General features: G+C 36.4%; 216 protein-coding genes, 1 tRNA gene, 1 other RNA gene, 1 riboswitch and 6 other annotated features (1 of these 225 cut by a window edge). Of the genes, 34 read left to right on the forward strand and 184 right to left on the reverse strand.

Annotated features, from left to right (window positions below):
- Positions 1-275 precede the first annotated feature (275 nt).
- The 20 genes from ACQKM9_RS05480 to hisS all read right to left on the reverse strand — a co-directional run bounded on the left by ACQKM9_RS05480 (position 276) and on the right by hisS (position 20104).
- Positions 276-1514, reverse strand: coding sequence for an ABC transporter permease (locus ACQKM9_RS05480; RefSeq protein WP_427733397.1), 1239 nt, complete (start codon positions 1512-1514; stop codon positions 276-278).
- The gene (locus tag ACQKM9_RS05485) at positions 1507-2406 is read right to left on the reverse strand and encodes an ABC transporter ATP-binding protein (protein WP_427733398.1); all 900 of its coding nucleotides are present in this window, start codon (positions 2404-2406) and stop codon (positions 1507-1509) included. Before ACQKM9_RS05485 ends, ACQKM9_RS05480 begins: the two co-directional genes overlap by 8 nt.
- A gap of 79 nt (positions 2407-2485) precedes the next feature.
- The gene (locus ACQKM9_RS05490) at positions 2486-3016 is read right to left on the reverse strand and encodes a DUF2812 domain-containing protein (RefSeq protein WP_427733399.1); all 531 of its coding nucleotides are present in this window, start codon (positions 3014-3016) and stop codon (positions 2486-2488) included.
- A complete protein-coding gene (locus ACQKM9_RS05495) occupies positions 3017-3337 on the reverse strand; it encodes a PadR family transcriptional regulator (protein ID WP_427733400.1) in 321 nt (106 codons plus the stop codon).
- 326 nt (positions 3338-3663) lie between these two features.
- A complete protein-coding gene (locus tag ACQKM9_RS05500) occupies positions 3664-4425 on the reverse strand; it encodes a tRNA threonylcarbamoyladenosine dehydratase (RefSeq protein WP_427733401.1) in 762 nt (253 codons plus the stop codon).
- Positions 4426-4656: 231 nt separating this feature from the next.
- The gene (locus ACQKM9_RS05505; protein ID WP_427733402.1) at positions 4657-5643 is read right to left on the reverse strand and encodes an N-acetylglucosamine kinase; all 987 of its coding nucleotides are present in this window, start codon (positions 5641-5643) and stop codon (positions 4657-4659) included.
- Between the two features lie 87 nt (positions 5644-5730).
- Positions 5731-6828, reverse strand: a complete 1098-nt coding sequence (locus ACQKM9_RS05510) for a DUF871 domain-containing protein (protein ID WP_427733403.1) — start codon at positions 6826-6828, stop codon at positions 5731-5733.
- Between the two features lie 24 nt (positions 6829-6852).
- A complete protein-coding gene (locus tag ACQKM9_RS05515; RefSeq protein WP_427733404.1) occupies positions 6853-8181 on the reverse strand; it encodes a PTS sugar transporter subunit IIC in 1329 nt (442 codons plus the stop codon).
- A 58-nt stretch (positions 8182-8239) separates the two neighbouring features.
- Positions 8240-8560 carry a PTS lactose/cellobiose transporter subunit IIA gene (locus ACQKM9_RS05520; protein WP_427733405.1) on the reverse strand — a complete coding sequence of 107 codons (321 nt, stop codon included), beginning with the start codon at positions 8558-8560 and terminating at the stop codon, positions 8240-8242.
- Positions 8561-8578: 18 nt separating this feature from the next.
- Complete coding sequence (locus ACQKM9_RS05525; RefSeq protein WP_427733406.1) at positions 8579-8890, reverse strand: PTS sugar transporter subunit IIB; 312 nt, start codon at positions 8888-8890, stop codon at positions 8579-8581.
- A gap of 219 nt (positions 8891-9109) precedes the next feature.
- Entirely contained in the window at positions 9110-10282 is a 1173-nt protein-coding gene (locus tag ACQKM9_RS05530) for a GNAT family N-acetyltransferase (RefSeq protein WP_427733407.1), read from the reverse strand.
- A gap of 162 nt (positions 10283-10444) precedes the next feature.
- Positions 10445-12163 carry a phosphoenolpyruvate--protein phosphotransferase gene (gene ptsP, locus ACQKM9_RS05535; RefSeq protein ID WP_427733408.1) on the reverse strand — a complete coding sequence of 573 codons (1719 nt, stop codon included), beginning with the start codon at positions 12161-12163 and terminating at the stop codon, positions 10445-10447.
- Positions 12157-12426, reverse strand: coding sequence for a phosphocarrier protein HPr (locus ACQKM9_RS05540; RefSeq protein WP_038187323.1), 270 nt, complete (start codon positions 12424-12426; stop codon positions 12157-12159). Before ACQKM9_RS05540 ends, ptsP begins: the two co-directional genes overlap by 7 nt.
- 23 nt (positions 12427-12449) lie before the next feature.
- The gene (locus ACQKM9_RS05545) at positions 12450-13169 is read right to left on the reverse strand and encodes a sugar isomerase domain-containing protein (RefSeq protein ID WP_427733409.1); all 720 of its coding nucleotides are present in this window, start codon (positions 13167-13169) and stop codon (positions 12450-12452) included.
- A gap of 4 nt (positions 13170-13173) precedes the next feature.
- Positions 13174-13896 carry a GntR family transcriptional regulator gene (locus tag ACQKM9_RS05550; protein ID WP_427733410.1) on the reverse strand — a complete coding sequence of 241 codons (723 nt, stop codon included), beginning with the start codon at positions 13894-13896 and terminating at the stop codon, positions 13174-13176.
- 44 nt (positions 13897-13940) lie between these two features.
- Entirely contained in the window at positions 13941-15107 is a 1167-nt protein-coding gene (gene nagA / locus ACQKM9_RS05555) for an N-acetylglucosamine-6-phosphate deacetylase (RefSeq protein WP_427733411.1), read from the reverse strand.
- Positions 15108-15796: 689 nt separating this feature from the next.
- Positions 15797-16516, reverse strand: coding sequence for a glucosamine-6-phosphate deaminase (locus tag ACQKM9_RS05560; protein ID WP_427733412.1), 720 nt, complete (start codon positions 16514-16516; stop codon positions 15797-15799).
- A gap of 293 nt (positions 16517-16809) precedes the next feature.
- A non-coding RNA gene (gene ssrS / locus ACQKM9_RS05565) (6S RNA) lies at positions 16810-16991 on the reverse strand.
- Positions 16992-17035: 44 nt separating this feature from the next.
- Entirely contained in the window at positions 17036-18814 is a 1779-nt protein-coding gene (gene aspS / locus ACQKM9_RS05570; RefSeq protein WP_427733413.1) for an aspartate--tRNA ligase, read from the reverse strand.
- A gap of 15 nt (positions 18815-18829) precedes the next feature.
- Positions 18830-20104, reverse strand: a complete 1275-nt coding sequence (gene hisS, locus ACQKM9_RS05575; protein WP_427733414.1) for a histidine--tRNA ligase — start codon at positions 20102-20104, stop codon at positions 18830-18832.
- Between the two features lie 107 nt (positions 20105-20211).
- Positions 20212-20448 (reverse strand) — a binding site (T-box leader).
- 118 nt (positions 20449-20566) lie between these two features.
- Here hisS and ACQKM9_RS05580 point away from each other — a divergent pair.
- Positions 20567-22285, forward strand: a complete 1719-nt coding sequence (locus ACQKM9_RS05580) for an SH3 domain-containing protein (RefSeq protein WP_427733415.1) — start codon at positions 20567-20569, stop codon at positions 22283-22285.
- Between the two features lie 234 nt (positions 22286-22519).
- On the opposite strand, the gene dtd is transcribed toward ACQKM9_RS05580, so the two are convergent.
- The 6 genes from dtd to ACQKM9_RS05610 form a co-directional block, all read right to left on the reverse strand.
- Positions 22520-22960, reverse strand: a complete 441-nt coding sequence (gene dtd / locus ACQKM9_RS05585) for a D-aminoacyl-tRNA deacylase (RefSeq protein ID WP_427733416.1) — start codon at positions 22958-22960, stop codon at positions 22520-22522.
- Positions 22961-22976: 16 nt separating this feature from the next.
- Entirely contained in the window at positions 22977-25172 is a 2196-nt protein-coding gene (locus ACQKM9_RS05590; RefSeq protein WP_427733417.1) for a RelA/SpoT family protein, read from the reverse strand.
- Positions 25173-25336: 164 nt separating this feature from the next.
- Complete coding sequence (locus ACQKM9_RS05595) at positions 25337-25849, reverse strand: adenine phosphoribosyltransferase (protein ID WP_427733418.1); 513 nt, start codon at positions 25847-25849, stop codon at positions 25337-25339.
- A complete protein-coding gene (gene recJ, locus ACQKM9_RS05600; RefSeq protein WP_427733419.1) occupies positions 25849-28194 on the reverse strand; it encodes a single-stranded-DNA-specific exonuclease RecJ in 2346 nt (781 codons plus the stop codon). The genes ACQKM9_RS05595 and recJ overlap by 1 nt, the downstream gene beginning before the upstream one ends.
- Before the next feature lie 241 nt (positions 28195-28435).
- Positions 28436-30706 (reverse strand): protein translocase subunit SecDF, encoded by a 2271-nt coding sequence (gene secDF / locus ACQKM9_RS05605; protein WP_427733420.1) that lies wholly within the window; start codon positions 30704-30706, stop codon positions 28436-28438.
- 280 nt (positions 30707-30986) lie between these two features.
- Positions 30987-31304 (reverse strand): post-transcriptional regulator, encoded by a 318-nt coding sequence (locus ACQKM9_RS05610; protein ID WP_427733421.1) that lies wholly within the window; start codon positions 31302-31304, stop codon positions 30987-30989.
- 94 nt (positions 31305-31398) lie between these two features.
- Here ACQKM9_RS05610 and ACQKM9_RS05615 point away from each other — a divergent pair, with 94 nt between their 5' ends.
- Positions 31399-32916 (forward strand): putative polysaccharide biosynthesis protein, encoded by a 1518-nt coding sequence (locus tag ACQKM9_RS05615; RefSeq protein ID WP_427733422.1) that lies wholly within the window; start codon positions 31399-31401, stop codon positions 32914-32916.
- Here ACQKM9_RS05615 and ACQKM9_RS05620 read toward each other — a convergent pair.
- The 8 genes from ACQKM9_RS05620 to ACQKM9_RS05655 all read right to left on the reverse strand — a co-directional run bounded on the left by ACQKM9_RS05620 (position 32911) and on the right by ACQKM9_RS05655 (position 40537).
- The gene (locus ACQKM9_RS05620) at positions 32911-33552 is read right to left on the reverse strand and encodes a DUF421 domain-containing protein (protein ID WP_427733423.1); all 642 of its coding nucleotides are present in this window, start codon (positions 33550-33552) and stop codon (positions 32911-32913) included. The genes ACQKM9_RS05615 and ACQKM9_RS05620 overlap by 6 nt on opposite strands.
- A 237-nt stretch (positions 33553-33789) precedes the next feature.
- A complete protein-coding gene (gene yajC / locus ACQKM9_RS05625; protein WP_427733424.1) occupies positions 33790-34059 on the reverse strand; it encodes a preprotein translocase subunit YajC in 270 nt (89 codons plus the stop codon).
- 44 nt (positions 34060-34103) lie between these two features.
- Entirely contained in the window at positions 34104-35246 is a 1143-nt protein-coding gene (gene tgt / locus ACQKM9_RS05630; RefSeq protein ID WP_038187365.1) for a tRNA guanosine(34) transglycosylase Tgt, read from the reverse strand.
- Positions 35247-35249: 3 nt separating this feature from the next.
- Positions 35250-36302, reverse strand: coding sequence for a tRNA preQ1(34) S-adenosylmethionine ribosyltransferase-isomerase QueA (queA, locus tag ACQKM9_RS05635; RefSeq protein WP_427733425.1), 1053 nt, complete (start codon positions 36300-36302; stop codon positions 35250-35252).
- Between the two features lie 18 nt (positions 36303-36320).
- Positions 36321-37325 carry a Holliday junction branch migration DNA helicase RuvB gene (gene ruvB, locus ACQKM9_RS05640; RefSeq protein ID WP_427733426.1) on the reverse strand — a complete coding sequence of 335 codons (1005 nt, stop codon included), beginning with the start codon at positions 37323-37325 and terminating at the stop codon, positions 36321-36323.
- An 18-nt stretch (positions 37326-37343) separates the two neighbouring features.
- The gene (gene ruvA, locus ACQKM9_RS05645; protein WP_427733427.1) at positions 37344-37964 is read right to left on the reverse strand and encodes a Holliday junction branch migration protein RuvA; all 621 of its coding nucleotides are present in this window, start codon (positions 37962-37964) and stop codon (positions 37344-37346) included.
- Between the two features lie 163 nt (positions 37965-38127).
- Positions 38128-38991: a phosphotransferase gene (locus ACQKM9_RS05650; RefSeq protein WP_427733428.1), complete on the reverse strand. Its 864-nt coding sequence runs from the start codon at positions 38989-38991 to the stop codon at positions 38128-38130.
- Position 38992: 1 nt separating this feature from the next.
- Entirely contained in the window at positions 38993-40537 is a 1545-nt protein-coding gene (locus tag ACQKM9_RS05655) for a LysM peptidoglycan-binding domain-containing protein (RefSeq protein WP_427733429.1), read from the reverse strand.
- A gap of 137 nt (positions 40538-40674) precedes the next feature.
- Here ACQKM9_RS05655 and ACQKM9_RS05660 point away from each other — a divergent pair, with 137 nt between their 5' ends.
- Positions 40675-41208 (forward strand): transcription repressor NadR, encoded by a 534-nt coding sequence (locus tag ACQKM9_RS05660; RefSeq protein WP_427733430.1) that lies wholly within the window; start codon positions 40675-40677, stop codon positions 41206-41208.
- A 56-nt stretch (positions 41209-41264) separates the two neighbouring features.
- On the opposite strand, the gene pheA is transcribed toward ACQKM9_RS05660, so the two are convergent.
- The 26 genes from pheA to ACQKM9_RS05790 all read right to left on the reverse strand — a co-directional run bounded on the left by pheA (position 41265) and on the right by ACQKM9_RS05790 (position 62518).
- Positions 41265-42140, reverse strand: coding sequence for a prephenate dehydratase (gene pheA, locus ACQKM9_RS05665; protein WP_427733431.1), 876 nt, complete (start codon positions 42138-42140; stop codon positions 41265-41267).
- A 15-nt stretch (positions 42141-42155) separates the two neighbouring features.
- A complete protein-coding gene (locus tag ACQKM9_RS05670; RefSeq protein ID WP_427733432.1) occupies positions 42156-42611 on the reverse strand; it encodes an ACT domain-containing protein in 456 nt (151 codons plus the stop codon).
- 19 nt (positions 42612-42630) lie between these two features.
- Positions 42631-43920, reverse strand: coding sequence for a GTPase ObgE (gene obgE / locus ACQKM9_RS05675; protein WP_427733433.1), 1290 nt, complete (start codon positions 43918-43920; stop codon positions 42631-42633).
- Positions 43921-44457 carry a Spo0B domain-containing protein gene (locus ACQKM9_RS05680; RefSeq protein ID WP_427733434.1) on the reverse strand — a complete coding sequence of 179 codons (537 nt, stop codon included), beginning with the start codon at positions 44455-44457 and terminating at the stop codon, positions 43921-43923.
- A 347-nt stretch (positions 44458-44804) separates the two neighbouring features.
- On the reverse strand, positions 44805-45098 hold the full coding sequence (gene rpmA, locus ACQKM9_RS05685; protein WP_038188306.1) for a 50S ribosomal protein L27: 294 nt from the start codon (positions 45096-45098) through the stop codon (positions 44805-44807).
- Between the two features lie 15 nt (positions 45099-45113).
- Positions 45114-45452, reverse strand: coding sequence for a ribosomal-processing cysteine protease Prp (locus ACQKM9_RS05690; protein ID WP_427733435.1), 339 nt, complete (start codon positions 45450-45452; stop codon positions 45114-45116).
- A gap of 15 nt (positions 45453-45467) precedes the next feature.
- On the reverse strand, positions 45468-45776 hold the full coding sequence (rplU, locus tag ACQKM9_RS05695) for a 50S ribosomal protein L21 (protein WP_427733436.1): 309 nt from the start codon (positions 45774-45776) through the stop codon (positions 45468-45470).
- Between the two features lie 13 nt (positions 45777-45789).
- Positions 45790-45866: a sequence feature (ribosomal protein L21 leader region), on the reverse strand.
- Between the two features lie 45 nt (positions 45867-45911).
- Complete coding sequence (locus ACQKM9_RS05700) at positions 45912-46499, reverse strand: site-2 protease family protein (RefSeq protein WP_427733437.1); 588 nt, start codon at positions 46497-46499, stop codon at positions 45912-45914.
- Positions 46500-46540: 41 nt separating this feature from the next.
- A complete protein-coding gene (locus ACQKM9_RS05705) occupies positions 46541-47083 on the reverse strand; it encodes a peptidoglycan DD-metalloendopeptidase family protein (RefSeq protein WP_427733438.1) in 543 nt (180 codons plus the stop codon).
- 272 nt (positions 47084-47355) lie between these two features.
- The gene (gene minD / locus ACQKM9_RS05710) at positions 47356-48153 is read right to left on the reverse strand and encodes a septum site-determining protein MinD (protein ID WP_038187406.1); all 798 of its coding nucleotides are present in this window, start codon (positions 48151-48153) and stop codon (positions 47356-47358) included.
- A 1-nt stretch (position 48154) separates the two neighbouring features.
- Positions 48155-48826: a septum site-determining protein MinC gene (minC, locus tag ACQKM9_RS05715; RefSeq protein WP_427733439.1), complete on the reverse strand. Its 672-nt coding sequence runs from the start codon at positions 48824-48826 to the stop codon at positions 48155-48157.
- A gap of 21 nt (positions 48827-48847) precedes the next feature.
- Positions 48848-49375: a rod shape-determining protein MreD gene (gene mreD, locus ACQKM9_RS05720; protein ID WP_427733440.1), complete on the reverse strand. Its 528-nt coding sequence runs from the start codon at positions 49373-49375 to the stop codon at positions 48848-48850.
- A complete protein-coding gene (gene mreC / locus ACQKM9_RS05725) occupies positions 49375-50292 on the reverse strand; it encodes a rod shape-determining protein MreC (RefSeq protein WP_427733441.1) in 918 nt (305 codons plus the stop codon). The genes mreD and mreC overlap by 1 nt, the downstream gene beginning before the upstream one ends.
- 13 nt (positions 50293-50305) lie before the next feature.
- Positions 50306-51325: a rod shape-determining protein gene (locus ACQKM9_RS05730; protein ID WP_038187415.1), complete on the reverse strand. Its 1020-nt coding sequence runs from the start codon at positions 51323-51325 to the stop codon at positions 50306-50308.
- 94 nt (positions 51326-51419) lie between these two features.
- Entirely contained in the window at positions 51420-52118 is a 699-nt protein-coding gene (gene radC, locus ACQKM9_RS05735; RefSeq protein WP_427733442.1) for a RadC family protein, read from the reverse strand.
- A complete protein-coding gene (locus ACQKM9_RS05740; protein ID WP_427733443.1) occupies positions 52108-52719 on the reverse strand; it encodes a Maf family protein in 612 nt (203 codons plus the stop codon). The genes radC and ACQKM9_RS05740 overlap by 11 nt, the downstream gene beginning before the upstream one ends.
- Before the next feature lie 86 nt (positions 52720-52805).
- Positions 52806-53432, reverse strand: coding sequence for a hypothetical protein (locus ACQKM9_RS05745; protein ID WP_427733444.1), 627 nt, complete (start codon positions 53430-53432; stop codon positions 52806-52808).
- 83 nt (positions 53433-53515) lie between these two features.
- The gene (locus ACQKM9_RS05750; RefSeq protein WP_427733445.1) at positions 53516-54271 is read right to left on the reverse strand and encodes a prepilin peptidase; all 756 of its coding nucleotides are present in this window, start codon (positions 54269-54271) and stop codon (positions 53516-53518) included.
- Between the two features lie 21 nt (positions 54272-54292).
- Positions 54293-55003 carry a hypothetical protein gene (locus ACQKM9_RS05755; RefSeq protein WP_427733446.1) on the reverse strand — a complete coding sequence of 237 codons (711 nt, stop codon included), beginning with the start codon at positions 55001-55003 and terminating at the stop codon, positions 54293-54295.
- Positions 55000-55587, reverse strand: coding sequence for a PilN domain-containing protein (locus ACQKM9_RS05760; protein WP_427733447.1), 588 nt, complete (start codon positions 55585-55587; stop codon positions 55000-55002). Before ACQKM9_RS05760 ends, ACQKM9_RS05755 begins: the two co-directional genes overlap by 4 nt.
- A gap of 3 nt (positions 55588-55590) precedes the next feature.
- Positions 55591-56565, reverse strand: a complete 975-nt coding sequence (gene pilM, locus ACQKM9_RS05765; protein ID WP_427733448.1) for a type IV pilus biogenesis protein PilM — start codon at positions 56563-56565, stop codon at positions 55591-55593.
- A gap of 163 nt (positions 56566-56728) precedes the next feature.
- Positions 56729-57157, reverse strand: coding sequence for a prepilin-type N-terminal cleavage/methylation domain-containing protein (locus ACQKM9_RS05770; protein ID WP_427733449.1), 429 nt, complete (start codon positions 57155-57157; stop codon positions 56729-56731).
- Positions 57158-57260: 103 nt separating this feature from the next.
- Positions 57261-58466, reverse strand: coding sequence for a type II secretion system F family protein (locus tag ACQKM9_RS05775; protein ID WP_427733450.1), 1206 nt, complete (start codon positions 58464-58466; stop codon positions 57261-57263).
- On the reverse strand, positions 58463-59506 hold the full coding sequence (locus ACQKM9_RS05780; protein ID WP_427733451.1) for a type IV pilus twitching motility protein PilT: 1044 nt from the start codon (positions 59504-59506) through the stop codon (positions 58463-58465). Before ACQKM9_RS05780 ends, ACQKM9_RS05775 begins: the two co-directional genes overlap by 4 nt.
- Before the next feature lie 11 nt (positions 59507-59517).
- Positions 59518-61182 (reverse strand): GspE/PulE family protein, encoded by a 1665-nt coding sequence (locus ACQKM9_RS05785; RefSeq protein ID WP_427733452.1) that lies wholly within the window; start codon positions 61180-61182, stop codon positions 59518-59520.
- Positions 61183-61204: 22 nt separating this feature from the next.
- Positions 61205-62518, reverse strand: coding sequence for a VanW family protein (locus tag ACQKM9_RS05790; RefSeq protein ID WP_427733453.1), 1314 nt, complete (start codon positions 62516-62518; stop codon positions 61205-61207).
- Positions 62519-62818: 300 nt separating this feature from the next.
- Here ACQKM9_RS05790 and ACQKM9_RS05795 point away from each other — a divergent pair, with 300 nt between their 5' ends.
- The 3 genes from ACQKM9_RS05795 to ACQKM9_RS05805 are packed head-to-tail and all read left to right on the forward strand — an operon-like array spanning position 62819 to position 65132.
- The gene (locus tag ACQKM9_RS05795) at positions 62819-63244 is read left to right on the forward strand and encodes a type IV pilus modification PilV family protein (protein ID WP_427733454.1); all 426 of its coding nucleotides are present in this window, start codon (positions 62819-62821) and stop codon (positions 63242-63244) included.
- Between the two features lie 8 nt (positions 63245-63252).
- Entirely contained in the window at positions 63253-63672 is a 420-nt protein-coding gene (locus tag ACQKM9_RS05800) for a PulJ/GspJ family protein (RefSeq protein WP_427733455.1), read from the forward strand.
- On the forward strand, positions 63672-65132 hold the full coding sequence (locus tag ACQKM9_RS05805; RefSeq protein WP_427733456.1) for a DUF7305 domain-containing protein: 1461 nt from the start codon (positions 63672-63674) through the stop codon (positions 65130-65132). Before ACQKM9_RS05800 ends, ACQKM9_RS05805 begins: the two co-directional genes overlap by 1 nt.
- A gap of 112 nt (positions 65133-65244) precedes the next feature.
- Here the strand turns inward: ACQKM9_RS05805 and ACQKM9_RS05810 are convergent, their stop codons facing one another.
- The 5 genes from ACQKM9_RS05810 to ACQKM9_RS05830 all read right to left on the reverse strand — a co-directional run bounded on the left by ACQKM9_RS05810 (position 65245) and on the right by ACQKM9_RS05830 (position 73193).
- Complete coding sequence (locus ACQKM9_RS05810) at positions 65245-65637, reverse strand: hypothetical protein (RefSeq protein ID WP_427733457.1); 393 nt, start codon at positions 65635-65637, stop codon at positions 65245-65247.
- A gap of 300 nt (positions 65638-65937) precedes the next feature.
- Positions 65938-67647 (reverse strand): sensor domain-containing diguanylate cyclase, encoded by a 1710-nt coding sequence (locus ACQKM9_RS05815; RefSeq protein ID WP_427733458.1) that lies wholly within the window; start codon positions 67645-67647, stop codon positions 65938-65940.
- A gap of 87 nt (positions 67648-67734) precedes the next feature.
- Positions 67735-68988, reverse strand: coding sequence for a bifunctional folylpolyglutamate synthase/dihydrofolate synthase (locus ACQKM9_RS05820; protein WP_427733459.1), 1254 nt, complete (start codon positions 68986-68988; stop codon positions 67735-67737).
- A 13-nt stretch (positions 68989-69001) separates the two neighbouring features.
- Entirely contained in the window at positions 69002-70297 is a 1296-nt protein-coding gene (locus ACQKM9_RS05825) for a bifunctional folylpolyglutamate synthase/dihydrofolate synthase (RefSeq protein ID WP_427733460.1), read from the reverse strand.
- Positions 70298-70565: 268 nt separating this feature from the next.
- A complete protein-coding gene (locus ACQKM9_RS05830; protein WP_427733659.1) occupies positions 70566-73193 on the reverse strand; it encodes a valine--tRNA ligase in 2628 nt (875 codons plus the stop codon).
- A gap of 103 nt (positions 73194-73296) precedes the next feature.
- Positions 73297-73524 (reverse strand) — a binding site (T-box leader).
- A 70-nt stretch (positions 73525-73594) separates the two neighbouring features.
- On the opposite strand from ACQKM9_RS05830, the gene ACQKM9_RS05835 reads away from it, so the two are divergent.
- Positions 73595-73789, forward strand: coding sequence for a hypothetical protein (locus ACQKM9_RS05835; protein ID WP_427733461.1), 195 nt, complete (start codon positions 73595-73597; stop codon positions 73787-73789).
- Here the strand turns inward: ACQKM9_RS05835 and ACQKM9_RS05840 are convergent.
- The 13 genes from ACQKM9_RS05840 to ACQKM9_RS05900 all read right to left on the reverse strand — a co-directional run bounded on the left by ACQKM9_RS05840 (position 73766) and on the right by ACQKM9_RS05900 (position 89187).
- Complete coding sequence (locus ACQKM9_RS05840; protein WP_427733462.1) at positions 73766-74335, reverse strand: hypothetical protein; 570 nt, start codon at positions 74333-74335, stop codon at positions 73766-73768. The genes ACQKM9_RS05835 and ACQKM9_RS05840 overlap by 24 nt on opposite strands.
- A gap of 233 nt (positions 74336-74568) precedes the next feature.
- Positions 74569-75861, reverse strand: coding sequence for a glutamate-1-semialdehyde 2,1-aminomutase (gene hemL, locus ACQKM9_RS05845; RefSeq protein ID WP_427733463.1), 1293 nt, complete (start codon positions 75859-75861; stop codon positions 74569-74571).
- Between the two features lie 3 nt (positions 75862-75864).
- On the reverse strand, positions 75865-76848 hold the full coding sequence (gene hemB / locus ACQKM9_RS05850; protein ID WP_427733464.1) for a porphobilinogen synthase: 984 nt from the start codon (positions 76846-76848) through the stop codon (positions 75865-75867).
- Positions 76845-77609: a uroporphyrinogen-III synthase gene (locus ACQKM9_RS05855; protein ID WP_427733465.1), complete on the reverse strand. Its 765-nt coding sequence runs from the start codon at positions 77607-77609 to the stop codon at positions 76845-76847. Before ACQKM9_RS05855 ends, hemB begins: the two co-directional genes overlap by 4 nt.
- On the reverse strand, positions 77599-78531 hold the full coding sequence (gene hemC, locus ACQKM9_RS05860; protein ID WP_427733466.1) for a hydroxymethylbilane synthase: 933 nt from the start codon (positions 78529-78531) through the stop codon (positions 77599-77601). The genes ACQKM9_RS05855 and hemC overlap by 11 nt, the downstream gene beginning before the upstream one ends.
- Before the next feature lie 18 nt (positions 78532-78549).
- Entirely contained in the window at positions 78550-79380 is an 831-nt protein-coding gene (gene ccsA / locus ACQKM9_RS05865; RefSeq protein WP_427733467.1) for a cytochrome c biogenesis protein CcsA, read from the reverse strand.
- Positions 79381-79480: 100 nt separating this feature from the next.
- The gene (gene hemA, locus ACQKM9_RS05870) at positions 79481-80845 is read right to left on the reverse strand and encodes a glutamyl-tRNA reductase (RefSeq protein ID WP_427733468.1); all 1365 of its coding nucleotides are present in this window, start codon (positions 80843-80845) and stop codon (positions 79481-79483) included.
- Between the two features lie 266 nt (positions 80846-81111).
- Entirely contained in the window at positions 81112-81693 is a 582-nt protein-coding gene (yihA, locus tag ACQKM9_RS05875) for a ribosome biogenesis GTP-binding protein YihA/YsxC (RefSeq protein ID WP_038187485.1), read from the reverse strand.
- A complete protein-coding gene (gene lon, locus ACQKM9_RS05880) occupies positions 81690-84017 on the reverse strand; it encodes an endopeptidase La (RefSeq protein ID WP_427733469.1) in 2328 nt (775 codons plus the stop codon). The genes yihA and lon overlap by 4 nt, the downstream gene beginning before the upstream one ends.
- A 187-nt stretch (positions 84018-84204) precedes the next feature.
- Entirely contained in the window at positions 84205-85473 is a 1269-nt protein-coding gene (clpX, locus tag ACQKM9_RS05885; RefSeq protein ID WP_053416512.1) for an ATP-dependent protease ATP-binding subunit ClpX, read from the reverse strand.
- Positions 85474-85668: 195 nt separating this feature from the next.
- The gene (gene tig, locus ACQKM9_RS05890) at positions 85669-86955 is read right to left on the reverse strand and encodes a trigger factor (protein WP_427733470.1); all 1287 of its coding nucleotides are present in this window, start codon (positions 86953-86955) and stop codon (positions 85669-85671) included.
- A 104-nt stretch (positions 86956-87059) separates the two neighbouring features.
- The gene (locus ACQKM9_RS05895; RefSeq protein WP_427733471.1) at positions 87060-88055 is read right to left on the reverse strand and encodes a tetratricopeptide repeat protein; all 996 of its coding nucleotides are present in this window, start codon (positions 88053-88055) and stop codon (positions 87060-87062) included.
- Positions 88056-88290: 235 nt separating this feature from the next.
- Entirely contained in the window at positions 88291-89187 is an 897-nt protein-coding gene (locus ACQKM9_RS05900) for a LysR family transcriptional regulator (RefSeq protein ID WP_427733472.1), read from the reverse strand.
- Positions 89188-89319: 132 nt separating this feature from the next.
- Here ACQKM9_RS05900 and hutG point away from each other — a divergent pair, with 132 nt between their 5' ends.
- Both hutG and gltS read left to right on the forward strand, forming a co-directional pair.
- Complete coding sequence (hutG, locus tag ACQKM9_RS05905; protein ID WP_427733473.1) at positions 89320-90288, forward strand: formimidoylglutamase; 969 nt, start codon at positions 89320-89322, stop codon at positions 90286-90288.
- Positions 90282-91463, forward strand: a complete 1182-nt coding sequence (gltS, locus tag ACQKM9_RS05910; protein WP_427733474.1) for a sodium/glutamate symporter — start codon at positions 90282-90284, stop codon at positions 91461-91463. Before hutG ends, gltS begins: the two co-directional genes overlap by 7 nt.
- A gap of 205 nt (positions 91464-91668) precedes the next feature.
- On the opposite strand, the gene ACQKM9_RS05915 is transcribed toward gltS, so the two are convergent.
- The 6 genes from ACQKM9_RS05915 to ACQKM9_RS05940 all read right to left on the reverse strand — a co-directional run bounded on the left by ACQKM9_RS05915 (position 91669) and on the right by ACQKM9_RS05940 (position 98794).
- The gene (locus ACQKM9_RS05915; RefSeq protein WP_427733475.1) at positions 91669-92313 is read right to left on the reverse strand and encodes a cupin domain-containing protein; all 645 of its coding nucleotides are present in this window, start codon (positions 92311-92313) and stop codon (positions 91669-91671) included.
- A 136-nt stretch (positions 92314-92449) separates the two neighbouring features.
- The gene (locus ACQKM9_RS05920) at positions 92450-94465 is read right to left on the reverse strand and encodes a catalase (RefSeq protein ID WP_427733660.1); all 2016 of its coding nucleotides are present in this window, start codon (positions 94463-94465) and stop codon (positions 92450-92452) included.
- A gap of 147 nt (positions 94466-94612) precedes the next feature.
- Positions 94613-96076 (reverse strand): D-alanyl-D-alanine carboxypeptidase/D-alanyl-D-alanine endopeptidase, encoded by a 1464-nt coding sequence (gene dacB / locus ACQKM9_RS05925; protein ID WP_427733476.1) that lies wholly within the window; start codon positions 96074-96076, stop codon positions 94613-94615.
- A gap of 257 nt (positions 96077-96333) precedes the next feature.
- Positions 96334-96504, reverse strand: a complete 171-nt coding sequence (locus tag ACQKM9_RS05930) for a hypothetical protein (RefSeq protein ID WP_427733477.1) — start codon at positions 96502-96504, stop codon at positions 96334-96336.
- A gap of 72 nt (positions 96505-96576) precedes the next feature.
- On the reverse strand, positions 96577-97266 hold the full coding sequence (locus ACQKM9_RS05935; RefSeq protein WP_427733478.1) for an N-acetylmuramoyl-L-alanine amidase: 690 nt from the start codon (positions 97264-97266) through the stop codon (positions 96577-96579).
- Positions 97267-98170: 904 nt separating this feature from the next.
- Positions 98171-98794, reverse strand: coding sequence for a hypothetical protein (locus tag ACQKM9_RS05940; protein ID WP_427733479.1), 624 nt, complete (start codon positions 98792-98794; stop codon positions 98171-98173).
- Between the two features lie 279 nt (positions 98795-99073).
- On the opposite strand from ACQKM9_RS05940, the gene ACQKM9_RS05945 reads away from it, so the two are divergent.
- Both ACQKM9_RS05945 and ACQKM9_RS05950 read left to right on the forward strand, forming a co-directional pair.
- Complete coding sequence (locus tag ACQKM9_RS05945) at positions 99074-99433, forward strand: helix-turn-helix domain-containing protein (protein WP_427733480.1); 360 nt, start codon at positions 99074-99076, stop codon at positions 99431-99433.
- A gap of 9 nt (positions 99434-99442) precedes the next feature.
- Positions 99443-99898: an ImmA/IrrE family metallo-endopeptidase gene (locus ACQKM9_RS05950; protein WP_427733481.1), complete on the forward strand. Its 456-nt coding sequence runs from the start codon at positions 99443-99445 to the stop codon at positions 99896-99898.
- Positions 99899-100045: 147 nt separating this feature from the next.
- Here ACQKM9_RS05950 and pepF read toward each other — a convergent pair whose 3' ends face one another.
- The 16 genes from pepF to ACQKM9_RS06030 form a co-directional block, all read right to left on the reverse strand.
- Entirely contained in the window at positions 100046-101845 is a 1800-nt protein-coding gene (gene pepF / locus ACQKM9_RS05955; protein WP_427733482.1) for an oligoendopeptidase F, read from the reverse strand.
- A gap of 188 nt (positions 101846-102033) precedes the next feature.
- Positions 102034-103227: a NupC/NupG family nucleoside CNT transporter gene (locus ACQKM9_RS05960; RefSeq protein ID WP_427733483.1), complete on the reverse strand. Its 1194-nt coding sequence runs from the start codon at positions 103225-103227 to the stop codon at positions 102034-102036.
- Positions 103228-104081: 854 nt separating this feature from the next.
- Positions 104082-104285 carry a cold-shock protein gene (locus ACQKM9_RS05965; protein WP_427733484.1) on the reverse strand — a complete coding sequence of 68 codons (204 nt, stop codon included), beginning with the start codon at positions 104283-104285 and terminating at the stop codon, positions 104082-104084.
- A 578-nt stretch (positions 104286-104863) separates the two neighbouring features.
- On the reverse strand, positions 104864-105241 hold the full coding sequence (locus tag ACQKM9_RS05970) for an SET domain-containing protein (RefSeq protein ID WP_390009729.1): 378 nt from the start codon (positions 105239-105241) through the stop codon (positions 104864-104866).
- Between the two features lie 398 nt (positions 105242-105639).
- Positions 105640-105909, reverse strand: a complete 270-nt coding sequence (locus ACQKM9_RS05975; protein WP_427733485.1) for a hypothetical protein — start codon at positions 105907-105909, stop codon at positions 105640-105642.
- A gap of 331 nt (positions 105910-106240) precedes the next feature.
- A tRNA-Arg gene (locus tag ACQKM9_RS05980) sits at positions 106241-106314 on the reverse strand.
- Positions 106315-106385: 71 nt separating this feature from the next.
- Positions 106386-106898 carry a metallophosphoesterase gene (locus tag ACQKM9_RS05985; RefSeq protein ID WP_427733486.1) on the reverse strand — a complete coding sequence of 171 codons (513 nt, stop codon included), beginning with the start codon at positions 106896-106898 and terminating at the stop codon, positions 106386-106388.
- Between the two features lie 3 nt (positions 106899-106901).
- Complete coding sequence (locus tag ACQKM9_RS05990) at positions 106902-107504, reverse strand: XTP/dITP diphosphatase (RefSeq protein ID WP_427733487.1); 603 nt, start codon at positions 107502-107504, stop codon at positions 106902-106904.
- Positions 107501-108262, reverse strand: a complete 762-nt coding sequence (gene rph, locus ACQKM9_RS05995; protein WP_427733488.1) for a ribonuclease PH — start codon at positions 108260-108262, stop codon at positions 107501-107503. The genes ACQKM9_RS05990 and rph overlap by 4 nt, the downstream gene beginning before the upstream one ends.
- Before the next feature lie 88 nt (positions 108263-108350).
- Entirely contained in the window at positions 108351-109151 is an 801-nt protein-coding gene (gene racE / locus ACQKM9_RS06000) for a glutamate racemase (protein WP_427733489.1), read from the reverse strand.
- A 10-nt stretch (positions 109152-109161) separates the two neighbouring features.
- Entirely contained in the window at positions 109162-109620 is a 459-nt protein-coding gene (locus ACQKM9_RS06005) for a MarR family winged helix-turn-helix transcriptional regulator (protein WP_427733490.1), read from the reverse strand.
- A 75-nt stretch (positions 109621-109695) separates the two neighbouring features.
- Entirely contained in the window at positions 109696-109917 is a 222-nt protein-coding gene (locus ACQKM9_RS06010; RefSeq protein WP_038187611.1) for a helix-turn-helix domain-containing protein, read from the reverse strand.
- Positions 109918-109992: 75 nt separating this feature from the next.
- Positions 109993-110436 (reverse strand): acyl-CoA thioesterase, encoded by a 444-nt coding sequence (locus ACQKM9_RS06015; protein ID WP_427733491.1) that lies wholly within the window; start codon positions 110434-110436, stop codon positions 109993-109995.
- A 162-nt stretch (positions 110437-110598) separates the two neighbouring features.
- Positions 110599-111375, reverse strand: a complete 777-nt coding sequence (sdhB, locus tag ACQKM9_RS06020; RefSeq protein WP_038187616.1) for a succinate dehydrogenase iron-sulfur subunit — start codon at positions 111373-111375, stop codon at positions 110599-110601.
- Between the two features lie 2 nt (positions 111376-111377).
- Positions 111378-113135 carry a succinate dehydrogenase flavoprotein subunit gene (gene sdhA / locus ACQKM9_RS06025; RefSeq protein ID WP_427733492.1) on the reverse strand — a complete coding sequence of 586 codons (1758 nt, stop codon included), beginning with the start codon at positions 113133-113135 and terminating at the stop codon, positions 111378-111380.
- A gap of 62 nt (positions 113136-113197) precedes the next feature.
- Positions 113198-113806, reverse strand: coding sequence for a succinate dehydrogenase cytochrome b558 subunit (locus tag ACQKM9_RS06030; protein ID WP_427733493.1), 609 nt, complete (start codon positions 113804-113806; stop codon positions 113198-113200).
- 272 nt (positions 113807-114078) lie between these two features.
- Here ACQKM9_RS06030 and ACQKM9_RS06035 point away from each other — a divergent pair, with 272 nt between their 5' ends.
- On the forward strand, positions 114079-114492 hold the full coding sequence (locus tag ACQKM9_RS06035) for a YslB family protein (protein ID WP_427733494.1): 414 nt from the start codon (positions 114079-114081) through the stop codon (positions 114490-114492).
- A 60-nt stretch (positions 114493-114552) separates the two neighbouring features.
- Here the strand turns inward: ACQKM9_RS06035 and ACQKM9_RS06040 are convergent, their stop codons facing one another.
- From ACQKM9_RS06040 to zapA, 14 genes are all read right to left on the reverse strand, one after another.
- The gene (locus tag ACQKM9_RS06040; protein ID WP_427733495.1) at positions 114553-115785 is read right to left on the reverse strand and encodes an aspartate kinase; all 1233 of its coding nucleotides are present in this window, start codon (positions 115783-115785) and stop codon (positions 114553-114555) included.
- A 124-nt stretch (positions 115786-115909) separates the two neighbouring features.
- Positions 115910-116091, reverse strand: a riboswitch (Lysine riboswitch).
- Positions 116092-116150: 59 nt separating this feature from the next.
- The gene (gene uvrC, locus ACQKM9_RS06045; RefSeq protein ID WP_427733496.1) at positions 116151-117926 is read right to left on the reverse strand and encodes an excinuclease ABC subunit UvrC; all 1776 of its coding nucleotides are present in this window, start codon (positions 117924-117926) and stop codon (positions 116151-116153) included.
- Positions 117927-118149: 223 nt separating this feature from the next.
- Positions 118150-118464 (reverse strand): thioredoxin, encoded by a 315-nt coding sequence (gene trxA, locus ACQKM9_RS06050; protein ID WP_038187634.1) that lies wholly within the window; start codon positions 118462-118464, stop codon positions 118150-118152.
- A 193-nt stretch (positions 118465-118657) separates the two neighbouring features.
- Complete coding sequence (locus ACQKM9_RS06055; RefSeq protein ID WP_427733497.1) at positions 118658-119635, reverse strand: electron transfer flavoprotein subunit alpha/FixB family protein; 978 nt, start codon at positions 119633-119635, stop codon at positions 118658-118660.
- Between the two features lie 32 nt (positions 119636-119667).
- The gene (locus ACQKM9_RS06060; protein ID WP_427733498.1) at positions 119668-120441 is read right to left on the reverse strand and encodes an electron transfer flavoprotein subunit beta/FixA family protein; all 774 of its coding nucleotides are present in this window, start codon (positions 120439-120441) and stop codon (positions 119668-119670) included.
- Between the two features lie 24 nt (positions 120442-120465).
- Positions 120466-121239 (reverse strand): enoyl-CoA hydratase, encoded by a 774-nt coding sequence (locus tag ACQKM9_RS06065; protein WP_427733499.1) that lies wholly within the window; start codon positions 121237-121239, stop codon positions 120466-120468.
- Between the two features lie 104 nt (positions 121240-121343).
- Positions 121344-121925 carry a TetR/AcrR family transcriptional regulator gene (locus ACQKM9_RS06070; protein ID WP_427733500.1) on the reverse strand — a complete coding sequence of 194 codons (582 nt, stop codon included), beginning with the start codon at positions 121923-121925 and terminating at the stop codon, positions 121344-121346.
- Positions 121926-122028: 103 nt separating this feature from the next.
- Positions 122029-123717, reverse strand: coding sequence for an AMP-binding protein (locus ACQKM9_RS06075; RefSeq protein ID WP_427733501.1), 1689 nt, complete (start codon positions 123715-123717; stop codon positions 122029-122031).
- 258 nt (positions 123718-123975) lie between these two features.
- On the reverse strand, positions 123976-126258 hold the full coding sequence (locus tag ACQKM9_RS06080) for an SH3 domain-containing protein (protein ID WP_427733502.1): 2283 nt from the start codon (positions 126256-126258) through the stop codon (positions 123976-123978).
- A gap of 332 nt (positions 126259-126590) precedes the next feature.
- Positions 126591-127004 (reverse strand): DUF350 domain-containing protein, encoded by a 414-nt coding sequence (locus ACQKM9_RS06085; protein WP_427733503.1) that lies wholly within the window; start codon positions 127002-127004, stop codon positions 126591-126593.
- 55 nt (positions 127005-127059) lie between these two features.
- Positions 127060-129423 carry an endonuclease MutS2 gene (locus ACQKM9_RS06090; protein WP_427733504.1) on the reverse strand — a complete coding sequence of 788 codons (2364 nt, stop codon included), beginning with the start codon at positions 129421-129423 and terminating at the stop codon, positions 127060-127062.
- A 16-nt stretch (positions 129424-129439) separates the two neighbouring features.
- The gene (gene polX / locus ACQKM9_RS06095) at positions 129440-131146 is read right to left on the reverse strand and encodes a DNA polymerase/3'-5' exonuclease PolX (protein WP_427733505.1); all 1707 of its coding nucleotides are present in this window, start codon (positions 131144-131146) and stop codon (positions 129440-129442) included.
- A 47-nt stretch (positions 131147-131193) separates the two neighbouring features.
- Complete coding sequence (locus tag ACQKM9_RS06100; protein WP_427733506.1) at positions 131194-131733, reverse strand: CvpA family protein; 540 nt, start codon at positions 131731-131733, stop codon at positions 131194-131196.
- A 5-nt stretch (positions 131734-131738) separates the two neighbouring features.
- Positions 131739-131999 carry a cell division protein ZapA gene (gene zapA / locus ACQKM9_RS06105; protein ID WP_038187658.1) on the reverse strand — a complete coding sequence of 87 codons (261 nt, stop codon included), beginning with the start codon at positions 131997-131999 and terminating at the stop codon, positions 131739-131741.
- Between the two features lie 84 nt (positions 132000-132083).
- Between zapA and rnhC the strand changes: the two genes are divergently transcribed.
- Positions 132084-133019, forward strand: a complete 936-nt coding sequence (gene rnhC, locus ACQKM9_RS06110; RefSeq protein ID WP_427733507.1) for a ribonuclease HIII — start codon at positions 132084-132086, stop codon at positions 133017-133019.
- A 46-nt stretch (positions 133020-133065) separates the two neighbouring features.
- On the opposite strand, the gene ACQKM9_RS06115 is transcribed toward rnhC, so the two are convergent.
- The 7 genes from ACQKM9_RS06115 to ACQKM9_RS06145 all read right to left on the reverse strand — a co-directional run bounded on the left by ACQKM9_RS06115 (position 133066) and on the right by ACQKM9_RS06145 (position 140679).
- Positions 133066-133848, reverse strand: a complete 783-nt coding sequence (locus ACQKM9_RS06115) for an ABC transporter permease (RefSeq protein ID WP_427733508.1) — start codon at positions 133846-133848, stop codon at positions 133066-133068.
- Positions 133845-134729, reverse strand: a complete 885-nt coding sequence (locus tag ACQKM9_RS06120; RefSeq protein ID WP_427733509.1) for an ATP-binding cassette domain-containing protein — start codon at positions 134727-134729, stop codon at positions 133845-133847. Before ACQKM9_RS06120 ends, ACQKM9_RS06115 begins: the two co-directional genes overlap by 4 nt.
- Positions 134726-134914 (reverse strand): PLD nuclease N-terminal domain-containing protein, encoded by a 189-nt coding sequence (locus ACQKM9_RS06125; RefSeq protein ID WP_390395137.1) that lies wholly within the window; start codon positions 134912-134914, stop codon positions 134726-134728. Before ACQKM9_RS06125 ends, ACQKM9_RS06120 begins: the two co-directional genes overlap by 4 nt.
- A gap of 125 nt (positions 134915-135039) precedes the next feature.
- Positions 135040-137445, reverse strand: coding sequence for a phenylalanine--tRNA ligase subunit beta (gene pheT / locus ACQKM9_RS06130; RefSeq protein WP_427733510.1), 2406 nt, complete (start codon positions 137443-137445; stop codon positions 135040-135042).
- Between the two features lie 12 nt (positions 137446-137457).
- Entirely contained in the window at positions 137458-138495 is a 1038-nt protein-coding gene (gene pheS, locus ACQKM9_RS06135) for a phenylalanine--tRNA ligase subunit alpha (RefSeq protein WP_427733661.1), read from the reverse strand.
- 118 nt (positions 138496-138613) lie between these two features.
- Positions 138614-138844 (reverse strand) — a binding site (T-box leader).
- Between the two features lie 63 nt (positions 138845-138907).
- On the reverse strand, positions 138908-139678 hold the full coding sequence (locus ACQKM9_RS06140) for a TrmH family RNA methyltransferase (protein WP_427733511.1): 771 nt from the start codon (positions 139676-139678) through the stop codon (positions 138908-138910).
- A gap of 23 nt (positions 139679-139701) precedes the next feature.
- The gene (locus ACQKM9_RS06145) at positions 139702-140679 is read right to left on the reverse strand and encodes a zinc-binding dehydrogenase (protein ID WP_427733512.1); all 978 of its coding nucleotides are present in this window, start codon (positions 140677-140679) and stop codon (positions 139702-139704) included.
- 137 nt (positions 140680-140816) lie between these two features.
- Here ACQKM9_RS06145 and sspI point away from each other — a divergent pair, with 137 nt between their 5' ends.
- Positions 140817-141023 (forward strand): small acid-soluble spore protein SspI, encoded by a 207-nt coding sequence (gene sspI, locus ACQKM9_RS06150; protein WP_427733513.1) that lies wholly within the window; start codon positions 140817-140819, stop codon positions 141021-141023.
- A gap of 237 nt (positions 141024-141260) precedes the next feature.
- Here the strand turns inward: sspI and ACQKM9_RS06155 are convergent, their stop codons facing one another.
- Positions 141261-142403: an NlpC/P60 family protein gene (locus ACQKM9_RS06155; RefSeq protein WP_427733514.1), complete on the reverse strand. Its 1143-nt coding sequence runs from the start codon at positions 142401-142403 to the stop codon at positions 141261-141263.
- 304 nt (positions 142404-142707) lie between these two features.
- On the opposite strand from ACQKM9_RS06155, the gene ACQKM9_RS06160 reads away from it, so the two are divergent.
- Positions 142708-144093 (forward strand): FAD-binding oxidoreductase, encoded by a 1386-nt coding sequence (locus tag ACQKM9_RS06160; RefSeq protein WP_427733515.1) that lies wholly within the window; start codon positions 142708-142710, stop codon positions 144091-144093.
- A gap of 229 nt (positions 144094-144322) precedes the next feature.
- Positions 144323-145297, forward strand: coding sequence for a bile acid:sodium symporter family protein (locus tag ACQKM9_RS06165; protein ID WP_427733516.1), 975 nt, complete (start codon positions 144323-144325; stop codon positions 145295-145297).
- Positions 145298-145647: 350 nt separating this feature from the next.
- On the opposite strand, the gene ACQKM9_RS06170 is transcribed toward ACQKM9_RS06165, so the two are convergent.
- From ACQKM9_RS06170 to ACQKM9_RS06200, 7 genes are all read right to left on the reverse strand, one after another.
- Complete coding sequence (locus ACQKM9_RS06170) at positions 145648-147954, reverse strand: glycoside hydrolase (RefSeq protein WP_427733517.1); 2307 nt, start codon at positions 147952-147954, stop codon at positions 145648-145650.
- A gap of 37 nt (positions 147955-147991) precedes the next feature.
- A complete protein-coding gene (locus ACQKM9_RS06175; RefSeq protein WP_427733518.1) occupies positions 147992-149236 on the reverse strand; it encodes a sensor histidine kinase in 1245 nt (414 codons plus the stop codon).
- A 118-nt stretch (positions 149237-149354) separates the two neighbouring features.
- Positions 149355-150002 carry a response regulator transcription factor gene (locus ACQKM9_RS06180; protein ID WP_427733519.1) on the reverse strand — a complete coding sequence of 216 codons (648 nt, stop codon included), beginning with the start codon at positions 150000-150002 and terminating at the stop codon, positions 149355-149357.
- Positions 150003-150104: 102 nt separating this feature from the next.
- Entirely contained in the window at positions 150105-150941 is an 837-nt protein-coding gene (locus ACQKM9_RS06185) for a metallophosphoesterase (RefSeq protein ID WP_427733520.1), read from the reverse strand.
- Positions 150942-151240: 299 nt separating this feature from the next.
- The gene (gene argF / locus ACQKM9_RS06190; RefSeq protein ID WP_427733521.1) at positions 151241-152206 is read right to left on the reverse strand and encodes an ornithine carbamoyltransferase; all 966 of its coding nucleotides are present in this window, start codon (positions 152204-152206) and stop codon (positions 151241-151243) included.
- 139 nt (positions 152207-152345) lie between these two features.
- A complete protein-coding gene (locus ACQKM9_RS06195; RefSeq protein WP_427733522.1) occupies positions 152346-153434 on the reverse strand; it encodes a M42 family metallopeptidase in 1089 nt (362 codons plus the stop codon).
- Between the two features lie 71 nt (positions 153435-153505).
- Positions 153506-153991 (reverse strand): dUTP diphosphatase, encoded by a 486-nt coding sequence (locus ACQKM9_RS06200; RefSeq protein WP_427733523.1) that lies wholly within the window; start codon positions 153989-153991, stop codon positions 153506-153508.
- A gap of 84 nt (positions 153992-154075) precedes the next feature.
- Between ACQKM9_RS06200 and ACQKM9_RS06205 the strand changes: the two genes are divergently transcribed.
- Complete coding sequence (locus tag ACQKM9_RS06205) at positions 154076-154453, forward strand: sigma-w pathway protein ysdB (protein ID WP_427733524.1); 378 nt, start codon at positions 154076-154078, stop codon at positions 154451-154453.
- A gap of 32 nt (positions 154454-154485) precedes the next feature.
- Here the strand turns inward: ACQKM9_RS06205 and ACQKM9_RS06210 are convergent, their stop codons facing one another.
- The 9 genes from ACQKM9_RS06210 to hmpA form a co-directional block, all read right to left on the reverse strand.
- Positions 154486-154749, reverse strand: coding sequence for a DUF1294 domain-containing protein (locus ACQKM9_RS06210; protein ID WP_427733525.1), 264 nt, complete (start codon positions 154747-154749; stop codon positions 154486-154488).
- A gap of 109 nt (positions 154750-154858) precedes the next feature.
- Positions 154859-156319, reverse strand: coding sequence for a DUF5776 domain-containing protein (locus ACQKM9_RS06215; protein ID WP_427733526.1), 1461 nt, complete (start codon positions 156317-156319; stop codon positions 154859-154861).
- 778 nt (positions 156320-157097) lie between these two features.
- Entirely contained in the window at positions 157098-157814 is a 717-nt protein-coding gene (locus ACQKM9_RS06220; RefSeq protein WP_427733527.1) for an ABC transporter ATP-binding protein, read from the reverse strand.
- Positions 157811-158584, reverse strand: a complete 774-nt coding sequence (locus ACQKM9_RS06225; protein ID WP_427733528.1) for an ABC transporter ATP-binding protein — start codon at positions 158582-158584, stop codon at positions 157811-157813. The genes ACQKM9_RS06220 and ACQKM9_RS06225 overlap by 4 nt, the downstream gene beginning before the upstream one ends.
- Positions 158585-158619: 35 nt before the next feature.
- Complete coding sequence (locus ACQKM9_RS06230; protein WP_427733529.1) at positions 158620-159606, reverse strand: branched-chain amino acid ABC transporter permease; 987 nt, start codon at positions 159604-159606, stop codon at positions 158620-158622.
- Positions 159607-159609: 3 nt separating this feature from the next.
- Positions 159610-160515, reverse strand: coding sequence for a branched-chain amino acid ABC transporter permease (locus tag ACQKM9_RS06235; RefSeq protein ID WP_427733530.1), 906 nt, complete (start codon positions 160513-160515; stop codon positions 159610-159612).
- Between the two features lie 235 nt (positions 160516-160750).
- Positions 160751-161893, reverse strand: a complete 1143-nt coding sequence (locus ACQKM9_RS06240) for a branched-chain amino acid ABC transporter substrate-binding protein (RefSeq protein WP_427733531.1) — start codon at positions 161891-161893, stop codon at positions 160751-160753.
- A 38-nt stretch (positions 161894-161931) separates the two neighbouring features.
- On the reverse strand, positions 161932-162129 hold the full coding sequence (locus ACQKM9_RS06245) for an FAD-dependent oxidoreductase (protein ID WP_427733532.1): 198 nt from the start codon (positions 162127-162129) through the stop codon (positions 161932-161934).
- A 525-nt stretch (positions 162130-162654) separates the two neighbouring features.
- Positions 162655-163839 carry an NO-inducible flavohemoprotein gene (hmpA, locus tag ACQKM9_RS06250; RefSeq protein WP_427733533.1) on the reverse strand — a complete coding sequence of 395 codons (1185 nt, stop codon included), beginning with the start codon at positions 163837-163839 and terminating at the stop codon, positions 162655-162657.
- A gap of 168 nt (positions 163840-164007) precedes the next feature.
- Between hmpA and ACQKM9_RS06255 the strand changes: the two genes are divergently transcribed.
- Entirely contained in the window at positions 164008-164451 is a 444-nt protein-coding gene (locus ACQKM9_RS06255) for an RrF2 family transcriptional regulator (protein ID WP_427733534.1), read from the forward strand.
- 159 nt (positions 164452-164610) lie between these two features.
- On the opposite strand, the gene rplT is transcribed toward ACQKM9_RS06255, so the two are convergent.
- From rplT to citZ, 18 genes are all read right to left on the reverse strand, one after another.
- Complete coding sequence (rplT, locus tag ACQKM9_RS06260; RefSeq protein ID WP_038187728.1) at positions 164611-164970, reverse strand: 50S ribosomal protein L20; 360 nt, start codon at positions 164968-164970, stop codon at positions 164611-164613.
- A gap of 54 nt (positions 164971-165024) precedes the next feature.
- Positions 165025-165225 (reverse strand): 50S ribosomal protein L35, encoded by a 201-nt coding sequence (gene rpmI, locus ACQKM9_RS06265; RefSeq protein ID WP_038187730.1) that lies wholly within the window; start codon positions 165223-165225, stop codon positions 165025-165027.
- 37 nt (positions 165226-165262) lie between these two features.
- Positions 165263-165769 carry a translation initiation factor IF-3 gene (infC, locus tag ACQKM9_RS06270; protein WP_038187731.1) on the reverse strand — a complete coding sequence of 169 codons (507 nt, stop codon included), beginning with the start codon at positions 165767-165769 and terminating at the stop codon, positions 165263-165265.
- Between the two features lie 367 nt (positions 165770-166136).
- Positions 166137-167327 carry an iron-containing alcohol dehydrogenase gene (locus ACQKM9_RS06275; RefSeq protein WP_427733535.1) on the reverse strand — a complete coding sequence of 397 codons (1191 nt, stop codon included), beginning with the start codon at positions 167325-167327 and terminating at the stop codon, positions 166137-166139.
- Positions 167328-167574: 247 nt separating this feature from the next.
- Positions 167575-169509, reverse strand: coding sequence for a threonine--tRNA ligase (gene thrS / locus ACQKM9_RS06280; RefSeq protein WP_427733536.1), 1935 nt, complete (start codon positions 169507-169509; stop codon positions 167575-167577).
- 163 nt (positions 169510-169672) lie between these two features.
- Positions 169673-169915: a binding site (T-box leader), on the reverse strand.
- A gap of 75 nt (positions 169916-169990) precedes the next feature.
- Positions 169991-170935 carry a primosomal protein DnaI gene (gene dnaI / locus ACQKM9_RS06285; protein WP_427733537.1) on the reverse strand — a complete coding sequence of 315 codons (945 nt, stop codon included), beginning with the start codon at positions 170933-170935 and terminating at the stop codon, positions 169991-169993.
- Positions 170922-172349, reverse strand: coding sequence for a replication initiation and membrane attachment family protein (locus ACQKM9_RS06290; protein ID WP_427733538.1), 1428 nt, complete (start codon positions 172347-172349; stop codon positions 170922-170924). The genes dnaI and ACQKM9_RS06290 overlap by 14 nt, the downstream gene beginning before the upstream one ends.
- Positions 172350-172372: 23 nt before the next feature.
- Positions 172373-172840, reverse strand: coding sequence for a transcriptional regulator NrdR (gene nrdR, locus ACQKM9_RS06295; protein ID WP_053416602.1), 468 nt, complete (start codon positions 172838-172840; stop codon positions 172373-172375).
- Positions 172841-173081: 241 nt separating this feature from the next.
- Positions 173082-174104 carry a glyceraldehyde-3-phosphate dehydrogenase gene (locus ACQKM9_RS06300; protein ID WP_427733539.1) on the reverse strand — a complete coding sequence of 341 codons (1023 nt, stop codon included), beginning with the start codon at positions 174102-174104 and terminating at the stop codon, positions 173082-173084.
- Positions 174105-174237: 133 nt separating this feature from the next.
- Complete coding sequence (gene coaE / locus ACQKM9_RS06305; RefSeq protein ID WP_427733540.1) at positions 174238-174834, reverse strand: dephospho-CoA kinase; 597 nt, start codon at positions 174832-174834, stop codon at positions 174238-174240.
- Positions 174835-174847: 13 nt separating this feature from the next.
- Positions 174848-175720, reverse strand: a complete 873-nt coding sequence (gene mutM / locus ACQKM9_RS06310; protein ID WP_427733541.1) for a bifunctional DNA-formamidopyrimidine glycosylase/DNA-(apurinic or apyrimidinic site) lyase — start codon at positions 175718-175720, stop codon at positions 174848-174850.
- A 12-nt stretch (positions 175721-175732) separates the two neighbouring features.
- Entirely contained in the window at positions 175733-178360 is a 2628-nt protein-coding gene (gene polA, locus ACQKM9_RS06315; protein WP_427733542.1) for a DNA polymerase I, read from the reverse strand.
- Between the two features lie 326 nt (positions 178361-178686).
- Complete coding sequence (gene pnpS / locus ACQKM9_RS06320) at positions 178687-180231, reverse strand: two-component system histidine kinase PnpS (protein ID WP_427733662.1); 1545 nt, start codon at positions 180229-180231, stop codon at positions 178687-178689.
- Positions 180231-180944, reverse strand: a complete 714-nt coding sequence (locus ACQKM9_RS06325) for a winged helix-turn-helix domain-containing protein (RefSeq protein WP_427733543.1) — start codon at positions 180942-180944, stop codon at positions 180231-180233. Before ACQKM9_RS06325 ends, pnpS begins: the two co-directional genes overlap by 1 nt.
- Positions 180945-180993: 49 nt before the next feature.
- Positions 180994-181470 (reverse strand): MaoC/PaaZ C-terminal domain-containing protein, encoded by a 477-nt coding sequence (locus ACQKM9_RS06330; RefSeq protein WP_427733544.1) that lies wholly within the window; start codon positions 181468-181470, stop codon positions 180994-180996.
- A 143-nt stretch (positions 181471-181613) separates the two neighbouring features.
- Positions 181614-182552, reverse strand: coding sequence for a malate dehydrogenase (gene mdh, locus ACQKM9_RS06335; RefSeq protein WP_427733545.1), 939 nt, complete (start codon positions 182550-182552; stop codon positions 181614-181616).
- An 81-nt stretch (positions 182553-182633) separates the two neighbouring features.
- Positions 182634-183899 (reverse strand): NADP-dependent isocitrate dehydrogenase, encoded by a 1266-nt coding sequence (gene icd, locus ACQKM9_RS06340; RefSeq protein WP_427733546.1) that lies wholly within the window; start codon positions 183897-183899, stop codon positions 182634-182636.
- A gap of 81 nt (positions 183900-183980) precedes the next feature.
- A complete protein-coding gene (citZ, locus tag ACQKM9_RS06345; protein ID WP_427733547.1) occupies positions 183981-185096 on the reverse strand; it encodes a citrate synthase in 1116 nt (371 codons plus the stop codon).
- Between the two features lie 216 nt (positions 185097-185312).
- Between citZ and ACQKM9_RS06350 the strand changes: the two genes are divergently transcribed.
- Entirely contained in the window at positions 185313-186320 is a 1008-nt protein-coding gene (locus ACQKM9_RS06350) for an AI-2E family transporter (RefSeq protein WP_427733548.1), read from the forward strand.
- Here ACQKM9_RS06350 and ACQKM9_RS06355 read toward each other — a convergent pair.
- From ACQKM9_RS06355 to ACQKM9_RS06390, 8 genes are all read right to left on the reverse strand, one after another.
- Positions 186301-186690, reverse strand: coding sequence for an FxsA family protein (locus ACQKM9_RS06355; RefSeq protein WP_427733549.1), 390 nt, complete (start codon positions 186688-186690; stop codon positions 186301-186303). The genes ACQKM9_RS06350 and ACQKM9_RS06355 overlap by 20 nt on opposite strands.
- Positions 186691-186753: 63 nt before the next feature.
- Entirely contained in the window at positions 186754-188514 is a 1761-nt protein-coding gene (gene pyk / locus ACQKM9_RS06360; protein WP_427733550.1) for a pyruvate kinase, read from the reverse strand.
- Between the two features lie 22 nt (positions 188515-188536).
- Entirely contained in the window at positions 188537-189493 is a 957-nt protein-coding gene (gene pfkA / locus ACQKM9_RS06365) for a 6-phosphofructokinase (protein ID WP_427733551.1), read from the reverse strand.
- Between the two features lie 144 nt (positions 189494-189637).
- Positions 189638-190591 (reverse strand): acetyl-CoA carboxylase carboxyl transferase subunit alpha, encoded by a 954-nt coding sequence (accA, locus tag ACQKM9_RS06370; protein WP_427733552.1) that lies wholly within the window; start codon positions 190589-190591, stop codon positions 189638-189640.
- Positions 190592-190593: 2 nt separating this feature from the next.
- Positions 190594-191457 carry an acetyl-CoA carboxylase, carboxyltransferase subunit beta gene (gene accD, locus ACQKM9_RS06375; protein ID WP_427733553.1) on the reverse strand — a complete coding sequence of 288 codons (864 nt, stop codon included), beginning with the start codon at positions 191455-191457 and terminating at the stop codon, positions 190594-190596.
- Positions 191454-192107, reverse strand: coding sequence for a FadR/GntR family transcriptional regulator (locus ACQKM9_RS06380; RefSeq protein ID WP_427733554.1), 654 nt, complete (start codon positions 192105-192107; stop codon positions 191454-191456). Before ACQKM9_RS06380 ends, accD begins: the two co-directional genes overlap by 4 nt.
- A gap of 134 nt (positions 192108-192241) precedes the next feature.
- On the reverse strand, positions 192242-195334 hold the full coding sequence (gene dnaE, locus ACQKM9_RS06385) for a DNA polymerase III subunit alpha (protein WP_427733555.1): 3093 nt from the start codon (positions 195332-195334) through the stop codon (positions 192242-192244).
- A 22-nt stretch (positions 195335-195356) separates the two neighbouring features.
- Positions 195357-196298 carry a DHH family phosphoesterase gene (locus ACQKM9_RS06390; RefSeq protein ID WP_427733556.1) on the reverse strand — a complete coding sequence of 314 codons (942 nt, stop codon included), beginning with the start codon at positions 196296-196298 and terminating at the stop codon, positions 195357-195359.
- Positions 196299-196501: 203 nt separating this feature from the next.
- Between ACQKM9_RS06390 and ACQKM9_RS06395 the strand changes: the two genes are divergently transcribed.
- Entirely contained in the window at positions 196502-196819 is a 318-nt protein-coding gene (locus ACQKM9_RS06395; protein WP_427733557.1) for a YtpI family protein, read from the forward strand.
- Between the two features lie 42 nt (positions 196820-196861).
- On the opposite strand, the gene ACQKM9_RS06400 is transcribed toward ACQKM9_RS06395, so the two are convergent.
- The gene (locus ACQKM9_RS06400) at positions 196862-198172 is read right to left on the reverse strand and encodes a DRTGG domain-containing protein (RefSeq protein WP_427733558.1); all 1311 of its coding nucleotides are present in this window, start codon (positions 198170-198172) and stop codon (positions 196862-196864) included.
- A 104-nt stretch (positions 198173-198276) separates the two neighbouring features.
- Positions 198277-198957, reverse strand: a complete 681-nt coding sequence (locus tag ACQKM9_RS06405; RefSeq protein ID WP_427733559.1) for a metal-dependent hydrolase — start codon at positions 198955-198957, stop codon at positions 198277-198279.
- 144 nt (positions 198958-199101) lie between these two features.
- Here ACQKM9_RS06405 and ACQKM9_RS06410 point away from each other — a divergent pair, with 144 nt between their 5' ends.
- Complete coding sequence (locus ACQKM9_RS06410; protein WP_427733560.1) at positions 199102-200190, forward strand: M24 family metallopeptidase; 1089 nt, start codon at positions 199102-199104, stop codon at positions 200188-200190.
- Between the two features lie 87 nt (positions 200191-200277).
- On the opposite strand, the gene ald is transcribed toward ACQKM9_RS06410, so the two are convergent.
- Entirely contained in the window at positions 200278-201393 is a 1116-nt protein-coding gene (gene ald / locus ACQKM9_RS06415; protein WP_427733561.1) for an alanine dehydrogenase, read from the reverse strand.
- Between the two features lie 317 nt (positions 201394-201710).
- Here ald and ACQKM9_RS06420 point away from each other — a divergent pair, with 317 nt between their 5' ends.
- Positions 201711-202166, forward strand: a complete 456-nt coding sequence (locus ACQKM9_RS06420; RefSeq protein WP_038187813.1) for a universal stress protein — start codon at positions 201711-201713, stop codon at positions 202164-202166.
- Between the two features lie 51 nt (positions 202167-202217).
- Here the strand turns inward: ACQKM9_RS06420 and ACQKM9_RS06425 are convergent, their stop codons facing one another.
- The 10 genes from ACQKM9_RS06425 to ezrA form a co-directional block, all read right to left on the reverse strand.
- Positions 202218-203153, reverse strand: coding sequence for a class I SAM-dependent methyltransferase (locus ACQKM9_RS06425; protein WP_427733562.1), 936 nt, complete (start codon positions 203151-203153; stop codon positions 202218-202220).
- 74 nt (positions 203154-203227) lie between these two features.
- Positions 203228-203734 (reverse strand): thiol peroxidase, encoded by a 507-nt coding sequence (tpx, locus tag ACQKM9_RS06430; protein WP_427733563.1) that lies wholly within the window; start codon positions 203732-203734, stop codon positions 203228-203230.
- A gap of 24 nt (positions 203735-203758) precedes the next feature.
- Positions 203759-204385 carry an RDD family protein gene (locus ACQKM9_RS06435; protein WP_427733564.1) on the reverse strand — a complete coding sequence of 209 codons (627 nt, stop codon included), beginning with the start codon at positions 204383-204385 and terminating at the stop codon, positions 203759-203761.
- 13 nt (positions 204386-204398) lie between these two features.
- On the reverse strand, positions 204399-205421 hold the full coding sequence (gene sppA / locus ACQKM9_RS06440) for a signal peptide peptidase SppA (RefSeq protein ID WP_427733565.1): 1023 nt from the start codon (positions 205419-205421) through the stop codon (positions 204399-204401).
- A 74-nt stretch (positions 205422-205495) separates the two neighbouring features.
- Complete coding sequence (rarD, locus tag ACQKM9_RS06445; RefSeq protein WP_427733663.1) at positions 205496-206392, reverse strand: EamA family transporter RarD; 897 nt, start codon at positions 206390-206392, stop codon at positions 205496-205498.
- A 142-nt stretch (positions 206393-206534) separates the two neighbouring features.
- On the reverse strand, positions 206535-208112 hold the full coding sequence (gene mbcS, locus ACQKM9_RS06450; protein ID WP_427733566.1) for an acyl-CoA synthetase MbcS: 1578 nt from the start codon (positions 208110-208112) through the stop codon (positions 206535-206537).
- 175 nt (positions 208113-208287) lie between these two features.
- Complete coding sequence (locus tag ACQKM9_RS06455; RefSeq protein WP_038187843.1) at positions 208288-208488, reverse strand: alpha/beta-type small acid-soluble spore protein; 201 nt, start codon at positions 208486-208488, stop codon at positions 208288-208290.
- 80 nt (positions 208489-208568) lie between these two features.
- Positions 208569-209771, reverse strand: a complete 1203-nt coding sequence (thiI, locus tag ACQKM9_RS06460) for a tRNA uracil 4-sulfurtransferase ThiI (protein ID WP_427733567.1) — start codon at positions 209769-209771, stop codon at positions 208569-208571.
- Positions 209768-210916 carry a cysteine desulfurase family protein gene (locus ACQKM9_RS06465; RefSeq protein ID WP_427733664.1) on the reverse strand — a complete coding sequence of 383 codons (1149 nt, stop codon included), beginning with the start codon at positions 210914-210916 and terminating at the stop codon, positions 209768-209770. Before ACQKM9_RS06465 ends, thiI begins: the two co-directional genes overlap by 4 nt.
- Positions 210917-210995: 79 nt before the next feature.
- Positions 210996-212687: a septation ring formation regulator EzrA gene (gene ezrA, locus ACQKM9_RS06470; protein WP_427733568.1), complete on the reverse strand. Its 1692-nt coding sequence runs from the start codon at positions 212685-212687 to the stop codon at positions 210996-210998.
- 148 nt (positions 212688-212835) lie between these two features.
- Here ezrA and hisJ point away from each other — a divergent pair, with 148 nt between their 5' ends.
- Both hisJ and ACQKM9_RS06480 read left to right on the forward strand, forming a co-directional pair.
- Positions 212836-213633, forward strand: a complete 798-nt coding sequence (gene hisJ, locus ACQKM9_RS06475; RefSeq protein WP_427733569.1) for a histidinol-phosphatase HisJ — start codon at positions 212836-212838, stop codon at positions 213631-213633.
- 19 nt (positions 213634-213652) lie between these two features.
- A complete protein-coding gene (locus ACQKM9_RS06480; protein ID WP_427733570.1) occupies positions 213653-214138 on the forward strand; it encodes a GAF domain-containing protein in 486 nt (161 codons plus the stop codon).
- A 56-nt stretch (positions 214139-214194) separates the two neighbouring features.
- On the opposite strand, the gene ACQKM9_RS06485 is transcribed toward ACQKM9_RS06480, so the two are convergent.
- Positions 214195-216069 (reverse strand): sensor domain-containing diguanylate cyclase, encoded by a 1875-nt coding sequence (locus ACQKM9_RS06485; RefSeq protein ID WP_427733571.1) that lies wholly within the window; start codon positions 216067-216069, stop codon positions 214195-214197.
- Between the two features lie 217 nt (positions 216070-216286).
- Here ACQKM9_RS06485 and ACQKM9_RS06490 point away from each other — a divergent pair, with 217 nt between their 5' ends.
- A complete protein-coding gene (locus ACQKM9_RS06490) occupies positions 216287-216451 on the forward strand; it encodes a hypothetical protein (RefSeq protein ID WP_427733572.1) in 165 nt (54 codons plus the stop codon).
- Positions 216452-216476: 25 nt separating this feature from the next.
- Positions 216477-217079, forward strand: coding sequence for a 30S ribosomal protein S4 (gene rpsD, locus ACQKM9_RS06495; RefSeq protein ID WP_427733573.1), 603 nt, complete (start codon positions 216477-216479; stop codon positions 217077-217079).
- A gap of 208 nt (positions 217080-217287) precedes the next feature.
- On the opposite strand, the gene ACQKM9_RS06500 is transcribed toward rpsD, so the two are convergent.
- From ACQKM9_RS06500 to ACQKM9_RS06510, 3 genes are all read right to left on the reverse strand, one after another.
- A complete protein-coding gene (locus ACQKM9_RS06500) occupies positions 217288-217938 on the reverse strand; it encodes a Yip1 family protein (protein WP_427733574.1) in 651 nt (216 codons plus the stop codon).
- 243 nt (positions 217939-218181) lie between these two features.
- Positions 218182-218478, reverse strand: a complete 297-nt coding sequence (locus ACQKM9_RS06505) for a rhodanese-like domain-containing protein (RefSeq protein WP_427733575.1) — start codon at positions 218476-218478, stop codon at positions 218182-218184.
- A gap of 59 nt (positions 218479-218537) precedes the next feature.
- Positions 218538-218801: a metal-sensitive transcriptional regulator gene (locus ACQKM9_RS06510; RefSeq protein ID WP_427733576.1), complete on the reverse strand. Its 264-nt coding sequence runs from the start codon at positions 218799-218801 to the stop codon at positions 218538-218540.
- A 178-nt stretch (positions 218802-218979) separates the two neighbouring features.
- Between ACQKM9_RS06510 and ACQKM9_RS06515 the strand changes: the two genes are divergently transcribed.
- From ACQKM9_RS06515 to ACQKM9_RS06525, 3 genes are all read left to right on the forward strand, one after another.
- Entirely contained in the window at positions 218980-219252 is a 273-nt protein-coding gene (locus tag ACQKM9_RS06515) for a glutaredoxin family protein (RefSeq protein WP_427733577.1), read from the forward strand.
- Complete coding sequence (locus ACQKM9_RS06520; protein WP_427733578.1) at positions 219252-219605, forward strand: rhodanese-like domain-containing protein; 354 nt, start codon at positions 219252-219254, stop codon at positions 219603-219605. Before ACQKM9_RS06515 ends, ACQKM9_RS06520 begins: the two co-directional genes overlap by 1 nt.
- Positions 219606-219705: 100 nt before the next feature.
- Entirely contained in the window at positions 219706-220518 is an 813-nt protein-coding gene (locus tag ACQKM9_RS06525) for a cobalamin-binding protein (RefSeq protein WP_427733579.1), read from the forward strand.
- A 632-nt stretch (positions 220519-221150) separates the two neighbouring features.
- Here the strand turns inward: ACQKM9_RS06525 and tyrS are convergent.
- The gene (tyrS, locus tag ACQKM9_RS06530) at positions 221151-222416 is read right to left on the reverse strand and encodes a tyrosine--tRNA ligase (protein WP_427733580.1); all 1266 of its coding nucleotides are present in this window, start codon (positions 222414-222416) and stop codon (positions 221151-221153) included.
- A gap of 47 nt (positions 222417-222463) precedes the next feature.
- Positions 222464-222665: a binding site (T-box leader), on the reverse strand.
- Positions 222666-222823: 158 nt separating this feature from the next.
- Here tyrS and ACQKM9_RS06535 point away from each other — a divergent pair.
- From ACQKM9_RS06535 to ACQKM9_RS06550, 4 genes are all read left to right on the forward strand, one after another.
- A complete protein-coding gene (locus ACQKM9_RS06535; RefSeq protein WP_427733665.1) occupies positions 222824-225448 on the forward strand; it encodes a transglycosylase domain-containing protein in 2625 nt (874 codons plus the stop codon).
- Positions 225449-225657: 209 nt separating this feature from the next.
- Positions 225658-226290 carry a GNAT family N-acetyltransferase gene (locus ACQKM9_RS06540; RefSeq protein WP_427733581.1) on the forward strand — a complete coding sequence of 211 codons (633 nt, stop codon included), beginning with the start codon at positions 225658-225660 and terminating at the stop codon, positions 226288-226290.
- Between the two features lie 26 nt (positions 226291-226316).
- Positions 226317-226964: an acetoin utilization AcuB family protein gene (locus ACQKM9_RS06545; RefSeq protein WP_427733582.1), complete on the forward strand. Its 648-nt coding sequence runs from the start codon at positions 226317-226319 to the stop codon at positions 226962-226964.
- Positions 226934-228121 carry an acetoin utilization protein AcuC gene (locus tag ACQKM9_RS06550; RefSeq protein ID WP_427733583.1) on the forward strand — a complete coding sequence of 396 codons (1188 nt, stop codon included), beginning with the start codon at positions 226934-226936 and terminating at the stop codon, positions 228119-228121. Before ACQKM9_RS06545 ends, ACQKM9_RS06550 begins: the two co-directional genes overlap by 31 nt.
- Before the next feature lie 70 nt (positions 228122-228191).
- Here ACQKM9_RS06550 and ccpA read toward each other — a convergent pair whose 3' ends face one another.
- Positions 228192-229190, reverse strand: a complete 999-nt coding sequence (gene ccpA / locus ACQKM9_RS06555) for a catabolite control protein A (RefSeq protein WP_427733584.1) — start codon at positions 229188-229190, stop codon at positions 228192-228194.
- A 105-nt stretch (positions 229191-229295) separates the two neighbouring features.
- Positions 229296-230381, reverse strand: a complete 1086-nt coding sequence (locus tag ACQKM9_RS06560; protein ID WP_427733585.1) for a bifunctional 3-deoxy-7-phosphoheptulonate synthase/chorismate mutase — start codon at positions 230379-230381, stop codon at positions 229296-229298.
- Positions 230382-230559: 178 nt separating this feature from the next.
- Here ACQKM9_RS06560 and ACQKM9_RS06565 point away from each other — a divergent pair, with 178 nt between their 5' ends.
- Positions 230560-230686, forward strand: partial view of a cell division protein FtsA gene (locus ACQKM9_RS06565; protein WP_427733586.1) — the beginning only. The gene runs 2036 nt beyond the window's last position; 127 of the gene's 2163 nt are visible here — the first part of the coding sequence; the start codon lies at positions 230560-230562; the stop codon falls past the right edge of the window.

Below are 230686 nucleotides of genomic sequence, written 5' to 3' on the forward strand. Positions count from 1 at the left end.
TTAAAACCTGTTTCACAGGTATACCTGTTAATCGCATTTCAATAGCCTTCATTTTCAAATCATATGGATAACTCACTCTTGTTCCCATAAAAAAAACACCTCCTAATTGAATTTTAGGTATCTAAACCCGAATTCAATCTAAGATGCTTTTTTTATTTGTCTATACTTTTGGGGTCAGTCCCATTTAAACAAAGGAACCCCCTTACTTTAGTCATTAAAGCTTAAGGGGGCTACTCCTATAGATTATTTTTGTCCATGTATAATATCTAAACTTATTATGTCGTAACTTTTAATACTGTTTTAATTTTTTGTATAATGCCACCCGTGCTATAAGTTAATACACTTCGTTTGTAGAATGATAGACTTAGCATGAATAGCAATATTACAGTCACAACAAGTATACCGAGTGAAATCATTGGCTCTGAAGCTGCAATATCGGTTGCACCAATACGAAGCGGCATTACCATTCCTGAAGTAAACGGAATATAAGAACATACTTTTACTAATAATGTGTCTGGACTATACATTCCTGATAATAGGACGTAAAATCCACCAACACCAACCATCATTGCAGGCATCATCGCTTGACCTGACTCTTCTACTTTTGACACAAGCGATCCAAGTAGGGCACCCATAATGAGGAATAATAATATAGTTAATATTAAAAACGCCAGTACATATGCGACATATCCAGCTGATAGACTATTGATTACTTCTATTACTGTATCCCATTTTTCACCGCCATCTACTAATATAAATAGTAACGATTGAACTACAAGTAAAATAACAATTTGCGTTACCGCAAGTAAAAATGTCCCTGTTAATTTTGCCAAGAAGTGTGTCACTGGTTTAATACTCGCAAGAAGTACTTCTAACACACGCGACCCTTTCTCAGAAGCTACATCCGTCGTAATCATCGATAAGAATGACATGACAAACCCGTAAATGATGAATCCAACTATCATTGATGCGCCTATACCCGCTGACTTCTCATCTTCGCTTTTACCACCAGCAGCTTCTTCATTTAAGTTTTTTGTTGTAATCATTGTCTCAGATTGTAAAATCTTATCTGCTTGTTCTGCAGTTAAATTGAGCTGTTGTACTTCATAAAGCTTCCCTGCATATTGGATACTAGACGATAAGCTTTGCTGATCATTAAATTTAAGTGGATTAAATGTTGCAATTTCAGCTACTAAAGATCCAGCCTTTTCTTGAATGAAAATCGCAGCATCCAAATCTCCGTCCTTTACCTTTTTCTCAACTTTGCTTTCATTCTCTTTTGGGAAAGAAAATTCAACATCTGCACTGGAAGTAAAAAGCGCTTTGAAATCCGCATCCGTATCATTTAAAACTGCAACTTTTAAAGGCTCTTCCGAGAACAGAGCTTCTTTAATATCTGACCAGAACATCACACAACTAATGACGACAAGATATAATAGAATAGAGAAAATAAATGACTTCGCTTTAATCTTTTGCTTATAAAGTTGCTTTACTAATATCCAAAACTTAGACATTGCCGCCACCTACCTTATCTTTGAAAATTTCATCCAGTGATAAATAATCCAGGCTGAATTTTTCGATGTAATCACCTTTTGACACGATATCGAAGATTCCTTTTGCATATGATTCATCCTCTAAAGTAAGCGTGTATTGTTCTTTACCAATAGCTACATCTTTTACTCCTTGTAAAGCTGTAAGTTCCTCTATAGCCATATCTGTTCTCACTGTTAACTTTGTTTTACCATATTGTTTCTTCAAATCTAACAAACTACCAGAAAACAATGATACTCCTCGTTTTAACAAGCATAAATGATCACATAACTCTTCCACGTTTTCCATTTGATGACTTGAAAATAGAATCGTCGTACCGTTTTCCTTTAAAAATAAAATAGCTTCTTTTAATAAATCCTTGTTCACAGGGTCTAATCCGCTAAACGGTTCATCTAGAATTAAAAACTCAGGTTTATGTATGAAACTAGCGATAAGCTGCACTTTTTGTTGATTCCCTTTAGAAAGAGTCTCTGCCTTGGCCTTACGCTTTTCCTCTAACTCAAAACGTTCAATCCAATAGTTCACATCTTCTTTTAGCTCTTTTTTCTTACGTCCTCTTAGTTCACCAAAGAAATATAGCTGATCCTCCACTGTCATGGTTGGGAAAATACCACGCTCCTCCGGTAAATAACCTAGTAAATCACGGTCTATCGAGTGGATTGACTCCCCATTCCACGAAATCGTCCCAGCTGTTGTTTCTTGCAAATCTAAAATCATACGAAAAGTCGTCGTTTTCCCGGCACCATTTTGACCAATCAGACCGAAAATTTCACCTTTTTCAATTGTAAAAGAAAGATTATCCACCGCCACAAAATTCTGATATCTCTTCGTAACTTCTTGAATTACTAACGCCATTAAAAGTCTCCTTTTCTAAATGCATTTACATTGTGTTTTAAAAAATAACATTTTCTCACAATCTAGTTTTGCTTCATATTCAAATATGAAACAATATCTGAGATTTTTTTAGTTTCCTGATTTTATTAAATGTATATAGCATAAAAGTAAATAAGGTAACTGCCATACCCAGATTAATACCGGTAATAAAATCAGCAACATCCGTTTCATTATTCAAGAAAAGATTAATGGAAAATATGAGTACATTAAATACGATAATGGCACTTGGAATTGAGATAATTCGATGATAATGAGCCATTTTAGATGCCGTATCAGTATAAATTTCAAAAGGTTCTTCACTTGCATCTTTCCTTAAATAGACCCATCCAAAATAAGTATCTACATGCTCTATGCCACTATCTTGTAAAAACTCGATATACTCTATATTTTCTTGACAATTTGTTTTATCTTTAAGTTTTTCTAACTTGTAGTTATAACTTACGGTTGCATCCTCTTCAAACGTATATCGTAAATAATTTACTTTTTTAAGTTGTAGACCTTTCTTAGATTGTTCATTTAACCACTGCTCTTCCTTTTCGAAGTCCCAAAAACAATTATATGCGCCCCTCATCTATTCAATCCCTCCTTTACTCATCAATTCTCCATTCATTATTAATTCTTTCATCCTCACGATTTCGGCTTCCACTTCGCTTTTTCCTTGTGCAGTAATCATATATTGTTTCTTTCTGGTTGACTCTCCTGCCTCAACAGTTTCAATCCAACCTCTCTCAACCAAAGACTTAAGCGCTCCATATAAAGTCCCTGGTCCAAGTTGTACACGTCCCCTGCTCAATGATTCTACCAATTGCATAATCCCATATCCATGCCTTGGTTCATATAGCGCCAGCAGAATATAATACACACCTTCTGTTAAAGGTCCATGTTGTTGCATATAAAATCACCTCTTTACATCAACAGATTATATCGCTAGACAACATATAAAGTATATCAGCAGACGATATACTTTTCAATTGAATTTTAAACATTTTTATCCATTTTTTAATTTTAATCCCTTTAACAAAAAAATGCAAAAGCTCATAAGCTTTTGCATTTTAAATTCTTTATTTTCAAATATAGTTTATAAATTTCAACTCAGTACTTCTATTAACCATAATAGTGAACTTTATTATCGAAAAGAGTTTCTAAGCATTCTTCATTGCATTTTGGGCACTTAGACAATAGTTAACTCTACGCTATCATTTCATATAACGAACTAAATTAATCTCTCACCGTTTTAATCTCAATATCACTCAAAATATCTCGTACTACCCAGCTAGCCGCAATTAATCCAACTGAAGATGGTACGAACGCATTTGATGATGGCGGCAATTGCGCTTTACGAATTTCAGCTTCTGGTTTACCGACTGTTTGTACAACATCTGGGCGAACGACAATCGGGCTTTCATCAGAAAAGATTACAGGTATTCCTTTTTTAATACCTTCTTTTCGCAATTTTACACGAATTACCTTTGCTAATGGGTCGGTATGTGTTTTTGAAATATCAGCAATTTGAAAACGTGTTGGATCCATTTTATTTGCTGCACCCATACTTGCAATTATTTTTACGCCACGTTTTAAGCATTCTTTCATAATATGAATTTTATATATAACTGTATCTGACGCATCAATCACATAATCTGGTTCATAACTGAAGAACTTTTCATACGTTTCTTCTGTGTAGAACATATGCAAATCTATGACTTCACAATCAGGGTTAATATCAGCAATTCGCTCCTTCATAACAGCTGATTTTGAACGACCAATTGTCGACATATAAGCGACTAGTTGTCGGTTAATGTTCGTAATATCTACATCGTCTTTATCTACTAAGATTATGCGACCAACACCACTTCTTGCACATGCTTCAGCAGCAAACGATCCAACTCCTCCAATACCTAAAATTGCTACAGTAGTATTTTTTAGTTTATCTATTCCATCTTTTCCAATGGCTAATTCATTCCGTGAAAATTGATGTAACATATACCTTTCACTCCGTTTAATTTAAATTTTGTAAGTAATCCTATCCTATTAGTAAGAAAATAGGTATCGTGAAAAATATATACAAAAAGTTAGATGATTGCAAGGATTGTCGTAAGGAATTTTTATAGTAACTTTGAATTTGGATAAATTCTAAAACAATAATCTACTAACAAACAAATCCCGTAAATTCGATACTAGCGACAACTAGCCAATTTACGGGATAAATAATACTTAAACTTCACTACCAGATTTCAACAATTGATCATTAAATATCTCGACAAAACGCGGATCTATGTATTGTCTACATTTTTTCAGTCCACCTACAACTGCTCCTCCAATTGGTGGCATAAGAGATGGATAAAACTGAATTTCTACAACTTCTTTTTGCGCCAATTTTTGTAGAATGGGAATGAAAAGTTCTACATTCGAGAATACACCACCTGCCAATACAACAGGGATTTTATCTTTTGACCAAGTCATTTGATCCAAACATGCTTTAATAGATTGGAAGTATTTTTCGCATGCCTTTTGAATAATGATGCGAGCTACTATATCTCCTTTTTGAGCTTCTTCGCTCACATACATACTAAGTGGAGAAATAATTGCTCTTGGGTGCCCTTCTCCGTAGACTTGGTCAATTATTCGAGGAACCACGTCTACTTGAAAGTGCTGACACAACCTCGCTGTTAGATTAGTTTGATATCCTCTGCCATCATAGGCTTTAAATACAGATTTTAAAGCCTGTACCCCCAAATCATAGCCACTTCCTTCATCATCAAACAAAAACCCCCACCCGGATGTACGTATAATATGGTGTTGTTCATCTACCCCTAATGTAATAGCTCCAGTTCCTGCTATTTGTACAATTCCTTCAGAACCTAAAGTACCAGCATACAACGCATTAGTCGCATCATTTGCTATCTCAATCGTCGCCTCTTTTGGTAAGTGCATATGTAAAACATTCATTAGAATTAAATCATATTGTTTTTCTTTCACCCCAGCCATACCTGCAAAGCAGCTTGCAATTTGAGCAAAAGCAGTTGGGTTCTGTGATTTTAAGATTATTAATACTTGATCGATTACTTGTTCAAATTCTTTTTGACTCATTGTTGTAGGATTACTTTTACCGACTGTCACCATTGCATGGATATGTCCGCCTTCGTCACTAATAACAGCACATGTTTTGGTGCCGCCGCCATCAATCGCTAATACAAACATCTTCATCCCCCTAGCTACTTACTTCACCAAAGATAAGTAAAAGGATTGAGAACTATAGATTCATAGCACTCAACCCTTTTACTCATTCTAGCTTTTTTTCTCTACCATATTAAATCCAAAAGATTCCCATGGTCGAATTTTCTCAAGTAAATAAATTTCTTCTGGTACAACTTTTGCTACAATATTCGTACTTCCTGAATTCGGTATATCTTTTAGCACTAACTGTAACTCACCTTTGTAACGGGTATCCTCGTCATTATCTATCGTGACATCCCCTGTTCGAATATCAAATACATCATGTTGTCTGAATTGCTCCGCTTTGTATTTAACACGAGATTGTGTACTACGAATCACGTATTCAGAGACATCCCCACGGTTAAAGTGAGGTTCTTCAAAGATGATTTTATTTTCCACCTCTGAATTTTCAGCTGATGGTACAATATCAAGTTCTAATTTTTGACGATTCAGTTTTCCCAATGCTTGTAACTCTTCTTCAGTTGCATACATATTCCCAATGATTAAATCATCAATTAGACCAGTATGCCAAAGATCTTTTGCTTGAACTGTGATTGGTAAACCACGATGCTCCTCTAATGTAGGTAAGCCGTACGGTGTTTCCTCCCAAGGTCCATATTGAGCATGGTTCGAAGAAATCATCGCCGCAGTACGAATATGATTGTCTTTAAATAACTTTGAAGATTTAATAAAATGATCTCTCGAAAGACCTGTATACTTTCTTGGATAGAAATTATGGCAGCCGATAATATTTTCACGATTTGGTTGATAAGACAAAATATTTTCTACATACTTTGTACCGTTACTAATATTAAGTTCGACTTTTAAGTTAGAAGCGTCCAATGACATGAACGCCTCCTCGTGTCCAGAGAATCCCATATCTAAGCGTAATGCAGCTAAGTGATACTGTTCTTTTAAGGTGCCAATATCACGATAAGTTAAGCCTAATTCCTCAAAAACTTGCGGAGCGATGTCAGCGGAAATATCAAAGCCAAGCTGTTGCGCAAACTGATTGATTTGTTGTAACTTTTCTTTTTCCTCAGTATTTTTCACAGACATTAGACAAGTAAAAATGCGACTAAAACCATGATCATGTGCTAGTTGGATATAGTTTTGCATTTCTTCTAACGTACTATGTTGAGGATAAATTGAAATTCCTAATCTTCTCATTTGAATACCTCCGCTTACCATCTATTAAACGTTCACTTTTTCTGCTTCTGGTTTTTTCATTAGTTCTGATTGATTTGTTGTAGATTGTTTTTTTCCTTCTGTTTTATCTATTTTAGTTCTCGATGCTGCCACTATAAACGGTAAGTAGATACAAACTGAAATAGCGATTAAAACGACACTTAAAACTCCACCTGTCCATGATTGCGTTGTTAACCACCCATTGATAACTGGTGGAACCATCCAAGGCGTCGCAACAGTTGCTGCTGGAACCCATCCCCATTTCGTTACGAAATAAGCAATTGATACATTAATCATTGGTGTTAGAACAAACGGAATAACTAAGCTTGGATTTAAAATGATTGGTAAACCAAACATCAATGGCTCATTAATATTGAATAGCGAAGGTGCGGCACCAACTTTACCTACCGTAGTGTACTGCTTATTCCTTCTAGCGAATAGGAATATAGCAATAACTAAAGCAATTGTTGTACCAGATCCACCCATATTTACGAAAGCATCAAAGAATGGTTTGTTAATAATATATGGTGCAACTTCACCAGCATTAACTGCTTGAACGTTTTTAGCAATTGCATCAAGATTAATAGTTTGCATAAATGGATCGATAATATTCGCACCGTGAATACCAAATGACCAAAAGAATACAGGGACAAATGCTAAGATCAGGGCTGCAACCCACGTGTTTGTTAAACCCATAAATGGTTCTTGAACTGCTGAATAGAATGATGCAATAATATCAGACATATCAAAACTTGTTGAAATGATTGTTCTTACTAAAGCAAATAATGAAATTGTTATAATAGCGGGTAATAATGCCGCAAATGATTTTGTAACTGCCGGTGGTACACCATCAGGCATTTTAATCAATAAACGCTTGTTACCAGATAATCGTGAAAACAGTTCCGAAGATACGAGTGCAGCTATTAATGCAACGAATATGCCACCGGTTCCTGTGGTTAGACCACTTAAGCCGCCTTCACCGAATGTTCCGAATGTCAGATAACAAGATAAACCAATTGCTCCCGCAGATAAGCCATCTTTACCATAGCTTTTAGCTAAATGGTACGAAACTGTAAAGGCAAGAAGTAGAGACATAATGGCGAATGTCGCACTCCACACGTTCCCCCCCCATTGCGTCCATGTTCCATGTGCCCAAATTGAATCCATTAATTTTTGATACCCTTTAATCGGTAAGTTATTGATTATTACTGCTAACGAACCTGCAATAGTTAACGGCATAATTGTAATAAAGCCGTCACGAATTGCAACTAAGTGCCTTTGATTCCCAATCCTCGCTGCTGCTGGAACGAACTTCTCCTCAAAAAAACGAAACATCCCTCTCCACTCTCCTTTGTGTTATAGATTATTTCTATGGTAAACACCAAAATTGATGTTAAGCCCCTTGTAGACGGTCATATAAATCTATAATTTCTATTGCTAAATCCTTAAAAGTTATGGCATTCATCAAGTGATCCTGTGCATGAATCAACATTATAGATACCTCTACTTTTTCTCCCCTAGCTTCTTGTGTTAATAATGCTGTTTGAGAATGATGTGCTTCTACTAAAGATTTATTAGCTAATGTAATTTTCTCTTTAGCAGCGCTTACATTTCCTTGTTTAGCAAGTTGAATCGCTTCCATACAATCACTTTTCACGTTGCCACTGTGCAAAATCAGCCCCATAATTGACTGTAATAAATCTGTTTCTTGCATGACCGTAAACCTCCTTGATTATCCAATTAAATTCAGTGCGTGTTGCAACACTTTTTCGCCGTTCATCATGCCATAATCACTCATATTGATCACTTCGATTGGGAAGTTTTTAGCTTTATATTTTGCTTCAAATGGTCCCTTTAAATAGCGTACTTGAGGTCCCAATAATAAGACATCGATATCTTTTCTTTCTAATGTAGAATCAACTTCACTCTCTGAAATTGCGAAAATATCTGCAACTAAATTTTGTCCTTCAGCAGCCTTTTGCATTTTAGTTACTAGTAAACTAGTACTCATACCTGCCGCACAAACGAGCATAATATTCTTCATGAAGAGCACCCCTTTTTTGTAATATAACTCCTAAATTGAGAATAGCAGAAATTGGTCTATACCACAATACCTCGAACGCTCTTTATTTTCCTTTTTTTCGCATTTTTTTATTGGCATATTCATGAATAGCTTGAATTTACTGATTTTTCTATCAACTGGTATAGTCCAAAGTTTTTTTCGAATTTTTTTTGGTTAACTATATATTCGTTTAAAAACACATTAAAAATATTCATAAAATGACGGTTTTTCTGTTCTTAACGCTTTGCTCCAAAGCTTTAAGACTGAATCATCAAGTTGATGATCAGAGTAGAGCATTGTTTCTGTAACGCTTAAATATCCAACTATTAGAGCTGAAAAAATATTAATCGACAAAGATAGAATTTGGCCATTAGCTACACTATCCATTTCAATTACTTCTGTTTGACCTTCTCGATTGATACAGTAAAGCTTCTCATTCCACTTGGCAAACGGGTCCTGAATACGTAAATACAGGTTTTCCGTTAACTCTGCCCAATTGTATTCTTTTAAAAATGCTTGCACATCCACAATTCTCACCATACAGTCTTGGACAAGCTCTTTCTTGAATTGTGGCTGGTTAAAGTGGAATCCGAAATGACTTGTTCCTGCAGTATTACCAGTAATGTGATAAACACTTGCACTATGAGACGAGATATAACGCCAAATTGCTTTCTCAGCATCATGATCCTTTACGACAAAGTCTTTAATAATAAAAGTGAGATTTTGAATTTGATAGCGTACAAAACCTTGGATTTCATCGTCTTTATAATAAGCTGCAAAATGACTGTCGGGCTCTCTACGCTGAATTCTTTTCCACCAAGCTGCATCACGCTTCATAGAACCATTCATTACCTCTGCATTGTCATTATAAAAAGTACATACCTCATCAAAAAGCTGTTCATCAAGCCATTCAAAACTAAATCTTTTTACAACATCTAACTGATTACCGAAATTAGGGAATGATTCACTAGGTATTGAATAATTCAGCTTATCAAAAAATAATTCCCACCCGAAATAACGATAAAAGGAAATAGAAAATGGAGCTAATACAGAAATACATTGACCATTTTCTCGCATTTCTTCCAAAGCACGAATCATCAATTTTTTCATAATCCCTCTATTTCGATACTCTGGATAAGTACATACGAATCCAATCCCTCCCATTTTGTACGAGATTTGGTGAATCGTCATATTCAATGGGAGCACAAGCAATTGACCAACTATTTTTTTTCCATCATATGCTCCAATTGTTGTACTGTATTCTACCCAATATTGAAAATCATCTCTTTTTTCCCCTATATATTTATTCGAAAAACTATAATCTCGTAAACGATGAACTTGTTCACTATCTTCTAGTGGTACTAATTGGATCATCTACTTCTCCCCCTTAAGAGCACAACTATGTTTTATCTTCTAATTATGAGAATTAATATTATTATATTGATATTTTCGTAAAAAAAAGTCGACAATACCAATCTTCAAGGGTTGCCGACATTCTATTAGTGAATAAGAGATTGCTTTCTTGTAATAACCAAACTAATTGTTCGTGTTTAATAGTTTTTTCATAAATTGTTCCACTTCCATCGAAGTTGAAAGTGAAAGTATTTTATCTAAATATTGCGTTAATTCTGCTTTTGAAAGGTCCGAAATTTGCGACCGCGCACGCAGAATAGAAGAGGCACTCATTGAAAATTCATCTAAACCTAAAGCAAGTAAAATAGGTATAGCTATTTCATCTCCAGCCATTTCGCCACACATACCTACCCATTTACCATTCGCATGGCCTGCATCAATGACCATTTTTACAAGACGTAAAATAGCAGGATTGAATGGTTGGTATAAATAAGAAACTTTTTCGTTCATGCGATCTGCTGCTAAAGTGTATTGGATTAAATCATTAGTACCAATAGAAAGGAAATCTGCTTCTTTAGCAAATAAATCTGCAATAAGCGCAGCTGAAGGGATTTCTACCATCATGCCAATTTCAATATCTCTTGAAACTTCAATTCCTTCACTCAACATCTTCACTTTTTCTTCTTCCAATACAGCCTTTGCTTTACGGAATTCATCAATTGTTGCAATCATAGGGAACATAATTTTCAAATTACCATAGACACTTGCACGGAGAAGTGCACGTAACTGTGTACGGAAAATATCTTGTTGTTCCAAACAAAGTCTTATGGCTCTATGCCCTAAGAAAGGATTCATCTCTGGATCTAATTTCAAATACGGTAATTCTTTATCTCCACCTATATCCAACGTTCTAACAACTGTCGGTTTTTGACCCATTTTTTCAAGTACTGTTTTATAAGCAGTAAATTGCTCTTCTTCTGATGGCAATTCTTGACGATCCATATATAAAAACTCTGTACGGAATAAGCCAATGCCGTCACCGCCGTTAGCTAAAATATTGTCTACATCCTCTGGCTTTCCAATATTGCCCGCTAATTCTACATGGTGTCCATCAACACTTATACTTTCTGCTGTTACAAATTGCTGGAACATTGCACTCTCTGCTGCTTGCTCTTCTTGAGCCAATATATACTCCGCAACTATTTCTTCTGTAGCATCTAATAATACTGTTCCCTTTGTACCATCTAAAATGATCTTAGCTCCGTGGGGGATATCTGTAGTTGCTTGTTTTGTCCCTACAACAGCAGGTATTTCCATTGTTCTTGCTAAAATAGCCGAATGAGATGTACGTCCCCCGATATTTGTCACAAAGCCTTTCACATGCGTTTTATCAAGCTGTGCAGTCATCGATGGTGTTAAATCATCGGCAACAATAATAACATCCTTTGATAAACGACTATAATCAGGTAATTCAATGCCCAATAAGTTCGCTAACAAACGCTTTGCTACATCACGAATATCAGCTGCACGTTCTTGCATGTATTCATTGTCCATAGATTCAAATAACTCGATAAACATAGTTGAGGTTTCTTGCAATGCAAATTCAGCATTTATACCTTCATTTATCTGAACATCAATTGCGTTTAACATTTCAGGGTCTTGCAGCACTAATAAATGCGCAGAGAAAATTTCAGCTTTATCATGACCAAATTTCTTTTCCGCAGCTTCACGAATTGCTTCAAGTTCAATTTTCGTTTTAGAAACAATTTCTTTAAAGCGTAATTTTTCTGCTTCTATATCAGTAATAGTCAATTTGTCAAAGGTTAGATCCGGTTCTACTAAGCAGTACGCATTCGCAATAGCTATTCCATTCGAGACAGCAATACCTTTAATCTCTAACATTCTTGTCCTAGGCCTTCTGAAATCATTAATTCTGAAACTTTTGCGATTGCTGCTTCTGCATCTGAACCTTCTGCTTTAATTGTAACAACTTCACCAGTTGGAACACCTAATGACATAACACCTAAAATAGATTTTAAATTGACTGTTTTACCTTTGTACTCAAGCTGTATATCTGATGCAAATGGTGTTACACCTGCAACCAATACTGTAGATGGACGTGCATGTAATCCTACTGAACTAGTGATTTTATAAGTTTTTTCCATATTAATCTCCCCCATACTAATATTTATTCGAAGTTAATTCGTCTACTATACTTCGCTATCATACAATCATTTTTTTCTTTACTTCCATCTAGATTTGCACTTTCAAATACAGGCGGCTCGACACCTTCACTAGCTAAAATTTCAATCACTTGAGATAATATCGTATTTAAGATAGCAGAACCGATTGTCGTTGATGCAGGACCATACTGAACACTATCTTTCCACAACACCCCATCACCTATTGGGATATGCGTATCTAATACGAAGTCTGCCGTTTCTTCTAGGCGTTTCCCTGTACTATGTTTTGAAAGTTGCTCTTTATAATGAAGTGACTGTAATGAAATAACACGCACTCCAGCTTCTTTTGCTAGTATTGCAACATCAATAGGTACAACATTTCTACCTGACGTGGAAACAATTATTAATACATCATTTGGATTGAACTCAAATTGATGACGATGTTGCAAAACGAAATTAGGATCTTTCTCATTAGCAGAAGAGGTCAGTGCACCCTTATGTAACATCAATGACTCAATGAATATGGGACGTACTGGTACTAATCCACCAGCACGGTAAAAAGCTTCTTGTGCTAGAATATGAGAATGACCACAACCGAATAGTTGTAAAATACCTCCGTTTTGGATACGCTCAGCTATCAATTCGGCTGCTTTTGTCATATTTGAATGTTCCTCTTCTACTATTACATTTAATAACTGTTGAACCTCTTGAAAATATTGATGCATGTTATCACCTCTGTATTTCACTAATAAATTTATAGCGATCTGCGCGATATGTACTACGCACTAATTCAAACGGTATTCCAGTACTTAAATAACTTTTTCGTTCAATAATTAATACTGCTGATGGTTGCTCAATATTCAGTAGCTTACTATCTTCTTTTGTTACTAGTGCTGCTTCCATTAACTGCGAAGCATGACCAATCTTTTTATGATGTCTTTCTTCTATTAGAGAGTATAACGAACCCAGGACCATACTCTTATCCAAATCTGGAATGATTTCTACTGGTATATACGTTCGTTCAATAGCCATTGGTAGCTGATCTGCGTTACGAATTCGAACAACGGAAAATACTTCATCTCCCGTTTTCATTTGCAATGCCTTTGCAATATCAATTGGAGGTATGATTTTCTCAAAACGAATAAGTTTATTGCTTGGCTCATAACCTCTTGAACGCATATCTTCTGTAAAACTTGTTAATCCACTTAAGGGTTGCTCTAATTTTGGATTCGCTACGTATGTACCGCGGCCTTTTTCTCGGTAAAGCAATCCACTATTCACTAAATTAGTAATTGCTTGCCTTACGGTCATACGGCTTACACCTAACTGTTCAGAAAACTCTCTTTCAGAAGGAATATTCTCACCTATCTTATATTCCTCTTCGAATATTTTACCTTTTAAATATTCTTCAATTTGTATATACATTGGAACTGGTGAATTTTTATCTAACAAGCGTTTCTCCACCTTTCATGTAGCCCTACCAAAACTACAGCTTGTTATTGTGTTTCTTTTTCATATACAACTTTACCGCGACAGATAGTCTTTTGTACATTTAAATCTTCATCTAAAATAACTAAATCTGCATCCATCCCGTTACCGATATACCCTTTGAATGGTAATTCGAGCTGATCAGCAGCATTTTTTGAAGACATAGCTACTAATTCTTGTAATGTACATTTCGTGACAGCATGTATATTTTTTACGGCTTGTTCCATTGTTAGTACACTTCCAGCTAAAGTACCATCGGATAAATGTGCACCCTTTTCAGTTACATGTACCGCTTGGCCACCTAAATCATAAACACCATAATCCAGCCCTTTTGCCCTCATCGCATCCGTTATCAATATAATTCGAGATGCTCCTTTTAATCTATAAGCGAATTTTACAGATTTCGGGTGACTATGGATGAAATCTGCTATAATTTCTACCTTTAAATCATCTTCTAGTAATACATCTCCAACAACACCTGGTTCTCGATGATGAAAAGGGCGCATTTGGTTATATAAGTGAGTTGCTTGTTTTGCACCGAGCCCAACGGCACGCTCTATTTCATCGGACATAGCATCAGAATGGCCTAATGAAACGACGATTCCTTCTTTACTAATTTCCTCGATAAATCCAAAACCATTATTTACTTCAGGAGCTACTGTAACTTGTTTTATGCGACCTTTACTAAGTTCTTGCCAGTGATGAAACTGCTCAATAGAAGGCTCAATAATATATTGTAGCGGTTGTGCTCCTGCTCTTTCCTTTGATATATATGGACCTTCAACATGAATCCCTAACATTTCTGCTTCTTCTAAAGTCCCTTTATAAGTAGCAGCATTTTTTAAAGTTGCTTCAATGGCATCTACTGACTGTGTCATAGTCGTTGCAAGAAAACCTGTTGTCCCCTCTTTAGGCAACGAATGAGCAATACCTCGCATGGCTTCTTTTGTTGCATCCATGACATCAAAACCAGCTGAACCGTGTATATGCATATCAATAAATCCAGGGAAAACAATCCATCTTTTAGCAGTTCCATCAATAGTATGCTGTGCTTGAATACTTAATCCCTTACCAACTTTCGTAATTTTACCTTCTTCTAGGTACAGATCACCTACATATGCCTCTTGGTCATAGTTCACAATCGTTACATTTGAAATTAGAATAGTTTCACTCATGTACAGTCTCTCCTAATTAAAATCAGAAAAAGTCATCTCTTCTTTCTGATTTTCAGTATCCTATCTTACCTCAGCTAGCTATTAATAAAGCACTTTATCATAAACCTCATTTTTTTATTGATGATTTTCAATTTCATGAGATTTCGGATATCCGATATAAATATTAAAGTATTTCAATGCATATCTTGTTCATTTTACGTTCTGTGAAAATAATCATTTCTATCTGGAAGTGCTTCCTATAGCGAAAACCTATTATTACAAAAAATTCTATTGGATCGAAAAATTTGAGGCTTTAGCCATTTACATGTAAGAACTCTAATTAATAACCTTCCCTATTACCCAAATTACTACATGGTATAGTTGTCTATACCAATTATAAAACGTTTCCATATAAATGAAAAGGAAAAGTTCTTAACCCCTTTATTTTATCGAATAAATAGAATAGAAAATCTATTTAAATGTATATCAATTAGTTTAATAGCTACTTATCTTAATTCAAGCTCTTAAATAATAAGTTGCCTCATATATCAATCTGACAAAAATGATTCTCTTATATTTAAAATATATTCTCTTTCAGGAACATTTACTACACTTACCTACACTTTTTTCATCTTCGTTATACAAAAAACTTTCAAGAACCTATAGGAAACAACACCTATTCACTTGAAAGCTTCAATTAAACATTCTATTTAGATTACTAAGTCCGTTAATACGATAACATTCGGATGCTTTTTCAAGATTGTTACTGGTATTTCTTCCGTCACTTCACCTTTTAACAATGCTTCTAAAGCAGTACGTTTCTTCTCACCTACTGCAATTAATAATATTTGTTCTGCACGCATGATTGAAGAAATCCCCATTGTGATTGCCTTAGTAGGTACTTCATCTAGAGAATTAAAAAATCTTGCATTTGCTATTCTAGTCGATTCTTCAAGTTCAACAACATGCGTTTCACTATCAAACGGTGTACCAGGCTCATTAAAACCTATATGCCCATTCCCTCCAATTCCAAGTAATTGGAAATCTAACTTCATTTTTTGTAAAAGTGCTTCATAACAAGCAGCTTCTTCATGTGGATCTTGTGCCTCTCCATTAGGTAAATTAGATTTTTTAAATGGCTTTTCATTGAAGAGCTGTTGTTTCATAAAAGATATATAACTTTCAGGATGCGCTTTCGGAAGGCCGACATACTCGTCTAAGTTAACACTTTCACACTGAGTAAAATCAAGTTCACTCTTACGAATTCGCTCATAAAGAGGAAGCATAGTTCCACCCGTAGCCAAACCAAAGTTTTTGGAACCGTTATCTAACGCCTCTTTTAGAACATTAAATGCTCGATCATATAATGACTCTAGATCGGTAATCATTTCAACCTTTAATGCTGTTTTTATGTGATTGCTCGTTTCCATTAATACACCTTCTCATTTCAATTTATTTACTTACACTTTAAACCATTATTTCTATGGAAGCCATTAAAAAAATAAAAAAATGTTTATTTTCCAAATATTTTACCGATAGTAATGAAAAAATTATCCATTTCATCCTTTAATATAGTTAGCTGAAAAAATAATTCAAACGAACCAGAAGAAATACTTTATATTTTCAATAAAATCATTTTTTAGTATTTTAATCAAAAAATAATGTCTTGATGTAAAATAAAAACCCTCTCAATTTTCATTGAGAGGGGGTGATTTAATAATTAACGAATCCCGATTGTGCCGTCTTAAAATCTAATCGTTTTGAACCCGCAATAAGCAGGTGGGTGTTCTCTTCGAAACTTTAAACGTCCCATGACAGGCATGTTCGCTATCTCAAAATGTGAACTCCCAACGATAAAATGTTCGGTCAAAACTGATAAGCTTATAACGAACACATCAGGATTCGCTTTAAATACATATTACCATATTAATTCTGACAATTCAAAAGATTTACTTCTCGTCTGCCAATGTTTTTGTGCGAATATTTAACTCGTCTAATTGCGCTAATGATACTGTACTTGGCGCATTTGTTAAGACACAACTTGCACTTGCAGTTTTAGGGAATGCAATTGTATCACGTAAGTTGTCACGACCAGCTAGTAACATAATAAAACGGTCAAGACCAAACGCTAAACCACCGTGTGGAGGCGTACCATACTCAAATGCATTCATTAAGAAACCAAATTGTTCTTTCGCTTCTTCATCAGTGAAGCCAAGTGTTTTGAACATTTTTTCTTGTAATTCTTTTTCGTGAATACGTAATGATCCGCCACCAAGTTCGTAGCCATTTAATACGATATCGTAGGCTTGTGCTTTAACTGCACCTGGTTCAGTATCCATTTTTCCAAGATCTTCATCAAATGGACGAGTGAATGGGTGATGTGCCGCATAGTAACGGTCATCATCTTCGCTATATTCAAGTAATGGCCACTCTGTAATCCAAAGGAATGCAAAACGAGATTCATCAATTAAATCAAGGTCTTTTCCAAGTTTTTTACGTAAAGCACCTAGTGAATCAGCAACAACTGATTTTTTATCAGCTACAAATACTAATGTATCACCTGGTTCAGCTTGCATACGTTCAACAAGTTTTTCACCAAATTCATCATCAAAGAACTTACCGATTGGACCAGTTAATCCTTCTTCAGTTACTTTAATCCACGCAAGACCTTTCGCACCGTAACGACCAACAAATTTTGTTAGTTCATCTAGATCTTTACGAGAGTATTTGTCGTTTGCACCTTTGATATTAAGACCTTTTACTTGGCCTCCGCTTTCAACAGTACTTGCAAATACCTTAAAGTTACAACCTGCAACAACATCGCTTAATTCAATAAGTTCTAAGTCAAAGCGAACATCAGGCTTATCAGAACCGTAACGAGACATTGCATCTTTATAAGTCATACGTTGGAATGGAGCTGGAATATCAATTCCTTTAACTTCTTTCATAACTTTTTGAATTAATTTTTCGTTTAATTCGATGATTTCATCTTGTGACATGAAACTCATTTCCATATCAATTTGAGTGAATTCAGGTTGACGATCAGCACGTAAATCTTCATCACGGAAGCAGCGTGCGATTTGGAAGTAGCGCTCAAATCCACCAACCATTAATAATTGTTTAAATAATTGTGGTGATTGTGGTAAAGCGTAAAATTCACCTTCATGTACACGTGAAGGAACTAAATAGTCACGTGCACCTTCTGGAGTTGATTTTGTTAAGATTGGTGTTTCAACTTCTAAAAAGCCTTCATCTTGTAAAAAATTACGAATTACTTTTGTCACGTCAGAGCGAAGTTTGAATGTATCAAACATTACTGGACGACGTAAGTCTAAGTAGCGGTATTTTAAACGAAGATCTTCGTTTACTTCAGTGCGATCCTCAATTACAAACGGTGGTGTTTTAGCTTTGTTAATGATTGTTATTTGATCAATTAAAACTTCAACCATACCAGTTTCCATGTTTGGATTGATCATTTCCGGAACACGTAATGCTACAGCACCTTCTACTTCAACAACGAACTCACTACGAAGAGAATCCGCAATATCTAATGCTTCTTGAGAGTTTTCAGGATTGAAAACGATTTGTACAAGTCCTGTACGGTCACGTAGGTCAACGAAAATTAGTCCGCCGAAATCGCGACGACGTTGTACCCATCCTTTTAATACAACGCGTTCGCCTTCATGAGCGCCACGTAAAATGCCACATTCATGTGTTCTTTTTGCCATGATTATTTCCTCCAATTATTGTACTTTATGTTTTGTTAAATAGTTCACTAAGTCATGAAATGGCACTTTTTCTTGGCTACCCAATTCCATGTTTTTCACATTAGCAGCTTGGTCTTCTAATTCTGACTCACCAAGTACGATGACCCATTTAGCACCTAAACGATCTGCTGATTTCATCTGAGCTTTCACTTTGCGACTCGCATAATCAAGCTCAGTTGAAATACCTTTTGCTCTAAATGAGCTTGCTAATTCTACTGCTTTTAACTTCGCTTGTTCGTCCATGGCAACGATATACATATCAAGTGCATTGTCTGTATCAAGTGAACGTCCTTCAGCTTCAAGTGCAAGCAATAGACGTTCGATACTCATTGCAAAGCCAATACCAGGTGATTCTGGACCACCGATTTGTTCAACTAAACCGTTATAGCGACCTCCACCACATAAAGTAGTAATTGCGCCTAGGTCTGCTGCTGTACTCATAATTTCAAAAGTCGTGTGGTTATAATAATCCAAGCCGCGTACTAAGTTCGGATCTACTACATAAGTAATGCCTAATACATCTAAGTATTTTTTAACAGCTTCGAAATAAGTTGCAGATTCCTCATTTAAGTAATCCGTTAGTGCTGGCGCATTAGCCATTAAAGGATTTTCTCTATCCACTTTACAATCTAAAATACGTAATGGATTTTTTTCTAGACGATTTTGACAATCTGAACAGAAATCACCGATATGTGGTTCGAAATGTTTGATTAAAGCATCACGGTGAGCTGCACGAACATCTGCATCACCTAAAGAGTTAATCACTAATTTTAAGTTTTTTAATCCAGCTGTTTCGTATACATCCATTGCAAGTGCAATTACTTCTGCATCAATAGCAGGATCTTTACTACCAATTGCTTCTACTCCGAATTGGACGAATTGGCGGTAACGTCCAGCTTGTTGGCGTTCATAGCGGAACATTGGACCAATGTAAGATAATTTTACTGGTTGATCCGGTTGACCAAACATTTTGTGTTCAACGTAAGAACGTACAACTGCTGCTGTACCCTCTGGACGAAGCGTTAAAGAACGATCTCCTCTATCTTTGAATGTGTACATTTCCTTTTGCACGATATCAGTCGTATCTCCAACACTACGTTGGAATAATTCCGTCTGCTCGAAAATTGGCGTGCGAATTTCTTGATATCTATATACTTGGCAAAGCTGACGAATAATTTCCTCAACCTTTTGCCATTTTTCAGACTGTCCAGGTAAAATATCTTGAGTGCCTCTAGGTACTTTATAATTCATATCATTAACTCCTTTCAAAAATTCAGATTAACTTTGGACAAACGCTGTCCTTTATCTTACGATTTTCTATGATGAAACTAAAAAAGCTCTCGCCCCTTGCAATAAATGCAAGGGACGAGAGCTGTATAAGCTTCCGCGGTTCCACCCTAGTTGATCTAGTATAACTAAATCCTCTCATGTCGGATAACGGCCGATTCCGTTTTCTCCTAATAAGCCAATGCCTTTCGAAGAAAAACCTCTCGAGTGTTATTCACTATACTGTACTGTAGAAAAGATTTCAGCCACGTCTTTTCCTCTCTTATCAGCCTTAAAAATATAGTTACTTGCTCGGTCATAGGTGATCTTAAATAAATTCAGATTACTAAATATCTTACCCACTATAAACAAATATGTCAACTATTTCGAAAAACTATAGATTTTTCATGTCATTTCCTTTTACAATAGATAAAAAGGAGGATTAGCATGAAAACAAAATTAGTTAAAACGTTTAGTATTTTTTTTCTTTGCACCACGCTTATTTGCTCATATTTTTACCAACCTATACATACGGAGGCATCTTCTTCAATATCATATAAAGTAACGGCGAGTCAACTTACTTTACGTGAAGGTCCTAGTACAAGTACAAAAAAACTTACGTTAATTCCAAAAAGCACAAAATTAACAAAAATCTCATCTAAAGGCTCTTGGATTAAAGTAAAATATAGTGGGAAAACAGGTTGGGTTTCTTCACAATACTTATCTAAAGTAACAACAAACGTTAATACTGCCGCTACATCGAAAACAGTATCGACAAATGTTAGTAATTTAAATATTCGCTCCGGTGCTGCAGTTAGCTATAAAAGTCTTGGTAAATTAGCAAAAGGCACAAAAGGAACTGTATTAGACGAAAAAAGTGGTTGGGTGAAGATTAAAACATCCAAATATACGGGCTGGGTTTCTAAAAGTTATGTAACGTTTAAATCACCTACTTCTTCCAATACAACTACCACTGCTAGTAATGTTGGTAAATATTACTACATAACTATTGCTAATTTAAACGTACGTGAAAAAGCTTCTACATCAGCTAGCTCTGCTATTATTGGTACTGTAAGAAAAGGTAATGAATTTAAAATTTTAAAGGAATCTGGTACATGGGTACAAATTCAATATTCGACTACTAAAAAAGGTTGGGTTTCTTCCAAGTCAGCATATGGGAAAATTAGTTCAAAAAAACATACGTCACAAACATCAAATCCAAACAATCCAGATGAGGGTGAAGATACAGATGTAGAAGAACCGACACCAGACCCTTCTGAGCCCGAAAATCCAACACCTGAGGAACCAACTGATACGCCTGAAGACAATGTGGTATATACTAAACCTTCAAAAACAGAATATATCGTTATACAATCTGGTTACTTGAATATTCGTTCAAAACCGAATACAAAAGGAGATATATTGTCTGAAGCCTCTGCTGGAGATTACTTTACGGTGCTGCGATATGCTACTTATCCATCAAATGAATGGGTTGAAGTAATGTATGCTTCTGGACAAACAGGTTGGATTTCAAATAATACACCAAATAGTTATATAACATTAACAAATCCAGCTACAAATCCGCCTGCTGAATCAAATAAAACGATTGTATTAGATGCTGGACACGGCGGTTCAGACCCTGGTTCAGGTGGCGGAGGCTACAATGAAGCCGCACTAACATACGCTTTTACTTTAAAGACAAAAAGCCATCTTGAGAGTATGGGCTATACCGTATATACAACACGCGGTCAATATTCTGCTTGCTCTTCATCTACTAATAAAACAGTAGATTTACAATGTCGAGTAGACGTTGCAAAAACAAAAAAAGCAGATATTTTCGTTAGTATCCACATGAACTCTGCAAGTGCTACTGCAAAAGGAACTGAAACATATTACGCTGCTTCAGGTAATCCATATCCAACAAGAAGCAGACAACTAGCAAATGCTGTTCATAGCGCTTATCAACCTACAATGGGTAGTACAAATAGGGGCGTTAAAACGAATGTCTTTTATGTAAATAGAATGGCGACTGTTCCTTCAATTCTTTTAGAGGTCGGCTTTATTTCAAATGTTGAGGATCGTAGTAAACTTATCAATGCTACTCACCAAAATAATGTCAGCAGGAGCATTGCACAAGGCATCCACAATTACTTCCAAATGCAATAACTATATTTGACAACGAACAGCCTTATTAGTTTTTTTACAAGAAAACTAGAATAAGGCTGTTTTTTTGAATCAAGATTAAACTAATCCATTCAATTATTCAATTGAAAAAACCTCGGATGCTTCCATACAAAATTGTATGAAAGAATCTGAGGTTTTATTACTTTCACAATAGTAAAAAAGGAATCTTTCATCCTTATATCCCTTAATGAACAGTCTCTAATGTAATGACTATTATTATTTCGATTCAATACTTATCGTAACTGGTCCATCATTTGTTAATTGGACATCCATCATGGCACCAAAAATCCCTGTTTCAACATGTAAACCTAAGTTACGAAGTGTTTCATTGAAATACTCCCACAAAGGCTCTGCTACCTCAGGTTGTGCAGCTTCAATAAAGCTAGGACGATTTCCTTTGCGAATATCGGCATACAAAGTAAATTGCGATACAGATAAAATAGCTCCACCGTGATCTATAATAGAATGATTCATTTTACCATCAGCATCTTCCCATAGACGCATTTTCACAATTTTATTTGCGATATACTCAACATCGGCCTTTGTATCACCATGTGTAAGTCCAACTAACAATACATATCCTTGCTTAATGGCACCTGTGACTTGTCCATCTACAGTGACAATTGCTTTTTTACTACGTTGCAGTATTACTTTCAAAATGAAAACTCCTATCTTAGTTTGTCACACGCTGTACAGAATAAATATCTGGGATTTGTTTAATACGATCTACAACTTTATATAAATGAGCAATATCACGTATGCGAATAGTTAAGTTAATAGTTGCTAATTTATCTCTATCTGCTCTACCACTCACAGCGCTAATATTTGTTTTGGCTTCATTTACAACTTGCATCACTTCATTCAGTAAGCCCGGACGATCATAGCCTGATACTTCGATATCCACTGAATATTCCTTCTTCTCATCAGCAAAAGCTGAGTCCCATTCAACATCGATTAAGCGCTCTTGTTCTTCGCTCGATTGCACATTTGGGCAATCTGCACGGTGAACAGAAACCCCTCGTCCTTTTGTGATAAAACCAACAATATCATCACCTGGCACTGGGCTACAGCAACGCGAAAGACGAATCAGTAGATTTTCTAACCCTTTTACGACGACGCCAGACTCAGTAGCTTTTCTCTTTTCAGGTGAATTCATTTCCTTATTGATTTTCACTAACGCTTCTTCATGATCACGCTGTTTACGAATTTTTTCTGCAAGACGATTTACAACTTGTTGTGCAGTCATACCATTAAAGCCTACTGCTGCAACTAAATCGTCTTCGCTAGCAAAATTCATCTTCTCACATACGCGTTTAAAGTTTTCAGGAGTTAATACTTCCTTAGGATCGAAGTTTTGCTCTTTAATTTCTTTTTCAATTAATTCGCGACCTTTTACAACATTATCTTCACGCAATTGTTTTTTAAAGAACTGCTTGATTTTATGCTTAGCTTGTGAAGATTGTGCAATTTTCAGCCAATCACGACTTGGACCAAATGATTGCTTTGATGTCATGATTTCAATAATATCACCAGTTTTTAAAGGTGTATCAAGCGGCACCATTTTACCATTTACTTTTGAACCGATAGTTTTATTACCTATTTCAGAGTGTACGCGATATGCAAAGTCAATCGGTACAGATCCTGCAGGTAATTCCATGACATCGCCTTTTGGAGAAAAAACATAGACCATATCGGAGAATAAATCAAATTTTAATGATTCCATAAATTCTTCTGCATCAGAAGACTCGTTTTGAAACTCTAAAATTTCTCGGAACCATGTTAGTTTGCTATCGATATTCGAATTACTCATATCGATATTCTTACCTTCCTTATAAGCCCAGTGTGCAGCAACCCCGTATTCTGCAATATTATGCATGTCCATCGTACGAATTTGCACCTCTAATGGGTCACCGTAAGGCCCAATTACTGTCGTATGCAACGATTGATATAAGTTTTGTTTTGGCATTGCGATATAGTCTTTAAACCGGCCAGGCATTGGCTTCCAAAGAGTATGCACTATCCCTAAAACAGCATAACAGTCTTTTATACTATCGACGATCACACGTACAGCAAGTAAATCATAAATTTCACTAAATTGCTTATTTTGCATAACCATTTTACGGTAAATGCTATATATATGTTTTGGTCGTCCTGAAAGATCAGCCTTAATTTCAATATCATCTAACTGTGTATGGATTTCCCCCATAACAGATGATAAATAAGCTTCACGTTCTACACGTTTTTTCTTCATCAAGTTAACGATACGGTAATATTGCTGTGGGTTTAAATAACGAAGTGCAGTATCTTCTAACTCCCATTTAATAGCTGATATCCCTAAGCGATGAGCTAATGGAGCGAAAATTTCAAGCGTTTCCTTTGCAATACGTCGTTGCTTTTCAACAGGTAAATGCTTTAATGTACGCATATTATGTAAGCGATCCGCTAATTTAATTAAAATTACACGGATATCTTGCGCCATTGCGACAAACATTTTGCGATGATTTTCAGCCTGTTGTTCTGCTTTCGATTTATATTTAATCTTACCTAGCTTTGTAACACCATCCACAAGCATAGCAACATCTTCACTGAACGCTTCAACAAGATCTTCACGTGTTACGGGCGTATCTTCTACAACGTCATGTAGAAAGCCTGCTGATACTGTTTCTGGATCCATTTGAAGTTCAGCTAAAATACCTGCTACTTGAATAGGATGTAAAATATAAGGCTCCCCCGAGCTTCGAAACTGTTCTTTATGCGCTTCTCTCGCAACCTCATATGCTTTTTGTACAAAAGCAACATGTTCGGTATTCATATAAGAAGAAAGAGTTGCAAAAACGTCTTCTACTGTCATCACTTGATCCTTCGCCATGTTAGCCACCCTATTTCATAAATTTTCCGATTAGATTTAACTTTAATTGTATAAAAAAAACAGCCTTGTTGTAAAGGCTATTTGCGTCAAAAGCAGTTGGCAATCATAATAACTCTAATTATATGATAAAAAACCCCTTTGTTAAAAACAAAGAGGTTAATTTATTAGTATTTCATTAATGTAAATATATCATGCCCTTTAATCTTATCACGACCGTTTAGCTCTTCTAATTCGATTAAAAATGCACAACCAACTACTTCGCCGCCTAATTCTTCAATAAGTTGGATAGCTGCTTCTACAGTTCCACCAGTTGCAAGTAAATCATCCACGATTAATACTTTTTGACCAGGTTTAACAGCATCTTTGTGCATTGTTAATGTGTCTTTACCATATTCCAAACCGTAATCAGCACTTATTACTTCACGAGGTAATTTACCTGGTTTACGAACAGGTGCAAAACCGATTTCTAAAGCATAAGCTACAGGGCATCCTGTAATAAACCCACGTGCTTCAGGGCCAACGATTAATTCAGCGCCTACTTTTTTAGCATATTCCACGATTTGATCTGTTGCGTATTTATATGCTTTTCCGTTATCCATTATTGTCGTAATATCTTTGAAAGAAATGCCCTCTTTTGGCCAGTCTTCAACGATAGTCACATATTGTTTTAAATCCATTACTGTTCCTCCTCAGAAACTGTTTGAGCGGATAATCTCGCATCAAACCACTGTCTTAATTCTTTATATGGTGCATACAACAAAGTCTGTTCTAAATCCATTTGTTGTACGCGTGTTTTATAAACGTTTGCACTTGATAATTGTTTTTTAGGCGCACCTTCTACAATTTTTGCAAGTCCGTTTTCTATTGTAACAAATCCAAGTTCAAAAAACACCTGGGTCATGAAAATTAACATATCACGACTCCACCCTTTATGCTTCGCTAAATCATTCAAATGCTGTCTCAGATGGAATTCACGCCGTTTATTCAAAAACGTATAGTACCAACCAAACTGTTCACGCGTTGGCATACCATCAAAATAATGCGAATCCGGAATATAAAAATGAGCATAAATTCGAGTCGGTTTTACTTTCGTTAATAGGTCCTCTAGCATTTTAACATCTTGTGGCATATCTAATAAGACGACAAAAGGGCTAACATCTTCTAGTAATAACTCTTCACTATATGGCATAATTTTCTGCGGAATTAAAGATTCATAATACTGCATTGTATCAGGCTTAAATGCTATAAATGTAGATTCTTCTACCGGTACTGTTTGCAACCATCTTGCAACTTGTCTTATTCCCCGTAAATCAAATAGCTGCCATTCATCCGTGCGTACGTCTGAAATCATAAACTGTGGTTTCTTTCTGCCATTCCATTCATTAATTTGTAAATCACCTGCAAAAGAAACGTTAATGCCATACGTGAGCTCATCTGCAAGATATCCTTTATGGAATCCAACTGCATCAATGGTAGCATCCGGTTGACCAATTTCCATTTTCAAATGATCTTCATTGGCACCAATTTTTCGCATCGATTGAATGTGTTCATCTTCAATACCATACATAGGTTTTGGAAAACCCATGCCAAACGGGGCTAATGCCCTTACTTCTGCAATTGAATCTGTATCAATCTCAACTATTTTCAGAGGAATATCTACTTGAAGAATAGGAATTAGGTCTTCTTCTGTTAAACATTCTCTAGCTTGTATATCTAGTCGTTCACGCAATTCATCTACGTCTTCCATTGCCAGTGTCATACCAGCTGCCATTGGATGTCCGCCGAATGCAGGTAAAATATCACGATTCTTTGCAAGTTCTTGATACATATTAAAGCCTTCAATACTACGTGCTGAACCTTTTGCTATCCCTTTTTCAATATCAATACATAAGATAATTGTTGGTTTATAATATTTTTCAACAAGTCTAGAAGCTACTATTCCTACTACGCCTGGATTCCAGCCTTCTTCAGCTATAACAAGTACTTGTGAATTTCGGATTTCATCAATATTTTCAACCATAGCAACTGCTTGCTCAGTAATATCAGAAACAATACCTTGGCGTTCTTTGTTTTTATCATTTAAAAGGCTCGCCATGGTCGCTGCACTCGCCTCATCTTCTTCAAGTAAGAAATCTACACCTGGATTGGCATCACCAAGACGCCCTAATGCATTTAATCTTGGTCCAAACCCAAAACCTATCGTCTCTTCTGTAATGTCATTTTGCTTTGTACCGGCTACAGTGCATAATGCCTTTATAGAAGGTCTTGTTGATTTCTGCAGGGCTATAATACCTTCCTTTACTAAATAACGGTTTTCATCTAATAAAGGCACTAAATCAGCTATTGTTCCAATCGCTACAAATTCTAGCAGATGTTTTGGAAATTCACCATATAGAGCATGCGCCACTTTAAATGCTACACCAACACCTGCAAGCTCACCAAACGGATACTCCCCATTTGGATGTCTCGGGTGAATGATGACGTCAGCTGAGGGCAATTCGTCTCCTATTTCATGATGATCCGTCACAATAACGTCCATACCAAGCTCTTTTGCCACTTGTACTTCATGATTGCCTGAAATACCATTATCAACCGTGATAATTAATTTGAACTCTCTCTCATGAGCTTCGCGGAATAATCGTTCGCTAGGGCCATACCCATCGGTAAATCGATTGGGAATTTTGTGTTCTACCTTCGCACCTAAGTCTCTCAAAACTGTCATCATTACAGCTGTACTCGTAATTCCATCAGCATCATAATCACCATAAACAAGTATTTTCTCATCATTCTTGATTGCTTGATGAATACGATCAACCGCTTGTTGCATCCCGTACATTTGGAATGGATCGTTTATAGATTGATGATCAATATTTAAAAAGGCACGTGCAGATTCGACTGTATCGAAACCACGTGCAGCTAATATTTTCGCTGATATTGCAGGTATACCGAGTTCTTTTTGAAATGTCTTTACTAGCATTTCATCTGGTCTTTCTATTCGCCATCTTTTTGTTGTCATTACCATTTACGTCACTTCCTCACGCGTTTCATTATACCTAATTTAACTTACGAAAAAAACCTTTAGCCAAAGCAACTTGAAGGTTAACTGTTATAAAAAGATTTAACCTACATGCCCGTACCTCTCTATTTGTTTACTTTCTAATACCGATAAAACAAACTTTAACTAAAGCTCTAAATCCACAAAAAACTACTCTACACTTTTAAAGTGCAGAGTAGTTAAGTGGGCTAAACATTTACGTACTTAATTATACGACTGGCTCGTCAGAGCCCCATTGTTTTTTCTTTTTACTAACGTCTAAATTACCTTGTTTTTTCATTTGGCGTTTTTTAAGTGAGAACCAAACTTGGGCTGCGATAAAGATTGACGAATACATACCCGTAATTAACCCGACTAGTAATGCAATCGAGAAGTTTTGGATTGAAGGTGCACCTAAGAACAACAATGCAACTACAACAATAATTACTGTTAATACTGTATTTACAGATCGTCCTAAAGTTTGACGAAGCGATTTATTAACAATGTTGGCAAGTTCTTCTGAATCTTTAATTTTACCTACACGATGTAAGTTTTCACGAATACGGTCAAACGTTACAATTGTATCGTTTATTGAATAACCCACGATCGTTAATACAGCAGCAATAAACGTAATATCCACTTCTAGACGGAAGAAACTAAATATCGCGACCATAAAGAATACGTCATGTAGTAATGATACAATCGCACCGACACCCATGCGCCATTCGAAACGGAAGGCAACATAAATGATGATGCCAATAGCTGCAATTGATAATGCTTTGATAGCACTTTTCACCAGCTCTTGTCCAACTGTAGGAGATACGGTGCTAATACTTGGTTCGTGACCAAATTCTTTTTTAAATTCAGCTTTTACTTTTTTAACTTCATCTTTTGAGAAGTCATGCTTATATCGAATAACTCCAATGTCTTTCTTTTCACCAGAGATTACGATATCCTCTGATTTAAATCCAACTTTGGCGATAGTATCAGCAACTTCTTCTTTTGTTAACTGATGCTCTGCTTTAACTTCCACACGAGTACCACTTGAGAAATCAATTCCTAAGTTAAGCTTGAAGATTCCTAAAACAGTAAACCCGACAATAAGGAAGATTAAAGAAGCTGCGTAGTATTTTTTACGATTATGAACAAAATCCAATTTATCAAAGCGTGTGCTTAAATCTAATGTATCTACGCCTTCTTCGATTTTGTGTACTTTCTTTTTACTTACGCCAAACCAACCCGTTTTCCCATCAAAGTATCCGCTGTTTACTAGTAAGCCTAGTAAAATACGAGTTCCCCAAACAGCTGTGATAAAGCTGACTAAAATACTGATCATTAATGTTGTTGCGAAACCTTTAACAGAGCTTGTCCCGAAGATAAATAATACAGCTGCTGCAAGAAGCGTTGTAATATTGGCATCGAAAATAGCTGAGAATGAAGATTTCGAACCTGAGTTAAATGCTGCCTTTATGGACTTACCAACTCGTAATTCCTCACGAATTCGCTCATACATTAAGATATTGGCATCTACGGCCATCCCTACCCCAAGTACAATTGCTGCAATTCCTGGTAGCGTAAGAACTGCATTAATCCAGTCAAAGATAACAAGTACTAAGAATGTGAAAATTACTAATGTTAAATTCGCTACTAATCCTGGTAGACGATAATATACAAGCATAAAGATAAAGATTAATCCAATACCAACTAGACTTGCAAAAATCGTACTTTTCAGCGCTTCATCACCGAATTGTGCTCCTACTGAAGTTGAATATTTCTCAACTAATTTAACAGGTAATGCACCCGCATTTAAAACCCCAGATAAATCTTTTGTTTCCTGAACAGTAAATGCACCTGAAATTTGAACGTCTTTTGAATTGATGACTTGCGTTACGCGTGGGTCAGAAACAAATTTAGGTTTTGCCTTTTTAACTTCTTCTGCGTAAGAGTCTTTACCTTCTTCAAAGTCTAACCAAATTACTAATAAGTTATTTGGTTCTCCCATAGCTGCAATTTTCCCTGTTACTTCAGCAAATTTTGCTGGATCTTTTAATTTTAAAGTAACGATAGGACGATTCCGGTCGTCAAATGAAGCAGATGCACCACCTTGTTTCAAATCATTTCCGTCTAACAGGATGTTATCGTTAACATCACGGAACGTTAAATTAGCCTCAGTTGAAAGTAATTCACGAGCAGATTCTTGATTTTCAACACCTGCTAATTGAACACGGATGCGGTCTTTACCCTCAATTTGAATACTCGGTTCACTAACACCTAGTGCGTTTACACGTCGTGATAGTGCTTGTGCCGTATCCTTAACATCATTTTCTGTAATATCCGGACCACCTTTTAACGGCTCTACTTGATAAAGAACTTCAAAACCACCTTGTAAATCAAGGCCTAGTTTAATATTGTCCAAGACTCCTTGAACAGTCGTGCTCATCGTTGCACCTAAAACAACTACTAGTAGTAAAAAAGCAACGATACGGCTTCTTAATTTCATTCAAACTTCCTCCTCAAACAAATACAGCGGTATGACTTATAAAACATTTTACTCAATAATCTATATTATGACACGAATTTATTCATAAAGCTTGTAAAAACTTCGAGACTAAATGCTCATAACCTATAAAACCTCATATAAAAAGTATTGTAAAATGTTTTTTAGTAAAAAAATTTGTTTCATCCGTACAATATCAAATTTTAAAACTTAACAGGTCTATTATGAAACAGGTGGACTCCACTGTCAAATCAACCCTTTTTTATTGATTTAAAACTTTTCTTTATGGCCCTTCACTACCATTCCCATGTAATAGCAGTTGTAATTCATCTTGATTTAATTCTGAGAACCAATTAGATGTCTTCGATTCTTCGATTTGAGTATAGGTCATATATTGTGCAGTACTTAGAGAAAATAAATCCTCAACCATTTCATAAGGACGCAATGTCTGAATATTGCGTTTGCGCCATTTCTTTTTTACGCATACATCCCATATGTCCTCTACTGTTACCGTTTTAAACCCTTGCATGATAAATTCATTTCTTTTACTAATTAAAGCTGGTAAAAACTTTTGAAATAAAGCCTCGTACTCGATCGCCATCATTTCACTTCCTTTATGGTAGTTTTATCCGCTTCTGTTCTTGCATAGGATAATTGTATACGAATTTTCTTGAATTGAGAAGGAAGGGATAGTATTGACTTCTTTTTTTCATGGCACTTTTTTATTAATGGGTGCTGTGTTCTTATCTAAGCTCTTGGGTTTCTTGTATCGAATGCAATTTATGAGGGTTGCGGGCGAAGAGGCCGTCGGCACATATATGGCGGCATATCCGGCTTTTATTTTCTTCCTATCCCTAATCCAACTCGGCATTCCAATTGCTGTAGCGAAAATTATCGCTGAACTGCACGCGAAGAAAAAGAAAGAACAATTAAGTGCTGTAATGAGAACAGCTACTTTATTAACCTTTCTTGCAGGTATTATCTTATTTCCTTTGATAATGCTTTTCATTCCGTATTTGTCCAACAATCTACTTCATGACGGACAGACCATGCTTATTTTATATGTTGGCTTGGCAACAGTTCCAGTTGCCGCTGCATCCGCACTGCTCAAATCTTTCTTCCAAGGGCTAGCACGCATTGCTGAAACGGCTTGGTCTCAAACAATGGAACAAGTTATCCGTATTATTCTTATTACTTTTTTATTACCTTATGGTGTAAATGTAGAAGAACCAGCCCTAACTGCAGGGTTTGCTATGGTCATTACAGCAATTGCTGAAGCTGTCGCTTTCCTCTACCTGTATTGGCATTATCGAAAAGTAAAGCGTTCAGATGTTCTACAGCCATCAAAAGAGTATTATCCACCAAATCCAATATTAAAAGTAGCTCTTCCCTCAACTGGTAGTAAAATTTTTGGTACATTCACATGGTTTTTAGAGCCCATAATCTTTTTAAAGGCGCTAACCTTAGCAGGCATGACAACCGTCGTTGCAACAAAATTATATGGGGTCATTTCTGGTGTGCTTGTTCCATTGTTATTATTCCCTGCTTTTGTGCCATTTGCTCTATCAGTAGTGCTTATACCCGCTGTCAGTGATGCTGTTGCTCGTGGCAATCACAGGTTATTAAAAGATCGTGTCCAAATTTCACTTCGATTATCGACGCTTGTAGGCTGTTTTGCGGCTACATATTTTTTCATTCACGGTGATGAACTTGCAATGAAACTTTTTCACCTACAAGAAAATCGCGGCTATGTAAAATTATTATCACCTGTCTTTTTCTTTTATTATATTCAAAGTCCACTAAATTCGATTTTACAGGCTGTAGATGAGGCGAATGCAGCTATGATGAATGCTGTATACGGTGGTATTGGTAAACTGTTTATCATGTTCGTTCTCGCTTCTCAGTCAGGTTTACAAGAAAAAGGTGCGGTCATTGCGATTGGTTTCGGCGTTCTCGTCACATCCTTTTTACATATCGCAACTATTCGTCAGAAGAAATATTTGCATACTGGCTTCCGATTATTTGTCGTCCCATATGGCATATTCATTTTCGTAGTCGTATTAAGAACTATGCTAATACCTACTGCAGGTCTTTCTGTTATTTGGGATAGCGCCATAACCTTAGGTATACTTTCTGTACTTTTGATACTCTTTAATCAAATTAGATGGCGTGATTTTATGTATTTAACAAGAACAATTAGGAAACGGCTATGATGCCGCTTCCTTTTTTTGTACGTGCAATTCATTCTCCTCAAAACAGCAATAAAATATTTCCGTAATGTCAGCGATACCTTGCTCTAATAGTTTTTCCCTTAACCATTCTTCTGTTCTTTGTGTCAACTTGAGGTTCTGATTTTGTACCTCCCCATCAACAATATACGGTAGTACGGGTGGTTCTTCATTTTTCACAAAAACAGAAAGATTTCCAGATGGTTCTAAAAAAGCGTAAGCAACTTGCTGAACAGATCCTATCTGCTGCTCTCTTAACTGTTGGAATAAATCATTTAGATTATAACGTAACCTCTTCATTTCCTTTTCCATAATAACGCCATCTCGAATAATCGTAACTGGGCCACCATCAATTAAATCACGAATCTTTTTATTTTTTAAAGTTATAAATGACAAAACAACTTGGATAACGAGCAACATGATCATTGGCAGAACTGATTCAAATAACTTACGTTGCGGATCATCAATTGCAAATGCTGCAACTTCAGCGATGAGTACGAATATGACGAGATCAATCATGCTTAGCTCGCCAACCTCCCGTTTTCCCATGAGGCGAAAAATAATCAAAATAACAAAATATAAAAAGACGGTACGAAATCCGATAATTAATAAATCGTTCATACACGACTCCTTTTTTTAAAATAGAATGTGTAAGATTGAACGATTTATACAAAAAACATTGATTTCGAACATACTACTTTTTAAACTATTAGCCACATATTTTAAAGATATAAATGTTCAACGCTTTTATTAAATCCTTTCTTTCAACTTTCTGATAAACACTTAATTCAACTTTTCCCACAAAAAAAAGACTACTCCACAACATAAGTGTGGAATAGTCCTTTTGAACGCATTTAATTAGTTAGCTACATCTTCAACAATGCGACCCACTGCCGCGCGCTCGAAACGTAGTTTTGTGCCATCAGCAACTTTGATAACAACTGTTGTATCGTCAACCGCATCAACTTCACCGTGCAATCCACCGATTGTCACGATTTGATTGCCACGTGATAAACTATTTTGCATTTGAGATGTTTTCTTACGTTGTTTTTGTGCTGGACGGATTAATAGTAAATACATCACACCAAACATAAGAATAATTGGGCCAATACCTTTTAAAATTTCCATTGAATAAAATCCCCCTTTCTATTTCTTTCAATAGTATACAAGAATCAGAAATTTTTTGCATTTGGTTTGTTGAAACCATATGCTTCAAAAAACTCTTCTCGGAAATCACCAAGACGATCTTCACGGATCGCTTGTCTTACGTTTCTCATTAAATCTTGTAAGAAATATAAATTATGATAAGAAGTTAATCGGATTCCAAATGTTTCTTCCGCTTTCAACAAGTGACGAATATACGCACGTGAATAATTGCGGCAAGTATAGCAATCACAGTTCGGATCAAGTGGACCAAAGTCTCTTGCGAATTTTGCATTTTTAATCACTAAACGACCTTCGCTTGTCATGCATGTACCATTACGAGCAATACGTGTTGGTAATACGCAGTCAAACATGTCAATACCACGAATTGCACCATCGATTAATGAGTCAGGAGAACCTACTCCCATTAAATAACGTGGTTTTTCTGCTGGTAATAACGGTGTTGTATATTCAAGCATACGGTTCATGATATCTTTTGGTTCCCCTACTGACAGACCACCGATAGCGTAGCCTGGGAAATCCATTGATACAAGATCCTTTGCAGATTGCTTACGTAACTCTTCAAATTCTCCACCCTGTACGATACCAAAGAGACCTTGGTCTTGTGGACGGGCATGAGCTTCTAAACAACGTTCTGCCCAGCGAGAAGTACGCTCCACGCTCGCTTTCATATATTCAAAAGTAGCTGGGAACGGAGGACATTCATCAAATGCCATCATAATATCTGCACCAAGTGCATTTTGAATTTCCATCGCTTTTTCAGGGCTTAAGAATAGTTTATCACCATTTAAGTGATTACGGAAATGAACGCCTTCTTCTTCAATTTTACGAATATGGCTTAAGCTAAATACTTGGAAGCCACCAGAATCCGTTAAAATTGGACGATCCCAGTTCATAAATTTATGGAGACCTCCTGCTTCACGAACAATTTCGTGACCTGGACGAAGCCAGAGATGGTACGTGTTACTTAAAATAATTCCTGCTCCCATATCTTTTACTTCTTCTGGAGACATTGTTTTAACAGATGCTTGAGTACCTACCGGCATAAATGCTGGTGTCTCGAAAGAACCGTGCGGAGTATGCACGATACCAAGGCGTGCGCCTGTTTGCTTATCTGTTTTAATTAGCTCATATCTGATTGCTTGAGACATTGATTAATTTCCTTTCTGTGCTTTTGGGCGGATAAACATCGCATCGCCAAAGCTAAAGAAGCGATAGCGTTCTTGTACTGCGATATTGTAAGCATTTAATATTATTTCACGGGTTGTTAATGCACTCACTAACATAACTAGCGTTGATTTTGGTAAATGGAAGTTTGTAATTAAACCATCAATTGCTTTGTATTCAAAACCTGGGTAGATGAAAATCGAAGTCCAACCACTATCCGCTACAATTTTACCTTCATGGCGTTCTGCTATTGTTTCAAGTGTACGAGTAGATGTTGTACCTACTGCGATTACACGACCACCATTTCGTTTTGTATCATTAATAATAGCTGCAGTTTCTTCTGTTAGATTATAAAATTCAGAATGCATTGCATGTGTTTCTATCGTCTCAACATTAACAGGACGGAATGTTCCTAATCCTACATGCAATGTTAAGAAAGCAACTTTAACACCTTTTGCACGAATTTCATCTAATAAGGTTGTTGTGAAGTGTAGACCTGCTGTAGGAGCCGCTGCTGAACCACGTTCCTTCGCAAAAACAGTTTGATAACGATCTTGATCATCTAATTTTTCACGAATATATGGTGGTAGAGGCATTTCTCCAAGTTGGTCTAAGATTTCATAGAAGATTCCATCGTAGTTGAATTTAAATAGTCTTCCACCATGATCTAACTCACCTGTACACGTCGCTTTTAGCAGACCTTCACCGAAAGTAATTTCAGTTCCCACTTTCACACGTTTTGCAGGTTTCACTAGCGTTTCCCATTCATCTTCATTTGACGTTTGTTTTAATAGTAATATTTCAACATGCGCTCCTGTTTCTTCCTTTACACCCATTAAGCGTGCAGGTAATACACGTGTATCATTTAAGACAACGCAATCACCTTCGTGTAGTTCTTCGATAATATCACGGAAAGTATGATGTGTCACTTCACCTGAATCACTATCTACTATCATTAAACGGCTTGAGGTGCGATCTTCTAGTGGTGTTTGTGCAATTAACTCTTCTGGTAGTTCAAAATCAAAGTCTTCTAATTTCATTGTTAACTTCCTTTTGTTTTATGTTTGTGATGGCAATGGATAGCCAAAATGCTCATAAGCTAATGTAGTAGCTAAGCGTCCTCTTGGTGTTCGCTGAATGAAACCAATCTGCATTAAATAGGGCTCATAGACATCTTCAATTGTCATTGATTCTTCCCCAATACTTGCTGCAATCGTATCTAAACCAACAGGACCGCCTCGGAAACGTTCAATCATCGTAGAAATTAATTTGTGATCGATATGATCTAAACCCAACGGATCAACTTGTAACAACTCTAGTGCAGCTTGTGCCATTTCTAGTGTAATCTCCCCGTCTCCAATAACTTGAGCATAGTCTCTAACTCTTTTTAGTAATCGATTCGCAACACGTGGTGTCCCACGAGACCGGCGAGCAATTTCTCTTGCTGCTATTTTATCAATGTTCACATCAAAAAGCACAGCACTTCTACAAACAATTTCTGTTAATGAAAGCTCGTCATAATATTCCAGTCGTAACAACACGCCGAAGCGATCTCGAAGAGGAGCTGATAATGCTCCTGCTCTTGTAGTTGCTCCTACTAATGTAAAAGGAGGTAAGTCAAGTCGAACAGAGCGAGCTGCTGGACCTTTCCCCACGACAATATCTAAACAAAAGTCTTCCATTGCGGGGTACAATACTTCCTCAATCGCTCGGGGTAGACGATGAATTTCATCAATAAATAGAACATCACCTGGTTCTAAGGAACTAACGATTGCAGCTAAATCTCCTGGACGCTCTATAGCAGGTCCGCTCGTCATACGAATTTGGACATTCATCTCATTCGCAATAACAGCCGCTAAAGTCGTTTTACCGAGCCCTGGAGGTCCATATAAAAGCACGTGATCCAGACTTTCTTCCCGCATTCTCGCTGCTTCGATAAATATCTTTAAATTGTCTTTTACTTTTTGCTGACCAATATACTGAACCAAGTTTTGAGGTCTTAGTGACTGTTCAAATTGCTCATCAAAATTGGATACTTCACTCGATACAACGCGCTCGTCCATAACTATTCCTCCTTTCTTTTATTTTTGTTTTAATAATAGTTGTAAGGCTTTCTTCATATATGCTTCAGTTGATGAAAGTTGATGATCTTCATCAAGTTGTGGTCGAATTTTCGTTAACTCACGCTCCGAATATCCTAAAGCCGTTAACGCTAGTAATGCTTCCTCTAATTCATGCTTATTCGGATTTACTCCGAATAGTGGCAATTCATCTTCTCCACTTGGTAACTCAACAGTTTCAAGTAATGCATCTAGTTTCCCTTTTAAATCTAGAATCATTTGGCGAGCAGTTTTCTTTCCGACACCTGGAAACTTTACCAGGAAAACTTCATCTTCTTGTTCAATTGCTTGAATAACTTGAGATGGGTTACCACTTGCTAAAATGGCCATTGCTCCTTTTGGCCCAATACCTGATACTTGTATCAGTTTACGGAATAGTTCACGCTGCTCTAATGATTTAAAAGCAAATAATAGATGTGCATCTTCTCTTACGTGATGATGCGTATACACTTGCAATGATTCCTTTTGTACATGAAACGCAAACGGATTTGGCGTATATAATTGCCAGCCAATTCCTTGCTGCTCCATGACAATATATTCTGGAGTAACTCTTGTTACTTGTCCAATTATGTAGTCATACATGGCAATTCCCCTTATATTCAACGCTATGATTATAGCATATTATTTGTTACATTAGGATGTCAGACCTTTGTCCAAATGGCAGTAGAAAAAGATAGATCGCCTAAACGACCTATCTGAAGCTTTATTTGTCATTTTCTTTTCCCAAAAAAGACAAACACCTATTCTATTTCACACTTCCACTATCATACCATAATTTTGGCCAAGATGAGAGCGCCACCTTTGTAAATGCCACAAGTTCTTCGATGAAAGCCGCTTTGCGCTGTGAAGCAATGACATCAACATAAAGCCATTCTCTTAACAGCTCGTTAGGATAACGAATCGCCAGTAAGTGCTCTTTCGGAAATCCCTGCAAAAGTGGCTGCTCCTCTAAAAGTTTAGGCAAATTATAATCGACATGAGGAAGTACACGATGCATCCACATGATGATTTCATCTTCAGCATGACCAACTGCTGCTAAATCAAAATCAATCAAATACACCTTGCCTTTCTCCGTCCTTAGAAAATTATGATGCACAACATCTCCATGCAGAATTGTTGGTTTTTTATTTTTTACTAGTTGCATACTTTTTAACGCTTGTTCAGCATATATAATAAGCTGATCTACAGCCGAGGCGCCCAAAAATTGGGCTATTTGTTCTTTTTTAGCCTTAAATTTTGACAAACGATCCTGCCATTTTAATTGTAAATCATATTGTGGCAAAAATACCCCGAACTCAGACCAATTAATGTCACTATTTGTTGCATGTAATTTATATAATAAATCTAACGTCTTTGTACGTTCTTCTATACGATTAAATTTTACTGCTCGCACATTAGATGCCCAAGGTTGCACAATAGCAGTAGGATCATCACTTGCAATAACCGGTAATATATTCGGAAATTTTACCTTTTTTAATTGTTGATGAACAATACGAACCTTGTCAGCCGTCCCTTTATTCGCGTAGCGTTTAATCGAATAATTATGCCCATTAATAGTCCATTGCCAAACGTTAGGCTTAACCCTCCTGAAAATACCGCTCTGATTCACATCAATTATAGTCTACAGAGGTTCTCGGCTGCGGGTACGGTTGTGGTTGCTGACAACTGCAGGGAGACGTATTCCAATTCGGCATCGGCATTGGCATTGGATAGAATTGCATTGGCATACTTGGCATTGGCATACTTGGCACACTTGGCATCGGCATGCTTGGCACACTTGGCATCGGCATGCTTGGCACACTTGGCATTGGCATACTTGGCACACTTGGCATCGGCATACTTGGCATTGGCATACTTGGCATACTTGGCATACTTGGCATACTTGGCATCATCATATTAGGTTGCTGCCATTGTTGTCCCTGAACTGGCCACTGCGGTTGCATTGGTTGCTGCCATTGCGGCTGCATAGGTTGTAGCGGACCATGATGATGTCCCATAAAGGAAGACTCATCAAATCCGCAATCTCTAGTTGATTCAGGCATTTGCCAGCCTGTTGGCGGACTTGGCTGCATCCCCATTGGCGGGCTTGGCTGCATTCCCATTGGCGGACTTGGCTGCATTCCCATTGGCGGACTTGGCTGCATCCCCATTGGCGGAATTGGCTGCATCCCCATTGGCGGACTTGGCTGCATCCCCATTGACGGACTTGGCTGCATTCCCATTGGCGGACTTGGCTGCATTCCCATTGGCGGCCAAGGCTGTTGATATTGCCAATTTGGCATTGGCATTGGTGCTGTACCTCCCCACTGTGGCATTTCTGGCGGACACGGTTGCATCCCCATTGGTGGCCATGACGGCATTTCTGGTGGACATGGTTGCATTCCCATTGGCGGCATTGGTGGTGGACATGGTTGCATTCCCATTGGCGGCATTGGTGGTGGTGAAATTGGTGGCATTGGTGGTGGTGAAATTGGTGGCAACTCCCCTGCTGGGCTTGTTTGTATAGGTTTTGTTGGTTTACTTACTTCTAACGGTTGAATAATTATTTCCTCTTCATGTTGTTCAACAAACTCTATACGTGTTTTGACTGGACGTTGTTGTACATGTGGATGCATATGTGGAATTGGTACTGGCTCCACAATAGGTACTTCTTTTACATGATGGATTGGTGCTTCTTTCACATGATGAGTTGGTGCTTCTTTCACATGATGAGTTGGTGCCTCTTTCACATGATGAATTGGTGCCTCTTTCACATGATGAATTGGTGCCTCTTTCACATGATGAGTTGGCGCCTCTTTCACATGATGCGTTGGCGCCTCTTTCACATGATGCGTTGGTGCATGATGTGTTGGTGCATGATGTGTTGGTGCATGATGTGTTGGTGCATGATGCGTTGGTGCCTCTTTCACCGGTTGGTGCATTGGTGCTTCTTTTACTGGCCGATGTATTGGTGCTTCTTTTACTGGGTGCTCCTTATGTGATTGATTCGGCGCTTCTTTCTTTGGTACAGCAGGCAAGAAAATTTCCATACCCGGTACGATATAATCCGGATTCGCCAAATGAGCATTTAAGCGTTTCAAATCTTCAAAAGAAATGCCATACTGTCTTGCGATTTTCCATAGAGTATCGCCTTTTTGGACCGTATGAGTGCGCATTTTTTTCCTCCTTCCGTCTTCATATCATATGAAAAGCTTTCACAATTGGTCACCCGATTTTATATTTCAGTGAGGGCCTTTCATGTTACACTATGAGTTGGGAAGGGCAATTTATGCTTGTATTCGAGGTGATTTAGATGAAAAAATTATTAGGAGAAGAACGAAGAGCAATGCTTTTAGACATGCTTAAGCAAGAAGGACAACCAATTACAGGTACTGAACTTGCTAAACGCGCCAGTGTTTCGAGACAAGTAATAGTCAGTGATATGGCCTTATTAAAAGCACGTAATGTACCGATTATGGCTACAAGCCAAGGGTATGTATTATTTACTTCTAATAAAGATACAACCCGTTGTGAACGCCAGATTGCTTGTCGTCATACATCTGCCGATACAGAAGAAGAATTAAATATATTTGTCGATGCCGGAGTCACAGTAAAAAACGTTACTGTAGAACATGCCGTATATGGAGAGATTACTGCTTCCATCATGGTCTCTAGTCGTCATGACGTCCAACAATTTATGCAAAAGCTAGCCGATACAAAATCGAATCTTCTATTGGAGTTAACTGAAGGAATTCATATCCATCTTATTTCTGCTTCTTCTGAAGAAAAAATAGATTTTGCCATACAACAATTACAATCGAAAGGCTTTCTAATTACGACAAATTAAATTTCAGCATAAAAAAACTCTTAGCAAAAATGCTAAGAGTTTTTTGTATCTGTTTTTCAGTCATGACCATTTTTGTATGTATAATAAGTGCCAAGTGATTTTACTGAGCATCCTAATGCAGTTAGCTCATCCATCGCACCTCTCATCATTGGTGCATTTTCATCTTCTAGAACGTCAACGATAAAGAAATAGTCGCCTAGACCTGTTTTTAACGGTCTTGACTCGATTTTACTTAAGTTGATTTGACGCCATGCAAATACAGATAGTACTTGATGTAATGCTCCTGAACGGTCATTAGGTAATGTAATCATTACCGTTGTTTTTATTTGATCATCCCGATGTTCCCTTTTAATTCGTTGATTGGTTCTCGATAGAACGAAAAAACGTGTATGATTAAAATGGAAATCATGAATATTATCTTGGACAATGTTTAAGCCATAAGTTTCTGCAGCTGAACTGTTACCAATTGCAGCAATACATTGATCTTGGTTCTCAGCTATATACTGTGCTGCTGCTGCCGTCGATGTCGTTGGATTTAACGGAGTCCCTCTAAATCTGTAGTACAAATATTTATGACATTGAGCAAGTGCATGAGGGTGTGAATATATACCCTCAATGCCTTCCCAATGATCAGCATATTTTGGATTTACCATTAAATGTTGTGCGATTGGAGATAAAACTTCTCCAACTACATATAAATCCGCTTCATGATATAAATAGTCAATCGTTAACGATACAGATCCCTCAAGCGCATTTTCTACAGGTACTACTGCTAAATCTACTTGACTGGATGCGACCGCTTCAATGCACTCTGGAATTGTTTTGTAAGGAATAAGCCATTCGTTTGGAAATAACTCTTGCGTAGCTAAATACGTAAACGTGCCTGCTGGGCCTAAATAAGCCACTCTATTTTCCCACTCTTTTGATGTCAATTCAAAAAAGCCCCCTTATAATGCTCCTGAACTAATTACCTCTGCTGACTCTACAAAATCTAATTTTTTTAGTTGCTGCATTAAATCATCTAACTCTATATCCATTGCTGTCACATCTAACGATAATGTCACGTTCGCTCTTCCTTGTATCGGAATCGTTTGATGAATAGTTAAAATATTACAATGTGTATCTGTGACAGTCGATAATAGACGTGCTAATGTCCCTTTACGGTCTTCTAACTGTAAAAAAACAGTTAAAATACGTTCTTGAACGATAGAGTGGAAGGGGAAAACAGCATCTCGGTATTTATAAAATGCACTACGAGATAAATCTACTTGCTTAACAGCATCCCATATTGATGAAACGGCACCTGTCTGTAATAAATACTTCGCATCAAGTGTCTTTTGCATGGCATCCGTTAGAACATCTTCGCGTACTAAATAATAGCGTTGATCTGCTACATTTTTCATCTCTTTCCCCCCTAAATACTTACTCTATAAATTCAAATTCGAATTCAAGTAATCGAACAATATCACCATTTTCAGCGCCACGTTCTCTTAATGCTTCGTCAACGCCCATACCGCGTAATTGACGAGCAAAGCGTCGAATTGAATCTTCACGACTAAAGTCAGTCATTTTGAATAATCTTTCGATAGAAGAGCCACTTAATACGTAAGAACCATCATCGTCACGTGAAATTTCGAAGTCTGGACCTTGTGATTCATGTTTGTATAAAACAGTTGCATCCGTTTCTTCTTCTTCCACATCGTTCAATGCAAATTCAGGTGTTACTTCTAATAAGTCCGCGACAGCGAATAATAATTCTTTCAATCCTTTACGTGAAACAGCAGAAATCGGGAAAATCCTCGCATCTTCTCCAACTTTTTCACGGAACGCTTGTAAGTTTTCTTCCGCATCAGGCATGTCCATTTTATTGGCAACAATAATTTGTGGACGCTCTGTTAAACGTAGATTATATTGTTCTAATTCTTTGTTAATCGTTAAGTAGTCATCGTAAGGTTCGCGACCTTCCATACCAGACATATCAATCACATGCACGATTACGCGCGTACGTTCAATATGACGTAGGAATTGATGTCCTAATCCCACACCTTGGTGAGCTCCTTCGATTAATCCTGGTAAATCTGCCATAGCGAAACTACGGCCGTCCTCTGTTTCAACCATACCTAAGTTCGGCACAATTGTTGTGAAATGATATGCACCAATTTTCGGTTTTGCTGCAGTAACAACTGACAGTAATGTTGATTTACCTACACTTGGGAAACCGACTAAACCTACATCTGCTAATACCTTTAACTCTAATATAACATTAAGTTCTTGTCCTGGCTCGCCTTTTTCAGAAAGTTCTGGCGCTGGATTTGAAGGTGTAGCAAAACGAGAGTTTCCTCGTCCTCCACGTCCTCCACGAGCAATAACTGCCGTTTGACCATGTTCTACTAAATCAGCAATAACTCTACCATCTTCTTCAGAAGTTACGATTGTACCAGGTGGCACTTTTACATAATAATCTTCCGCATTTTTACCGTGTTGGTTTTTACTCATACCATGATTACCGCGTTCTGCTTTAAAATGACGTTTATAACGGAAATCCATTAATGTACGTAGTCCTTCTTCAACGATAAAGATTAAGTCTCCACCGTTACCACCATCGCCACCTGCTGGGCCACCATTTGGTATAAATTTTTCGCGACGGAAAGCAACCATACCATCTCCGCCGTCTCCACCTTTAACAAACACTTTAACGTGATCTACAAACATTTAAATACCCTCCTTGCTTGCTTCTATGCAATAACACCAATCTTCATTTGTAAAATGATTATTTTTAATCATTATGGATTGATGTTCAATTTTTTCTTTGAATGGCTCCATATCCCATAAGCCTTTTAAATGAAATGAAATTTCTAATTGTCCTTGCGTTGAGTTGATGTGAAGTGATAGATTTTGCTCTATATATGGGTTTAATGAAGAATATACATAGGAGACAGTCCGCTCTAAATGATCTTTGATCGGTCCATCTAATGCTATATCCACCTCAGAATCAACGTTACTTTGAATAGTTACTTGATAGGACGGATAACGCCATTTCAATGTGTGTAACCATTCAATCGTTTTTGGTAATCCTAATTGATTAATATTGAAAAAGATACGACATTGTTCGGCCACTCCAGAAATTACTTCCTTCGACTCCTCTACACGTCCCATGTCCAAATTAATCTTTATTAGTTGAAGCTGATTTAAAAAATCATGGTGTGCAAAGCGTAGCACTTCATTTACGGTGAGAGGCTTTTCAGTCATTGTACACACTCCTCCAATAAGATGTTCAGTCTTCAGTATACCAATTTTTCATCGGTTTTTCTCGCATTAGAAAAACAAGGCTTCCGCTAACTTGAGCGAAAGCCGATTTAGAACAGGAACTGGTTACTAAAAACATACTTTTTACCAGTGAATAATAAAAGTGCAATCGTGCCCGTTCACCTCAGACAAGCGTTGGAAAGTTCGAAGTGAATGTGTCTTGCTTACTTTCACTTGGAGACTTGAAACGACTTCAAGGGGGCACGAATGCCTAGACATGATTAATAGTTATATACTTGCTTATTCATTTAAAAAAGGACTGCAATAAATGCAGTCCTTAGCTTTTGAAATTAAGCTTCTTGAGCGACAGGGTATACACTTACTTTTTTCTTGTCGCGACCGTAGCGTTCAAATTTAACTACGCCGTCAACTTTTGCGAAAAGTGTATCGTCTCCACCGCGGCCAACGTTTTCACCTGGATAAATTTTAGTACCGCGTTGACGGTAAAGAATTGATCCACCAGAAACGAATTGACCATCAGCACGTTTAGCTCCAAGGCGTTTTGACTCAGAGTCACGACCGTTCTTAGTAGAACCTACCCCTTTTTTCGAAGCGAAAAACTGAAGATCTAAAGTTAATAACATCATCTGTTCCACCTCCTACATTTGGGAATATGATATCTGAATAAATTGTCCGTAACTTTGCACAATTGTATACAACTGTGCAACCATTGTTTGAACAACTAATTGTAAGCGACTGTCTAATTCTTCATCTAAATCGGCTGGCAAAGTGACGTGGAGATATCCACCTTCACCCTCTTGCTGAATAGTAGGTTCAACATTTAATAGTTGGTACATGGCATTAACAGTGCCAAAAGCAATTGCTGATGCGCCTGCACACACTAAATCTTTCCCTGATTCATCAAAATCTGCGTGACCTTTCATTTCAAATGAAGATACATGTCTTTTTTCATCGTGATTAATCGTTACTTGGATCATTTAATCACCTCACTATTAAGCGTTGATAGCTTCAACTACTAATTTAGTATAAGGTTGACGGTGACCTTGTTTACGACGGTAGTTTTTCTTAGCTTTAAGTTTGAAAACAACGATTTTCTTTTGACGACCGTGTTTTTCAACTTTAGCTGTTACAGTAGCGCCTGCCACGAATGGAGCACCAACTTTAACCGCTTCGCCACCTACGAATAAAACTTTGTCAAAAGTAACCACTTCACCATCTTCTGCGTTTAATTTCTCAACGTAGATTTCTTGGCCAGCTTCAACTTTGATTTGTTTACCACCAGTTTCGATAATTGCGTACATATCTGCACCTCCTCTTATAACTCAGACTCGCCCTCAATCAGGTGATCCCGAAAGATACTTAAAACCTTTTCAGCGCGGTTGTAGTAGCACGGGTGCTACAAACAATAACATTAAAATACTACCACATAGAAACTATTACGTCAATATATTTAATGCATACTTTTCAAATGCTTTAGTATATTTCCGATATCTCCATTCTTTTATATTTTGAAATAATATAAATAAAAATAAAAAGAGCAAAAATACGGACTTTGGTAATAATAAAATACAGCACAGTAAAATCGCTAAACATGTAATAATTGAATACTTTAAAAAAAACTCATGTATTTCATATAGGGGTCGTTTTCCGCTTAATAAGATTTCGATTATTCGACCACCGTCTAAAGGCCAAATTGGCAATAGATTAATAATTAAAATGAAGAATTGTATGTATACCAGCGGTTCTTGTATCGCCACTGGCATGAATAGAGCTAAAATCAAGAGAAAAAAAGTAGCAATCGGTCCAGCAGCCGCAACTACTAACCTATGCTTTTTACGAATCAACTGTGTTTTCGCAAGGCTTATTTCCCCTCCATAAGGCATAATCGTACAGTCTTTAATGATGAGCTTATATTTGCTAGCAGCTATTAAATGTCCGCATTCATGCCAAAGCAATGAGCCGAGAATCATGGCATAGTGAGCTACATTACCTGAAACCAATAATATAATTATTATTGGTATCATCGTGGGATGTATGCGAAATTTGAGTACTCTTATTTTCCCTCTCACTTCAACCACTCTTTTATCGCGGTTGAATCAAGCATAGTTCCCTTTTTCTCAACTTGTAAATAAAGACGCCCCGACGTTAAATTTGAAATTGTTTCTCCTTCCTTAACTGAGGTATATGGTAATATTGTCAATTCGTCTAAAAAGCCATACGTAACATTTTCACCATTTTCATAAATGACTGTCATCGTCTTCCCAAGCGATTCCGTATGGCCAGTGAAAATGACATATCCATCTTGTTTGGCACGTATACTAATATTCTCTTTATAAGAGAGTAAAGTACCGTTCGAGAACGGCTGTAAAGTGGAAAATGCAGCTAGCTCTCCCTCATATAAAGGAGCTGTTACAGTAATTGAATCATCTTGTTTACCATCTGGATTAAGCAAACCCTTTGTCCAATTTCGTAGCACCACGAAATCTTCACCAGTACTTGTAATTTGCTTAATATTCGTCTGCATCGTACCATTTTTTTCAAGTGTCGAAATCATAACAACACTAAATGTAATGAGGAATGCCAAAATCCACTTCAATTTATTCTTCAAACTCTTCACCTCATAGTATTCTTTATTGCAATATATGAGTAGAGAAGGTACTTCATTCATTTACATACTATATATAAACTTTATTTGGAGATAGAAATAAATTAAGTTATAAAAACTCTTTTGTACTATATCTGAAATTCAAGCCCTATTATCATATTCCCCAAAACAAAAAGACTACTCTACACATTTTAAATGTGGAGTAGTCTAACTAATCGAGAACAATATTTTTCGGACTTTAGAGCTTGTCCAGCGTGGATGAGAATCTACCGAACTTATTTAGAAAATAATGATTTGAGTTTAGCGAATACACCTTTACTCTCACCTTCTAAAGTCATAAGTGGAACTGATTCACCTAGGATTCGTCGTACGATGTTGCGATATGCTAAAGCCGCTTGTGTAGTCGGCTCCATCACAATCGGCTCACCTTTATTGGATGAGCTAATCACATTCTCATCATCTGGAATAATTCCTACCAAATCAATTGATAAGTGTGTAGTAATTTCGTTCACATCTAATGTATCGCCGCGATTCATTAAATGTGGACGAATCCGATTAATAATTAATTTAGGCGGTTCTATTTCTTCTTGTTCTAATAGACCAATAATACGATCTGCATCACGCACCGCTGAAATTTCAGGCGTTGTTACAACTATTGCTTTGTCTGCACCAGCAACAGCGTTTTTATAACCTTGTTCAATTCCGGCCGGACAGTCAATTAACACAAAATCATAATCTCTTTTTAATTCACCAATTAACTGCTTCATTTGTTGTGGTGTTACTGCTGTCTTATCTGTTGTTTGAGCAGCGGGCAATAAAAATAGTAATTCATCAAAGCGTTTATCTTTTACAAGCGCTTGGTGAATTTTACATCGACCTTCTATAGCATCTACTAAATCGTAAATAATGCGGTTTTCTAATCCAAGGATAACATCAAGGTTGCGTAAACCGATGTCTGTATCAACTAAGCATACTTTTTTTCCTTGAAGTGCCAATGCAGTTCCTAGATTTGCAGTAGTCGTTGTTTTACCAACGCCTCCCTTACCAGAAGTTATAACAATTGCTTCTCCCACATTAGCTTCCTCCTTTAAACGTTGACAGATTTGGTCTAAATAAACGCAAATCTTGCAAGCGGTCAATCGTAATATGACCATTTGAATGTATGTACGCACATTCCATTTCAGGTGTTTCAGACAAAACGGCTAATTCATTTGTCATAAGTTCCATCAAGTCAGCAATCAGTAGATGGGTTGCTTCAAGCCAAGACGCTGCTATAACTGCTTCACGGTTACCTTTTGCACCAGCATGAGCAATTCCTTTTAAACGTCCTAAGACGAAAATACTACCGCCCGCTTCAACTTTAGCGTTAGGATTAACATCTCCAACAACTACTAAGTCACCTTCAGCACGAATCGTTTGTCCCGATCGTACGATACCAACATAAGTAGCAGATCTGCTTTCTACCACTCTACGATTACTTTCCTCAACAGAAATTACATCGCTCTTAATCTTTGAAACTTTTAAATGCTCGGATTGCTGAACAATATGCAAAATTTCTTTCAATTGTTCTTCCTCACAATAACGATTTCCTAATTGAATCTGTACTTCAGCTTGACCTTCCATACCTTCTTCGGACACCTTACGCTTAAGTTCATCGATTAACTCTGAGTAAGCGCATTGATCGTCTAGTCGAAGCACAAGTCCATCCTTCGTACCTTTAATATAGACTAGCTGCTTTGTCGACAAATGCGTCACCTCACGATTTTTTTATAAAATGGATTGATTTGCTTTTTGCAATACGCGCGCTTGTATTAAATATCTAAACGTCCAACCAAGCATGATGAGGAATATTGAATTCGCAATCATTGTTGGTATTAAACGCTGATTTAAAAATTCTGAAAATGGAATAGTCGTAAATGAAATTATTAAGAAAAATTGATGTAAGATAATCTCTAATAACGCGACTAATAGTAACGATAATGTTGTTGTTACAAATAAATTCTGATGGATATATTTTACTGTAGAACCTGCTATAAAACAAATAAATGGGTACAAAAATGAATATAATCCAATAATATCAATGTAGAAGATATCATACAAGAGCCCAAAAATTAATCCATATAGCATAGCTCGTTTTCGATTGTAGTAAATCGAAAGAAATATCAAATATAATATTAAAAATCTCGGTACTAGATAAGCTAACTCACCATTCCACTCAATTGGCGAAAATAGGGCAAATTCAGTTTCCAAAAAGAACAACACAACAGCGACTAGAGGAATTAGAAAACGTACCATCATTCTCCATCCCCAGTCGTGTTAGTAGTAGTTTTATTTGTTTCGTCATTGTTAGTACTATTACCATCAGAGCCATCAATATTTATAGATTCTCTTTTCGCAATAATAACATGATCAAGCATTGAAAAGTTAGCAGCTGGTTTTACATAGGCAAGTTTTGTTAAACCATAATCATCTGTCGTAACTTCTGTTACTTCCCCAATTAGAATACCTTTCGGGAAAATACCACCTAAACCAGATGTCATAACTTTATCGCCTTTTTTCACTTTCAAACTAGAGTCAATACGTTTTAGTATTAATTCGTTACGTTTCTCATCAAAACCTTCTATTAAGCCGAATACTTGTTTTTTATTTGCAACAACTGCTGATACACGATAATTCGGATTATTGGTAGTCAATAACTCTACTTCTGATGTATACGGTGTCGTTTGCACGATTTTACCAATTAAGCCTTCAGATGTTCTAACTGCCATGTTGACTTTAATCCCATCCATCGTACCTTGGTCCAAAATTAACTTTTCTTCCCATTGATCAGGATTTCGCGCAATAACAGTTGCTTGAATTGGATTGAATTTCTTCAGATCCTCTTCTTTGCCAATTATAGCTCGTAGCTTGTCATTTTCAATCTTCAAATCATTGACTTCGCCCTGCAGTACTGCAAATTCTTCCAAACGCGATTTTAATCTTTTGTTTTCATCATACGTATTTAATAATGCATCGACATTATTAAAGATTCCTGTTATATAGTGAGCCGGTTTGGACACTAGAGATTGTCCAAAACCGACTGTATCTTTAATAATTTGTTCAGGAAGCGAGGCGTTTTGACGATCGCGTAAGGAGAAGCTAATCAATGCCACGAGGAAAATTACGCCGACAAGCAGCAAAATTAATCGCTTATTCGAGAAAAACTGTGGCATTGCCTAAACCTCCTTAACCTTTCGTTTGTTGACGACGTACTAAATCGATATGATCTAACGCCATACCAGTACCAATTGCAACACAATCTAATGGATTTTCAGCAATAAATACCGGCATATTTGTTTCACTACTGATAACTTTATCTAAGCTTTTCAGTAGAGCTCCACCACCAGTTAATACAATACCGCGTTCCATAACATCAGCAGAAAGCTCTGGTGGAGTTTGCTCTAATGTTTTCTTAACGCCATCGATAATGGCAGAGATAGATTCACGTAATGCTTCAGCAATTTCGATAGAAGAAATTTCAATTGTTTTTGGTAAGCCTGTTACTAAATCACGACCGCGGATTTCCATGCGCTCTTCAGGACCTTCAGTGCTAGCAGAACCAATTTCCATTTTAATAGATTCCGAAGTACGTTCACCAATAGTTAAATTATAAGATTTACGAATATAAGCTGTAATGGCTTGATCCATTGCATCACCCGCAACACGTACAGATTCACTTGTCACAATACCACCTAATGAGATAACAGCAACTTCAGTAGTACCACCACCGATATCAACAACCATACTACCTGTTGGTTCCCAAACTGGTAAGTTAGCACCTATTGCTGCTGCAAATGGTTCTTCAATTGTGAAAGCATCTTTCGCGCCTGCTTGACGAGATGCATCTATAACAGCACGTTGTTCAACAGATGTAATACCATATGGTACACAAATCATCACATTCGGCTTCTTCCAGTTACCACCTGAAGATTTCATAGCTTCACGTAAATAATATTGAATCATAGTAGTAGTAATATCAAAATCAGCAATAACCCCATCTTTCATTGGGCGGATTGCTACGATCGAACCTGGAGTACGACCAATCATATTTTTTGCATCGTTACCTACTGCTACGATTTCACCTGTTTTTGTATTTTTCGCAACTACAGAAGGCTCTCTGAGTACGATTCCTTTTCCTTTAATAAATACCAATGTATTTGCTGTGCCGAGGTCAATCCCGACATCTTTCCCACCTAATCCAAACACTATTATGTTCTTCCTTTCTCTATAGCCATAACTTTCTTAGCTGTCATAAAATCATAAGTTTTATTATAACGGAAAGGAATGAAAAATTACAGTGTTACATGTACCCTTTCTCCTTTAAACTTATAAATTGGTGGTCCCCAATTATGACATGGTCTAAAAGCTCTATACCTATTATATAGCCGGCTTCCTGGATTCTTTTTGTAACTTCAATATCTTCTGGTGAAGGAGCGGGGTTGCCTGAGGGATGATTATGCGCACAAACAAGCGAAGCAGCAGAGCGTTTAACAGCTTCACGAAAAATTTCACGTGGGTGTACGATACTAGCATTTAAACTACCAATGAAGATCGTTTGCTTATGAATAATTTGGTTTTTAACATTCAAAAACAACACTACGAAATGCTCTTGTAGTAAAGCAGTCATATCAGCCATTAAGTATGTAGCCGCATCTTGAGGAGACCGGATAGTATAGCGATCTTCTATTCGCTGTTGCGACATTCTTCTACCCAGTTCAATGGCAGCTAGTAGTTGAATCGCTTTTGCTTCTCCAATTCCTTTTACAGACATGATTTCCTCGATGGCTGCATGCTTTAATTCGTGAAGCTGTTCGAAAGAAGTTAAAACTCGATTTGCAATATGTAAAACAGATTCTTCCTTCGTTCCTGTCCGTAATAATATTGCGATAAGCTCCTGGTTCGATAAACTCTCTGCTCCTTGTCGCTTTAAGCGTTCCCTTGGGCGGTCATCTTGATGCACATCACGGATCATCATTGGTTTAATAGTGTCAGTAGACATTGACTATCTCCCCTTCCTTTACACCGAGAATCTTTTTGCTAATTAGATGCTCTTGCAAAGCGTCAATTGGTAATCCAGCGACATTATCAAAATCACCCTCAATAGATTCCGTTAAATTTGCCCCTAATCCTTGTATATTATAACCAATATCATGTTCAAAAGGTTCCCCTGTTTCAACATAATGTTCAATTATTTTTTGAGATAATTTTTTCATTGTTACTTTGGACTCAACTACAACCATTGTTACCTGCCCAAGATATCTAACTGCAATCGCTGTCGTTACAATATGTTGACGATTCGACAGTTTAGCTAGATAACGATATGCAGCCTGTCTAGTAGTAGGTGGGCTCATAATTTCACCATTTATGCTAACGGTTCTTTTCGTCGAAATATATGCCTTATTATGGTCTACCATAAATTGACGCCACAACGTCACAAAAGAACAATAAACAGCAAAATCCAAAGGTGATGTAGTTGAAGGATAATCAATGGCTACATGATGATACTCAACCTCATAAGGTATTTTAATACGAGCAAAAATATCTTCAGCATTGCCTTTTGGGCTCACTAGAATAATAGTCGTTACTGGATTTAAAGTCATTTCAATTCCCTCCTTTTTTGACATCATAATCGAAATGACATTTTTTTGAAAAGTGTTAAAACCGAGATTTGATGGGTTTTAACACCTTAAAATCCAATCTTGAGACATTTGTTTTGTGCTGTATAGTGACTAATTAGCTGTAATCTGATTACTAGAATATCGTCTGAAACCTTTGACACCGCTTCAATGTTCGAAGACCAATTAGAAGGTGGATCAATCTTTTTCTTAGAGTCTTCAAAAGTAAACTTTGACACTTTTGATGCACTCAGCACTTTGGGCATTTCGACAAGTGCTGGACTTTCACATTTAGCACCGCTAAAGCTTATCTTTTTTACGAATGAATCTTTATCTACCCTTTCTTTAATTTCCTTTTCCTTCGTTCCAACAGCAGACCATACAAAATATTGACCGCCAAATGAAACGATAGCACTCGTATATAGTTTTGGATTAGTACCTAAAAATTCCGTCGCGGATTGCTCACTTGAAAAAACACCATACTGTTGTGCATAAAAGGTATATGCTTTGCCATCAACCTTAGCAGTTGTTGTCGTTTTTGTTGCAGTTTTCTTATCATTAGTAACTTGCTTATCTGCCTGTCCATCAAAAAAATGCAATACAATGAAAAATAGAAAAACTCCTGCCACACCAATAATCACACCATGCACCATAGACAAGAGCAGCATTTTTTTATTATTTCTAGATTCAAATTTCATGTCATCACCCCTCTATTAACCGTAGCATGATGGCCATAAAAAAAGACAAGACTTCTGTCGTCTTGTCTACAAAATTTATCTTGTTAAAATAACAAATTCATATACCATTCGAGAATTTGTTCACCATAGAAATAAGCAATAATACTTGCTATCGCAATCGATGGACCGAAGGGAATTGGCGTTTTACGCCCTTGCTTTCGGCAGATTAATAGTACAACACCTGCGACTAAACCTATAACCGACGCCAAAAATAACGCAAGTAATGTCGAAAAAATACCAAGTACTAGTCCAATGAGGAAGAATAATTTTATATCCCCGCCCCCTATACCACCTTTCGACAGAATAGCAACGAGTAATACTATTAAAAACCCACCAAATGCTCCAACAATACTGTCCCACCATGGGTCCGACTGGATGAAAATACGTCCAACCACTAAGAGCGCCCCAAAAAACAATAAAATCTTATTAGGAATCAGCATATACGCAATATCTGAAACTGTAATAATGATTAATAGGGAAATAAATAATAGCGCAATAATTAATTCAGGTTTTAACCCCAATTCTAAATATGCCAATGTAAATAGAAAACCTGTCAAAAATTCCATCAATGGGTATACCCAATGAATTTTTGCATCGCAATTTCTACATTTTCCCTTCAAAAACAAAAAGGATAAAACAGGCACTAAGTCCTTAGCTGTTAACTGCCTTTGACAATTTGTACAATGTGAAGGTGGCCGAACAATAGACTCCCCCTTAGGTACTCTTAACCCAACGACATTAAAAAATGAACCAAAAACTAGACCAAATATAAAAAAGAATAGTGCATAAACAATTATCATTTATATCCCTCTTATTAAAGTTTATTCTTCTACTGAACCCTCATAATAGAATACCGTGAGTTGTACGGTTGCTTGAAGCGCTTCTTCTACCTCTGAATTTTGTACATCAGTATTTGGTATCTCGTACTCTACAGAGTCAATACGCATAATACGAGGCAATACTTCGACTTCCTTTAAAAAAGCTCTTATTTCTTTTTTATCCTTTGCACTAATCGATAGCGTCATCGTTATTAGTTTTAATGCTTCTGGTAGACTACTAGATGCAATCGGTGAAACAGGGGTAGTCGACGTTTCGTTCTCCTCATTACCGTTTACATTATCACTACTTACTTGATTTTGTGGTTCCTTATTAGTTGAGGTTTCGTTCGTTTCGATTGTTTCTTTCACGACCTCATCATAATTATTAAATGTAACTTCAAGTACATTTGTTTCGCTTACTAATTCCACTTGTTCAATAGCATTAATCACATTACTTAAATCACGATCTAACGGTACTTTCGTTTTTAGTTCACTCATACTTTTCTCGTTGGCTTTTTGTTCGTCCTTTATTAACTCAAGCTGTTCATCTAGAGTGGCTGCCTCTTTCCTCATATCCGCGATTTGAAATTTCAATGTATTACTTTCCTCCATTTTTGGATACACAGCATAATAAAAGATAGCGCATAAGATTGTGATAACAAGTATTCCGATTAGAATATATGCTGATTTCTTATTACTCCCTAAAGAATTCATGGGCGCTCTACCTCCGCAAGTAAATCTGAATTACTAATAGCCAATTTAAACTCTGCTGTATAGCGGGGGACTAAATCTGCATCTGAATCGGCATTATTATACTCGTTTTTTTCTGGTTTAAAAGCCGTTACTTTTTCAATTTGGACATCAGTATATAAATGATCCATTAATAATTTTTGAACATATAGAGATACATCGTTAAGTGTTTCAAAATCGATTGTCACTGCAATACCTTCAGCACCGTACTTAATGTCCGTAAGCTTTTCGTACGATTCAAGATGACCTTCTAAACTATCAATTATCGGTGTAACTGGGTATGAAATCGATTCAACAAATTGTACAGATTGAGCAAGAGTACCTTGTGAATTCTTCTGAATATCAGCGATTTGACCTTTATAACTATTAATTTCTGTTGATAAACTTTGTTGCTCTGAGGTCAAGGATTCAATCTCACTTTTTAAAGAGAAATATTTTACCCCAATAGCAATAAGTATTAAACAAACGACAGCTATAAATAACCATAAAAGTAGACTATTTGTCTTTTTTCTTTCTATCTTAGGTAAGAGATTAATATCTGGAATCATAACCTACTCTACCTCCTTTAAGGCTAGTCCAATTAAACTTGATTGAGATGCCTTAAAGTTAGGGAACTTACTAGTAATCACCGAATCTTTTAAAGTATGTATAGGCAAATTTAATTGACTTTCTAACATCTCAATTATATAAGGCAACTCTGGAGAATCTCCTATAACAACAATATTCCCTACGCTTTTCTCGCCTTTATTTAAAGAGTAGTGATAAAAGTTTAAAATACGATCAATTTCAGATAACGGCTCCATTAATGCTGTTTTATAGTTCATCACATCATCACTGTAAGCATAATCAAAGGTATCCTCCGTGTGTTTCGGGTACCATTTACTACGCTCTGTATTAATCGTTTGATAACGTAAAAATTCGACTTCCCCCTGCGAATAAATTGTTAATGAGAGTTCATTAATAGACCAATCCGTTATTAGCGTTACGCTATTATGTATATTCGGCATAACCATTTCAAGCAAACGTAAATTAGAGATAGATTTAATATCGGCCACAACAGGCGTTAAACCGGCATCAGCTAATAGCCCCGTCAACTTCTGAATCTCATCTGCACTCGTAGCAAATAAAGTCGCCTTGCCATCCCCAGGCTGTACATCATAAATATCAATAAGCGCATCTTCAAATGGTAGGTGAATTGAACGTCCTAGCTCCATCTCTACATACTCTTTAATCACTTCTACTTCCTTTAATTCCTGTGGATGATCAATTACCTTCATCATAACTGTACTATCTGGCACAAAAAAGCGTACATTTTGGCCTTTAAGACCATATTTTTTTACTTGCTCCTTTAGAATCTCAAAAAAAGAAAGCTCATCCTCAATGACACCATCCACCACAATACCTTCATCTAAAGGAATTCCTTCTATTGTAGACTGCGCTAAATCATTTGAACTAACTGTTAACATATGCATTGCATAATCATTATATATAAGTGACAGCTGTCGCTTTTTCTTCTTAAATATCATCAGAGTACCTCCCACATCAAAAAGCTTTAATACTTCGGTGGAGAAAGCCGAGATTTGAGGTGTTATGGCTTTCTTCAACGAAAGATTAAAGGGAATACAGCAGCGGAGGCTGCTGTATTTTTCACTATTGTTTACTACCAACATTTTATAGGGTGTCTTCAACTTACTTATTGCCCATTAATTTCGCAAGTTCTGTACTTGATATTGTATTATTTTTAATCTCTTTATTGAATTTGCCGTCTTTACTTAGATCGCCAAAACCAGCATATACGATAGTGTAAACTTCACCAGCTTTAGTTACCGTTGTTGTTTTTTCTTCTAATTTAATAGCTTCACCTTCAACATAACCTTTAAGTTCTGCACCATTACACACTGTTGTTGAAGCACATCCACCATCTGCAAATGCAATTTTTGCACCTGAAATTATTTGAGATGCATCAGATAAAATAGCTTTATCTTTAGAGTTTGCAATAATATTCCCAATCGCAGGAATAGCAATTAATGCGATAATCGCGATAATAACAATTACAGCTAATAGCTCTATTAAAGTCATACCTCTTTCATTTTTCATCATTGTTTTGATCTTATTCATGATAAAACCTCCTTTTTTTGTATATGTAAGTTGATCCTTAGTTGTTAGTTGTGCTTGCTCGGTTGACATTTCTCCTTTTCACCTCCTTTCAATTAAAAGTCCACTAGATTTGTTCATATAAACTAAACATCGGTAGCATAATGGCTGCTACGATAAATCCAACAATAGCCGCTAACAGTAAAATCATTAATGGCTCTATTAAAGATTTCAACGAATCGACTGTACGATCCACGTCATCCTCGTAAAACTCCGCAATTTTTTCTAGCATATAATCTAGAGAACCCGTTTGCTCTCCGATAGCAACCATTTGCGTTACGAGTGGTGGGAATACCCAGCTTTTCTCTAACGGCTGCGCTAGTGGACTCCCCTTTTCCAATGAACTTTTAGATTCACTAATCACTTCTTCTATAACAGGATTACCAATAATTTTCTCTACAATGGCTAAAGCACTTAATATAGGTACAGAGCTGCTAAACAAGGTTGATAACGTTCTAGTCATACGAGCAATCGCCGATTTTTGCAGTACTTTTCCGAAAATCGGCATTTTCAATAGGACATAATGAGTCATAAAATTAAACTTTTCATTATTCTTAAATAGAAAAGCAAATCCTCCAATTGCAACTATAGCGACGACTAAAAATAGCCACCAAAATTTTTTTAAAGCATCGCTAAATGCCAGGACAATCAATGTAATGGCTGGTAGTTCTGCGCCAAAGCTAGCAAAAGATGCTGTAAATCTCGGGACAAGCCATAGCAACATAAAAACGGCCACAAAAATGATTAAGACGACTAACACAACTGGATAAGTCATAGCCGATTGAATCTTCTTCTGTAATTTAAAAGATTTCTCATAGGTAAAAGCCATTCGTTCTAATGTGTCATCTAAATTGCCTGTCGCTTCTCCAGCCTTCATCATATTGATAAAGAGCGTCGGGAAAACCTTTGAATATTTCGCTGCTGAAGCAGAAAAAGCAATACCGGAGCGAATATCCTCCTCCACACCATTCAAAGCTTTTTTAAGCGTCTTACTAGAAGTTTGCGCACTTAATATCCGTGTTGCTTCTACGATCGATATACCTGCACGAATTAGCGTCGCAAATTGACGACAATAAATAACAAAGTCCTCATTTTTCACTCCATTACCTACCGATAAATCCTTGTGCAAAATACTTTTGGACTCTTCAATTTGTCGAGGGTTAATGCCTTGATCTCGCAATTTTTTAACGGCTAATTGCTTGGAGCCAGCTTCAACAATTCCCTTCTCCGCAGTTCCCTTTGAAGACCGACCACTGTAACGAAATACTGTCATCCAAATTCACCTGCATTCAAATACGTTTTGGCGATTTCAAAATCTATTATTTTCTTCGTTAAAAGCTGTTGAATAGAACTATCAATCGTATGCATGCCAAGAGCTCGATTTGTTTGCAAAATATTCGGGATTTGATGCACCTTATCGTTTCGTATTAAATTAGAAACAGATGGAGTATGTACTAAAATTTCTGTTGCTGCTACTCTACCTGGCTTGTCTATTCGTTTAAATAGACGCTGTGAAATAATACCTTGTAAGACATTCGCTAGCTGAATACGAATTTGACTTTGCTGATGCGGTGGAAAGACGTCGATAATACGGTCAATTGTCGTAGGTGCACTACTTGTATGCAATGTCGCCATAACTAAATGACCTGTCTCAGCAGCTGTAATTGCTGTTGAAATCGTTTCATGATCACGCATTTCTCCTACTAGAATAATGTCTGGATCTTGACGAAGAGCTGCTCGCAAACCGTTGGCAAAGCTATTCGTATCTGTTCCCACTTCTCGTTGGTTTACTATCGACATTTTATGTTTATGCAAATACTCAATCGGATCTTCTAGCGTAATAATATGTTTCGCATTATTCGTGTTAATATAGTCAATCATTGCAGCTAGAGTTGTAGATTTACCTGAGCCTGTTGGTCCTGTTACAAGTATGAGCCCCTGGGGTTTACAACATAATTTTTTCAATACTTCCGGCATACCTAATTGTTCAATTGTTGGAATTTCAGATGTAATTTTACGTGCTGCTAATGTGCAGCTATTACGCTGATGATAGGCGTTCATCCGGAATCGACATCTTCCTGGGAGTGAGTAGTTGAAATCAACTTCACCTTTTATTTCATACTCCTCATGACGATGCGGTGGTAGAATTTCTTTAATCATCAACTCTAAATCATCAGGTGTCAGATTCTCTTCTCCATACGGTTGCAATTGTCCGTTAACCCGATAATGCGGAGGTACACCTACAGTTACATGTAAATCCGAAGCGTCATTGTCATCCGCATAAGTTAGTAATTCTATAATAGATTTTGCCATTTCCTCACATCCTAATTATCAGTTGCTACACGTAATATTTCTTCTGTCGTTGTAACACCCTCTGCCACCTTTAACAGTCCATCTTCTAATAATGTTCGATAGCCTTTGTTATACATTTGCTTTTTAATCGTTGCAATTCCTGCTTTATCTAGTATCAATTCTTTAACATATTCATCGACTACGAGTATTTCATGAATTGCAAGTCGCCCTCGATATCCAGTCTTATTACATGACGGACATCCTTTACCACGCTTTACTCTTTGAATATGTATGTTATGTTTCAAGAAAATCTCCTGTTCTTGTAAAGATAAGTCGTGATACTCACCACAATCACGACAGACTCGTCTAACAAGACGCTGTGCCACAACTCCGACAACTGATGATGAAATTAAAAACGGTTCAATCCCCATATCAATCAATCTAGAAATAGATTCAACCGCACTATTCGTATGTAATGTACTTAATACTAAGTGGCCAGTTAAGGATGCACGAGTCGCTATTTGCGCCGTTTCTAAATCTCGAATTTCACCTATCATGACGATGTCTGGATCTTGGCGTAAAATAGATCTTAGGCCAGTAGCAAACGTCAATCCTATTTCTTCACGAACTTGAATTTGATTTACACCATCCATTTGATATTCAACTGGATCCTCAACAGTTACGATATTGACATCTTCACCATTTAGATGATGTAATGTCGCAGATAATGTAGAAGATTTACCGGAACCAGTTGGACCTGTAATAAGTACAATTCCATTCGGTTTAGAAATTATTTCTTTAAAATGTTCTAAGTTATTATCTGAAAAACCCAGCTTTTGAATATCTCCGTGTGAATTATTCAAATCCAATACACGCATTACAACTTTTTCACCATAAATTGTAGGTAACGTAGATAATCGAATATCAATCGGGTGAAGATTAATATTGGCCTTTATTCTCCCATCCTGAGGTAAGCGATTTTCTGTAATATTCAAATTCCCCATAATTTTAATACGAGCAATAATCATATTTTGCATATGTTTTGGAAGGGAACGCTCAGTTTTTAATACACCATCAATACGTAACCGAATACGTAGTTCTGTTTCATGAGGGTCAAAGTGAATATCACTAGCTCTTTGAACAACAGCATTCGAGATAATTTGGTTAACTAACTTAACAATAGGAGAATCGTCATCAAAAATTTCCGTTTCTTCATCATTTTCTAATGGGATAAAATCATTCAACGCAGCATCCATTGTTTCCTGTAAATCATAGTATTTAGAAATAGAACGATATAAATCATCCTTCGTCGCAATACTCGTTTCTATTTGGCAGCCCGTCACCATACGAACTTCTTCAATAGCGAAATAATCCATAGGATCAGCCATAGCAATGAGTAACTTATTCTTTTCACGCGTCAAAGGCATTAATAACGCACGTTTAGCTAACTCTTTTGGTACTAGTTGAATGAGTTCCGGTTCAATTGCATATTGACTGATACTAATATGAGGTACGCCTAATTGGAATTCTAGTACTTCAATTAAAAGTTGCTCAGTTAGTAAATTTTCTCTAATTAGAAAATCTCCGAGTCTCTCATTTATACTTCTACTTTTTAGAGCATAATCTAACTGCTCCTGAGTAATTGCGTTAGCTTCAACTAATAAATCCCCGAGTCTTTTTCTTTTTACTCTACTCATTTTCCCTCACCTCTTCGCCACCTTATTTAGTACTAGGTGTAACAATATCTCCTGTTTCCGTATAGTAGCTTCCTTCAGGAACAGGACTACCATTTTTACTTTTAGTTGCTTTTTTTCGTTCAGTAGTTGAAGGTTTACAGAAATCTGATGTATCATCCACATTACATTCTTCTGAAACTTCTTCTTCGCTTGTAGAATTCAAATCAACCAGTGTTTGTTTTGATGACAGCTCAATGATTTCATTTTGTGGAGCATAGTAATTTTGACTGATTAATTCTGTCTTTTCATTTCCATCATTAATAGTGACAGTTCGATAAATTAATAGTTGTAGACCTTCCTCTGATTGTTGAGCTATCTCTCTTTCTCCTTCTTCTAAATAAGAAGAATATCGATAAATAGTACGGGGTTTAACAATCTTTTTATCCTCTTCAAAGACGGACACTTTTGGATTGCCGCTTAGTGAATATAGTTCAATTTTTAATTCACCAGGTTTTACTGTAGCAACAATTTTCGCCGGTACTTTACTATGGGATATAAATCGAAAATCTCTTTTAAATATTGGATTAACAACAGCTTCATACCCAGGATACACATAACTTGGAACTTCGTTAGCTTGGTGCCTTTCCAATATTTCGAAGCTAGTTTGTACTACTGCACTATGCAAAGCTGATGCTACAATCGTCATTGCACTTTCATTGTTAGAGGCATTGGCTATTAGTTCATTAAATGAGACCTCATTTTCTGGCTCAATTATTAAACCATTTAATCGAGCAACAATTTTCGAAATTTCTGCGGTTTGGCTTTCACTCAAAGCTATCGTTTCAAATGAAATTCGTTCAGCTTGATCGATTGATATATCTTTAACTGCAACCTTAATTGGAGAACTCTTCAGAAAAGACGCCGCTTCAAGAATTTGAGTAATTAAATTTTCATCTTTTAAATTTGTTTGATTTTCAATTTTCTCTTTTAAAGTAGGATTCGATTCAACAATCAAAGACTCATGTACAATACGTTTCTTTTCCCAAAATACATACCACGGTTTCTCTATACTAAGTTCATATTGTCTAATAGAGGCATTTATATCGAATTTGAAATCTTCCCCGGTCAATAAAATCTCTTTTTCTCCAACCGTTATCAATATTTCGCTACTTTGCCATGTATCAATGGCTACATTTAACTGTTTTTTCATCTCTTCCTTAGACAAATTCTCTATAGATACATTACCTATAGTAGAACCTTTTGGAGCAGCTAATGCTTTATCCCCGTTATATTCAAATGAAACAAGAAAACCGAATACTAGCAGTGTAATTATTGTGAATTTCGTAAATAACCTCATATTCTAATTCTCCAATTATTTTTTTTGTATATTCTCCTCTATAAACTAGATTATAAATAAAAATTATCCTAAAAGATACGACTTTTATCACAATATAAAAATTTTTTTGTGAATTTTTAACTAAAACATATGCTATATATCACAGAAGAAGGTATGATATAAGTGTATAGTTTAATATATAAACAGGTTATTTGAACCACTTGCATTTTCATATAATTTCTCTTTTAATATTTTATTTTATCTATCACCTCATATTGTTGAAAAATATATTCTATCAATCTTACGAAAGAGGTTTTAAAAATGATGAAATTCTATAAGACGTTTCATTCAAATGAAAAAGGATTCACACTTATTGAAGTCTTGGCATCTTTCGTTATATTAGCAATTCTACTAACAGCCTTTTTTACCTTATTTATCCAAACGGCAAAAACAGGAAAATACTCAGAAAACATTGTAGATGCGACATATATCGCACAATCAGAAATGGAAAAAGCCTATGCAGTGAGTAAAAAGGATAGCAATCGGGAAGAAGCCATTAAAAGTTTAGGCTATACGCTTGAAGCTAATGGGGTTGAATTCATTAAAACAGAAGCTAAAAATACTATTAAATTAAAGCTTAAAAAAAACACAAATGCACCTAATTTAACGAACATAGTTATTACTGTCTATGAGAACAAAGAGGTTACTCCGAAAGCACAAATGGAAAATGTATTCGTATGGAAGTGAGGCAAACAATGAAGAATATTGCAAACAACGAAAAAGGAATTACATTAGTAGAGACACTCGCAGTTATCGTCATATCCGCTTTAGTTGCTACTTTAATATTCAACGTTCAATTGTCTAGTTCTAAACAATACGACAAACAATTAAATAAAAATCAGCAGCTTAATGAGGTTTCATATGTCTTAAAAGTCCTTACAAAAGAAATGAGAAAAACAACTGATATTAGCTCTATTAATGATGGAATCAAAATAAAAAACGATGAATATAAATTCGAGGTAAATACAAATAGCATCATCAAAAACCAAGAGCCCTTCGCCACTAATATTGGCGAATTTATGGTTGAATACAAAGATAATTCTTGGAATATCAAAATAAAAAATCTTGATGGAAAAACTGTTGAAACAAAAATAGTCGTTAGGAGTGGAAACTAATGAGAAAATTATATAAACATAACCACACTTTAAAAAATGAAAATGGCTATACACTAATTATCGTCCTTATGGTACTGGTTGTTATGTCGATACTTGGTGTTTCATTGATGAGCGTTACTGCAACAACAATGAAGCAATCTTCAGGTGAACGTACAGATCAATCAGTCTACTATATTGCAGAAGCAGGTATTGTACAAAAAAGAGAAGAACTTAATAACAAGGTGAACGATGCTTTCATTTCTACTAAAAATCACTATGAAACTTTAACTACTAAAGAAAAATTAAAGTTTAATTTCAAAGAGTATTTTTACACTCAAGCTGAACAAAACATTGCAAGTTCAACAGTCAATCAGTTTAGCAATTATGAAGAACATTTTGGCAAAAAACCGAAATCAACAATAATATTAACTAAAGATAAAGATGACTCTAACAAATACTATATAAAATCAACTGGTGAAATTGGAGGCAAAAAAAGAACGGTAACACAAGAATATATTGTATATTTAGTTGTTGAAACAACTCCAACACCTGAGACATATACACCTAAATATGCAGTCCATGTTAAAAATACTATCTCATTATCAGGTAGCGCTAATATTTATGGGGCAGATATTGCAACCGAATCATCTAATCCAAGAAGTATAGATATTCCATCGTATTATAGCCATAAACCTAAAGCAGACCTTAACACTCCTATTGATATCGAGTTACCTTCTTTCCCAGAGGATGATTTTAAAAATTTAGAGCAAGTAAAATACCCTAATAATGAGCAAGTCAAAAAAAACGATTCCCAAAAAACAAATGTTATACAAGATGGCGATTTATTAATTAATCACTACCTTACTGACAAATATACACTTAATATGACAAATAACATGAAATTTAAAAACATTATACTATCTAGTAACTATTCATTAACGATCAATGTTGGTAATACAGACAAGTCCCTCCTAGTAGACCACCTAAATATTGATAATGGACATATTAACATAATAGGTTCTGGAAAATTAACTATTTATGTGAAAGATAAAATAACAACAAACTCTTCAAGTACAGTAAACAACAATGGGAGTATATCCAAACTAAAAGTGTATTACAAAGGAAATAATGCAATAAACATGGCCGGTGATCAAAGGATCTTTGGATCACTATATGCAAAAAACACCAATATTAAATTCGGAGGTAGCGGAGGATTCCAAGGGGATATTTATTCTGGAGGAAGTAAAGTGGAATTAGATGGTGCCTCTTCAGCTATTACTAAAGTATTTTTCGCACCAAACGCAGATATTACTTTATCCGGTAGTGGCAATATTACAGGAGCAGTGATTGCAAAATCTTTTACTGCTTCAGGTGGAGCATATGTTCAATACGCATCCTCAAATCCTATACCTATTGAAACAGTTCCGTCTTATGACGACCCTAAACAATTATCCTCTCAAGGAGCTTTAATAGAAGAGTAAAGAAATAGTAAAAATTTAAAAGTAAAGATTTATACTGCTATTAAAAAGAGGTGTTTCAAAGTCAATACCACAACTTTGAAACACCTCTTAATCATTCTGCTAAATATTTTTTCTAATACGACTTATCCCTACAATAAAAAGTCGTTAACTGTAATGTTGTTTGAATAGTTCCTTTTAATCCATTTAAAACCACTTCTCCATTTGGTACTGAAAAGTTCACTTTATCTATACGGACTAAACGATCTAATCTTTCTACTTCTTTTAAAAAATCATAAACATCGTCATAATTTGGAGAGATTAGCATTGCATCAAATTTTATACATTCAGACTTAAGTGAGGAACTTACAGATGCATTAGAACATACGGGAGTTGCATACTGAATTTCTTCTACTTGTTGATTAACTGATGAAAGATTTGGTGATAATATTTCATCAGTAGTTATTGATTCGCTACTATGATTCGTTATTCCTTCTTCCAATTCTTTTCCAGACAATGAAATGGTCACATCATTTTTGATTATAATACGATCGATCTTCGTGATAGTTAGTTGTTCAATATTCCGGAGTGCACGAAGAACCTTTTCTAACTGTCTACTTCCAGGATCTTTGTTTAGAAATTCTAATTGATTGATTTTAAGTACACCCTCTCATTTATATTATAATCCACGTTTTCTTTGCTCATTTTCAACAGTATATTAATAGTAATGCAGGCATTCATAAGTGAAAAATATTTAACTGATATGTATTCTGCTAATCATTATATGTTGCAATAGCTAAGAGAATACTAGGAATCTCTTAGCTTATGTTTAAGTTTTTAGATACTCCGCTACGCGATTACGCCCTTTTTGTTTAGCTCCTACATACAAAGCCCTATCAGCATTTCGTATTAGTGCCATTGGTTTATCACAATCTTCAGGAGCAGTTGAAACACCGACACTTGTCGTGATTGTGACATGTTCTTTTATATGATTCAAACTCAAATCTGATCCAATTTCAAATAACTTAAATTGCACATTGATACGAATTTCTTCAGCTAAGTGGAGTGCCTCACCTTTAGACATATGAGGAAGTAAAATAACGAACTCCTCACCACCAAATCTAGCTAATAGCCCTTTATCTCCCACTTCTTCCTCTAAAGTACGAGCGAAGTCACATAAAATGCTATTACCACTTTGATGACCATACGTATCATTAATAAGTTTGAAATGATCAATATCGAGCATGATTAACGATAGCTGACGTATTTCCCCATCCATTAATTCTTGCATTTTAATTGTAAGTTGTTCTTCGAAATACCTGTAATTATATAACCCAGTTAAACCACAGCGCTCACTTTTGTTTAATGTCGCCTCAATATATCGCGATCGCTCCACGGAAACAGCAAAATAAGAACTTAGTATATCCAATATACGAATTTTATATTCTTCAAAGAATTTTTTCTTATTAGAAGCTAACAATAAAACTCCTACCATTTTTTGATTTCTCGAGATTGGCATCATTACTATACTTTGTGTGGCAAAAGGCAAAAAGCCTATCCCCATATCTATCCATTCGGACTGTTGATTGTAAGCAATTGTTTGCTCTGTGTTCATTATTTCTTTGATAGGCGTTTTCAAAATATTTTCATGAGAGATATTAACCGCTGTAGCTACTCCATTTTCATGTGATCTAAGAAATTGTAGCTGACCATTCACAATATCGATAATGTAAGCATGATCTACAGGCATGATTTCAATAGTTTTATCCATAAATAAATCCACAACTTCATTACTCGTCAAGCGATCTCCTAATTGATGACCAAAATGCGCAGCCAACGATAGGTATTCATTTACTCTTTCTGATGTACTATACATTCTTAGAATTTGAGTCACTATTAAAAACGGCAAACCTAGTAAAACAAATGATATTGAACCCACATATTCCGACAGTAGATATAGTGTTAACCCCATAGGAAAAGTAAATAACATACTATTATAATCCCAATAATCATCTTTTGTTAGAAATGGAGCTCTTTTCTTCATAACGATTAAGCTCAATTTCAGTAATACATGATTCACAAATGTATTCATAAATAAATAAACCATTCCGAATAAGACAATATGAGGAATACTAAGCGAACCAAATTCTCCACCAATTATGATGAAAAATAAACCACTGATGAAAGATACGAGGAAAAACATAATCGAATTCCAAGGTAAGCGGTAGAGACTTAACTTAAGTAACTTAGCACGGTATAAAAATGGAATCAGCGCAATTTGGAATACAATCAATTCTATAAATAAACCATATTTCAAAAATACCGCTAAGTTTACCCATTGCATAAAAAATAAAGGGACCCCGTTTATAACAAAAGGGAAAATGGCTGTTATGATTGCCAATACTATAAAGCCTATTAACTCAGACCCATCAATATACTTTGGTGGAGGGAAATAGTGGTATACCAAAAATAAACTGATTGGTACAGTTACCAACCATACTGCAAATACGGTCCATCTAAACTTTAGTGACAAATTCACTTCTCACACCTCTAATCGTGAGTATTTGTGCCTACTTTTAAGCAATTATAGCAAATCATTTTACCAAAGTCATCCATTTAATGCGATTCAATTAAATGTTTCATGCAATATTTTTCGCCATTTTGCTAACAAATATAAGGAACCAGTCATGATAATTACCTCATTCAACAGCATTTTTTGTTGAACAGTAGTTAAAATGTCATATGTTGTCGATTTATTTACCGCATTACTCATATTCATAATCTCATCAGCAGCCATCGCACGATCATTTGCTACATCTACAAAGGTAAAGGTAGTACCTACTTTTTCTAATTCTGCTAAAACTCCTCGTATATCCTTGTCCCCAAGCATTCCAACGATAAAATGGATAGGTTCATTAGGAAATTGCTCTTGAATCTCATCTACTAAACTTTTAGCACTCGCTGGGTTATGTGCCCCGTCAATATAAAGTTTCGGTGCAAGTTGTTCAAAGCGACATGCTAGCTGAGCACTTTGAATCCCATTTCGGAATGCTTCGACATTTGTTTTCATTCCATTTACTTGTGCAACGATATTATATGCTGTAATTGCTAGCGCCATATTACTGCGCTGATGTAGTCCAGGCATTGTACGAGTTAAATTCGTGATTCGTACATCATTAGCCATATATATTTCCGTAAATTCCCCTTCTGTAACGGTGAAATTTTCATTGTAAACAAGTAATGGTGAGCGAAGTTTTTTCGCTTCTTGTGTAAATATTTTCATTGCTTCAGTTGGTAACACACCCGTCACCACAGGCTTTCCTCGTTTAATAATGCCTGCTTTATGCATAGCTATACTTTCAATCGTTGAGCCTAAAAAATTTGTATGCTCTAAAGCAATACTAGGTACAACTGATACGATTGGCGTTACAACATTTGTGCTATCAAAACGCCCCCCCATACCACATTCAATAATAGTAATATCAGGTGCAAAGCGCTCAAAAGCTAAAAAGGCTGCTACTGTTAACAGTTCAAAGTCTGTTAGTTTTCCATCTAATCCCTCATCCGCCATGATACTAAAAACTGCATCCATTTCTTCTGGTGTAATCGGTTGTTCATCTAGCTGAATTTGATCGTGTACATCTTCAATACACGGAGACATAAATGTCGCGGTCGACAGTCCATGAGCCTTACTTATATGTTCTATAAAAGTAATCGTTGAACCTTTGCCATTTGTACCCGCCACATGGACTGCTGATAAGTTTTCTTGTGGATTCCCTACTAATTGTAATGCTTCAGTAATAGCTGTTAACCCTGGTTTAATCGAAGCATCACTACGGACACCCCACTTTTCTTTATAGTGATCTAATTTCGGAATCATGTCGGCACCTCATTTACTTCTTCACTTTATTGTTTAAAAATGCACGTACTTCAGAAATAAAATAAAGAGAACCTGTTATGACTAATACATGCTCGTCCTCTTTTTTCTCAATTGCTCGCTTCACTACACGTTCCCAATCTGCAGCAAAATAAGTATGGTGGTGCTGTGATAATGCTGCTAATTCTTCTGCTGGTGCGGCATTAGGCATATTTATTTGCGTAAATGTCATAGAGGTTGCTACTTCCGCCATCATCGTTATACTTTTTAAATGATCTTTGTCCTGTAGCGCGGCATAGATAAAATCGTATTCCCTCGTCGGATATTTCGCTTTTAATGTGGCAATTAATGCTTTTGTACCTTCGGGATTATGCGCTCCATCAATTACGATAAGATGACCATACTCTTCAAAGCGCCCCGCCCATTTTGCTTCTTTTAAAGCCTTTCGAATGGCTTCTTCTGTAATGACAAAGTATCCAGCATCTTTTAACAATAATGCTGTCGTAATAGCTAATGAAGCATTGTTAATTTGATGAGGACCTGCCATACGTAATTCAACATCAGTTAGAACATAATCACCTTTTGAGTAATTAAACACCTGTGCATGTTCCTTTTGAGCGACTATTGTTGCCGTAAAATCCTCGTTGAAAATAGCTATAGGTGCGTGCTTCTTTTCCGCTACTTTCCGAAGAACTTCTATTGCATCTATATTCTCTACCGTTGTCACTACGGGTCTATTTTCTTTAATAATGCCACCCTTTTGATAAGCAATTTTGTCATAGGTATCACCTAAAATCGCTGTATGTTCTAGAGAAATCGTTGTAATTATTGAAATGATGGGATCAATCACATTAGTTGAATCTAATTTGCCACCAATACCTGTTTCAATTAAAGCAACATCTACTTTTTCATCTGCAAAATAGAGGAAAGCAACAATCGTCATAATTTCAAAAAAACTTGGGTATACTCCATCCTTTTCATCTATTGCAGCAAACACTTTATTGACGTATAAAAGGAATTGCTCATCCGTAATTTGCTTGTCACTAATTGTAATACGCTCATTTATGCGCTCTAAGTGTGGAGAAACAAAGCAGCCTACTTTTTCTACTTGACTGTACTTTAATATTTCCTTTAAGGCATTTAAAGTAGAGCCTTTACCGTTTGATCCTGCTAAATGGATTGTTTTAAAAGTATGTTGGGGGTCGCCAAACCCATGTAATAATGAAGTAACGACTTCTAATGGAATAGATGTACTACTACCTTTTTTTAATGAGGTTAAAAACTCGACGCACTGTTCTATATTTGTAAACACTATTCAACACTCCTGGTATGTATATTGTGCTTGTTATTTAATCATTTACCTTCTTATTATAAGCCATTATAAAGAACAATAACTACATTACATTTTGGTTATAATTACCTCTTGACCTTTTTTAGGTTCAATTTATAGAGTACTAAAATATCTTTCAACATATATCTATTGAGAAATATATTGCAATGATTTCTCATATTTCATCGAAAATTGTTCGTTTTAATAACAAAAAAAATCGCTCAAGTATAATACTTGAGCGATTTTTTTATTACATATTTTTCAATTCATTAATACGTTTCTCCACTGTTGCATATTTTTCAATATAGTCTGCTTCTTTTGCACGCTCAGCAGCTACAACGTCATCTGGAGCTTTAGATACGAAACGTTCATTGTTCAGTTTACCTTGAACTCTTTTCACTTCTTTATCCCATTTCTCAAGTTCATGTGATAAGCGCTCAATTTCAGCAGCTACATCAATTAAGCCTTCAAGAGGTAAGAATAGTTCTGCACCAGATACAACAGCTGACATGCATTGACCAGGAGCCTCAATACCTTCGCCAAGTGTTAAAGGCTCTGGGTTACAGAATTTTTCTAGATATGCTTTGTTATCTTCCAGAACAGAAAGTGTTGCAACGTCTTTAGCTGAAACATATAAAGGCACTTTTTTGCTCATTGGTGTTTGTACTTCAGCACGAATATTACGAACAGCACGGATAATGTCCATTAGTAATTTCATGTTATCCGATTGTGCTTGTGAAGTTAAATTTTCATCAACTGTCGGCCAAGCAGCTACTGTAATTGATTCGCCCTCATGCGGAAGGTTTTGCCAAATTTCTTCTGTGATAAATGGCATAAATGGATGTAACAGGCGCATTGTATTATCTAAAACATATGCTAGTACAGAGCGCGTTGTTTTCTTCGCTGCTTCGTCTTCACCGTATAATGGCAATTTCGCCATTTCGATGTACCAGTCACAGAAATCATCCCAGATGAAGTTGTATAATTGACGACCTACTTCACCAAATTCAAATTTTTCAGCTAAAGTTGTTACTTGTTCGATTGTTTCATTCAGACGAGTTAGAATCCATTGATCTGCCACTGATTTTTTACCAGTTAAATCGATTTCATCGTAAGTCATGCCTTCCATATTCATCAAAGCAAAGCGTGAAGCATTCCAAATTTTGTTTGAGAAGTTCCAAATAGCTTCTACTTTTTCATTTGAATAACGTAAATCTTGACCTGGAGAAGAACCAGTTGCTAAGAAGTAACGTAATGAGTCAGCACCGTATTTTTCGATAACATCCATTGGATCAACTCCGTTACCTAGAGATTTAGACATTTTACGCCCTTGCTCATCACGAACTAAACCATGAATTAATACATCTTCAAATGGTCGTGTACCAGTAAATTCAATGCCTTGGAAAATCATACGAGAAACCCAGAAGAATATAATATCATAACCAGTTACTAATGTATTAGTTGGATAATAACGTTTAAATTCTTCGTTTGCTTCATCTGGCCAGCCCATTGTTGAAAACGGCCATAATGCAGATGAGAACCAAGTATCTAATACATCAGTATCTTGATTCCAGTTTTCAGCATCAGCTGGAGCATCTGTACCTACGTAAACTTCACCTGTTTCTTTATGGTACCAAGCTGGGATTCGATGACCCCACCAAAGTTGACGAGAAATACACCAATCACGGATATTCTCCATCCAACGAGAATACGTATTTTCAAAACGTGCAGGTACAAAGTTTACTTTGCCTTCTTCATCTTTTTGAAGCTCTAATGATGCATCTGCAAGTGGTTGCATTTTAACGAACCATTGTGTTGAAAGATACGGCTCAACAACCGCACCAGAACGTTCTGAGTGTCCTACTGAATGCATATGATCTTCAATTTTGAAACAAACACCCATGCCTTGTAAGTCTTTAACGATTGCTTTACGGCATTCAAAGCGATCCATACCTTTATATTTCCCAGCATTATCATTCATCGAACCGTCTTCATTCATTACAAGAATACGCGGTAAGTCATGGCGGTTACCTACTTCAAAGTCATTCGGGTCATGAGCTGGTGTAATTTTTACAACACCCGTACCAAATTCCATTTCAACGTACTCATCTGCTATGATTGGAATTTCGCGACCTACTATTGGTAATGTTACTGTTTTACCGATTAGATGTTGGTATCGTTCATCTTTAGGGTGAACAGCGATCGCAGTATCACCTAGCATTGTTTCAGGGCGTGTAGTTGCAATTTCAATTGCTCCAGTCCCATCAGTTAATGGATATTTGAAGTGATAAAAAGCTCCTGGAATGTCTTTGTAAATAACTTCAATATCTGATAACGCTGTTTTTGTTGCAGGATCCCAGTTAATGATATATTCACCGCGGTAAATTAATCCTTTTTCGTAAAGTTTTACAAATACTTCTTTTACTGCATCAGAAAGTCCTGCATCTAATGTGAATCGTTCACGAGAATAATCTAGCGCTAGACCCATTTTCGCCCATTGCTGACGAATATGACCTGCATACTCTTCTTTCCATTCCCATGTTTTTTCAACAAACTTTTCGCGACCTAAGTCATAACGAGTAATTCCTTCTTCACGAAGTTTCGCTTCTACTTTTGCTTGTGTTGCGATACCCGCATGGTCCATACCTGGTAACCAAAGTGCATCGTATCCTTGCATACGTTTCATACGAATTAGGATATCTTGTAATGTTGTATCCCAAGCATGCCCTAAGTGTAGTTTACCTGTTACGTTTGGTGGTGGAATTACGATTGAATATGGCTCTTTGCCACTTTCAGGTTGTGCTTTAAAGAATTCTCCTTTTAGCCACCATTCATAACGTCCTTGTTCGATTGACTGTGGATCATATTTCGTTGGCATTGATGTCGTTTGTTGTTCTGTCAATTTGACGACCTCCTTTTAATTTTTTGTTAACAACAAAGTATCTTGTAGTTTTTTGCAAATAAAAAAACTCCTATCGCCTAAAAAGGACGAAGGAGTTGAATTCGCGGTACCACCTTTATTTCAACACAAAAAACGTGCTGACACTTCATTGTATAACGGCTTCTAACCGGCTTCTGCTAAGCTTTATCAGGTTCACAGAAACTGCTCCAGGGCGACCTTCAAATGTGTGTAAGCGGAAACTCGCACCTAACGTTTCCTCTCTTTGGCAAACACAATACACTCTACTCTTCCCTATCTATGCATCAATATTAAGATGACCTTATTGTATCGAAAAAAAGATGCATTTTCAAGTTTTTTAGAAAGGAGGACCACATTTCATGTCACGTCGAAAATATAATCCTTATTTTCTACCACCTTGGCTACGGAAAACAAGATTTTACTGTAGAAGTATTATCGTTCCTCTTTGTTGCTTCCAAGGTATTCGTGTAATCATCATCCCGACAACAGGAGACATTATATTACTTCTGGTATTAGCCTTATTGTGGTACTTACTGTTTACGGATTTCCTTTAAGTTGTACGTTCTAATTGTATATGCTTCTTCTAAATCCCATAAGAACGATTCAGATTCTGGTTTTTCTTGAGCACTTGCCTCAGCAGTAGTAGTAGATGAACTTTCTACTACTTCTGCTTCTACTTGTGCAGTAGCAACTTGTGGTTCCTCATAATTACATGTCGCCTGCCAGTTAAAATGACAGCTACCATCACCTTGGAATGTTGTCGTAATATAGTCTACTTTTATTTCTACAGGGACGTCTTTATTCACTCGATCTCTTGGCAAATTTACATGTAACGGCACAGCATATTCAAAATAACCCGATTCTCCTTGCATGTCTAAATCTTCTATTGTTGTCCAAGTTGAAGTCCCATGATGTGGTGTTTCACCTTCTGCAAATGCTACATTGGCAGAAATATGATAAATACCTGTTAAGAATACTGATTCACCTGACTCTTCCTGTGTCCAACGAGGTGTAATTTTCACATTCGACGTATCTTGCGGTTTACCAAAACTTTCAGGAAAGTTAAATCCTTCTGCGATTTCCCAGGAAATATGTTGCATAGCTTGACCTCCTTCATATATCTAATAGATTATATGCGTGGTAGTATCGTGATTATGCATTATGTTATGTCCATAGATTGTACGGCGGTAGTTATTCATTTGTAGGTTAGGTCCCTTAGAGTCATTGATGCTCTATGAGAAAGATTAGCTGGATTACTGACATTATCAATGTATTTACTTGCATTAAAAAGGCCTTCTCAAAATAGAGAAAGCCTTTTTCTTATAACATTATATTAGCGCGCAAGTTGTTTAAATACTTTTTGGAAAGCTTGGACTGTCTTTGCAATATGTTCTTCAGTGTGCTCTGTAGAAACAAATACACCTTCAAATTGTGACGGCGGCAAGAAGATTCCTTCATTCGCCATTAAACCGTAGTATTCAGCAAACAATTGTAAATCAGAAGTTTTCGCTGTTTCAAAGTTAATAACATTTTCATTAGTTAAGAAGTAACCAATCATTGAACCTGCACGATTTACTGTGTGAGGGATGTTATACATTTCTGCAGCTTCGCGGAAACCTGCTTCTAATTGATCCCCTAATTTTGTGAAATAATCATATGTTTCAGGTTTTAAATGACTTATTGTTGCTAAACCAGCAGACATTGCAAGTGGGTTACCTGATAATGTACCCGCTTGATAGATTGGACCTGCTGGAGCTATTTTCTCCATAATCTCACGTTTACCACCGAATGCACCTACAGGTAGTCCACCACCGATTACTTTGCCTAGACAAGTTAAATCTGGTGTTACTCCGAAGTGACCTTGAGCACTATGATACCCTACACGGAAACCAGTCATTACTTCATCAAAGATTAATAGTGAGCCTGCGTTTGTTGTTAGCTCACGTAAACCTTCAAGGAATCCTGGTAACGGCGGAACGACACCCATATTACCGCAAACCGGCTCAACGATTACTGCAGCAATTTCTTCGCCGAATTTTTCAAAGACAAGTTTAGCTGATTCTAAATCATTATACGGAACCGTTAATGTGTTTTGAGCAATTCCCAATGGTACACCTGGGCTGTCTGGTAAACCAAGTGTTGCGACACCCGAACCAGCTTTTATCAGTAAACTATCACCATGTCCGTGATAGCTACCTTCGAACTTCAAAATTTTATCTCTTCCTGTAAAGCCACGTGCTGCACGGATGGCACTCATTGTTGCTTCCGTACCTGAAGATACCATACGAATCATTTCGATTGAAGGAATACGATCTATTACTACTTTTGCTAGTTCATTTTCTACTAGTGAAGAAGCTCCAAAGCTTGTTCCCGTTTCAGCTACTTTTTGAATTGCAGCTACGACATCAGGATGCGTGTGACCAATAATTAGTGGACCCCATGATAATACATAGTCAATATAATCATTACCATCGATATCCGTAATGATTGCTCCTTTACCACTAGCCATAAAAATCGGATCCATATCAACTGCTTTAAATGCACGAACTGGACTATTTACGCCACCTGGCATTAAGTTTACTGCTTCTTTAAACGCTTGTTTTGATTTTTCATATGATCGTGTCATGAATTATTTTCCCTCCATCCAACGAACTGCATCTTTTGCATGATAAGTAATGATTAAGTCTGCTCCTGCGCGTTTCATACCTAGTAGTGTTTCTAAGACCGTTTGTTTTTCGTCAATCCAACCATTAATAGATGCCGCTTTAACCATCGCATATTCGCCACTTACATTGTAAGCAACAATCGGTAAATCGTAGTTATTACGTACATCACGTACAATATCTAAGTAAGCCAATGCTGGTTTAACGATTAAGAAATCTGCTCCTTCTTCTACGTCTGAAGTAGCTTCACGCATTGCTTCCATACGATTTGCAGGATCCATTTGATATGTTTTACGATCACCAAATTTAGGTGCGCCATCTGCCGCATCACGGAATGGTCCATAGTATGCTGAAGCGTATTTTACTGCATAAGACATGATTGGAACATCTTCAAATCCAGCATCATCTAAGCCTTTACGAATCGCTGCTACAAAACCATCCATCATATTAGATGGCGCAATAATGTCTGCTCCCGCTTCTGCTTGTGAAACTGCTGTTTTTGCTAATAAATCTAGTGAAGGGTCATTTAAAATTTGTTCTTTGTCATTCACGACACCACAGTGACCGTGAGAAGTAAATTCACATAGGCATGTGTCCGCAATAACCACGATTTCTGGGTAATTCTTTTTCACAAAACGAGTTGCTTCTTGAACAATACCATGATTGTGGAAAGCTTGAGTACCTACTTCGTCTTTTTCTGCAGGTAAGCCAAAAAGAATGATGGAAGGAATACCTAGTGAAACTACTTCATCCATTTCCTCACCTAAACGATCAATTGAAAATTGAAAAACGCCTGGCATAGAAGATACTTCATTTTTAATATTTTCTCCATCCATGACGAAAATGGGATAGATGAAATCTTCTTTATGCAAATATGTTTCTTTTACCATTGAGCGCATAGTAGCGGATTGACGTAAACGTCTATGTCTTTTAAATGTTAAATCTTTCATTTTAGATGTTCCTTTCTATTAGCTAACTCTTGAATCAATGCTTTCATTGTATAGGTGGGCGGCATTACATCAACTTTAGCTCCTGCTTTAATTAGCGCTTGCTCTGTGATATGCCCTATGGATAGAACTATAAATGAATGCCAACCGATTACCTTTGCTACATGCTCAGAAAAAACCTCTACTGCAGATGGACTTGCAAAGGCAATACTTACATTTGTAGATTCTTTCAAAAGTGTTAGCAGTTCTGTAGTATTTTCTGTCGTTTGAACCGTTTCATAGACAGTCCATTCATCCACATGACAAGATAAACCTTTTACTATAGTATCCTTTGCCATCGATCCCTTAAAAAATTGACAGGATACATTGCCCCCTACAATAGAAGGGAACTCTTGCACAAATACATCTGCACTGAATGTTGATGGCATAAAATTAATCTCAAAGCCCATTTCTTCAAGAGCTTCGGCTGTTTTTGAACCTACAGCAGCCACCTTACCTGACCACTCAGATGCCTGGAAATGAAAACGCTGTATTTTACTTTTAAAAGCAAGGACCGCATTCTGACTAGTGAAAATAAGCCAGTCATACTGCTTACTTTTTTCAAGTCGTTGTCGGTCCATATCACTTTTAACCTCATTAACAGTAATAAGCGGTAGGTGTATAGCCTGACCGCCTAATTGTTCAATTTGCTTTTCCACAGATGCTGTAACATGTGTTCCTGTTAATACGATTTTGTCTCCACTAAGAGATAAATCATTTTGCATCTTGCTCAGCCTTTACTTTTTGAATTAAATCAAAGGCTCCTTGCTCTGTTAAAATACGAGCAACTTCTTCACCAGCTGCTTTAGCATCTTCCATTGTCACTGTTTCTTTATAAATAACAGACGCATCTGGAGCTGCTACTAAACCAGTTAGTTCAATTTGTTTTCCGTCAAATTTTGCGTAACCTGCGATTGGTACTTGGCAACCGCCATCCATTGCTGCAAGATATGCGCGCTCTGCATGTGCTTCTTCCCAAGTTGCTTTGTCCGTTAATTTAGCAAGCTCAGCTAATAATTCCGCATCATCACTACGACACTCAATACCTAGAGATCCTTGCCCAACAGCTGGGATACACATTTCAGCAGATAAGTATTCTGTTACGACATCTTGACTCCACCCCAGTCGTTTAAGACCGGCTGCTGCTAAAATAATCGCATCATATTCGCCCGTTTCAAGTTTCGCTAAACGTGTATCTACGTTTCCACGTATCCATTTGATTTCGATATCTGGACGTTGGGCCAATAATTGTGCACTGCGGCGTAAGCTACTTGTACCAACAACAGCACCTTTTGGTAGATCAGCAAATTTCACATGACCATTTGAAATGAAAGCATCACGTGCATCTTCACGCGGAGGGATACAGCCGATTACAAGCCCCTCTGGTAAAACTGCTGGCATGTCCTTCATACTGTGGACAGCAAAATCAATACCTTTATCAAAAAGTTCTTGTTCGATTTCTTTTACAAATAGTCCTTTACCGCCTACTTTAGAAAGTTGGACATCTAAAATTTGGTCACCCTTAGTCACGATTTCTTTGACTTCAAATTCAAACGGAGCACCCGCCAGTTTCATTTGATGGATAAACCAATTAGTTTGCGTTAAAGCAAGTTTACTTCTTCTTGAACCTACTACTATTTTTCTCACAATAATCCAACCTTTCTATTAATACCAAAGATGAAAATCAGACAATTTACTTCCTAAAAAGAAATTGATGATTACAAACAGAAATGCATACACATGAGCCCACGCATAACTTGTCGAATGTAATTTCCCTTTTCGATTTCCATAAATGATGAAACAATATATTAACAACGAAACAAATGAACCAACAATTTTCACATCAAATACAGATACGTCATCTAATGTTAAATATGCCCATTGTAGGCCTAAAATTAAACTTATTAATAATAACGGTATACCCGTTAATAATGAAGCTGTCATTCCTTGCTCAGTTTGCTGTAATGATGGAAGTCTCGTCCATTGCTTCGTCCATTTCTTTTTCTTTAATACATTATATAAAATCAAATATAATGTCGAAAAAACAAACGATAATGAGAATGCCACATACGAAAGTATTGCGAACGTAATATGGATAAATAAAAGCTCAGAGATTAGTGCCTCACCTACTGGCGACTGTGAAATTTGCGATGGTGCAAATGTATTAATCGTCATGAAGATGAATCCAATTACGTTGATGAAGAATACTGGTAAATCTACTCGATAAACGCAATGCAAAAGGATCGAAATGGTTATTAATAACCAAGCGTAGAAATAGATTCCTTCAAACAACGATAATATAGGGAAACGATGCGTCTCCACTATATACATTACTAAAAATACTGATTGTAAAACCCATACGATGGAAAGTAGCCAAAATGCAACACGGTGAGCTTTTGCATCCTTATTTAAATAATCTATAAAATAGAATACAAGACTGATTGCATATAAGACGACCATCGCTTCATGTAGTCTTGTCATCATCAAATCAGCCATAACTTACTCCTTTATTTTTAACTTTATCGCGAAAAAAAAGACGATTTCGCATCTATTAGTTTACCATACAGATACGAAAACGCCTCCTAAACAAATTTCATTAATATGATAATCCAGGACTAGAAGATTGTGCTTCTTCTGCTATTTTTTGCATTCGGTTTTTTTCTACTAATTGGTGCCTTTTCACTTCATCTTGCACATCATTTTCAATTCCGAAAATTTGTTGGAATAGCTGTAATTGTTCATTTGCTTTTGTTGAACTAGCCATTTCCTTAGCTTGCAGAATTGGTTCTTTTAATAATTGATTAATAATTGATTTCGTATGCTTACTTAACACTTTTTTCTCACGATCCGTTAAATCAGGCATTTTGTTTTCGATACTTTGCATTGTTTCCTCTTGAATTGTTGCTGCTTTTTTACGAAGCGCGGCAATTACAGGTACTACACCAAGTGTTGATAACCAGTCTTGGAAATCATGAATTTCAGTGTCAATCATTGTCGAAATTTGCTTAGCAGCACGTTCACGTTCAGCAAGGTTTGCCTCAACTATGCCTTGTAAGTCGTCAATATCATATAGGAAGACATTTGGTAAATCGCCAATACGTGGATCTAAGTCACGCGGCACAGCGATATCTACCATAAATAATGGTTTTCCTTTTCTTAAACGTTCAACAAATTGCATTAATTCAAAGTCAATAACATATTCTGTCGCACCAGTTGAACTGATTAAAATATCAGCTTCAAGAAGTGTACATTGAAGCTCTTGCATTGACTTTGCTGTTCCTTCAAACTTAGAAGCAAGTAATTCAGCTTTTTCAAATGTACGGTTAATCACCGTCACTTTACCAACACCACTACCATACAAATTTTGAGTCGCTAATTCACCCATTTTACCTGCGCCTAAAATAGCAACATGTTTTTGTTGTAATGATCCGAAGATTTTCTTAGCAAGTTCTACAGCTGCATAAGAAACAGACACTGCATTTTCGCCTATAGCTGTTTCACCATGCGCGCGTTTTGCGAATGTAATAGCTTGCTTAAATAGTTGATTGTAAACCGTACCAGTTGCACCGATTTCTTGTCCATTTAAAAAGCTTGTACGCACTTGTCCAAGGATTTGTGTTTCTCCAAGTACCATTGAATCTATCCCAGCAGTGACACGGAACAAATGCTCCATCGACTGTTCATCTTCACGAATATATAAATGAGCAGAAAAAGTTTCAACAGGAACTTTAAACCAATCTGCTAGGAATTGTTTTATATAGTGCCGTCCGGTATGCAATTGATCGACTACAGCATACACTTCTGTTCGGTTACATGTAGATACAATTACGTTCTCTAATATGCTTTTTTCACTTTGAAGAGCTCTCATAGCATTCGGTATTTCACTCTCAATAAATGAGAATTTTTCACGAATCTCTACTGGAGCTGTCTTATAATTCAAGCCTACTACGATGGTATGCATGAAATCATACACCTCTCACGTTCATCTAATTCACGATTTCTATTATAGCATAAATGTCCGTCACAGTTAGTTTTAATTGTGAACGGTATATGAATGATAATAGCACTCGCCTTATTTAGAATTATTATAATGTAAGTGTATCAAAAAATTTGTCGAACAACAACCATATTGCTTTAAATATCATTTTTCCCAAACGAGCAAATAACTATTCAATAAATAATAAAAGAGCGCTAGCAACTATCGCTCGCGCTCTTCCTATGAAACTGTTACATTCTTTTTTCGATTTCTGCCCAAGCTTGGTCCATGCCCATGCTTTTTTCAGAAGAAAATAAAATAAGCGGATCATTTGGATCCATATCCAATACATCTTTCACCACTTTTTTATGCTTTTCCCATTTACCTTTTACAATTTTATCAGCTTTCGTTGCAACTACGATACATGGGATATTGTAATGCTTCAAGAAATCATACATCATACAGTCATCAACTGTAGGTTTGTGACGAATATCTACAATTAACACAACCGCTTTTAACAGTGAACGACTTGTGAAATATTGTTCGATCATTCGCCCCCAAGCTTCACGCTCAGATTTTGAAACTTTCGCGTAACCATAACCTGGGACATCCACAAAGAACAATTGCTCTTCAATTTTATAAAAATTTAGTGTTTGCGTTTTCCCTGGTTTAGAAGAAATACGCGCCATACTTTTACGTCCAATCATTCGATTGATAAAAGAAGACTTTCCTACATTCGATCTTCCTGCCAAAGCGAACTCTGGCAGGCCATCCTCTGGATATTGTGCTGGTCGTACTGCACTAATGACCATTTCTACATTATTAACTTTCATATTTCTCCTCCGTCTAACGCTATTTCCAGTACTTCATCTGCGTTTGACACTATCTTAAATGAAAGCTGTTCACGAACACTATCTGGTATATCATCAATATCGCGTTCATTGTCTTTCGGTAAAATAATTGTCGTTAAGCCTGCACGATGCGCCCCTAACGTTTTTTCTTTCAAACCACCAATTGGTAATACTCGTCCACGCAACGTCACTTCACCTGTCATACCTACTTCTCTTCGGATTGGACGTTTCGTAATAGCAGATGTAATAGCTGTAACCATTGTAATCCCCGCTGATGGACCATCTTTTGGTACGGCACCTTCTGGCACGTGAATGTGAATATCATGTTTATCGAAGAATTCTGGGTCAATATTCAGATCTTCTGATTTTGAACGTACATAAGATAAGGCCGTTTGAGCAGATTCCTTCATCACGTCTCCAAGCTTACCAGTTAACTGCAATTTGCCTTTACCAGGAGTTAATGATACTTCAATCTGTAAAGTATCTCCACCAACTGTTGTATACGCTAATCCAGTTGCCACACCTATTTGGTTTTCTGTTTCAGCTTGCCCATAATGGAAACGATGTTTTCCAAGAATATCTTCAAGATTCTTAGCCGCCATTACCACACGTTTTTTATCACCCGCAACAATTTGCATCGCTGCTTTACGGCATAATGTTGCAATTTGACGTTCTAATCCTCGAACACCTGCTTCGCGCGTATAATATCGAATTAAATCAATAATTGCATCATCACGAATTTGCAATTGTGCCTTTGATAGACCATGCTCTTTCAGTTGTTTCGGAATAAGATGTTTTTTCGAAATTTCATGCTTTTCTTGCTCTGTATAACCCGCGATTGTAATGATCTCCATACGGTCAAGTAATGGACCAGGAATCGTACTTAAATCATTTGCTGTCGCAACAAATAATACATTTGATAAATCATATGTTTCTTCAATGTAATGATCACTAAATGAATTGTTTTGCTCTGGATCTAATACTTCAAGCATAGCAGCAGAAGGATCTCCTCGGAAATCATTCGACATCTTATCGATTTCATCAAGTAAAAATACAGGGTTTACTGTACCAGCCTTTTTCATACCTTGTATGACACGTCCTGGCATTGCGCCCACGTAAGTTCTTCTGTGACCACGTATTTCAGACTCATCACGTACACCACCAAGTGAAATACGGACAAATTTACGATTTAAAGCTTCTGCAATCGATTTCGCTAAAGAAGTTTTACCTACTCCAGGAGGTCCAGCCAAACATAAAATTGGACCACGTAAAGATTGTTTTAATTGTCGAACTGATAAATATTCAAGAATACGTTCCTTAACTTTATCAAGTCCTTCATGATCACGATTTAAAACTTTTTCCGCCATTTTAATATCATGTCTATCTTCAGTTTTTTCCTTCCAGGGTAAAGCAACTAGCCAATCAATATAACTACGGATAACGCCACTTTCAGCTGCTGCTGCAGGCAATTTTTCGTAACGATCCAATTCTTTATACGCCGCTTTTAATGTTGATTCAGGCATTCCTGATTCTTGGATTTTCTTTTTCAGCTCAGATACTTCACCTGTTTTGCCTTCACGATCGCCAAGTTCAGTTTGGATTGCCTTCATTTGTTCACGTAAATAGAATTCCTTTTGCGCTTTTTCCATCGCACGTTTTACTTTAGAGCTAATCTTTTTTTCAAGATTCAATACTTCCTGCTCATCATGTAAACGTTGAATTAAAATTTCCAAACGCTCTTTTACGTCGATGATTTTAAGTATCTCTTGTTTACCATTAATTTTCAACGGCAAATAAGAAGCAACCATATCTGCAAAGCGTCCTGGTTCTTCAATATCAGCAACAGTATCATATGTTTCTGTAGTTACTTTACTCGAAGCTTTCGAGTACTTTTCAAAATAAGTTAGAAGAGTGCGCATTAAGGCTTCTGTTTCAGCATCTACAGTTTTTGAATCTTCAAAGTTTTCAATTTCTACAACTGCAAATTCTTCTCCATCACGATAATCAACGACTTTCGCACGATTTAGACCTTCAACTAGGACACGAATTGTTCCATTGGGTAACTTTAGCATTTGTTTTACATATGCGACTGTCCCGACTGTATATAAATCATCCGGCGTAGGATTTTCAATGCTCATCTCTTTTTGAGTGACTAAGAAAATAAGATTATCTTCCAGCATTGCATGTTCAAGAGCAGCAACAGAACGCTCTCGACCTACATCGATATGTAATACCATCGTGGGATAAACGAGTAAACCTCTTAAGGGCAATAATGGGATATTTTTTGTTCTTTTTACTTCAGTCATGCGGGTGATCACCTCCATTAGATTTTGTCCGATTTACCCGCAAATCAAACATTATTAATTGCAGAAATGATTACCATTTCAATTTCACTCTTCATAAGTGTTTATCGACTGAAATTTATTTTAAAAAAAGCCAGCTTTCGAGTAGTGCTAATTGGCACTTTTTCGAAGCCAGCTTTTCAATCAGTTATTAAGCAGATGTTTTTTCGCTGTCTGATTTTAACTCAGTTCCATCTTCAAGTAGAAGTTTTGGACGAGCTTTTTCTGTAATCGTTTCTTTCGTAATGATACATTTTGCAATATCATCGCGAGAAGGTAGTTCAAACATAACATCTAACATAATGTTTTCAATAATTGAGCGTAAACCACGAGCACCTGTTTTGCGTTCGATTGCTTCTTTAGCAATTTCCAATAATGCATCTTGATTGAACTCAAGTTCAACATCATCAAGAGCTAGCATTTTTTGATATTGTTTAGAAAGCGCGTTTTTAGGCTCAGTTAAAATTTGAACAAGCGTTTCAGCATCTAGCTGTTCTAAACTTGCTAATACTGGAAGACGACCAATAAATTCAGGAATTAAACCAAATTTCAATAAATCTTCTGGGATTAAATACTTCATCAAGTTATTATCTTCAGGTTCGTCTTTCTTACCATTCGAACCGAAGCCAATTACTTTTTGGCCTAAACGACGCTTTATGATAGATTCAATTCCGTCGAATGCTCCACCAACAATGAATAAGATATTAGTTGTATCGATTTGGATAAATTCTTGATGTGGGTGTTTACGTCCACCTTGTGGTGGAACACTAGCAACTGTGCCTTCTAAAATTTTTAAAAGCGCTTGTTGTACACCTTCACCAGATACATCACGTGTAATCGATGGGTTTTCTGATTTACGGGCTACTTTATCGATTTCATCAATATAAATAATCCCTTTTTCAGCACGTTCGATATCATAATCTGCTGATTGGATTAGTTTAAGTAGAATGTTCTCAACATCCTCACCCACATAACCAGCTTCAGTTAAAGATGTAGCATCCGCAATTGCAAACGGTACATCAATAATACGCGCTAATGTTTGGGCAAGTAATGTTTTACCGCTACCAGTTGGTCCGATTAAAACAATATTTGATTTTGAAAGTTCTACATCGTCAATTACACTGTTTGAGTTTACACGTTTATAGTGATTATACACTGCAACAGATAGGGCTTTTTTTGCACGCTCTTGACCGATGACATAATCATCCAAAATTGCAAGAATCTCTTTCGGTTTCGGAATATCTTTTAGTTCTACTTCTTCTTCTGTACCTAGTTCTTCAACTACGATTTCAGAACACAACTCGATACATTCATCACAAATATATACACCTGGTCCTGCAACCAGTTTACGAACTTGTTCTTGTGGTTTACCACAGAATGAGCATTTTAAGTTGCCTTTTTCGTCATTAAATTTGAACAATTATTTCACCCCTATTCAAACAATAATGTTACAAGATTACGTTAACATTATCAAATATAATGATTTTGTATAACTTGTAACACTTTGCTTTCTTATTCTCTCTATGTATTCAAAGTGCTAATTATGTATGTGATAAAACAAGGTACGCTAAAAACCACGTACCTTGTCCTATCAATTCATGGTGCTATTTAAATATTACTCAGTAATTTTTGCGTTATCAGCTATGAACTCAACTGTTTTTTGGATTTTGATATCATGCTCTAAAACATGAGTACCACCTAAAGCAGTTTTAATTTGTTCTGCATCCATACCGAATTGTGCAGACATTTTTTCTAATTCAGCAGTTAAATCTTCTTCAGTTACTTCGATTTTTTCTGCTTCAGCAATTGCTTCTAAAACTAATGATACACGAACGCGGCTATCAGCGTCAGTTTTCATTTGTCCACGAAGAGCTGCTTCGTCTTGACCTGAGAATTGGTAGTAAAGATCAAGATTCATACCTTGCATTTGAAGGCGTTGAGTGAATTCTTGCATCATACGATCAATTTCAGTGTTAATCATAGCTTCTGGAATATCCATTGAAGCGTTAGTTGCTGCTTTTTCTACTAGTTCATCACGTAGAGCTGTTTCAGAAGCAGTTGCTTTATCAGCTGCAGTTTTTTCTTTTAATTTAGTGCGTAGAGCATCTAAACCTTCAACTTCGCTATCGATTTCTTTTGCAAGATCATCGTTTAGCTCAGGAAGTTCTTTACCTTTAACTTCGTTAATAGTTACTTTGAAAGTAGCTTTTTTACCAGCTAACTCAGCTGCATGGTATTCTTCTGGGAAAGTTACTTCAACTTCTTTAGCTTCGCCAGATTTTGCACCTACTAATTGTTCTTCGAATCCTGGGATGAATGAACCAGAACCGATTTCAAGTGAGTAGTTGTCGCCTTTTCCGCCTTCGAATGCTTCGCCATCAACGAAACCTTCGAAATCGATTACTGCAGTATCGCCAGTTACGATTGCTTGATTTTCTTTAACAACTAGCTCAGCTAGACGTTCTTGTTGCTCTTTTAATTGAACTTCAATTTCTTCATCAGTTACAGCAGTGTCTTGTTTAGTTACTTCTAAACCTTTATAGTCACCAAGAGTAACTTCTGGGCGAACAGTTACTTTCGCTGTGAATGTGAACGCTTCGTTTTTATTGATTGCTTCGAAGTCGATTTCTGGTTGATCAACTGGTTCTACTCCAGCTTCATCAAGAGCTAATGGATAGTTACCATTTACTAAGATTTCTAATGCATCTTGGTATAATGATTCAACACCAAAGCGTTGTTCGAACATTTGACGAGGCATTTTACCTTTACGGAAGCCCGGTACGTTAATTTGTTTTACTACTTTTTTGAAAGCTTGATCTAAAGCTTCGTTTACTTTTTCAGCAGATACTTCTACTGTTAATAATCCAGTATTACCTTCTTGTTTTTCCCATTTCACTGACATTTATTCTACCTCCAAAAATAATTTCAAATGTTAGACATTCATTCGTTTTTACGATTTTGACAACCATTTTAGTATATCATAGATAGCTATACTTTCAACTTATTTCATACGTCAGGCAGTTCAGAAAGTTGCTCAAGCTTGTGGAAAAAGTCCATCAAGTCATAATCAGTTTCCTTTACTTCTCCGAACATTGCATGTACAAAATCTACGTAGCCATCCGCTATTTCCCTTGCTTCATAAGCGAACCATTCAAATGGATAAGTTACAACAATATGTCGTTGTATCAAATATTGTACCATATCTAATACCGATGGTTCTTGCTGTAGCTCATCTTCAACAACTGCCAAGACCGCTTCTGTAACTGGTAGGGCAGATGGTTCTGCTAACTCAGATGGATTAACTGTACACTGAACATTGAATTTTGTTACCTTCACTGTTGTATCAACTTGTTGATTTACTAGCAATAACAATGCCTCACTTTGAAGTAAGGGATGGATTCGGTCATCTTCGATAATGACTACAATTTCCTCTTTTATATGACGAATATTAACCTGTCGAATACTCTGCAATATTTGAAACTGTTTCATATAAGATAAAGAGAAAAAATGATCTGGTTGTAACTCTGTACTATCAATCTTCAAATCGACAACCGGTTCATCTGTCTGAATAAGATTCTCTGCTATACGAGCATTAAGTTCTTGCAAACGAATAAACTTAGGAATTGATTCCTCAGGAATGACTTGTTCTTCAAGTAACGATCGGATTAATTCCTCTACCTGATTGAATTCTTTCAATTCCATACAGACAGTGAGATATAATTCCATCGCTTCTATGTATTTATGAGGACCTATCGCGAGTAATTTCTCACATGCCTCTTTCGCTTTTTCAAAATTTCGTATTTCATATAAGGAGAAAGCATATACACTAAGCGTACTTTCATCGCCTTCAGTATACTGCAATGCTTCACTAAGAGCTTGCACAGCTAAGTCATATTGATAATGCTCTGCATAGTGATGTCCATCAGCTATTAATTTATCAATAGCTCCAGGAAACACAATGACATTATCTTGTTTTAGAATATTGTGTCGTTTTTTTCGCATGTGTGCTCACTCTCCCATTCTATTTTATCATATTTTGCATATACACCAAAACATTTTACACACCCATATTCCCTATTAGATAGTAGAATTTCACAGCAACAAGTTTAACAAAAAGGATTTTACTACCAATATTTATATAGGTAGAAACTCTAAGTATCACTTAGTAACAAAGGCGCCTTTCTCGCATTATAACCGTCTTCTATCGTATGTAATCGAAGTCACCTTTCAAAATATATCACAAAGATTTATTGGCTTGAAAATGCTGCTCAACTGACTGTAAAAAGCGTTGTATCGCTACTGGTAGATGACGATTTTTCATATATGCTAGATAGACCGTTCTTTCAAGGGAAGGATGATTAATCGGTCTTTGGACAACTGTTTCGTCGATTGGCTCCCTAACATAATTTTCAGGAACAATTGTAACCCCTAAATTATTTCTCACTAAAGAAACCGCTGTTTCAAAACGCTCTATCTCAAATTGAATATTTAACTTTAATTGCGCAACTTTGAAGGCATTTATAATATCTATTCGTGTTTGAAAACCTTCTGTACTAATAATGAATGATTCCTGCTCTAAATCAGCTAAGCTCAAACTAGCTTTTTTGGTTAGTGGATGTCCTTGAGGCAACACAGCTACTAATCGTTCCTTATAAAGTGGAATCGATTCTATATCCTCCTCATAAATCAATTGATTTGTAATGATTGCATGCGATTTATATGTTTGAAGAGAGTGTTTAACATGCTCCACACTGAGTACATCAAAAAGTTTAAATACCATAGCTGGGTAACTTTGTTTATAGGTATAGATCAAATTAGGTAGCCAAGTCTTAAGTGATTCAATAATCCCAAGTACAATTTCACCTTTTCCTCCAACTATTACTTCCTTCATTTCCTTATTCATAATATCCATTTGAGATAACATGATAGTTGCTCTCGTATATAGCAATTCACCTGCATCTGTTAATACAAATTTTCGAGTACTTCTTTCAAGTAAAGGTGCTCCAACTTCATGTTCTAGCTTCTTTACTGCATTGCTTAAGGAAGGTTGCGAAATATGTAGTTTGTCAGCTGCTTTAGAATAACTTTTATTATTCACGATTGTGATGAAATAATATAATCTTTTTAAATCCATAATTATTATCTCTCTCCACTTATAGTTTTTAACTATTATTTTATAATAATTATATATTAGAAATTATAATTAATGAAATATATAATGAATTTACAATCAATTTTAATTATTCTAAACGTTGAGGTGAAATATATGTACACAATGATTACTAAAGAACAATGGCAAGGACGTATAGACCATCCGACAAACCGAGTGAGTTTTCGATACCATCAAGTAGTCGAACCAATTAATATTCAAGAAATTGAGGAAAGTACAACTCCCACTTCAACTATTATTGGCTTTGAATGTGAAGAAGGCGTTAGAAGAAATCAAGGACGTCTTGGCGCAGCTGCAGCTCCTAATGCTATAAGATCCTCATTATCAAGTTTACCTTGGGTACTGCCTTCTGAAAGTAAATTACAGGACGCTGGAAATATTGCATGTAAAGGTACACATCTTGAAGAAGCTCAAATTGAATTAGGGAAAGCTGTCTCAAACATTTTAAATTCCAGCTCTAAGTGTATCGTGCTCGGAGGAGGTCACGAAACTCTATATGGCCATTACTTAGGCATTAGAGAAGCGATTGGACCGGATAAAAAACTCGGCATAATCAATATTGATGCACATTTTGACTTGCGCTCATATGAAGTTGAGCCATCATCTGGTACAATGTTCCGTCAAATTTTAGAAAAAGATACGAATGCTAGCTATTTTGTACTTGGTATTCAACGTTATGGCAATACAATGGAATTATTCGAAAAAGCAGATGAACTTGGTGTTCACTACATTTATGAAGATGAGCTAATTACTGATTCATCTCAACTTTATAAAAGCGAATTACAAGAATTTATCGATAACCATGACGCAGTGTTGCTAACACTATGTACAGATGTATTGAACGCTGCATTTGCACCCGGTGTTAGTGCACCTTCTCCGTTTGGATTATCTCCACAAATTGTACGTTCTATTATTCAATTTGTGACAAGTGATGACAAAACGGTGTCATTTGATATTTGTGAAGTAAATCCATCGTTAGACGAAGGTGGAAGAACGACAAAATTAGGGGCGTATTTCGTCAACGAAGCGATAGTTTCTTTTATAAAGGGGTATGGTAGATGTTAGAAATCAATCAAATTACAACCGTCTTTTTAGCGGTTGCTCTATTAACTTTAGGTAGCTTTATCATTAAAAAAATAGGGATTTTACAGCGTTTTTGTATTCCAGCACCGGTTGTTGGAGGCTTAATATTCGCAGCACTTGCGACTATTTTACAAGCAACGGGCACTTTAGAAATTTCATTAGATACCTCTTTACAAAGTTTATTTATGATTACTTTTTTCACGACAATTGGTTTAGGTGCAAGCTTTAAATTAGTAAAGCTTGGCGGGAAATTACTAATTATTTATTGGCTAGCTTGTGGCTTTTTAGCACTTATGCAAAATGTAATCGGTGTCTCACTTGCATCATTATTTGGCATCGACCCTCTAATCGGCATGATGGCTGGAGCTGTATCAATGGAAGGTGGACATGGTTCTGCCGCTGCGTTCGGACAAACATTAGAGGATCTCGGAATTTCCTCAGCGATGACAATTGGCGCTGCGGCTGCAACATGTGGTCTTGTTGCAGGCGGTCTTGTTGGTGGTCCAATTGTTAAATATTTAATTACTAAACACGACTTAAAACCTGCAGAAGAAGAGGAAGTTGCTAGCCACGAGGACGATGACTATCCAATTACTTCTGAATCTTTTCTATTCCAAGTGTTTATCATTACATTCTGTATGGCGCTTGGTACATATTTAGGTACATTATTCTCAGAAACTACAGGATTTGTTCTTCCAGGATATGTAGGCGCAATGTTTACTGCTGTCATTGTACGAAATGTTCTAGATAAAATTAAACCACATTCAGTTCATATGAAGAGCGTTAACTTAATTGGTGACGTGACATTAGGTATCTTCCTATCTATGGCATTAATGAGTATTAAACTTTGGGAAATTGCAGATTTAGCATTACCATTATTTGCGATTGTCTTTGTTCAAGTAGTATTTATCGTCGTATTTAGTATCTTCGTGTTATTCCGTATCCTCGGAAAAAACTACGACGCTGCTGTTATGGTTGCTGGTTTTGCTGGACACGGACTAGGTGCAACACCAAATGCAATGGCCAATATGTCAGCCGTTGTAAACCGTTTCGGTCCTTCTCGCAAAGCATTTTTAATCGTACCAATCGTTGGCGCATTTTTAATTGATGTCTTTGCAATACCAATCATTATCACTACCATAAATCTATTCAAATAAAAACAGGACCGTTATCCACTTGGATGACGGTCCTGTTGTCTTCACATTATGTGGATGAAATTTAAAAAGAAGAGCTTCTAAAAAAAGCATAATGGTACCTTATTTACCGACCACGTGAATTTCGCTCGTTTTCGATGTTGTCGTTTATTCCCCATATTAATTAAAAAGTTTCTAGCTCTATACACGAACAACATGCAAAGTATGATCACTGCCCTCCTCCATAATAATAAGGATTCTGTACAGCGTTATAATATGGATGATAGTTTGTCATAGGAATGCTAGGTTGTTCTATGTTGGTGTTCTTTGGCTGCTTCAAACAATTGTCAGTTGGGCCAATAAGTATTGTTTCATTATTTAAAGGGGCAAGCGTTTTTTTCAATTGATTAGGATCCAAACAATAAGCATAAGCAAGCACTTCAGTAGGTGTTTTTGTAAGGAGATCTGACCCTAAAATAGATTCTGGATACGGGGCATCAAAAATGGCAAGTAAATGCGTTTTTTCTTTTGTCGCTATTTCCCAATGCCACCAACCTTGAGGAATGTTCGCAACTTGCCCAGGGGTAATCGGTATATGTGACACTTTATTAGTAAATGGGTTAATTAAAGAAACGACGGCTGATCCTGAAATACAATATACTAACTCCGAAGCATTTTGATGATAATGCGGTTCAACAATACGGTCTTTACTTAAAAATATATCAAAAAGCGATACATTACCTAGCGTATTTAAATTATTTCTACCTAAACTATTAATAAAATTTTCATTATTACGCGTAAATAATCTGTTTTTATTTAAATCAAAAAAGAATTCTACATTCGGTTGTGTAAAATCCATGTAAGAAATAGACATTGCTCAAAAACCTCTTTTCATTAAATAATTCATTTCATCGTATTTTATGCAAATAACAAAAATGCGTGACAAATGCCTATACAAAAAAGAAGAACCCTTTTAATTAAGGGTTCCCTGGAATTCTTTCCTATTCATCTCATACACGTTGCCAGAAACGTTGAATGGTCATCGCTTCTATAAATTCCTTCGAAAAAGTTTGCGGATTTTGATCTACTAATACACCTGGCTTTCCTAAAATTCCAATCGACTCTAAAATTGGCGCAGAAGCTTCAGAAGCGCCAATTGGTTTGAAATGATTATACGTATCTATTAAAAAGGAATTTGTTTTCCATAGGAAATTTTCATTTGCATTTGGGCTTACACCTACATAAAGCCCGTCATAAAGTAAAGGTGAACCCGTTAGAAAACTTTGGTCTACTTTTAATTCTATACCGTCAGTACCTTTCACTACACCTAATTCATCATGAATAATGACAGGTTGAAGTCCGACTTTTTTCCACTGTTCTAATAAATAATTAGTCTCCCTACCCTTAAAACCACTTTCTAAAATAACGCCTACTTTTAACGTTTTTGGTGAAAGTTTAGTATTAAAAAGACTTAAAGCACGAGATGACTTTTTCACCTGTGATTCCGGCACTTTCGGAACCTCTACACCTAATGCAGTAGCAACAACTGTGGCTAACTCTGTACTAATATGCCCTAGCATATTCACAACTTGTTGTCTTACAGAAACACTTTGCACCTTTCCTAATTCAAAGCTAAAAGCTTGCATAATATGGTCTTTTTCTACTGGAGACATGCTATTCCAAAACAAGCGCGCTTGCGAAAAGTGATCTTCAAAACTTTCTGCTGTTTCTCTCACTTTTCTTCCATCTACCAAAGAAGGATATGTGACAAATCCCCCTTTTGAACCTGGCACTGTGTATGGTGTATTATCTGCTAATGAGTTTTTATGGTAAGCAATTCGATCTTTGTCGATGATGTAACGAGAAGCACCATCGCGTTGATTATTATGAAAAGGACAAACAGGGCGATTAATCGGCAATTCTTGATGATTCGTACCTACGCGATACAACTGTGTATCCGAATAGGAAAATAGTCGACCTTGAAGAAGTGGATCATTAGTAAAATCAATACCTCGAACAATATTTCCAGGATGCAACGCGACTTGCTCAGTTTCAGCAAATACATTATCAACATTACGATTCAAGGTAATTTTCCCAATCATTCTAACTGGTATATCTTCTTCTGGCCATAATTTAGTCGAGTCTAGAATATCAAAGTCAAATTTAAATTCATCTGCCTCTTCCAGCACTTGAATACCAAGTTCATATTCCGCAAAATTACCATGTTCTATATTTTCCCATAGATCCCTTCTGTGATAATCTGCATCTGCCCCACCTAACTTCTGTGCCTCATCCCAAATAAGCGACCGTAAACCTAGTACTGGCTTTATGTGAAATTTCACAAAACGAGATTTACCATGTTTATTGACGAATCGGAATGCGTGCACGCCAAAGCCTTGCATCATTCGGAAACTTCTTGGAATGGTTCTATCACTCATAATCCACATTGCCATATGAGCAGACTCCTGATTATTTGCTATGAAATCCCAGAATGTATCATGCGCTGTTTGTCCTTGAGGAATTTCATTATTAGGCTCTGGTTTAACTGCGTGTATTAAATCAGGGAACTTAATACTATCTTGGATGAAAAACACAGGAATGTTGTTGCCTACTAAATCAAAATTACCTTCTTCTGTATAAAATTTCGTTGCAAAACCACGTACATCTCGATTCGTTTCATTTACTCCTCTAGAACCTGCTACTTGTGAAAAACGTATAAATAATGGTGTTTTGACAGCAGGATCATTAAGGAACTTAGCCATTGTTAAATCTTCAAGTGACTCATACAATTCAAATTCACCATATGCTCCGTATCCACGTGCATGAACAACTCTTTCAGGAATACGCTCTCGATCAAAATGCGCCATCTTTTCACGGAAAAGGAAATCTTCAATTAGTGTAGGTCCACGGTCCCCCGCTTTTAATGAGTCTTCATCATTGGAGACTTTCACGCCTTCATTTGACGTCATGATTTTCCCTTTGTTTTCACGGATAAACTGTTGGAGTTGCTGTTCTTTCTTATCCATCTTATCGTTATTATTTTTCAAAAAACCACCTCATCTATACTCTATGCAGGTGTTTTTTTCATTAGTAGTAAAACTAAAGAAAAATAAAATACATACGAAAGCACCTTCTAAAGAATTAAAAAATACATTAGAAGGTGCTAAATTTTATTATAATTCTTTCGCCATAGTAGTTACTATTTTATCAATGACCGGAATGGTATCTTCCTTATTTTGTACAAGAACACTAAAAATGTACCACTCACCACTATCTGCTTGCACATATCCACTTAAAGTATTGACCCCATTTAGAGAACCTGTTTTGGCAATAACCTTACCTGCCGTTAATGGGTCTTTTAAACGATTACGCAACGAACCTCCTACCATTCGTTCAGCATTTGCCGCTACAGGTAAACTAGTATAATACGTTTGGTACCAGCTTTTCTCTTTTTGAACTTTGTAAAGCATATCAGTTAATGCATTGCTAGATACACTATTCTTATGTGACATGCCTGAACCATCTTCAAAGTCCCATGCTTTCATATCAAGTTTTAATGATTTGCCGTACGATTTTACAAATTTCAAACCAGCTTTCGTGCTTCCTTCATGCTTTTCAACTTGCCCTATTGTTTTCACTAAAATATCGGCAATCCCATTATTACTAAGTTTCATATATGGAATCATAATCTCTTTTAATGGCATTGATCTTTTTTCTGCTAGCAAAGTAGTCTTTTTAGGCGTCTTCATTACTTTAAGCGTATTACCATTTATAAATTGGATTCCGGCTTCTTCTAAAACTGATTGAAACAAAGATAATGTGTGTATGGTCGGATTTTTCACTGTAATCCACTCTCGCCCCGTTTTACCTATTGGCAAATTTCCACTAATGACAATTTGATTGGATTTGTATAATCTCGTAATATCCAATGTGTTCTCATCAGTTTCTTTGACCGTCATTGCTTTGTTAATAATTTCCATTTCACCAATATAAGGTGAGATTTTAACAGTAGGTGGTGTATCCATGGACTCTGTCGACACATCCACGATAACAGTTCCCGTATCATAGTCAGTATTAGGAGAAGTTGTTAATGCTGTAATCGGAGCTGCGTAATAATACGGTTCATCATCCCATACAATACCCGGCGTTAGTAAATCACTATCAAACCACGTATCATCACCAATTAAATGTCCATCCACAGTATGAACACCTTTAGCTTTCAACTTCCCTGCAAACTGTTCCAAATCTTCTTTCATTAAAGTCGGGTCCCCTTCACCCCTTATGTACAGATCCCCCTTTAAAAAACCATTTGTGATCTTACCGTTCGTAAACAATTGTGTTTTAAACTGATAATTATTTCCTAGTACATCTAAAGCGGCTGCTGAAGTCAACAATTTCATATTTGATGCTGGTTTGATAGCTTGACCACCTTTGTATGAATAGATCAAACGCCCAGAATTCTTTTGCCGCACAGAAATACTCACTTCTGCTCCGTCAAGCTGTTCCTTTACAATCTTTTCAATATCTTCTCTTAATAGATTTAAATCCTGAGTACCAGCATCAATCGTCTGGCCAAATAATAAAAAACTAACCATGAGCATGAATACTTTCACAATTAAAGAAAGCCTACTTTGCATACTCCCCCCCCTTTTTCTACTATGTTAAAGTTTTGTGAATTTCGTATTGGTCCAATAGTATATGCTGTATTTTCTCTGTCAATTCTCACTTTTCTTCATGGTTCAAGTAGTTCACTTCAGTTTTGAATTGCGTGCATTCATTTTCAATCAAATCTCTCTATCAAAGAACGTCAGTAAATTACTGTCAATGCTATGCATTCATATGAAATAATATATTTCCCATAAAAAATGACTAAAAATCCCCTAGCCCTCCAACTTCATAACAGACGTGTATCTCGATTTTCTTGTAGTATCGTATTTTCTAGTTTCAGATAAGATTGCTCCACTGCACGCAAACGTTTTTCTTTGTCTAAGTCATTCACTTCTAACTGTTCTATACGCCCCTCATGATTATCTAAAAGATGATCGCCCTCTACGATTTTCTCCAATGTTTAGTCTCCACCTTTCCTGAGTAGGTAAAAAGCACACCCTATCGGATGCGCTTTTTTGATATTTTTTTGCTATTTCACTCTTAATACTTGTCCTAAATAAATCGTATAGTTGCTATCAAGATTATTCCACGTTTTGATTTGAGCTACTGTGCTACCATATTTTACACTCAATGAATAAACCGTATCACCTGAAACAACCGTATGATAAGTCGCCGAGTCCTTCTGCGGTAGATTAAAGCATTTAACTAAACCATTCACATGCCCACGAGCTACATTTGCAATCCACGTATCATTTTTCATCTTTGTAGCATCACTTACAGTATCGATAAATCCGTTCTCTGTTAATAGTGCAGGCATATTCGATTCGCGTAAAACATGTAAATCGGATTGTTTTTTGCCACGGTCTGTTAACTGATTCACTTGCATAATTTCTAAGTGAATATTATTTTGATACGTTGTAGAGGGTGCCCCAACCCCTGGATACACATAACTTTCAAAACCAGTTCCACCACCAGCGTTAATATGGACTGAAAGGAAAAAATCAGCTCCCCATGCATTTGCCGCATTTGTACGATCCGTTAGACTTGGAAACGTGTCACCTGTGCGAGACATTAAAATCGACACATTATTATATTCCGCTGCAAGAATGTCTTTAATCTTTGTCCCAATTTTCAGCGTAATATCCTTTTCCTGAATTCCGTTTCCTGTAGCCCCTGAATCGCTCCCACCATGTCCTGGATCAATAAAGATTTTCACCATACTAACATCCCCTTTGTTCGTTATTAGTAAGTACTTACAACTCAATAATATACGAACAAGCGTTCTAAATCAAATACTTATTTTAAATTTTGTTATAATTGGTTAATAATACCTAAATATCTATTATTCTTTACACGGTTTATTACCTACCATTATTTCTTAATTTATAGTTCCTCATTTTCTTAAACCATCCATGGACAAATTTTATGACTTGTTAAAAAAACAAAATAGCCAAGGGGAGGCATGACAATGAAAGCAATTAATCCTAATCGCAAACAAGACTTGGTGAGGCAATATTAATTATTGCGGCATTAACAGAGTTGCAAGAATTAGAAGAAGAACAAAGATTAAGTAACAAACAGTCACATTTGCTTAAAGAACAATCAAGACAGTTAGAACAGATGAAAAGGAAATCAATCTTTTAACATATCAAATGTCAAAAATGGACCTTAGAAAAAGGTGAAACAATTAATTCATTCTACATTCCTGACATTCTGAATCCTTTTTCTATAGAGCTAAGGGTCTTGCTAGTAGAAATCCAATAGATCCTTCCTCAATAATTCTTGAAAGTTGCTTGGCTCAAATTAAAATCATTACAAGTTCTTTCTCACACATTTTGCACTTCCAGATAATAGGCATAATTAAATTCTCTTTCATCAAGACAAGCCTATCTGCTCTTGTCTCCCATTTGATATGTATAACCATCCTTAAAATTATAAATAAAAAAGAGAAGAATAATTTCTTCTCCTTTTACTCCACGTAGAAAAACTTCTCACAAATAGTAACCATTGATTTTTTCGTTTTCATTTAGAAGTTCGTTCATCTGTTTAATTGCATATCTATTTAACTTAAAATTATTGAACACAAATACTAAAATTTTACCTTTCTGATTTAAAAAAATCACTTAGGTCTGTTTTTCTTGCAAGCAAAAAAATTCGACCCCATTCATCAAAGCGCTTAATTTCGTATATTGTCCATCGTAATTTTCATGTGTGTAGCTCGTAAAAATAGACAGAAAAGCATCTTCTGTTATTTGTATACTTACAGTTTCAAATCCAAAGTAATAATTGATTATTTGTTGTTGATGGGTTACCCTATCCACTTGAAGTTGTTGTACTCTTTTTGCAATCGTCTTCAGGTTATTTATGGTTAACGATTCTTGTTCACTATGCGCAGTTTCAGAAGCATTGTATGGAGCCCTGTCATAAACACCACATACTTCAAATACATCTGGAACCGGGTCTATCTCCCAACCAAGGACATCTCTTTCATAGCCATCCTCATCAAAATACACGCCCCCATCTTCGTATCCACCTTGCTTGAACACTTTATACAATTTCCCGTTGATCGTATGTTCTTTCAATTCATATGAGCGGTATAGGTTATGGAAACGAACATAGTCGCCAACTTTAGCTTTGCGAGATACTTTGCATAATAGCTTCCCTTTGTGATGAATTATTTCATCCTCTTTTTCATGCATCTCTTTTTGTATAATATCCATATTTGCTAAACGATTAAATTGCTTCATACTACTACCTCCCAAATGTATTTTGTTATAAGTGTTTTGAAAAGTTGCTGATGACAAAATGCATAGCTTCATCTATTATTCCAATTAGGTTTGGTTAGTATGCTTCCACCATTTCATTATTTCTATTAGTTGTATATTATCCGAATATTTCCGGATTGTAAAACGATTAAATGCAATTTTTTCGTAATATTTCCGATTATTCCCGGATTTTTAATTGCACATAATGAAATAATCGATTATGATTAATTTAACTATTTTAGGTGATTGGAGGAAATAAGCATGATAGATAGGGATTTACCTCTCAAAAAGCAGATTGCCAAAAATATTAAAGAGCTACTAAAAAAAAACGATTTGAATCAAATCAAACTTAGTGAGTTAACTGGTATATCAAAAAGTACTCTATCTGATTATTTAAATTGTAAAACGCTCATTAATATTAGCAATGTAGAGAAAATGGCTGTTGCCTTAAATGTTGCAAAATCAAGGATTGATCCTTCATTTGAAACTCAAAAAGAATTATCCATAAAAGAAAAAAAGATTGAAACCATTGCAGCACATATAGATGATGATGTAACAGAGGAAGAAATGAAGGTTATTAAAAACTACATAGACTTTATTAAATCACAACGTAAAAAGTGAGGTGAATTTATGTTATACGAAGCACTTATGTCTCAATATAAGCACTTAACATTTAAAGAATCCTTGTTGATGCCAAAAGGGTTATCTGGACTTTATGTAGACCATCAAATCATTGTGAATAAACGATTAAACCTTTACGAAAAACATTGTGTTTTAGCAGAAGAGATTGGGCATTATGAAACGACTTACGGAGACATTACGAATTTAGAAAGTGTCCACAATCTAAAATTAGAACTTACTGCTAGAAGATGGGGTTATGAGAAGATTGTTTCCTTGGCCAAACTAATTGAATGCTATGTTGCTGATCAAAGAACTGAAGAGGACATTTGCACGTACCTAGAAATAACCCCTCAATACTTATATTGCGCTTTAGATAGGTATCGACAGCGCTATGGCTTATCGACCATTTATAATGGCTATCGTATATTTTTTGATCCTTTGAATATTGAAAGGGATTTTTTTTAGCCACAAAAGGAACGTATGTTTCTTTTTGAAATAACTGAACAAGGATTTTTTTTGATACATCACAAAAAATATCAAAAAAGAAAGAACAGTTACAAGTTAATGTAACTGTTCTCTAATTAAAGACTATCCATTTCATTTATGACACATCTATTTTTGTTGAAACAATCTATCGAACTCTTCTACAAGCTCACTAAATATTTTTAATGCATTTTCAATTGGTTCTGGTTTTGTGAGATCCACGCCTGTTTTCTTCAATAATTCAAGCGGATATTCGGAGCTACCGCTTTTTAGGAAGTTCAAGTAGTTTTCAAGAGTGCCTTCTTCCCCAGATAAGATTCGATCTGCAATATCGATTGCAGATGCATAGCCTGTCGCATATTTGTACACATAGAAAGGACGATAGAAATGAGGAATACGTGACCAGCCGTACTTCACCTCTTCATCAAAAACAAGATCCTCGCCATTGTATTCACGGAAAATCTTTTCATAAACGGTACTAAAAGCTTCAGCATTTAATGGTTCATCATTTTCAGCTTTCTCATGGGTGATTTTTTCGAATTCACCAAACATGACCTGTGTGAAAAACGTACCTTTAAAGCTATCAATAAAATGATTTAAAAGATATTTCTTCTTATTTTCATCGGTAGTTGTTTTTAATAGGTAGCGAATCAACAGAATTTCATTTACAGTTGAAGCAACCTCTGCAACGAAAATGGAGTATCCCGCACTGATTTGTGGCTGATATTTTGAACTATAATAAGAATGCATCGCATGCCCGGATTCATGGGCAAGCGTGAATAAGCTATCTAAATCATCTCGATGATTAAGAAGAACAAATGGATGTACACCGTATAACCCCATATTATAAGCTCCCGAACGTTTTCCAGGTGTTTCCCTTACATCGTAATAGCGATTTTTCTTGAAATCAGCAAGAGTAGATACATAATCTTCACCAAGCGGCTTTAGTGCTTCAATCATGATCGAAAATGCTTCATCATAGGCAATTTCCTCTTTCGCCTCATGGATAAGTGGCACACTTAAATCATAAGCACGCAGCTCATCAACACCTAAGATTTGTTTACGGAGTTTCAGATAGTCATACATCGGCTGAATGTTTGCTTTTGTAGCTGCGATTAGATTCTCATAAACTTCGATCGGTACTTCATCTGAGAACAACGACTTCTCAAGTGCTGATGGATAATTCCTTGTTTTGGCAAGCGTCACATTGTTTTTAATAGCTGATGACAATGTACTGGCAATTGTGTTTTTCATTTGCAAATATGGCTGATAGTACGCTTTATATGCTTCTTTTCGTTTGTCGCGATTTGAGTCTTCCATCAATTTGCTGTACATACCACGGGTAAGCTCAACACTTTGCCCCTCATCGTTTGTAACGGTACCAAACTTGATATCGGCATTATTAATCATACCAAACGTCTTTTGCGGGGAAGAAAGCGCTTCTCCAAGCTGAGATAAAATCGCTTCTTGATCTTTATTCAGTACATGTGCCTTATATCGATAGGACTCTAATAAATCATCTTCGAAATAGCGTAGCCCCTCAATCTCTTGTATGTAGGATTTCAGTTTATCTTCCTCAAGACTTAATAAAAACGGCATGAAAAATGAAGTGGCACTACTTATTTTTTGCCCTAATTGACTAGTGCGATCCACCAAAGCTTGTGATGTTGGTACTCTTGTGTCTAAGTCTAATTGAAGCATTGCATATGCATATAACTTCCTATACTTTGAGCCAAGCATCTCACTTAAAGTTAAATAATCGTAAAGTGACTGCGCATTATTGATGTTCCCATCAAATTGCTTTAGTTTTTCTATATCCTTCAGAACTGATTGAAAATCTTGCTCCCATTCCTCCATATTCGGGTAAATATGTTGGAGATCCCATGTTTCTTCAACCTTCACATCTGCTCTTGATTGATATTGTGTCATTTTCAGTCCTCCTATTTGAGTAGTATCTCCATTATATATAAAACACACCAGATGGTATAACTTGGAGACTTTCATTAATTTTTTAATTCAAAAAAAGTCCAACCAGAAAACTCTGGTTGGACTTTTTAATACGCTCGAACCTGTCATCAAAACAAATGCAAATTCGCAACAGTATTCATCTAAGCTAATTACATAAACAGACCAACTATTGTAGCAGATAGGATAGATGCAAGCGTTGATCCGAAGAGTAATTTCAGACCAAATGATGCAACTTCTGATCCTCGTTTATCATTTAGGGCTTTAACAGCACCTGTAATAATTCCGATTGAACTAAAGTTTGCGAAACTTATTAAGAATACAGATACAATCGCTTCAGTTTTAGCCGATACGTTTGCAGCAATATCTTGGAAACTTAGAATCGCTACGAACTCGTTCGTTACAAGTTTAGTTGCCATAATACCACCTGCTGCAACAGCTTCAGACCAAGGAACACCCATGATGAAAGCGATTGGAGCAAACACATACCCAAGGATTTCTTGGAATGAAATATGGAATATTATATCAAATAGATTATTAATCATTGCCATTAAAGCAATAAATCCAATCAACATAGCGCCAACAATAACCGCTACTTTAAAACCATCCATGATGGCTTCACTAATCATTTGGAAGAAAGATTCTTTTTCTTTATGATCAGCTTCATCGTTGATTACTGTATAATCTTCTTCTGGTTTTAACTCATATGGATTCAATAAATTCGCAACAATCAATGCTGAGAAAATGTTGATAATAATCCCTACAACAACGTATTTAGGTTCTAACATTGTCATGTATGCGCCAATTACGGAAACGCTTACAGCACTCATCGCAGAAGTACACAACGTGTATAAACGTCGTTTAGAAATCTTATTTAACTGCTCTTTTGTAGTTAAGAAAACCTCTGATTGTCCAAACAAAGCAGATGATACAGCTACATAGTTTTCTAACTTACCCATACCATTTAATTTACTCATACCCATACCTACATATTTGATAAAGACTGGGAGTACCTTAATGAAATTTAATATTCCAATAAGGACAGAGATGAAAACAATCGGTAGCAATACGTTTAAGAAAAATACTGCTCCTGGCTCATTTTCCATTCCACCAAATACAAAGTTTACACCTTCAACACCATAGCCCATTAATGTATCAAATAGTTTTGATATAGCACTAATGATACTCAAACCAATAGTTGTGTTAAGAATAAAGTAACTTAGCACTAACTGTGCTATTATCATCATAGCAATTGGACGTATCCGTATGTTTTTACGGTTATAACTGAATATATAACCCAATACAAATACGAACAGCAAACCTGTAACTAAAAAAACAAAGTTCATATTTATCCTCCTACATATTTGAAATTATTTTAGTTGAAATGAGAACTAAATCTAAATGAAATAAATCAATTTAAGTCATTATCTTCGAATTTTCCACTACGAATATTATCAAAATAAATCTGATATGTAAAGTATCTCCTTCAGCATTATAACACTATACTTAGAAAATAAATATTCACTAAATATAAATTTATTTTTTGGAATTTTCGCTTTATGTATACCTAATATTGTAATATTCCATTGATTTCACGTTAGTCAGTACCTATCAAGGTAAAGTTATAATTATTTCAACATAACAATTAATCGTATCATTAATTTTTTTTTACTAGAAATTGGTTGCAAAATACACGATGTAAATAATACCAAAATTTTTCTTCCCCATATTTCCTCTACACAAAAAGTGAATCTTTATATCCTTAAAATCTGTATATTCTCAAAAAATCAAATGTAGATATTGGAATTTTTTTAAATAAACAAAAAAGCATCACATAAAATATGTGATGCTGATATTTCAATTGATTTCATTTTATCAACTATTAAAGCTTCAAACATTTGAATTCAACTGCTTCATAATAAAAACACTCAATTTCTTCATTAGATAGACTTACTGCATATCCAACCTAGTCGCAATAGAATAGGGATATCACACATCCATAAATAACAAAAAAAATAGTAAAATTCAATTTTGCCCCTTATTTTACTAATTAAAAGCAACTATCTCTATTTGATCACAAAAGCTATATCGTTGAAGGGGATATCAATAGCAGTATCTACAGTACAATATGATAAACTTCACACAGAAAAGAGGCATCCTAATGAAAGAATGCCTCTTTTTTATGTTTACATCATTAAAATTAAAGTTTTACGATGTTTGTAGCTTGTGGTCCACGTTGACCATCTTCTACTGAGAATTCAACTTTTTGACCTTCTTCAAGTGATTTGAAACCTTCACCTTGGATAGCTGAGAAGTGAGCGAATACGTCGTTTCCGCCTTCTACTTCGATGAAACCAAAACCTTTTTCTGCGTTAAACCATTTTACTGTACCTTGTTGTGTCATTTAAATGACCTCCATTAATTGTATTAAATAATATCATATTTCTTCAGAAGAAAAAATTCACATATTACAAAAAGTATCAAAAAATACACGATTACTCTTTGTAATATGTGAATTAGTTGTATTCTTGCAATCGATTTTATTACATTTATTATATAATATAAAATCATATTTGTCTAGTGCAAAAGCAATCTTATTAACCATCAATAGTATGTCTTTAGTTAATAAGTTAAATTCTGAAGTTACTCCAGCACCAAGCCCCCCTTGATAACAGTATGTTTTATCTATGTTTCACTGTCATAAACTACTTAATTTTCCAATCAATCAAGAAGAACAACTTTTATCTAAAAACACGCAAATTATAAGAGTTTGTGGGGATATGTACTTAAGTAAAATGGCAGTTAGTTTGAAGATAATCATTAAAGTTAGTTCATTTTGTTCCTAAAACACAATAACCATCTATCAGTTACATTGATAGATGGTTATTAAAGATGTTTTTAAAAATTGGTTTTCTACATTTCTAAAGTATAAAGTTGGTTCATCTCGGAAGTCGCATCGTTAATAATCGTCACTACAACTTTTTATTCCTCATTAAACCACAGTTGATCTTTGTCATCAACGTCGCCATTATAATTGATTAGAATTTCATCTCCCGCTTTTATATCTGTATAAGCAAAGAAATCAAATGTATGATTTTTAAAATTGATCTCATACGTTGCATTAGGTTCATAAGAATGATTAAACAACATTCCATAACCAAGAAGGATAGCAGATTGTCCTATCCCATACTCAAAAGCGTAATCAGCGAGTATAGTTTGCTCAATGTATTGATGCTGTTCGTTTGGATAAGAAATTACAGGTGCCTCATGTAATAGCTCTCCTTTTTGGATATCGCATGTAGCAAATACCCCTCTATTGAATTCTCCATCACTTAATGGAGATGTTTTTACTTCTATCATGTTTTCGCCTACTCACTTTTAAATTATTCTTTCTAACTGTAACATTAATTTGAATATTGAGCTCTTTTTATTTACTTTTATACGACTTTATTATAAATTAAACATCTTTTTCGTCACAGATCGATTGAGAGTATGTATGTTTTAGTGCAACAAGGATTTTCTAGACATTTAAACAAAACCATTTTTAATAAATTTTCAATACTTGGGAATCGCGACCTTTCGTTCTATTGAGACTGGCGCATAGCTCAATGTTGTTACTGGTTCTTCATGTCCGAATAGATTTCAAAAATACTGGTGGGGAACAATGAAAAAGAAGAGGAGAAGGATTACTGTATTATAGGTAATCCCTCACCTCTTTCTTAATTATTTATAGGTAGTAAATATGAACAGATGGCCGATTATTTTTGACTATTAACTATATTTAGGCACCAAGAGAAATTATCCCAAGCAGAGTACCAGCCGTTGAAAAGTTCGGACGAATCATCCCAACGGACATCGAACTTCTTCTGCCCGTCTACATCTACTAAATATAAAGATAGGGTCTCATCAACTTTAGAGACAGCTAACTTCATACCATTTTGAAGTTCTTCTTCACTAAATGAAACGTCTGAAACCGGTCGTAGCTGTGCCTGTTCAAATACTTGTTTGTTACTGATTATGTAATTCATAATAAACCTCCAATAAAACTTTCAATTAATTTTAAGTTCCTACTTTATCTGCAAATCATAGGACTATAAAAGTATACCCTATTTTCATTTAGCAATGAACATATTAAAAAATGTGCTTGGCTCTTTTCAAATGAATCTAACCTAAAGAAGCGTCTAACGACTTCAGTTATAAACTCCTAATTTATTCACATAAATCGGAATATACTCTCGTTAGTATACGTAAAATATTGAGGTAACAAAAAAGGGATTGAGATTCAATGACCGAAGCCCTGACCTAATCCCTAATTTTTATAGACACTGTTATACCAATGTACACAGCGAATATTTATTACGTCCCAGGAGGGATTCGAACCCCCGACCGACGCCTTAGAAGGGCGCTGCTCTATCCAGCTGAGCTACTGAGACAAATGTGCAATCCCGCGTTCCAACGGGAAAGACAATACTTAGTATATATCAGATATTTGAAAGTGTCAACATTATTTTTTTAATATAGAAAAATTCTCTTGTGTAATGATTTCATTTGTTTCTGTTTTGAATGTGACTTGCCACTGTGTACCGTCAAAATCGATGATTGCGTAGCTCTTCTCTTTACGTCCTCTAGGCATGCGAAGGCTTCCTGGGTTAACAAACAGTGTATCATCTATTAACTCTGCCCCTAGCACGTGTGAGTGGCCAAATAACACGAGGTTAGCACCTACTTCTGCCGCACGATATGAAAGTGGTAATAGAGTCAGTTTGACGTTGTATAAATGGCCGTGTGTCATATATATTTTTTGCCCATCTATTTTTTCAATAACGTCTTCAGGAAATTGTTTATCATGATCGCAATTCCCTCTTACTTTGTACATATTACGTAATTCATCAGCATTAAAAGATAGTTCGCTATCGCCGCAATGGAACACGGCATCGATATTCTGAACATTCGAAACGACTTGTTCTATAACGGCAGCGTCATTGTGGGTGTCACTCATTACTAGAATTCTCATCATTTATCACTCCACTTCTGATACCCAAGTTGGCAATTGACCCGCTAATAGGCGAATGGCATTACCTCGGTGGGAAATGGCTCCTTTTTCAGCAGGTGTTAGCTCTGCCATAGCTTTGTTAAGTTGTGGAACAAAGAAGATTGGATCATAACCGAAACCATTTGTACCGCGTTTTTCTGTTAATATCAAGCCTTCGCAAGTACCAAAAACAGTTGTTGTTTCTTGATTTGGTCCCGCAATAGCCAGAGCACAACAAAAACGTGCAGTACGATCTTCTTCTTTTACGCCTTCAAGGTTTTTTAATGCTTTTTGCATATTTGCCTCATCATCATGATCGCCTGCATAACGTGCTGAGTAAACACCTGGTTCACCGTTTAATGCATCTATTTGTAGGCCACTATCATCAGCAATGACAATTTCACCAAGCAAGTTAGCTACTGTTTCTGCTTTTAGAATGGCGTTCTCTGCGAAAGTCGTTCCTGTTTCTTCGATTTCTAAATCAGGTGCTACATCAAATAATGTTACGACTTCAAAGTCTAAAGGACCAAAAATCGCTTCAAAATCCTTCGCTTTTCCTTTATTTTTCGTTGCGATTACGACTTGTTTCATTTTATCGCCTCCATATTACGTTCAATGCGTAGTGCTACTTCACCTAACACTTCTTTTTGAGCATTGATTAATTGTTGAACACCTAATTCGCCTAATGCTAAAAGCTCATTCAATTGTTCACGAGTGAATGTAGATTCTTCACCAGTACCTTGTAGCTCCACAAATTGTCCTTTACCTGTTTGAACAATATTCATATCCACTTCTGCTGCTGAGTCTTCAAGGTAATTTAAATCTAAAATAGCTCCCTCTTCTGCTGCGATACCTACACTTGTTGCTGCTAGGAAGTCTTTTAATGGGTAGTGCGTAATTTTACCCGCGTCTTGAAGTTTCGCCACTGCATCTGCCATTGCTACAAACGCACCTGTAATAGAAGCTGTACGCGTGCCTCCATCTGCTTGAATGACATCGCAGTCGATCCAAATCGTTCTTTCTCCAAGTTTTTCTAAATCTACAACTGCGCGTAAAGCTCGTCCAATTAAACGTTGGATTTCCATTGTACGACCGCCGATTTTACCTGCTGATGCTTCGCGACGAGTTCGTGATTCAGTTGCTCTTGGTAACATTGAATACTCTGCTGTTACCCAACCTTTTCCTTCTCCGCGCATAAATGGTGGTACTTTTTCTTCAATCGTTGCGTTACAAATGACTTTCGTATTCCCCACTGTTATTAAAACAGAACCTTCTGGGTGCATTAAATAGTCCTTGTCCATTTGAATCGGTCTTAGCTCGTCTTTTTCACGTTCATCATTTCTTGTCATGATATACCTCCATTTAAGTTGTTTTTATTCATAGTAAAACCCCGAAATGTCCATCATTTCGGGCTTTTACTAATGATTATTTACGCTATTACTTTTTTAAAGTAATTCTTTTCACTTGTATCTTTTGAAGTGGTAACCATTTGTTCGCAATTAATTGGAACATCGGCACCGAGCCCGTCGTAAAGAAGCGGTGCTCGGGTGCTAATTGTTCCATTCTTGCTAAATGATGATAACTCAGTAGATCTTTGACGTCCTTAGCTGTTTCTTCTGCCGAAGACACAACTTTAACGTGTTCACCTACAGTCTGTTCAATATTCCGCTGAATAAGTGGATAATGTGTACAGCCTAAAATAACCGTATCAAAACTTGTTTGATGTAATGGTTGTAAACTTTCTTTTACTAACTGGTCAGCAAATTCCCCTTCGTACTCGCCACTTTCCACTAAAGGAACAAATGACGGGCAAGCTAGTGATGTTACTCTACTAGATGACGAAAGTGAATAGAGCGCCTCATCATACGCACCACTCTTCACTGTACCCTCTGTACCAAGGACTACAATGTCATGGCTTTTCGTCGCTTTAATCGCCGCTCTAGCACCTGCGTTAATAACACCGATAACCGGGAAAGGACATTTCTTTTGCAAGCTTTCTAAAGCAACTGCAGTTGCGGTGTTGCAAGCAATGACAAGCATTTTAATATTCATTTTCGACAATGCGTCCGCCATTTGCCATGTAAAGGTTCTCACTTGTTCTTGTGAACGTGGTCCATACGGGCATCTTGCTGTATCACCAATATAATATATGGATTCGTTCGGTAGTAATCGTAGCATTTCTTTTACAACGGTTAGTCCACCAACACCTGAATCAATCACTCCGATGGGAGCATTCACGTTAACCGCCTCAATCCTGGTTCATTTCGTTATATAGTTTGTGTAATAATCTTGAAAATTCTAGTACTTCTGTTTCACTAAAATCTGTTACGATGTCGTTTAAGTATTTTTGACGTTTTACAATCACTTCTTCAATTATACGTTCGCCTTCTTCTAATAGATGGATTCGAACAACTCGACGATCCTCATTGTCACGTATACGTTTAACAAGCGCATTTTTTTCCATGCGATCGACTAAATCAGTCGTCGTGCTAAACGCTAAATACATTTTATTTGATAAATCTCCAATTGTCATGTCACCAATCTCATGAAGCCATTGTAACGCAATGAATTGCGGAGGTGTAATTGTATAGTTACTTAATATCTCTCGACCCTTCTGCTTAATTAATGCCGAAATATGTCGAAGCTCTTTTTCCAAAAATGCTACTTGTTCAGCATCATGTGTGGACTTTGGATCTTGATTTGTCATGTGAACCTTCACTCCTCAAAAGGATTACTTATCCCTATATTGTGAAGTGTTTTGACGAAAATGGCAAGAGCACAATCATCCTAAAGACAATTCTCCTAGACGAAGAAGCTCTATCATCGCTTGTGCACGGCCTGACACACCGAGTTTCTGGATAGTATTGGAAATATGATTGCGCACAGTTTTTTCACTGATGTGAAGTTGTGTGGCTATTTCCTTTGTCGAAAAGTCTTTTACAAGTAATTGAAAAATTTCCCGTTCACGCTTTGTTAACAATGAACGATGATGTGAATGACTCATCACACGCGGCCCTCCAATCCCCTCTTCCATGTAGCGTATGTCGGAAGTAGCAAAGCGGTGACGGCTATTCAAATTTTAAACTTGAACACTTTGTAATTGTGATTCATTCCATCTTATAGACTTACCAGTTTGACGGTTCATTTGCACAATGGTTCCGCGTCCTGTAAAGCACATCTCTTCCTTATTATTGATTGCTAAATAATGTAGATCCAATGATGAGTTACCAATATTATCTATTTTAACGAAAATATTCAATTTCTCCTCAAAGTACACTTGCCTCACATAATCACATTGAATATCTGCCACAACAGGAATAGCTTCTTCATCTTCTTGCATCCATTTCCCCATAAAACCAAGATACTTTAAAAATTCGATTCTTGCATATTCAAAATATGTGATTGGTACTGTATTATTCATATGTCCAAACATATCAGTCTCTGAAAACCTTACTTGCACAGGTACTGAAAATGAAAACCCCTTTTTCCATTCTCCCATATTACTAATGTATGATGATTGCATGGTATTTCCCCCTTTGAAAAATGAACAGTTATTCATTTAATTATAACAGAAACTGCCAATAACAAACACGCACAAATATTCTATAAATAACACAAAAACAGCTTCACACAAAAGTGTGAAGCTGTTTTAAAAGTTTCTAATCTGTTACTTTTCAATAATAGATTAGTCAACCATATGGTCAGAACCAAAGAAGTTTTTAAACATTTGTACTGTAGTAGCACGGTTCAAAGATGCGATAGAAGTAGTCAAAGGAATACCTTTTGGACATGCAACTACACAGTTTTGAGAGTTACCACAGTTAGCAAGACCGCCTTCGCCCATGATTGCAGCTAGACGTTCGTCTTTGTTCATTGCACCTGTTGGGTGAGCATTAAATAAACGTACTTGTGAAAGTGGAGCTGGTCCCATGAAATCAGAATGAGTATTCACGTTAGGACATGCTTCAAGACAAACACCACAAGTCATACATTTAGATAATTCATAAGCCCATTCACGTTTGCGTTCTGGCATACGTGGACCTTCACCAAGATCATAAGAACCATCGATTGGAACCCATGCTTTCACTTTTTTAAGTGAATCGAACATGCGGCTACGGTCGATTTGTAGGTCACGAACGACAGGGAAAGTGCTCATTGGTTGTAATTTAATAGGTTGTTCTAGTTGGTCAACTAACGCTGAACATGATTGACGAGGACGACCGTTAATAACCATTGAACATGCTCCACAAACTTCTTCAAGGCAGTTCATGTCCCATGAAACTGGAGATGTATTTTTACCATCAGCAGTTACTGGATTACGTTGAATTTCCATTAATATAGAAATTACGTTCATACCATGACGGTAAGGTACGTTGAATTTTTCCCAATATGGTTGTGAATCCGTTGTATCTTGACGTTCAATCTCTACAGTAATATATTTCGTTTCAACTGCTTGTCCCATGATTATTTATCCCCTTTCTTTGCAGAATAGTCACGTTTACGTGGTGGAATTAACGAAACATCAACTTCTTCGTAGCTTAGTTTAGGCTCAGTAGAAGGTGTGAATTCCGCGATAGTCGTTTTCAAGAAGTTTTCATCATCACGTTCTGGGAAGTCTGGTTTATAGTGTGCTCCACGACTTTCATCACGATTTAACGCACCTAAAGTAATAACACGAGCAAGAGCCATCATGTTTTTCAACTGACGAGTGAATTGTACACCTTGGTTACTCCATTTAGCAGTATCGTTAATGTTGATGTTGTTATAACGTTCTTGTAATTCCATGATTTTATTGTCTGTTGCTCTTAATTTATCATTGTAACGTACAACAGTAGCGTTTGCTGTCATCCATTCACCAAGTTCTTTGTGAAGTAAATAAGCATTTTCGTTACCATCTAATTTCAATGTATCATCCCATTTTTGCTGTTCTTCAGCAACTGCGGAATCGTAGATTGAAGAAGGAAGATCTTCAACATGTTTTTCAAGTCCTTTGATGTAATTAACAGCGTTTGGACCTGCAATACTACCACCATAAATAGCTGATAGTAATGAGTTAGCCCCTAGACGGTTACCACCGTGTTGAGAGTAATCACATTCACCTGCAGCAAATAGACCTGGAATAGTTGTATGTTGATCGTAATCGACCCAAAGACCGCCCATAGAATAATGAACCGCTGGGAAGATCTTCATAGGTACTTTATGTGGATCGTCACCTACGAATTTTTGGTAGATTTCAATAATACCACCAAGCTTAATGTCAAGTTCATGTGGATCTTTGTGAGAAAGATCTAGATAAACAACGTTTTCACCGTTAACACCAAGTTTTTGGTTAATACAAACGTCAAAGATTTCACGTGTTGCAATATCACGTGGCACTAAGTTACCGTATGCAGGATATTTTTCTTCTAAGAAGTACCAAGGTTTACCGTCTTTGTAAGTCCAAATACGGCCACCTTCACCACGTGCAGATTCTGACATTAGACGAAGTTTATCGTCACCTGGAATTGCTGTTGGGTGAATTTGGATGAACTCACCGTTCGCGTATTTAGCACCTTGTTGGTAAACGATAGATGCTGCCGAACCAGTGTTAATCATTGAGTTTGTTGATTTACCGAAGATAATACCAGGACCACCACTTGCCATGATCACTGCGTCAGAACGGAATGCTTTGATTTCGTGAGTTGTAAGGTTTTGTGCTTTAATCCCTTTACATACGCCTTCGTCATCAAGAACTAGTCCTAAGAATTCCCAACCTTCGTATTTTGTTACTAAGCCTTCTACTTCCCATTTACGAACTTGTTCGTCTAGAGCGTATAGAAGTTGTTGTCCTGTTGTCGCACCAGCAAATGCTGTACGGTGCATTAATGTACCACCGAAACGACGGAAATCTAATAAACCTTCTGGTGTACGGTTGAACATTACACCCATACGGTCGAATAAATGGATGATTCCTGGTGCCGCATCAGCCATTGCTTTTACTGGTGGTTGGTTCGCTAAGAAGTCCCCGCCATAAACAGTATCATCAAAGTGGACCCATGGAGAATCCCCTTCACCTTTTGTATTAACAGCACCGTTGATTCCGCCCTGTGCACATACAGAGTGTGAGCGTTTTACTGGTACTAATGAGAATAATTCAACTTCTGTGCCCATTTCGGCTGCTTTCATAGCAGCCATTAGACCAGCAAGACCGCCGCCAACGACTATCAATTTGCTTTTAGCCATGATATTTCTCACTCCTCTTTCAATTAGTAATCAAGCGCTTACATGATTTTAAGTGCACTGTCTTATACGAATGCAAGTAAAGCCGATACGCCGACTACAGATAACACTAAGAAAATTACAATTGTAACATATGTTGCGATTTTTTGAGATTTTGGAGATTGAGTAATTCCCCAGCTTACTAGGAATGCCCAAACACCATTAGCTAAGTGGAAAGTTGCTGAAATAATACCAGCGATATAGAATGCTACCATCCAAGGATTAGATAGAACATCTGCCATCATGTTGTAATCAACTTCAGTTCCAAGTGCTTTTTGGATACGAGTTTGGAAAATATGCCAAGCGATAAACACAACTAGGAATACTCCTGTGAAACGTTGCAATACGTACATCCAGTTACGGAAAGTGCCAAAACGTTTAGTGTTTGGTTGTCCAGTGAAGGCTATGTACACACCATAAAAAGCATGGAACATTAATGGAATGTAAATTATAATCCATTCTAGAGCCCATAAGAATGGGAGTTTCCCCATAAATTCACTTGCTGTGTTAAATGATTCTGCACCTTGTGTTGCTGTAAAGTTAATAAACAAGTGTTGCGTCACGAACAGTCCAACTGGAATAATTCCAAGAAGTGAATGCAGTCGACGCCAATAAAACTCTCGATCTTTCGACAAAACTGTTGCCCCCCTTAATACTGAAAATAGACAGACGAACAACTACCAACGCTTTCCAACGCGGTATCCATTGACTGCATATTTCATCATGGTACAATATTATGACATGTTCATTGTACTCTCATCATCGCAGAGCGTCAAGGTAACTGGCACTATTTCTAGATACCTTTAAATCATGCTTTTTTCTCGTAAATACATAGATATTCTACCAGAAATCGCTATTCTCTAACTCTGACAAAAATTAGACAAAATTAAATGAAAGAAGGCCAATCATGTCATCTACTAATACTCAAAACTTCCCATTATTTGGTTACGAACTAATCAGAGATCACGTTCTCTCGTCTGTTCTCGGAAAAAACGAGGAAGATATCCTATATTGGTGCGGCAAAGAGTTAGCCCGCAAGTTTCCTTTATACAGCATGGAAGAAGCTGTTTCATTTTTCCAAGAAGCCGGATGGGGAGAACTTTCTATAGAAAAACAATCGAAAGATGAAACGTTTTATACTCTCACTGGAGATCCTGAGGCTATGCAATTAGACCAACGCTGCTTCCGTCTTGAAAGTGGCTTCCTAGCAGCTCAGCAAGAGAAAATCAGTGGTTTTTTAACAGAATGCTACGACGAAAAGAAAGCAAAACGTGGGCTTGTACGATTCCATGTTAAATGGGATTTAAAAGACAAACTATAGTAAGAAGCTGACTAAATATCTGTTTAAGATGGCTAGTCAGCTTCTATTTATTTTATATGATTAAATTTGAATTGCTAGACTAGCTGCCAATTCAAATTCATCATGTAATGCATTTGCAGTTAACAACATCGATTCTTGTGGAATGACAACAGAAATTTTAATTTCAGAAGTACTTACCATTTTTAATGTAATGTTTTCTTTATGTAAGCGATCGAACATTTTTGCGGCTACGCCAGGATTAGATACCATACCAGAACCTACAATCGATACTTTAGCTACGTCCTCTTCATAATTCACATGACAATAACCAATTTTAGATTTATTTGCTTCTAATACTCGAGCGGTATCTGCTAAATTTTCTTTCGTAATAGTAAATGATACTGAAGGCTCTACCCCTTCGAGTATAGTTTGAACGATAATATCCACATTTATATGGTTATCAGCTAAAACTGTGAAAATATTGACTAAAGAACCTTTATAATTCCCCTCATAACCTACAGTTACACGAACAATATCTGACATAAACGCTACTCCACGTACAACTAAATCTTTTTCCACTTCAACTTCCTCCTTCATAATTGTTCCTTCATCTTCTACATAACTAGAGCGAACTGCTAATGGGATATTATAGTTTTTTGCAAACTCTACGGCACGTGGATGTAAGACACCTGCTCCTAAATTTGCTAATTCTAACATTTCATCATATGACAGTTCTTGTAGTTTGCGAGCTTTTGGAACATAACGTGGATCTGAAGTGTATACACCATCAACATCTGTATAAATATCACAGCGCTCAGCACCCAATGCTGCGGCTAAAGCAACTGCTGTTGTATCTGATCCTCCGCGACCTAGAGTTGTAATATTGTTATTACTATCGATTCCTTGGAAACCTGCAACTACCGCAACCTGGCCTTTATCCAATGCTTTTTGCACATTTTCAGATTGGATTTCAACAATACGGGAATCACTTGGAATCCCTTCCGTTAAGATACCTGCTTGCCATCCAGTGAAAGACTGCGCTGATAACCCTAAGCTTTGCAATGCAATCGTTAATAAAGAGATAGTCACCTGCTCACCAGTTGTTAAGAGCGTATCCATTTCACGCTTCGATGGATTTGGCATAATTTCATGTGCCATCCCTACTAATTTATCTGTCGTTTTACCCATTGCTGAAACAACAACGACAATGTCATAACCCTTTTCTTTCTCTTTCTGAATGCGCTCTGCCACATGCAATACGCGTTCAATCGTTGCAACTGATGTACCACCAAATTTAAAAACTAAACAACTCACCCATAACCTCTCCCTTATTTGTTATGACGACCGTATTCACAATGACATCTTATGAAAAAAGCAGCCTTTCACACGTTTCCGTGTGAAAAGCCGCCTCGTAGCATGCACGTTCAAAAGAACATTCATGTGAGATAGCCCTCCAGAACCGAAACGGATCTGACAATTCTACACTTGTTAAATGCAGAACCAGTAATAAATTAGAAATAGTCAATTTATCACTTCGGCGGCCTCCCCTTTCATCAGCAGTCATAGGATCTATTCATCCTCTTGCTGATTACTCTTGAAATCCGCGCCTCTATCATCACTAATCAGTGATTATTTATAATAGTAATGTTACCTTAACACAATTTTCAGATTACTACAATTTATTTTTCAGAAAAATAAGTAAATATGGTTTGAGCAAGTCTTTTTGGTACATTCGCAGCAATTAATTCTTCATAGGATGCCTCACGAATTTTTTTAACAGATCCAAATTGTTTGAGAAGCTGTTGCTTACGTTTTGGACCAATTCCTTCAATTTCATCGAGAACAGATGTAATGGCATTCTTCTCATGTAATTGGCGATGGAAGGTAATAGCAAAACGGTGAACTTCATCTTGAATTCTTTGTAAAAGATAAAATGCCTCACTTGTTCTCTTCAACGGAATAATTTCTGGCGGCGAGCCATATAGCAATTGAGAAGTTTGGTGTTTATCATCTTTTGCTAAACCTGCAATAGGAATATCTAAACCAAGCTCATCTTCTAAGATTTCTCTTGCCACTTCCATTTGTCCTTTCCCACCATCAATAACGATTAAATCCGGTAAAGGTAAGTCATCTCTTAATACACGAGTATATCTTCGGCGAATAACTTCTCGCATTGCTCCGTAATCGTCGTGCTTTGCAGCAACTTGAATTTTATATTTTCGATAATCCTTTTTGCTCGGCTTACCGTCAATAAAAACAACCATTGCTGAAACGGCGTCCGCACCAAAGATATGGGAGTTATCAAATGATTCTATGCGAAGCGGTGTCGCAATATTCATCGTATTGCCCAATTCTTCGCAGGCACCTATTGTCCTTTTTTCTTGACGCTCAAGTAACTGGAACTTCTCAGAGATAGCAATTTGAGCATTTTTACTCGCCAAATCAACAAGTTCTTTTTTCTTTCCCCTTTGAGGAATCGTCACTTTTACATCAAGTACTGTAGCTAGAAGGTCCTCTTCAATATTCGTAGGTATAAAGATTTCCTTCGGCTTGATATGTTCTGCCTGTTCATAAAAGCGTCCCACAAATGTTAAGAATTCTTCCTCGGGATCTCGATAAATCGGGAATAACGAAACATCTCTCTCAATTAACTTTCCTTGTCTTACAAAGAATACTTGGATACACATCCAACCTTTATCAACCGCATAACCAAAAACGTCACGGTTCGTTAAATCAGTAAGTGTAATCTTCTGGCGTTCCATGACAGTTTCAATATGGGTAATTTGATCTCGATATTCTTTTGCTCGTTCGAACTCTAATTTTTCAGCTGCATCGAGCATTTTTGCATTTAAATCTTCTTTAACTTCCCCGTAGCCGCCATTGAGAAAACTCGTAATATCTTGAATTATCCCTTGATATTGCTCTTTCTCAACTTCTTTTACACAAGGAGCTAAACATTGTCCTAAATGATAATATAAGCAAACTCGATTCGGTAAATTTGTGCATTTCCTTAGCGGATATAGGCGATCAAGTAATTTTTTCGTTTCATTTGCAGCAAAACTATTCGGATAAGGTCCAAAGTATTTACCACTATCCTTTTTAACTTTACGAACTATAAGAAGTCGCGGATTCTTCTCGTTAGTTATTTTAATATATGGGTACGTCTTGTCATCCTTTAGCATAATGTTGTATTTCGGATCATGTGTTTTAATGAGGTTTAATTCTAAGATAAATGCCTCTAAATCCGAAGATGTCACGATGTACTCAAAGTCTTCTATTTCACTAACAAGTCGTTGCGTTTTACCATCGTGGCTGCCTGTGAAATAAGAACGTACGCGATTTTTTAATACTTTAGCTTTGCCGACATAAATGATTGTTCCTTGACGATCCTTCATCAAATAACAACCAGGCTGGTCAGGTAGAATGGCTAACTTTTGCTTTATTAATTCGTTCATCTTATCACCTTCTTAGAAAAGTGCGAGCACCTTGGCCAGTTCCGACAATCATAGACGAATTGACATAAATTTGGCTCTTTAACCTCCATGTCAAATAAGCTTTTGATCTCTAGGGCTAGGCACTGTATCTAAATTCTATACAAAATAGCTTTAATCTCTATTAATTCTAAAAAAAACCGGGAACCATTATAGGAACCCGGTTTAATATTCATTTTTTCAAAGATTAAGCGTGTTTTTGAATGAATTCTGCTAATGCTTCTTTCGGTTGGAAACCAACAGTTTTATCAACTGGCTCTCCGTCTTTGAATAATAAAAGAGTTGGTATTGACATAATACCAAATTTGCTTGCTGTTTCTTGGTTTTGGTCTACATCAACTTTAACAATTTTAGCTGCACCGTTTAATTCAGAATCTAGTTCTTCTAAAACAGGAGCGATCATTTTACAAGGTCCGCACCAAGTTGCCCAAAAGTCAACTAGTACTAAACCTTCTGCGATATCATGTGAAAAGCTTGCATCTGTAGCGTGTACGATTGCCATATTAAATATCCTCCTTCAACTTACGTATAACGGTAGTATAGCATGGATGAAAAGCACGAGCGACTGTTATGCTTATAACAGCATTATTTTGCAATAACGATAGTAAAAAACGTCAATCACACGTTAGTATGTATGCTTGGATGAAGAAAACCCTGTAAATAGTATGACCGTTTACAGGGTTTAGACGTATCAATTATGCGTTTACTAATAATTTTTTGAACTCTTCAGTAAGCATTGGGATAACTTCAAAAAGATCTCCAACGATACCGTAGTCAGCTACTTTAAAGATATTCGCTTCTGGATCTTTGTTGATCGCAACGATAACTTTTGAGTTAGACATACCAGCTAAATGTTGGATTGCACCTGAAATACCAGCAGCGATATAAAGATCCGGTGTAACAACTTTACCAGTTTGACCGATTTGCAATGAATAATCGCAGTAATCAGCGTCACACGCTCCACGTGAAGCACCAACAGCGCCACCTAGTACGTTAGCAAGCTCTTTTAATGGAGCAAAACCGTCTTCGCTTTTCACGCCACGACCACCAGCTACTACTACTTTCGCTTCTGATAAATCAACGCCATCTGTTGATTTGCGAACAACTTCTTTAATAATAGTACGTAGATTCGTAATATCTACAGAAATTGATGACACGTCACCTGAACGAGATTCATCTTTTGCTAAAGGAGCTATGTTATTTGGACGGATTGTCACAAACACAATTCCCTCTTTCACTTGTACTTTTTCAAATGCTTTACCAGAATAGATTGGACGGATGAAAACTACTGAATCATCTTCCCCTTCGATATCTGTAACATCTGATACTAAACCGCTTTGTAATTTACTAGCTAGTTTAGGAGAAAGGTCTTTACCTAGAGCAGTATGACCGAAAACAATCGCTTCTGGTTGCTCTTGCTCAGTAACAGCCATAAATGCTTGGCTAAAGCCGTCAGAAGTATACTGTTTTAAATGTGGGTGTTCAACAGTCACTACACGGTCTGCACCGTTTTGAATAAGTTCCTGGGCAAGATTCGCTACAGCGTCTCCGATTAGAACGCCAACAACTTCTCCGCTACCAGACACTTTTTTTGCAGCTGCAATAGCTTCGAATGATACATTTCTTAAGCTTCCTTCGCGTACTTCACCTAATACTAATACTTTTTTAGACATGTTATGTCCCTCCCATACAATTTAAAATCAGCTTAAACGACTTTCGCTTCTGAATGTAATAGACTAACAAGCTCTTTCACTTGTTCAGATAAATCGCCTTCTAATACACGTCCAGCTACTTTTTGAGCTGGTAAGTAAATTTCAACTGTTGTAGTTTTTGCTTGTACATCATCTTCATCAATATCTAAATCATCTAATTCTAGCTCTTCAAGAGGCTTTTTCTTTGCTTTCATAATACCAGGTAAAGATGGGTAACGAGGTTCGTTTAAACCTTGTTGTGCTGTCACTAGAAGTGGTAATTCTGCTTCAAGAACTTCTGAATCCCCTTCTACGTCACGAATGATTTTCGCTGTTTTGCCATCGATTTCAAGCTTAGTAATCGTTGTTACATAGTTAATACCTAATAATTCCGCAACACGTGGACCTACTTGACCCGAGCCACCATCAATAGCAACGTTACCACCTAAAATAAGATCTGCTTCTTTATCTTTTAAGTATTCAGCTAAAATATATGCTGCTGAGAATTGATCAAGCTCATCTAAATCATCTTCAGTGTTGATTAAGACTGCTTTATCAGCTCCCATTGCTAAAGCTGTACGGAGTTGTTTTTCTGCATCTTCACCGCCGAGAGTAACAACTGTTACTTCGCCGCCTTGTGCATCACGAACTTGAATAGCTTCTTCGATTGCGTATTCATCGTATGGGTTGATGATGAATTCAGCTCCATCTTCTTGGATTGCCCCACCAGTTACAACAATCTTTTCTTCTGTGTCAAAAGTACGTTTTACTAATACAAAAATGTTCATTCAACTAACCTCCTAATACTATTTTTATTTTCCTGTGAAAGTTGGTTCACGTTTTTCGATGAAAGCTTGGATACCTTCTTTGGCATCCTCAGACATGAAAACGGTTCCAAAAGCTTTTGCCTCAGCTTCAACGCCTTCATAGAATGAAGTATGTTTAGCATATTGCAACATATCGATCGCAGCTTTTAGAGCAACCGAGCTTTTCTTCGCAATACGTTTCGCTGTTGCAATCGTTTGAGGTAGTAATTCCTCATCAGAGAAGGCAGCGTTTGCTAAGCCCCACTTGACAGCCTCAGTACCTGATATTGGATCGCTAGTGAACATCATTTCTGCTGCTTTTGCTACCCCAACATAGCGAGGTAAACGCTGTGTGCCACCAAAACCAGGAATTAACCCTAATTGTAATTCGGGTAATCCTAATTTTGCGTTTTCAGTCACATAGCGGAAATGACAACTCATCGCTAGCTCAAGTCCCCCACCTAAAGCAGCGCCATGAATTCCAGCAATAACTGGCTTAGAGAATTTCTCTAAACGCTCAAAGACACCTTGTCCATTAGCAGATAATTTTACAAATTCAGCACCTGATGTCACATCAGTAAATTCTTTAATATCTGCTCCTGCTGAGAAGAATCTTCCTTCTCCATGCAATACAATGACTCGAACTGAATCATCATGCTCTACAGCAGTTAAAAGTTCATTTACTTCTAAAATTAGCCCCCTCGATAAAGCATTAGCCGGTGGGCGCTGAATCGTTGCAATTGCAACTCCATCTTCAACTGTCCAACGTAAAAATTCCATACTCCCATTTCCCCCTTTGCATTTGGCTATGTAAGTAGTTTCCTAGTTGAATCAAAGCAATGGATTGGCTGCTACCAATTCAACCAATTAATTTATACAATTGCCTATGCTTTTATTCCATTGAGTATTAAATGTTGTACTTTCGGTGCTAGCGCAATTAAATCATATTTATGATCATTCATGACCCACGATGTTGTTACTTCATCAATCGTTCCGAAAATGAGCTGACGAGCAAGTCGCAAATCCATCTCTGGATTGAATTCTTTCGTCTCCATACCTTCTACTAATATTTCATCAAGTAATATTAAATACTCTCTTAATATCGTATTAATTTTGAGACGAACATCTTTATTAGACTGACGAAGCTCTAATTGTGTAACTGTAGCCAAATGATGATCTCCTGCTAGTACCTGGAAATGATTCTCAATCATCGCATTTAACTTTTCAGACGATGACTTTCCATCTCTAATTATACACTGTAAATTTTCTACAAACACAGACATTTTTTCCTTAAATACTGAAATTAATATGTCTTCTTTGTTTTTAAAGTATAAATAGATTGTTCCATCTGCGACGCCTGCCTGTTTAGCAATCTTGGAAACTTGTGCATGGTGATAACCATTTTCCGCAATTACAATAACGGCCGCATCGATAATTTGTCTATACTTCGGTTTATCTTTCTTCAATACGATCACCACCATATAAAAAATGAAAATATGAATGACTATTCATTCATATTTTCATCTTATAATTTCATTTTACACTTGTCAAGCCGACTTGTCATTATTTTCACATAATTTTCTGTATTCTTTCTTTATCTTCATCTTGTAAAGTACGGCGTAGTATTTTACCAACAGCTGTTTTTGGTAGTTCTTCACGGAATTCATAAATACGCGGCACTTTAAATGCGGCCAAGTTTTCTCTGCAATACGTATTGAATTCTTCTTCCGTCACTTTCATGCCTTCTTTTAATACGATAAAAGCTTTCACCGTTTCACCGCGATATGGATCAGGTACACCGAGTGCTACACATTCCTGGACGGCTTCATGCTCATATAAAACTTCCTCGATTTCTCTTGGATAAATATTGAACCCACCAGCAATGATAATATCCTTTTTCCGATCAACAACATAAAAGTAGCCTTTGTCATCCATATAGCCTAAATCTCCAGTTAAAAACCAACCATCACGCATCGCCATTTCTGTGTCTTCCGGACGATTCCAGTATCCTTTCATCACTTGAGGACCTTTCACAGCTATTTCACCGATTTCACCAATTGGTAGTGGCTCTGTTGAATCTACTTGGAGAATAGCTGCGTCTGTGTTCGGCCAAGGAACGCCGACAGAACCTTTGACACGCTCATTATGCCAAATAAAGTTACAGTGTGTTACAGGTGATGTTTCTGTTAAACCGTATCCTTCTACAAGCTTGCCGCCGGTAATCTTCTCGAATTTCTCTTGTACTTCAATTGGCAATGGTGCCGAACCACTCATGCACGCCTTGATAGAAGATAAGTTATATTTCGCAATATCTGGATGATTTAATAAACCAATATAGAGGGTAGGCGCCCCTGGGAAAAGCGTTGTTTTTTGTTTTTGTATCGTTTTTAACGTTGTTTCAACATCAAATTTCGATAATAGCACCATTTTGTCTCCGCGCATAACCGACAATAATAATACCGTAGTCATTCCGTATACATGGAAAAATGGCAGCACACCCATAATTACTTCTTCACCAGGTATACACTCAGACATCCATACACTACACATTTGTACGTTCGCTATTAAGTTTTTATGCGTTAACATAACTCCTTTAGGATAGCCGGTTGTACCACCTGTATATTGCAATAATGCAATGTCCTCTTCAATGTCGAAACTTAATGCGATTGGTTCAGTTGTGCTTACGCTCATAATTTCTGTAAATAAATGATTGCTACCACTATGCTCAACTGTAACCTTAAAGCCATATTGCTTCTTTTGAATAAATGGATACACTAAATTTTTCGGGAATGGTAAATAGTCCTTAATCGCTGTAATAATGACATGTTCTAAATGAGTGTCCTTCATAACTTTTGCGATACGCGGATATAAAATATCCAAAGATAAAATCACCTTCGCTCCTGAATCTTTCATCTGAAATTCAATTTCTCTTTCTGTATAAAGCGGGTTTGTTTGAACGACAATTCCTCCGGCATATAGCACCCCAAAATAACCTATAACGCCTTGAGGACAGTTAGGTAGCATAATGGCTACACGATCACCTTTCTCAATACCAATGGATACTAAATAATTGGCGAACTTTAATGAGCTTTCATACAATTCTTTGTACGTAATATCCTTCCCCATAAAATGAATCGCAACTTTGGAAGGTGTCTTGCTGCTCGCTCTTGTCAAATACTCTTGCAAAGGAATTGCTTCATATTCCAAAGACGTAGGAATATTATCCGGATAATTTGACAGCCAAATCTGTTCAGTCATGCTCCATTCCCCCTTCGTTAAAAATTGTAAGAATACCCTTATAATTTAGTATAAAATAAAATTGGTAACGCTTTCAAATTTAATGTCAATTTATTGAAAAAAATATTTTCCCTTCCATTGTGAGTAATAAAAACCTTATCGATTATAATTCACTTAAAAAATTTAAACATACCAAAATAATAAAGTTCACCTCAATCATACAAAAAAATGACTTCAATTTATTATCGAAGTCAGATTTTTGTATTTTACAATATATACTTATTTATTTAATTCCCGAATTAAATAGGTACCAGATGCATAGCCCTGTTTTCCATTCGGTAATTTTACTTTATACCAAGTTCCACTCATTATTGGCTTATTATTTTCATCTATTACGAGTTCAACAAATTGATAGTTTGAAAATTCACCGACTATAGGACTGGACGCATTTCCTTCTGAGCGTACATTTAATGCTATTCCATTAGCTGAGGAAGTATTAACACGAGCCAAGTTCTTCACAGAAAAATGTTTATTGTAAGCACTGAAACTTACAACATTTGTATAATACTTTTTCCCTTTATAGGATACCGTTAGCCAGTAATCATTGTGCTTTTCTAGTAAATTGAAAGACTCACCTTCTGGAATGGTTGCTGCAACACTATTTGTACTGCCTTTTTCACTGAATACATTCAAATTACTATTCGCAATTGCTAACGTTCCAGTTGGGAACACGTCTTTAAGATCCGGATGCTTTGGAGCAGAAGGAACAACTGTATTAGGTATTTTAGAAATTGCTCCTTCTTTAGCATATGCTAAGATTCCGTTCATATGATTGGCAATTGCATTTCCCCAATTAGTATCACTTGCATAATAAAAATTCATCCCCTTACTTAAGGAATCAATGCGAGCTCCATTAACGTTTTTAACGGAGTATCCTAAATAAGCCCCACTATTGTATTTCCAATTGGAAGGATTTAAATAAGTAGCCTTCATTGATTGCGCAATAAATTCCAAATTATCGTCGATGGAATCAAATTTAACAGCACCTATGAATGGAGTAATATCATATGCTCCAAAGCCAAACAAGTTGTTTCTTCCAAGCGAAATGTCGGAAACACCAAATCCACTTTCATGAATGGCATGTGCTGCAAAATATAGAGCGTTTACGCCATACTTATCAGCAGCATTAATAATCGCTTGTCCTTTTCCAGTTAAAGCGCTTGTTTTCCCTGCAGTCTTACTAGCAATATACGTATTAATTTGATCTGCTTTCACAGACGACTTAGTACGAAGATCCATAAACATATAGCTATTTGGATTGGATTCTAGACTAGCGATTCTTGCCTTCGTTGTTTCATCGATTAAAGAAGAACCTGATACAAAACCTGTAAAACCTTCAAAACTCACTTGATACCAACCATTACTTGCTTTATAAGTCGTCGTCAGCTTTGTATTCGCAGGAATCACTTTTAACAAATCTGATGATGTAGAATTTGATTTATACAGTTTTTGATCTTCAATATTATAAATGGTCATCTGACTAATGGCTGAACCATTTGGTAATGTAGGGGTATCGTCATCTGTATCATCTGGTGCCGTATCGACACTTGGTGTATCGACACTAAATTTAGTAATGTCTATATACCCTGTGTTACCTTCATATGTTACTTTATACCAATTGCCAACTCGTTCGGTCGAAGTCACTTTTGCATCTTTGGGAATGCTAGTTAGTATTGTATGTGAGACTCCCGCTTCTGCAAATAAAGATGTTGATGAATTAGCTTTATAATCCGTACTTGCCACTTGCGTTGGTGTTACTTTACTAACTACAGTAGATTGCACAAAATAATTCTTACCCTTGTACGATATTCGATACCAAGTTTCTCCTTTACTATTCACAACTGATTGCGTAGACGTGAAGATATTATTGGTTGGTATAGCGAATACTTGTGCTTTTTTGGTGTCAGGTGTTATACGAAGTGAAGCCGTTTTCTCTATTAGGAAATAAGTGGTTTCAGTCTCTTTATAGGCATCATACTCTTTCACATATGAACTACTTACCCAACCAGTTTTGCCTCCGTATGTTACTTTATACCATGCTCCAGATTTAGCGGTAGCTTTCACCGTCTTGCCTTTAGGAATCGATAATAGTACTTTCCCTTTTGTAGAGTTACTAGACCGTAAATTCACTTTTTCTTTTGTTTGATAATTTGTTGCAGCGAAAGTGGAAATTGCAGACGTTTTAGTTGTTACTTTAATATAGCTTGTACTAACATAGCCAATTTTTTTACCGAATTTCACTTTATACCAACTGCCGGTTTTAGAAATGTATGAAACAGATTTTCCTTTTGGTATTGTTAATAGAATTTTCCCTTTTGCCGAGGCTTTAGATCTTAAATTCACATTCGAAGTTACTGTATATGTTTTTACGGTAGCTGCCTCAACTTTTTTTGGTGCTATCGGTGTTTCGAATGAACTGATACTTGAAGTTAACAGAATCCCTATAGATATGAATGTACATTTTGTTAGACTTATAGATGTTTTTTTATTATACAAATTCATTTTGCCCCCTCATATGTTTGAGAAATTAATTCTAAAAAACAAATACTCCCATACATTTTTTTCTAAACTATTAATATTATATCTCTATTACCTTAAAAGTAGTATCAATTATATACACTATTTAACATTTTTTATAATCATTTTATTTTATAAGCTTGTTTATACTGAACTTAGATTGTTTGCTTTTCCTTCAGTATCAATTGATCAAATAAAAAAAGAAGCCCTATAAAGGACTTCAAAATTAATTCATTACTAAATAGACGATTCCTACTAAAACAAATGCAATACATACGCCAATTAGTACTTTCGATAAAGTTTCCATATTCTCTCCCCTAAGAAATACTGGCACCGATAACAAATGACAGACCTACTGAAATTGTAAACGAAATAAAACCAACTGATCGATTATCCTTTTCAATTTCTTCATCTATCTTAAATGTCGGTGTCATAAATTCAAATAATACATATGCGAATATTAGTAAAATAAAACCAAACAATCCCCACCCCATCATTTCTGCGAGTGAGTTATGCTTCTCAATGGAGTAACGGAAAATATTACATACCCCTAATATCTTCCCGCCTGTTGCAAGTGCAACTGCTACATTGCCTCTTTTTATTTCTACCCAATTTTTGTATTTTGTTACGATTTCAAATATCACCATTGATAGGATTAAGCAAAGGACAACAACACTAAAATTACCAGCAGCCTCGACAACAGGATATTGCCAAAATCCATTTAATAACATAAATATCCCCTTTTCAATGTCATTTTTTTCTCTACCTTTGATTACTTTAAGAGGTTTATTTTAGCTCGGCTACTGTCACACCATATCCGCCTTCTCCTGCTTCTCCAAAACGATAGGATTTTACACGTGGATGTCTCTTTAGTAAAGCTTGGATTCCTTGGCGCAATGCTCCAGTTCCTTTACCGTGAATAATTGAGACGCGTTGATAATTTGACAGTAATGCATCATCAATATATTTTTCCGTACGTACAATCGCATCTTCATAACGTTCTCCACGTAGATCTAATTCTAACTTAACATTAGAGTCTCGATTTCGAACACTTGAAACATTTACAGTTTGCTTGTCTTTTTCAGGTTTCACATACTCTAAATCTGATTCATCAAGTTTCATCTTCAATATTCCAATTTGCACAATCCATTCAGAATTTGATACTTTTTCAAGTAACACACCTTTTTGACCGTAACTCAGTACTTTTACTTCGTCACCCTTAGCTAATTCTTGAGAGCGCGCTTTCAATTGCTGTTGCTTTTTCAGTACTTTATTTTCCGGAGCGGCTTTTTCTAAACGTTTACGTGCATCAATGATTTCATGCTCTTTGACAATCTTGTTTGCATTTAAGCGCATTTTATGAAGTTCTGAAATAACCTCTTCTGCTTCTTTTTTAGCTTCATCTACAATTTTACGAGCTTTGTCTTTTGCTTTTTGTTCTAATGCTTCTTTTTTAGCTTCATAAGCTTTTAATTTTTCATCTAACTCTGCTTGAAGTGCTTCTGCTTGCATGCGTAATTCAAGTGTTCTTTCAGCGTCTTCTTCTGATTGACGTCGACTTTCTTCTAGAGACGCAATCATTGATTCGACTTCATGACGATCGGTACCTGTGAATGTTTTAGCACGATCAATAATAGAATCAGGTAAACCAAGACGTGTAGAAATTTCAAAGGCATTACTACGGCCTGGAACTCCTATTAATAGACGATAAGTCGGGCTCAACGTCTCCACATCAAATTCTACACTTGCATTGACAACACCTGGACGATTATAGCCATATGCTTTTAACTCAGGATAGTGAGTTGTTGCCATTACGCGTGCTCCGCGACCATGTACTTCATCTAAAATTGAGATGGCAAGTGCTGCACCTTCTTGTGGGTCAGTCCCTGCACCCAGCTCATCAAAAAGAATGAGTGAACGATCATCGAATTGATTTAAAATATCAACAATATTCACCATATGTGATGAAAATGTACTCAAGCTTTGCTCAATCGATTGCTCATCCCCAATATCAGCAAATAACTGATCAAATACCGCGAGATGAGAACCATCAAGTGCCGGCACTGGAATACCCGATTGCGCCATCAATGTACATAGCCCCACTGTTTTTAACGTAACCGTTTTACCACCTGTGTTAGGTCCAGTAATTACGATTGAAGTGAAGTCTTTACCAAATTCAATATCATTTGCTACTGCTTCTTCAATTGGTAGTAAAGGATGACGTGCCTTACCTAATTTAATATATCCTTCGCTATTCATAATTGGTTTCGAACATTTATTGGCTTGTCCGTATTTTGCTTTTGCCAATATGACGTCAATTTCGCCAAGTAATTGCACAGTGATAAAGATGTCATGTGCTACCTCTTGTACTTTTAGAGATAACATTAATAAAATGCGCGCAATTTCAACTTGTTCTTTTGACTTGAGTTGGTGAATTTCATTATTTGCTTGTACGACAGCATCTGGTTCAATATAAAGTGTTTGACCAGATGAAGATTGATCATGTACAACACCACCATAGTGACTACGGTATTCTGATTTTACAGGAATAACAAACCGATCATTACGAATTGTAACAATCGCATCAGATAGCATTTTTGTTGCATTAGTACCACGTGTTAAGCTCGCTAATTTTTCACGAACACGACCTTCTTGTGCTCGCAATTGCTGACGAATTGAACGAAGCTCAGAGCTTGCAGAGTCTAGAATAGCACCATTCTCATCGATACAAGCATTAATCTCATGCTGTAAGCCTGTCAACGTTGGCATGCTTTCTTTTTTCTGAATGAAGTATGGGATTTGTATATCCTCTTCCACTTCAATGCCTTCTATAAACTGACGAAGTATACGACTAGCACGGATTGTGCTTGAAATCTCCATCAATTCAACTGGACTAAGTACACCACCAATTTGCGCACGTCTAGCATGCGGACGGACATCGAAGATACCGCCCATTGGCACGTTACCTTTAACGCGTAGAATTGATAAACCTTCATCCATTTCATCTAATAGTTGTAATACTTTTTCTATATCAGTTTCAGGGACAAGTTCATCGATCACAGTTTTCCCTAAAGAGCATGTACAATATGAAACTACTTGAGCTCGTACTTTATCAAATTCTAGTGTTTTCAATGCGCGTTCTGCTATCATTCAAAACACCTCCTCTTCATTTCTTCTGTATAAAGCGGACAAAATCTTCTAATGTCCACGTATTCACGATATTATTTTTCTTTAACCATGCTTTTTGAGCGTATTTCGTTCCAACTTCCATAAAGCGAAGTTGGTCAATGGCATGTGCATCTGTATTTATAGCAATCGGCACACCAGCAGCTGCCGCCATTGCTAAATGTTCTTCACATAAATCAAGACGATATGGATTTGCATTTAACTCTAAAATTTTTCCATATTCTTTAGCCCATTCAATTAATTGAGGGATATCTGGGTTATAGCCTTCTCGGTCACCAATTATACGACCAGTAGGATGGGCTATCATATGAACATTCGGGTTTTTTAGAGCATTATGTAGCCTGTCCATAATTTTCTCTTGCGGCTGTGAAAAGCTAGAGTGAATCGACGCAATGACAAAGTCTAATTGCTTTAATACATCATCTTCAAAATCAAGCGAGCAATCTGGTAATATGTCCATCTCAGTTCCTGCAAGCAAACGGAAATCTGGATGCTTTTCATTGAATGCCCAAATCTCTTTATGCTGTTCGATTAAACGTTCAGGCGTTAAACCATTTGCGACTTTTAAATATTGTGAATGATCCGTAATAACCGCATATTCATAACCTCTAGCAATGAGTGCTTCACCCATTTCATGTACCGCATAAGCACCATCAGACCATGTTGTATGCATATGCAAATCAGAACGAATATCTTCTAATTGAACAAGTTCCTTAATCTCATCTACACGGTCAAATTCTTTATTGCCTACTCGTATACTAGGCGGGATAAACGGTAAGTCGAAATGAGCAAAAAATTCAGTTTCAGAAGTAAATGTTGTTACAGATCCATCCGCCTGCTCTACACCGTATTCACTTATTTTCTTACCAAGATCTTTTGCCAATTGACGCATTCTCACATTATGTTCTTTTGACCCAGTAAAATGATGAAGTGCCGTTGCATATTCATCTTGTGTCACTAGTCGGAAGTCAACGCTAACAGGTTCTTCAGCGTCCAAAGTTACTGAGATTTTAGTATCCCCAGCTGCAATTGTCTCTGAAATGACAAGTGCCCCTAAAAGTTGTTCTTTCACCGCTTCTCGATTTGCCGATGCTATGATGAAATCGACGTCCTTACTCGATTCCTTTACCCGTCTAAAGCTACCTGCGACCGAAAACTGTTGCACTTCAGCAATTCCACTTAATATACTCTCTATTTCTTGTACTACCTTATCTAATTGCCAAATTGGTAGTCGCTCAGAACGTGTGCCAAATGCCTCTAGTTCTTTTAATATCTTTTCTTCAGTTTTTTTACCAAAGCCTGCAAGAGCAGACACTTTGCCTTCTTCACACGCTGCCTTTAACGCTTCTGCTGAATCTACGCCTAACTCTTGATATAACTTAGCAATTTTCTTTCCACCAAGGCCTGGTAATTTTAATAATGGTGGTAACCCTTTAGGTACTTCCTCTTCAAGTTCTTTTAAAACTGAAGATTCACCCGTTTCCAGTAAATCTTCTATAACTGCCGCAGTTCCCTTACCTATACCTTTTATCGCAGTAATATCTTCAATTTCACTTAGGCTTCTTGTATCTGCTTCTAGCGCTGCCGCAGCTTTTCTAAATGCTGAAATTTTAAATGGGTTAACACCCTGTAACTCTAAATACAAGGCTATTTTTTCAAATGTACGAATGATAGTTTTCTTATTCAAAAAATGACCTCCTTATTCGTAAAAAAACTGCTCTCGATTGAGAACAGTTATTTCATGTAGACAAACCACATATTTTTGAACATGTTCGAAATAATTGGTGTATATTCGAGCATTAATTTAGTAAAGATTGAATTATCAACATACTTCTGGATACCCTCTAATGGTAACAACGCTAGAATATAAAGTAAAATAAATACTAATATATAAGCTTCTATAAATCCTAGTATTCCGCCAAAAAAGCGATTAAACGGACCTATTATAGGCACATATTTTAAGAAATCAAAAATTGACGCTACAATTTGCATTGCAAATTTGACGACAAAGAAAATAAGTGCAAAGGCCAGTAGCTGATAAAATGTTTGACTAAGATCTAATTGTTCCATCGCATAAGTTAACTTCGTATTCCCGTCAACTGCTGGATATGGAATCCACAGCACAAATTTCTCAGCTAAAGGTTTATAATAAACATAAGCGACAATCATCGCGATCAAAAATCCAATGATATGTATCAACTGGACTACTAAACCTCTTCTTCCGCCAGTGATAATGCCGGCAATTAATAAAATAATTATAAGTATATCGATCATTTACTTCAATCCTTTAGTTTTTTCAGTTCTTCTTCTAATAATACAAGTTGCTCTTTTAATTTCAAACTATCATTTACTGAATTTACAGCTGTAAGGACGGCCAGTTTTGTACTGTCAAGGCTCGGGTTTGCCTGTTTAATCTCTCTCATAGTATTGTCAACTGTGGACGCGACTAAACGCATATGTGTTGTTGACTCTGTACCAAGCATAGTATATGTTTGACCATATATATCAACTGAAATTCGATTTTTTTGTTGCTCTGACACAGCTGCCCCTCCTTAAAATCCTATTTCTAATCATACCATGAAATTGTTTATCATGTGAATAACGAGAGTAGAAAGGACTATAAAATGTCTAATATTGTAATTGTTTTAACAACCGAAAAGCAAGGAGAACTTGCTTCTTATTATGCCTCATCTAGAGTAGAACGCAATGCGCCAGGAGTCATATTTGCTGCGAAGTTAAGCGATACTTCTATCACTTCATATAAATCTGGCAAAGTGATGTTTCAAGGTAACGGAGCCGAACGGGAGTCTAGTCGATGGGGGAAACCTAATGATCCTACGACTAAAAAGACGTCATCAAAGGGTGACAAGTTGCCTTCCAATTTTGAACAACTCTCCGTAATGGGTTCTGATGAAACAGGAACAGGCGATTACTTCGGCCCTGTAACGGTAGCCGCCGTATATGTATCTGCTGATAAAATTGCACTTGTTCGTGAGCTCGGTGTTAAAGACTCTAAAATGCTAACGGATGACTTTATGAGACAAATCGCACCTGACTTAATGCGAGCACTACCTCATAGCATTCTAACCGTACGAAACGACAAATATAACACCATCCAAGCTAGAGGCTGGTCTCAAGGGAAAATCAAAGCAATGATGCACAACCAAGCACTTCATAACGTGCTCGGCAAAATTGCACCAGTAAAACCAGCACATATTTTGATTGACCAATTTGCGGAACGTGGCATTTACTATAACCACCTAAAAAATGAAAAAATCATCGTTAAAGAGAATGTACTATTTGCTACAAAAGCAGAACAATTACATGTTTCAGTAGCAGCTGCCTCTATTCTAGCACGATACGCATTCTTAAAAGAAATGGACCGCCTCGGCGATTTAGTTGGATTTGATTTACAAAAAGGAGCTAGTAATAAAGTGGATGAAATGGCCGCGCGTATTTTACTATCAAAAGGCGAAGCAACATTAAAATCTATGACGAAATGGCATTTTGCAAATACTCAAAAAGCGCATGCCATTGCCGCTAAAAAACGCTCCAAATAAAACAAGCTATTCCTCTCTTTCATCAAGAGAAGGAATAGCTTGTTTTTTATATTTTTATATTCTCCATATTCTTTCTTGCTCCAAATACTCCAACAAACATTAACACTATTATGGCAACAACCGTCACGACGACCGATAACCAAAAATCACTACTATCTGGTTTTGACCCAAGCCACGTTACTGCGTATGTGCCCAATTTCCAAGGAGACACAGTCCAGAACTGTCCGATAATGCTATCGATTAGCTGTAGAAAATACGTCAGAAGAATTGCTAGAGTACCAGCAACACCCGTAGAGAATAATGCACTCGCTGTGACTGTCACCGTCACGACGAACAATACCCATAGACTATACGTGCCAATGAGGGCTGCTATCCGCCAAGCGTCTACTTCATTATATAAAATCACTGTATAATAGTAACTCGCTAATAAGCCTATTATTGTACTAAGGAGTGCAACAATTGTTGCTCCAGACCACTTACTGAAGTAATACGAAGAAAAAGATATTGGTCGTACATATAGTAGTGCAGCTGTACGATTTTTTCTTTCTTTACTAATAATCCCCATAAAGCTTAAAACAAAAATAAGTGCAACAATAAGATGGAACTGACCGACAGTAGAAGCTATGACTTCAACCGCTGTCACATCTGTTATGCCCATATCATAGCCCTCAGGCATATTGCCGACAGCCTTCATAATATCTTCCATGTAATAAAGTGTTACTGGCTGCATAATACCATATAATACAAACACGAGTGGTATCCATAAAATTTTCAAGCTACGTACATGATCACGCCATTCTTTTTGTAAAAGTACACGCCATTGCATCATAGTTTTGCCACCTTCATGAAGATTTCCTCCAAGCTAGCAGATTGCTGCTCGACTTTCCGGATTGCAAAGGTCTCTTTCGCTAACGCCTGAATAACTTGTTTCATATCATCAGTCTGCAAAATCACGATATTACCTTGTTGCTCTGCACTGAATGTACTATTCACAGCAAACTGAGCAGCCTCTTCAACTTCTTTAAATTCCACTATAATTTGACGATGTTCATATTTTTCTTTTACATCTTGTAAAGAACCTTGCTCAACTATTTTTCCGGATTTTAAGAATAATAGCTGATCGGTCATTTGCTCAGCATCATTCAAAATATGTGTTGAATACAAAATCGTCATTTCTTGTTGTAACGACTTCATCAAATTCATCATATCTAAGCGACCTGCTGGATCAAGAGCTGATACTGGCTCATCCAGTAAGAGGAGTTTGGGTTTATGTATAATGGCTTGTGCTAGACCCAATCTTTGTTTCATACCACCAGAGAACGTACCAATCTTCTTATTCGCTGCATCTTTTAATCCAACGAAATGAAGCATTTTCTTTGACTCTTCCTCCGCAGATTGCGCAGTCAATCCACTTAATCTCGCTGCCATTATTAAAAATTCACTCGCAGTTAGCCAAGAATTGAACTGTGGATATTGTGGTAAAAACCCAATAGCAGCCCTCGGGTCCCCTACTATTCCGTCGAATTGAATTTGCCCATTTGTTGGTTTTAATAGCCCAGCAAGCATCGATAATATCGTTGTTTTACCTGCTCCATTTGGTCCAATTAAAGCCGTTGCTGTTCCTTGTGTTAACTCAAATGATATATTTTTAATCACTTCATGCTGTCCATAATTCTTTTGCAACGCTGAAACTTGTAATAACTGACTCATACTTGTTTTCTCCCGAAGATAAAGTAAATAATCGGCCCTATTATGCTCACACAAACTATAGCTATCGCCCACAGCCATTTTGGACCATTTGTTTGCGGGATTTTCACTAAGTCTATTAAAGCAACGATCAATAAAATAAACTGAATGATTATAATCGGTAAAAGCATCATTATTAATGAACTCATCTTGTTCACCTCTTCTTTGTTATATAATAAGTATAACAGGTAACTTCTTCCATGAAAAGGAAAATAAAAAAATACCTAACACAGACATAACGTCTGGTCAGGTATTTAGTATGAAAATCTATTTATTAACGAATTTGTGCATTTGCTTCTGCTAATGCTTTTAACACTTCTTCATGTGCTGCTACTACTTCTTCATCTGTTAAAGTACGCTCAGGTTCGAAGTACTGTAGTGAGAAGGCAACTGATTTTTTACCTTCTTCCATTTTGTCTCCTTCATATAAATCGAAGACACGAACATCTTTCAATAAAGTACCACCTGCTTGACGGATAATTGTTTCAAGATCCGCTGCCGCTACGCTTCTATCAACAACTAAAGCGATATCACGTGACATCGAAGGGAAACGTGGAACTGGAACGTAAACTAGTGCTTCAGTAGACGCTTCTAAAATAGCTGCTAAGTTCATTTCCATTACGTATGTTTCTTTTAAGCCATTTGCTTTTTGTTCTGTTGGGTGCAATTGCGCGATTAAACCAATACGGTTGCCATTTAATAATACGTTAGCCGTACGTCCTGGATGTAAACCATCTACAGTAGCGCGTTCAAATGTTACTGCATCTGCTAAACCTAGGCGATCAAATAGACCCTCAACGATTCCTTTTAATACGAAGAAATCAACTTGTTTATGTTCACCTTGCCAAGCGTGATCTAACCATTTACCCGTGATAACTGCTGCTACATGTTCTTCTTCATGTGGAAGACTTTCTTCAGTTAAACCTAAGAATACAGAATCTACTTCATAAAGTGCTACTAAGTCTGCTTGACGTGCGACATTATAAGATGCTGCTTCCACTAAATGTGGGATTAAGCTTTGACGTAATGTGCTGCGTTCTTCACTCATTGGCATTAACAGTTTTGTAACAGGCGCTGTTTCTAATGCAAATTTTTGTGAAAGTGTATCAGATGTTAATGAGTAAGTAATCGCTTGGTGAAGACCTGCACCTTCTAAATATGCACGTACGATACGACGTTTGGCTTGATAAGGTGTTAAACCACCAGGTGTTGTTTCACTTACAGGAAGTGTTGTTGGAATTTCATCGTAGCCATAAATCCGTGCAATTTCTTCGACGATATCTTCCTCAATTTTAATATCTTGACGGCGAGTTGGTGCATCTACATAGAGCATGCCATTCGCAGTTTCAACATCAAATTTTAAACGTTTTAATATTGACACCATATCATCTAAAGAAATCTTCATACCCAGACGAGCATTGATAAAGTCAGGAGAAACGATTACTTTTGCAGGTGTTTTATCTAATTCATCAAACATGACTGAGCCAGCTAATACTTCCCCACCAGCTAGTTCTGCTAATAATTTAGCTGCACGTTCAGCTGCAGGAATAACTCGGTTTGGATCAAGACCTTTTTCAAAACGGGCACTTGCATCACTACGTAAACCTAAGTCTTTTGATGTATAGCGTACTGATAAACCTTCAAAGTATGCTGATTCAATGACAACAGTCGTTGTCCCATCATGCACTTCTGAGTTTAACCCGCCCATAACTCCAGCTACAGCTACTGGCTCTTTACCATTAGTAATAACAAGATTATTTGCATTTAATGTACGTTCTTTATCATCAAGAGTCGTTATTTTTTCGCCTTCATTAGCTAAACGAACTACGATTTCCCCTGTTCCTAAACGGTCATAGTCAAATGCGTGAAGCGGTTGACCATATTCCATTAAGATGTAGTTAGTAACATCGACAACATTGTTATGCGGACGTACTCCAGCCGCCATTAAACGTTGTTGTAACCATAATGGAGACTCAGCGACTTTAACGTTTTTCACGACTTTTGCTACGTACATAGGGTTTTCTACCGGTGCATCTACTCGAAGTTTTAAATAATCAGAAGCTTTTTCAGCTGATTCTGTATACTCTAGTTCAGGTAATTTAACATCCTCAGAAAGGATTGCTCCTACTTCATAAGCTACACCTAACATACTCATAGCATCTGAACGATTTGGTGTTAAACCAAGTTCAAGCACTGTGTCATATAGGCCAAGCACTTCAAGTGGATCTGCCCCTACTGGTGTTTCTGCAGGTAATACGAAAATACCCTCACTATAAGCTTTTGGTACTAATTTACCTTCGATACCAAGCTCTTGTAATGAACAAATCATACCGTTTGATACTTCACCACGAAGTTTGGCTTTTTTGATTTTTCCACCTGGTAAATGTGCACCTGGTCGAGCAACGATCACTTTTTGACCAACTGCTACGTTTGGAGCACCACATACGATTTGTGATAATTCTTCTTCACCAAAGTCTACTTGGCAAATATTTAATTTATCCGCTTCTGGGTGTTTTACTTTTTCTTTCACTTCGCCAACCATTAGCTTTTTCATACCTTCAGCTAGGTTTGCAACGCCGTCCACTTCAATCCCAGAACGTGTAATTTTTTCTGCTAAAACTGCTGGCTCTAGGCCTTGTAAATCAACATATTGTTCTAACCATTTTAACGATACTAGCATGTTTACCCCTCCTTACTCTTCTGTGCGGTGGAATTGTGATAAGAATCTGATGTCATTTGTATAGAAATGACGGATATCGTCCACCCCATATTTCAACATTGCAATACGTTCTTGCCCCATACCAAATGCGAAGCCTGAAACTTTTTTAGGATCGTATCCAGCCATCTCAAGAACGTTTGGATGTACCATACCGGCACCTAAAATTTCAATCCAACCTGTTTGTTTACATAAACTACAGCCCGCTCCACCACATTTGAAACAAGAGATATCCATTTCTACTGAAGGCTCAGTGAATGGGAAGAAACTTGGGCGTAAACGAATTTCACGTTCTTGGCCAAACATTTTTTTCGCGAAAAGATCCAAAGTACCTTTTAAATCGCTCATTGTAATGTTCTCGCTAATTACAAGTCCTTCAATTTGATTGAACTGATGCGAATGTGTAGCATCATCATTGTCACGGCGGAATACTTTACCTGGACAGATAATTTTCACAGAAGCACCTTGTTTTTCTTCCATTGTACGAGCTTGTACAGGAGAAGTCTGTGTACGAAGTAAAATCTCTTCAGAAATATAGAATGTATCTTGCATATCACGAGCAGGGTGACCTTTTGGTAGGTTTAATGCTTCGAAGTTATAATAGTCTTTTTCAACTTCTGGTCCTTCCGCAATTTCATATCCCATGCTGATGAATAAGTCTTCGATTTCTTCAACAACCTTTGTTAACGGATGTTTACTACCAACTTTTATAGGACGTCCTGGTAAAGTCACGTCAATTGATTCTTTTTCAAGTTGTTCCTGAACCGCTTTTTCCTCTAGTAATTGCGCACGTGCTTCAAGCACCTCAGTCACTTCTTGACGTACAACGTTTACTAGTGCACCCATCTTAGGACGTTCCTCTGCAGGAAGTTTACCCATCCCTTTTAATAAATCCGTGATCGGACCTTTTTTACCTAAATAAGCAACACGTACATCATTCAACTCTTTAGAGTTCGATGCCGCTGCAATTTTCGCTAAAGCTTCTTCCTTTAGCTGATTTAATTGTTCTTCCATTGCCATTTAAATTCCTCCTTCCAATATCGAATAGTAAAAACAGATTGTTTTTACTAAACATGCAAACCTTCTTTTAATGTAGACTGTAAAAAATCTGCACAAAAAAACTCGCCCCCTAAAAAGGGACGAGGACATAGTTCGCGGTACCACCCTAGTTATTGTACTTAAGTACAATCACTTCATTGACATAACGGCTCTAAACCGGCCTACCTTTACAGCAATTGCTGGTCCCGGTGGCTGCTAACGGAGTGAACTTCCATGTAACACAACTTTATGCACGCTTGCAGTCTTTGGCGAGCACTCCCTAAAAAGTGTGGAAACATATACTTTTTCCGATCGAAGCATTTAAATTATTTTTAATTATTGTATGCAATATTTATCATTATACGCAACTAAATTGTTTTCTTCAAGGTCACTTTGCTGAAACTACGAAGTTATATAACAAAATACCAGAAGCAACTGCTACATTTAAAGATTCAGCTTGCCCTAAAATCGGAATGATAACATTTGCATCTGTTTTTGCAAGTAAGTCTGGGTGAATACCATTGCCTTCATTGCCCATAATAAGTGCAAATTTATCGCCCTTTTTCACTTCAGAATAGACTACTGCATTCTCTAAAGCTGTACCGATAACTGGGATTAATCTGTCTTGTAAATTGTCAATCCAGTCTCCAAGGTCCCCTTTTACAACAGGAATATGGAAATGCGAGCCTTGAGCAGAACGTACTGTTTTTGGATTGAAAGCATCAGCTGAGCCTTTACCAAGAATAACCGCATCTATACCAGCTGCATCAGCCGTACGAATCATTGTACCCACATTACCTGGATCTTGAACTGCATCAATTAATAATAATTTTGTCCATCCTGTTTGTTCTACCTCTGTTACCTCACGCTGTTTGCATTGTGCAAAGATCCCTTGAGGGTGTTCTGTTTCAGACAATTCTTTTGCAATTGCTTGTGTTACTTCTACAACAAAAATGTCATCCATATTCCATGTATGTGGAATGTCTACACCTTCACGGACGATAATTGTTAGTACCTCACCATTGTTTTTAATTGCTTCTTCAACTAAATGGAAACCTTCAACGATAAATTCGCCAGAGCGTTCACGTTCTTTTCTAGTTGTCACCAGCTTTTTCCAATACTTCACTAGTGAATTTTGTGGTGATTCTATTCTTTTCATAAAATGTATACCGCCTTTAGTTTTTAAATCGTTATAGTTATTTTGCCAAACTGATGATTTTCTTTTAAATATTCAAGCGCTTGTTCCGCTTCATCTAATGAGAAAGTTCGGTCCATCACTGGATGAGTGTTAAATTTCGCTAAATGCTCAAGGCATGCACGGAATTCCTCGCGACTTCCCATTGTAGTCCCATACAATGTATATTGTCCATAGAAAAATTTTCGCAAGTCAAAATCGACAACGTCTTCTGTTGTTGCACCGAACAATACTATTTTACCACCCTTTTTTAAAACATCCAAAGAGCGATTAAAAGTGGCGCGTCCAACACTTTCAATAACAACATCGATTTGTTCCTTTTTTAACAATTCTACCCAGTCCGCATGCGTATCAATCGCAATATCAGCTCCGATCTCAAGCGCTGCATTTCGTTTTTCTTCACTACGAGACGAGACTATGACTCTAGCTCCAACATTCTTAGCCATTTGGATTAAAAACGTCGCAACACCGCTACCTGCTCCTGGGATAAATATTGTTTGGCCCGCTTCTATTTGCCCTTTTGTAAATAAGGCACGATAACCTGTTAATGGTGAAATACCCATTACAGAAGCCTCTTCAAATGAAAGATGTGATGGCTTTCGCTCAAGTTGTTCCACTGAAATAGCAATTTTCTCCGCGAATGTTCCGTTATCAGGAAAGCTTAAAATATCAAAATCAGCAGGAGGGATATCAGAATTCTCATACCACCCCAATGAAGGATTAATAATGACTTCATCTCCTACTTGCCAATCTGTCACACCCTCACCTATTGCTTCAATAACACCGGCTGCATCAGAACCTAAAATAAGCGCTTCGCTATCATTTCCTAAACGTCCTGGAGTATACAAATCTCGACGGTTTAATCCTGCAGCTTTAATCGCAACGACCGCTTCTAAAGTGTCAGCTTGTGGATTAGGTAATTCAGTTACTTTAAAAGATCCTTTTTCAAAAACAAATGCTCTCATGATAAAACAACCCCTTAATTATGTAATGTTTTTTCATAAAATTCTCAATAGTAAATAATATTAATCATTCTAATTTTAACAAATGAATGTATAACTATCGAGCCTAACGGTAAAAATGATAATAGGAGGGATGAAGTATGAATTTTCAAATACGACAAGCCGTTAAAGCTAATGTTCAAGGTCAGAGCGCCGACGAACTGGAGAATGTTGTTCAAGATGCAATTAAACGCGGTGAGGAGCATTTACTCCCTGGACTTGGCGTCTTTCTAGAAGCATGGTGGAACAATGCAGATCAACAAAAACGACAAAATTTTATGCAAGATTTATCCAAAGCAATGGCCTAATAAAAAAACTGTCCAAACGATTTCGACTTCGCTTGGACAGTTTTTCATTTATAGACAATGATATTCCAGCTAGTAAGTACTCATTTGGGCTCTAACTTATATCTTAGTCAAATAATACCCCCAACAAATTTCATTTTTTCAATATAAAAAAAGCTGAACTAATAAAATTACTTAGTTCAACTTTTTACACATTATTCATATATTCGAGAATAGAATAATTGTTTATTTCATTTTTAATTATCTTACGCGTGCTGCACTCGAGAAACTAGATGGATTGTAAGATGCGATTTTCACGACATCACCTGTTTGTGGCGCATGTAACCATTGGCCATTTCCGATATACATACCAACATGGTACGCAGGGCTACCAAAGAACACTAAGTCACCAGGTTGGACATCATTTGGTGAAATACGAGTACCTGAATTTTGTTGTTGACTAGATGTTCTCGGAAGACTAATGCCTTCTGAACGGTAAACATATTGCATTAAACCTGAACAATCAAAGCCTGATGGTGAAGTACCACCCCATACATACGGTACGCCAAGGAAATTCTTTGCATAACCAATTAGGCCAGAAGCATCTCCGCCTGAAGGTTTTTGATTTGATAGGTTTAGAACATCATTTTTGTTTGATGTTTTTGTGATATTCACTACTGGAGATAAACTCACTGATTGTTCATCATCATTTGATGCTGTTTTTACTGCTTCTCTTACTGCTTTCTCAGCACGTTTTTGAGCAGCTTTTGCAGCTATTTTAGCGGCCTTTTCTTCTTTAATTGTTTTTTTCGTAGCTTTTAGATTAGATACAATTTTCTTTTTATCTTTTTTGATTTGTTTCATTTCTTTTGCTAAATCTTTCTTATCTTCTTTCAGTTCTTTATTAATTTTATCTAGAGATGTTTTTGATGTGATTAGCTTGTCTTCTTTTTCATTTAGTTCAGTCATTAATGATTGATCACTATTTAGAATTTGAGTAACCGCAGTGGTACGGTCGATGAAATCAGACATACCTTCAGATGATAGTAAGACATCTGCATATAACATAAATGTACTCTTACTTTCACCTTGGATATCTCTTAATCGTTCTTCATATAATGTTTTACGGAATTCATATTCTTTTTGAGTTTGTTTAATTTCTTTTTTGGTTTGAGTAATTTTCTCATTTGAGTTATTAATTTTCTTGTTTAGTTGATCAGCCTTATCCATTGCTTCAATAATACTGTTATCAATCTTTTGGATTTTTTGTTCAAGCTTTAAGGCTTTTTGTTCAGCTTTTGTCGGAGCTGAGTCATTTAAAGGACTAGCGTAAGAAGGGGATACTTGTAATAGAGCAGCCGCTAATACGGTTATTGCTAAAACGTTTTTGAATATCTTCTTCATTAATTATCATCTACTTTTCTATGTAATATTATGGATTTTTTGCTATGTTTTTTTACTTGACTATTCTCCAGTCTATACTTCTGTTATATAAAAAACAATATTTCGACATGTACTGTAACATAATTGTAATCTTCAGTTTATAAAATTTAGCTATTTCAAACTATCATTCAATTAGAATAGCTCTATCCATTTTTTGTCTTGCGTAATATTGTGGCCATATTATAATAAATTCTATTACATCGTTAATTATCCGAAAATAATCATATTTCGGATTGTTCAAAAATTTAAAGTGAGGCGAATTGAAATGACAGTAGTAGTTGATAGTATTGTAGAAGCGTTAAAACAATTCCTAGAAGGAGATCAAGTCTCGGTTAATGAGACAGTGAGAGAGCTTCACGGTCAAGACGAATCATATCATGTGGCTTCTCTTCCAGACATCGTTGTTTTCCCTAAAACGAAAGAACAAGTAAGTGAGATTATGAAACTTGCAAACGAGCTAGTAGTACCTGTAGTACCTTTTGGGAGAGGTTCTAGTTTAGAAGGTCATGTTATTCCTTATGAGAATGGTATTACAATTGACTTTTCTTTAATGGATAAAATTTTAGAAATTAGACAAGACGATTTACTTGTAAAAGTACAACCTGGTGTTACAAGAATGCAGTTAAATAAAGAATTAAAAAAACACGGTCTCTTTTTCTCAGTAGATCCTGGTGCAGATGCAACTTTAGGTGGTATGGCTGCGACAAATGCGAGTGGCACTACGGCTGTACGATATGGCGTAATGCGCGACCAAGTACGTGACTTAGAAGTTGTTTTAGCAGACGGTAGAATTATTCACACTGGTAATTTAGCTGCAAAATCATCATCTGGTTATCATTTAAATGGTTTATTTGTCGGCTCTGAAGGTACTCTTGGTTGCTTCACTGAACTTACTTTAAAGGTTTATGGTATTCCTGAATTCGAAACGGCTGCTCGCGCTGTCTTCCCTACAGTTGAAGATGCTATTGCTGCTGTTACTTCGGTTTTACAAGTCGGTATTCCTATTGCTCGAGTTGAATTAGTCGACGAAGAGTCTATCCGCCAAGTAAATCATTACAGTGACACGGATTATCCTGAAAAGCCAACTCTATTTATCGAATTCCACGGTAATGAAGCAGGCTTAGCTCAAGATGTGATATTTACACGTGAAATTATGGAGGATCATGGTTGTGTAGAAGTACAGTTCGAATCGGATAATACTGCTCGTACAAAACTGTGGGATGCTCGACATAACTTAGCATATGCTTATACACATGGTCACCCTGGTAAAAAACAGATGGTCACGGATGTTTGCGTAGCCATTTCAGACTTAGCAGATGCTGTTCATTTTTCACGTGAGCAACTAAATACTGCTAATCTTCCAGGTGGAATATTAGGTCATGTCGGTGATGGTAATTTCCACGCGATAGTTATGATTGATATGAAAGATGCAGAGGAAGTTAAGAGAGCCGATGCTTTCAATGAAGCTATCGTGCAATTTGCATTAGATCGCAACGGGACTTGTACTGGAGAACACGGAGTTGGAATCGGGAAACAAAAATACCAAGCTAAAGAACATGGCGAATCATATAATGTCATGAAAGCTATTAAAATCTCACTTGATCCAAAGAATATTTTGAATCCAGGTAAAATTATTCGAATAGAAGAATAAGTATTAATATGTGAAACCCCGCTTCTAATGGCTATTAGAAGCGGGGTTTTTATTAGTTTTTTTAAAATTCCTCTTGTAAATTATATAATCATCTTTATAATAAATATATTATTATAAATTTTCAGAATAATATATTTATTGAAATTGTAAAAAAACACTTTCTATTGATAGTTTATGTCTAACCTATTTTGAAAATTTATTAGCGAGATAAAGAAAGGATGATGCACATATGAAAACTCTTGAAACGTTTAGCACATTTATCGGAAAATACTTTGCTGTGTGGGTAATGCTTATTGCCGTAGTAGCTTACTTAGCACCTTCACCTTTTTTAGGATTCGGACAATATATCACGATATTACTTGGGGTTGTTATGTTTGGAATGGGACTTACTCTAAAGGCCAGTGATTTTAAATTAGTTCTGACAAAGCCATTGCCTGTATTGATCGGAATAATCGCTCAGTTTACGATTATGCCTTTAACAGCACTTGCAATCGCGTATATTTTGCAATTACCTTCAGAATTAGCTGCGGGTCTTGTATTACTAGGTTCTGTTCCCGGTGGTACTGCTTCTAATGTTATGGTGTATTTAGCAAAAGGAAACGTGCCCCTATCTATTACAATGACTTCTGTATCTACATTACTCGCACCTATTTTAACACCATTATTATTATTGTTACTAGCTGGTCAATGGATGCCTGTAGATGCGAAATCTATGTTTATGTCTATTATCCAAGTTATTATCGTTCCAATCGCCCTTGGTATACTTGTTCGTAAATTCTTGCCAACTGTCGTTGATAAAAGTATATCAATTGTGCCTTTAATTTCCGTTTTCGCTATCATTATCATAGTATCGGCTGTAGTTTCAGGAAACCAAGATAAAATCGCTTCTGCTGGTTTGTTAGTATTCTTTGCTGTATTTTTACACAATGGAGCAGGCTTATTATTAGGTTACTATGCAGGGAAATTATGTGGCCTTTCTTTACAAGATCAACGAGCTATTTCTATTGAAGTAGGTATGCAAAACTCCGGATTAGGTGTCGCACTTGCTGCAGCACACTTTGGTCCCCTAGCAGCTTTACCAAGTACATTTGGAGCTGTATGGCATAATATCTCCGGACCAATCCTTGCAACATATTGGTCAAAGAGACCAGTAGGTAATGTTGAGGTCGATAAGATTACTTCCACTGTTACACAAAAGGCCTAAAACGATATAAGATTGCCTCTCTAAAATAAAGAAATCCCCACCAGTTATTATAGGGCACTGAAAAAGTCCATAGAATGAATTTTAGCCATGGCAGAAACGATTAATCGTTTCTGCCATGGCTTTTTCTTCGATGCCGTTAATTTCCGTTCCGGCGGACGCTTTCCTGGGGACGAACCTTGAGCCTCCTCGTCACTAACGCTCCTGCGGGGTCTCAAGATGTTCGCTAGTTCCCCAAGGAGTCGCCGCCTGCACTCCAATCAACTAGTTTTATCGTTTTTCTTAGTGTTTCATTCTTTCCGATTCACACCTAAGTATGTTAATGATTAGTAACAATACAATCTATTTTACACTTACTTTTTTGGTGTATAAACGGATTTGCCCTTCCCATCAATGATTAACACTGATTTCCCGGGTATCTTTTCTCCTTGAGCGATGATTTCATCTTCAGAGAAATTTGCTACGACACTTAAATCTTTACCATATTCAGTCATTTGAACTAATCTATCATCTGAAAGAATTTTATAATCTGTCATTTCTTCCTTTATTGCTTTTTTGCTGAAATTTGACCACACTTTTGAGTGGTTTATTATTGTTGTTTTGTACTTTTCCCACTCGTGTTTATCAATGTGATAAAGAGGTGGTACGTTGTAAAGTATTTCATACAGCATTCTATTTTCAATTTCATCTGCTATTTTTAGAGTACCCCATCCCCACCAATAAGTCGTGATTACAGAATCATTGTAAACTAACTTATATAACGGTATAGTGTAGTTCGAATCCAAAAATAATTTCTTGTACTTATTCTTTACTGGTATTTGCTTAGAAAATAGCTCCGGTACTCCACCAGTACTTGAATAGTATCTTCCTACATAATAATTACTTTCTTTATTTTTACCCATATCCTCATCCATCCAAGAAAATGAGGGAGTCTCTATTCCATGTGCAAAAGCAATCGTTTTATTAGCAAAATCATTTCCGCCCTCAGTTCCGACTACCATTCCCCATTCTTTTTGTAGATACTCCATTCTCTTAATTCGAGCTTGGACATCTTCTGCTTCAGTAGTAGTATGTTCTTGTGAGTAGTCATCAAAGATTTCTCCTGTACCATCCGTATCTAAAAACCATGAGTTAAATGGTAAACCAGTATTTAAGATCGACGTTACTCTTTCTTTCACACTCGGCATCGCTAATGTCGGATTCAACTTTCTACCTACACCTTGGAATCCTTCAATTTTACTTCCTTCTTTATTCGTAACCGTTGCCTCTTCAAAAAGTGAAGTATCATTAAACTTAGCTGTTTCCCACTGTTCTTTACCCGGTTCATGGATTGAATGATACGAATCATAAGTACCGATTAAATATCCCTGATTTTCTGCTTCTTTTACTAACTCTGGTTTAATAAAACCTTCTTGCCAGTCGTCTAAACCTATCCACAAATTTGCTAACCCAGAATGCTTCATATCCTTTATGACATCTACAGTATTTGCATCTGCCCACTTTTCTATTGGGTCCACTACGTTTCCAAGCTCGCTTTTTAATAATCTTTTATTAAGTTCGATCAATTCTACTGGATTTAATTTGTCTATTTTCTTATTTAATAGCTTTTGAATTTCTTTATCCTCTTTAGTAAATACTTCCGGATTATAAAATTCTTTTAGTTGCATGACAGCACTTAAGCTTTTTACTATTCTATTTTTAGTATATTTGTCTACGTAATCGTAAGCCTTTAAATCATCATACGCAGCTGCAAGCTCTATCCCATCTTCAACTTTAGTAGTTAATAATTCCTGAATCCATAATTTCAGCTTGTCAGGGAAACTACTTCTCAATCTTGGCCATTGTATATTTTCTTCTGAAATTACAGTTCTGTCCCAATAATAAACATGAGGGGCACCATATAGTTTTTCAATATTATTATTTTCTCCAGCCTTTTCCTTTAAAGATTTAAAGTCACCTTGCTCAATTAAATAATTTTTATAAGTTTTGGCAACATGTACTGGATTTTTTTTCGTTAAATATATTCTAAAACCATATTCCTTCTTTTTATTGATAGACGGAAACTCATGATTAAAAGTAAACTCTATATTTTTCTTTGTATTAAAAGCAATTTCATTATTGTAGGGATTTTTAATAATATATACTAACGAATATTCATCTTTATCAACCGCAAAAAACTGCATGGAGAAAGACTCAATCAATTTTATTTTTTCTTCATTTAGATAGTCTTTCCAAACTGAATCATCACTTGGAATGTACTTCCCTTGATTTAATGGGAGTAGGTATCCATTACCTTTCACTTTCGGCCAAGAAAACGAATTTTCTTCATCTTTACTAGATTTGATGGTTACATCTACATACTTATCTTTCTTTTCGATATCAATTTCAAGACCCTGTTCTGCATAGGTCCAGCTAATGTTATCTTTATCATCTATTAAATTTGAAACTTTCATCTTCTTCAATGGTTCAGATGCCTTTTCCTTAGTTCCATTGGATTCCACCTCAAGCTTAAAGGTTTCCGGATCTACATTAAAGTTAAAATCTAAATTATCCTTTTGCGTATAGACCTCTTTGTTTGGCTTTTTTTCTTTGCCAACACATCCTGTAAGAACACTAGTAGCCAAGACTACAATTAACATGATAGATATTATTTTTTTCATGTCTCGCACCTCCTAGTCTTAGACTAACTTGGGCTTGTTACACGAATGTGACAAAAAACTCCAACTCGTTATTTTTTAATTCAAATCCATAATCCACATCGTGATTATCCAAAATGGTCTTGATAATAGGTAAACCCAATCCTGTTCCAGAAAGCTCCTTACTTCTTGATTTTTCTAGTACATAGAAGGGTCTCCAAATATTTTCTAAGTCATTTTCATTCATTTCACCTATCCCGTTAGCAATCGTAAGCTTAACGGCATTATTGTCTTTCATTAAAGTAATTTCAATATTCTTGTCATAAGAATATTTAATAGCATTCGTAATTAAATTATCGAGTACAATATCCATGCCTTCTTTTTCAGCTTGAATTAAATATTCTTTGCTCACATCTACGTTTAGAGATAAGTTAATATCGTATTCTTGCAGGATCAGCTTGTACTTATTTGTCATCTCAATAATTCTTTTACCTATATCAAAAGTAGATTTGTTTAATGTACCATTCTCTAGTGCTGTCCAAAAAAGCAGCTTCTCTATTAGAACATTCATTTTTTCAATCTGTTCTTCAATAGTGTCTCTGTAAGTACCATCATCCAGACCATCAGATATTCCTTGTTCATATACTTTCACTAATGATAGTGGTGTTTTCAACTCATGTGATATATCTGCCATTAGTTCTTTCAAGCGCTTATTTTGACTATTAATTTCTTCGTGGGCTTTTTCTAATTCCCCACTCATTATGTTTATACTTTTTGCTAGTTCTCCTACTTCATCATTTGTCATTATCTCTTCTTTCCTAAAATTTAAATTGGCTATATCTTGAGATAAATCTTTCAATGATTCTAACGGTCTTGTGATTTTGTTAGATATCATTACTACTAAAAAGACAATTAAAATGACAGAAATGGACATTAAAACAATAATAAATCTATTTATTATGGAAATTGCATCTTCCATATGCGGTAACGGTAATCCAATCGCGATTATATAATTATCTATTTTCATAAATTTAGTCAAAACTTTATATTTACTTACCCCTTGGTCATATATCTTATTAACGCTTTTTACCTGCAACTTATCCAACGTATGTTCAGTAAGCCAAAATTTGCTTAGCTTTATTTTTTTCTTTTCAAACTCAAAAATTATTCTTTCATTAATTTGATCCAAACTTCCACTCGCTTCTGAATAGACAATAGTAATAGCGTATTTCTCTTCTATCTTTCCCAAATCATTTAAAAGGTTCTTCTTAGGCTCCTTGAGTATATCGCTAGCCGCTTTATCCAAAACCTTTCTTTGCTCATGAATGTAATATCTGTCTACCAAAAATATATTTGCTAGTATCGAGAATATATAGATGCAAATTACTACTGATGATATACCAATGGAGAATTTATTTTTAATTTTAATCTTCTTGCACCTCCAGGCAGTATCCAATGCCTCTATAGGTTTTAATTAGTTCATCTCCAATTTTAGTTCTTAATCTTCTGATATGAGTATCTACAGTTCTATAATCTCCCTCATAATCCAAGCCCCAAACTAAATCAATCAACTTATCCCTTGATAAAATCACGCCTTTATTTTTTATGAAGAAAAGCAATAAATCATATTCTATCTTTGTTAGTTGGATAGGTTCATTATGTTTATATGCTTTCTTTTCACTTTCTTTGATCAGAATATCTTTCACTTTTATTTCTTCACTCATATTCAATAGCTTTTTTACTCTTAATATTAATATTCGTGGATCAAATGGTTTCTTTATGTATTCATCTGCTCCACCATGTAAAGCGTGTAATTCGTCTTCATTTTGACTTTTTGCTGTTAGTATTAGAACTTTTGTTTGACTGTTTTCTTTAATATATTTGCATGCCTCTATTCCATCAATTTTAGGCATCATCCAATCTAAAATTGCTAATTCAACCTTAGTAGTTTCAAAAATCTCCAATGCTTCCTCGCCATCTCTTGCCTCTAGAATATTGAAGCCTTCATCTTTTAAATAGGCTGAAAGTATTCTAACCATATGCTGTTCATCATCAGCAATTAGAATATTCATTTTCTGCTCTCCTTTCCGATTTCGGATATAAAGGGAAGCGCCAAATAATGCCTAATCCAGAGAATAGGAACATTATTTGACGCTTTACCTATTAAAATCACTTCATATAGTTATATTAAACATCGATATTTCTGCAGGGTTCCAAAATCGAACTGGAATCCTCGTAGTCCCAATCCCACTATTCACATATAGATACTTATTATTTTCTAGCTGATATAACCCTTTAGTGTATTTCTCTGCAAGCGGGGGCGTATATATGGGGCCAATCAATGGCACATCGACTTGTCCACCATGACTATGCCCAGCAAGTGCTATATCAATATTGTCATACCCCACATCTTCTATAAGATCAGGTTGGTGTAGTATAAGGAGATTCGTACCCTGACTATTAATACCTGAATAAGCTTTTTGAATATCAGGATTTCCAAGCATTGCTTCATCCAACCCTATAATATTTATTACTTGTCCATTTTCAAGCTCAATTGCATCACTTTCATTTGTTAGTAACTTAAATCCAGATGCATTCATTATATCTTCATAAAACCTAACTCCACCACCTCCACGGTCATGGTTTCCCCATACTGCATAATTTCCATATTTACTACGTAGTTTACCCAATATTGCACTTATTTTTGACCTATCTTCAAATTGAGAAGGTACATCCATTAAATCTCCTGTAAAAGCTATTACATCAGGTTGAAGTCCGTTAACTTTTTCTACAAGCTTCTCAAGTTGCTCTAGTGAATAGTTAGGTCCTAAATGCACATCTGAAAATTGTACTACCTTTAGCGTACTCTCTCCTCCTGATGTAAGTTCAAGCTCATATTCCTTTGTAACAAGACGTTTTGGTTCTATTTTAAATGAATATGTAACGATTCCCGCTACAACTATACTTAATACAATTACACATTTTATTATGATAAAAATTAACCTTTTCATTTTTACACTACCATTCTACCTTGGATTAAACAGCTTCTAATCAAGGTTCATGCAGAGTTAATAGTATTTAAATGCTTTCCACACTTAAACTTTTTTCACCCTGCAAAGCTATTTTGAATTAGACTAAGCCAAGTTTGTTACGCGAATGTTACAAAATACTATATTTTTTGTTGTACTCTCTTAATCCATCAAAAAATACAAAAAAAGATAGGTAAGGCAAATACTCTTATGCCTTATCTATCCTTAATTTTGATAACAAAATTGCGTTCTTGAACTATTATATATTTCGAATTGAATAATTATCCTAAAACCGAAGCCAATACAGCTTTTTGAGCATGAAGTCGATTTTCCGCTTGTTCGAAGATAAATGAGTTTGGTCCATCTATAACAGATGTCGCTACTTCCTCTTCACGGTGTGCTGGCAAGCAGTGTAAAAACATATAATCTGCTTTCGCATTCGCTACTAATGCATCGTTAATTTGGTAGTCTTTAAAGTCTGCTAATCGTTTTGAAGTTTCCTCTTCTTGACCCATTGAAGTCCATACATCTGTATAAATGACATCAGCATCCTTCGCTGCTTCTGCTGGATCATATGTGAATGAAACCGTACTGCCATTTGCAGCCGCAATTTCAGCTGCTTTTTTCATGACCGCTTCACTTGGTTCATATTCTTTAGGTGTTGCTACAACAACATCCATTCCTACATGTGCAGCCGCTGCTACTAAAGAATGCGCTACGTTGTTTCCATCACCAATATACGCAAGCTTTAAGCCCTTCACATAACCTTTTTCTTCTGCAATTGTTTCAAGGTCCGCAAGTGCTTGGCATGGATGCGCAAGGTCCGTTAAACCGTTAATAACAGGAATAGATGCGTGTTCAGCCAGTTCTTTTACCATTTCATGTGAATTTGCACGAATCATAATACCATCTAAATAACCGGATAATACATGTCCTGTATCATAAATAGATTCTCCACGTCCGATTTGTAAATCGCGAGCATGCATGAACATACCTTTACCACCCAGTTGATTCATACCTACTTCAAATGAAATACGCGTACGTGTAGAATGCTTTTCGAAAATCATTCCCAACGTTTTCCCCTCTAATAACGGTGGACATTTGCCTTCTTTAGTTATTGTTTTTAGTTGAATGGATAAGTCCAGTAAGCCTTGTATTTCCTCACTTGTATAATCTATAAGTGAAATTAAATCTTTGCCTTTTAAGCTTTCTACTAATTTTAACTGCACTAATTCTAAAAGTTTCATATATGATCCGCTCCCTTTTGTTTTTATTGTTATTGACCATTATACATATGCATAAATATTAAATCAAATGCATTTTTATGTCTTTTTCAAAAAAATTAAACTCCTTTACTCATGTGAGCAAAGGAGCCTAATATAAATCTTATTCAAAGATAATTTTATCCACTGTTTCGCGGTCTAATTTCTTAATCACTTCAATGATTAATTTGACTGTGTTTTCAAAGTCATCACGATGTAAAATCCCCGCATGTGAATGAATATAACGCGTTGCAATCCCGATTGATAATGATGGTACACCATTAGCAGTTATGTGAATTGCACCTGCGTCTGTACCGCCTCCTGGAATGGCTTCATATTGGAACGGGATGCCATTTTCATTTGCAGTATCCACCACAAGATCACGTATACCTTTATGTGCAATCATCGAAGCATCATAAATAATAATTTGTGGACCTGCACCAATCTTACTTGTCGATTCTTTTGATGTAATGCCTGGTGTGTCACCAGCAATACCTACATCAACTGCAAAACCGATGTCAGGTTGAATTTTATGCGTCGCTACTTTAGCTCCACGTAAACCGACCTCTTCTTGGACAACACCACATCCGTAAACGATGTTCGGATGTTTTTCATCTTTTAGCCCTTTTAATACTTCAATTGCTATCGCACAGCCGATACGGTTATCCCATGCTTTAGCAAGTAAATGTTTTTCGTTTTTCATCACTGTAAATTCAAAATAAGGTACGACCATATCGCCAGGTAAGATACCCCATCCTTCTGCTTCATCTTTAGATGTAGCGCCGACGTCGATGAACATATCTGTAATTTGGAAAGGTTTGTTGCGTACTTCTGCTGGTAAAATATGCGGTGGTTTAGAACCAATTACACCAATAATCGTTTCACCTTTACGCGTAATGACTTGCACGCGTTGTGCTAACATTACTTGTGACCACCAACCACCTATTGTTTGGAATTTTAAGAAGCCTTTATCATCAATTTGAGTGACCATGAAGCCAACCTCATCTAAATGGCCAGCTATCATAACTTTAGGACCGTTTGCATCGCCCACTTTTTCAGCGATTACTCCGCCTAAATTATCACTATCCATTCTATCTGCGAAAGGAGCGATGTACTTTTTCATTACCTCGCGTGCTTCACGTTCGTTACCTGAAGCTGCGCGAGCGTCAGTTAGTTCTTTCAACATTTTTAAAGTCTCATCCAATTGTTGCATTATTTCGACCTCCTAAATATTCGAATCTTTAACTATTATAATGCAATAATAGGCAATTTTCAAAAAATATTTTAGTATCCGTTACGTTGACGCTCATAATTTTTTTCGTTTTTTGATACATACGCTCGCCCGATATCTTCGGCTGTAAAATCTAGTGCATCTGCTAGTGCACCGTATAAGATCCATGCTTCTTCATACTGCGCTCTCTCAGGCTTAAGGATAAAGTTTAATACCGCCCCTTCTGTCTGAATGAAGAGATCTGTCAAATCTCCTTCACGGTTAGCTATTGGCCACTCTTCTAAATCATCGAAACCTTTCATAATACCTAATGACAATAAAAAGTGAATAGAATCCACGAACTCTTCTAAAATCACTGAACGCTCAGATGGTCCCTTTGTGCTCCAAAATTTAAAGCAACGCGTTTCATTTGCAAGTTCACCTAACTCAACAAGTAATGCTAACCCTTTTTCACGGAATACATCTTTTGTAATTTGTTGTGTTTCTTCGATAAATGCATCAAGTTGTTGTTGCATCGTAAAAAGTTTTTGTAAATTCATTATAATTCTCCTAACATTTTTGAAACTTTTCAATCTCTTCTATCGTATAGGAAAGAATAATGTTTGTACAAGGGGGAACTGTAGATGTTTGTTCTCATTCGTGTTTTATTAGTCGTGCTCATTTTATATGTTATGTATAAAGTCATTCGCTACTTTTTTAATCCAAAGCGAAAATTCGATGATGCGGTACAACGTAGAGGTTATTACTTCTATGATGATTCCAAAAATGCACGAAAGAACTTTTTTATTTCTTATAAAGGAGCTATATTTGAAGGTGAAAAATATCTAGGAACAGCTAACGACATATTAGAAGTCGTATCCATTTTCATAGATACAAAAAACGCAATGGAACTTCAAGGTTTAAAGAAAGATGATTTTCTTTTTTTAGAAAGTGAAATCCGTCGTCACTATCCAAACGCAATAATTAGTTGGAAAAACCCAATAGAACAATTGATGAAGTAAAAAAGGACCGCCTTTTAAGACGGTCCCTTTTTTCATTGATAAATAGCTAATGATATGACTGCATAAACAACCGCAATCGCTGGTAATCCAAAGACAAAGGAGGTATGTTGCGTTTTATGACGGAAAATGCGCATACCTATATACGAACCGATTCCTCCTCCAAAAAGCGCAACAAGCCATAGCGTCCTTTCTCTAATACGCCATTCATGGTTAATAGCCTTTCGCTTATCATAACCCATTAAAACAAAGCCAATCGCAGACATTAGTAATATCCAATAAAGTATAATTGCACTCATCTTATTCTCCTTCCAGAGAGATATTTTGTTGTAAAAAACACACAGTCTAGTTGCTGTGTGTTTTTACTGATTATTACAATTATATATACTTATACGAATACTATACTAATTATTTTGCTTTTACATAAGTTTTCTTCGCTGTAATATAATAACCATTCGTTAATTTTAATCGTGGTGTTCCATTTGTTCCATATGCAATACTACTTACTTTGACAGTAGATCCCACTTCAATTGCTTTCCCTCTATTAGCAGCAGTAAAAGAAGTACCTTTATATTGGTAGACTTTCTTAGCAATTTTCACTTGTCCAGGGTTACTTGTCCAGTAATCATTATAGTTAGTTGGTAATTTCAATACATAATCTTTATTCGCAGTGATATATGAGCCTGATGTTGTTTTTAATCTCGGTGTTCCATTCTTCGTATATTCAATATCTTTAATATTTAAGATAGTATTTTTTTTGATACCTGATATTTTATTACTAGTTGTAAGATTTACACTCTTATATGCATTTAACCCTTTTTTCACAACAATAGTTTTCGGTACCGTTGTGTAGTATTGATCAATTTTACTTGTTACTTTTAACACAAATTTTTTATTTGCCGAGATATATTGACCATTTGTTAATTTTAATCGTGGTGTTCCATTTGTAGAGTTCACGATCCCTGAAACTGACACTATAGAATTCTTTTTTAATGCCGCTCCTTTATTTCCAGTGGAGAAATTTGGCGAACTATATGGATAAACAGTTTTCTTAACAACTACTTTTTTGGGGTTAGTTGTATAATACTCATCTTCCCCCGCTGTTTCAGCATCAGCTTCTTCAGTAAAGAAATCTAGTGGTGTATTTGGGCTTAATCGGTTTAAATCTACATAAGTTGATATACCCGGTACGATTCCCTTATCTGTATATTGCCATAAATTATAATTATAAGCTGGGGCCGTATTCGTATTGTTATAACGTGGGATCCACACAAAATCAAATTTCGATGTATCAATATTTAAGTCTTCATATAAATGGTGCGCAATGTATACACCTATCTTTTTATCTGTTTTAGTACGTAGTTGCTTCACGTATGCATTGATAATTGTTCGCATACTTTCGCCAGATTTACTCGTATTTTCTTCAACATCTAATACATAAAAATTAGCATCTTTACTAGCGCGGTTGTAAAAAGAATTCGCCTCTGCCTTCGCATCTTCAGAAGATTCTGCTAGGTTATATGAATATACGCCAAAAGGAACACCGTATTTTTGAGCACCAGCTTCATATTCTTTATGTTTAATATCTTCTAAGTTTGAACCGTATTGTGTGCGAATAATAGCAAGATCTAAATTCTTACTTGCTGTTGCCCAATCAATAGTTCCTTGCCATTTAGAAATATCTGCAATAACCGGCTCCGCAGAACGTAATCTCATATTAGAATCGACCTTCACATCAGGTTCGGTTTCCCACTTTGTTTTACTATCTGGATTAGCAGGTCCCAATTCATCTGCCGAAGTAATTTGCACGGCAAAAAAACTCACAGCGACTAAACATAATAACGCTGTTATATAACGCAATTTTTTCATATCTATGTAGCTCCTTATGTATTTTATGGCTATTTTTTATAGCTTTGAAACAATCTAGTAATAGCCTACATAAGCATAACAAAGTCTTTATAACAAATTGAACACAACTTCAAATCATTTCCTTTACGAACTTTAAATTCTTTTAACAGTTATATATCATAACAGTTGCAAAATGTTATATTTCACAAACAATAACAATGAATATAAAAGAAAAACAATGAAAGGGAACTAGACTTCCCCTCCATTGTTTTGTTTCTCCTAATACTATTATTGCTCATAACTTTTATTTAGATTTATAGAATAGTCATTTGATAGTTTCAATTTCGGCAAAATCTCAACTACTAGAAGCATTAGTATATCCAAGATCCAAAATTCAAATGTCGTAAAGTTAAATTTATTAGCATTAATTTTTGAACGAATTGTGCTGCTGCCTCAAGTTCTTGATATAAATGCTAAAATTGTTTGTTTATCTTCAGGCATTGGTATTAAGCTAAACGTCGCTTCAATATCACTAGCAAATGATCTAACCTTCAAATATCTAGGATACTCTGGACAAAATAAACAAATTATTTTCTTAATTGGCCAATTCGCTATATATAAAGAGGCTATATCAAAATGCCATTGAATAAATCAATGCCCCCTTGATATAGCCTCTTTCCTATTTACAATCGTTTTATTCGACTACTAATTTATATATTGACACCCGATTTATCTGTATTAATTTGTATTTTAAATTATCATTTATACTTGGTAGCTATGAAACTTAATATGGCTTTATTTAAGCTCCTAAGTAGGCTTTTATGATTTTGTCGTCTTCTCTTAATACATCAGCTGTTTCATGCATAATAATTTGTGAGGTTTCAATTACGTATCCTCGATCTGCTAATTTTAAAGCAGCTTTGGCATTCTGTTCAATTAGTAAAATGGTTGTTCCTTGTTTACTTATTTCTCTAATATTTGTCATAATTTCTTGAACAATAATTGGTGCTAAACCCATGGATGGTTCATCTAACATTAATAACTTTGGCTGTGCCATCAAACCACGGCTAATCGCCAACATCTGTTGCTCTCCCCCACTTAAAGTACCAGCCAATTGTTTTTGACGCTCTTTCAATCGAGGGAATAATTCAAAGGCTTTTTCAATACCTTCAGCTACGACTTTTTTATTTTTACGAACTGTAAACGCACCCAATTCAAGGTTTTCTAAAATAGTTAATCCCCCAAAAATTCTTCTTCCTTCTGGAACATGAATAATCCCTAGTTCTACTATACTATGAACCGATTTTCCAACTATGTTTTCACCATTCCACAAAATTGAACCTTTTTTAGGAGTAATAATACCGGAAATTGTTTTAAGTGTCGTACTTTTTCCAGCTCCATTACTCCCTAACAATGCAACAATTTCACCTTGACTGATTTCTATGTTTATATCCTTTAAGGCATGTATTTTTCCGTAGTAGGAGTTGATATTTTCTAGCTTTAAAAGTGGCTTCAAATAACTTCCTCCTTTCCTAAATATGCTTCAATTACCTTTGGATTTGTCAAAACAGATTCTGCAGTACCTTCCGCTATTTTCGTACCATAATCAATTACAATTATATTTTCAGAAATTTCCTTGATTAATCCCATATCATGCTCGATCATTAAAACAGTGACATTAAATTCTTTTCTTATTTGATAAATTAATTCAATTAACATTTGTTTTTCAGCAAAATTTAGTCCCGCCGCAGGTTCATCTAATAGCAGAAGCTTCGGCTGTGTAGCTAGGGCTCTCGCAATTTCTAAATAACGTTGTGCTCCATAAGGCAAATTTTTTGCTGCACGGTTGATATATTTATGTATTCCTACAAAATCAATGCATTTGAATGCTATTTCTTCAATTAATTTTTCTTCAGTCTTTTGTGCTTTCGTATGGAATATAGAACCAATTAATGATTGTTTCGTTCGACTATGCATTCCTGATTTTACATTATCCAAAACAGACAAGTTAGGAAACAATCTTAAATTTTGGAATGTCCTAGTTAAACCAAGTTGTGTAATTTGACTTGGCTTTTTGTTTACAAGACTTATATCTTCTAATTCGATTTTCCCGCTTGTAGGAGTGTAAAATCCCGTAATCATATTAAATACTGATGTTTTACCGGCACCATTAGGACCTATGATACTGGAAATCGAATTCTCTTTAACTGTAAATGTTAAATCATTTACTGCTACTAACCCACCAAATTTAAGAGTAAGGTTTTCTACTTTCAATATATCTGTCATGATAGGTAACTCCTCTCTATTGATGAATCTATTGTTTACTTTGAAGGAATTGTTTTATCTTTATTTACATCAAATGCTTCATCATCCTCTTCGTTGTCTTTTGTATCATCAGAAGCGTATTTAGCTGGCCATATGCCTTGCGATCTAAACAACATCATGACAACTAATGCAATACCAAAAAGTAAGAATCGTGCTTCTTCTAATGAACGTAATGCTTCTGGTAAAACGATAACTAAGATAGCACCAACAACAACTCCCGAAATGCTACCCAATCCTCCAAGTACAACTGCTGCTAAGATCATAACAGATTGAGTAAAGCTAAAACTCTGAGGAGATATAGCAGTCATTTTCACAGCAAAAACACAACCTGCTAAACTTCCAATTACAGCTCCAGCTGCATATGCTAAAAGCTTATATTTTATTCTATTTATGCCCATAGCTTCTGCAGCATCTTCATCTTCACGGATATAAATCCACGCTCTTCCTACTCTTGATTTTCCTAAACGAGAGACAGCTAGAATAATTATGATTGCAAATACTAAAATCAAATAATAAAAATCTAATTGACTAGTTAATTGATAACTTCCTATTGTCGGTCGAGGAATTCCATAAATTCCTGCTGCAGCACCTGTAATATCCAAATTAGTTGCTAATATTCTGATAATTTCTCCGAATCCAAGTGTTACGATGGCGAGATAGTCGCTCCTTAACCGAAGTGTAGGAGTACCAATAATAATTCCTGCAAGTGCTGCAAGTATTACTGCCACTGGGATTGTCAACCAAAATGACCAACCGAAAGTTGTCATTAAAATAGCAGTCGTATATGCTCCTACCGCAAAAAAAGCAGCATATCCTAAATCTAATAGACCTGTAAACCCAACTACTATATTTAAACCTTGTGTCAATACTACATAAAACAGTACAAGACTCACTACGTCTAGCCAATAATTATTTACTATAAACGGAAGTATAAAAGATAAAATCAATAATAGAATATATCCGATTAGTTTCTTATTTTTCATCTTCTACATCCTTTCCGTTACTTTTTCACCCATTATACCTGTAGGTTTTAATACTAAAATTAAAATAAGGATACTGAAAGCAAGTACATCTTTCCAAGCCCCGCCTAAATAAAACATTCCAAATGACTCGACTATTCCAAGAATTAAGCCACCAACCATGGCACCCGTTATATTCCCTATCCCTCCTAATACAGCTGCTGTAAAAGCTTTAAGTCCGATAATAAAACCCATCATAAAGTTTATCGTTCCATAATAAACACCTGACATAATTCCTGCTCCTGCAGCAAGAGCTGCCCCGATAAAGAATGTTAAAGCAATAATACGATGAACATTTACTCCCATTAAACCTGAAGCTGTTTGATCCAATGCAATTGCACGCATCGCTTTACCGTATATCGTTTTTTCAATAAAAATTCTCAAGCCATACATGAGAAGACCTGCTATTGCAATCATGGCAATTTGCGTATAACTAACATGTGCTCCTAAAATATCAAATCCAGTTGTAGGAGGAGAGATTGGATATACTTTATAAGAAGCACCCCAACCAATCATTGAACTATATTCTAATGATAGAGAAACCCCAATAGCTGTAATTAATATTGAAAGTCTAGGTGCCAATAACAATGGACGGTATGCGATTCTCTCGATTCCCATTCCAATTGTTCCCACTATAGCCATTGTAATGAGAAATACAACAGCTAATCCTAAAATCCCTCCGTTAAACCCACCGTCTCCTGTGAAAAAAGACAAGATCGTAAAACCTACAAACGAACCTAACATATATAAGTCACCGTGTGCGAAGTTTAACAACTTAATTATGCCGTATACCATTGTATATCCTAATGCAATTAGCGCATAAAAAGCACCTATTACTAGTCCATCTATTAAGATCTGCAGTAAAACTTCCAATTGTAGCCCTCCTTTTAGACTATTCCCTATTATTAAATCCTTTCCTTTCAGATCATATGTATTTCTACTTAGTGGTGTTTTAGCTGTATCTTGTGATTAAGCTTAATCATTGTCGTAAACTTTAAACACCACTAAGTAAAAAATTTAATTCAATTTAAACATTAAGGTTTTCCTACATATAAAAACATTATTTTACACACTGTTCTTAATATCCACTTACTATGAACATCCATGTTTATTTTGCTATATCAAATTTCCCATTAACTACAGTCATAATTTTAAAATTCGATTCATTTAATGTGTTCTTGTCGTTGAATTCAATGGTTTGTCCTATTCCTGCAAATCCTTTTGTTTCCTTTATTGCTTGCTTTACTTTTGCTGAATCAGTAGAGTCTGCTCTTTTAATGGCATCTGCTACTAATTTCACACCATTATATGATAGAGCTGAGAATGGACCAGGTGATAAACTATATTTTTCTTCATATTTAGTTACAAATTCTTCAGCACCTTCGATAAAGCTTGCTTGCGGTGTAGCAGTAACTAAAATACCTTCAGCATCAGCACCTGCTATATCTATTAAGTCTTGAGAATAGCTACCATCACCCACCATAAATAAACCAGAGACGTCTTTTTGGTCAAATTGTTTTTTCATTAAACCTGCTGCCGCATAATAGCCTGTAAAATAAGTACCATCAGGCTTTAAAGATTTAAGTTTTGTCATTAAGGAAGAAAAATCTTTTTCTTCGGGGTTAATCGCTTCAAAACCAACAACCTTGCCACCATTTTTTTCTATATGTTCTTTTGCAAAATCCGCCATATTTCGGGCGTATGCAGAGTTGTCATGAACAATAACAATATTCTTTGCTCCTTTTTCATTAAAATAGTCAGCTCCTGTTTTAGATTGGTCAGGTACAAGTCCATTAATCAAGAACAAGCTATCATAGCCTTGATCAGGCAGCTCTGAAGAGTTTGCTGCTGGTACAACTAGAGGGATTCCTGCATTATGAAAAACGCCTGAAGCTGGTAGTGTAGAACCCGAACAATATCCACCAACAACTACTTTTACTTTCATGGAAACTAGTTTGTTTGCGGCACTTGTAGCTGTTTGTGGATCACAGGCATCATCAACAACTTCTAGTTTTAGTTTTTTACCTAGAACACCGCCATCATCATTAATTTCTGAAATGGCCATTTCCATTGCGTTTTTCATATCTTTTCCGTCTGTCGCATTATTACCAGAAGTTGGTATAACAGAACCAATTACAATTGCATCTCCCTTTTTCGATTCACCACCATCACTGGTTGAACCCTTTGAACAGGCAGCTAAAACTATTGATAGAGTGAGAATTACAACAAAAACTATACTCGATTTTTTCATTCCATAGACCCCCTCTTTTGTAAGAAACTTAATAATCTCTAAGAAGACCGATTATAATCTTTCCAATCTCCTCCCCAATAGGACATCAGCTTTCTAGCTAATCTTGATGATGTACCACTTACTAGCTCACCTTTTTCCACAACAGTGACAGAAAGCCCTGTATTAGAAACATAATATGTGGTAGATCTAGCAATAATTCCTCCACCAAGAACTAATACATCCGTATATTTTGTCAAAGTACTAGTCCCCTACTCTATTTCTTTGTTTGATATTTACAATGTAAGTAATACCCCATATATACAAGGGCTTTATTGGCCAGCATTCAAATTACCTTCTCTATATAAAGCATTTCGAGATAAAACTTTATTTTATATAAAAAAAGAAGACTCAAACGAACCAGCAATAATAAAATATTATTTCAAACAAGCAGCTTCCTAATGATAATCCTACCTAGGTAACAGTCCTTATTTTGGAGAAATTGGCGTTGAAAAAAAATTTTCTAAAAACCCATGCATGAACTAGGTGCATCTCCTGGAGATTTAACCTTGGCACTATTCTACCTGTGTGATTTGAAAATGAGTTATGGGGTTATTAACAAGGAGCATTTTCTGGAGCAGACTCTAAGGGCAAAAAGGGAGATTGAATTAGCTAGAGGAGGGCACTTTTCTAGATGAAGTTAGTGAAGTTCTAGTAGAAATACAAATGGTATCTCACACTAAAAAGCCATTAGAAGTTTTTACACTACTAATGGCTTTGACGTTTTATGCTTTTAATTCTAATTGCATTGCTGGTCCAAAAAATTCATAATGTACTTGTGAATCTGTGAAGCCTAATGCATATAAATCATTGATGACTGCTTCCATAAAGTTAACTGGACCACATACATAAACGTTACTACCAACTGCTACATGTTGTTGTATAAATTCACGATTGATAATACCATTTGATTCATCAGAATTCAATTTAAAATATTTAGCATTTGGCATTTTTGCTAATACAGCGTCAATTTCTTGTCCAAATGCATGGTAATTTTCTGAGCGAGCACAATGGATAAATGCTGTCTTACGATTAGCATCTGTAGTTGCAAGCGTTTCAAACATACTCATTAATGGAGTAATACCAACACCACCACTAATGAATGCAACTGGTGCCGTTGAAGTCATGTCTAATTGGAAATCACCAGCTGGAGCACTTACTTGCAATGTATCTCCCTCTTTTAGCTGTTCATGTAAATAAACTGATACGACTCCATTTGGATGCCCTTCATCTTCACGTTTAACTGAAATGCGGTATGCATCTTCACCGGCTGCTTGTGATAAGCTATATTGACGGTTATGCAAGTATTTTTCTCCTGGTATTTCTATTTGTACTGTTATATATTGACCTGCATTGTATACAGGTAACTTTTTACAATCAGCTGGTTTTAAGTAAATTGAAACAATTTTCTCGTTTTCTTGTACTTTTTTCTCTACCACGAATTCTTTAAAGTAGCGCCAGCCACCTTCTTGGGCTTCTGCTTCTTTATACATCGCTTCTTCTGTTTGGATAAATGCATCAGCAATTACGCCGTATGCCTCTCCCCATGCTTGGATAATTTCATCTGTTGCCGCATCACCAAGAACTTCTTTAATAGCTTTTAATAAAAACTCTCCGACAATTGGATAATGCTCTGCTTTTATGCCTAAACTACGGTGTTTATGAGCAATTTGTTTTACAACAGGTAAAATGGCTTCTAAATTTTCAATATGCACCGCTGCTGCATAAACAGTGTTCGCTAAAGCAGTTTGTTGACGCCCTTTTGCTTGATTTGCGTGATTAAATATATTCAATAGTTCAGGATGTGCTTCAAATAGATTACGGTAAAACACCGTTGTAATGGCCTTACCATGGACTTCCAATACTGGTGCTGTTGATTTTACAATTTCCATAGTTGATTTAGATAACATATAAAACACTCCTTTTCTTAACTGTCTATAATTTACGCCTATTTTCATTTTAAAGCAATATCTTTAATACATCTTTAACATAAAAGACACATTTAAAATACATCTTTTAAATTTTTAGACACAATTCAATGCCATGGTATAATGTAAAAAGAAATGGTGGTGAATCAAATGCGTTTAACTTTGTATACGGATTATTCTCTACGTGTCTTATTGTATCTTGGCGCGAAAGACATTGAAGATCTCTCTACAATTAAAGAAATTTCAGATGCTTATGGTATTTCTAAAAACCATTTGATGAAGGTTACGCACGAACTCGGAAAATTAGGTTACATTGAAACTGTTCGAGGTAGAGGTGGTGGTATCAGATTAGCTTTAAAACCAAAAGATATTATCATAGGAAAATTAGTTCGACAAACCGAGGAGGACTTCTACCTTGTAGATTGTTTTAATCCAGAATCAGTGGGCTGTATTATTTCACCTGTCTGCAGTTTAAAGGGTGCCCTAAATAAAGCATTACATGCATATATTGCCGTTCTTGATGCCTATACATTAGATGATTTTCTTCATTCCAAAGAGGAATTGGCTGCACTGTTATTTCCTGACCAAAAATAAAAAGAGATAATCTCTTGATCAAAAGTGATTAAAGATTATCTCTTTTTTATTTGCAAAAAATACAAACAATTGCACATGCTATACTCATGTCTTATTTCTCTAACAAAAAAACTCATGAATCATAGATTCATGAGTTTAAATCACGCTAGAAAGCATGAATTATTTTGCGATTGCTTGTTTAGCAGCATCTGCTAATTGAGCAAATGCTTGTGCATCAGTTACTGCTAAATCAGCTAACATTTTACGGTTAACTTCGATTTCAGCAAGTTTTAAACCGTGCATTAAACGGCTGTATGAAAGACCGTTTACACGAGCTGCTGCATTGATACGTGTGATCCATAATTTACGGAAATCACGTTTCTTTTGACGACGGTCACGATAAGCATATTGACCTGACTTCATTACTGCTTGGTTTGCTACTTTATAAAGAGTATGTTTAGAACCGTAGTACCCTTTAGCTAATTTTAAAACTTTTTTACGACGCTTGCGCGTTACTGTACCGCCTTTTACGCGTGGCATAGTGATTACCTCCTGCTATTCATATATTATGAATTTGTATGTTTTCGAATCGAATTATTTCATGTAAGCAAGTAGAGACTTGATACGTTTGTAGTCTCCTGAAGAAACTAATTGACCTTTACGTAGGTGACGTTTCGCTTTAGTTGATTTGTTCGCGAATAAGTGGCTACCAAATGCGCGGTCACGTTTTAATTTACCAGTACCCGTTCTTTTAAAACGTTTCGCAGCACCACGGTGAGTTTTCATTTTTGGCATGTCGAATTCCTCCTAAACTGTTCGTGTAACTATAAAATTACTCTTTTTCGTTCTTTGGTTGTAAAACTAAGAACATGCTACGGCCTTCCATCTTCGGTTTTGATTCAACCGTAGATACTTCAGCACAAGCCGCAGCAAAGCGGTCTAATACACGTTGGCCAATTTCTTTGTGCGTAATTGCACGACCTTTAAAGCGAATAGATGCTTTAACTTTGTCTCCTTTTTCAAGGAACTTGATCCCGTTACGTAGTTTCGTTTGGAAATCGTGTTCATCAATAGATGGGCTCAAACGAACCTCTTTCATCACGATAACTTTTTGATTCTTACGCACTTCACGATCTTTCTTTTGTTGCTCGAATTTAAATTTACCATGGTCCATAATACGAGCGACTGGCGGTTTGGCCTGAGGAGCCACAAGGACAAGATCCAGATTGGCGCGTTCGGCAATCTCCAAAGCTTCGTTACGTGTCTTAACTCCTAGCTGATCACCGTTATGATCGATAACACGAAGTTCACGTGCGCGAATACCTTCGTTTACATACATGTCTTTGCTAATAACAATCCACCTCCGAATAGTGTCGCGAATACATGGTTTGGGCTATTTGCCCGATGACCGGTACGAATATTTCGATGTCCACAAAAAAACGAGCGGACATAGTCGAAATGTCCGCCCGCCGATATATGTACACGCCTAAATGCGTGATCCGTTCTATCATGTAACCTGTAAACATCATGTGATGAGTCAAACAGGTGAGAAGCGGGCAGCCTCTTCTTCAACCACAAACTTTGTATTCATTAACCTTTCTAAATTTATCATGTCTATTCGCTAATGTCAATGATTTTACTCGACGTTTTTCAAAAGAAAAAGTATTTACGCTTAAATAAGCGTAAATACTTTAAATTAACTTATGTTAACTATTCACTAAAACCTGTTCTTTAACCGGGAATTTGCATGCATTACGAATAATTTCTTGAACTTGGTCTAATGTTGGTTTACGTGGATTCGATGCGGCGCAAACATCTAACATCGCATTTTTCGCTAATGTTTCGATGTCTTCATCTTTCGCACCAAGTTCCGCAAAACCAGCTGGAATACCTAAATCTTTTGATAAACGCTCAATAGCAGCGATAGCAAGATCTGCTGCATCACGTTGGCTTAAGCCTTCTACGTTTTCGCCTAAGTGTTTAGCAATTTCTGCGAAACGATCTACTTTTGCCACTAGATTGAAACGACATACATGTGGCAGTAAAATTGCATTACATACACCGTGCGGTAGGTCATAGAAACCTCCGAATTGGTGTGCAATTGCGTGGACATAGCCTAGTAAGCCATTGTTAAATGCCATACCTGCTAAAAATTGTGCATAAACCATTTGTTCACGAGCTTCCATGTCTTCACCGTTTGCTACTGCACGTGGTAAATATTCTACTACTAACTGCATCGTCTTCACTGCACATGCATCCGTAATTGGCGTAGCAGCCGTGGATACAAAGGATTCAATCGCATGTGTTAGTGCATCAAGACCAGTAGCCGCAGTTAATTGTGGAGGCATACCAACCATTAACTCAGGATCATTAATCGATGCAAGTGCAGTAACATGCTTATCTACTATCGCCATTTTCACTTTTCTTGTAGTGTCTGTAATAATGGTGAACTTCGTCATTTCGCTCGCCGTTCCAGCAGTTGTATTAACAGCAATAAATGTTGGTAAAGGATTACTTGATAAATTGACACCTTCATAATCTGAAATTTTACCACCATTCGTTGCTACAATGCCAATGCCTTTAGCCGCATCATGTGCACTACCTCCACCCAATGACACAATCGCATCACAGCGTTCGTTTTGGTATACTTCCAATCCTTCTGCTACATTAATATCCGTTGGATTTGGTACGACTTTAGGGAAAATTGCTACATCCACACCAGCGTCACGAATAATTGTTGCTAGTGTTTCGGATAAACCTAATTTGTGTAATCCCTCATCTGTTACAAGAAGTGCTTTTTTTACGTTGTAGCCCTTTAAACGACTACCTACTTCTCGAATTGTCCCAGCTCCAAATAAATTAATAGACGGCATATTAAATTCGCTTTGTACACCCATGGATAAATTCCTCCTTAGACTCAAATGGTTTGTAATTACATGCAATAACTACTTTTCTAGTATCATCTATACATCAAGTAATCTCAACTTCTAAATTTGGCGTATTCTGTATTTAAATAAGGAAATAAGGTAACTCAAAGCAAAGGTTTTATCAAAAAATAGCAGATGATATTTTTTAGAATTAAGAACATACAAAAAGGTGACTGGACATTAATGTCCCAGCCACCTTTTTAATATTAGATATTACTTATTCAAAAGAAACGTCAGCTTTTAAATTCGCTAAGAAATCTTCAATCGCAATGCTTTCAGAGTCTTGAGAGCCATAGCGACGGACGTTTACACTACCTGCTTCTAATTCTTTATCACCTAATACAAGCATGTAAGGAATTTTCTTCATTTGTGCTTCACGGATTTTGTAGCCAAGTTTTTCTTCACGATCATCCATTTCAACACGGAAGCCTGCAGCTTGAAGTTTTTCTTCTACTTGTTTTGCATAGTCAAAGTGAACTTCGTTTGATACAGGGATGATTTCTACTTGTACTGGCGCTAACCAAGTTGGGAATGCACCTTTGTATTCTTCGATTAAGAAAGCTACAAATCGTTCCATTGTTGATACAACACCACGGTGGATAACAACTGGACGATGTGGTTTACCATCTTCTCCAACATAGCTCAAATCGAAGCGTTCTGGTAATAAGAAGTCAAGTTGAACTGTTGATAAAGTCTCTTCTTTACCGATTGCAGTTTTTACTTGTACATCAAGTTTTGGACCATAGAATGCTGCTTCGCCTTCAGCCTCGAAGTAGTCTAAGCCTAGCTCATCCATTGCTTCTTTTAGCATGCCTTGTGCTTTTTCCCACATTGCATCGTCATCAAAGTATTTTTCAGTATCTGCTGGGTCACGGTAAGACAGACGGAATGAGTAATCATTTAAGTCGAAGTCTTTATAAACACCTAGCACTAATTCTACGACGCGTTTAAATTCTTCTTTAATTTGATCCGGACGAACGAAAATATGCGCATCGTTTAGAGTCATACCACGTACACGTTGAAGTCCCGATACAGCACCTGACATTTCATAACGGTGCATTGTACCAAGTTCAGCAATGCGTAATGGAAGGTTACGATATGAGTGCATTGACGATTTATAAACCATCATATGGTGTGGACAGTTCATTGGGCGTAATACAAATGTTTCGTTATCTACTTCCATTGGTGGGAACATATCATCTTGATAGTGTGCCCAGTGTCCAGAAGTTTCATAAAGTTCTTTAGAACCTAACACCGGAGTGTACACATGTTTGTAACCAAGAGATAATTCTTTGTCTACGATATAACGTTCGATTGTACGACGGATTGTTGCACCGTTTGGTAACCATAAAGGTAGTCCTTGACCTACTTTTTGAGAAGTAGTGAATAATTCAAGTTCTTTACCAATTTTACGGTGATCACGTTCTTTTGCTTCTTCTAACATTTGAAGGTGTGCTTTTAAATCGTCTTTTGTGAAGAAGGCTGTTCCGTAAATACGTTGTAGCATTTTGTTATCTGAGTTACCTCTCCAGTATGCACCGGCGATTGATAACAATTTAAATTCTTTAATTTTACCTGTAGATGGAACGTGTACACCTCGGCAAAGGTCGAAGAAATCGCCTTGTTCATAGATCGACACTTGCTCATCTGCAGGAATAGCTTCGATAAGTTCTAATTTATATTCATCATCAATTGCAGTGAAGCGCTCGATTGCTTCATCACGTGATATGTCTTGACGCGTGATGATGATGTTTTCAGAAATGATCTTTTTCATTTCTTTTTCGATTTTTGGAAGATCATCAGCAGTGATTGGTTCTGGTGAGTCGATATCGTAGTAGAAACCACCTTCAATTACTGGACCTACTCCAAGTTTTACACCTGGGAACATACGCTTTACAGCTTGCGCTAAAAGGTGAGCTGTAGAGTGACGCATTACTTCTAATGCATCAGCATCTGAAGGTGTTACGATTGCAATGTCACCGTCTTCTTCTAGAGGTGTTGTTAAATCTACTAATTGTCCGTTAAATTTACCAACGATTGCTTTTTTACGAAGTCCTGGGCTAATTGATTGTGCAATTTCTTCAGTTGTTGTACCTTTTGCAAATTCCTTTACTGCGCCATCTGGGAATTTTAAATTAATCATGTCTGCCATTTTGTGATCTCCTTTTAATTGTATTTATTTTAGCCTTACGAGAGGTTAGGACCGCACGTAGCGGGTCACACAGTCGTTGCAACAGGACGTGGCGTTTTTAGACTGTGTTCCTTGAAACGGGCCGCTTCAGCATTTAGTTGAAAACGCAAAAAAGCCCCATCCCAAAAGGGACGAGGCTGTATTCTCGTGGTTCCACCCTTCTTCCTTCTACTGCCCGCACTTAATAGAATGCAGGTATAGACGAAGCTCTCGATCGGCTAACGGGCCGTTACCGTCGACAATTACTAGTACATTCACTGTCGCTGCTCCAAGGGGGTAAATGAGTTGCCGTACTAAGAAGCTTCCAGCCTAGGCTTCTCTCTCTAAAAGTCGTACAAAAAATTGTTGTCCTTTTCAAAGCATTTTTTATATTATGACTGAAAGTATACGCTCGATTAAGTTTAAAATCAAGTAGGAAAAAAAGTCGTACAAAAAATTGTAACTATTTCTGATCTCTTCTGTTTTGCCCACTCATTCGAATTGGCGTCGTCAAAGCTTTAATACGTTCCATAATTCGTGAAGCTTTTAACATATCACGATCACCTTTTTGGTTATATGCTAAATGGTCTTCTAATTCATCGTATCCAAGATTAGATGTGATAAATGTCGGTAATTGCTCCGCCATTCGATAATGAAAGATTGTTCCTAAAATTTCGTCACGCGTCCAACTCGACAACGTTTCTGCTCCTAAATCATCTAGCATTAAAACAGGTGCCTTTTTCACAAAATCGATTTTCTCTTGTAAAGATTGATCTTGGATCGAACCTTTCATTTCACGTAAAAATTCGGGTACAAATACTACAACCGATTTGATTTGTAAAGTTGCCAGTTCATTGGCGATAGCCCCTAATACAAAAGATTTACCGACACCAAATTCACCGTATAAATAAAAACCTTTCTGAGGAAGTTCACCCGTTTCTTTAAATTCACGAACGAAATCTGCTGCTCTATTGGCGATATTCACACGTGAATGGTCATCAATCATTAAATCTTTGATTGTCGCTCTTAACACTTCTTTTGGCATATGCATACTCGAAATCATAGAGGCCGCTTTACGACGCTCATCTTCCATGCGTTTTTGTTGGCACGGTGTATATTCGACTTCTATTGAATCACGAATAATAGACAATTTCGGTATAAATCCCTTTAATGCATTTTGACATTTTACTACGGATGGACATGCATCACAATCATGTTGTTGACCAGTATACTCATATAGTTTAACGAGACCACGGTCTACCATATCTTTATTTACTTCTTGATCATTGTCAGCTAGAAATTGCTGGACACCTTTATTTTCAAGAATTTCTCGCTTCATTTGCTCGTATCGTTCTTGAAAAGTTTGTGAATCCATCACTTTTCTAAGTTGATTATTAATCGGTTCCATGTGAATCCACCTGCCCTTCTTCTATTCCTAGTTTTTCTAGAATTTTACGTCTTTCCTCTTCAAAATCGGTATCACTCTTAGTTACTTCTTTTGAAGTTTCTTTCATAGTAGCTTCTTTCTGAGGTTTCTTTTCTTTATTTTTCTTAAACCAGTCAGGCACTTTTTCTTCCCGACCACCGCTGTATCGTTTTTTCGTTGCTGGTTTTTGCTCAGCTGTTTTCCATTCCATATACTGCTTATGCTCATTACGCGCTAAGTCCATTGCTTCTTTCGTCGTTTTAACACCTTTTCGAATCCAATGAGAGGCAATCTTTTCGACATAGTTTTTAGTTAACTTCATGTCTGTACGTAAAAGAACATACTGAAGCAAGGCATTTACAACACCAATTGGCATTTGATATTGCAGAACAAGATTTTGAGCAAGCTGAATGTCAGCAGGAATTGGTTCTTTCCCATCTGCAATATCACGCAAGACATCAATTGGAGCGGTTGTTTCTAGATAATGAATCAATAACTCTTCCTTAGTCTGCAATGCTTGCTCTTTTGTATTATTTTTGTCTGCATCATTAACGACCGATTGGAAAGCTTGTTGCATTGCAGGTGGTTCTGTTGAAACAGTCAATTTGTAATAATCAGCTGCTGATTTCTTTAATCTTGACTCGGATAACGTCATATGATCATCTAGAGCAAGCATAACAACTTTTTGCATATCTAATGGTGTTAAATGATATAAAAAAGCTAACTTTGCAATTGTTGAATTCGCTTCAGCTGTAAGCGCTGAAGATGGTACAAGTTGTTCTGACAATCCAGCTCTAAGTAAAGAAAAATCAAAGTCCTCGTAGTTAAATGGTAGTTCTTTAGGTTTCTCTTTTCCCTTAACTGTCTGCTCATTCTCAAAGGAAGGTAAATGATGCTGCACAGGACGATAAACATCTGTAAATGTTCTTGACACTTCCTGATAGCCATCATTTGATGGACCCTTCTGAACGAAACGTTGGCGCAATTGTCTATAGGCTTGTTCACCAATTTTGCTAAATAAAAACATGGATAATAAAGGATCATTAAAAAAAGCCGATGCTTCTAAAGGCGGCATCACGTCGTACATAAATGAACGTACATCCTCAGAATCTTTACGCCAAGTGCGCATTAAACCAATAGCTTCTAATGCGATGCGCGACTCGAAAATCTTTGCGATCGGCATATCAAGTGAGTTCATCAAATGGTAATGTGATAATTCAGCTTCAGTCGTACTCTCCCCTTCAGCCCAAAGCATAAAGTATAAGCTAATGGGCTCAGCACCTATTAAAGGCTGATATAACAGAGTAATAAGTTGGCGATCGTAGCTAGATACGGGAAATGGCATTCGAATGGACAATCGATCAACGGGCTGTAGTTCTTTATATAAATGCACCACGATCACCGTCCTCCATATCACATTTACTTGTCATCGGATTGTCTTTCTATTAATTCTTTTAATTCATCAATAAAGACATTAATATCTTTAAATTGACGATATACAGAAGCAAATCTTACATAAGATACTTCGTCAATTTTCGCAAGTCGATCCATAATCATTTCCCCGACATCTTCTGTTTTCACTTCTGAGTTACCGATTCTACGTAGATCTTGTTCTATAGCAAATACTAATTCCTCTAATTGATTAAGGGCTACTGGTCGCTTTTCACACGCTCTGATAAGACCTCGCAAAACTTTTTCACGGCTAAACTCCTCACGTGAGCCGTCTTTTTTCACGACGATTAATGGCATTTCTTCTACTTTTTCAAACGTAGTAAAACGATATGCACATGATTCACATTCTCGGCGTCTACGGATTGCTTTATTGTCATCTACTGGTCTTGAATCAATAACCTTTGTTCCATTAAACTGACATGCTGGACATTTCATATTTTTTCTCTCCTGATTGCAAAACATTTTAGTTTATCTATTATATCAAATAATGCCTTAAAAAATCGAAAAAATGCAGTGGAAATTCTCAGATGTGTGATAAAGATACTGTTTTTAGCCAATATAAGGTCGATACTAACAGAAAAAACAGACATATGTTCACATTAATATGATGTTTTTTCTACCCTTAAACTAAAAAACCCTTTCTAGTACACTACTAGAAAGGGCCTTATTATTAAAATTAAACGTTTACAGAAGCCTTTAGAGCAGCTGCAACTTTTTTCGTTAAATCTACGACGCGTGTTGAATAACCCCACTCATTGTCGTACCAAGCAAGCACCTTCACTTTACGACTACCAATTACCATTGTAGTTAGGCCATCGATTGTAGCTGACGCTGGGTTCGTATTAAAATCCACGGATACCAAAGGTTCCATTGTGAAGTCTAATATGCCTTTTAGTGAACCAACTGATGCTGCTTTGAACGCTTCATTCACTTCTTCAACCGTAACATCATTGTTTAAATCTACTACTAAATCTACTAATGAAACATTTGGTGTTGGGACACGAAGCGCCATACCATGTAACTTACCTTCTAGTTCTGGTAATACTAGAGTTAGAGCTTTGGCAGCTCCTGTAGAAGTAGGGATAATTGAAGCCGCACAAGCACGAGCACGACGTAAGTCTTTATGTGGGTTATCAATATTTTTTTGATCATTTGTATATGAATGCACAGTTGTCATTAAACCGTTGTCGATGCCAAAAGTATCATTCAATACTTTTGCAACTGGCGCAAGACAGTTTGTAGTACAACTTGCGTTTGATATTACATCATGTTTTGTAAGGTCTAATTTTTCGTCATTAACACCCATTACAATTGTTACATCTTCATTTTTCCCAGGTGCTGTTAAAATAACTTTTTTAGCTCCTGCTTCTAGATGCAATGCTGCTTTTTCACGAGCATTGAATTTACCTGTTGCTTCAATAACGATATCAACATTCATTTCTTTCCAAGGTAAGTTCAAAGGATCACGTTCACTAATAAGTTCAACACGTTTACCATTTATGATTAGGGCTTTTTCTTCAAATTGAACATCCCCATCAAATCTTCCGTGATTTGTGTCATACTTAATCAAATGTGCTAACGTTTCAGCCGGGTAACTAGCATTAATTGCAACAATATTTAAATCATCTTGAAGTATCGCTTGACGGAACACCATACGGCCAATACGGCCAAATCCGTTAATAGCAATAGAAACTGTCATGAATAATATCCTCCTGTAATTGCGTTATACTTATTTTATTAATTCGAAAATTAGTATAACACATTTTAAGGAAAGTAAAACCTATTATGAGGAACATTTAAAAGTTATTCAATTCAGATTTTTCAAAAATACCTTAAGTGATTACATTCCACTTACATAATATTTTATGCAATTGTTCTTTCGTTGATTCGAGAGATTTATTATTATATATAACCGCATCAGCGCCTTTTTCCTTTTCTGATAACGGTAATTGAGAACTAATTCTCGCCTTAGCATCCTTTTCAGATAAATTATTTCGTTCCATTAAACGCTTTAATTGTGTTTCTTCTGTGACAGATACAACTAAAATCTTCTCAACGAAATGGTGAAGGCGACTTTCAAATAATAATGGGATATCCATTACGACATTGCTTGCACCATTTTTTAATAGTTCATCACGTTGACGAAGCATCTCACTACGAATAGCCGGATGAATAATATCATTTAACGTTTTACGGGCTGCAGGATTCTGGAAGATAATATCTCCTAGTTTAGGGCGATTAAGCGTCCCATCATCTAGCAATACATCTTCGTCAAATGCTTCCACTATTTGTTTTAGTGTTTTTGTTCCAGGTTCTACTACTACACGTGCTACTAAATCAGCATCTATAATAGGTAAATTTAACTCTTTTAGCATTTCTGCTACTGTACTTTTACCACTCGCAATACTTCCAGTTAATCCAATAATCATCTATATCACACCTTTAATGTTGGCAATTTGGGCAATAAACTGAGTTTCTGCCACCAATTATCTTTTGTTTAGTATCTCCATTACAAGACGGACAAGTCTTTTTCCCATACATCTTCAATCGACGTTGCATACTACCCGCTTCACCATTAATATTTCGGTAATCCGAAATGGTCGAACCACCAACATCAATACTTTCTTGCAAAATATGAACAATTGTCTCAAAAAGTTTAATTTTACGTTCTTTACTAATTCGTGACAGTTTTCGAGCTGGATGAATATTCATTTTAAACAGCGCTTCTGTTGCATATATATTCCCGCAACCTGCAATCACGTGTCCATCCATAATCACTTCTTTAACTGCCTTATTTGCATACTTCGTTAAATTTGCTTTCTCAAGAAAATGAGATAGCGCTTCATCTGAAAAAGGTTCAGGAGCCATTTCAAGTAGTGGTGGATGCTCTGCTAGCTCATGTAAAAAGCGCATTTCTCCAAAACGGCGAATATCCGAATAGACAAGCCAATTTTCATCATCGAATTGAATTAAAACATGCGCATGCTTTAGAAATTTCTCTTCTGTAATATCACTAAGTTGCGTTACATGGAACCATGCGCCCGTCATACCTAAATGGTTGACGAGCAAATATGGATTTCCTTCTTTCTCCAAGTGGAAAAATATATATTTTGAGCGACGTTCAATGCTTGTAATAGTCATTCCTTCAATCGCTTGTTGGAAATAATTAGGATCAACTACTTTTATAATACACTCTTTACCTTGCTCTTTCGCTTGTTTAATAACCTTTGAAATTGTCACATGATGAATCGTTTTACCCGTAACGAACGGTTGTAATGAACGCACAACACCTTCTACTTCTGGTAATTCTGGCATGCGATCACCCCTTTATTTTGTATCATACCAAGTTGGACCAAATGCAAAATCGGCTCTAAGTGGTACATTTAGTTCAAATGCTTTCCCCATCACTTCTGGAACTAATTTTTCGAGAATTGGAATTTCCTCTTTTGGTGCTTCGAAAATTAACTCATCGTGCACTTGTAGAAGCATTTTCGTTTGTAAATTTTGTTCTTTTAACGCTGCTGCCATATCTATCATTGCTTTTTTTATAATGTCGGCTGCACTACCTTGAATTGGTGTATTCATTGCAGTACGCTCCGCAAAGCTACGTAAATTGAAGTTTGAACTTTTCAGGTCTGGCAAATAGCGACGTCGATTTAAAATAGTGGTCACATAACCATGTTGCTTCGCTTCTTCCACTATATTTTTCATATAGTCTTGTACACCTGGGAAGCTAGCAAAATAACGTTCAATGAAATCTGCTGCTTCTTTACGTGTAATATTTAAGTTTTGAGATAAACCATAATCGCTAATTCCATAAACAATTCCAAAGTTAACTGCTTTTGCTGCACGACGCATATCCGACGTTACTTCCTCTTCTGCTACGTGAAATACATTCATCGCTGTATTTGTATGAATATCCAAACCATTCTGGAATGCATTAATTAAGTTTTCGTCACCACACATATGAGCTAATACACGCAACTCAATTTGCGAATAATCGGCTGCAAAAAGGAGCCATTCTGGATTTGATGGAACAAATGCTTGGCGAATTTTACGGCCTTCTTCAAGTCTTACAGGAATGTTTTGCAAATTTGGATCTGTTGAACTTAAGCGACCTGTTGATGTTAACGCTTGTTGGAATCTTGTATGAATTTTTTGATCTTCTTCGTGAATTTCTTTCAATAATCCCTCTATATATGTTGATTGTAATTTCCCAAGCTGACGGTACTGTAAAATATGACGAATAATTTCGTGTTCTGGCTCTAGTTTTTCTAATACATCCGCTGCTGTTGAATAACCTGTCTTTGTTTTCTTAATCACAGGTAAGCCCAATTTTTCGAACAAAATAACCCCGAGTTGTTTCGGTGAATTTATGTTGAAGGCTTGACCAGCAATTGAATAAATATCTTCTTCAATTGCTTTTAGTTTCGTTGTTAGATCATGCCCCATTTCAACGAGTCGTTCACGATCAACTGTAATACCTTCGCTTTCCATTTCACTTAATATGGCAGCAAGTGGTAACTCTAACTGTTTATACAGCTCAAATTGTTCATTTTCTCGAAGAAGCTGTTCTAATTTCGGCTGCAAAATGAATACAGCATTGGCTTTACGACAAGCATGCTCCGCCACAGATTCTATTGCCGGAGTGGCTTTCTTTGCACCTTTACCATATACATTGTCATTGGATAATACATCAGTATACCCAAATTCTCTTGAAATCGTTGCAACATCATCAGAAGGTATAGCGGGATTCACAATATATGCCGCTAAGAGCATATCGAATTCCACTCCTGCTAATTTAATACCATCACGTAATAAAGCGGCTTGCGCAGCTTTTGAATCAACCATATACTTCTGCTTTGAAGCATCTTCTAACCATTCTTTTAATGATGCTGAAGCCATTGCTTTGTCGTAAGGAATATAATATGCTTGCTTGTCGTCCACTAATGCAATACCAAATCTGTCGCAAGTATGATAGTGCTCATCAGCAAGTTCAATATGTACAGCCATCGCATCTTGTAACTGATCTGCTGATACATCTTCTAATATAGAGAAAGTTAGTTCCTTTGTTGTTGTTGCTTCTGATTGAAACTCACTTTTTTCGATTAAAGATTTAAAAGATAAATCTTGCCATAAAGAAAACAACTCATCTACATTTGGACCATCGTACACTAAGTCATCAAGTGTAATAGTAATAGGTGATTGACGATCAATCGTCGCTAACTGTTTGCTCATTTTCGCTTGCTCTTCATTGGTCGTAAGTTTTTCTTTTAACTTTGCACCACTCACTTGTTCTACATTTTCATATAGTTCTTCGATTGTTGGATATTGTTTTAATAATTTGATGGCTGTTTTTTCACCGACTCCAGGTACTCCAGGTATATTATCTGATGCATCACCCATAAGACCTTTCATATCAATAATTTGCTCTGGCGTTAAGCCATATTTCCCTTGAATATGATCCGGTGTATATTTTTCAATATCCGTCATGCCTTTACGTGTAATATAGACAGTTGTATTATCTGATGCAAGCTGCGTTAAGTCTTTATCTCCACTAACCACGATTACTTGTAGCTTTTGTTCTTCAGCTTTTTTACTTAAAGTACCGATAATATCATCTGCTTCGTACATTTCTAGTTCATATTGTTTAATACAATATGCATCTAATAATTTTCGCAAATATGGGAATTGCTCTGAAAGTTCAGGTGGTGTTTTCTGACGTCCACCTTTATATTCTCCGTATGTAGAATGACGGAACGTCGTTTTACCAGCATCAAATGCAACAAGCATTTTCGTTGGTTTCTCCTCTTCTAATATTTTCTGTAGCATCGTAGTAAAGCCATAAACGGCATTTGTGTGAATACCGCTATCATTTGTTAATAATGGTAATGCAAAAAATGCTCGATATGCTAAGCTATTGCCATCTAAAAGTAGTAACTTTTCTTTTGTCATATATATATTCTCCTCTTACTTTTTCTCTATTTTGAGCTGTTTTCTTTATATGTTATTATGCACGGAATTTCTTTTTTCCTAAACGTCAAAAAGCCGTCTCTCCCTTCTATCTTACCACGCGTGTAAGTAGAAAGGAAAATGACGACTGATACAAATACGAAAAAATGTTCGTATTATTAAATCACTGTATTCTGCTTTTTAAATTCTAAAAAAAGAATCTAGGGTAAACCTAGATTCTCACTTCCAAAACACTGGTTGAAGGGGGCTTCGAATATTATATTAACAAAGGATTATGAAGAGTATATATATATATTGTAAACATTGTGTTAATTTGGTTGTTTTTCTGGCAAAATAACACGCATTGTCGTTCCTTTACCAACTACACTCTCCACTTGAATTTTACCGTGGTGCGCCTCTATTAAATGCTTCACAATTGCAAGACCAAGACCTGTTCCACCAGAATTACGACTACGTGCTCGGTCGACACGGTAGAAACGTTCAAAAATTCTTGGGATTTCAGGTTTTTCAATTCCAATTCCCTCATCGATTATTTCAATGACACCACTTTTGTTTTGTTCATATAATTTTACTTTAATTTTCGTATTCTCTGGCGAGTAAGTAGTCGCATTTGTCATTAAATTCATCACTACCTGGATTAGTCGATTTGCATCTCCTTCAACTACAACATCCTGCTCAATTTCCGCTTCGAAAGATATGTTTTTTTCCTCAAGACGTGGCACTGTCATTTCAGTCGCCCTTACAATTACATCCTTTAAACTTGTACGAGCAATGTTGACAGTAAAACCATGCTTTTCAATTTTCGATAACTCAAGCAAATCTAAAATAAGCATCTGAAGGCGATTACTCTCTTTATTAATAATTTCTAAAAAGGACAATAATGTACCTTGTTCTTTGTAAGCACCGTCTAATAATGTTTCAGAAAAGCCTTTTATCGATGTAATAGGGGTACGTAATTCATGCGATACATTTGCTACAAAATCCTTACGTATTTGCTCTAGCTTTTTCAATTCCGAAATATCATGCATGATAATTACAATCCCTAGCCAGTGACCGTGTTCTCCTATTACCGGAGCTCCATATACTTCCATATGGTGGAATTCTTGTTGGATTTCTATTTGCATTTGTTTACGGTATGTTATTTCTGTCATAAAGACGTGATCGACAAATTGCTCTAATTCATTCGGTAATCCTAATTCGCGGAAAACCTGTTTATAGACTGTATCATGAGGCACATCGAATAATTCCAAAAACACTTTATTTACAATAGATACATGCCCTTCCTTGCCAATCATTATAAGTGCACTACCCATATTTTCTATTAGCGTTTTTAGACGTTCTTGCTCCATCTCGCGAATCATCATAATATCTTGCAAGTTCCGAGCAAGAATATTAACCGCATTACTTAGTTGTATCGTTGGTGATTCTACATTTTCATATGCCCTTGCACGATAATTTCCTTTTGCCAACTCTAACGCTGTATTTGTTACATTATCTATAGGCTGAGCCAAATTCTTTATCAAGCGTGAAGTAATAACCATAAGTAGTATAAAGGTTATTATCAAAGTGACAATAAGCATAATCCATAGTCGAATTCGTATATCAGCTAATTCATTTCCGCCAAAATCAAGCGGTAGGGCATTTATTATAGACTGTTCTTGATCTACAGTTAAATCAATACTTTGCTTTTCTATTGCACGTAAAATATTTTCATGTGATCGAATGGAATTAGAGCGTATAGAATCCTCTACATATACAGGAAAAAGCTGGCCTAGTATAAAACCAAGACCAGCTAACGCTGTACCATACAGAAATCCAAAAGAAATGAGCAACCTAACTTTAAGAGATTTCATCATAGCTTCGGCTCCTCGAATTTATAGCCTAACCCTCTTATTGTTTTAATGAATTTTGGTTTACGACTATTTTCTTCAATTTGTTCACGCAAGTGACTAATGTGTACATCAACAATCCGCGTATCTCCTGCAAAATCATAATTCCACACAGCACTTAATAGCTGATCGCGTGTTAACACACGATTTTTATTTTCTAATAAATAGACAAGAAGTTCGAATTCTTTTGGAGTGAATTCTAATACTTCCTCTCCTAAGAAAGCTTCAAACCGATCAGGTAATACTTGCAGTTGTCCAAATGAATACGTTTGTTCAACATGCTCCTTTTCTTCCATCACTACTTCTGTCACTTTAGAACGGCGTAAAACAGCTTTAACCCTAGCCATTACTTCACGTGGACTGAATGGCTTTGTCATATAATCATCTGCTCCAAGCTCAAGACCAAGTACTTTATCGAACTCATCGTCTTTTGCTGTTAACATAATAATTGGTGTATTGATTTTCTTAATACGTAGCTCTTTACAAACTTCCATGCCGTCCATTTTAGGTAACATTAAGTCTAATAAAAGTAAATCTGGCTTTTCCAAAATCGCTTTGTGTAAGCCTTCTTTCCCATCGTTTGCAATCACTACTTCATATCCTGCCTGTTGGAGATTGTATTGTAATAATGTTGCAATTGAAATTTCATCTTCTACTACAAGTATTTTATATGTCATGTTTTTTCCCCCGCAATTGATTTGAAACCCCCATTTCAAACCTTTGCTACTAGATTTCTTCTTTCTTATTTGCAGAATCATCTTGTTCACGATTCGGCGGATTTACTGTCATTTTACCTTGCATCACTAGTAGGCCTTCATCATTGCGTCCTTCAATATTCACAGTTACTTCATTAAGCTCAATATCCACTTCGGCTACTTCAAGTAAAATATGAATCGTATCATAATGATATACCGGTTGCGGATATTCAAATTGTTGCGAAGTAATATAAGAACCAGGACCCGGAATATATTTTGAGATAGCTGATGTTACCACACCATTCAACATGATTGTAGGTACTACAGGTTTTTGAAAACTAGTCTGTGAGGTAAATTCATGTTGTATGTATAGAGGATTACTGTCATTGGTTAAGCCGAGATATAATAGTAAGTCTTTATCTTCGATTTTCTCCGTTAGCTGTAATGATTCGCCAACAGACAACTCTTGAATTTTTCTACCTAACTTTCTCTTCTTGCCAAGTAACACATTATTCCCCCTTAAATAATTTGGTATTTCAATAGTAACAATAATCAGTAAAAAAAGACAGTATGATTGTATACAATATCATATTATCTGAATTTTTTTATAAAAAAAACGAGTAGGTAAAAACCTGCTCGTTTAAAAGGATATTAAGCAAGAACTTTCATAACGTTGTTAACTGCTTCTGCAGAGTTATCCAAAGCCTCTTTTTCGTCAATTGTTAAATCCAATTCAATAATTCTTTCGATACCGTTAGCACCAAGAATAGTTGGTACACCAAGGTAGATATCATTGTAACCATATTCGCCTTCTAAGTAAGCAATTGATGGTAATACACGACGTTGGTCTTTAATTATTGCTTCAGCCATTTCAACTAATGCTGCAGCTGGAGCATAGTAAGCAGAACCGTTACCAAGAAGGTTTACGATTTCAGCACCACCGTTACGAGTACGATTAACGATCTCTTCTAAACGCTCTGGAGCAATTAGTTTTTCTAGTGGAATACCACCAGCGAATGAGTAGCGAGTAAGTGGAACCATAGTGTCACCATGACCACCAAGTACAACACCAGTAATATCTTTAACTGAGATGTTTAACTCTTCCGCGATGAATGCACGGAAACGAGCTGAATCAAGAACACCCGATTGACCGATAACGCGGTTTTTAGGGAAACCAGATTCTTTGTAAACTGTGTAAGTCATTGCATCAACTGGGTTTGTTAAAACAATAATTGTTGCTTTTGGAGAGTATTTTACAATTTCTTTTGTTACTGCTTTCATAACGCTTTGATTGATCAGAACTAAATCATCGCGACTCATTCCTGGTTTACGAGCAACCCCAGCAGTAATGATTACTACGTCAGAATCAGCAGTATCAGCATAATCAGAAGTACCCTTTACACGTGCGTCAAAACCTTGTACTGGAGAAGCTTCGAACATATCAAGAGCTTTACCTTTTGTTGGGTTTTCAGCTTGTGGAATGTCTACTAATACAACATCACCAAGTTCCTTCTGTGCAGCTAAGAAAGCAGATGTAGCACCAGTGAAGCCCCCACCAATTACAGAAATTTTACTACGTTTCAAAGTCATTCGAATACACTCCTTTGATAATAAATATAAAGAGGGAAAAGGGGAAAAAATCCCCAATCCCCTCATTCATCTAGTCTAATATTACAGGTTTTTAATTAGTTCGTCAGCAAATGCAGAACATTTTACTTCTGTAGCGCCGTCCATTAGACGAGCAAAGTCGTAAGTTACAACTTTAGAAGCAATTGTTTTTTCTACTGATGCAGTTACTAAATCTGCAGCTTCTTTCCAGCCTAAGTGTTCAAGCATAAGAACGCCAGAAAGTAATACTGAAGATGGGTTTACTTTATCTTGTCCAGCATATTTCGGTGCTGTTCCGTGAGTAGCTTCGAAGATCGCATGTCCACTAACATAGTTAATGTTAGCTCCTGGAGCAATACCGATACCACCAACTTGAGCAGCTAATGCGTCAGAGATGTAGTCACCGTTTAAGTTCATAGTTGCTACAACATCAAACTCTTTTGGACGAGTTAAGATTTGTTGTAAGAAGATATCAGCAATAGAATCTTTTACTAAGATTTTACCAGCAGCAAGTGCTTCTGCTTGTGCTTTATCAGCAGCTTCAGCGCCTTCAGCTTCTTTGATTGCATCATATTGGTTCCAAGTGAATGTTTGGTCAGCAAATTCAGTTTCAGCTAATTCGTAACCCCAAGTTTTGAATCCACCTTCAGTGAACTTCATGATGTTACCTTTGTGAACTAAAGTTAAAGATTCGCGTTTTTCATTAATAGCATAGTTAATAGCAGCGCGAACTAAACGTTGTGTACCTTCTTTAGATACTGGTTTAATACCGATACCTGAAGTTTCTGGGAAACGGATTTTGTTAACGCCCATTTCAGTTTGAAGGAAGTTGATAAGTTTTTTAACTTCATCTGAACCTTCAGCATATTCAATACCTGCATAGATATCTTCTGTGTTTTCACGGAAAATAACCATATCAGTGTCTTCAGGACGTTTAATTGGAGAAGGAACACCTTCGAAGTAACGAACAGGACGTAAACAAACATAAAGGTCAAGTTGTTGACGTAATGCTACGTTTAGAGAACGGATACCGCCACCGATTGGTGTAGTAAGAGGTCCTTTAATTGCGATTAAGTATTCATTGATAGCGTCAAGAGTTGCTTGTGGTAACCATTCACCAGTTTGGTCGAATGCTTTTTGTCCAGCAAGTACTTCTTTCCACTCGATAGATTTTTCACCATTGTAAGCTTGTTTTACTGCTGCATCGATTACGCGTGATGCTGCTGCCCAAATATCTGGACCTATTCCGTCACCTTCGATGAATGGAATGATTGGATTGTTTGGTACTTTAAGTACGCCATTTTCAACTACGATTTTACCGTTAGACATGAACTTATTGCCTCCTAATATTCATAATCAAAGGGCAGATGCCAGAACCTAGCGCTGCCCTTGACTTTTTTATTATACCAATTATCTTTCGTTTACAGGTACATATTTTTGCATTCCTGGTCCAACATACTCTGCACGTGGACGAATTAAACGATTGTTAGCATATTGTTCTAAAATGTGAGCTACCCATCCAGATACGCGTGAAACCGCGAAGATTGGAGTGAATAAATCGTGATCGATACCTAAAGAGTGGTATACAGATGCTGAATAGAAATCTACGTTTGGTGGTAGATTTTTTTGTCCAGTCACCATTTCATGGATTTTCACTGACATTTCGTAATATTCTGGTTGACCAGTTAATTTAGTTAACTTCTCAGACATAACTTTTAAGTGCGGCGCACGTGGATCACCTTTACGGTATACGCGGTGTCCGAAGCCCATGATTTTAACTTTGTTAGCTAATTTATCGTTAATATAATCTTCAACTTTATCAACTGAACCGATTTCAGAAAGCATTTTCATTACTTGTTCGTTAGCGCCACCATGTAAAGGACCTTTAAGTGCGCCAATTGCAGCTGTAACACCTGAATATACATCAGATAATGTAGCTACACATACACGAGCAGTAAATGTAGATGCATTTAATTCGTGGTCAGCATGTAATACTAATGCTTTGTTGAATGCTTCAACAGCGATTGCTTCTGGTTCTTTACCAGATAACATATAAAGGAAGTTTGCAGCGTAACTTAACTCTTTTTTAGGTGCTACCGGTTCTAAACCTGCACGAATACGAGAGAAAGCAGTTACAACAGTAGAAATTCTAGCTTGCAATTTGATTGCTTTACGATAGTTTGCATCGTCAGACATATCCTCAGCATCTTCATCATATAAAGCTAGTAAGGAAACTGCTGTGCGTAATGCAGCCATTGGGTGAACAGATTTGATGTCATAAGTTTTAAAGTGATCTAATACCGCTTGTGGCACTTCCATATTGTCAGCTAATTGTTGTTTCAATTCAGCTAATTCGTCTGCTTTAGGAAGACGTGTGTGCCATAGTAAGTAAATTACCTCTTCAAAAGATGCATTGTCTGCTAAGTCATCAATATTGTAGCCAACATATGTAAGAGTATCATCAATAATAGAACTGATTTTAGTCTCTGCTGCTACGACACCTTCTAATCCGCGTGTTGCTGTCATAATATATCGCTCCTTCTCCAATTGTATTAGATAACATTTACAAAATTACATAAATGCAACCTACGTTTTTTCGATATGAACCTATAACTAAATCGCTTACATTGCTATTATAATAAATTTTGACGGCTTTGTGAATGAAAAGGCTGTATTTCATTTGAAAAACAAAATTTAGACAGAAATATCGTATTTTGTAGAAAAAAATAAACATTAACTAGGATGAAAAAATCACATTTTTTAAAGGATGATGTTTTGTTACAAGAAAAAATCAAAAAATCCACAATGTATCGAATCCAATTATCCATACTAATTGCTCTACTTTTAGTGTTGTGTTGGTTAGTTTTACCTGTATCTCTAGCGATTTTAACGGCTTATTTCGCATATCCATTACTAAAGTATTTAATCTCAATATTAAAACTGCCTCGATGGCTCGCAGCATTAACTACTGAAGTTATTATTTTATCCATTTTTATCGCAACTATACTATTTTTAATTTCTGTTTTAATCGAAACTTTACCAGAGATTAAACGCATAATTACACAAGTTGAGTTTTTCTCCAATATGCAATCAATGCTACTACTTAATATACAAGAGAAATTTGTTTCCCTAGTAGATATGGCTATGGAGTCGCTCGTAAATATTGTGCAATCCACCTTCCATAATCTAATTAATTTTACTTTTTATCTAGTAGCCTTGTATTTTGCTTTATATGAAACAAGCAGGAATAGATTATGGTTTTTTATCTATTTACCTGCTCGCTTTAGAAAACCTATTCAACGTGTTTATGAAGAAGCTTCTCAATTATTCGGTTATTTTCTGTCAGTAGAATTACGTTTATTACTCCTGACATTTGCTCTTTTATCTGTAGGCTTAATGGTACTTGGCTTTTCATTTCCCGTTGGAAAAGCATTACTCATCTCTGTAGCAGATAGCCTTCCCTTTTTAGGAATCGGTATCTTCCTAATTCCAATGAGTATATATTTTTTTATAACAGGTAATCACTTACTTTGCATATATTTATTGATTCTCTATGCGGTAATTCAGCTTTCAAGACAATTCGCTGAATCGTATATGTGGGCATCAACTTTACATATCCGTTCCATTCACGCGTTTATGATAAGTGCCATTAGTTTATTACTCTTTGGCATCGCAGGTATTTTAATTAGTCCATTCTTATTGTTACTTGCTGTAAAATTAAGAAATCATCCTATTTTTGCACCAAAATAACTTGACCGTTTTTCATCTTTTTACGTAACCAATAATAAAGAATTGGTTTAAAGAGATTTCTTGTGGGACCAAAGACCAAAAGAAGACCAATAATATCAGATACAAAACCTGGCAAGACTAAAAACAATCCACCAGTAAATATAAGTAAACCATTAATCATGGCATTACCTGGTGGTTGTCCACTTTGTATTGCTTGTTGAATATCCTTAAAAGCTTTAACTCCTTGGGTTTTAGCTAAATAGATTCCTAATATACCTGTGACAATAATTAAGACTAGCGTATACATGGCACCAATTAGTTTTCCAGATATTAATACAACCGCAATTTCAATTATAGGAATCAATAATAGAAATAATAGAATTTTACGCAATTTATCCACCTCTTTTTAAAAAACAACCTCAGCTCGAATACGCTGAGGTTGTTTTTTTATTTATTACAAAATACTTGAACGTCCGTAGTAGATAACTCCAGATACTGCATCGATTGATAACTCTTGTCCATCACTTATCATTGTTGTAGCGTCTTTTACACCCACAATAACAGGAATACCTAGACTTAAGCCAACAACTGCAGCATGACTTGTTAATCCACCTTCTTCAGTAATTAACCCTGCGCATTTAGAGATAGCTGGCATCATATCACGATCAGAACCAATCGTTACAATAATTTTACCTTCAGTATCTTGCGCTAGTGCTTGCTCAGCATTTCTGACAACTAAAGCTTTACCTATAGCAGCAGATTTACCAATTCCTTGACCTTTAGTAAGCATATCGCCAATTACATGAACTTTCATCAAGTTTGTCGTACCTGCTTCACCTACTGGCACACCAGCTGTAATTACAACTAGATCACCGTGGTGAACATAGCCTTTGTTCAAACTTTCTTGAACAGTTAGCTCTAAAATTTCATCCGTTGAACTTACTTTTGGTCCAACGATAGGGAACACACCCCATACAAGTGCTAATTTGCGACATGTTTGTTCTGATGATGTAACTGAAATAATCGGTACACCTGGACGATACTTGGCGATCATACGTGCTGTATGGCCACTCTCAGTAGGTGCCAAAATAGCTGAAACTTGTAAGTTAAGTGAAGTGTAAGCAACTGCTTGGCTAATTGCCTCAGTCATGCTAGCACCTTTTTCACGGCTACGTTTACTAACGATTGCACGGTGATCCAATGAATCCTCTATGCGATTAGCAATTTTATACATTGTTTTTACAGATTCTACAGGATAAAGTCCAGCTGCTGTTTCACCAGAAAGCATGATTGCATCTGTACCATCTAAGATCGCATTTGCTACGTCACTTGCTTCAGCTCGAGTAGGACGAGGATTACGCTGCATTGAATCCAGCATTTGTGTCGCTGTAATAACCGGTTTTCCTACTGTGTTACATTTTTGGATTAGATTTTTTTGAACAATCGGTACTTCTTCTGCTGGAATTTCAACTCCAAGGTCACCACGAGCAACCATTAAACCGTCGGAAACTTGAATGATTTCATCGATATTATCGACACCTTCTTGATTCTCGATTTTCGGAATAATTTGGATATGTCCACCGTTATTATTTTCTAACAACTCACGGATTTCCAATACATCTGATGAACGACGCACAAATGAAGCAGCGATAAAGTCTACACCTTGTTCGATACCAAATAGTATATCTTGTGCATCCTTATCGGTAATACCTGGTAATTGCACTGAAACGCCTGGTACATTCACGCCTTTTTTATTTTTAAGCACGCCTGCATTTTCAACTACAGTATGAATTAATCCAGCGTCAGTATCTTTACCAGTTACACGTAATTCAATTAGGCCATCATCTAATAAAATGACTGAACCTTCTTCAACATCATTGATAAGTTTTTCGTAAGTAATAGAGAAAATTTCTTTATTGCCTAGTACTTCTGTCATTGAAACATCAATTGTTTGACCTGTTACTAATTCTACAGCGCCACTTTCCATTGAATGCGTACGAATTTCAGGACCTTTCGTATCAAGTAAAATAGCCACAACTTGTCCAGTCTTTTTCGCTGCTTCACGAATGCTTTCGATTCTTGCTGCGTGTTCTTCATGACTACCATGCGAAAAATTCAAACGAGCTACGTTCATACCTGCTTCGATTAATTGCACTAAAATTTCTTGCGATTCACTAGCGGGACCAATAGTACATACAATTTTTGTTTTTCTCATCTGTTCGACCACTCCAATTTATTTAAATCGATAATTCTTTTGATAAAGTGTACATTGACAAGTCTGTATTACGTTCTTTCTTAAATGCCTCTGCTAAGTCATAGTCTACCACCACATGGTTTCTCATGCCAACTGCAAGACCACCACGATGCTCAATTAATAATTCTACCGCTCTCGCAGCGAAAGTACTTGCTAGTACACGGTCACGTGCTGTCGGCGATCCACCACGTTGGATATGACCTAAAACTGAAACTCTTGTTTCAATATTTTTTTCTGAAAGTTTTTTTGCCAAATCACTCGCTGACATAACCCCTTCAGCAACTATAATAATACTGTGCTTTTTCCCTCTGTCATAACCTTGTTCTAAACGTGTGACAAGTTCGTCTAAATCATGTTGTACTTCAGGAATCAAAATCGTTTCAGCACCACCTGCTAGACCAGCCCATAAAGCCAAATCACCTGCATCGCGACCCATTACTTCAATGATAAATGTACGTTCATGAGATGTTGCTGTATCACGAATTTTATCAATACAATCAATTACAGTATTCAAAGCTGTATCAAAACCTATTGTATAATCTGTTCCTGGAATATCATTATCAATTGTTCCTGGCACACCTACACAAGGGAAACCACGCTTCGTTAACGCCAAAGCCCCTTGATAAGAACCGTCTCCTCCGATAACAACTAACCCTTCGATACCATGCTTTTTCAACTGTTCAATCGCTTTTAGCTGTCCTTCTTCTGTTTTGAATTCTAAACAACGTGCAGAATGTAATTTCGTACCCCCACGTTGAATAATATCCCCTACAGAACCGCGATCTAAACTTTCAATTTGTCCTTCTATCAGTCCTTGATAGCCATAGTAAATACCTGCAACTTCTAAATCATGATATAAAGCTTTCCTGACAACTGCGCGGACAGCTGCATTCATGCCTGGTGCATCTCCACCACTTGTTAAAACACCAATTTTTTTCATATGATTCATTCCTCCTACAAGCGTCACTCTTAAGACATTAACACGAAATAGTATTCTGTGTCAGTATTGTGCCGAAAGAAATAGGCTGTTTCAAGTATCCAATGTATCGATACTGATTCAGCCCACCCCTAAATTTAATTGTTACTATTCAGCGTAAACCCCAATAGCTCTGAATTTATTATAACGATTTTGTATCAATTCATCAGCTGTTAAATTTTTCATTTGTTCTAATGAATCACTAAGAACCGTCTTCATATTAAGAGCTTGTTGCACTACATCATTATGCGCGCCACCTAACACTTCAGGGATAATTTCATCTATAATTGCCATTTCCTTTAAGTTCGGTGCAGTAATACGCATAGCTTCTGCAGCTTTTTGTGCTAAAGTCGCATCCTTCCATAAAATAGAAGCAGCTCCTTCCGGTGAAATAACAGACAAAGTTGCATTTTCCAACATGTGAATTTGGTTCGCTACACAAAGAGCAAGTGCACCACCACTACCACCTTCACCTATAACTATACTGATGACCGGAACTTTTAACCCCGCCATTTCGAATAGATTGCGTGCTATAGCTTCACTTTGTCCACGTTGTTCTGCCGCTTTACCAGGATACGCACCTTTTGTATCAATCATACATATAATTGGTCTTGAAAATTTCTCAGCTTGCTTCATTAGGCGTAAAGCCTTTCTATAGCCTTCTGGATGTGGCATACCAAAGTTACGTCGAATATTCTCTTTTGTATCCTTCCCTCTTTGATGGCCAATAATTGTAACTGGTCGGCCTTCAAAAGAAGCAATACCTCCGATAATCGCCTCATCATCACCAAAGTTTCGATCTCCATGAAACTCGATAAAATCATCAAAAATAGCATTTATATAATCTTTTGTCGTTGGTCGTTCAGGATGTCTAGCAATTTGTACTCGGTCCCAAGGTTGGATATTATCATAAATTTCTTTAGCTAATTTACTAAAACGGTCCTCAAGCTGACTAATTTCTTTGGACATATCAACATCTGCATTGGTAGTGAATTCTTTTAACTCATTAATTTTTTCACGAAGCTGCATAAGCGGTGCTTCGAACGGTAAGTATTTCACCATTATTATTGCGCCTCCTTTACGTGAAGCTTAACAATTGTTGAAACTGTTTTGCGCATATCTTTACGATTTACCACCGCATCTAACTGACCGTGTGCCAATAGAAATTCTGCTGTTTGGAAATCTTCTGGTAATTTTTCACGAACTGTCTGTTCAATAACACGACGCCCCGCAAATCCAATCAATGCTTTTGGCTCAGCTAAATTGATATCCCCAAGAGAAGCAAAACTTGCAGAAACACCACCAGTTGTCGGGTGTGTCATGATTGAAATAAATAAATGGCCTTCTGCACTATGGCGTTGTAAGGCAACACTCGTTTTCGCCATTTGCATAAGAGATAATACGCCTTCTTGCATACGAGCTCCACCGCTCGCTGTGAATATGATAAATGGTGCACTTAGTTCAGTGGCCTTTTCAATTGCACGGGTGATTTTCTCACCAACTACAGAACCCATTGAGCCCATACGGAAATGTGAATCCATAATCGCTACAACGATTTGTTCGCCATCCAACTCACCGACACCTGTTAGTACTGCTTCATTTAATCCTGTTTTCTTTATATCTGATTGAACCTTTTCTATATAGCTAGGAAACTCTAATGGATTAATAGAAATTAAATGATCATCCAATGATTTAAATGCACCTTCATCAAAGAAAATTTCAACACGCTCTTGTGCTGTCATTTTGTAATGATGGTCACACTTTGAACAAACTTTTAATCCTTTCATTAAATCCTTTGTTAACTCCACATGACGACAATCAGGACATTTTGTCATGATTCCTTCTGGTACTTCATGTTCTTCACGCTTTATAGAAATACGCGCTTTATTTTTAATTTTATTGGTTTTAAATAAATCTTTTATACTCATAAAATATCTCTCCCCTTATGTAGCAACTCGGTCCATTTATCAAACCAGCTTATTGCTTCAGCAGTATTTCCTATCATTAATTCACTAATAAAGGCTTGTAACATAGGCTGTTCATGCTCGGTAGAAAGTCCACTATACATCTCTTTTCCATATTGCTTTAACAGAATCCACATTTTCAGTACAAGGCGATTTTCTGATGCGATAACGATTTCTCGCATAACATCTTCGCGCGCAATTACACCTTCAGTCTCAAGATTACGCCACAAACTTTCCCATACTGGTAACTTTCGTAATGTTTCATTAGAAGACACGATACGAATTGCATCACGTTCAAGAATTTTTCGTGTTTCATTCACATTTTCGAGATCTGTTCCTTCTTGCAAAATGAAGGTAGACAATACTTCTACTAGTTTATGATTTCGAAAATCGGTTAAGAATGTTCCTTCGCCTCTACGCGTTTCAATGAGTCCAAGTAGCTCTAAACTGCGTAGTGCTTCTCTTACAGATGACCTGCCAACATTCAAACGCTCAGCTAGTACACGCTCTGATGGGATTTTACCACCTGCCGGAATATTTTCATCACGTATTAAAGCTCGTAGCTCACTGACAATTTGTATAAACATTTTAGAAGTCGGTTTTTCTGCACTCATCGAATTTCTCCTTGGACAAAATAAGTTTGAAAAAGTGGTCTGACCACTTTTGATAATAGCATACATAAAATCTTTCGAAGAGTAAAGTAAAAATAAAAAACTGTGCAAATATCACACAGTTTTAGTCGTTTAATCTATTTTTCAGTTAGTTCCGTTATTAATTTCTTTACAATCATCTGCGCCTTACCGTTACGTAGCTCTACAAAACCTTCTACCAAAACAATCTGTTCCTCTTGTAACCATTCTTGAATATGGATATATTCACGGGGAAAGATAGTTATTGAAAGCATTCCAGATTCATCTTCAAGGTCAATAAACGCCATTTGTTCGCCCTTTTTCGTACGAATTTGCTTTATCCCCGAAACGATTCCGAGCATTTTCGCATATTTTCGACCTTGGATTTGTAAAATATCCGCAGCAGCCATCGAATCTAGTTGCAACTCTTTCTTTAATTTCAAAATTGGATGCTCTGACATATAAAATCCAAGCACCTCTTTTTCATATTGTAACAATAGCTTTTCTGGCATCAAGCCTGCATCTGCATATTTTGGTTTTCCGAATAAAAAATCGCCATCACTTAATAAGCTCTCTTCATCGTTTGGTCGATATAAATTCGCATGCTTGACCACCGCTTCAATAGATGCTAAAAGTTGCCCACGATCTCTACCAAAATCATCCAGCGCTCCAGCCTTTATTAATGGTTCCAACGCTTTTCTAGTGAAATGAACGCCTGTCATATCAAGCGCAAAATCAAATAAATCAGCCCAGTTGGAATGATCGTTTTTACGTAAGCTTAAAAGTTTTGTTAAAAATGATTGTGGTACACCCTTTATTGCAGAGAGCGCAAAACGAATAGCACCCTTCTCCACTCGAAATGTGCGACCACTATGGTGAATAGATGGTGGCAATACGGTTATTCCTTTTTGTTTAACCTCTTGCAATAAGCGCAAAAGACGATCTTGATTTCCTATGGTACTTGTCAGAAGTGCAGCGTAAAAATACGCAGGAAAATTCGCTTTTAAATACGCCATATGATAAGAAATGACACTATATGCAACTGCATGACTTTTTGGGAAACCGTAATTTGCAAAACGAACAATTAAATCGTAAACTTCCACCGCTACTTGCTCAGTAAAGCCTTTTGCTAGAGAGTTTTTCACGAAATGTTGTTGTTCGGCATCTAGTATTTCCTTCTTCTTTTTACTAACTGCTCGACGTAAAATATCTGCCTCTCCCATTGTAAATCCTGCCATCACAGAAGCAATTTGCATAATTTGTTCCTGATATACAATGACACCATACGTCTCTCTTAAAATAGGTTCAAGTACTGGATGTGGCATGATTACAGCTTCCCCACCGTGCTTCCTTTTACTATAAACAGGAATAAAATCCATTGGACCTGGACGATACAGTGCATTGACTGCCACGATATCCTGAAAAACAGTTGGCCTTATATCACGTAATGCTTGGCGCATACCATCGGACTCTAATTGAAAAACACCTGTTGTATCGCCTTGTTGCAACAACTTGAAAGTCGAGGGATCATGTAATGGAATTTTTTCAAAATCAAGAAACTTCCGTGTATCATAATAAATCATTGAACGGATACGCTCTAAAATGGTTAAATTACGGAGACCAAGAAAATCCATTTTTAACAAGCCGATGGATTCTACTTCTTGCATCGGCCACTGAGTTATATAGAGCCCTTCGTTCCCCGGCTCAATAGGGACGATATTTACTAAAGGCTCTGGAGAAAGTACCACACCCGCTGCATGCGTTGATGCATTTCGAGGTAATCCCTCTAAATTTAATGCAACTTCAATCCATTTTTGACGTATATCTGAAGCTGCAATCCAATCACGTAATGATGCAGAATCTGCTAAGGCTTCTCTTAAATTGATACCTATCTTATTAGGAATAAGCGAGGAAATAGTCGCCATCTCTTCACTTGTGAAGCCGAATACACGTGCAACATCTCTAGCAACTGCTTTAGCAGATAGCGTACCAAATGTAATAATTTGTGATGTATATGTTTTTCCATATTTATCAGCAACATACTGAATTACTTCTTGCCGACGATGATCAGCGAAATCAACGTCAATATCCGGCATGGTAATTCGCTCAGGATTTAAGAAACGTTCGAATAATAAACCGTATTGTAATGGATCCACATCTGTAATGCGTAATGTATAGGCAACAAGTGAACTCGCTGACGAACCACGACCTGGCCCCGTTAAAATTTGCTTACTTTTCGCGTATTGAATATAATCCGAAACGATTAAAAAGTAATCTGCATAGCCCATTTCTTGAATAATCTCTAATTCATAATGCAGTCTCTCTATATAATCTGCATTGGCATTTGGTATCCGTTCTTGAAGTCCTCTTAAGCTATTTGCTTCAAGTAAAGAAAAAGCTGTCTCACTATTTGGCGTTGGAAACTTAGGCATCAAAAATTTGTCGAATGCTAGATTAACTTGACAACTAAGCAACATTTCCTCGGCCGACATTAGCCACTCAGGATAATCTGCAAACCACTCCTGCCATTGTCTGTTATTAGGTACAAACTGTTGGCGCTCGCGTGCGGTTAATTGATCACTACTGTTCATCTTCATCCCTTTTTCAATAGCTTTAGCTACTTCAAAAGAAAAAGCATGTTCCTCACGCATAAAAGTACATAGATGCGTCGCACAAATAGGTAATTCTTGTTCGTAGCAATAGCTAATAATGTTCTGTTCTATATCAGACTTTAATCCACCAGGTCTGTCAATCCCAACATATAATCTACCTTTACCAAAAATAGCTTGTAGAGCTTGTACATCTTCAAACGAACCATCAGCTGTCCAGTCCGGTGAAGTAATAGGAATCATTAAAATACAACCCTCTTGATACCCTTCAAGCCAGCGTAATGGTAACACTTCTCCCTCACGAATAGACATGGCTGAAGTTACTTTCAGCAAATGTTGATAACCTTGCTGTGTAGCCGCATATAAAACGACTGATCGTACTCGCTGTTCGCCAAATTGAACACGAACGGTTAAACCAATAACTGGATGAATCTCGGCTTTTTTTAATGCACGCCAAAAAGGCAACAAGCCGTACAATTTAGAATTGACGATTGCTGCTGCCTTCGCATGTTCTTGCTGTAAGAAAGAAATGAGCTCATCAATGCGAATCGTACTTTTTAACATATCCGCAGCCGTCACAATTTGTGGATATACATTTTGCAACTTCATCTCTTCCTTTCGATAGTTAGTATTTTGCACAAAGCTCTTTTAATTTCGAGATAACCTCTTCTGATTCTTCCCATTTATAAATAGTTGCGCCAGATGCCATTGGGTGGCCTCCACCATTATATTGTTTTGCAAGAGTATTAATAATTGGTCCTTTTGAACGTAAGCGAACACGAATTTGATCGGCCTCTTCAACAAAAATCACCCATGCCTTAATCCCTTTAACATTACCTAATGACCCTACTAAAAGCGAAGTATCTGAAGCAGTCACGCCAAATTGCTCTAAAACTTCAATTGTTAATTTAATATAAGCTGCTCCATTATCATCCATCACAAAATTTTGGAATATATAACCTTGCATATGCAGCAATTCTCGGCTCAATTCATACATACCATCAAATAATTCTGTACGATCAAAATTATATTTGATTAGTTCTCCAACAGTATTAAATGTCGCTTCTGTTGTACTCGGATAGATAAAGCGTCCAGTATCACCAACGATTCCCGCAAATAAGAAACGAGCCGCTTTACTGTCCATTTTCCAATCTGCTACTTTTCTACCCTCGGTGAATAGATCATAGATCATCTCACTACAAGAGCTTGCATTTGTGTTGACCCAAAGCATATCACCATATGCATCATCATTTGGATGATGGTCTATTTTAATTAAAAACTTCCCTTGTTTGTAGCGTTGATCGTCGACACGCTCTGTATTAGCTGTGTCAGTAACAATGACAAGAGCATTTTCAAACTCATTATCAGCAACTACTTGAGGTTCTCCCAGAAATGAAAGTGATTCTTCATGCTCACCTGTTGTATATACTGTTTTTTCCGGATATGTCGCTTGTAAAATAGCTTGTAGACCCATTTGCGACCCGTAAGCATCTGGATCTGGTCTAACATGACGATGAATAATAATTGTGTCATATTGCTTAATTGTGTCAATAATTTGTCGTTTCATTATGATTCTCCTTTAAACGATTGTGAGCCCCTAAATGCCGACTATACAAAGGCTAGCATACTAGATTTTATCAGAAGATATCTACTGAAAGATTTAATCTCTTTTAGTATCTATATATAACAAGTTTCCTTTGTTTTTCTACTCGCTTTTTCCTGTATTTATCGTTAAACTAGAATCAGCTTTGCTTTTATAGGAGGAACACCATGTCTAATATTTTGAATGTTGTTCTAGCAATTTTAATTGCTATTACAGTTGTTTTTTATTTTTACCTTAAAACAAAACAATTCCGTTCTGATTTACCTATTCGCAAAAAATGGTATTCGAGTCGTGCGGGTGTAGCTTTAGGTGGCTTATTAGTTATTTTTGGTATCAACCAAACTATTTTGTACCACACTACTTTAACGTATATTGTATGTGCAGTTTTAGTTCTTTTCGGCCTATTTACTGCGTTTAATTATAATAAACGAGTTCGCCACTATGGACAATTTGTTGAAGAAGAATATCGTTTGAATAAAAAGTGATGCACAGTACTGTGCATCACTTTTTTGTCGAATTCAATACGTTTAGCGCTCTAATAATTGGAAGGTCATCATCGCTTTACCAACTAAGATAGCTTCACTATAAACTTCGAAATCCATTTTTACAAATTTACGACTCATATCCAAAATGCGTGGTTTGACGACTAACGATGTCTCCATTTGAACCGGTTTCATATGATAAATTGTCATATTCTCTACGACACTTTCACCGCGCTTGAATTTTTTAAGTGCACTAGAGCCTGCTTCTACTAGTAACGTAGTAAATGCACCGTATGAAATGGCACCAAATTGGTTTGTCATTTGAGGTGTTACGGTAAACTCTACTGTAGTTTCCTCAGCGTCTCTCGCCATCTTGATTTCGTTTTTTACTAGGTCATCTATTGTTTCACCATGTTGGGGCTGCCTTTGCGCCATTTGTAACGCCTTTAAGACATCCTGACGGCTAATCACGCCTTGTAATAATCCTTGATCATTGACTACTGGTAGTAAATCAATGCCTTCCCAGATCATTCGGTGCCCTGCCGTTGCAACACTAGTTTTCATCGACACTGTAATAGGATTACGTGTCATTAATCGATCAATAGGGTCATCATCTTGTTTACCAATCACATCACGTGAGGTCACGATACCAACAATTTTATGATGCTTATCCACTACCGGGAATCCTCCGTGAGTCGTTGAAGCATTTAATAAATGATACTCACGAACCGTATCTGTCGACTTTAAGAAAGCAGTATCTTTCATTGAAACGACAATATCTTCAATTAATAAAATCTCTTTCTTAATCAATTGGTCATAAATAGCACGGTTAATCATAGTTGCTACAGTAAAAGTATCGTAACTAGTTGAAATAATTGGTAATTCTAACTCGTCAGCAAGTTTTTTCGTATCTTCCGCAGTATCAAATCCGCCCGTTATTAAAACAGCCGCACCTTCTTTTAGGGCGTTTTCATGTGTACGACCTCGGTTCCCAACAATTAAAAGACTACCTGCATCGGTATAACGCATCATGTCCTCAAGCTTCATCGCACCGATGACAAATTTCGTAAGTGTTTTATGCAAACCATCTTTACCGCCTAGAACTTGTCCATCCACTATATTAACGATCTCTGCAAAAGTAAGTCTTTCAATATTCTCTTTTTTCTTCTTCTCAATTCGAATCGTTCCAACACGCTCAATCGTGCTTACCAGTCTTCTCGTTTCTGCTTCTTTAATTGCACGATAAGCAGTCCCTTCACTCACGGAAATATCCTTTGCGATTTGTCGCACAGAAATTTTATCCCCTACAGGAAGTGATTCTATATATTGAAGAATCTTCTCATGTTTTGTAGCCATAAAATCACCTATTTTCCAACATCATTGTTGCTTAAGTGTACCACATTCTAGTCATATTCATTAGTTGAAAAACTAATAAAGACATATTCTTTCAGGTTTTTTAATCAAATCTCCAGTTCTTCTCCAGGATTCAATACTTTCACTTCAGTTCTCGACACCATTTCAGCAAAGTTATGTGGATCCTGTTCGATAAGCGGGAAAGTATTATAATGCACAGGAACGACAACTTTCGGTTTCAAAAAAGATACCGCATATGCCGCATCTTCAGGTCCCATTGTAAAATTATCTCCTATTGGCAAAAATGCTAGGTCAATTGGATGGCGCTCCCCTATTAATTTCATATCGCTAAATAACGCTGTATCTCCTGCATGATAAACTGTCTTACCCTCTGCAAAAAATAAAATTCCAGATGGCATACCTGTATAAATAATTTCACGATTCTCTGTCGTATATGAAGAACCGTGGAATGCTTGTGTCAATTTAACTTTGCCAAAATCAAATACATGAGAGCCCCCTATATGTAGTGGATGAGTTCTAACGCCTTGCCAGGACAAATAACTCGCTAGTTCATCAGGTGCAACTACTAAAGCATCAACTGCTTTTGCAATCTCCACCGTATCCCCGACATGGTCATTATGCCCATGCGTCAGTATAATCACATCCGGCTTTTGGTCTTCCACTTTTAAATCTGTTAATTTATTTCCATTAATAAAAGGATCGATTAAAATCGTATAACCATTCACCTGAATCTTCACAATTGAATGCCCGTGATATGAAACTTTCATAATTAAATCCTCCTAATATTTAGACTTACTAAAAAATATTCGTTATCAATACGTTTTCTCCTTCTTTTTTGGTATTCTAATAATATAGTACCTTAGGCGCTCATTTAGCCACGGTCTATTAAATCAATCCAAGGGGGATTAATAATGAGTAAAATACAAACTATTTCAAACTATTTAAAAGAACAAAGTGTTGATGCTGCATTTGTAACAACACCTGATAATGTGTTTTATGTATCTGGATTTAAAAGTAATCCACATGAAAGACTACTGGGAGTAATGATTTTCCAAGATGCTGAACCATTTTTAATTTGCCCTAAAATGGAAGTACCTGATGCTAAAGCTGCAGGCTGGTCACATGAAGTAGTTGGTCACGAAGACACTGACAATGCATGGACACTATTACATCAAGCAGCAGAAGCACGTGGACTTTCATTACAAAATATAGCAATCGAAAAATCACATTTAACTGTTGAGCGTTTAGAAGCTCTTAATGACTTCTTCCCTGCTACAAAATTTGTTGGCTTTGATGACCAATTAAATAACATGCGTTTAGTGAAATCAGAAGAAGAACTTGAAAACTTGCGACAAGCAGCTGCTCTAGCGGATTATGCTATAGAAGTAGGTTGCAGTGAAATTGCTGAAGGTAAAACTGAACTTGAAATATTATCAGCCATTGAACTAGCTATGAAGAAAAAAGGCGTGTATATGTCTTTCGACACAATGGTCCTAAGTGGTAAGAATTCTGCTTCTCCACACGGCAATCCGGGTGAACGTAAAATTGAAAAAGGTGATTTCATCTTATTTGACCTTGGTGTTGTCTATAATGGCTATTGCTCAGATATTACACGTACTGTGTCATTTGGTGAGCCAACGTCCGCTCAAAAAGAGATTTATGATGCTGTTCGCAACGCCAACGAATCCGCTATTGCAGCTGTTAAACCTGGCGTTCGAGCGATGGATTTAGATAAAATTTCTCGTGATGTTATTACTGAAGCTGGCTACGGAGAATATTTCACACATCGTCTAGGTCACGGTTTAGGCATTTCTGTACATGAATTTCCTTCTGTTCACGGGGCCAATGAAATGCCTCTTCAAGAAGGAATGGTATTTACAATCGAACCTGGTATTTACAAAGGGGATGTTACTGGCGTTCGTATCGAAGACGATGTATATGTAACAAAAGATGGCGTGGAAGTTCTAACAAAATATCCAAAAGAATTAATCATCCTATAATAACAGAAAGGACTACTCTACTATTGAGTAGTCCTTTTTTATATAAAAAAGCCACTTAGTAAAATTACTAAGTGACTTTCACTATTATTATCTTAATAATGTATTTGCATCTACATAAGGATGGTTTAATGCTTCTGCAACAGCTGCAAAAGTAACATGACCATCTAGCGTATTTAATCCTTTTTTCAATGCTTCATTGTCTAAGCAAGCTTGTCGATAGCCTTTGTTAGCAATTTGCAAAGCATAAGGAACAGTATTGTTAGTAAGTGCCATTGTTGAAGTACGTGGCACAGCTCCTGGCATATTTGCTACTGCATAATGTACTACTCCGTGTTTCACATAAGTAGGATTATCATGGGTAGTAATACGATCAGAAGATTCGAAAATACCACCTTGGTCAATTGCAATATCAACTACTACAGAACCAGGAGACATTGATTTGATCATTTCTTCAGTTACAAGCTTTGGCGCTTTTGCACCTGGAATAAGTACTGCTCCAATTACTAAATCTGAATCTTTTACAGACTCAGCAATATTGAATGGGTTTGAAATAAGAGTTTGAACATCTCGGCCAAATTGGTCATCTAATACGCGTAAACGTTCTGGGCTTAGGTCGATAATTGTTACATCAGCACCCATACCGATAGCAATTTGAGCTGCGTTTGCACCAGCCATACCTCCACCAATAATAGTAACTTTACCACGTGTTACTCCTGGTACACCACCTAGGAGAATACCTTTACCGCCCTCCATTTTCTCAAGATACTGAGCACCGATTTGAGTTGCCATACGTCCTGCAACTTCACTCATCGGTGTTAATAAAGGCAATGATCTATTTGGAAGTTGCACTGTTTCGTAAGCAATCCCTACAACTTTTTTATCAAGCAATGCTTGCGTTAATTCTGGTTCTGGTGCTAAGTGTAAATAAGTAAACAGAATAAGTCCTTCATGGAAATAACCATATTCAGATGCAACTGGTTCCTTTACCTTCATCACCATTTCTTGAGACCAAGCTTCTTCTGCTGTGCCTACAATATGTGCCCCAGCAGCTACATAATCTTCATCTCCAAAACCAGACCCTAGACCGGCTCCCTTTTCGATGAATACTTCATGTCCGAAAACTGTTAAGTTGACCACTCCAGCAGGTGTCATAGCAACACGGTTTTCATTGTTTTTAATCTCTTTTGGAATACCAATCTTCATAATCCATCCTCCTAATTGTGAAAAGATATTGACTCTTGTTGTATTAATTAAATGAACAAGAAACTATACTTAAAAACATGTTCATTCTAACAGATTTTAACACTCATTTGTGCATTAATTTAGAAAATTATATTTTTTTATAATTCTATCAATATAAGTCTTTTTTAAAAAACAATAGTAAACATAGATTTTCATTTCTTTTTCACCTATTTGTTCACACTTTTATTGGAAAGCCTTCACAATAACTTCAATATTATGGTGTTTATTTGTTTCTATTGGATGGTATAATAATATTACATATAAAGGAGGAATTACATATGACATTATCTTATAACAATATCATCGTGGCTGTAGACGGTTCTGCTGAAGCAAAATGGGCATTCAAAAAGGCTGTCGGAATTGCTAAACGTAACAATGCAACGTTAAATTTAGTAAACGTAATCGACACTCGTTCATTTGCTGCTGTTGAAGCATATGACCGTTCAATTGCTGAACGTGCTCAAACTTTTGCTCAAGAGTTGCTGGCTGGCTATAAAAAAGATGCTGAAACAGCTGGTGTAGAAAATGTTAAAGTTTTAATCGAATACGGTTCCCCAAAAACAATTATTACAAAAGAAATTTCTAAAAAATACGAAGTAGATTTAATCATCTGTGGTGCAACCGGTTTAAACGCTGTTGAACGCTTCCTAATCGGTAGTGTTTCTGAAAACATCGTTCGCTCTGCTAAATGTGATGTACTTGTAGTACGTACACCAGAACCTGACGCTGAATAATTATTAATAAAAAAGAGGCCCTATTCATAATTAGGGCCTCTTTTTTACGTATTATTTCTGCTCTTTTTTCCAAATTTGCACTTTTGTAAAGAACATTTCTAACGCTTGCTTATTTGTCATACTTGGTACTTTAGCAAGTAATACTTCCTTCACAGGTTTTCCATCAGCACTTTTCTTTTGTAAGATAAATAGACTCTTCGAATGTGCTTTATTTGAAAAAAGTGAACTCGGTAATTGAATTACTGCTTGAATCCATGCTGTTTTTTGTAAATATTTATACAAACCTTGCGCTTGTTCTGATTCAAAAATATTCTCTGGTACTAAGAAGAATAAATATCCGCCATCCTTCGAATATTTCAATGACTGCTCGATAAATAAGTGATGCGCAAATGTCATGCCTTCAGTAGCCTTTAATTCAAATTCTTTTGTTACTTCATCATTCGGATAATACCCTACTGGTAAATCACAGACTACTGCATCAACCGGATCAATCATTAAATTTTGCAATGCGTCTTGACGGAAAAGTGAAACTGGCTGCTCTGTTAAATCAGCAGCTGCGGCCGCTAATTGAATTAGTAACTCGTCAATCTCTACTCCAACCCCATCTGCTCGGTCTTGCAGTAAATTCATCACGGTTAATAGCAAATTCCCCGTACCAACTGCTGGATCAAGAAGTTTGATTTTAGCGCCATCCTTCTCTCTACTATCCATAAATTGTTCCACAAAATAACCAACTAATAACCCTAATGCATCTGGAGTCATTTGGTGATTAGGTTGTGCGTTTTCACGCATCCCTTTTAAAATAGACAGTTGAATTGCCTTACGAATATCTTCTTTTGAGGCCACTTTACCAGCCGGTACATTATCGCCATCTAACCATGCATTCAACACTTCTAAAACACTATCTAAATAGGATAATTCTTGTTCTTTCTCTATCTTCTGCGCATTGTCATTAATAAAAGAAAAGAGTTTTTCAATTGTTTCCATATATACTCCTTCAAACGTGAAACCCACTCAAAAAAAGCAGAGTGGGTTTCATGTTGTTTTAATCATTAGAATTCTTATTTTACTAGTTCTTTAACAGCTGCTAATGCACCTTCATAATCTGGATGGTTTGTACCTTCTGATACATACTCTGCATAAACAACTTTTCCAGCTTGATCTACAACGAAAACAGAACGCGCTAATAAACGAAGTTCTTTCATATGTACACCATAAGAATCACCGAATGACATATTACGATGATCTGATAATGTATAAACATTTTCGATACCGTTCGCACCGCACCAGCGTTTTTGAGCGAATGGTAAGTCACATGAAATTGTTAAAATGGCAACGTCTTCACCTAATTCAGAAGCAGCTTCATTGAAACGACGTGTTTGTGCATCACATACACCTGTGTCAATTGAAGGTACTACACTTATTAGACGAATTTTACCTTCATAATCTTGTAATGTTTTTTCAGAAAGATCTGGAGCTAGCACTGTAAAACCAGGTGCTTGATCACCTACTTTTACTTCGTTACCTACTAATGTTACAGGGTTGTTTTTAAATGTTACTTGTACCATTTCAACGCCTCCTTGTATTTAATCTTACTCGAATCTTTTAGGCTCTTGCAACTGAGAGACCTCAGAATCGACTGCTTCTTTATCAACTGTTAGATTTCCCTCTTCTTTTGATGCAGCAACAGTAGGTTCTTTATGTTCTACTTGTACCATCTTATCATGTTTTTCATAAGTATTTTCATGAACTACAATTGTATCTGCAATATAATCATGTAAACCCTTTTTATTTGGTGTAAAAGCTACCATCCAATAGATAACTGGTAAAGTAGCAGAAAAGAATCTCCCAATCCATTCACGGAAAATTACTGTACCCCACTTTAACTTACCCTCTTTTACATGAACCACTTTCAGTCCAAAGACCATTTTCCCTACCGTTTGATTCCAAAACTTTGTCATAATAACAAAATATAAATAGAAAATAACACTAGAGACAATTGTTACAGGCGCATACCATGGCGTATTACCAGTATCGATTCCAAGTATTGTCACAATCGGATTCATTGTTAAGCCCGAAATTGCACTAATGATAGCTAAATCCAATAAGTAAGCCCAAAACCTCACCCAGAACCCAGCTGGTTTTAACTGATATTGTTCTATTTTTCTAACCTGTACCGGCTCTTGACTAATCATGTGTACCTCAACAAATTCCGTCAATTTTCATCGCCCCTTACTCATCACCGTACATATACATCATACGCGGTGCAGAATTGTAGTTAGAAAGAATTTTACTAATTGCTTGTGTTTCAGCAGATGCGCCAAATAGATTATTCATTTTCACAGAGAATAGTGAAGTCCAATCTTCTGAAGTAGCATATTCAAATACTTCAGCACCTTCTAGTTTATGGTCCTTTTTCATCGCTTCAATCGTATCTTCTGCATAGCCGATTTCATCAGCTAAGCCAGCTTTAATAGCCTGTGTACCATTTAATATTCGACCATCAGCAACTTTCTTAACATCTTTTTCACTCATGCCACGGCCATCTTCAATAACATCTACAAATCGTTCATAAGAATCATTAATCATTTCTTGTAGCATAGCGCGCTCATCAGACGTCATTTCACGTGTAGGACTCATTATATCTTTGTACTTACCTGTTTTGATTGTTTGAAATTCAATTCCGTATTTCTCTGCTAATTTACCGTAATTCAACCCTTGCATGATTACACCAATTGATCCGGTCATCGTCTCTTCATCTAAAAAGATTTTATCAGCTGGTGCTGAAATATAATAACCACCTGATGCAGCCATTGATCCCATAGATACATACAATGGAATTTTTCGTTTTTCTTGAAGTTCTTTAATCTTGTCATAAATCTGTTTCGATTCAATAACAGTACCTCCTGGTGAGTTCACTTTTAAAACTACACCTTTAACAGATTTATCATCTATAATCGACTCTAATTGATTCATAAAGAACTGATGATTATAGCTTGCTGCTCCTCCTAGTAAAGAACCAGAGCCCCCGTTATCTTGAATTGTACCGTTTACGGATAAAACAGCAATTCGTTTATTTAAGTCACCTGATTCGATTGGCAGTTCACTGTATGTAGTGCCACCAGACATATTAAGCACGTTATCGAATGTTGATGTAAAATCCGTCGTTGCAATCTTTAATACAGTATTTACACCAATTGAAGCAACTAATAATAATGCAGCTGCTCCTAAAGCGATCCATCTTTTTGTATTCATATTCTCTTTTCCTCCTTTTACCTTCTTTTAACTTACGAACCAAACTTCTAAATGTTTCAATTTTTTTCAAATTACTAATTTCTAGATTTTCTAACTTCTATAATTTTAGTAATTGAAAATAATATTAATGCTACCCATATGAATGAAAATGATAATAAATCTATTCCACTAAACGATTCTCCATAAACAATTACACCTAAAAATAACATTATTGTTGGTGATACATATTGGATAAATCCAACTAAATATAATGGAATCTTCTGCGCTCCTGTAGCAAATAATATTAATGGCACGGCAGTTACGATACCTGTTCCTATAATAAGTACGTCTGTTTTCATATCAGTATGTAAAAATGAAATATTTCCGTGGAAATAAACATAAACATAATATGCCACGGCAACAGGTAATATAAAGAATGTCTCTAAAACTAGTCCTCTTGTAGCATCTACTAGTACTTTCTTTTTCAGTAAACCATACACACCAAATGTCAATGCTAAACCGAATGACAGCCAAGGAATCTGGCCGTATGAAATAACTAATATTAAAACGCCAATTGCGGCAATTATGAAAGACATTACTTGTGCTTTAGATAGTTTTTCTTTTAAAAAGAATATCCCTAATAAAACAGATACTAACGGATTCATATAGTAACCTAAGCTTGACTCAACAATATGATTATTATTCACAGCCCATATGTATAAAAACCAATTGAGTGAAATTAAATAAGCAGCAGTAACGAGTAACCAAAATGATTTTGGATGCTGCCATAACTGTTTCAAATCCACTAATAACATTTTTCCTTGCTTCATGATACACACAAATATTAATGTTAAAATAAATGACCAAATTACTCGTCCTGCTAAAACCTCTTCGCTTGCAACATGCTGTAATCCTTTCCAATATAGTGGAAAGATACCCCATATAATATAAGCTCCTAAGGCAGAAAGTATACCTTTCTTTTCTTCCTGGATAGTAACACCTCATTCTATATTCAATTTATAGATTACCGCTATAATTATATGACTTTAGTGTACGAAAGTAAACGTAACATAAAAAAGAAGGCCTATTCCTCTGCTATATTGCAGTGACTATAGACCTTCTATATTACTATCATTATGCTTTATTTAATTCTAGATTTCTTAATTCAATACGACGGATTTTACCCGAAGTTGTTTTCGGTAATTCATCTATAAACTCAATCGCCCTCGGATATTTATACGGAGCTGTTAGCTGTTTTACATGGTCTTGTAACTCTTGAATAAGCGTAGTTGAAACATAATCTTCTTTATTTTTTAAGACGACAAATGCTTTTACGATATTACCGCGAATCTCATCTGGACTTGCAATCACCGCGCACTCTTGTACTGCAGGGTGTTTTACTAAAGCATCCTCTACTTCAAATGGTCCAATTGTATATCCTGAACTAATAATAATATCGTCAGAACGCCCTTCAAACCAGAAGTATCCATCTTCATCCTTTTTAGCTTGATCTCCTGTAATGTAATAATCCCCACGGAATTGCATGCTCGTTCTTTCAGGATCTTTTAAATACTCTTTAAAAAGGGCAGGCGTTGATACATGAACAGCGATATCGCCAACTTCTCCGGCCAGGCATGGTTTACCATATTCATCAACAACATCAACGATATTACCTGGTGTTGGTTTCCCCATTGAACCTGGTCTCGCTTCCATACCTTTCATCGTGCCAACTAATAATGTATTTTCTGTTTGCCCATAGCCATCACGAACTTCTAATGTAAATAATCTGGCAAATACATCTATTACCTCACGATTTAACGGTTCACCTGCAGAAACGGCACTGTGTAATGCAGATAGATTATATTCTCCTAAACCGTCCACTTTTGCCATAATACGATATTCTGTTGGCGTACAGCATAATGCATTTACTTTATAATTTTCTAATAGTTGCAGGTATTTTGTTGCTTCGAATTTGCCATTATAAACAAAACCAGTAGCTCCACTTCCTAATACCGATAGAAACGGGCTCCAAATCCATTTTTGCCAACCAGGACTTGCCGTTGCCCATACTAGATCACCATCTTCAATACCAAGCCAATGAGCTGCCGCTGTTTTTAAATGTGCGTAAGCCCAACCGTGAGTATGGACAACACCTTTAGGGTTCCCCGTTGTACCACTTGTATATGATAAAAACGCCATATCTGTATTTTTTGTCGGTGCCATATCAAATTGTTCAGATGTTGTTTCTGCTTCTTGAATAAGTTCAATCCAAGGTTTATGTGCTTGGCCAATAACAAAAAGTTTTAAGCCTTCTAAATGTTTCACTTCATCAAATTGTTCAATATATGGCTCATAAGAAACGATGGCTTTGGCTTCACTATGTACAAGGCGATAATCGATATCCTTTGCACGTAACATTTCAGAACTAGGAATGACAACTAATCCTGCTTTTAGTGCAGCCACATAGGTAACATATGCTTCGATTAAGCGAGGCACCATAATAAGGATTACATCACCTTTTTTTAAGCCATGGTTAGTAAATACATTCGCCACTTTATTTGCCTTTTTTATTAAGTCAGCATAAGTGATTTCATCTGTATTACCGTTTTCATTTTCATAAACAATGGCTTTCCTTGCCTCATCATGTATATACTTTTCAAATTCCTCGACTAAATTATAATCTTCTGGCGCAAGTAAATCTTCGCGTTTCATGAAATAATCCCCCTTAAGTTGCTCATAATAAGAACATTTATATTATACAGAAAATTCAAACTTCGCACAACTCGCGTACATTATCAAGTCTTAGTACTAGGTGATAAAAATAACACAAAAAGAAGCCGATGACAAATCTGCCACCGGCTTCTCCATCAGTTACATAATCATTTGATTATTTGTTGTAACCTTTTAATTGTTGTTCCGCCATTTGCACTAATCGCTTAGTGATTTCTCCGCCAACGGAACCGTTAGCACGCGATGATGCGTCTGGACCAAGTTGCACTCCGAATTCTTGTGCGATTTCGTATTTCATTTGGTCGATCGCTTGTTTAGCACCTGCTACTTCAAGTGGATTTGAATTTGAATTTGCCATGTGTATCACCTCCTTGTGAATATAGAATGCGCTGAAGGAGGGATTTCATACAGGCAAATTACAGGAAATTCTTTCTTCTATTAGAGTAAATCTGCAAATTCATCTTGCTTCTGATTCGGGAATGTATGAATTTCGCGGTTTTGTACCGCTTTTTTAATCATTTCATCGAAGTCAGTAAAGCTTTCATAATACACAACTTTCTCTAATTTCGGTTTTGTTTTTGGACTTGCTGGTGTAAAGACCGTACAGCAGTCCTCATATGGACGTATTGAAATATCATAAGTATCAATCTTTCTTGCTACATCAATAATTTCTAATTTATCATATGTGATTAACGGACGTAAAATAGGCGTTGAAGTTACTTCATTGATAGCAGCTAAGCTTTCTAAAGTCTGGCTCGCTACTTGCCCTAAGTTCTCCCCAGTTACAATTGCAGTTGCACCGATTTCTTCGCGTACTGCATCTGAAATTTTCATCATCATACGACGTGTTGAAGTCATAGTTACGTTTTCTGGCACTTGTTGTTGGATTACTTGTTGTATTTCAGTAAATGGAATGATATGCAGACGTACATTCGCGCCGAAGCGACTCATTCTTTCGGCTAAATCTTTAACTTTTTCAAGTGAACGATCACTTGTATATGGTGGGCTAAAGAAATGAATTGCCTCAATTCGCACTCCGCGTTTCATCATATAATAGCCTGCAACTGGACTGTCGATACCGCCAGATAATAATAGCAATGCTTTTCCGTTTGCACCGACTGGTAAACCACCAGCACCTGGAATGACTTCTACCATCATATATACTGCATGTTCACGTACTTCAATACGAAGTTCGATTTCAGGTTCTTTCATTTGAACATGTAAATTTGGAATATTCCTTAAAACATGTCCTCCCATTTCAAGTTGTAACTCATAAGTATCTAATGGAAATCTTTTATCTGAACGTTTTGCATTTACTTTGAACGTTTTACCATCTGTATCGATTGATTTCATAATATTAATCGCAAGTTCTTTCATTGCATCCAAAGTTGGTTCACATTTTGCAACTGGACTAAAAGAATGTATACCAAAAACTGTTGGTAATCGTTTAATTAGTTCATCCATATCATCGTCTTTATCACTGCTAATATACATACGATCTCGTTCTGCACGAATTTTCATATCTGGTATATCTGCAAATGAGAAGCGTAAATTTTCTCTTAATCGCGTGATAAATTGTTTTCGGTTACGTCCTTTTGTCGTTAATTCACCGTAACGTATTAGTATTTCATGCCATTTCATAGTTGAATTGTCTCTCCTTTTAATTGTTTCATCATTTTCGCAAATACTACTTTAAATTGTTCTATATCCGAATTTGTTAAGTCATTGCCAAGACTTATACGAATAACACCTTTTTCGAAACTTTCTTCTATTTGAAGAGCTTCTATAACATGACTAATACTTGAATCTTTTGAGGAACACGCACTAGATGTTGAAACGATAAACCCTTCACTTTGCAATGCATTGACAACAACTTCACCTTTTAAGCCTCTTACACTGCAACTTATAATATGTGGTGCACCATTATTATTTGAAATAATGTGGACATGATAAAATTTATTGAAAAATGCATGTAAATCCTCGCGCCACTTTTCAAATTTTGTTGTATTCTCTGCCATTTGCTCCACAGCTAAGCGCATGGCTTTTGCTAATGCAACATTTTGAGGTACTGCAACAGTTCCACTACGGTAACCTAATTCTTGTCCGCCACCATGTAGTATCGGTTGAATTTTAATACGCTTAGAAAAAGCTAATAGGCCTGTTCCTTTTAAGCCATTTATCTTATGACCAGAAATGGTTAAAGCATCTGGGCCATTATTTCCTTGAAATTGCACCGGCAATTTTCCGAAGCTTTGTACTGCATCCACATGGAAAAATGCACGGCTATTTGCACGTATGATCTTCGCAATTTCCAAAATGGGTTGAATAGCACCCATTTCATTATTTACATGCATAATACTAACGAGCACTGTATCTTTACGAATTTTGCTTTGCAGGTCAAATAGTTTAACGCTTCCGTTTTTATCTACGTCAATAAATTCTAATTCGAAGCCTTCATTTGTTAAATGACGAGCACTTTCGATAACAGATGGATGTTCGATCGAGGAGATTAGAATATGCTTACCACGATGCTGATTGGCTCTGGCAAGACCTTTAATAGCAAAGTTATTTGATTCTGTCCCACCTGACGTGAAAATTATATGCTCAGGCTCTGTTTTCAGAATTTGTGCGATTTGCTCTCTAGCTTTCATTAATAATGTGTTGGCTTCTGTACCCATTTGATGAAGGGAAGCCGGATTTGCGTAATATCGTTCATTCGCTTGTATAAAAGTTTGCAATACGGCTGAATCTGGTTTTGTCGTCGCGCTATGATCAAGATAAATCAATTGTGTAACCTTCTCCTTCCAAAAGAAAGCCACCTGCACTCTACCGTGCGGTGGCTTTATGCTTCTCTTATTATGAACGTCAATTGTCGTCTTTGGCAAGTACTTGAATTTTTTTCATAGCACCTGGTTCGGCTGCTTCTACGGCTGTTGCAGCATTTTCTAACGCTTTTGCATATCGGAATTCCCGGAATGCCTGCTCAGCCTCTAATAATCGTTGGTGCATTGTCGGATTAGACGCACGATAACGGTTACCATATTGAATAATTCTTTCAATTAATAATACGTTTTCAAGCATTTCTGTTGCTGTATTATGTACATCTTGAATACATTTTTCAGCGGTATCCAAATTCTTATGTACGGCTACCATATTTAACGGAACTTCCTTTAAGCTTTGAACAACTATAAATAACTGTTCTTCTGCTTCTTCCAAACGGACATCCATCTCTTCTGGAATCCCTGGAATATTCGCCTTATTTAACATTCTATCTGTTTCATGCAATAACTGCTTGAGGTTTCCAAGTGTAGCTCTCGCTTTATTTTCATCAATTCTTAAGCTCTTTAAACGATCAGCAAAGCGATCTTGCTCTTCAAATAGACGTTCTGTTTCTTCTTTAACTCCCTTTAACTCCTCTTGCAAGCTAGAATAAGCCGATTGCTCTTCTTTTACTTGAATAGATAGTAATTCATATCTCTGACGAACTGACATCAATTGTTGTTTACAATTTGAAGGAAGTGCAGCATCTTTTTCTGATAAATGATATCCTTTTTGAACTTCTTCTGCCTCTTTTGCTGTTTCATCAATTGATATAATAACATTTTCTAATCTTGCACCAATTTGTTCAAAGTTTTCATCAACAAATCGCTTAGCCATTACTTCTTTTTCTAATGCATCATAAAATGAATCGATTTCATCTTTAATTTCATTTACTCGATGCTGTACTGAAGTTATGTTCAAATCAGCAATTTGTTGTTTAAATTCATCAATGCTTTCTTCCATTACATCTAACTTTCCATTCAGTTCTAGATGTTTTAAGAAGAAAGATTGCTCTTCCATTTCACGTTGACCATTACGCAATTCATGAATATGAGATGGAATCTTGTGTTGAATATCAGTTAATAACGCTGGAATTTCATTTATCAACTTGAAAATTTGTTGCCCTTCTTCATCTAACGTAATAACAATTTCTCTTGCTTGTAAATAGTTACCTGATTCTGTTAGTACTTCATACTCTTCAAATTTCGGATTAAATGTCTCTAAACGTTTTTCTAATGGACCTGCAGCAGGACCATAAGAATATTGATGAGCTAACAACGTTTTTCTAGCTGAACGATACTGATCCTTCAACTGTTCAATTTCAATTCTGTTTTTCTCTTCACTACCGATTAATTCACCAAGTTCTTTTAAAATTTGGATCATCTCTTGATCGTACTCATTAATACGTGATTCAATTTCTTTTTCAATGTCAGTCGCTTTGCCAAACTGGAATTTATCCACAAGTTCTTCAGCATCAAATAATAGCACGTCGATTTTAGGCATTTCAACGTCCATAAGCTCCGTCCATTTATTGCGCCATCGCTCAAACATCTCTTCTGTTTGACCATTCATGTTCAGAGCTTTCACTTTTGTTAACTCTTCCAAAACGGGTTTGTTTTGAATTTGAAGTTTTTTCTGATCCAACCTCTGAATTTCTTTATTATGTTTTCGACGCAAAATGAAAATGAATGCTACTATAATACATAGTACGATTATAACGGGAATGATATACTGCATCGTAAGACCCCCTGTTCCTAAATCACTATTTCAGCCAATTAATTAACCTTAATATTACCATGTTTTCGGTGAATTTGTTTACCGTTTACACGTATTTTTAAAAAATATCTACCATATCACTATATTATACAAGTTGGAGGAATATTTCATGAAACGAGATGCTCACATTCACTCACCTTTTTGCCCTCACGGTACGAAAGATAATTTTGAAAAATACATAAAAAAAGCAATCAATTTCGGATTTACAGACATTACTTTTACAGAACATGCACCTCTCCCTAGTGGTTTTACTGACCCAACACCTATGCAAGATAGTGGTATGATAACTGAAAATTTATTTCCATACATAGAAAAGTTAAAGGAATTAAAAAAACAATATGCCTCAGAAATTCGTATTCGTATTGGCTTAGAAGTCGATTTTATTATCGGTTATGAAAGACAAACAAGAGACTTTTTAAATGATATCGGTCCGCAGTTGGACGATGCTATTTTATCAGTTCACTTTTTAAAACATAACAATGCTTATACATGTATTGACTATTCAAGCGAGACTTTCCTGGAATTTGCAGAAGCAGTTGGGACTGTGAAAGAAGTATACAATCTATATTATGAAACAGTAAAAGAATCTATTTCTACTGATTTAGGACCTTACAAACCAAAACGAATCGGTCACCCGACACTCGTTCATAAATTCCAGTTAGCACATCAACAAAAAATAGATGACCACAAACAAATTGAAGAGATTTTACAACTGATGGCCCTCAAGGACTATGCGCTAGATGTCAACGGAGCAGGCTTATCAAAAAAAGATTGTAAAGAACCTTATCCTCCATTACAATATGTTAAACTTGCTGACGCTCTAAAAATCCCACTTGTTTTTGGCTCTGACGCTCATCAAGTTACGGATTTACATCAACATTATGATAAAATTTTCCCTTTAAGATAATTTAGAATGGAGAGATAAAATGTTTACGCAATCCTCTTATAGTGGCAACTCAGCAGAACAATATGCACTTGTAGCGAAGCAACTAGATGCTTTATTAGAAGGCGAAACAGATACTATTGCTAATTTAAGCAATGCCTCAGCATTATTAAATCAATTTTTAGACACCATTAACTGGTGTGGATTTTACTTACATAAAAACGAAGAATTATTGTTAGGGCCATTCCAAGGATTACCTGCCTGTGTCCATATCGCAATTGGACGTGGAGTTTGTGGTACTGCAGCAGCGAAACAAGAAACTATCGTCGTTGAAAATGTTCATGCATTTCCAGGTCATATTGCTTGCGATGCGGCTTCTCAATCAGAAATTGTCGTTCCAATCATCGTTGAGGGTAAACTTTTTGGTGTACTTGATATCGATAGCCCTATTCAAAATCGCTTTTCTGATGATGATCGTAAAGGTATAGAACATTTTATACAAGTATTAACGAAACATCTTTCATTTTAAAATCCCAAAAGAGTTACGCCCACAATTGTATTGGACGTAACTCTTTTTTTAACATCTTAATTTGTAACATCATCCATTTCAAACAAACGGAATTGATTTTTGCCGTTATTTTTCGCTTCATACAATGCAATATCCGCATTTTGAAAAACACAATGGAAATTGTGATTTAGATTTTTTTGCCAAGCAGCTACACCTGAAGATACAGTTACAGATGGTGTTGTTACTTCAGGAACAGATGAAACAATCTTATCAACTAAATCAATTGATGACAATAATGTTTGGTTAGGTAAATAGATAGCAATTTCTTCGCCACCCCACCTAGCGCAAATCCCTTGACTCTGTACCGTGTCTACCAAATGTTGCGCAATCGTTACTAAAATCGCATCACCTTTTTGATGTCCATAAGTATCATTGATCATTTTAAAGTCATCGATATCTAATAAAATGAAGACACCTCCTTCATCCTTGTCCATCGAAATCTCAACATATCGATCCAAATATTTTCTAGCAAATAATTTAGTTAAATGATCTCGATCGACCATTTCTTGTAGTTGATCACGTAAAATTGTATTCGAAATTGCCAATGAAGAATGACGTATTAAAGATTGCATTAATTTAAAACTATCAAACGAAAAGAAATACGGATTATTATGTAAGACGATACTAAAACCATGTACTTTTTCTCGAATAATAATAGGTATAGCCATCATTGACATAAGCGAGACTTTATCAGATACTAAGTTGCTGAAATCTGCTACAAATAATGGATCTGTCGATTTATCAAAATGATCACTGACATATTTCAAATATGACTTAGATTCATTTTCAAAGAAAAAGGACGTACTTCCCGTTGTTACTTGATACACATCATTTTCTTTTAAAACGAAGCAAATCTCATTAGGATTGAACGACTTTGTTAACTGTTTTGCTAGAAACAATAACATTTCTTCTTGATTCAATTTCATATTTAAACGGTGGGATGTTTCATTTATTAGTTGGAGATCTGATACTAAACGATGTGATTGATGATATAGTTTTGCATTTTCTAATGCATTTCCTGATGTTTCAGCTATATGCATAATAAGGTCTTTCTCTTGTTTACCAAAAATATAATTTAGCGGTGCGAAAACTTGTAACACTCCATAAATTCCTTGACGGCCCTTTATCGGTGCATTTAATACACACCATTCTATGTCTACTGCCTGTTCAATTTTCATATCGCCAGAGACAAAGGCTTCTATAGTGGAAGAACGTTCAGACATATAATCAAATGTATGTGTATCAACAGTTAAATGACGATCTTGGTCATTTGATAAAATAAGTTTCGAATCAAACTTTGGAAGGGCACTTCTGACACCATGAAGAAGTGCTTTTAGTATTCTATCAATATCCATAGACGAATGGAAAATACTAGTCATTCTAACTAATTCAATATTCATCTTTTGTTCATATGTGGCTCTACTATTTTTTTGTATTAACTGAATAACACGCGAGATTAGCATTTCAAAGTCATGAATATACTTTGTCTTCGCGAACTGTTTCCAATCCCCAGTTTCTTGTACAATGATAATGCCAAACGGGTTCTGATTTACTTCCCGTAAAACTATCACATCATCGGCAAAATCATGTTGCTTTTTCAAAATATCAACAAATGCGCTTGGGAATGGATACTCTTGATGAAGATGCTGCTCTAATAATGTACATGGAATACCTTGTGTTTTATTCTCATGAGCTGCATCAATTGAGACAGGGTAGAAGATATCTTTGTCTAAATGTAAGTATTCACTTTTTGAAATACCGAAGTATTGTAATAGGATCCCTTTCAATAGTTCAAAATATTCACTACTATTAAGTTTTTCATCTATTAAATCCATCCACAAGTCTAGGATCTGACATTTTATATTTTGCATTATTTGTTGATAATCTGCCATGCAATCACCTTTTCCTTCAAAACATGCTATATATGATCTTGTCTAATTCTATTATACATAAAATAAGTCTTTTCAACTATAGTTCTTTTGGAAAAAACTTCTTGAATTCGAGAAATCGTATCAAAACTCCTTGATTTATCCTTTATCTACTTGTCATATCTTTTCTACTATCTCTCATTTACCTTGACACATTTCTATGTAAAAGTTACAATGATTTTTGTGTAAAATAAACGCAGCAGTTGTATGGTTTTATTGCTTTCATTTTATTCCTCCAGAAATGGATGGTGTAACACGTAACCCTTTGGCTGCATGGGCGAAGTTGCATGAAAATAAAATGTCAATAATTCTGGATACATCTGGTTTTTATTTTACAACAAAATAAAACCAATTAAAGGAGGAGACTCTCTATGTCTCGTTATACAGGTCCATCATGGAAACTTTCTCGTCGCCTTGGTATTTCACTAAGCGGCACAGGTAAAGAAATCGAAAAACGCCCTTACGCACCAGGACAACACGGTCCTAACCAACGTAAAAAATTATCAGAATACGGTTTACAATTACAAGAAAAACAAAAACTTCGTCATATGTATGGTATGAACGAACGTCAATTCCGTACTCTATTCGACAAAGCTGGTAAAATGCAAGGTATCCACGGTGAAAACTTCATGATTCTTCTTGAAACTCGCCTTGATAACTTAGTTTACCGTTTAGGTCTTTCACGCACTCGTCGTGGATCTCGTCAATTAGTAAACCACGGCCACATTTTGGTTGATGGTAAACGCGTTGATATCCCTTCATTCCGCGTAAAACCAGGTCAAGTGATTTCTCTTCGTGAAAAATCTCAAAACCTTGATGTTGTTAATGAAGCAATCGAAGTAAACAACTTCGTACCAGAATACCTAACATTCGATGCAGACAAAAAAGAAGGTACTTTTGTACGTCTTCCAGAACGCAGCGAATTATCAGCTGAAATCAACGAAGCTTATATCGTAGAGTACTACTCTCGTTAATCTTTGTTCTTTCCAAGACCTTGTACCCGTCATATTAGCGGGCACAAGGTTTTTTTATTATATATTCTCCATTAACTAAAAACTAATTCTTTTTTCAAGCTACATTTAAAAAATAGTATATAAAAGAGGCTAACGAACACCCTAAGAATTCTGGATGTCCAATTAGCCTCAAGTAGATAAGAATTAGGTTAATTTACTAATCAACACTCTACATTTGCCCCATAAATGAGAACGTAATAATAATAATAAAAATAAGCAAAATAACAAAAACAACGAAGCCTGGAATGAAAATCGTGAAAAATGCACGCCAATTAGAAAAACGATGCGTCTCTGCAACTACCCCCACGTTAATAACAAAAGACCATATCGTGACACAAAACGAGATTAGACTCGAAACTAGCGTTACTAAAAGGTTCTTCACTTCAAGATAATCGCTATCCATCCTAAAGAAAGTTTCTGGTGAGAATGCCATCCATAATAATAAAATGGGTGCTAACCAAATATGAGGGATTGAGGATAACCCCATTACTTTGAACATCTCTTTGTAAGTTGCCTTCCCTTTAAACATTTTCCCTATTAGTAAGATTACCCCTGCTCCAATAGCAGATGTAAACAAGCCAATTAATGGTCCACCAATTACACAAATCAATAATATACCCCAAGTTGGAATATCTAAAGGTAATTCCATATCCATAGCACCGAAAAGTACACCCGCCATTCCTCCGAGCAATATGAACATAATAGCGTAACCTAATCCTTTATGATCAAGTATATATCTGGCCGTTTTTTTAGGATGTAACCAAATAGAGAAAAATGGATGTAATATCTCTTGCTGCTTTGTTTCTTGTAATTCATTCATTAATAATTCTCCCCTTCTAGTATTCTGTTAAAATCATACCAAAGATAATATAGGTATATTCTACCTAAAACTCATTTTTGATAAATAAGAGTAATACAACAATAATAATGACTATGCGAGCCTTTCAACTTCTTTCTCAATTATCACATCATCTAATAAAACATCTTTACACTCCAATATTGTTCCATATAAAAAAGAGTATGCGAAATGCATACTCTTTAATACGATTCTTATGGCTGTAATTTATTCAACATCGCCTGACCAAGCCAACATGCCGCCATCCATATTAGCCACATTAAAACCTTGATTTTCTAAAAACATTGTTGCGTTGCCACTACGCCCACCTGAACGACAAACCATAATGTACTCTTTTGATTTATCTAATTCATTCATACGAAATTCGATTAAACCTAATGGGATATTGATGGCTGTTGGAATTATACCCGCTGCTACTTCATCCACTTCACGAACATCAATTAAATTTAATTCTTTACCTGATTCTAATAATTGTTGTACTTCTTCTACTGAAATTGATTTCATTTTCATTATCTCCCTTACCCCACAGGGTATATATTATATTTAAAATAAGGAAGAGTCGATTATCGGCTCTTCACTAATAAATCTACAGCTTCTTTAATTAAAGTTTCTTTATCTTTCCCTTTAAGCTCATTTTCATCTTCCATGCAACGCACTAAATTAGTACTTACAATAAGCCCAATCGCGCGATCAATTGCTGAACGAGAGGCAGATAATTGTGTGATGACATCTTTACATTCTTTTTCTTCTTCAATCATGCGGATAACACCTTTTAGCTGACCTTCAATTCGTTTCAAACGATTCTTAATTTGATCGTCATATTCCATTATTGTCACCTCAATCCAAGCATATCATGTAACAGTATTAGATATTATACCCCTAATGGTATTGTGTCAAGTAAAGATGTTACAAAACAAATTAGTTGAAAATCCATACCCTCCATAGTATATTAAAAATACCTACCAGGGTATATAGAATAAACTTTCAATTGGAGGCAATAACAAAATGACATTGGATGTGACCGTTTATTCAGCCGTAAATTGTGGTTACTGCGTATTAATGAAAAATTTTCTACACGAACAGAACATTCTCTATAAAGAAGTAATTATTCAAGAAAAACCTGAAATTGCTCAAGAACTAATAGCTGCAACTGGTCGTCTTGGTGTACCCCAAACAAATATTAATGGTAATTGGGTACTTGGTTATGACCCAAATTCAGCTATGAAAATTATCCAGCAACTAACAACAGCAAATAATAGAGACGGAGAATTACAATAATGGAATGGATTATCCTACTACTTGCAATCTCTCTCTTTATGTACTTCCGTACCAAAACAGCAAAAGGTGTAAAAAATATTTCTACAAATGATTTAAAAAACATGCTAGATGACAAATCAAAGCAACTTATCGATGTCCGCACACCAGGTGAATATAAAACCCGGCATATTGTACAATTTCAAAATATCCCATTAGATCAACTACCTAGCAAAGTAAGCAAACTCGACGCCAACAGGGAAATCATCGTTATCTGCCAAAGTGGTATGCGAAGTGCTCGTGCTGCTAGTATTCTTTCAAAAGCAGGCTTCACTTCTGTTTATAATGTTAAAGGTGGCATGAGTCGCTGGTCATAATCTAATCTCGTTTTCAGCTATAGCCAAAAATAGCCATTCGTTATGTTATAATAACACTTAACGAATGGCTATTTTTTATTTAAAAGGAGGTCTTTTATAAATGAAAATCATTTCAATTTGCCCTAGTAATACTGAGTTACTCACCTATTTACAACTTGAGCATCAGTTAATTGCTATCGATGATTTTTCTGATTGGCCATCTTCTATTCAGCATTTACCACGGCTTGGACCAGATCTTTCTATTAATATGGATTTGCTTGAAAGCATGGAGCCCGAGCTCGTCATCGCTTCACTTAGCGTCCCTGGAATGGAGAAGAATATTGAGGAACTCGAGCGTCGTAAAATTCCACATCTCGTTCTAAATCCTAATAGTCTGCAAGAAATTGCTGACGATTTACGTATACTAGGTAAAGCATGTGGCGTACTCGAACATGCTGAGACAAGAGCTGCTGAATTTGAGAGCTTTGTTGCTAGTATGAAGAAAATCGGCGAAAGTTGTGAAATTAAACCTTCATTATATTGGGAATGGTGGCCAAACCCTATTTTCACACCAGGTAGTATTAACTGGCTGACTGAAGTAAGCGAAATTGCGGGTGGTGTAAACCTCTTTGCTGATGTTGAATTAGCTAGCGTACAGACCGATTGGAATGATGTTTTAAAGCGAAATCCTGATTATGCGTTTTTAGCATGGGTCGGTGTTCAACACCACCGGATTAAACCTGGACACCTTCTGAAAAGACCTGGTGCATCAGAGATGTCTGCTATAAAATTAGAACACCTTCATGTAATGGAGGAATGGCTCTATTGCCGTCCTTCACCTAGGTTACTAGAAGGTGCTTTGAAGTTGGCAACCTTAATACATCCCAAAGAGTATGAAAATCTCACGTTACCTGAATGGGTTATTGAAAAATGAGATGAACTTAATAATAGTAAAGGACTTTTCACATTAAGTGGGGAGTCTTTTTTTGTAACCCTTTTTTTATTTCAATATTTTACGATTAAATAGGGTTATTTTCTTACAAAAGAGCCTACTCTATATATAGAAAAGTTTTCTTTAATAATCATAATGTCTATTAGTTCTATACTTCTTTTCTTAAGTTCAAAAAAAGACTATTGCTCACTTTAAAGTGAGCAGTAGTCTTAATGGACAAATAACTAGTACTTTAATCAAGATTTCCAGCTTCAGGCGCTAGACTCTCGAGGTCACTTCCACTTTCTCGGACAAAAGCTGAAATGATGCTTTTGTTTCGAAAGTTCCAGTGCTTGTCGAAGGCCCACAGGATGTGGGTCACGTAACCGTTGCGGCAGGACGCCGCGTACTTAGGTTACGTTCCTTGAACGAGCGCCTTCAGCATTTACTCAGCATATCCAGCTTCAGGCGCTAGACTCTCGAGGCACTTCCACTTTCTCGGACAAAAGCTGAAATGATGCTTTGTTTCGAAAGTTCCTGTGCTTGTCGAAGGCCCACAGGATGTGGGTCACGTAACCGTTGCGGCAGGACGCCGCGTACTTAGGTTACGATCCTTGATTGAGCGCCTTCAGCATTTAAGAGAACTGTACCATGTGGTATTTCTTTTTGCCTCTTCTTACGATTGCGAATGCATCTTCTAGGCGGTCTTTAGCGTCTACAGTGTATGCTAAATCTGTAATTTTTTCGCCGTTGATTGAGATAGCTCCGTTTGTTACGTCTTCACGGGCTTGACGTTTTGAAGATGAAATTTTAGCTTCGACGATTAGATCGACAATGTTTTGATCTTCTTTTGCGATTTCAACAGAAGGTACGCCACTAAATGCTACTTTCATTTCTTCTACTGAAAGTGCTTTTAAGTCACCTGAGAATAATGCCTCTGTAATACGAATTGCTTGTTCTAAACCTTCTGCACCATGAATTAATTTTGTCATTTCAGCAGCTAATGCTTTTTGTGCTTTACGTAGATGTGGCTCAGTTTCTACAGCTGTTTCTAATGCTTCGATTTCTTCACGAGATAGGAATGTGAAGATTTTCAAGTATTTCACGACATCAGAGTCAGCTGCATTGATCCAGAATTGGTAGAACTCGTATGGCGATGTTTTTTCAGCATCTAACCAAACTGCTCCGCCTGCTGTTTTGCCGAATTTTGTACCATCCGCTTTTGTTACAAGTGGAATTGTGATACCAAATGCTTTTGTTTCTTCTTCATGTGTTTTACGAATCACTTCTAAGCCAGTTGTAATATTTCCCCACTGGTCAGAACCACCTACTTGAATACGGCAGTTGAAGTTGTCGTATAAGTGGTTAAAGTCAATTCCTTGAATAATTGTGTAAGCAAATTCAGTAAATGAAAGACCAGTATCTAGGCGAGATGAAATTGTATCTTTACCAAGCATGTAGTTTACATTGATTAATTTACCGTAGTCACGTAGGAATTCAATCGTATTCATTGAGCCAATCCAGTCGCGGTTGTTTGCAAGTTTTGCACCGTTATCTGAATTGAAATCGAAAATACGCTCTAATTGTTTTTTTATTCCTTGTACGTTTTTCTCAACTTGTTCAACTGTTTGTAATTGGCGCTCTTCAGAACGACCTGATGGATCACCAATCATACCAGTAGCGCCACCGACTAATAGAATTGGTTGGTGACCTGCCATTTGGAATCTTCTTAAAGTAAGTAGTGGTACGATATGTCCGATATGCATGCTATCTGCAGTTGGGTCAACACCACAATACAAAGAAACAGATTCTTCATTTAATAATTTTTCCATACCTTCAGCATCTGTTTGTTGGTACAGTAGGCCACGCCACTGTAAATCTTCCAATAATAGATTTGTCATAATCCTTACCTCCTAATATAAATAAAAAAAGTCCCTGCATATAAATATGCAGGGACGTTAATCACAATTTAACGCGGTACCACCCAGCTTGAAGAAAAAATGATTCTTCCGGCTCATACGTCTTAACGCGACGCTTACGTTCTCGCTCCAAATGTGTAATTCGTGTCCATATTATGACTAGCTTTCACCTACCGCTAGCTCTCTATACAGGGAATATGTTCACTACTGCGCACTTTTCAACGCTCGAAAAACTATTAATGACTATTGTACTTCATTTAAATTCATTGTCAATAAATATTATTAGTCATAAATCAATTATGGTATAATTAACGAGATTTTAGGAGGTCGATTTAGTGATAGAAAAATTTAAAAAATGGGTTGAAAAAATAGACAATCGTATTCAAGAAATGACTTCTATGAAATGGATGAAAACACTACGCATAACATCAAGCGTAATCTGGAATTTATGTTTATTATTTATCACATTAGCAGTTATCGGTTTAGTATTTGTAGGGTCTATTGGCGCTGGATATTTTGCTTCCCTCGTAAAAGATGAGCCTCTGCGAGCAAAAGCAGAAATGCGTAGCGACATTTTAACTTATGATGAAACGAGTGATCTCTACTTCGCAGGTGGAAAATATTTAGGTAAAATGCGTTCAGACTTAGAACGACGTGAAACTACGCTAGATAAGGTCTCGCCTAACGTAATTAATGCCGTACTAGCTACAGAAGATGAATACTTCTATGAACATAACGGTATTGTGCCCAAAGCAGTTTTCCGTGGATTGTTACAAGATGTAACGAACTCTTCGACTCAAACAGGTGGCTCCACATTAACGCAGCAATTAATTAAAAACCAAATTTTAACGAATGAAGTTTCTTACGAACGTAAAGCGAAGGAATTATTACTCGCAATGCGACTTGAAAAATTCATGGACAAAGACGAAATTTTAGAAGCCTATTTAAATATTATTCCTTATGGTAGAAATGCATCTGGTCGTAATATTGCTGGAATCGAAACAGCAGCTGAAGGTATTTTCAATAAAAAAGCAAGTGAACTTAATCTTGCACAAGCTGCCTATATCGCAGGTATTCCACAATCGCCTTATGCCTATACACCCTTTACACAGCAAGGAAAGCTGAAAGATAAAGATTCATTAGCACTTGGTATTAACCGTATGAAAACTGTTTTATATCGTATGCATGAAACAGGCTATATTACGGACAAGCAGTATGAAAAAGCACTGAAATACAATATTAAAAAAGATTTCCGTAAGCCGGAACTTCGCCCCGAAGAAAAATATCCATATGTAACATATGAAATTGAAAGCCGTGCGAAAGATATAATGGCTACTATTTTAGCTGAAAAAGATGGATTAGATCCAAAACGATTAAAAAATGAAAAGAAATTAAAAGAAAAATATACAATCTTAGCGGATCGTGAATTGCGATCAAAAGGTTACAAGATATACTCTACAATCGATAAGAAAATGTATGACAATATGCAAAATGTAAAAGATAACTTTCCCTATTACGGAGCTACATTTAAAAAGACTGTTACAGATTCAGAGACTGGAAAAAGTAAACAAGTTGATGTACCTGTACAAGTTGGTAGTATCGTCATGGAAAACAAAACAGGTAAAATTTTAAGCTTTATCGGTGGCCGTGACTTTAAATTGATAGAGTTAAACCACGCGACACAAGCAAAACGTTCAAATGGTTCTACTATGAAACCACTGTTAGTTTATGCACCTGCGATTGAATATGGCTTGATCGGTGCAGGTAGTCCTGTAGTCGATGTGAAATTCAATATTAATGGATGGTCTCCATCAAACTATATTGAAAGTGATAACCGAGGTATTATTTCGGCACGTGAAGCTTTAAAAGACTCTCAAAACTTACCAGCAATCCGACTGTACAGCCAAATTATGAACCGTAGACCTGCTGATTTATTAGTGAAAAATGGATTCTCAAATTTGGATGCAGATGATTACACGAACTACGCAGCTTCTATTGGAGCGCTAAAATACGGTGTAACTGTGGAGGAAAATACTAATGCATTTGCTACATTTGCAAATGGGGGTAAATTCGTAGATGGTTATATGATTTCTAAAATTGTTGACTCTGATGGCAAAACAGTATATAAACACAAATCTAAAGCGAAACAAGTATATAGTCCTCAAACTTCATATATAATTACGGATATGATGCGTGATGTATTGAAACAAGGAACTGGTACAACAGCAAATGCTGGCCTGAAATTTAGTGCAGACTTCGCAGCTAAAACAGGTACATCTCAAGATTATAAAGATGTTTGGTTGGTTGGATACAATCCAGACATTTCACTAGGTGTATGGATGGGTTATGATACACCACAAACACTTTATCAATACAATGAGACTTACTTGCAACCAAGTACTCGTATAAATCTGTTATGGGCAAAACTGATGAACTCTGTTTATGATTCTAATCCAAAATTAGCTACAGCATCTGGCAAACGCTTCACTGCTCCTGCAGGTGTAGTAAGTCAAACATTCTGTGGTTTGTCTGGACGTGCATTATCATCAGAGTGTTCAAAAGCAGGCTTCTCTCGTACTGATTTATTTAACTCTCAAGTGATGCTACCTACTAGTCCAGATGATAGTTTCAACTCAAATGGCAGCTTAAACCCTAACTTTATCTCTCGTATGTTAGGTACCTTGGGTGGAGATCCTGCAAGTATTCTATCATCAAAAGAGAAAGAAAGATTAGATGCTGCAAACAAACCTGATGATGAGAAAGACAAGGATAAGAATAAAGATAAACAGCAAAATAACAATTCTTCAAATACAAACGTAAATACTGACAAAGATAAGAACCAGAAACCTAATACAGATAATAATAAGCCAACAACAGACAAAGACAATACAACAGAGCAAGATAAAGACAAAGATCCAAGTACCGATAAAGATAAAGATAAAGACAAAGATAAAGACAAAGATAAAGATAAAGACCCAAGTACCGATAAAGATAAAGATACTAGTACTGAGTAACAACAGTTAATCCTTCTCAAAGAGCATTCTACAAATGTGTAGAATGCTCTTTTCTTATACCATTTAATTACATCTAAACCTCATTAATTACACCTTTTTTCAGCCCACAAACTTTCGACACTAGACATATAATTTTCTCATTTATGTGATTATTCTCTTTTTCATTCATGTATAATTGAAATACAATATCTTAGTAAGGTGGTGAAATAATGGAATTTGTTAAAACTTATTACGGTGTTAATATGGAAACTAAATCAGGTCAAATTGTAGTTGAAGGTCCTATCCCACCTGAGCAATTAGAAAAACTAAAATTCCATGAGGATTTAACAGCTTTTCGAGTTGCTAAACAACAATTTAAAGCGTTAATAGGAATAGCCAAATTACCTGAAGGACGTATTATTATTGCACGTAATGAGGATACCATCGTCGGTTATGCAACCTTTTTATACCCTGATCCATTAGAACGTTGGTCAGAAGGAAAAATGGAAAATTTAATCGAGCTTGGAGCAATCGAAGTCATACCAGAATTTCGTGGAGCAGGTGTAGGTAAACAAATACTTCGCGTATCTATGATGGATGATGCGATGGAGGACTATATAGTTATTACAACCGAATATTATTGGCACTGGGATTTAAAAAGAACCGGACTAAATGTTTGGGAATATCGTAAAATCATGGAGAAAATGATGAACGCGGGAGGTCTGGAGAATTTCGCTACAGATGAACCTGAAATCTCTTCACACCCTGCGAATTGCCTAATGGCACGTATTGGTAGTAGAGTTGATAGTGAATCAATTCAAAGGTTTGATCAGCTACGATTTAAAAGCCGTTTCATGTACTAAACAACTAAGCAAAGGGGATTTTGTCTATGATTGTTGAAGAAATCATGAATACAACTGTGTTCTCCTTAAAGCCATCCAACACTATTAAGGAGGCTGTTCAGCTACTAAAAAAAGAACAGATTCGTCATTTACCTATTACAAATGCAGCTAATGAAGTTATTGGCCTAGTGACAGAAAGGGATATAAAAAACGCGCTTCCGTCTTCCCTGCTCAAAATACCAGATGAAGGTATCTATGACCAACCATTAGAAAATATTATGACAAAGAATATAATTGTTGGCCATCCTCTTGATTTCGTCGAAGAGATCGCCATAATTTTTTATGAACATCGTATTGGTTGTTTACCTATCATCAGTGGTGGTAAATTAGTAGGCATTGTAACAGGAACAGATTTACTTTATAACTATATTGAGTTGACTGGAGCAAATAAACCAAGCTCACATATAGAAATTCGTGTACCAGATATCGTAGGCATATTATTTGAAGTAACAAAAATATTCCATAAGCACCACGCGAGTGTATTGAGTGTCTTAGTATATCCTGATAAAGAGTTTGATGAGATGAAAATACTATCTATACGAGTAAAAATCATGAATCCTCTTTCCATCATTGAGGATTTACGAAAAGAAGGGTTTGATGTGCTATGGCCAAATATGCCGGGCATGAAACTGTAGAAAAGAACGCCGTATTCATCTACTCAGATAACCAACTTGGATATAAATTTTCAGACACTCATCCTTTTAATCAAAAAAGACTAACTTTAACAGTTGATTTACTAAATGCGCTTGGTGCCTTAAATAAAGCAGATATTGTTGAACCACGTATCGCAACAGATGAAGAAATTCTTCTTGGTCACGATCCAAAGTATATGGATATAGTAAAAAAAGCAGGTCGCGGTGAAATAACAAATGAACAAGGTGAGCAGTATGGCATCGGCACAGAGGATACTCCCATCTTTCCATTTATGCATGAAGCGAGTGCTCATATCGTTGGTGGCACCCTTACCGCATGTGATTATGTGATGCAAGGAAAGGCTAAGCATGCTGCTAATTTAGGTGGTGGACTTCATCATGGCTTTAAAAGTCGTGCTTCGGGATTTTGTATCTATAATGACAGTACTGTAGCCATCAAGTATATGCAACAAAAATACAATGCTAGAGTACTCTATATTGATACAGACGCACATCATGGTGACGGTGTTCAATGGAGCTTCTACGATGATCCAGATGTGTGTACTATTTCTATTCACGAAACAGGTCGTTATCTTTTCCCTGGCACTGGGAACGTAACAGAAAGAGGAACAGGTGAGGGTCATGGTACTTCTTTTAATTTACCAATTGATGCTTTCACAGAAGATGATTCATTTTTGGACATCTATGAAACAGCCTTTAGAGAAATAGTCGCGCATTTCAAACCAGATGTGATTTTGACACAAAATGGTGCAGATGCGCATTATTTTGACCCCTTAACTCATCTGTATGGTTCGATGAAGATGTATAAAGAAATTCCACGGATTGCTCATGAGCTAGCACATGAATACTGTGATGGCCGCTGGGTTGCTGTCGGTGGAGGCGGCTATGATATTTGGCGAGTAGTCCCAAGGGCATGGTCACTTATTTGGACAGAAATGACTGATCAAAAAGCTCCTGATGGTCCGCTCCCGTCTGCTTGGTTAGAAAAGTGGCAGCCCGAATCTCCAGTCACCCTAATCCCTACTTGGATGGATCCAATTAATATGTATAATGAAGTTCCAAGAAAAGTAGAAATAACAGAAAAAAATCATCAAATTTTAGAAAAAGCATTGTATATGATTCGTTCTATCCAAAGCTAAACATACATAAAAAGGATCGCTCCAATCGTCTTTCACACGGTGCTAGAGCAATCCTTTTTTATTGAACAATTTATTTTACTGAATCTCGTTCTTCAATACGGTGTGGAAGTATAACAATTCCATCTTCCACTGATTCTTTGTTCATAAATTTAGTTAATAGGCGCATTGAAACCGCACCTATATCATACAGCGGTAACACAACACTTGTTAATTGAGGACGTACCATTCGTGCTAGCTTAGAGTTTTCAAAACTAATTACTTCAATATCGTCCGGTACTTTCTTACCTGCATCTTGTGCACCATGGATAATTCCGATGGCTAGCTCGTCACTACCAGCAAAGAAGGCTGTTGGTGCATTTTCAATCTTGCTTAGCTCTGACCAATCTTCGATACCACTATCATAAGAGTCTTCATTAGCAATAACAAGATTGTTATCCAATTCAATTCCAGCTTCTTCTAGTGCTCTCTTGTAGCCAGTAAATTTATATTCTCGGTTAATCGTAGAAGTGAATGGTCCTGACACAAAAGCAATTCGTTTATGGCCATTATCTATTAGTCGGCTAACTGCTTCATAAGCCGCTTGTAAATAATCGATATTTACAGATGGTATTGTTTTTGTTTGGTCAATTGAACCTGCCAAAACGATTGGTACTGGGGAATTCCTCATTTTATCTAATAGTTCTTCTGTGACTTGCTCGCTCATCAAAACAATTCCATCAACTTGCTTTCCATACATATTATCTAATAACTGTATTTCCTTCTCTTCTCGTTGATCGGAATTGGATAGAATAATATTATAGCGATACATTGTCGCGATATCTTCAATACCTCTCGCAAGTTCAGCATAGAAAATATTGGATATATCCGGAATGATAACGCCTACTGTCGTTGTTTTTTTACTTGCTAAGCCACGAGCAACCGCATTTGGTCTATATTCTAAACGTTCAATTACATCAAGAACTTTTTTTCTAGTTGACGGCTTAACGTTTGGGTTGCCGTTGACGACACGTGAAACTGTCGCCATAGAAACATTTGCTTCACGTGCAACATCATAAATTGTAACGGTCACTTGATGACCTCCTTTTCTTTTCTTCTTTTTATGATACGACAATTACCAAAGATTTTTCAACAAAAGAAAGGTGACGATTCTAGTAATTCGAATCGTCACCCCCTATTATGCGTGTATTTCGTAAGATTTCATGAACTTTTGTATTGATTCGTAGAATTCATCGAATTGTGGAATGCTCATTTGTTGTTGAGCATCCGATAATGCTACTGCTGGATCTGGATGAACTTCTGCCATGACACCATCTGCTCCAATAGCAATGGCTGCTTTAGCACATGGTAATAGTAAATCACGACGACCAGTTGAGTGCGTTACATCTACAAATACTGGTAAATGTGTTTCTTGTTTTAAAATTGGAACAGCTGAAATATCTAATGTGTTACGTGTCGCTTTTTCATATGTGCGAATACCACGTTCACAAAGAATAATTTGATCATTACCTTTTGAGATAATGTATTCTGCGGCATTGATGAATTCATCAATTGTTGCTGCTAAACCACGTTTTAAAAGTACAGGTTTATTTGTCGCTCCCGCTGCTTTTAATAATTCGAAGTTTTGCATATTACGTGCACCGATTTGGATAACATCGATATGATCTAGTGCTTCATCCAAATGTGATGGTGTAACAATTTCAGAAACTACAGCTAAACCGAATTCCTTTGAAATTTGTTTTAAAATTTTCAAACCTTCAAGACCTAGACCTTGGAAGTCATATGGAGATGTACGTGGTTTGTAAGCTCCACCACGAATCATTTTCAGACCTTTTGATTGAATTGATGCAGCAACTGCTGCTACTTGTTCGTATGATTCAACCGCACATGGACCAAATACGAATGTTGGTTCTCCAGATCCAATTGCTTCTCCGTTAATATTCACAATTGTATCCTCTGGTTTACGTTTACGAGATACTAATAATTCTTTTTTATGATCTGTTTCTTGTAATTTTAATGCTGATTTAAAGATTTCTTTGAAAATATGTTCAATTGTACCTTGACTAAGTGGACCTTCATGATTTTCTTTCAAAAGGTTCAACATATGTCTCTCACGAAGAGGATCATAACGATTAACACCTTGTTTTTCTTTAATCTTTCCAATTTCTTGTACGACTTCTGCACGTTCGTTAATTAAACTTAAAATTTCAAGGTTTAATGCGTCTACGCGGTCACGTAATTGCTCTAAATTTTGATGACTCATTGCGTTTCTCCTCACTTCCTCGTATCAGGTACTTTCAGTAGACTGAAAACTGTGATACATTTTTAGATAATATGAATATTATAATCAATGTTTTTAAAAAAGTCACGCAAAATTTCTTTAACGCTTCAACGCGGCGAAGTATATTGTTTTAAATGAACATGAAAGGACGTGGCAAAACGTGATGTCTAAGCTATTTGCATTAGATATAGGTACACGCTCTGTAGTCGGAATTATTATAGAAGAACAAGGTGAAAATTTCCACGTTGTCGATTTAATGATTGAAGAACACAAGGAACGTGCCATGG

It is taken from the genome of Viridibacillus sp. NPDC093762, assembly GCF_050279675.1.
Classification (GTDB): domain Bacteria; phylum Bacillota; class Bacilli; order Bacillales_A; family Planococcaceae; genus Viridibacillus.

Coding starts and splice junctions, on each gene's coding strand:
- ACQKM9_RS06005 (WP_427733490.1), bottom strand. CDS start 109,620: ATGACAAATCAAGATCCAAAGTCCACACATGATGCTGAACAAGTAGCA.
- ACQKM9_RS06160 (WP_427733515.1), top strand. CDS start 142,708: ATGACAGTAGTAGTTGATAGTATTGTAGAAGCGTTAAAACAATTCCTA.
- ACQKM9_RS06205 (WP_427733524.1), top strand. CDS start 154,076: ATGTTTGTTCTCATTCGTGTTTTATTAGTCGTGCTCATTTTATATGTT.
- ACQKM9_RS06210 (WP_427733525.1), bottom strand. CDS start 154,749: ATGAGTGCAATTATACTTTATTGGATATTACTAATGTCTGCGATTGGC.
- radC (WP_427733442.1), bottom strand. CDS start 52,118: ATGTCTACTGACACTATTAAACCAATGATGATCCGTGATGTGCATCAA.
- ezrA (WP_427733568.1), bottom strand. CDS start 212,687: ATGCAGTATATCATTCCCGTTATAATCGTACTATGTATTATAGTAGCA.
- ACQKM9_RS05520 (WP_427733405.1), bottom strand. CDS start 8,560: ATGCAAGAAACAGATTTATTACAGTCAATTATGGGGCTGATTTTGCAC.
- gltS (WP_427733474.1), top strand. CDS start 90,282: ATGTTAGAAATCAATCAAATTACAACCGTCTTTTTAGCGGTTGCTCTA.
- rph (WP_427733488.1), bottom strand. CDS start 108,262: ATGACAAGAAATGATGAACGTGAAAAAGACGAGCTAAGACCGATTCAA.
- ACQKM9_RS06545 (WP_427733582.1), top strand. CDS start 226,317: ATGATTGTTGAAGAAATCATGAATACAACTGTGTTCTCCTTAAAGCCA.
- ACQKM9_RS06425 (WP_427733562.1), bottom strand. CDS start 203,153: ATGGAAACAATTGAAAAACTCTTTTCTTTTATTAATGACAATGCGCAG.
- rplU (WP_427733436.1), bottom strand. CDS start 45,776: ATGTACGCAATTATCGAAACTGGTGGTAAACAAATCAAAGTTGAAGCT.
- ACQKM9_RS05950 (WP_427733481.1), top strand. CDS start 99,443: ATGTTATACGAAGCACTTATGTCTCAATATAAGCACTTAACATTTAAA.
- ACQKM9_RS06275 (WP_427733535.1), bottom strand. CDS start 167,327: ATGGGTGTACAAAGCGAATTTAATATGCCGTCTATTAATTTATTTGGA.
- ACQKM9_RS05655 (WP_427733429.1), bottom strand. CDS start 40,537: ATGCGCACTCATACGGTCCAAAAAGGCGATACTCTATGGAAAATCGCA.
- ACQKM9_RS06420 (WP_038187813.1), top strand. CDS start 201,711: ATGACATTATCTTATAACAATATCATCGTGGCTGTAGACGGTTCTGCT.
- ACQKM9_RS06480 (WP_427733570.1), top strand. CDS start 213,653: ATGTTTACGCAATCCTCTTATAGTGGCAACTCAGCAGAACAATATGCA.
- ACQKM9_RS06455 (WP_038187843.1), bottom strand. CDS start 208,488: ATGGCAAATTCAAATTCAAATCCACTTGAAGTAGCAGGTGCTAAACAA.
- hemB (WP_427733464.1), bottom strand. CDS start 76,848: ATGAAAGATTTAACATTTAAAAGACATAGACGTTTACGTCAATCCGCT.
- ACQKM9_RS06525 (WP_427733579.1), top strand. CDS start 219,706: ATGAAAATCATTTCAATTTGCCCTAGTAATACTGAGTTACTCACCTAT.
- hemA (WP_427733468.1), bottom strand. CDS start 80,845: ATGCATACCATCGTAGTAGGCTTGAATTATAAGACAGCTCCAGTAGAG.
- ACQKM9_RS05510 (WP_427733403.1), bottom strand. CDS start 6,828: ATGAGAAGATTAGGAATTTCAATTTATCCTCAACATAGTACGTTAGAA.
- ACQKM9_RS05680 (WP_427733434.1), bottom strand. CDS start 44,457: ATGACTGAAAAGCCTCTCACCGTAAATGAAGTGCTACGCTTTGCACAC.
- ACQKM9_RS05660 (WP_427733430.1), top strand. CDS start 40,675: ATGAAAAAATTATTAGGAGAAGAACGAAGAGCAATGCTTTTAGACATG.
- tig (WP_427733470.1), bottom strand. CDS start 86,955: ATGTCAGTGAAATGGGAAAAACAAGAAGGTAATACTGGATTATTAACA.
- ACQKM9_RS06015 (WP_427733491.1), bottom strand. CDS start 110,436: ATGCAATCATCATACATTAGTAATATGGGAGAATGGAAAAAGGGGTTT.
- hemL (WP_427733463.1), bottom strand. CDS start 75,861: ATGACACGATCATATGAAAAATCAAAACAAGCGTTTAAAGAAGCAGTA.
- ACQKM9_RS06350 (WP_427733548.1), top strand. CDS start 185,313: ATGAAAAAATCACATTTTTTAAAGGATGATGTTTTGTTACAAGAAAAA.
- ACQKM9_RS06085 (WP_427733503.1), bottom strand. CDS start 127,004: ATGTTATTAAATGGATTTTGGCAATATCCTGTTGTCGAGGCTGCTGGT.
- ptsP (WP_427733408.1), bottom strand. CDS start 12,163: ATGTTAGAGATTAAAGGTATTGCTGTCTCGAATGGAATAGCTATTGCG.
- ACQKM9_RS05830 (WP_427733659.1), bottom strand. CDS start 73,193: ATGCCAACGAAATATGATCCACAGTCAATCGAACAAGGACGTTATGAA.
- ACQKM9_RS05795 (WP_427733454.1), top strand. CDS start 62,819: ATGATGAAATTCTATAAGACGTTTCATTCAAATGAAAAAGGATTCACA.
- pnpS (WP_427733662.1), bottom strand. CDS start 180,231: ATGAAATCTCTTAAAGTTAGGTTGCTCATTTCTTTTGGATTTCTGTAT.
- ACQKM9_RS05700 (WP_427733437.1), bottom strand. CDS start 46,499: ATGATACCAATAATAATTATATTATTGGTTTCAGGTAATGTAGCTCAC.
- uvrC (WP_427733496.1), bottom strand. CDS start 117,926: ATGAACGAATTAATAAAGCAAAAGTTAGCCATTCTACCTGACCAGCCT.
- ACQKM9_RS06400 (WP_427733558.1), bottom strand. CDS start 198,172: ATGGCTACAAAACATGAGAAGATTCTTCAATATATAGAATCACTTCCT.
- yajC (WP_427733424.1), bottom strand. CDS start 34,059: ATGGAAATTTTAAAAGGTATTGGCCCAATTATTCTTATGTTTGGTGTG.
- ACQKM9_RS06060 (WP_427733498.1), bottom strand. CDS start 120,441: ATGAACATTTTTGTATTAGTAAAACGTACTTTTGACACAGAAGAAAAG.
- ACQKM9_RS05820 (WP_427733459.1), bottom strand. CDS start 68,988: ATGATTCCGAAATTAGATCACTATAAAGAAAAGTGGGGTGTCCGTAGT.
- ACQKM9_RS05610 (WP_427733421.1), bottom strand. CDS start 31,304: ATGGCGATCGAGTACGAGGCTTTATTTCAAAAGTTTTTACCAGCTTTA.
- pepF (WP_427733482.1), bottom strand. CDS start 101,845: ATGACACAATATCAATCAAGAGCAGATGTGAAGGTTGAAGAAACATGG.
- ACQKM9_RS05530 (WP_427733407.1), bottom strand. CDS start 10,282: ATGATCCAATTAGTACCACTAGAAGATAGTGAACAAGTTCATCGTTTA.
- hmpA (WP_427733533.1), bottom strand. CDS start 163,839: ATGTTATCTAAATCAACTATGGAAATTGTAAAATCAACAGCACCAGTA.
- ACQKM9_RS05590 (WP_427733417.1), bottom strand. CDS start 25,172: ATGGCGAAGGATCAAGTGATGACAGTAGAAGACGTTTTTGCAACTCTT.
- ACQKM9_RS05935 (WP_427733478.1), bottom strand. CDS start 97,266: ATGGTGAAAATCTTTATTGATCCAGGACATGGTGGGAGCGATTCAGGG.
- ACQKM9_RS06155 (WP_427733514.1), bottom strand. CDS start 142,403: ATGAAGAAGATATTCAAAAACGTTTTAGCAATAACCGTATTAGCGGCT.
- ACQKM9_RS05800 (WP_427733455.1), top strand. CDS start 63,253: ATGAAGAATATTGCAAACAACGAAAAAGGAATTACATTAGTAGAGACA.
- ACQKM9_RS05770 (WP_427733449.1), bottom strand. CDS start 57,157: ATGAATAAGATCAAAACAATGATGAAAAATGAAAGAGGTATGACTTTA.
- ACQKM9_RS06195 (WP_427733522.1), bottom strand. CDS start 153,434: ATGCAACAATTGGATGAGACTTTAAAAATGTTGAAAGAACTAACTGAC.
- mreD (WP_427733440.1), bottom strand. CDS start 49,375: ATGGTACGTTTTCTAATTCCTCTAGTCGCTGTTGTGTTGTTCTTTTTG.
- ACQKM9_RS05505 (WP_427733402.1), bottom strand. CDS start 5,643: ATGTTTGTATTAGCGATTGATGGCGGCGGCACCAAAACATGTGCTGTT.
- ruvB (WP_427733426.1), bottom strand. CDS start 37,325: ATGGACGAGCGCGTTGTATCGAGTGAAGTATCCAATTTTGATGAGCAA.
- ACQKM9_RS06500 (WP_427733574.1), bottom strand. CDS start 217,938: ATGAATGAATTACAAGAAACAAAGCAGCAAGAGATATTACATCCATTT.
- ACQKM9_RS06380 (WP_427733554.1), bottom strand. CDS start 192,107: ATGAGTGCAGAAAAACCGACTTCTAAAATGTTTATACAAATTGTCAGT.
- ACQKM9_RS06395 (WP_427733557.1), top strand. CDS start 196,502: ATGTCTAATATTTTGAATGTTGTTCTAGCAATTTTAATTGCTATTACA.
- ACQKM9_RS05780 (WP_427733451.1), bottom strand. CDS start 59,506: ATGGCAAAATCTATTATAGAATTACTAACTTATGCGGATGACAATGAC.
- ACQKM9_RS05750 (WP_427733445.1), bottom strand. CDS start 54,271: ATGATAATTGTTTATGCACTATTCTTTTTTATATTTGGTCTAGTTTTT.
- ACQKM9_RS05920 (WP_427733660.1), bottom strand. CDS start 94,465: ATGGATAAGAAAGAACAGCAACTCCAACAGTTTATCCGTGAAAACAAA.
- ACQKM9_RS06485 (WP_427733571.1), bottom strand. CDS start 216,069: ATGGCAGATTATCAACAAATAATGCAAAATATAAAATGTCAGATCCTA.
- ACQKM9_RS05545 (WP_427733409.1), bottom strand. CDS start 13,169: ATGCATCAATATTTTCAAGAGGTTCAACAGTTATTAAATGTAATAGTA.
- ACQKM9_RS05480 (WP_427733397.1), bottom strand. CDS start 1,514: ATGTCTAAGTTTTGGATATTAGTAAAGCAACTTTATAAGCAAAAGATT.
- pfkA (WP_427733551.1), bottom strand. CDS start 189,493: ATGAAAAAAATTGGTGTTTTAACAAGTGGTGGAGATGCACCAGGCATG.
- ACQKM9_RS05755 (WP_427733446.1), bottom strand. CDS start 55,003: ATGAATTCTTTAGGGAGTAATAAGAAATCAGCATATATTCTAATCGGA.
- ACQKM9_RS05785 (WP_427733452.1), bottom strand. CDS start 61,182: ATGAGTAGAGTAAAAAGAAAAAGACTCGGGGATTTATTAGTTGAAGCT.
- ACQKM9_RS05485 (WP_427733398.1), bottom strand. CDS start 2,406: ATGGCGTTAGTAATTCAAGAAGTTACGAAGAGATATCAGAATTTTGTG.
- yihA (WP_038187485.1), bottom strand. CDS start 81,693: ATGAAAGTTAATAATGTAGAAATGGTCATTAGTGCAGTACGACCAGCA.
- polA (WP_427733542.1), bottom strand. CDS start 178,360: ATGACAAAAGAAAAGTTACTACTTTTAGATGGCAATAGCTTAGCATAT.
- ACQKM9_RS06240 (WP_427733531.1), bottom strand. CDS start 161,893: ATGAAAAAATCGAGTATAGTTTTTGTTGTAATTCTCACTCTATCAATA.
- citZ (WP_427733547.1), bottom strand. CDS start 185,096: ATGACAGCAACACGCGGATTAGAAGGTGTCGTAGCAGCAGAGACTAAA.
- ACQKM9_RS06405 (WP_427733559.1), bottom strand. CDS start 198,957: ATGAAAGTTTCATATCACGGGCATTCAATTGTGAAGATTCAGGTGAAT.
- ACQKM9_RS05620 (WP_427733423.1), bottom strand. CDS start 33,552: ATGAACGATTTATTAATTATCGGATTTCGTACCGTCTTTTTATATTTT.
- ACQKM9_RS05670 (WP_427733432.1), bottom strand. CDS start 42,611: ATGAAAAATGTAGCAGATCAACGCTATTATTTAGTACGCGAAGATGTT.
- trxA (WP_038187634.1), bottom strand. CDS start 118,464: ATGGCAATCGTACACGCTACAGATGCAAGCTTTTCACATGATATCGCA.
- rplT (WP_038187728.1), bottom strand. CDS start 164,970: ATGCCACGCGTAAAAGGCGGTACAGTAACGCGCAAGCGTCGTAAAAAA.
- ACQKM9_RS06225 (WP_427733528.1), bottom strand. CDS start 158,584: ATGACAGATATATTGAAAGTAGAAAACCTTACTCTTAAATTTGGTGGG.
- icd (WP_427733546.1), bottom strand. CDS start 183,899: ATGTCTAACGGTAAAATCGTAGTTGAAAATGGCGTACTTAAAGTACCA.
- ACQKM9_RS06170 (WP_427733517.1), bottom strand. CDS start 147,954: ATGAAAAAAATAATATCTATCATGTTAATTGTAGTCTTGGCTACTAGT.
- secDF (WP_427733420.1), bottom strand. CDS start 30,706: ATGAAATTAAGAAGCCGTATCGTTGCTTTTTTACTACTAGTAGTTGTT.
- ACQKM9_RS05975 (WP_427733485.1), bottom strand. CDS start 105,909: ATGAATTACATAATCAGTAACAAACAAGTATTTGAACAGGCACAGCTA.
- mbcS (WP_427733566.1), bottom strand. CDS start 208,112: ATGAAACGCGAAGATTTACTTGCGCCAGAAGATTATAATTTAGTCGAG.
- ACQKM9_RS06090 (WP_427733504.1), bottom strand. CDS start 129,423: ATGATAGCAGAACGCGCATTGAAAACACTAGAATTTGATAAAGTACGA.
- ACQKM9_RS05970 (WP_390009729.1), bottom strand. CDS start 105,241: ATGATAGAAGTAAAAACATCTCCATTAAGTGATGGAGAATTCAATAGA.
- recJ (WP_427733419.1), bottom strand. CDS start 28,194: ATGGTAATGACAACAAAAAGATGGCGAATAGAAAGACCAGATGAAATG.
- ACQKM9_RS06215 (WP_427733526.1), bottom strand. CDS start 156,319: ATGAAAAAATTGCGTTATATAACAGCGTTATTATGTTTAGTCGCTGTG.
- ACQKM9_RS06080 (WP_427733502.1), bottom strand. CDS start 126,258: ATGAATTTGTATAATAAAAAAACATCTATAAGTCTAACAAAATGTACA.
- obgE (WP_427733433.1), bottom strand. CDS start 43,920: ATGTTTGTAGATCACGTTAAAGTGTTTGTTAAAGGTGGAGACGGCGGA.
- pheT (WP_427733510.1), bottom strand. CDS start 137,445: ATGCTAGTATCGTTAAAATGGTTAGAACAATATGTTGATTTACAAGGC.
- ACQKM9_RS05560 (WP_427733412.1), bottom strand. CDS start 16,516: ATGGAAACGAGCAATCACATAAAAACAGCATTAAAGGTTGAAATGATT.
- ACQKM9_RS06185 (WP_427733520.1), bottom strand. CDS start 150,941: ATGAAAAGGTTAATTTTTATCATAATAAAATGTGTAATTGTATTAAGT.
- nrdR (WP_053416602.1), bottom strand. CDS start 172,840: ATGAAATGTCCAGCATGTCAGTTTAATGGAACAAAGGTTATTGATTCA.
- ACQKM9_RS06505 (WP_427733575.1), bottom strand. CDS start 218,478: ATGAAATCAATTTCAGTAGAAGAAGTACAACAATTATTAGAATCAGGT.
- sppA (WP_427733565.1), bottom strand. CDS start 205,421: ATGAATACAAAAAGATGGATCGCTTTAGGAGCAGCTGCATTATTATTA.
- sspI (WP_427733513.1), top strand. CDS start 140,817: ATGAATTTTCAAATACGACAAGCCGTTAAAGCTAATGTTCAAGGTCAG.
- ACQKM9_RS05690 (WP_427733435.1), bottom strand. CDS start 45,452: ATGATCCAAGTAACGATTAATCACGATGAAAAAAGACATGTATCTTCA.
- infC (WP_038187731.1), bottom strand. CDS start 165,769: ATGTATGTAAACGAAGGTATTCGCGCACGTGAACTTCGTGTTATCGAT.
- hutG (WP_427733473.1), top strand. CDS start 89,320: ATGTACACAATGATTACTAAAGAACAATGGCAAGGACGTATAGACCAT.
- ACQKM9_RS06510 (WP_427733576.1), bottom strand. CDS start 218,801: ATGGAATATGACGATCAAATTAAGAATCGTTTGAAACGAATTGAAGGT.
- ACQKM9_RS06540 (WP_427733581.1), top strand. CDS start 225,658: ATGGAATTTGTTAAAACTTATTACGGTGTTAATATGGAAACTAAATCA.
- thrS (WP_427733536.1), bottom strand. CDS start 169,509: ATGGCAGACATGATTAATTTAAAATTCCCAGATGGCGCAGTAAAGGAA.
- ACQKM9_RS05960 (WP_427733483.1), bottom strand. CDS start 103,227: ATGAACTTTGTTTTTTTAGTTACAGGTTTGCTGTTCGTATTTGTATTG.
- ACQKM9_RS06145 (WP_427733512.1), bottom strand. CDS start 140,679: ATGAGAGCATTTGTTTTTGAAAAAGGATCTTTTAAAGTAACTGAATTA.
- ACQKM9_RS05790 (WP_427733453.1), bottom strand. CDS start 62,518: ATGAGGTTATTTACGAAATTCACAATAATTACACTGCTAGTATTCGGT.
- ACQKM9_RS06100 (WP_427733506.1), bottom strand. CDS start 131,733: ATGATCGATATACTTATAATTATTTTATTAATTGCCGGCATTATCACT.
- tgt (WP_038187365.1), bottom strand. CDS start 35,246: ATGTCTCAAGCAATCAGATATGAGCTAATTAAAACAGATAAGCAAACA.
- accA (WP_427733552.1), bottom strand. CDS start 190,591: ATGGTGAAATACTTACCGTTCGAAGCACCGCTTATGCAGCTTCGTGAA.
- ACQKM9_RS06055 (WP_427733497.1), bottom strand. CDS start 119,635: ATGTCTAAAAAAGTATTAGTATTAGGTGAAGTACGCGAAGGAAGCTTA.
- dnaI (WP_427733537.1), bottom strand. CDS start 170,935: ATGGAACCGATTAATAATCAACTTAGAAAAGTGATGGATTCACAAACT.
- ACQKM9_RS05745 (WP_427733444.1), bottom strand. CDS start 53,432: ATGAAATTTGAATCTAGAAATAATAAAAAAATGCTGCTCTTGTCTATG.
- ACQKM9_RS06075 (WP_427733501.1), bottom strand. CDS start 123,717: ATGACTGAACAGATTTGGCTGTCAAATTATCCGGATAATATTCCTACG.
- ACQKM9_RS06065 (WP_427733499.1), bottom strand. CDS start 121,239: ATGGAATTTTTACGTTGGACAGTTGAAGATGGAGTTGCAATTGCAACG.
- ruvA (WP_427733427.1), bottom strand. CDS start 37,964: ATGTATGACTACATAATTGGACAAGTAACAAGAGTTACTCCAGAATAT.
- ACQKM9_RS05855 (WP_427733465.1), bottom strand. CDS start 77,609: ATGCAAAATGATTTATCTCTTAGTGGAGACAAAATCGTATTAACAGGA.
- ACQKM9_RS05805 (WP_427733456.1), top strand. CDS start 63,672: ATGAGAAAATTATATAAACATAACCACACTTTAAAAAATGAAAATGGC.
- ACQKM9_RS05940 (WP_427733479.1), bottom strand. CDS start 98,794: ATGAAGCAATTTAATCGTTTAGCAAATATGGATATTATACAAAAAGAG.
- ACQKM9_RS05490 (WP_427733399.1), bottom strand. CDS start 3,016: ATGAGGGGCGCATATAATTGTTTTTGGGACTTCGAAAAGGAAGAGCAG.
- ACQKM9_RS06325 (WP_427733543.1), bottom strand. CDS start 180,944: ATGACATATAAAATACTTGTAGTAGAAGATGAAATTTCAATTGCAACA.
- tpx (WP_427733563.1), bottom strand. CDS start 203,734: ATGGTACAAGTAACATTTAAAAACAACCCTGTAACATTAGTAGGTAAC.
- ACQKM9_RS05775 (WP_427733450.1), bottom strand. CDS start 58,466: ATGACAGTATTTCGTTACAGTGGTCGGTCTTCAAAGGGAACTGCGGAG.
- ACQKM9_RS06255 (WP_427733534.1), top strand. CDS start 164,008: ATGCGTTTAACTTTGTATACGGATTATTCTCTACGTGTCTTATTGTAT.
- queA (WP_427733425.1), bottom strand. CDS start 36,302: ATGAAATTAGAAGACTTTGATTTTGAACTACCAGAAGAGTTAATTGCA.
- ACQKM9_RS05740 (WP_427733443.1), bottom strand. CDS start 52,719: ATGACTTTAAATCCAGTAACGACTATTATTCTAGTGAGCCCAAAAGGC.
- ACQKM9_RS06200 (WP_427733523.1), bottom strand. CDS start 153,991: ATGAATTTACAAAAACTTTTTACGATGCAACAACAACTTGATGCATTT.
- ACQKM9_RS05515 (WP_427733404.1), bottom strand. CDS start 8,181: ATGTTTCGTTTTTTTGAGGAGAAGTTCGTTCCAGCAGCAGCGAGGATT.
- ACQKM9_RS06550 (WP_427733583.1), top strand. CDS start 226,934: ATGGCCAAATATGCCGGGCATGAAACTGTAGAAAAGAACGCCGTATTC.
- ACQKM9_RS05525 (WP_427733406.1), bottom strand. CDS start 8,890: ATGAAGAATATTATGCTCGTTTGTGCGGCAGGTATGAGTACTAGTTTA.
- mreC (WP_427733441.1), bottom strand. CDS start 50,292: ATGCCACAGTTTTTCTCGAATAAGCGATTAATTTTGCTGCTTGTCGGC.
- ACQKM9_RS06410 (WP_427733560.1), top strand. CDS start 199,102: ATGAGTAAAATACAAACTATTTCAAACTATTTAAAAGAACAAAGTGTT.
- ACQKM9_RS06300 (WP_427733539.1), bottom strand. CDS start 174,104: ATGACAGTTTCTATTGCTATTAACGGATTTGGCCGTATTGGCCGTATG.
- ACQKM9_RS06390 (WP_427733556.1), bottom strand. CDS start 196,298: ATGAAACGACAAATTATTGACACAATTAAGCAATATGACACAATTATT.
- ACQKM9_RS06125 (WP_390395137.1), bottom strand. CDS start 134,914: ATGAGTTCATTAATAATGATGCTTTTACCGATTATAATCATTCAGTTT.
- ACQKM9_RS05895 (WP_427733471.1), bottom strand. CDS start 88,055: ATGCGAAAAAAACGACACAATATTCTAAAACAAGATAATGTCATTGTG.
- rpmI (WP_038187730.1), bottom strand. CDS start 165,225: ATGCCAAAAATGAAAACTCACCGTGGTGCTGCGAAACGTTTTAAAAGA.
- rpsD (WP_427733573.1), top strand. CDS start 216,477: ATGTCTCGTTATACAGGTCCATCATGGAAACTTTCTCGTCGCCTTGGT.
- ACQKM9_RS06035 (WP_427733494.1), top strand. CDS start 114,079: ATGTCATCTACTAATACTCAAAACTTCCCATTATTTGGTTACGAACTA.
- ACQKM9_RS05945 (WP_427733480.1), top strand. CDS start 99,074: ATGATAGATAGGGATTTACCTCTCAAAAAGCAGATTGCCAAAAATATT.
- pheS (WP_427733661.1), bottom strand. CDS start 138,495: ATGGAAGAACAATTAAATCAGCTAAAGGAAGAAGCTTTAGCGAAAATT.
- ACQKM9_RS06120 (WP_427733509.1), bottom strand. CDS start 134,729: ATGAGTCAGTTATTACAAGTTTCAGCGTTGCAAAAGAATTATGGACAG.
- pyk (WP_427733550.1), bottom strand. CDS start 188,514: ATGAGAAAAACAAAAATTGTATGTACTATTGGTCCCGCTAGTGAATCG.
- tyrS (WP_427733580.1), bottom strand. CDS start 222,416: ATGACAAATCTATTATTGGAAGATTTACAGTGGCGTGGCCTACTGTAC.
- rnhC (WP_427733507.1), top strand. CDS start 132,084: ATGTCTAATATTGTAATTGTTTTAACAACCGAAAAGCAAGGAGAACTT.
- ACQKM9_RS06535 (WP_427733665.1), top strand. CDS start 222,824: ATGACTTCTATGAAATGGATGAAAACACTACGCATAACATCAAGCGTA.
- ccsA (WP_427733467.1), bottom strand. CDS start 79,380: ATGGCTGATTTGATGATGACAAGACTACATGAAGCGATGGTCGTCTTA.
- ACQKM9_RS05915 (WP_427733475.1), bottom strand. CDS start 92,313: ATGTCTATTTCTTACATGGATTTTACACAACCGAATGTAGAATTCTTT.
- ACQKM9_RS06140 (WP_427733511.1), bottom strand. CDS start 139,678: ATGAAAAGAATAGAATCACCACAAAATTCACTAGTGAAGTATTGGAAA.
- ACQKM9_RS05900 (WP_427733472.1), bottom strand. CDS start 89,187: ATGGATTTAAAAAGATTATATTATTTCATCACAATCGTGAATAATAAA.
- ACQKM9_RS05965 (WP_427733484.1), bottom strand. CDS start 104,285: ATGACACAACAAGGTACAGTAAAATGGTTTAACGCAGAAAAAGGTTTT.
- ACQKM9_RS05500 (WP_427733401.1), bottom strand. CDS start 4,425: ATGTTACATCAATTTTCACGGAATGAATTAGCCATTGGAAAAGATGGA.
- nagA (WP_427733411.1), bottom strand. CDS start 15,107: ATGAGTGAAACTATTCTAATTTCAAATGTAACGATTGTGAACTATGAC.
- dacB (WP_427733476.1), bottom strand. CDS start 96,076: ATGCAAAGTAGGCTTTCTTTAATTGTGAAAGTATTCATGCTCATGGTT.
- ald (WP_427733561.1), bottom strand. CDS start 201,393: ATGAAGATTGGTATTCCAAAAGAGATTAAAAACAATGAAAACCGTGTT.
- ACQKM9_RS05835 (WP_427733461.1), top strand. CDS start 73,595: ATGTCACGTCGAAAATATAATCCTTATTTTCTACCACCTTGGCTACGG.
- ACQKM9_RS06115 (WP_427733508.1), bottom strand. CDS start 133,848: ATGATGCAATGGCGTGTACTTTTACAAAAAGAATGGCGTGATCATGTA.
- argF (WP_427733521.1), bottom strand. CDS start 152,206: ATGAAACTTTTAGAATTAGTGCAGTTAAAATTAGTAGAAAGCTTAAAA.
- coaE (WP_427733540.1), bottom strand. CDS start 174,834: ATGATTATTGGATTAACTGGAAGTATTGCGAGTGGTAAAAGTACAGTA.
- lon (WP_427733469.1), bottom strand. CDS start 84,017: ATGACTGAAGTAAAAAGAACAAAAAATATCCCATTATTGCCCTTAAGA.
- pilM (WP_427733448.1), bottom strand. CDS start 56,565: ATGATATTTAAGAAGAAAAAGCGACAGCTGTCACTTATATATAATGAT.
- ACQKM9_RS05985 (WP_427733486.1), bottom strand. CDS start 106,898: ATGATGAGAATTCTAGTAATGAGTGACACCCACAATGACGCTGCCGTT.
- ACQKM9_RS05840 (WP_427733462.1), bottom strand. CDS start 74,335: ATGCAACATATTTCCTGGGAAATCGCAGAAGGATTTAACTTTCCTGAA.
- ACQKM9_RS05595 (WP_427733418.1), bottom strand. CDS start 25,849: ATGGATTTAAAACAATATGTGACTATCGTTGAAGACTGGCCAAAAGAG.
- ACQKM9_RS06180 (WP_427733519.1), bottom strand. CDS start 150,002: ATGAATATTCTAATTGCTGATGATGAACAGCATATGGTTAGAATACTT.
- ACQKM9_RS06230 (WP_427733529.1), bottom strand. CDS start 159,606: ATGAAAAATAAGAAACTAATCGGATATATTCTATTATTGATTTTATCT.
- rpmA (WP_038188306.1), bottom strand. CDS start 45,098: ATGTTATTAACTTTAGATCTTCAGTTTTTCGCTTCGAAAAAAGGGGTA.
- hisS (WP_427733414.1), bottom strand. CDS start 20,104: ATGAATTATAAAGTACCTAGAGGCACTCAAGATATTTTACCTGGACAG.
- ACQKM9_RS05495 (WP_427733400.1), bottom strand. CDS start 3,337: ATGCAACAACATGGACCTTTAACAGAAGGTGTGTATTATATTCTGCTG.
- accD (WP_427733553.1), bottom strand. CDS start 191,457: ATGAGTATAAAAGATTTATTTAAAACCAATAAAATTAAAAATAAAGCG.
- ACQKM9_RS06520 (WP_427733578.1), top strand. CDS start 219,252: ATGGAATGGATTATCCTACTACTTGCAATCTCTCTCTTTATGTACTTC.
- ACQKM9_RS06010 (WP_038187611.1), bottom strand. CDS start 109,917: ATGAGTCATTCACATCATCGTTCATTGTTAACAAAGCGTGAACGGGAA.
- sdhB (WP_038187616.1), bottom strand. CDS start 111,375: ATGGGACAAGCAGTTGAAACGAAATATATTACTGTAGAGATTGAACGT.
- ACQKM9_RS06515 (WP_427733577.1), top strand. CDS start 218,980: ATGACATTGGATGTGACCGTTTATTCAGCCGTAAATTGTGGTTACTGC.
- ACQKM9_RS05540 (WP_038187323.1), bottom strand. CDS start 12,426: ATGGAAAAAACTTATAAAATCACTAGTTCAGTAGGATTACATGCACGT.
- mutM (WP_427733541.1), bottom strand. CDS start 175,720: ATGCCAGAATTACCAGAAGTAGAAGGTGTTGTGCGTTCATTACAACCG.
- ACQKM9_RS05990 (WP_427733487.1), bottom strand. CDS start 107,504: ATGAAACAAGTCGTAATCGCAACGAAAAATAAAGGAAAAGCGAAGGAT.
- ACQKM9_RS05580 (WP_427733415.1), top strand. CDS start 20,567: ATGAAAACAAAATTAGTTAAAACGTTTAGTATTTTTTTTCTTTGCACC.
- mdh (WP_427733545.1), bottom strand. CDS start 182,552: ATGACTTTGAAACGTAGTAAAATTTCTGTAATTGGTGGGGGCTTCACT.
- hisJ (WP_427733569.1), top strand. CDS start 212,836: ATGAAACGAGATGCTCACATTCACTCACCTTTTTGCCCTCACGGTACG.
- ACQKM9_RS05760 (WP_427733447.1), bottom strand. CDS start 55,587: ATGATTCCAGATATTAATCTCTTACCTAAGATAGAAAGAAAAAAGACA.
- sdhA (WP_427733492.1), bottom strand. CDS start 113,135: ATGGCTAAAAGCAAATTGATAGTCGTTGGCGGCGGTCTTGCTGGTCTA.
- thiI (WP_427733567.1), bottom strand. CDS start 209,771: ATGAAATGGCATGAAATACTAATACGTTACGGTGAATTAACGACAAAA.
- aspS (WP_427733413.1), bottom strand. CDS start 18,814: ATGGCAAAAAGAACACATGAATGTGGCATTTTACGTGGCGCTCATGAA.
- ACQKM9_RS06560 (WP_427733585.1), bottom strand. CDS start 230,381: ATGAGTCATCAAAATTTAGAGCAATTACGTGACCGCGTAGACGCATTA.
- ACQKM9_RS06165 (WP_427733516.1), top strand. CDS start 144,323: ATGAAAACTCTTGAAACGTTTAGCACATTTATCGGAAAATACTTTGCT.